Origin of the sequence: Streptomyces sp. Sge12 (assembly GCF_002080455.1) — a bacterium.
GTDB lineage: Bacteria > Actinomycetota > Actinomycetes > Streptomycetales > Streptomycetaceae > Streptomyces.
This window is the reverse complement of sequence record NZ_CP020555.1, coordinates 6176540-6402094: the sequence shown is the minus strand read 5'-3', so window position 1 is coordinate 6402094 and position 225555 is coordinate 6176540. Positions and strand designations below refer to the sequence as shown.

Sequence of the window (225555 nt, the reverse complement as noted above, 5' to 3'; positions counted from 1 at the left end):
TCGTTCGGCGGCCTCGGCGGCCAGTTGGATTACTGCAGGTGTCACGCCAGTTTCCCGTCCACGACCGTTGCCCGGCCCCGCAGGAAGGTGTGAGTGACGCGCCCCGGCAGCTCACGGCCCTCGTAAGGCGTGTTGCGGCTGCGGGAGGCGAAATGTGCGGGGTCCACGACACCACGGTACGAGGTATCGACCAAGGTCAGGTTCGCGGGTTCACCTGCCGAGACGGGACGGCCGTGGTTCTCCAGGCTGCCGATGCGCGCCGGGGCGAAGGACATCCGCTCGGCGACGCCCGCCCAGTCGAGCAGTCCGGTCTCCACCATCGTCTGCTGGACGACGGAGAGCGCGGTCTCCAGGCCGACCATGCCCATGGCGGCGGCGGCCCACTCGCAGTCCTTGTCCTCGTGCGGGTGCGGGGCGTGGTCGGTGGCGACGATGTCGATCGTGCCGTCGGCGAGCGCCTCGCGCAGGGCCAGCACGTCGCGCTCGGTGCGCAGCGGCGGGTTGACCTTGTAGACCGCGTTGTAGGAGCGCACGAGCTCCTCGGTGAGGAGGAGGTGGTGCGGGGTGACCTCGGCGGTGACGTCGATGCCGCGGGACTTGGCCCAGCGGACGATCTCGACGGAGCCGGCGGTGGAGAGGTGGCAGATGTGGACGCGGGAACCGACGTGCTCGGCGAGCAGGACGTCGCGGGCGATGATCGACTCCTCGGCGACGGCCGGCCAGCCGCCGAGACCGAGTTCCGCGGAGACGACGCCCTCGTTCATCTGGGCGCCCTCGGTGAGGCGGGGCTCCTGGGCGTGCTGGGCGACGACGCCGCCGAAGGCCTTCACGTACTCCAGGGCGCGGCGCATGATCACGGCGTCGTCCACGCACTTGCCGTCGTCGGAGAAGACGGTGACGTGGGCGGCGGACTCGTGCATGGCGCCGAGCTCGGAGAGCTGCTTGCCCTCCAGGCCGACGGTGACGGCGCCGATGGGCTGCACGTCGCAGTAGCCGGATTCCTTGCCCAGGCGCCAGACCTGCTCGACGACGCCGGCGGTGTCGGCGACCGGGAAGGTGTTCGCCATGGCGAACACCGCGGTGTAGCCGCCGGAGGCGGCGGCGCGGGTGCCGGTGAGGACGGTCTCGGAGTCCTCGCGGCCGGGCTCGCGCAGGTGGGTGTGCAGGTCGACGAGGCCGGGGAGGAGGATCCGGCCCTCGGCCTCGATGACGGTCGCGCCCTCGGCGGACAGGCCGGTGCCGACCTCCGCGATGGTCTCGCCGTCGATCAGGACGTCCTGCGCATCGCCGCCGAGTACCTTCGCGCCACGGATAAGGATCTTGCTCATGGTTACTTGCTCTCCTCGGTACGGGCGGGGGCGGCGGGAGTGGTGCTGACGGCGGGCTCGGAGCCTCCGAGCAGCAGGTACAGGACGGCCATCCGGGTGGAGACGCCGTTGGCGACCTGCTCGACGGCCGTGCAGCGGTCGGAGTCGGCGACCTGGGCGGTGATCTCCATGCCGCGGTTCATCGGGCCGGGGTGCATCACGATGGCGTGCTCGGGCATCTTCGCCATGCGGTCGCCGTCGAGCCCGTACCGGCGGGAGTACTCGCGCTCGGTCGGGAAGAAGGCGGCGTTCATGCGTTCGCGCTGCACACGCAGCATCATCACCGCATCGGACTTCGGCAGCACGTCGTCGAGGCTGTACGAGACCTCGCACGGCCAGGTCTCGACGCCGATCGGGACGAGCGTGGGCGGGGCCACCAGGGTGACCTCGGCGCCGAGGGTGTGCAGCAGGTGGACGTTGGAGCGTGCCACGCGGCTGTGCAGGACGTCGCCGACGATGGTGATCCGGCGGCCGTTCAGGTCCTTGCCGAGGCCCGCGTCGCGGCCGACCAGGCGGCGGCGCATGGTGAAGGCGTCCAGCAGGGCCTGGGTGGGGTGCTCGTGGGTGCCGTCGCCGGCGTTGACCACGGCGGAGTCGATCCAGCCGGAGGTCGCGAGCCGGTAGGGGGCGCCGGAGGCGTGGTGGCGGATGACGACCGCGTCGGCGCCCATGGCCTCCAGGGTCAGCGCGGTGTCCTTCAGGGATTCGCCCTTGGAAACGGACGAACCCTTCGCGGAGAAGTTGATGACGTCGGCCGAGAGGCGCTTGGCGGCCGCCTCGAAGGAGATCCGGGTGCGGGTCGAGTCCTCGAAGAAGAGGTTGACGACGGTGAGGCCGCGCAGGGTGGGCAGCTTCTTGATCGGCCGGTCCGCGACGCGGGCCATCTCCTCGGCGGTGTCGAGGATCAGGACGGCGTCGTCGCGCGTGAGATCGGCGGCCGAGATGAGGTGGCGCTTCATCTGGATGGCTCCGTAGGTCGGGAGGGCAGGCGGACTGACGGGCGGAGGTGCGAGCGGGCAGGGCAGGCCGCGGCGCGGGCCCGATCGGGGCCCGTCACCCGGAAGGTCTACTGACCTGCTGCCTGGGTGGTCCGCTGGCCGAGCAGCACGGCGTCACGGCCGTCCTCCTCCTGGAGCTGGACCTTGACGGTCTCCCGCAGCGACGTGGGGAGGTTCTTGCCGACGTAGTCGGCGCGGATGGGCAGCTCTCGGTGGCCCCGGTCGACGAGGACGGCGAGCTGCACGGCGCGGGGGCGGCCGAGGTCACCGAGGGCGTCGAGGGCGGCGCGGATGGTGCGGCCGGAGAAGAGCACGTCGTCGACGAGGACGACGAGGCGGCCGTCGAGGTCGTCGCCGGGGATCTCGGTGCGACCGATCGCGCGGGCGGGCTTCATCCGCAGGTCGTCGCGGTACATGGTGATGTCGAGGGAGCCGACCGGGATCTTCGTACCGGTGATCTCTTCGAGCTTGGCGGCCAGCCGGCGGGCGAGGTAGACACCGCGGGTGGGAATGCCGAGGAGCACCACGTCGTCGGCGCCCTTGGCGCGTTCGACGATCTCGTGGGCGATGCGGGTCAGGACCCGCGCGATGTCCTGCGCGTCGAGCACGGGGCGCATGGAATCGGTGTGCTGCTGGGTGTCCATGAAAAGGACCTCCTTCTCCGCCTCACGGGACGGACCTTAAAGGACGTCTGATGTACGTCTCACACGGTACCAGGGAGAGTCCGGTGGCTCGGACCGGGTCGGTACGGAACGGCTCTCATGCGGCTGCCGGGAGTGACCCCCCGGGGGGGCGACCAAGACCATTCGGCTTGACGCATCCAAGTAACGCTGCGTAACCTCACAGTGAGTTACCAGCCGCGCGGCGGAGCCGCACGTAGTTACCTAGTTACGTAGTCGCAGTGTCCATCAGCCACAGCGTCACAGCGTCCGGGAGCGTTATGTCCAGCGAATACGCCAAACAGCTCGGGGCCAAGCTCCGCGCCATCCGCACCCAGCAGGGCCTTTCCCTCCACGGTGTCGAGGAGAAGTCCCAGGGCCGGTGGAAGGCCGTCGTGGTCGGTTCCTACGAGCGCGGGGACCGCGCCGTGACCGTCCAGCGTCTCGCCGAGCTGGCGGACTTCTACGGGGTTCCGGTTCAGGAACTGCTGCCGGGCACGACTCCCGGCGGGGCGGCCGAGCCGCCGCCGAAGCTGCGTCTCGACCTGGAGCGCCTGGCGGGCGTCCCCGCCGAGAAGGCCGGCCCGCTGCAGCGCTACGCGGCGACGATCCAGAGCCAGCGCGGCGACTACAACGGCAAGGTGCTGTCGATCCGCCAGGACGACCTGCGCACCCTGGCCGTCATCTACGACCAGTCCCCCTCGGTCCTGACCGAGCAGCTGATCAGCTGGGGCGTGCTGGACGCGGACGCCCGTCGCGCGGTGGCGCACGAGGAACTCTGAGTTCCGGGCTCCGGACCAGCAGAAACGTTTACCGGTGGGCGCCGGGCCCTTGCGGGGGTCCGGCGCCCACCGGTTTTTCGTTCCCCGGCACCGGCATACGGAAGGGCCCGCAACGGTACGCGTTGCGGGCCCTTCCGTAGGGCGGTGCCGGCGCTGGGCCGTGCGGTCAGCTCTCGCTGCGCCGCAGGCTCGGCTTCAGGTCCTTGAAACGGGCCAGCAGCCCGTTCACGAACGAGGGGGACTCGTCCGTCGAGAACTCCTTGGCCAGCTGGACGGCCTCGTCGATGGCCACGGCGTCCGGGGTGTCGTCCACCCAGATCAGCTCGTAGGCACCGAGCCGCACGATGTTCCGGTCAGCGACCGGCATGCGGTCGAGGTCCCAGTCCACGGCGTAGGTGACGATCAGGTCGTCGATGCGGTTCACCTTGTCGGCGTAACCCTCGACGAGATCCATCGTGAAGGCGCTGACCGGCGGCTGCCGGTCGTCCGACCGCGCGTGACGGATCCAGTCCGCGAGCACCTCGCGTACGGGCACCCCGCGCTGGTCGGCCTCGAAAAGGATCTGGAAGGCGCGCTTGCGCGCATTGCTCCGAGCAGCCACGGGTTAGTTGCTCTTCCGGCCGAGGTAGTCGCTGGTGCGGGTGTCGACCTTGACCGTCTCGCCGGTGGTGACGAAGAGCGGGACCTGGATCTCGTAGCCCGTCTCCAGGGTGGCGGGCTTGGTGCCACCGGTGGAGCGGTCGCCCTGGACGCCCGGGTCGGTGTGCTCGATCTTGAGCTCGACCGCGGCCGGGAGCTCCACGTAGAGCACCTCGCCCTCGTGCTGGGCGACGGAGGCGGTGAAGCCCTCGATCAGGAAGTTGGCGGCGTCGCCGACAGCCTTCTTGTCGACCATCAGCTGGTCGAAGGTGGTCATGTCCATGAAGACGAAGTACTCGCCGTCCATGTACGAGAACTGCATGTCACGGCGGTCGATGGTGGCCGTCTCGACCTTCGTGCCGGCGTTGAACGTCTTGTCGACGACCTTGCCGGAGAGCACGTGCTTGAGCTTGGTGCGCACGAAGGCCGGGCCCTTGCCGGGCTTGACGTGCTGGAACTCGACGACGGACCAGAGCTGGTCACCGTCGAGCTTGAGCACCATGCCGTTCTTGAGGTCGTTCGTGGAAGCCACGGTTGCGGAATCTCCTGCACTGGAAGACCACGGGTGCGCGCACCGACCGGCAGAGCCGGCTAGAGCGCGAGCAGCTCCTTGGTCGTAATGGTGAGTAGCTCGGGACCGCCGTCCGCCTCGGGGCGCACGACGAGCGTGTCATCGATCCGGACACCTCCCCGGCCCGGGAGGTGAACCCCCGGTTCGACGGTGACCGGCACGCAAGCGTCCAGTTTACCCATTGCCGTAGGTGCAAGCTGCGGGTCCTCGTCGATTTCGAGGCCCACACCGTGTCCGGTCGACGGGGCGAGGGCCTCGGCGTGCCCCGCGGAGTCCAGTACGGAGCGTGCGGCGTGGTCCACGTCCCGGTACGCGGCCCCCGGCAACAGGGCCTCGCGCCCGGCCCGCTGGGCGGTGAAGACCAGATCGTACAGCTCGATCTGCCAGTCGGCCGGGCTGGTGCCGATCACGAAGGTCCGCCCGATCTCGCACCGGTAGCCACGGTAGTTGGCGCCCAGGCAGACCGTGAGGAAGTCGCCCTCCTCCACCCTGCGGTCGGAGGGCCGGTGCCGGGAGCGGCCCGAGTGCGGGCCGGTGCCGACGGAGGTGGGGAAGGCGGGGCCGTCCGCCCCGTGGTCGACGAGCCTGCGCTCCAGCTCCAGGGCGAGGTGCCGTTCGGTACGCCCCACCAGGATGGACTCCAGCAGCTCGCCGAGGGCCTGGTCGGCGATCTCGGCGGCGATCCGCAGGCAGGCGATCTCCTCCTCGTCCTTGACGAGGCGCTGCTGCTCCACGGCGGTGCCGAGGTCCGCGAGGCGCAGCTTGGGCGCCACGGAGCGCAGGGCCCGGTGCCGGCCGACGGTGAGGTGGTGCTCCTCCACGGCGAGCGAGTCGGCCCGCAGGGAGGCGGCCAGGTCGGCGGCGGCGACGGCCGGATCGCCGCCGGGGCTGCCCAGGACGGAGACGTCCAGGCGTTCGTCGAGGCGGCCCTCGTCGGCCTCGCCGGTGGGTGCGCCGGCACAGAAGAGCATGTCCTCGGTGGGGCCGACGAGCAGCACCGCGCCGAGCGGGGACGCCCCGGAGAGGTAGCGGACGTTCGCCGGACGCGTGATCAGTGCGGCGGCGTTCCCCGCGGCGGCGCATCGGTCGCGAAGCAGGCTCCGGCGGGCGGCGTACACGTCTGACATGTCTTCGAGCGTACGAGCGCCCCGGCGATCCGGCCCGGCGAGCGCGTCCGGACGGGCCCGGGGCGGCCTGCGGGGCCGCCGGCGGCGCCATCCGGCCGGATCGGGGACTACCAGCCGCCGGGAGCCGCCAGGGCGCGGGCCAGTGCCTCGTCGAGGGCGCGGGCGGTGCCCTCGACGTCGAGGTGGGAGTTGTCGATGATCGGCAGGCCGGAGCCGTACCAGCCGGCCATCCGGCCGTGGATCCGCGCGACCTCCTCGTCGGAGAGCCGGCGGTTGCCGGAGCGGGCCGCGTTGCGCTCCAGGACGATCTCCAGGCCGGGCAGGAGCACCACGGGCAGCAGGTTGGGGCCCACGTGCCGCTTCCAGCCGCCCAGTCCGACGACGGGCCGGTCGGGGAAGACCGCGTCGTCGAGGATGCAGGAGATGCCGTTCGCCAGGTAGTTGCGGGCGGCGAAGCCGCAGGTGCGGCGGGCGAGCCGGTACTGGGCCTCGGAGTGCTCGTTCCAGCCCGCCTGCGGGTCCGCGAAACCGGAGCAGACCCACTCGCGGACGTCGTCCAGGCTCACGTGGGCCGTCGCGACGGGCCGGGTGCTGGCCCAGTGCCGGGCGACGGTGGTCTTCCCGGCACCGGCCGGGCCGATCAGCAGCACGGCGAGGACGGCACCGCCGGTACCCGCCACGGCGGGCGGCAGCGGGATGTGCCCGGTGGGCTCCGGCACGGCCGGCACCGGTTGCGACGGGTACGACGACTGCTGCTGATGGGGCTGGTGGGGCGGCTGGTGCGGAGACTGCGGCGGGGGCGAACCCGGCCAGCCCTGCGCCGGGGGTATCGGCGGCTGCGGGGGCGCCGACGGGCCCGGTCCCGGCTGCCACCGGCCCGCGTCCCCGCCCCCCACTCCGTGCTGCATCCGCTGCCACTCCATCTCGTTCCGGCGACTGATGCGAGAACGTTATATGACTGCCGGGGCCCGGCCGTCCACCAGCACCGTCAGGCAGCGTGTCAGGCGGAGATCTCGTCCGCCAGTGCGCGCAGCGCCAGCCGGTACGAACCGATACCGAAGCCCGCCACCGTGCCGGTCGCCACCGCGGCGATGACCGAGGTGTGGCGGAACTCCTCGCGGGCGTACGGGTTCGAGATGTGCACCTCGATCAGCGGCGCCGTGCGCTGCGCCGCCGCGTCCCGCATGCCGTACGAGTAGTGCGTGAAGGCCCCCGGGTTGATGACCACGGGGATCTTCCCGTCCGCCGCCTCGTGCAGCCAGCGGATCAACTCGCCCTCGTCGTTGGTCTCGCGGACCTCGACGTCGAAGCCGAGCTCCTCGCCCAGCGATCGGCAGCTCTCCACGAGCCCCGTGTACGAGGTGGCCCCGTACACGTCGGGCTCGCGCGAGCCGAGCCGGCCCAGGTTCGGGCCGTTCAGCACGAGTACGGGGCGGCTCACGCCGACACCTCGCCGTAGGCGGCGATCAGGTGCGCCGGGTCGGGACCCTCCAGGACGGTCGGCTTGCCCAGTCCGTCGAGGACGATGAAGCGCAGCAGGTTGCCGCGGGACTTCTTGTCGACCTGCATGGTCTGGAGCAGCTTGGGCCACTGGTCGCCGCGGTAGGTCAGCGGCAGGCCCACGGCGGCCAGGATCTCCCGGTGCCGGTCGGCCGTCGCGTCGTCCAGGCGGCCCGCGAGCCGGCCCAGTTCGGCGGCGAAGACCATGCCGACGGACACGGCCGCGCCGTGCCGCCACTTGTAGCGCTCGTTCTTCTCGATGGCGTGCGCGAGGGTGTGGCCGTAGTTGAGGACCTCCCGCAGGCCCGACTCCTTGAGGTCGCTGGAGACCACGTCGGCCTTGACCTGGATGGAGCGCACGATGAGCTCCGCGGTGTGCGGGCCGTCGGGCGTACGGGCCGCCGCCGGGTCCTCCTCGATCAGGTCGAGGATCACCGGGTCGGAGATGAATCCGGCCTTGATGATCTCGGCGAGGCCGCTGACGTAGTCGTTGACCGGCAGCGAGTCCAGCGCCGCCAGGTCGCACAGCACACCGGCCGGCGGGTGGAAGGCACCCACGAGGTTCTTGCCCTCGGCGGTGTTGATGCCGGTCTTGCCGCCGACGGCCGCGTCCACCATCGCGAGGACGGTGGTCGGTACGGCGATCCAGCGGACCCCGCGCAGCCAGCTGGCCGCGACGAAGCCCGCGAGGTCGGTGGTGGCTCCCCCGCCGACGCCGACGATCACGTCGGTGCGGGTGAATCCGGACTGGCCCAGTGCCTTCCAGCAGTAGGCGGCCACCTCGATCGTCTTGGCCTCCTCGGCGTTCGGCACCTGGATGGCGACCGCCTCGTAGCCCTGCTCGGCCAGGTCGTCGCGCAGTGCCTCACCGGTCGAGGCCAGCGCCTCGGGGTGGATCACGGCGACCCGCTGGGCCTTCGTACCGATCAGGGAGCCGAGCTCGCCGAGCAGCTGCCGCCCGACCAGCACGTCGTACGCGTCGTGTCCGGCGCTCGCGCCGACCTGGATCCGCGTCACCTGGTCTGTCATACGTCCTTCAACTCCAGAGCGTCGAGGACCGCCTGGGCGACCTCTTCGGGTGTGCGGTCGTCGGTGGCCACCACGACGCGCGCGACTTCGGTGTACAGGGGGCGCCGGGCGTCCATCAGCTCGCGCCACTGGCGGCGCGGGTTGACGGCCAGCAGCGGGCGGGCGGCGCCGAGGCCCACCCGGCGTACGGCTTCCTCGACGTCCATCGACAGGTAGGCGACGGGCAGGCCGGCGAGCAGTTCGCGGGTGCCCTCGTCGAGGACGGCGCCGCCGCCGAGGGCGAGGACTCCGGTGTGCCCGGCGACGGCGGCGGCGACCGCCTGCCGCTCCAGCTCGCGGAAGTACGGCTCGCCCTCGTCGACGAAGATGTCGGAGATCTCCCGGCCCTGGGCCGAGACGATGTCGGCGTCGGTGTCCCGGTAGGGGACGCCGAGCCGCTCGGCGAGCAGCGCCCCCACCGTGGACTTGCCGGAGCCCATGGGTCCGACGAGGACGACCAAGGGTCCGGCGGTCACCGGATCTGCAGGTTGTCGAGGTACGACCGGACGTTGCGGCGGGTCTCCGGGACGGAGTCACCGCCGAACTTCTCGACGACCGCGTCGGCCAGTACGAGGGCGACCATGGCCTCGGCGACGATGCCGGCGGCCGGCACGGCGCACACGTCGGAGCGCTGGTGGTGGGCCACCGTCGCCTCTCCGGTGGCCACGTCGACGGTCGCCAGTGCGCGCGGGACGGTCGCGATGGGCTTCATCGCGGCCCGTACGCGCAGCAGTTCGCCGGTGGTCAGGCCGCCCTCGGTGCCGCCTGCGCGGCCGGAGGTGCGCTTGATGCCCTCGGGGGTGGAGACGATCTCGTCGTGGGCCTGGGAGCCGGGCACGCGGGCCAGCTCGAAGCCGTCACCGACCTCGACGCCCTTGATGGCCTGGATGCCCATGAGGGCGCCGGCGAGACGGGCGTCGAGACGGCGGTCCCAGTGGACGTGCGAGCCGAGGCCGACCGGGACCCCGTACGCGAGCACCTCGACGACGCCTCCGAGGGTGTCGCCGTCCTTGTGGGCCTGGTCGATCTCGGCGACCATCGCCTTGCTCGCGTCGGCGTCGAGGCAGCGCACCGGGTCGGCGTCGAGCTTCTCGACGTCGGCGGGGGTCGGGTAGACGCCGTACGGGGCCTTGGCCGCGGCCAGCTCCACCACGTGCGAGACGATCTCGATGCCGGCGACCTCCTTGAGGAAGGACCGGGCGATCGCGCCGAGGGCGACGCGGGCGGCGGTCTCACGGGCGCTGGCGCGCTCCAGGATCGGCCGGGCCTCGTCGAAGCCGTACTTCTGCATGCCGGCGAGGTCGGCGTGGCCGGGGCGCGGACGGGTCAGCGGCGCATTGCGGCCGGTGTCCTTGAGCAGCGACGGGTCGACCGGGTCGGCCGACATGACCGTCTCCCACTTGGGCCACTCGCTGTTGCCGACCATCACGGCCACGGGGGAACCCAGCGACAGACCGTGCCGGACGCCGCCCAGGAAGGTGATCTCGTCCTGCTCGAACTTCATCCGGGCACCGCGGCCGTAGCCGAGCCGGCGCCGGGCCAAGTGGTCGGCCACCAGCTCGGTGGTGACCGGGACGCCGGCGGGAAGGCCCTCCAGCGTCGCCACCAGTGCCGGTCCGTGGGACTCCCCGGCGGTCAGCCAACGCAACCTGCTCAACGATGCTCCTCATGCTCGCGCCTGGTACAGCGACGGCGCGATCGGGTGCGCGGCCCGGACCCGCCTCACCCGATCCTCCCATGTCCGGAGGGGTTTCTCGGGCCCCGGTCCAGCCTTCGGACGCCCGAATGGTCAGCGGACCCGCCGGCCGCGCCCGCGGTGATAGGTGATCGCCGACCAGACGATGGTGGAACCGAGGAGTCCGATCGTGATCGCCTTGGTCCACAGGGGCAGGCCACCGAAGGCCACCCTGGCCATGTGGAAGAGCACGAAGGGGAGGTCCCACTTCGACGCGAGTACCTGCTCCGTGCCGTTCCCGTCCATGCCGCCCCCCGTGAATACGCAGGTGGAAAGCTTAACGGGAGGCCAGCGCCCGCTCTCCCGCAGCCCTCATGGCGGCGAGCGGACCCGGGGTCCGGCCCGTCATCAGCTCGACCTGGAGGACGGCCTGGTGCACCAGCAGGTCCAGCCCGCCGACGACCCGGCCGCCCCGATCCGACCAGGCCGCGGCCAGCGCGGTCGGCCAGGGGTCGTAGAGGACGTCGAAGAGGGTGCCCGCGCCTTCCGGGACGGAACCGGCCAGGGCGTCGGTGGTACCGGCCGGGGTGGTGGCGATCACCAGCGGCGCGGACAGGGCCTCGGCGGCCGCGGACCAGTCGGCCGTCCGGACGGGAACGCCGAGCCGCTCGCCCCACTGGCGCATCTCGTCGGCGCGGGCCTCGGAGCGGACGTACGCGGTGACCTCGCCGGAGCAGATCCGGGCGAGGGCTGCGAGCGCCGAGGAGGCGGTGGCCCCGGCGCCGAGGATGGCGGCCGAGGGCACCTTCTCGACGCCGCGCTCGTGGAGCGCGGCGACGATTCCGGGGATGTCGGTGTTGTCGCCGAGGCGCCGGCCGTCCTCGGTGAACACGACGGTGTTGACCGTCTCGACGGAGGCGGCCGTGTCGCTGATGCCGTCCAGCAGCGGGATGACCGCCCGCTTGAGCGGCATGGTCAGGGACAGTCCCGCCCACTCGGGGCCGAGGTCTGCCACGAACGCGGGGAGCGCGGCCTCGTCGATCTCGAAGCGGTCGTACGACCAGTCGTCGAGGCCGAGCTCCTGATAAGCGGCGCGGTGCAGCACCGGCGAGAGCGAGTGCTCGATGGGCGAACCCAACACCGCGGCCCTTATGCGTGACATGTCCTGCTAACCGCCGTTCTTCTGCTTCTGCCGTTCCTGGAACTCGTCGGCCAGCTTCGTGTGCTCTTCGTAGGTCTTGGTGAAGGTCGTCGTGTGACCGTCGACCGACACGAAGAACATCCAGCCACCGTGGTCCGGGCTGAGCGTAGCGGTCAGAGCGTCCAGGCCCGGGTTGTTGATCGGACCGGTCGGCAGCCCCTTGATGAAGTGCGTGTTGTAGGGGTTGTCGAAGGCCTGGGCTTCCTTCAGGTTGAAGTTGATCTCGCTCTGGTTCTTGACGTAGTTGTACGTCGAGTCGAACTGGAGCTTCTGGTTGGTGACGTCGTTGGTCTTCTTGAGGCGGTTGTAGACCACCTCGGCCATCTTCCGGAAGTCGTCGTGGTTCTTGCCCTCGGCGTTGACGAGGCTGGCGACCGTGACCACCTGGAGCGGATTCTCCAGGCCCAGCTCCTTGGCCTTGCCCTCGATGCCCAGCTCCGCGTACTTGTCGGTCGCGTTCTTGACCATCTGCTTGAGCAGGGAGTCGGGGGTGCTGTCCTTGCTGAGGTCGTAGCGCGCCGGGTACAGGAAGCCCTCGAGCGGGTCGATGAGCTTCGGGTTGTTGTTCGCCCAGGCCGGCAGGCCGAGGTTCTTGACCTCGCGCTTGGCGATCTCGGCGGTGGTGCCCTCCTGCTGGCCCAGCTTCTTGTCGATCGCCGCGTACACGGAGGAGTTGCGCATGCCCTCGGTGACGGTGATGACGTTCAGCTTCGAGGGGTCGCTCATCACCTCGACGGCGGACGCGGCCGACATCTTCTTCCGGAGCGGGTAGACACCGGCCTGGATGGCCTTGCCCGGCGGGAGCTTGGCCGCTGCGTCGGCGAAGGCCTGACCGCTGGCGACGACGCCCGCCTTCTTGAGGATCATGCCCATCTGCATCAGGCCGGACCCCTTGGGGATCTCGACCTCGACGATCTCGCCGGTTCCCTCGCCCGCGAAGTCCTCGGCCGAGCTGAATCTGGCCTTGATGTAGTTGTAGCCGTAGTAGCCGCCACCGCCGACCACGCCGATGATGACGACCGCGGCGACCAGGCAGGCCATGCCGTTGCGCTTCTTGGGGCTGCCGCCCTTCGAGCGGCCACCCCGGCGCCCGTCACCGGGCTCGTCACCGTCGTCGTCGCCGTCCCGGCCGCCGCCCGCGGTGAGGAGGCCGCTCTCCGGCTCTTCCTCCTCCTCGACCGGTTTCGGTTCGAGGTGCCGCCGGCCCGGGGGCTGCGGCGGCGCGTAGGCGTCCTCGGTGCTGTAGTGGTCCGGGGCCTCACCGGGGTAGTCCGTCACGGGCTGCTGGGTGTAGGGGTCCACACCCGCGTACGGGCCGGTCTGCACCGCGGAGGTGTATTGGACCTGGCCGGTGTCCCAGCCCTGGCTGTCGTACACCGGCTGCGGCTGCTGGGGCTGTGCCTGCTGCTGGGCATAGGCCTGCTGCTGGTCGGCGTACTGCTGCTGCGCGTACTGCTGCGGCTGCGCCTGCGCCTGCTGCGGGTACTGGCCCTGCTGGTACTGCCCCTGCTGGTACTGCTGCTGCCCGTACTGCCCCTGCTCGTACTGGGGCTCCTGCGGGAACTGCTGCTGGTGCTCCGGGTACTGCTGGTACTGCTGATGCTGGGGGTACTGCTGCTGGTACTGAGGCTCCTGCGGGAACTCCTGCTGCGGGGCACCGCCGTAAGGCACCTGACCCTGCTGGGTCTGGTGCCCGGTCCACCCCTGGTCCCCGTACAGGGGGTCCTCGGGGTGCCAGGGTTCGGGGCCACGGCCCCGGCCATACTCAGTCATCGGTCCCCTAGAGCCGCGAGACGGAGGCCACGGACTCCGTCATCCGTGGCACCCGGTTCCGCCTCATTGACGGTGGGCGACGGCTGTTCGAATGCCGTCTCATCGCGCGGAACGTTACCGTATCGCGATCAGACAACCACTTCGACGCACTCACCGGGCGGATTACCTGATACCCGTTCGGTCTCAAGAGCGTTCTGAAGGATGACCACAGCGGCCGCCTGATCGATGACCGACCGGCCCTTCTTGGCGTTCTTCCCGGAGGCCCTCAGCCCCTGTGCGGCGGTGACCGTGGTCATCCGCTCGTCCACCAGACGGACCGTCACCGGCTTGATGCCCTTCGCGAGTTCGTTCGCGAAGACGCGCACCTTGGCCGCGGCCGGCCCCTCCCGCCCGCTGAGCGAGCGAGGGAGGCCGACCACGACTTCGAGGGGCTCGTACTCCTCGACGAGCTGCCGCAGCCGCCGGTGGGCGAAGGGGATGTCCCGGCCCGGAACGGTTTCCACCGGTGTGGCCAGCACCCCGTCGGGGTCGCACGAGGCGACCCCGATGCGGGCGTCACCGACGTCGATGGCGAGCCGGCGGCCGCGGCGCAGCGTCATCGTCAGACCGTCTCGACGACGAGGCGCTCGACGGCGCTGATGGCCTCCGGGATCGCTCCCGGGTTCTGGCCGCCGCCCTGGGCCACGTCCGGCTTGCCGCCACCGCCGCCACCGAGGGTCTTGGCGGCCGTACGGACCAGGTCGCCGGCCTTGAGGCCGCGCTCGCGGGCGGCCTCGTTGGTGGCGATGACGGTCAGCGGGCGGTCGTTCGCCGTGGTGAACAGGGCCACCACGGCCGGGCGGTCGCCCTGGATGCGGCCGCGGACGTCGAGGACCAGCTTGCGCAGGTCGTCGGCGCCGGTGCCGTCCGGGACGGTGCCGACGACGAGGGCGACGCCGCGGATGTCCTGGGCGCCTGCGGCCAGACCGGCGGCGGCCTGGAGGACCTTCTCCGCGCGGAACTTCTCGATCTCCTTCTCGGCGTCCTTCAGCTTGCCGAGCATGGAGGCGATCTTCTCCGGAAGCTCCTCCGGGCGGCCCTTGACCAGCTCCTGGAGCTGGGCGACGACCGTGTGCTCCTTGGCGAGGAAGTTGTACGCGTCCACACCCACCAAGGCCTCGACGCGGCGCACGCCGGAGCCGATGGAGGACTCGCCGAGCAGCTTCACCAGACCCAGCTGGGCGGTGTTGCCGACGTGCGTGCCGCCGCACAGCTCCTTGGAGAAGTCGCCGATGGTGACCACGCGGACGCGCTCGCCGTACTTCTCGCCGAATTCGGCGATGGCACCCTGCTTCTTCGCCTCGTCGATGCTCATGATCTCGGCGGTGACGTCGAGTTCGCGCGACAGCACGTCATTGATCTTCTGCTCGACGTCGGTGAGGACCGAGCCGGGGACGGCGTTCGGGGAACCGAAGTCGAAGCGGAAACGGCCGGGGCTGTTCTCGGAACCGGCCTGGGCGGCCGTCGGGCCGAGGGCGTCGCGCAGCGCCTGGTGGGTCAGGTGCGTGGCCGAGTGGGCGCGGGCGATGGCCCGGCGGCGGTTGATGTCGATGGCGGCGTACGCGGAGGCGCCCACCGTCACCTCGCCGACCTGGACGGAGCCCTTGTGCACGGAGACGCCCGGGACCGGCTGCTGCACGTCGCGGACGACGATGACGGCGCCCGAGTCGAGCTTGATGCGGCCCTGGTCGGCGAGCTGGCCGCCGCCCTCCGCGTAGAAGGGGGTGCGGTCCAGGACGACCTCGACCTCGTCGCCCTCGGAGGCGGCGGGCGCGGAGACGCCGTTGACCAGCAGGCCGACGATGGTGGACTCGCCCTGGGTGGTGGCGTAGCCGGTGAACTCGGTGGCGCCGGAGCCGTCGGCGATCTCCCGGTAGGCGGACATGTCCGCGTGGCCGGTCTTCTTGGCCTTGGCGTCGGCCTTGGCGCGGTCGCGCTGCTCCTGCATCAGGCGGCGGAAGCCGGGCTCGTCCACGGAGAGGCCCTGCTCGGCGGCCATCTCCAGGGTGAGGTCGATCGGGAAGCCCCAGGTGTCGTGGAGCAGGAACGCCTTGTCGCCGGAGAGGACCGTGCCGCCGGCGGCCTTGGTCTCGGTCACGGCGGTGTCGAGGATGTTGGTGCCGCCCTTGATGGCCTTCAGGAAGGCGGCTTCCTCGGCGAGCGCGACGGTCTCGATGCGCTTGCGGTCGGTGACGAGCTCCGGGTACTGCTGGCCCATCGTGTTGATCACGACGTCGACCAGGGCCTGGACCACGGGTCCGGTGGCGCCCATGAGGCGCATGTTGCGGATGGCGCGGCGCATGATGCGGCGCAGCACGTAGCCGCGGCCCTCGTTGCCGGGGGTGACGCCGTCGCCGATGAGCATGGTCGAGGTGCGGATGTGGTCGGCGACCACGCGCAGCGAGACGTCCGTGCTCTGGGCGGCGCCGTACCGCACGCCGGTGAGCTCGGTGGCCTTGTCCATGACCACGCGCAGGGTGTCGGTCTCGTACATGTTCTGCACGCCCTGCAGGATCATCGCGAGGCGTTCGAGGCCGAGACCGGTGTCGATGTTCTTCGACGGCAGGTCACCGAGGATCGGGAAGTCTTCCTTCCCGTCGCCGGCGCCGCGCTCGTACTGCATGAAGACCAGGTTCCAGATCTCCACGTAGCGCTCGTCGTTGACGGCCGGGCCGCCCTCGACGCCGAACTCGGGGCCGCGGTCGTAGTTGATCTCGGAGCAGGGGCCGCAGGGGCCGGGGACGCCCATGGACCAGAAGTTGTCCTTCTTGCCCAGGCGCTGGATCCGCTCGGCCGGGACGCCGATCTTCTCGCGCCAGATCTGCTCGGCCTCGTCGTCGTCGAGGTAGACGGTGATCCAGAGCTTCTCCGGCTCCAGGCCGTAGCCGCCGTCCGCCACGGAGCTGGTCAGCAGCTCCCAGGCGTACTTGATGGCGCCTTCCTTGAAGTAGTCGCCGAAGGAGAAGTTGCCGCACATCTGGAAGAACGTGCCGTGGCGGGTGGTCTTGCCGACCTCTTCGATGTCCGGCGTACGGACGCACTTCTGGACGCTGGTGAGCGTGGGGGCCGGGGGCTTGGTCTCCCCCAGGAAGTAGGGCTTGAACGGCACCATGCCGGCGGGCACCAGCAGCAGAGTCGGGTCGTCCGCGATGAGCGACGCCGAAGGGACAACGGCGTGACCGCGCTCCTCGAAGAAGCTCAGCCAGCGGCGGCGAATTTCGGCCGACTCCATCAGTGGTCCTCATTCCGGTCGTACGAAAGGTTGGGGCGGTAGGTGGTCTTGTCGTTCTCGATGGCCCGCAGCCGCCGCGGCCCGGGAAGGGCCGTGACGTTGTCGGGCCGCACCGGGTCCAAGGCGTCCCGCCCGAGCCCCAGTGCGTCGTTCAGCTCGTCCTCGCGCTGCGTCATTCCCGCCTTGACGTCGAGGGCGAAGTCCTTGAGGCGGTGACCCGCCTCCACGGCCTTGTCGGCCGCCTGGGCGGCGAGGCTCTCCGGCGTCAGCTTCTTCAGCTGGCGGTTGACCTTGGTGGTGGCCCACACGCCGGCGGCTGCGCCTGCGGTGAACCAGAAGGCTCGGCGGAACATCGGCGGTCTCAGCCCTTCTGCCTGCGGCGCCGGGCGGCGGGCACCGTACGGCCAACGATCACGGTTCGTCGGGATTTCTTCGGCGGCACGCCGCCCGACGTCGCGGCATCCCCCTTGCCCAGCGCCTTGCGGACGCCGTAGCCGAAGGCCGCGACCTTCACCAGGGGCCCGCCGAAGGCGGTGGCGACGGTGGAGGACAGGGCGGAGGCGTTGGAGGTGACCTCCTGGACGTCGCTCGCGATGGCGTCGACCCGGTCGAGCTGGGTGCGCGCGGAGCGGACGGTGGTGGAGGCGTCGGCCAGCAGCGGGACGGCCTGGTCGGTCACGTCGGCCACCAGCTTGGTCGTCGCCCTCAGTACCTGGGCCAGCCTCACCAGCGCCACGGCCAGGAAGGAGATCAGGATGGCCCAGAAGACGGCCACGATGATCCCGGCCACCTCTACACCGGACACGTCACACCGCTCTCTGTCTGTTCCTGAAGTGCAGGACTATTCGCCCTCCGACCCTATCGCGCCGGAGATCCCCGGCCGTACCCGAATTCGGGGAGGACGGGACCCGTCTTGAACGCAGCGCATCCGGACCAGTACCCTCCGTGTCCCATGGGACAGAGACCCCTTCGAAGTACCGCCGGGGGCAATCTTCCCTCGGAGCTCAGCCGGTTCATCGGGCGGGGTGGCGAACTCGCCGAGCTGGGACGGCTCCTGGAATGCTCCCGGCTCGTGACGGTGACCGGCGTGGGCGGGGTGGGCAAGTCCCGGCTCGCGCTCGCGGCCGCCCGGGGCGCCGCCGAGGGAGCGCAGGAACGCTACTGCGACGGGGTGTGGCTGGCGGAGCTGGCCACCGTACGGGACCCCGCGCTGCTGGAGCTCGCCCTCGCCGAGGCGCTGGAGCTGACCGACCACACCACCCGCCCGCCCCGTGCCGTCCTGGCCGAGCACCTGGCCGGGCGCCGGGTGCTGCTGGTCCTGGACGGTTTCGAGCAGCTGGTCGACGAGTGCGCCGACCTGGTACGGGAGCTGCTGCGCCGCTGCCCCGGCCTGCACGTCCTCGCGGCGGGCCGGCGCCCGCTGGCCCTGGAGGGGGAGCTGCTCCTTCCGCTGGCCCCGCCGGTCCCCGAGGAGGCGCTGGCCCTGCTGACGGCGCGGGCCTGCGCGGCGGACCCGGCCTTCGCCGTGACCGCGGACAACCGGGCCGCGCTGGTGGAGCTGTGCGCCCGGCTCGACGGGATCCCGCTGGCCCTGGAGCTGGCGGCGGGCCGGCTGCGCACGCTGTCGCCCGCGCAGGTGCTCGCCCGGCTGGAGGACCGCTTCGCGCTGCTGACGGGCGGTGCGCGCGGCGGGCCGGCCCGGCACCGGGCGCTGCGCACGGCCATCGGCTGGAGCCATGAGCTGTGCACCCCGGCGCAGCGGCTGCTGTGGGCGCGGCTGTCGGTGTTCGCCGGGCAGTTCGACCTCGACGCCGTCGAATACGTGTGCGCGGGCCCGGACCTGCCGGTGGAGGAGGTGCTGGACCTGGTCGGGGAGCTGGTGGCCCAGTCCCTGCTGGTCCGGGAGGAGACGCCCGCCGGGGTGCGCCTGCGCATGCTGGAGACCGTACGGGTCTACGGGGCGGGCTGGCTGGAGTCGCTCGGCGACGCCGGCCGCCTGCGCCGGCGCCACCGGGACTGGTACGTGGGGCTGGCCACGTGGTGCGAGCTGGACTGGTTCAGCCCGCGCCAGCAGGAGGTGGCCGCGCTGGTGGAGGTGGAGCTGCCGAACCTCCGGCTCGCTCTGGAGTGCTGCCTGGACGAGCCGGACGAGGCGCATCTGGGCCAGTACCTGGCGGGGACCCTGTGGTTCTACTGGGCCGGCTGCGGGCGGCTGACCGAGGGCCGGCACTGGCTGGAGCGGACCCTGGAACCGGTGGACCGGGCGGCGGGCGAGTACGAGAACTCGCGGCTGAAGGCCCTGTGGGTACTGGGCTACGTCGCGGCGCTCCAGGGCGACGCGGCGGCCTCGATGAGCGCCCTGTACGAGTGCCGGGACGGGGCGGCGCAGAGCGGCAACCCGGTGGCGACGGCCTACGCCGTGCACCGGATGGGCTGTCTGGCGCTGGTCTCGGACGACATGGCGCGGGCCCGGGAGCTGCTGGGCTCGGCGCTGGAGCAGTACCGGGCGGCCGGCGAGCTGAACAGCAACGTGCTGATGTGCCAGGTGGAGCTGGGGATGGCCCTGGCCTTCCTCGGCGACCTGCCGGGGGCGCTCGCGCTGTGCGGGGAGGTCCGGGAGATCTGCGAGGAGCACGGGGAGCGCTGGACGAAGGCGTACGCCCTGTACGTCCTCGCATACGCGGCCCTCGACGCGGGGCGTACGCGGGAGGCGCGGCAACTGCTGACCGAGTGCGTGGCGATCAACCACGTCTTCCACGATCTGGTCGGGCTGGTCCTCGCGCTGGAGCTGCTGGCGCTGGTCACGGTCGCGGAGGGGGACGCGGCCGAGGCCGCGGTGCTCCAGGGCGCGGCGGAGCCGATGTGGGGCGGGGTCGGGCTCCAGCTGTTCGGCTCGGGCTACTTCAACGCCCCCCGGCTGATGTGCCGGGAGCAGGCGGGCGAGCTGCTGGGCGCCGAGCGCTACGCGGCGTACGAGGCCGAGGGGCGGGAGCTGAGCCGTGAGGCGCTGGTGGGGCGGGCGCTGCGCGATCCGGAGGAACGCGGCGCCGGCCCCGGCGGCGTGCCCCGGCAGCCGGGGCGGCCGCGCGGCTCGCGGGTGTCGACGGGCGCGGCGACGGAGCAGCCGTAGCGGCGGGGCCGGTCCCGGAACAGGGCCGGTCCCGGGACAGGAAAACCCGCCGCCCCCCGGAGGGGACGGCGGGTCGACCAGCCAGTGAGACTAGGCCTGCATCAGCGGGCGTAGTACTCGACGACGAGCTGCTCGTCGCAGATGACCGGAATTTCCTTGCGGTTCGGGTCGCGGTCCAGGCGGAAGGCCAGGGCCTTCAGGTTGACCTGCAGGTAGCGCGGGGTCTCGCCCTCGCCTGCGTAGCCACCCTCGCGGGCAACCTGGAACGGAACCTTCTCGCGGCTGCGCTCGCGCACGGTGATGACGTCGTCCGGACGGACACGGAACGACGGCTTGTCGACCTTGTCACCGTTGACCTCGATGTGGCCGTGAACGACCATCTGGCGGGCCTGGTAGATGGTGCGGGCGATGCCCGAACGCAGAACCAGGGCGTCGAGGCGACGCTCGAGCTCGACGACAAGCGCCTCGCCCGTCTTGCCTTCGGCCTTCTTGGCGCGGTCGTACGCGCGGGCCATCTGACGCTCAGAGATGTCGTACTGAGCGCGCAGACGCTGCTTCTCCAGCAGACGAACCTTGTAGTCCGAGTTCTGCTTGCGGCCACGGCCGTGCTCGCCCGGCGGGTAGGGGCGGGCCTCGAAGTACTTGACGGCCTTCGGGGTCAGTGCAATGCCGAGGGCACGCGACTTCTTGACCTTGGGTCGCTTCTGGTTCACGGGGAACCTACCTCCATGTAAGTTAGGTGAGGCTTACCTTAGCGAGGAGGACGTAATGTCTCGACCACATGGGATCCCCCTGCCCAGTGCGCATCGAAGTTCGGATTCCAACGAAACGGAATCCGCTTTCGACGACGATAAGCAAGGTCAGCCGCGTCCCAGGGAAGGCGTTCGGCAGCTCACCGGAGCCGAACGCGTACGAACCCTCGTAGAGTCCAACGCCTCAGTATCCCTCACGCTGATCGGTGCTCGTGACAGTCACGAGGCCGAGGAGTTCGGGACAGGGCTGCCGGTCGCGCGGACCGTCACCCCGGACGGGGACGTGATTCTCCTTGTCTCAGGGGAATCCACGGCTGCCAGGGCAGCCGCTCACGCCCAGGACGACGACCTCACCGCCGTGATCGAGATCACGGATGTGGCGCCGGTGTCCGTGCCCCATCGTATCCGAGGCCGCGCCTGGCTCGCCGGTTGGCTGACGCCGGTGCGCGGGGACGAGCGCGCGGCCTGCGCGGCGCTGCTCGCGGAGCGGCATCCGGTGGGCGAGCTGCTGGGCATGCGGGAGTCCCAGGACCCCCCGGCGGATGCTCTTCGGGGCGGCGGCCGCCCGGCCTGGATGATGCTGCGCCTGGAGGTCGGCGAGATCTCGGTCGACGACCTGTGGGGCGCCGAGCACGTGGACCCGGAGGACCTGGCCGCGGCGGAGCCGGACCCGATGGTCGCGCACGAGACGGAGCTGCTGCAGCACCTGCACTCCGCCCACGGCGACCGGCTCGGCGAGCTGTGCGGGCTGCTGGGCGCCCGCGAGGCCCGCGGCATGACCGCCGTCCCGCTCTCCCTGGACCGCCTCGGCCTGCGCGTCCGCTTCACCGGCGGCGCCACCGGCTCCTTCGACGCCCGCTTCGACTTCCCGGAGCCGGTCGCCGACATCTGCGGCCTGCGCCGGGCGATGCACTCCCTGTTCTCGGCGGCTTCGCACTAGGCCGTCTCTTTCGGATCTTGTCGGATCAGCCCGGGTCGTCCGGTGCGGTACATCGCAAGGCGGAGGGGCGCCCGTGTACTGGACGTACTCGGGCGCCCCGACAACGCGGCGAGGTGCCGTGCCGGGCGGGCCGGGCCCGACAAGATCCGGAAGAGACGGCCCAGGCCGTGGTCAGGGGGTGCAGGTGGCCAGCATGTCCTGGAGGGCGAGCTTCTCCGGCGCGGTCACGGTCAGCCCGTACTTGGCCTTGATGCCGGTGTAGCGGCGCGCGTACTCGCACCAGTACGCCCGCCGGGGCGGCCGCCACTTGTCGGCCGTCCTGCTGCCCTTGTCGTAGTTGGTCTGCTTGTCCACGGCGAGCAGTACGTCGAGGTCGTTGGCGTACTCCAGCCTGCGCTGCGGGGTCCACGCGTACGCGCCGCCCCGCCAGGCGGCGCCGAGCGCGACGACGTGGTCGGTCTGGATCTGCGAGGCCCGCCGGTAGGTGTAGGGCAGCTCCTTGCCGGTGTACGGGTCGTGCAGCACCCCGGAGAGCACGACGCACGGGTTCCGGTCCCCCTCGCGGAGCTCCTTGAGGTCCCGGCGCAGCACGTCGTCGCGGGTGTCACAGCCGTTGCGCCCGCCGACGGCACCGGTCTCGTCGGACCAGTACTTGCCGAAGTTCTCGCGCTTGTACGTCTGCCAGTTGCGGCCCCACTCGACCTTCAGCCCGGCCAGCTGCGCCTGGGCGGTGCGCGCGTCCGGCGGGAACCCTGCCCCGGTGAGCGGCACCTGCGCGACCAGCGCGGCCGCGCTGGCGCGTGCCGTCCCGGCGTCTTCGTGATGGCATCCGGCCGCCGCGGGCCCGGCGAGGGCGAGCGCGAGGACGACGGCGAACGGCCGGGACGGAGCCATGCCCGGAGCCTAGGCTCCGCCGCCCCGCCCCCCGCGCGGCCACGCCGGAGCCACGAGGTGCTGACCGCGCCGGAGCCGCCCGCCCGGCGGGGCCCCCGCCACCCGGCCCGGCGCCCGGCCTAGGAGGTGGCGCCGCGCAGCCGGTCGCGGACCTTTTCCACCACGTCCGCGTAGCGGGCCTCCGCGCCGTAGCGCGTCGGCTCGTAGTACCGCTTCCCCTGGATCTCGTCCGGTGCGTACTGCTGCGCGGCGATCCCGCCCGGCACGTCGTGCGGGTACACGTACCCCTGCGCGTGCCCCAGCTTCGCCGCGCCCTTGTAGTGCCCGTCGCGCAGGTGCGCGGGAACGGCGCCGGCCAGCCCCGCCCGTACGTCGGCCAGCGCCGCGCCGATCGCGGTCGTCGCGGTGTTCGACTTCGGGGCCAGCGCCAGCGCGATCGTGGCGTGCGACAGGGTCAGCGCCGCCTCCGGGAAGCCGATCATCGCCACCGCCTGGGCCGCGGCGACCGCGATCGGCAGGGCCGTCGGATCCGCCAGCCCGATGTCCTCGCTCGCGGAGATCATCAGGCGGCGCGCGATGAACCGGGGGTCTTCACCGGCCTCGATCATCCGCGCCAGGTAGTGCAGCGCGGCGTCCACGTCCGAGCCGCGGATCGACTTGATCAGCGCGCTCGCCACGTCGTAGTGCTGGTCGCCGTCCTTGTCGTACCGGACCGCCGCACGGTCGACCGCCTCCTCCAGCGTCTGGAGGGTGATCTCGTCCTCTTCCTTGGCGAGGGCCGATCCGGCGCCGGCCTCCAGCGCGGTCAGCGCCCGCCGGGCGTCGCCGCCGGCGATCCGCAGCAGGTGCGCCTCCGCGTCCGCCGGGAGGGAGACGGCTCCGCCCAGTCCTCGCTCCTCGGTGAGCGCGCGCCGCATCAGCGCGCTCAGGTCCTCGTCCGTCAGCGGTTCCAGCGTCAGCAGCAGCGAGCGCGAGAGCAGCGGCGAGATGATCGAGAAGTACGGGTTCTCGGTGGTGGCCGCGATCAGCGTCACCCAGCGGTTCTCGACGGCCGGGAGCAGCGAGTCCTGCTGTGCCTTGCTGAAGCGGTGGATCTCGTCGAGGAAGAGGACGGTCTCCTTGCCGTAACCACCGGCCGCGCGCTTGGCGCCCTCGATGACGGCCCGTACCTCTTTGACGCCCGCCGTGATGGCGGAGAGCTCCACGAAGCGCTTCTGGGTGGCCTGGCTGACCACGTACGCCAGCGTGGTCTTTCCGATGCCCGGCGGGCCCCAGAGGATCACCGAGGAGGCACCGGCCGGGCCGCCGGCCCCTTCCTCGACCAGCCGCCGCAGCGGTGATCCGGGTTTCAGCAGGTGCTGCTGGCCGACGACCTCGTCCAGGGTGCGCGGGCGCATCCGGACGGCGAGCGGGGAGCTCGCGGGGTCCTTCTCCCTGCGGTCTTCGGCAGCTGCGGTGAACAGGTCTGGTTCCACACAGGAAGCCTATGCGAGCCCACCGACAGGGCCGTCCGCCGTCAGGAGGTCCAGAAGTCCCACCAGCGGGTCAGGATCAGCATCCCGATGATCCCGACGTGCAGCACGGGCAGGACCCAGGTGAACTCGTCGAGGAAGGACTTGACCCAGCCCGGGGCGGGCAGCAGTCCGTTGCGGACGTTGTGCGCGGTGACGTACCAGAACATGAAGATCGTGGCGACCCAGGCCAGGCAGCACCACAGGCAGAGCGAGTTGATGTTGTACAGCGACTGGTACATGAGCCAGGTGCAGAAGGCGACGCCGAAGAGCGTGCCGGCGTTGAAGGTCAGCCAGTACCAGCGGCGGAAAGCGGCCCCGGCGAGCAGGCTCATGCCGACGCAGATCACGATGCCGTAGGCGACGAGTCCGAGCATCGGGTTCGGGAAGCCGAAGGCCGACGCCTGGTCGCTCGTCATGATGTTGCCGCAGGAGACGATCGGGTTCAGGCTGCAGGCCGGCTTGAAGTCCGGGTCCTCGAGCAGCTTGAACTTGTCGATCGTGATCACCCAGGCGGCGAGCAGCCCCGCGGCGCCGGTGATCACCAGCAGCAGGGCCAGGGCCCGGCTCCCTCCGACGGTCCTGCCCCGGGCGGTGTCCGCGTCCGCGCTTCGTGTCGTCATACCGCCCGCTCCACATCTGCCAGGTGATCAAGCACGGGCCATTGTGCCGCATGAGCCTGTGAACGGGCGGGGCCGGGGAAACATCCTTCGGCCCCGCCCTGTGCACTCCCCGGCCGCTGCCGTCAGGCGAGGCGGGCCCGGACCGTATCGACCAGCTCGGCGACGGGCACGGAGGCCTGCTCGCCGGACTCCATGTCCTTCAGCTGGACGACGCCCTCGGCGAGGTCCCGCTCGCCGACCACGACGGCGAAGCGCGCGCCGCTGCGGTTGGCGTCCTTCATGGCGCCCTTGAGGCCCTTGCCGCCGTACGACATGTCCGCGGCGACACCCGCCTTGCGCAGCTGCGTCACCAGCCCGAACACGGTCGGCTTGGCCTCGCCCAGTGCCACCGCGAAGACCGTCGTCGCCGCCGGGATGTCCAGCTCGATGCCCTCGGCCTCGAGGGCCAGGACCGTGCGGTCCACGCCGAGCGCCCAGCCCACCGACGGCAGGGCCGGTCCGCCGATCATCTCGGACAGGCCGTCGTAGCGGCCGCCGCCGCCCACGGCAGACTGCGCGCCCAGGCCGTCGTGGACGAACTCGAAGGTGGTGCGGGTGTAGTAGTCCAGTCCGCGCACCAGCTTCTCGTCGTCCTCGAAGACGACGCCGGCAGCCGTGATCAGCTCCCGCACCTCCTCGTGGTACGCCTTGCACGCGTCGCACAGGTAGTCCCGCAGCACCGGGGCGCCGACGAGCTGCTTCTGCACGTCGGCCCGCTTGTCGTCGAGCACGCGCAGCGGGTTGATCTCGGCCCGGCGGACGGTCTCCTCGTCGAGGTCGAGGCCGCGCAGGAAGGTCTGCAGCGCCTCGCGGTAGACGGGGCGGCACTCCTTGTCGCCGAGCGAGTTCAGCAGGATGCGGAAGTTCGACAGGCCGAGGGTGCGGTAGGCCTGGTCGGCCAGGATGATCAGCTCGGCGTCCAGGGCCGGGTCCTCGGCACCGATCGCCTCCGCGCCCACCTGCGAGAAGTGGCGGTAGCGGCCCTTCTGCGGGCGCTCGTAGCGGTAGTAGGAGCCGGAGTACCACAGCTTGGCCGGCAGGTTGCCCTGCTTGTGGAGGCTGGCCTCCAGGGCCGCGCGCAGCACGGAGGCGGTGCCCTCGGGGCGCAGGGCGAGGTTGGTGCCACCCTTGGTGGTGAGGGTGAACATCTCCTTGGTGACGATGTCGGTGGACTCGCCGACACCGCGGGCGAAGAGGTTCACGTCTTCAAAGCCCGGCGTCTCGATGTAGCCGTACCCGGCCTTGCGCAGCGGGGCGGAGATGGCGTCGCGGACCGCCAGGTATTTGGCCGAGTACGGCGGGATCAGGTCGTACGTGCCCTTGGGGGCCTTGAAAGTGCTCACGAAACTCTCGTCACATTCCTCGTCGTGGAGCGGCGGTGCCGTCTCCGAGCCCGGCGGCGACCTCCCGCAGGTACGGGTTGGTCGCGCGCTCGCGGCCGATGGTGGTCTGGGGACCGTGGCCGGACAGCACCACGGTCGAGTCGTCGAGCGGCAGGCACACACGGCCCAGCGACTCGAGCATCTCGGCGTGGGAGCCGCCGGGCAGGTCGGTGCGTCCGATGGAGCCGGCGAAGAGCAGGTCGCCCGAGAAGAAGACCGGCGGAATGTCGGCCAGCTCGGGCATCCTGAAGGTCACCGACCCCTTGGTATGCCCCGGCGCGTGCGCCACGGAGAAGTCCATTCCGGCCAGTTTCAGCGCGGCGCCGTCGGCCAGCTCGCGGACGTCGTCCGGCTCCCCCACGGTCAGCTCGCCCATGAGAGGCATCCCGATGGAGCGGCCGAGGGCCTTCTCCGGGTCGCTCATCATGTAGCGGTCCTCGGGGTGGATCCAGGCCGGTACGTCGTGTGCTCCGCACACCGGGACCACCGAGGCCACATGATCGATGTGGCCGTGGGTCAGAACGACCGCGACGGGCTTGAGCCGATGCTTCTTCAGCGTCTCCTCGACACCCTGGGCGGCCTGATGGCCCGGGTCGATGATGACGCACTCCTCACCGGCGGCGGGGGCGACCACGTAGCAGTTGGTGCCCCAAGCGCCTGCGGGGAACCCGGCAATCAGCACGTTCGTCCTCAATCGTCGTCCGGCGGGAGGCTGCAGACAGGAATCCTGCTGCTCAGAGCCTACCGGCGCCGCTCATTACACAGCGAACCCATATACGGTACGGCCTATCCCAGCCCGGACAGCAGTAGCAGACACGTACAAGGAGACGACCCGGTGGTCACGAGCGATCAGCGACGGCGACAGCTCGCCAAGGAGAAGTACGAGCGCCAGCAGAAGCGCCGGGCCGAGGCCCGGAAGAAGTCGCGCCAGCGCGCGGCCGTGATCGGCGCGGCAGTGGCCGTGGTGATCGCGACGCTGGTGGGCCTGATCGTCGGCGGGGTCTTCGACAAGGACAAGAAGGACCAGGCCGCGGACCCGTCCGCGAGCCCGTCGGCCTCGGCGAGCGAGCCGGCGCCCAAGCAGTCCCCGTCGCCGGAGATGGCGATCGACCAGAAGGGGAAGTACACCTTCGCGCTGAAGACCAGCGCGGGTGACATCAACTTCACGATGGACGCGGCGAAGACCCCGCAGACCGTGAACTCCTTCAAGTCGCTCGCCGACAAGGGCTACTTCGACAACACCAAGTGCCACCGGCTGACGGCCGGCGGGATCTTCGTGCTCCAGTGCGGCGACCCCGAGGGCACCGGCCGGGGCGGCCCGGGCTACAACATCCCGGACGAGAACCTGGACTCCCTGGGCAAGGCCAACGAGCAGGGCCAGGTCGTGTACCCGGCCGGCACGGTGGCCATGGCCAACACGGGCCAGCCCGGCTCGGGCGGCAGCCAGTTCTTCCTGGTCTACAAGGACAGCCCGCTGACGCCGACGTACACCCCGTTCGGCAAGATCGACGCGGCCGGCCTGAAGGTCCTGGAGGAGATCGCGAAGGCGGGTACGGTCGACGGCGGCCAGGACGGCGCGCCGAAGACCGAGGTCAAGATCGAGAAGGGCGCGGTCACGCAGAACTGACGTGATGCGGCGACCCCGGGCCCGGCCGGCCCGCCGCCCGTACGCCGATATTCCGTCGTGCGGGATGCGGACAGCCGGCCCGGCGGTCGCCTATGTTGGCGTTGTGCAGGGCGGGCGCTGCCCGCCCCAGGAAACTGTGGACGATGCCCAGGGGGTGAACCCCTCGCAAGGCATCAGGTGGAGGAGGCGCTGTGAGCAGCGACCCGTGGGGCCGAGTCGACGAGACGGGCACCGTGTACGTGCGTACTTCCGATGGCGAGCAGGTCGTCGGATCGTGGCAGGCCGGCACCCCTGAGGAGGCCCTGGCCTATTTCGAGCGCAAGTACGAGGGCCTGGTGGTCGAGATCGGCCTCCTCGAAAAGCGGGTGCGGACCACTGATCTGTCCGCCAAGGACGCCCAGACGGCGATCGACCACCTGCGCACGCAGGTCGACGAGCACCACGCCGTGGGTGACCTGGACGCCCTGCGGGTGCGGCTGGACAAGCTGGTCACGACCGTGGAGTCCCGGCGCGAGGAGCGCAAGGCCGCGAAGGCCAAGCAGACGGACGAGGCCCGTGCGGCCAAGGACGCGCTGGTCGTCGAGGCCGAGCAGCTGGCGCAGAGCGACCAGTGGCGCAGCGCCGGCGAGCGGCTGCGCGCCCTGGTGGACATCTGGAAGGGGCTGCCGCGTCTGGACCGCAAGTCGGACGACGAGCTGTGGCACCGGTTCTCGCACGCCCGTTCGGCCTTCTCCAAGCGCCGCAAGGCGCACTTCGCCTCGCTGGACGCGCAGCGCGAGGACGCCCGCAAGGTGAAGGAGAGGCTGGTCGCGGAGGCCGAGTCGCTGTCGAAGTCGACCGACTGGGGTCCGACGGCCGCCCGCTACCGCGAGCTGATGGCGGACTGGAAGGCGGCGGGCCGGGCGCAGCGCGAGTCCGAGGACGACCTGTGGAACCGTTTCCGCGGTGCGCAGGACGTGTTCTTCGCGGCCCGCAGCGAGGTCTTCGCCGAGCGTGACGCCGAGCAGATCGAGAACCTGAAGCTCAAGGAGGAGCTGGCCGACGAGGCCGAGAAGCTCGTCCCGATCACCGACCTGAAGGCGGCCCGTGCCGCGTTCCGCTCCCTCAACGAGCGCTGGGAGGCCATCGGCCACGTGCCGCGGGACGCCCGGCCGAAGGTCGAGGGCCGCATGCACTCGGTCGAGCGGGCGATCCAGGAGGCCGAGGAGGGCGAGTGGCGTCGTACGAACCCGGAGGCGCGGGCCCGTGCGGCCGGTCTGACGGGTCAGCTCCAGGCGGCGGTCGACAAGCTGCGTGAGCAGATCGACGCGGCGCGCGCGGCCGGCAACAACGCCAAGGCCGACAAGCTGTCGCGCGAGCTGGAGGGCCGCCAGGCCCTGCTGGACCAGGCGCTGAAGGGCCTGGAGGAGTTCGGCGGCTGACAGCCCGCCCCGTACGAAGGAGGCGGCCCCGGTACGCGAGTACCGGGGCCGCCTTTTCGTTCGCCGCGGGGGTGGGCCCGCGGGCCGACGGGCCTACGGGCCTACGGGCGCCGCGCCGAGGTCACGCGGTAGACGTCGTAGACGCCCTCGACGCCCCGGACGGCCTTCAGGACGTGCCCCAGGTGCTTGGGGTCGCCCATCTCGAAGGTGAACCGGGAGGTGGCCACCCGGTCGCGGGAGGTCTGGACGGCCGCCGACAGGATGTTGACGTGCTGGTCCGAGAGGACCCGCGTGACGTCCGACAGCAGCCGGGACCGGTCCAGCGCCTCGACCTGGATGGCGACCAGGAAGACCGAGGACTGGGTGGGGGCCCACTCGACCTCCAGCATCCGCTCGGGCTGCTGGGAGAGGGAGTCGACGTTGACGCAGTCCGCGCGGTGAACCGATACGCCACTGCCGCGCGTGACGAAACCGATGATCGGGTCGCCCGGCACCGGCGTGCAGCAGCGGGCCAGCTTGACCCACACGTCGTCGACGCCCTTGACGACGACACCCGGGTCGGCGTTGCTGCGCCGCTTGCGGCCGCGCGCGGGCGGGATCGACTCCTCGATGTCCTCGTTGGCCGCCTCCTCACCGCCGAGGGCCGCCACCAGCTTCTGCACGACGCCCTGCGCGGCCACGTGGCCCTCGCCGATCGCCGCGTACAGGGAGGAGATGTCGGGGTAGCGCATCTCGTGCGCGAGGGTGACGAGCGAGTCGCCGGTCAGGATCCGCTGGATCGGCAGGTTCTGCTTGCGCATGGCCCGCGCGATGGCGTCCTTGCCGTGCTCGATGGCCTCGTCGCGGCGCTCCTTGGAGAACCAGGCGCGGATCTTGTTGCGGGCCCGCGGGGACTTGACGAAGCCGAGCCAGTCGCGGGACGGGCCGGCGCCCTCGGCCTTGGAGGTGAAGACCTCGACCAGGTCGCCGTTGTCGAGCGTGGACTCCAACGGGACGAGCCGGCCGTTGACCCGGGCCCCTATCGTCCGGTGGCCGACCTCGGTGTGGACCGCGTACGCGAAGTCCACGGGGGTGGCGCCGGCGGGCAGCGCGATGACGTCGCCCTTGGGCGTGAAGACGAACACCTCGTTGCGGGAGAGGTCGAAGCGCAGCGAGTCGAGGAACTCGCCCGGGTCCTCGGTCTCCTTCTGCCAGTCCAGCAGCTGCCGCAGCCAGGCCATGTCGTTGACCGTGTCCTGGCCGGCGCTGCCCTTGGCGGCCTGCGGGACGTCGGTGCGCACCTTGGAGGTGCCCGCGACGGTCTGCTGCTTGTACTTCCAGTGCGCGGCGATGCCGTACTCGGCGCGGCGGTGCATGTCGAAGGTGCGGATCTGGAGCTCGACCGGCTTGCCGCTGGGTCCGATGACCGTCGTGTGGAGCGACTGGTACATGTTGAACTTGGGCATCGCGATGTAGTCCTTGAACCGGCCGGGGACCGGGTTCCACCGCGCGTGCACGGTGCCCAGGGCCGCGTAGCAGTCCCGGACGGTGTCGACGAGGACACGGATGCCCACCAGGTCGTAGATCTCCGCGAAGTCACGGCCGCGGACGATCATCTTCTGGTAGACGCTGTAGTAGTGCTTCGGGCGGCCCGTCACGGTCGCCTTGATGCGGGCGGCCCTGAGGTCGACCTGCACCTCGTCGGTGACGACGGCGAGGTACTCGTCGCGCTTGGGGGCGCGCTCGGCGACCAGGCGCACGATCTCGTCGTACATCTTCGGGTAGAGGATCGCGAAGGAGAGGTCCTCGAGCTCCCACTTGATCGTGTTCATGCCCAGCCGGTGAGCCAGCGGGGCATAGATCTCAAGGGTCTCGCGGGCCTTCTTCTCCTGCTTCTCCCGCTTGAGGTAGCGCATGGTGCGCATGTTGTGCAGCCGGTCGGCGAGCTTGATCACCAGGACGCGCGGGTCCTTGGCCATCGCCACGACCATCTTGCGGACGGTCTCGGCCTGGGCCGCCTCGCCGAACTTCACCCGGTCGAGCTTGGTGACGCCGTCGACGAGCAGGGCCACGGCGTCGCCGAAGTCGCGGCGCAGGTCCTCCAGCCCGTACTCGGTGTCCTCGACCGTGTCGTGGAGCAGCCCGGCCATCAGGGTGGCCGGATCCATACCGAGCTCGGCGAGGATGGTCGTCACCGCGAGCGGGTGGGTGATGTACGGGTCGCCGCTCTTGCGCTTCTGGCCGCGGTGCCAGCGCTCGGCCACCTGGTAGGCCTGTTCCAGCTGGCGCAGCGTCGACGTCTCGATCTTCGGGTCGTTGCTGCGGACTATGCGGAGCAGGGGCTCCAGTACCGGGTTGTACGGGTTCGAGCGCTGCACGCCCAGCCGGGCGAGGCGGGCGCGCACCCGGTTGGAGGACCCGGCGGACTTCGCCGGCGCGGGCTTGACCGGCGGCACCGGCGGAGCCGGCGGGGGCGTGGCGGGAACCGCCGTGGCCGGCTCGGCCTTCGGGTCGGGCTGCGCGGCGGAGATGGGCTGGACCTCGTCTGGCAAGAGCGCTCCTCACGGGGGCCCCCCGGACGGAGTCCGGGGGAGGATCCGGTGCCCGTGTCCCGGTCCGGACAACCCATGGTAGCGAGGGTTCGGCCCCCTCGTTCCGCGAGCCCCTTGCGCCGTGCAGCGCGGCCGCACACGAAAGCGGCGGGCACCCGGACGAACCCGGATACCCGCCGCTTCGGCACAGCAGGGTCAGACCACGATCAGCGCATCCAGCGGAGCCCCGTCCAGCGCGGGCGCCAGCTTGGCCCGGCCCGGGAGGAACGACAGCTCCATCAGGACCGCCACGCCGGCGACCTCGGCCCCGGTCCGCCTGATCAGCGAGAGCGAGGCCTCCGCGGTACCGCCGGTGGCCAGCACGTCGTCGATGACCATGACCCGGTCACCCGCCGCCAGGTCCTCGGCGTGGACCTCGATCTCCGCCGTGCCGTACTCCAGCTCGTACGACTGCGCGAGCGTCGCGCCCGGCAGCTTTCCGGCCTTGCGCACCGGCACGAAGCCGATCCCGGCCTGTACGGCGACCGGAGCCGCCAGGATGAACCCGCGCGCCTCCAGGCCGACGATCTTCGTCGCGCCGTACTGCCGGGCCAGCTCCACCAGCGTGTCCGTCAGGGCCGCGAAGGCCTTCGGGTCCGCCAGCAGCGGGGTGATGTCCTTGAACATCACGCCCGGCTTCGGGTAGTCCGGTACGTCCTTGATCCGGCTGAGCAGCAGGGTCCGGACGCCCTCGGACAGCGGCCCGGTCAACGCCGCCGCCCCGGCCGGCCCTGCGCCACGACCTGCGGCTCGTCCTCGGTGGCGTAGCCCTCGTCCGGGGACTCGCCCTTGGCGGCCGCGGCCGCCCGCTTGGCGAGCACCCGCTTCTTGAGCGCCTTCATCGCCGGCTCGCGCTCCTTGAGGTCGACGACCAGCGGGGTCGCGATGAAGATCGAGGAGTACGCACCGGCCGCGAGGCCGACGAACAGCGACAGCGAGATGTCGTTGAGCATGCCCGCGCCCAGGAAACCGCCACCGATGAACAGCAGGGCACCGACCGGGAGCAGCGCCACGACCGTGGTGTTGATCGAGCGGACCAGGGTGCCGTTGATGCTGCGGTTGGCGATCTCGCTGTACGTGAAGCGGGTCTGCTTCGTGATGTCCTTCGAGCCCTCCTTGAGACCGTCGAAGACGACGACGGTGTCGTAGAGGGAGTAACCGAGGATCGTCAGCAGACCGATGACCGTACCCGGGGTGACCTCGAAGCCGACGAGCGCGTAGACGCCGACGGTGATCGTGAGGTCGTGGATCAGGGCGATCAGCGCCGCGACGGCCATGCGCCACTCGAAGGCGATGGCCAGGTAGATCACCACGAGGACCATGAAGACGCCGAGGCCGGTCCACGCCTTGTTCGCGATCTGGGAGCCCCAGCTGGGGCCGACCAGGTCGGCGTTGATGTCGGCCTCGGTGACCTTGAGGTCGGTGGCGAGCTGCTTCTTGACGTCGGAGGCGGCGTCGGTGTCCACACCCGAGATCTGGATCCGCAGACCGCCGGTGCCGAGCTCCTGGACGATCGCGTCGTGGCCGGAGGCCTTCTCCGCGAACTCACGGGCCCTGGGCTCCGAGACGGCCGTCTTCGGGGTGGTGAAGACCGCTCCGCCCTTGAACTCGATGCCCATGTTGAGGCCCTGGACGGCCAGGGCGACGATCGCCGTGATGGTGATCAGGATGGAAACGCCGTACCAGAGAAAGCGCTTGCCGACGAAGTCGTAGCCGACCTCACCGCGGTACAGCTTGGCGCCGAGATCTCCCAGCTTCGACATCTCTCACGCCTCCTTTGCGTCGACGGGGGCGGGGGCGGCACCGGTACGGCGGGACCGGCGCAGCGGAGGCTTCGCGCCCAGCCGCTTCGGGTCCAGCCCGGACCACGGGTGACCGCTGGAGAAGAACTTCGTACGCGCCAGCAGCGTCATGACGGGCTTGGTGAAGAGGAACACCACGACCACGTCGAGCAGGGTGGTCAGACCCAGTGTGAAGGCGAAGCCCTGGACCTTGCCAACGGTGACGATGAACAGCACCGCCGCGGCCAGGAACGACACGAAGTCGGAGACCAGGATCGTGCGACGGGCGCGCGGCCAGGCGCGCTCGACGGCCGGACGCAGGGTGCGGCCCTCGCGGATCTCGTCCCGGATGCGCTCGAAGTACACGATGAACGAGTCCGCCGTGATACCGATCGCCACGATCGCACCGCAGACGGCGGGCAGGTTCAGCGCGAAGCCGATGCCCTTTCCGAGCAGCGCCATGATCGTGTAGGTCAGGATCGCGGAGACCAGGAGGCTGATGATGGCGATGAACGCCAGGCCCCGGTAGTACACCAGCAGGTAGATGACCACGAGGAGCAGGCCGATCGCACCGGCGATCAGGCCGGCCTTCAGCTGCTCGCCGCCGAGGGCGGCGGTGACGGTGGTGACGCTGTCCTCGCTGAAGGAGAGCGGCAGGGCGCCGTACGAGAGCATGTTGCCCAGGTCCTGCGCGGACTGCTGGGTGAAGCCGCCGGAGATCTCGGCGTTGCCGCCGGTCAGCGCCTGGCTGACGGACGGGTCGGAGATGACCTGGCCGTCGAGCACGATCGCGAACTGGTTCTGCGGCATCTGCTTGGTGGCCAGCTCACCGGTGATCTTGGCGAACTTGTCGGCGCCCTTGTCGGTGAACTGCATGGTGACGATCCACTGGCCGCGCTGGGGGTCGATCTGACCCTTGGCGTCCTTCACGTCCTGGCCGTTGACCTGGGCCGGGCCGAGGATCCACTTGCCCCAGGCGGTACCGCGCTGGCCGCAGGCGACCATCGGGTCCTCGGGCTTGGCGCCCGCGCCGGCGGCGGCGCGCTGCGCCTCGACGTTGCAGTCCAGCGCCGCGAACTTGGCCTGGAGGGCTGCGGCGGCGGCCTCGTCGCCGGTCGGCGGCGTGGGTGCGGACGCGGAGGGCGACGGGGCCTTGGTGTCGTCTGCCTTCTTCGACTCGCTCGCCGAGGGCGAGGGAGTGGGGGCGGCCGGGGCCTTGAGGGCCTCACTGAGCGCGCGGCCCTGGGAAGTGGCGCTGGACGACGGGCTGGCCGAGGGGCTGGTCTTGCCGTCACCGGGCTTGGGAGCCCCTGAGCCGCTCGCGGAGGGGTTCGGGCTCGGCGTGCCCTCGGGAGCGGCCGGGGAGCCGTCCGCGAAGGCGAGAACCGGGCGGAAGTACAGCTGGGCGGTGGTACCGACCTGCTCGCGCGCCTGCTGCTCGTTCGTCCCCTTGGGGATGTTCACGATGATGTGGTCGCGGCCCTGCGTCTGGACCTCGGCCTCCGACACGCCGAGGCCGTTGACACGGCGCTCGATGATGCCGACCGCCGTGTTCATGTTCGTCTCGTTGATCGCGTCCGGCTTCCCGGGCTCGCTCTTGGCCTTGAGCGTGATGCTCGTGCCGCCTGCGAGGTCGATGCCCAGCCTGGGAGTCGTCTGCTTCGTGAGGAACATCCCCGCGGTGAGCGCCACCATCGCGATCAGGATGATCGCCAGGGCACGCCCCGGCCTCCCCTGAGCCCCCGTGGGCCGCCGGCCCTTCTTCGGTGCTGCCACCTTGTCGTTTCTCCCTGTCCAACCGTCCCGCGCCGGGTCAGCGCGCGGACGGCCACGAAATGTGTGGTGGGGACCCCTGCCCCCCGCAGAAGTGTCACAGACGGGGACCGTGCCGGTCGCCGGTCAGGCGCCCTCCACGGTCCCCGGCCGCGCGTTACTTCGCGCCGGCCTCGCCGTCGGACTTGCCGTCCTTGGGCTCGTCGTCGCCCTTGGGCGCGTCCTCGTCCTTCTTGCCCAGGTCCAGCCCCGGAGCCTCGTCCTCACCCTTGGTGAGGTCCGTCTTCGGAGCATCGGTCAGCGAGGAGGCGTCGTCCGGTACGACGGGAGCGTCGGTCGCGGCGTCCTCGGTGACCCCGTGGACGATGCGGTTGTACTCCGCGTCCTCGAGGACGGCGCCGATGGAGTTCTTCGCGAAGATCGCGTGGACGCCGGGAGCCACCTCGAGGGTGACGGTGTCGTCACCGATCTCCTTCACCGTGGCGTACATGCCGCCGATGGTGCGGACCCCGGTGCCGGGCGTCATCTGGTCGCGCATCTGCGCGGCTGCCTGCTGCTTCTTCTTCGCGGAGCGGGTCATCAGGAACATCGCCCCGATGAGCACGATGAACGGGAGGAGTGTCACGAGATTCACGGGACGGAGATCCTTCGCACGACCGCACGCGGACGGCGGCCTTTTCTACGGGGGTGGGCACACCGACCCGAAGGGTCGGCATCGGCGGAGTCTAGGCGAGTCCGCACCGATGGAACAACGCCCAGCATGGCACCGCAGTTCCTGAGGGGTCGAACCTCCGCGCCGTCAGGCCCCGAACAAGCCCTGTTGTCCGCTTGATCCACTCCCGCCCTGCTGCGGCGGTACGAGTCCCAGGTGAGCCCATGCGGCAGGCGTCGCGACCCGTCCCCGGGGGGTGCGCGCGAGCAGCCCCTCGCGGACCAGGAAGGGCTCCGCGACCTCCTCCACGGTCTCCCGCTCCTCGCCGACCGCCACGGCGAGGGTCGACAGGCCCACCGGGCCGCCGCCGAAGAGCTTGAGGAGGGCCTCCAGAACGGCCCGATCCAGTCGGTCGAGGCCGCGCCCGTCCACCTCGTAGACCTGGAGGGCCGTACCGGCCACCTCGCGGTTGATCACACCGTCGGCCCGGACCTGGGCGTAGTCGCGGACGCGGCGCAGCAGGCGGTTGGCGATGCGCGGGGTGCCGCGGGAGCGGCCGGCGATCTCGGCGGCGCCGGCGGTGTCGATCTCCACGTCGAGGAGGCGGGCGGAGCGGTGGATGACGCGTTCCAGCTCCTCGGGGGCGTAGAACTCCATGTGCCCGGTGAAGCCGAAGCGGTCCCGCAGCGGCGGGGGCAGCAGTCCGGCCCGGGTGGTGGCGCCGACCAGTGTGAAGGGCGGCAGCTCCAGGGGGATCGCGGTGGCTCCGGGCCCCTTGCCGACGATCACGTCGACGCGGAAGTCCTCCATGGCCATGTACAGCATCTCCTCGGCGGGCCGGGACATGCGGTGGATCTCGTCGAGGAAGAGGACCTCGCCCTCCTGGAGGGAGGAGAGGATCGCGGCGAGGTCGCCGGCGTGCTGGATGGCGGGGCCGGAGGTGATGCGGATGGGCGCGCCCATCTCGGCCGCGATGATCATGGAGAGGGTGGTCTTGCCGAGGCCGGGCGCGCCGGAGAGCAGGACGTGATCGGCGGTGGCGCCGCGCTGCCGGGCCGCCTTGAGGACGAGGTCGAGCTGCTGGCGGACCTTCTCCTGGCCGACGAACTCGCCGAGGTCCTTGGGCCGCAGGGCCGCCTCGACGGCGGTGTCCTCGCCGTCTGCCGCCGGCGCGACAATGCGGTCGCTCTCGTCGTCCCAGTTCACGGTGTCAGTCTGCCTTCTCGGTTCGTACGGTGGTCGGTCGCCTGCGGGGCTTTCCCGCCGCTAGCGGGCCCGGTTCAGGGACTGGAGGGCGGCCCGCAGGAGCTGCGGAACCGGGGCCGAACCGCCGGCGGCGATGGCGGCCTCGGCCTGCGGCGTCACCGCCGCCACCGCGTCCTCCGCGTCGCGCGAGGCGTAGCCGAGGCCGATCAGCGCGGCGGAGAGCTGCTCGGTCCAGGGCGCGGGGCCGGAGGCGGCGGCGCGCTGCGCGCCCACGAGGCCGCTGCTGCCCAGCGGGGCGCCCAGCTTGCCCTTTAGTTCGAGGAGCAGTTTCTGCGCGCCCTTCTTGCCGATGCCCGGTACCGCCACCAGTGCCTTCTCGTCCCCGGTGGAGACGGCCAGCCGCAGCGCGTCCGGGCTGTGCACGCCGAGCATGGCCTGCGCGAGGCGGGGGCCGACCCCGCTGGCGGTCTGCAGGACCTCGAAGACCTGGCGTTCGTCGTCGTCGGCGAAGCCGTACAGGGTCAGCGAGTCCTCCCGTACGACGAGGGAGGTCGACAGCCGGGCCGCTTCCCCGATCCGCAGCCCGGCGATGGTGTTCGGCGTGCAGTGCACGGCCATGCCCACTCCCCCGACCTCGATCACGGCAAGGGTGGGGGCGAGTGCGGCAACGGGGCCGCTCACGAAGGCGATCATCGGGTACGGCCTTTCGAGGCGTGCAGGGCGACCGCCTGCTGGAGGCGGTTCTGGGCGGGGGCCCGCCAGATGTGACAGATGGCCAGGGCGAGGGCGTCGGCGGCGTCCGCCGGTTTGGGCGGCGCGTCCAGCCTGAGCAGCCGGGTGACCATCGCCCCGACCTGGGCCTTGTCGGCCCGGCCGCTGCCGGTGACGGCGGCCTTGACCTCGCTGGGGGTGTGCAGGGCGACCGGTATCCCGCGGCGGGCGGCGCACAGCATCGCGACGGCGCTCGCCTGGGCGGTGCCCATCACGGTGCTGACGTTGTGCTGGCTGAACACCCGCTCCACGGCGACGACTTCGGGGCGGTGCGTATCGAGCCACTCCTCGATGCCCTGCTCGATGGCGACAAGCCGCAGGCCCAACTCGGCGTCCGCGGGAGTCCGTACGACGCCGACGCCGAGCATGGTCAGGGGTCGTCCGGCGACGCCCTCGACGACGCCGACGCCGCATCGCGTCAGCCCCGGGTCCACACCGAGTACGCGCACCCCGCCCCCTTCTTCTCGCTGCTCGATCGATTGATCGATTGATCGACGGTTCAGGCCGCCAGACTAGCCACTGCCTCTGACAGCACGACGGGCCGACAGGGTGTGTCCCTGTCGGCCCGTGGAAATCGTGCTCGGCTCAGGCGTCGACCTTGGCCATGACCTCGTCCGAGACGTCGAAGTTGGCGAAGACGTTCTGCACGTCGTCGCTGTCCTCCAGCGCGTCGATCAGCTTGAAGATCTTGCGCGCGCCCTCTTCGTCCAGCTCGACCTGCATGGTCGGCAGGAAGTTGGAGTCGGCCGAGTCGTAGTCGATGCCGGCCTTCTGGAGCGCGGTACGGACCGCGACCATGTCGGTGGCCTCGCTGATGATCTCGAAGCTGTCGCCGAGGTCGTTGACCTCTTCGGCACCCGCCTCCAGCACCGTCTCCAGGACGTCGTCCTCGGAGAGCTCGCCCTTGGGCAGCAGGACGACGCCCTTGCGGTTGAACAGGTACGAGACCGAGCCCGGGTCGGCCATCGAACCGCCGTTGCGGGTCATGGCGACGCGCACGTCGGACGCGGCACGGTTGCGGTTGTCGGTGAGGCACTCGATGAGCACCGCGACACCGTTCGGACCGTAGCCCTCGTACATGATCGTCTCGTAGTCGGCGCCGCCGGCCTCAAGACCACCGCCGCGCTTGACCGCGGAGTCGATGTTCTTGTTCGGGACCGAGCTCTTCTTGGCCTTCTGGATGGCGTCGAAGAGCGTCGGGTTGCCTTCGATGTCGGCGCCGCCCATCCGGGCCGCGACCTCGATGTTCTTGATCAGCTTCGCGAAGAGCTTGCCGCGCTTGGCATCGATCACGGCCTTCTTGTGCTTCGTCGTAGCCCATTTAGAGTGGCCGGACATCCGCCTGTCTCCTTCGCGTAACCAACAGTGTTCGTGCCCGATCCTACCGGGAGCTCGTCACAGCCCCGCGCGCACCATGTCGACGAAGTACGCGTGGACGCGGTCGTCCCCGGTCAGTTCGGGGTGGAACGAGGTCGCCAGGACGTTGCCCTGGCGCACGGCGACCGTGTGGCCGTCGTACGTGGCGAGCACCTCGGCAGCGGCGCCGACGGACTCGACCCAGGGCGCGCGGATGAAGACGCCCTCGACCGGGCCGTCCGCTATGCCCGCGAAATCGATCTTCGCTTCGAAGGACTCGTTCTGGCGGCCGAACGCGTTGCGGCGGACGATCATGTCGATGCCGCCCAGGGTCTCCTGGTCCTCACGGCCGTCCAGGAGCTTGTCCGCCAGCATGATCATGCCTGCGCAGGTGCCGTACACGGGCATGCCGGCGGCCACGCGCTCGCGCAGCGGCTCCAGCATGCCGAACAGCACGGCGAGCTTCGACATGGTGGTGGACTCGCCGCCGGGGATCACCAGGGCGTCGACCTCGGCGAGCTCCTCGGGACGCCGGATCGGCCTGGCCACGGCGTCCGCCGCGGCCAGAGCGATCAGGTGCTCCCGTACGTCGCCCTGGAGGGCCAGGACACCGATCACGGGGGTGTTGGTCATGACCGATTACCAGCCGCGGTTGGCGTAGCGCTCGGACTCGGGGAGGGTGTCGCAGTTGATGCCGACCATGGCCTCGCCCAGGTTGCGGGAGGCGTCCGCGATGATCTTCGGGTCGTCGTAGAAGGTCGTGGCCTTCACGATGGCGGCGGCGCGCTTGGCCGGGTCGCCCGACTTGAAGATGCCGGAGCCGACGAAGACGCCCTCGGCGCCGAGCTGGCGCATCAGCGCGGCGTCGGCCGGGGTGGCGACGCCACCGGCGGAGAACAGCACGACCGGGAGCTTGCCGAGCTCGGCAACTTCCTTGACGAGCTCGTACGGGGCGCGCAGCTCCTTGGCGGCGGCGAACAGCTCGTTGTTGTCGTAGCCGCGCAGGCGGGCGATCTCGTTCTTGATCTGGCGCAGGTGGCGGACGGCCTCGACCACGTTGCCGGTGCCGGCCTCGCCCTTCGAGCGGATCATGGCCGCGCCCTCGGCGATGCGGCGCAGGGCCTCGCCCAGGTTGGTGGCGCCACAGACGAAGGGGGTGGTGAACGCCCACTTGTCGGAGTGGTTGACCTCGTCGGCCGGGGTCAGGACCTCGGACTCGTCGATGTAGTCGACACCGAGGGACTGCAGGACCTGGGCCTCGACGAAGTGGCCGATGCGGGACTTGGCCATGACCGGGATCGAGACGGCCTCGATGATCTCTTCGATCATGTTGGGGTCCGACATGCGCGCGACGCCGCCGTCCTTGCGGATGTCGGCCGGGACCCGCTCCAGGGCCATGACGGCCACGGCGCCGGCGTCCTCGGCGATCTTCGCCTGCTCGGCGTTGACCACGTCCATGATCACGCCGCCCTTCAGCTGCTCGGCCATGCCGCGCTTGACGCGCGAGGTGCCGATCGCCGACTCGGCGGACTGGGGGGAGGTGGGAAGCGTGCTCACGGATTGACCTCACTCGAAAGGAAGACGGGGTACTGCTCGTACTACTCGGCTGAGGAAACCCCAGGGGATCAGTCCACTACAAGGGCCAATATGGAGCCTGTGGCTCCTTGATTTGTCCCTCACGGCCCTTGGAGGCCCGGGAGACCCCCTAGATCGGCCGTTCTGCAAGATCCACCGGCGGCTCGTCGTCCATTTCGAAGGCGAGCGGGAAGGGTGCGTGTCCTGCCAGTCTGAACCAGCGGACCTTGCGGTGCCTGCGCAGCGCGCGGGCGGCCCGGACCGAGTCGTTGAGGAAGCGCCGCGCCATCGGTACCCGGCGGACGGCCGCGGCCAGCTCCTCCGTGGCCTCCGCCCCGCCGGGGGCCGCCTTGAGCACGTCGACCTGGTCGGCATCGGCGAAGACCGCGCGCAGTGCCTGGCTGAGCTCGCTCTCGGCGACCTCGCGGTGGTCCTCCTCGGCCTGCCGGGCGGCGTGCGCGGCCTCGTACAGCACCAGGGACGAGGCGGGGTCGAGCACCCCGGACGTGGCCACCTCCAGCACGACGGAGGCCCGCCGTACGAGCTGCGCGTCGAGGGCGGCCCGCGCGGCGTCCATCCGCGAGTGCAGCCGGTCGAGCCGGCCGGCGGTCCAGCTGAGGTAGACCCCGATGACTCCGAGAGCCAGGGCGATCCAGACAAGGGTTTCGATCACGCTGCGCGACCCTACCGCTCAGCGCGTCCCCCGCCCCCATCGGGCCCGGCCCCGATCGAGCGCCCGCCGGGCGTGCGCGCAGGACGGCGCAGCGCCCCGCCCCGTCCCGGCCCCGGCCGTCAGGAGGGCGAGGTGTCCTTGGAGAAGCCGAGGCGGGTGCGCAGGGGGACCCGTTCGTCCGTGGCCACCGCCGCCGCGCCGTCCGTCACCGTTTCGTAGACGGCCAGGATGTCCGCCCCGACCGTGGACCAGTCGAAGCGGCGGACGTGCGCCGAGCCCCGGTCGCTGAGCTCGGCCCGGCGCTGCGGGTCGCGCAGCAGGGCGACGGCCGCCGTCGCCAGCGCGTCGGCGTTCTCGTTGGCGAAGAGGTCGCCGGCGCCGCCCTGGTCCAGGACCTGCGCGAAGGCGTCCAGGTCCGAGGCGAGGACCGCCGCGCCCGCCGAGAGGGCCTCGACCAGGATGATGCCGAAGCTCTCGCCACCGGTGTTCGGGGCGACGTACACGTCCACGCTGCGCAGCAGCCGCGCCTTGTCCTCGTCCGAGACCATGCCGAGGAATTCGACCCGTGCGCGGAGCTCCGCGGGCAGCGAGGCCACGGCTTCCTCCTCGTCACCGCGGCCCGCGACGAGCAGCCGTACGTCCGGGCAGGCCTCCACGATCTTCGGGAAGGCCGCCATCAGCACCGGCAGGCCCTTGCGCGGCTCGTCGATCCGGCCGATGAAGCCGAGCGTCTGCCCGGACCAGTCGGGGTTGGGCTCGGCCTTGGCGAAGAAGTCCACGTCGACGCCGTTGGGGATGACGACCGCGTCGCCGCCGAGGTGCTCGACGAGGGTGCGCCGCGCGTACTCGCTCACCGCGATCCGCGCGTTGATCTTCTCCAGGGCCGGCTGCAGGATCGGGTACGCGGCGATCATCGCCCGGGACCGCGGGTTCGAGGTGTGGAAGGTCGCCACGATCGGGCCCTGCGCCGCCCAGCAGGACAGCAGTCCCAGCGAGGGCGAGGCCGGCTCGTGGATGTGGATCACGTCGAAGGTGCCCTCGTGGAGCCAGCGCCGCACCCGGGCCGCCGACAGGAAGCCGAAGTTCAGCCGGGCCACCGAGCCGTTGTACGGAACCGGCACCGCCCGCCCCGCCGAGACCACGTAAGGCGGCAGCGGGGTGTCGTCGTCCGCCGGAGCGAGCACCGACACCTCGTGGCCGAGGCGGATCAGGTGCTCCGCCAGGTCCCGGATGTGGAACTGGACGCCACCCGGCACGTCCCACGAGTACGGGCACACGATGCCGATCTTCACAGGGCGCGCTCCTCCAGATCGTCCAGCCACAGCCGCTGCAGCATGTGCCAGTCCTGCGGGTGCTGGGCGATGCCCCAGGCGAAGGCGTCCGCCACCGCCTGCGTCATGGCGGTGGTCTTCTCGGTCCGGGTCCCGGTCCCCGGCACCTCGACCTCGGGGTGTATCCGGCCGTACATCGTCGGCGTGTCGCCGTAGTGCAGGGTGGCCGGGAGCAGCACGGCACCGGTCTGCTGGGCCAGCAGCGCCGGCCCGGCCGGCATGCGCGCAGTGGAGCCGAAGAAGTCCACCTCGACCCCGGAGGCCGACAGGTCCCGGTCCGCGACCAGGCAGACCAGGCCGCCGGAGCGCAGCCGGCGGGCGAGGGTGCCGAAGGCGGCGCCGCCGCTGTGCGGCAGGACCTCCATGCCCAGGCTCTCGCGGTAGGCCACGAACCGGTCGTAGAGGCTCTCGGGCTTCAGCCGCTCGGCGACCGTGGTGAAGGGCACCCCGATGTGGCCGATGGCCCAGGCCCCGGCGAGGTCCCAGTTGGCCAGGTGCGGCAGGGCCACGATGACCCCGCGCCCGGTGGCGAGGGCCTCGCGCAGCAGGTGCTCGTCCTGGAACTCGACCTCGGTGCTGAAGCGCTTCGGGTCCATCGTCGGCAGCCGGAAGGACTCCATCCAGTACCGCATGTAGGAGCGCATGCCCGCCTGTGACAGCTCGCGCAGCCGCTCCGGACCGGCGTCGGGCACCACCCGGGCCAGATTCGACTCCAGCCGCAGCACGCTCTTGCCGCGCCGCTTCCACGCGAAGTCGGCGATGCGCCGGCCGAGGGCCACGGCGGCGGGCTCGGGCAGCTTCTTGACCCCGGCCCAGCCGAGCCCGTAGAGCCCGTCGACCAGCTTGTCCTGCAAGGCGCCCATCAGGCCGCGCCACCCTCGGCGGCCGCCGCGGCGGCGTCGGCCTCGGCCGACTCGCGGCGTACGGTGACCACCCGCTGGATCAGGGTGACGAGCGAGCCCGCCGCCACGATCCACAGCGCGATCGGCAGCAGTACCCCGAGCCAGGACGGCGCCCCGAAGGTCTGCAGTCCGGACAGGCCGGCCGCGACCAGCGAGATCACCAGGCGCTCGGCCCGCTCGATGAGGCCGTTGACGGCCACCGGCAGCCCGATCGACTCGCCGCGCGCCTTGGTGTAGGAGACGACCTGGCCACTGGCCAGGCAGAAGATCGCCACCGCGCAGAGCGCGTTGTCGTTCCCGGTGCCCGCGTACCAGAGGGCGAGGCCGCCGAAGATCGCCGCGTCGGCGACCCGGTCGAGGGTGGAGTCGAGGAAGGCACCCCACCGGCTGGAGATACCGGCCTGGCGGGCCATGTTCCCGTCCACCAGGTCGGAGAAGACGAAGAGGGTGATCGTGATGGTGCCCCAGAAGAACTCGCCGCGGGGGAAGAACCACAGCGCTCCGGCCACCACTCCGGCCGTGCCGATGAGGGTGACCGCGTCCGGGCTCACCCCCCGCCGGAGCAGAAATGCGGCGAATGGCGTGAGAACACGCGTGAAGAATGCACGCGCGTACTTGTTCAGCATGGCCTTCCCGGAGGGTCGCTGGGCCGCACGGCCACCACGGCCACCGGCTGGCCCATCGTAGCCAGCACGCCACCGCCCGGACGCCGCGCACCCACCGGTTCGTGCCACGTAAGACGTACTTCACGCCGCCGACCGCCTCCGGTGGGCCCCGGGTACGTCCCCGGTACGACGTATGGACGGGATGTGACACCAGTGCAAAGCTCGAAGAATCCCGCATTCCTCCTCGGGGGAAGGGCCGGGAACACCGATCCGGACACCGATCCACCCACACCCCACCCTCCTCACCGTCACGACCGGGAGGCATGAGCATCATGGGAGCCACATCACACCAAGCCGGAGCCGCCGGCAGGGCACTGACGGCCGACCGCCCCTCTTCCATCAGGAATGTCGTGCTGGTCGGCCACAGCGGATCCGGAAAGACCACGCTGGTCGAAGCCCTCGCCCTGACCTCGGGAGCGGTCAACCGGGCCGGTCGGGTCGAGGACGGCGCCACCGTCTCCGACTACGACGAGATCGAGCACCGCCGGCAGCGTTCCGTCCAGCTGTCCCTCGTCCCCGTCGAATGGGGCGGAATCAAGATCAATATTTTGGACACCCCCGGATACGCCGATTTCGTCGGGGAACTCAGGGCCGGTCTGCGCGCCGCGGACGCGGCCCTTTTCGTCGTCTCGGCCTCGGACGGGATCGACGGCGCCACCCGCATGGTCTGGGACGAGTGCGAGGCCGTCGGCATGCCGCGCGCCATCGTCGTGACCCACCTGGAGGCCGCCCGGTCCGACTACACGCAGATGACCACCGTCTGCGGCGAGATCTTCGGCGCCGACGACCCCGACGCGGTCATCCCCCTCTACCTGCCCCTGCACGGCCCGGCCGGCCCCGACGGGCACGCCCCCGTCACCGGCCTGCTCGGCCTGCTCTCCCAACGCGTCTACGAGTACGCCTCGGGCGAGCGCGTGGAGCGCGACCCGGACCCCGCAGAGCTCTCCCTCATCACCGACGCCCGCGCCCGCCTGATCGAGGGGATCATCGCGGAGAGCGAGGACGAGAGCCTCATGGACCGCTACCTCGGCGGCGAGGAGATCGACCTCAAGACCCTCGTCGACGACCTGGAGCGGGCCGTGGCGCGCGGCACCTTCCACCCCGTCCTGATGGCCGCCCCCGCCGCCGACGGCGCCCGCCAGGGCCTGGGCACCGTGGAGCTCCTCGAACTGATCACCGGAGGCTTCCCCACCCCGCTGGAGCGCGCCGCCGTCCCCGTCACCCGCCCCGACGGCTCCGCCCGGCCCGCCGTCGGCTGCGATCCCGACGGCTCCCTCGTCGCCGAGGTCGTCAAGACCTCCTCCGACCCCTACGTCGGGCGCGTCTCGCTCGTCCGCGTCTTCTCCGGCACCCTGAAGGCCGAGGAGACCGTCCACGTCAGCGGGCACGGCCTCGCCGACCGCGGACACGAGGACCACGACGTCGACGAGCGGATCGGCTCCCTGTCCTCCCCCTTCGGCAAACAGCAGCGCGTCCTCACCCGGTGCATCGCCGGCGACCTCGCCTGCGTGGCCAAACTGACCCGCGCGGAGACCGGCGACACCCTCTCCGCCAAGGACGACCCGCTCCTCATGGAGCCCTGGACCATGCCGGACCCCCTGCTCCCCCTCGCCATCGAGGCGCACAGCAAGGCCGACGAGGACAAGCTCTCCCAGGGCCTGGCCCGGCTCGTCGCCGAGGACCCGACCATGCGGCTGGAGCAGAACCCGCACACCCACCAGGTCGTCCTGTGGTGCCTGGGCGAAGCCCACCAGGACGTCGCCCTGGAGCGGCTGCGCACCCGCTACGGCGTCCAGGTCGACCCCGTCCCGCACAAGGTGAGCCTGCGCGAGACCTTCGGCGCCAAGGCGGCCGGGCGCGGCCGGCACGTCAAACAGTCCGGTGGGCACGGCCAGTTCGCGATCTGCGAGATCGAGGTGGAGCCGCTCCCGCCCGGCAGCGGCATCGAGTTCGTCGACAAGGTGGTCGGCGGCTCCGTGCCCCGCCAGTTCATCCCGTCCGTGGAGAAGGGCGTACGCACGCAGGCCGCGCGCGGGGTCGCCGCCGGCTACCCGCTCGTCGACGTGCGCGTCACCCTCCTCGACGGCAAGGCGCACTCGGTGGACTCCTCCGACGCCGCCTTCCAGACCGCCGGGGCCCTCGCCCTGCGCGAGGCGGCCGCCGAGGCCCGGATCGAGCTGCTCGAACCGGTCGCCGAGCTCGCCGTCCTCATCCCCGACGAGTACGTCGGCCCGGTCATGAGCGACCTGGCGGGGCGCCGCGGGCGCGTCGTCGGCACCGACCAGGCCGGTCCCGGGCGCACCCGGGTCCGCGCCGAGATCCCCGAGATCGAGATCGGCCGCTACGCCGTCGAGCTGCGCTCCGTCTCGCACGGCACCGGCCGCTTCGCCCGGGCGTACGCACGCCACGAACCGATGCCGCCGCAGATCGCGGAAAAGGTGCGCGGACAGGCCGAGAAGGGAAGTTGACCGGTGCGGCACCGGATCGACCGGTGCCGCACCGCTGGGCTGCCCACCCAACCCGCTTGCGGTGGGCGGCATTTCCCTGTCCCATGACCATGGGGCGAGATCCGCCGATAGGCTCGTCGGCGCACCAAAACAGCAGGAACGCACAGCGATGGGGGCAGCGGTGGCGGACGACGGATTCGACTTCAGGCCCGGAGCACAGGTCCCGCTGCAGGGCGGCGGCGGGCAGACGGCGGCGACCAACGCGCTCGCCTCGGCCGCGTACCGCGACGGCGGCAAGGACACCAAACTCGCGGACATACTCGGCGCCAACAGCGAGAACCACCCGGCCACGGTCAAGCCCCCGAAGATCTCCCTCTTCGAGCCCAGCCTCGGCGAGGCCTTCTGCCGGGCCGTGGAGGCCCGTGCCCTCGGCCCGGGCCGCAAGCCGCTGATCCAGTCCTTCGGCGGCGATCCGCAGACGGTGGTGGAGCACTGCCTCGCCGCCTCGCACATCCGCAAGGAGCGTGACCGCAGGCTCCGGCTGATCATGCTGGTCTGCGGCGTGCTGTTCCTGCCCGGGCTGCTCCTGTGGCTGGGCCTGTTCCAGCTCCGCAAGTCCCTGTCCTCCCGGGAGAGCCGGGGCAGCTCCTGGATCGGTACCGCGCTCCTGGTCGGCGTCGGCATCGTGGTGGCCGTGCTGATGTTCCGGCTGCCGCTGACGGGCTTCCTCGGCCTCTACGCCCGCGGCATGATCATCGCCCCGGCCCTGGGCTGGCTGCTCGCCCGGCGCACCTGCGAGGCCACCGCGAGGGACCTGCGCGCCCGCTGGGACGGGCTGCTGTCGGGCGGCGGGATCGGCGCCAAGATCCCGGAGGCCGTGCCCGGCAACCCCGACGAGAAGGCGCGCGAGGAACTGCGCCACCAGCTCGCCAAGCTGACCGCGGAGAACCGCAGCAACCAGGTCTTCTACGCCGGCCCCAAGGGCATCCTCGGCATGGGCACCCGCTGGGGCAGCTGGCAGATGGCCGAGGAGCTGGCCCCGAAGAGCGAGGGGATGGAGATCCACCCCTTCCGCAGCTGGGACGTCATACGCGGGATCGACGCCCAGCTCCGCAAGCTGGAGCGGGGCCCCCTGCACACCGGCGGCTTCCCGCCCGCCGCGATCCAGCACTGGATCGTCACCCCGATCGGCGAGGGCGCGGGCGAAGTCGCCCGCCCCACCGGCGAGAACGTCGACGCCTTCCTCATCAAGCCGCACGAGATCACCCGGATCTGCAACGAGCAGCAGTTCAGCGCCGGCAACCGGCACTACCTGGGCATCCAGTACCCGCTCTGGGACGGCCAGCTGGTCATCAACATGCTGGTCACCGTCACCGTCCTCTACAAGACGCTGCGCGTGGACGTCACCGCGCACGCCCTGGGCCCCGTGCACGGCCTGTTCACCAGCAAGTCCAAGGCCCCGACCGTGGAAGTGCCCAAGAGCATCCGCTTCTGGGAGACCGTGGAGCGCCCGCTGCCGCTGGTGGACGCGCAGGAGGTGGTACGCCTCGCCGTGCGGGCCCCGCTGACCTGGTACCCGCCGCTGCTGGAGTACTTCGGCGGCAAGCTGGTCCTGCCCGAGCCCTTCGGCCTGCGCCACGTCTGGGCCGGCTCCATGTGGCGGCACCGGTTCATGGCGGACGACGCCCTGCGCACGGTGGCCCCGGTGCTGCGGGCGATCCACGCGGCGACCTTCAGGGTGCTGGAGGAGAACGGCGTCGACACCGACCGCTTCACCAACCGCTCCTCCATCATGAGCGGGCTCGTCCAGGAGCCCTCCCCGCGCAAGGCCGACGTCTACGACGCCTGAGGGGGCCGTGGGTAGGCTGGAGGAACGGCCCGAGGAGGGACCATGACCGAACGCAAACCACCAGGTGTCAGCGTCGAGTCCTGGGTGGACCGGCAGATCCGGGAGGCCGCCGAGCGGGGCGAGTTCGAGAACCTGCCCGGCTGGGGAAAGCCGCTGGCCTCACTGGACGCGCCCTACGACGAGCTGTGGTGGATCCGGGGCAAGATGCACCGCGAGGGCTTCGCCGTCCTGCCACCGGCGCTCGCGCTGCGCAAGGAGGCCGAGGACACCGTGGAGAAGGTCCGGGCAGCCCGCTCCGAAGGTCGGGTACGGGCCCTCCTCACCGAGATCAACGAGAAGATCGGCGCGGCCCTGCGAATGCCCCCGCCGGGCCCGCCCCTGGGGCTGACCGAGTTCGACGTCGAGGCCGAGGTGGAGGCCTGGCGCCGGACCCGCCCGGAGGCGGCCGGCGACACGCCTTAGTCGACGGGCCAGGCGTCGGCGAGCATCTGGCGGGTGTCCGCGAGGAGTTGCGGCAGGACCTTGGTGTGGCCCACGACCGGCATGAAGTTCGTGTCGCCGCCCCAGCGGGGCACGATGTGCTGGTGCAGGTGCGCGGCGATGCCGGCGCCGGCGGCCGCGCCCTGGTTCATGCCGATGTTGAACCCGTGCGCCCCCGAGGCCTTGCGCAGCGCGACCATCGCCCGCTTGGTGAGGTCGGCGAGCTCGGCCGTCTCCGGACCGTCCAGCTCCGTGTAGTCGGCGACGTGCCGGTACGGGACGACCATCAGGTGGCCGCCGTTGTACGGGTAGAGGTTCAGCACGGCGTACACGTGCCGGCCCCGGGCCACGACCAGGCCGTCCTGGTCCGACATCTCCGGAATCCCGCAGAAGGGACAGCCGTCCCCGGCCTCCGGGCCGGTCGGCTTGTTCTCCCCCTGGATGTACGCCATCCGGTGGGGCGTCCACAGACGCTGGAACGCGTCCTGCGTGCCCACACCGATCTGCTGCTCCGGCTGAGTCGTCATGGCGGCAAGCATATGACCTTGGCTTCGCGTACGAGGAGGGCCCCCGGGAAGTGATCACTTCCCGGGGGCCCCCTACCCGCAGACCTGGACGGATCAGACCTGGACGCGGTCCGCGACGACCTTGGCCAGCTTGGCCAGCGCCTCGTCCTTGGCGATGCCGTTCTCCTGCGAACCGTCGCGGTAGCGGAAGGAGACGGTGCCCGCGGCCATGTCCTCGTCACCGACGATGATCATGAACGGCACCTTCAGCTTCTGGTGGTTGCGGATCTTCTTCTGCATGCGGTCGGAGGAGGCGTCCACCTCCACCCGCAGGCCCTGCTTCTTCGCCGCCGCGGCGAACTCCTGGAGGTACTCGACGTGCCCGTCGCCGATCGGGATGCCGACCGCCTGGACCGGGGCCAGCCACGGCGGCATGGCACCCGCGTAGTGCTCCAGCAGCACGGCGAAGAACCGCTCGATCGAGCCGAACAGCGCACGGTGGATCATGACCGGACGCTGGCGGGAACCATCGGGAGCGGTGTACTCCAGGTTGAAGCGCTCCGGCAGGTTGAAGTCGAGCTGCACGGTCGACATCTGCCAGGTGCGGCCGATGGCGTCCTTGCACTGCACCGAGATCTTCGGACCGTAGAAGGCGGCGCCACCCGGGTCCGGGACCAGCGGGAGACCCTGCTTCTCGGCGACCTGCGCGAGGACCGCGGTCGCCTCCTCCCAGGCCTCGTCCGACCCGACGAACTTCTCCGGGTCCTTGGTGGACAGCTCCAGGTAGAAGTCGGTCAGACCGTAGTCGCGCAGCAGGTTGAGCACGAAGGTGAGGGTCGTGTCGAGCTCCTCCGCCATCTGCTCGCGGGTGCAGTAGATGTGCGCGTCGTCCTGGGTGAAGCCGCGGGCGCGGGTCAGGCCGTGGACGACACCCGACTTCTCGTACCGGTACACGGTGCCGAACTCGAACAGGCGCAGCGGCAGTTCACGGTAGGAGCGGCCGCGCGCGTCGAAGATCAGGTTGTGCATCGGGCAGTTCATCGGCTTGAGGTAGTAGTCGGTACCGCCGTCGAGCTGCATGGGGGGGTACATGCCCTCCGCGTACCAGTCCAGGTGGCCGCTCTTCTCGAAGAGGGCGCCCTTGGTGGCGTGCGGGGAGTAGACGAACTCGTAGCCCTCCTCCTCGTGCCGCTTGCGCGAGTAGTCCTCCATCACCCGGCGGATGATGCCGCCGCGCGGGTGGAAGACGGCGAGGCCGGAGCCGATCTCGTCCGGGATGGAGAAGAGGTCGAGCTCGTTGCCGAGCTTGCGGTGGTCGCGCTTCTCGGCCTCGGCGAGGAAGTCGAGGTGGGCCTTCAGCTCCTCCTTCGACGGCCACGCGGTGCCGTAGATGCGCTGGAGCATCGGGTTCTTCTCGCTGCCGCGCCAGTAGGCGGCCGCGTTGCGCATGAGCTTGAACGCCGGGATGTTCCGGGTGGTGGGCAGGTGGGGACCGCGGCAGAGGTCCTTCCAGCACAGGTCGCCGGTCTTCGCGTCCAGGTTGTCGTAGATGGTCAGCTCGCCGCCGCCCACCTCGACGTTCGCGCCGTCGTCGGTCGACGCGGAGCCCTTGATGCCGATGAGCTCCAGCTTGTACGGCTCGTCGGCGAGCTCCGCACGGGCCGCCTCGTCGGTGACGACGCGGCGGGAGAAGCGCTGGCCGCGCTTCTGGATCTCCTGCATCTTCTTCTCGATGGCCTTCAGGTCCTCCGGGGTGAAGGGCCGGGCCACGTCGAAGTCGTAGTAGAAGCCGTTCTGGACCGGCGGGCCGATGCCGAGCTTCGCCTCGGGGAACAGCTCCTGCACGGCCTGCGCCATGACGTGCGCGGTCGAGTGGCGCAGGATGTTCAGGCCGTCCTCGGAGGAGATCTCCACCGGCTCGACGGTCTCGCCGTCCTTCACCTCGTACGCGAGGTCCTTGAGCTCGCCCGCGATGCGCGCGGCGACGATGGTGCGCTCGCCGGCGAAGAGCTCCGCCGCCGTAGTGCCCGTGGCCACCACGCGCTCGTCCCGCTCGGAATCGCGTTGGATGATCACACGGACGTCTGACACCGGTCTCTCCTGACTCAGGGGGTGCGCGGGCGAACGCCGCGCGCCTGAATCGTACCGAGCGGAGTGGCTGCGCCGCTAAACGGTTACCGGCGGCCCGCCCGACGGGACCCCCGGCCCCACCCCCGAGCCACCGCTCGGGCCGGTGGGCCGTGGGGTGGGGACGCCCCGGTGTGCGCCCACCCCACCCGCTGCCCGGCGGTGGACGCCGGTAGCGTGCCCCGTTATGGAGATACGCGCGCTGGACCTGGCCGACGATGCCACCGCGGCGGCCGTGCACCGGATCGGGCGGGCCGCGTACGCGGTGGAGGCGGAGCTGATCGGCTTCGACGGCATCCCCGCGCTGGGCGAGAGCCTCGCCGATATGAGAGCCCGGGACCTGAATTGGCTCGGCGCCGTCACCCACGACGGTGATCCGGCCGGTTTTCTTGCCTGGGGGGAGGAGGGGGACGGGGTCTGCATCGATCGGCTGTGCGTGGATCCCGGGCGGTTTCGGCAGGGCGTCGCTTCCCTCCTGTTGCGCCACGCGCTGACGGAGGTGTTCCCCGGGCGGCCCGTCGCGGTCACGACGGGAGCCGCCAACGCCCCCGCGGTCACGCTCTACGAGCGTCTCGGCTTCCGGCGCGGCCCGGACTTCTCCCCCGCCCCGGGACTGACCATGGCCTCCTTCGGCCGGGCCGTCGCACCCGCCCCGTGGGATGGTGGAAGGGGATCTTCCGACCTGGCATGAGGTGACACCCATGAGAGTGACCCGGAAGGCGGCCGCCCTGGGCGCCGCGACGGCCCTGCTGGCGGGCGGACTCCTCGCCGGCTCCCCCGCGGCCGCGGCGCCGGTCGCCGCGTGCACCGGGGACCAGTTCTCGGCCACCGGCGCGGACCGCACCGACTCCGGTCGGGTGCGCTTCACCGTGGTCAACGACGGGCCGACGTGCCGGCTGCAGGGTTTCCCGACGGTGGCTCTCTCGGGCCAGGGCTCCCCGGACCGCAACGCGCCGCTGCGCGTCGTCCCCCGGGGCGAGGCCCGGCCGGTGGTGCTGTCCCAGGGCGCGAGCGCCTCGACGGTCCTGACCTTCACCCCGGTCCTCGGCGAGGCGGACGGCTACTGCGCCTCCGGAGCCGAGCCGACCACCGCCCCCTCGCTCGTGGTCGGCATCGCCGGCATGGGATTCCAGGTGGCGCCTTCCGACGGCGGCCGGTTCGCCCTCTGCGGCAACACCGTCCGCGCCACCGCCTTCCGCTGACGCTCAGTCGTCGGACGGCAGGACGTCCTCCGGGTCGAAGGCCGCGTCCAGGGACTTCATGAGGCGGTCACGTTCGACCTCGTCCATCGGGACGGGCGTCACGTCCGCCGCGTCGGACAGCCGCCGGAAGCCGCCCCGCCGTTGCAGCCGGCCCGTGATCCGGACCGGAAGGCCCACCAGGTGGGCGTGGCCCGCGATGCGGTACGCCTCCTCGTCGAGCGCCGCCCGTACGTACGGGACCTCCGCCCCGGCCAGCACCCGTAGCCGGACCGTGCCCCCTCCCCCGGCGGCCTTGCGCCGCATCCGTACGACCGCCCCCGCGAGGCGGACCGGTACGGCCGGTTCGGCGCGGGTGTAGCGGGCCGCGGCCTCCCGCAGTACGGGCAGGTCGCCCGGGGAGAACTCCACCGGCTCGGGTCGGGCCGCGCAGCCTGCCGGGACTCCGGCCGCGGGTGCCCAGGCCAGCGCGATCCGGGCGCCCTCCGAGCCCCGGACCAGGGCGATGAGCGCCTCGGCGAGTTCCCGGCTGACCCCAGCGGCCACCGCAGCGTCGAAGGCCTCCATGCCGCCGGTGGCCCGCTGGTAGTCCACGGCCTCGCGGGCCGCGTGCAGGGCGTGGTGCAGCCGGGTCACGGGGCCCCGGCCGCCGTCCACGGGGACGTAGGCGCTCAGCCGGCGCCCGCCCGGGGAGGGTCCCACCAGCACCCGGTCCAGGGTGTGTTCGGCCTGCGCCTGGTGCCGGGCGCCGTAGTAGCCGGCCCGGGCCCGGTCGGCGAGGGCCGCGGCGAGCAGGAGGCGGCGGGCGGCCGAGCGGAGCTGTTCCTGTACGGGCCAGGCGGCCTCGCCCCGGAATCCGTGGGGGCCCTCCGGGATCTCCCGTTCCCAGTGGATCTCGTCGCTGGGCACGCTCAGTCCGAGGAGCACCTCGCGCGCCGAGGGCAGTCCGCCGTGCGCGAGGGCGGTGAGCGCCTCCTCGAGCAGGTCGGCGCAGTCGGGGAAGGTGCGGCTCTCGGGGACGAGCAGGCTGGTGCCCGAACGCCCCGGCGGGGTCCAGCGCCCGTACCTGCCGGTCGCTCCGCCGCGCCGCAGCCAGCCGTGCCGCTGCAGCAGCGCTCCCAGCACCTGGGGGTCGACCTGCGCGGGATCGGGACCGCCGGGGGTGTACTGCGGGGACGGGAGCGGTTCGAGGTGCGGTGAGTGCAGGTTCATCAGGGTGTCCCTCCCGACCCGACCCGGGTCATGATCTCGCACAGCGCACGGTCGTCGAAGATCCGCGTGGTGGGGATCCGTACGGTGGTGCGGCGCCGGCCGGTCACGGGGTGTCCGGCGAGATTGGTCCAGTAGCAGCAGTGCCTCAGGTCGAGCCGGTCGTGGCCGGCGGCGAGCCACTGGTCGCGCTCCCTCGGTACGAGCATCACGACGAGGATCTTGTGGACGGCGACGGGCGTCCGGGCCAGTTTCACCAGGTGCTCGTTGTCGAGGGTGAAACCGAAGCTGGGCCCGGCCGGCCGCGGCGGTATCTGGTAGGTCGCCTTGAGCTGCACCTTGATGGTGACCTCGTCGTCGACTACGTGTTCGGGCGCCCCGTGGGAGACGTGCCAGTCGATGCCGTTGTCGGGGAAGGGCTGGGAGAGCGAGCAGCCGGCGGCGGCCGCGACGGCGTGCAGGTATCCCACCTGGAGGGTCTCCATGCAGGCGGTGGTGGCGAGCGTGCCGCGCAGGGCTGCGGTCCGCGGACCTGTCCCCTCGTGCAGCACCCCGCCCGGTTCGGGCTGTGTGAGCGCCATGGCCGGCTCCCCATGCCTTACGGGCTCTGCCGTGAGCGGTGCTGGGTGACGACCGGTCATGTGTGCGGTCCCCCATGGAGGTTGTCTCCGCACCCGGGTGCCCGCAAACGGCGTACGGGGCAAACAGCCCGGGTATCACCGATGCGGCGGGGCTGGAGTGTTCAGGAAGCTCCATCCGCCGCTCGGGGACGAGGAGTTCGCCATGACACGCTGGTACGAGGGCCCGCTGGCCGCATTCGACACGGAGACCACCGGGGTGGACGTCGAGCAGGACCGGATCGTGTCCGCCGCGCTCGTCGTCCAGGAGTGTGCGGGCGGCCGGGTCCGCACCACGCGCTGGCTGGTCAATCCCGGGGTTCCGGTGCCCCCGGGGGCCACGGAAGTGCACGGGCTGACCGACGAGCACCTGCAGCGTCACGGGCGCTGGCCGGCGCCGGTGGTGGAGGAGATAGCCCGCTCGCTCGGGGAGCAGCAGGTGGCGGGCCGGCCGGTGGTGGTGATGAACGCGCCGTTCGATCTGACGCTGCTGGACCGGGAGTTGCGCCGGCACCGGGCGTCGTCACTGTCGCGCTATCTGGACAACCGGCCGCTGACGGTGCTGGATCCGCGGGTGCTGGACAAGCACCTGGACCGGTACCGCAAGGGCCGCCGGACGCTGACGGACCTGTGCGCGCACTACGGGATCGAGCTGGAGGGCGCGCACGACGCGGCGGCGGACGCGATGGCCTCGCTGGAGCTGGTGCGGGCGGTGGGGCGGCGGTTCGCGGCCCGGCTGGAGCGGCTGACGCCGGCCGAGCTGCACACGCTGCAGGCCGTGTGGCACGCGGCGCAGGCGCGCGGACTCCAGGCGTGGTTCGCCCGCCAGGGCACTCCGGAAGCGGTGGATCCGCACTGGCCGCTGCGGCCGGACCTGTCGACGGCCGCGTAGCCGGCAGGGGCCCGAACATGCGGAAGGCCGGTCCGTCTGTGACGGACCGGCCTGTCCCGGTGGGCGATACTGGGATCGAACCAGTGACCCCTTCGGTGTGAACGAAGTGCTCTCCCGCTGAGCTAATCGCCCGGGAACGCACTGAACAATACAGAAGGCTCGGGGCTGGTTCAAACCGCTTCCCCCGAGCCGCCCCGCCGGACGCACCTCACGTACCTACTCAGGTCGCATCTGAGTACGCACACCCATGTCCTGACTGCGTGACCGCCGCCACACTCCGCATATGAACACCCCCTTGCCGCCCGCCGAAGAGCTGGCGCTCATCGACCGCGAGCTGGCTCAACTCGATGCCCGGCGGCTGTATTTGCTGAGCCGCCGGGACTGGCTGCTGCGCCTCCTGCACCAGCCCGGCAGCGCGCCTGCCCCGGTCCGCTGGGGTCCTGCCGCCCCCACCGGGTCCGCGAAGGAGGCCTCCGCCCCGAGCGCGCAGAACGTGCTGCTGACCCTGGGGGCGGTCCTGCTGGCCGTCGCCGCGCTCGCCTTCACGCTGGTGAGCTGGGGGTCCATGGGGATCGCCGGCCGCTCGGCGGTGCTGGCCGCGGTGACGGCTGCGGCGCTGGGCGCACCCGTCCTGCTGCTGCGCCGCGGGCTGCGCTCGACGGCGGAGTCGGTCGCCGCGGTGGGGCTGCTGCTGACGGTGCTCGATGCGTACGCGCTCTACGCGGTCGGTATGCCGGACCTCGACGGCACGGGGTACGCGGCGGGGGCCGCCGCGGTGCTGGCGGCGGTGTGGGCCGGGTACGGCTCGGGCCTGCGGAAGCTGCGGATCCCGCTGCCGGCGGCGGTGCTGGCGGCGCAGTTCCCGCTGCCGCTGGCGGCGCTGGCCGTGCAGCCGGGCCCGTTGCAGCTCGGCTGGGCGCTGCTGGCGACAGCCGTGCTGGACGCGGCGCTCGCCCTGCGGGTCAGGTGGGCGGCGGCCGTGGCGGCCGTGGCGGCCTCCGGTGCGCTGCTGATCGGGGTGGCCCAGTCGTGGTCGGCGGGGTCCGCGGCGGCGGGCGTGGCCCCGGCGGCGCTGCTGCTGGCGGGCGCGGCGCTCGGCGTGGCCGCCGCCTGGCGGGAGCCGCGCGCCTCGGCGGCGGCGCTGGTGGGCGCCCTGGCCGCGGTGGCGGGCCTGGGCGGCGTGGTCCGGCCGGGTCTGGACCCGGCCTGGGCGGCGCTGGTGCACCTGCTGCTGGCGCTGCCGCTGCTGGCGGCAGTACGGGGCTCCGCGCTCCCGGCGGCGGTCCGGCGCGGGCTGGCCCGGGCGGGCGCGGCGGTCGTGGCCCTGGTGGCGGTGGCGGCGGCGTCCGCGGTGGTTCCGACGCTGGTGGCGCGGTTGCGGGTGCTGGGCGAGGTGTGGGCGGCGACGACCCCGGGCCGGGACCCGTACGGGCCGGGGGCGGCCGTTCCGCTCGCCCTGCTGATCTCGGCGGGGGCGGCCTGGTGGCTGTCGCGGGCGCTGTCGCGGCCGGAGCCGGCGGTGGTGGCGGTGGTCCTGGGCTGGGCGGGGCTGTTCTCGGCCGCGGCGCTGTCCGGCCTTCCGGTGGCGGCGGTGTTCGCGGCGCAGCTCGCGGTGACGGGCGCGGCGGGTGTCCTCGCCCTGCGCTCCCCGGCGCGCGGGATCCGGATCGCGGCCGGTGTGTGTGCGCTGGCCGGCGCCGCGAACGTGTCCCTGGGCGCGCTGGACGGCCGGACGGCGACCTTCGCGGTGTGGGGCCTGCTGGGCGCGGGCTGCGCGGCTGGAGCGGCGTACGGGCCCGCTCCGAGGCCGGTGCGCTCCGCGGCGGCCGTGGGCGCGGTCGGGTATGCCACGGGTGTCCTGGTGGCGGTGGGCGCCGTGTCGGACCTGGCGGTGGTCTGGTGGGCGCTGCCGGTGCTGGCGGTCCCGGCGCTGGCGGCGGCGCTCGGGCCGCGGCTGGGCGGGGTCCGGCTGCCCGTCGAGATCGCGGCGGCCGTGGCGGGCCTGCTGGCGCTGGGCCTGTCGGCCGGGCGGGCGGGCACGCTGGCGCTGGTCCTGGCGCTGGCCGGGGTGGTCTGCGCGGGCGCCGCGGTGCGGCCGGACCGTCGGGTGCTGGGCTGGGCGGCGGGGGCGCTGTTCGCGGCGGCGACCTGGGTCCGGCTGGCCGAGGCGGGGGTGACCGCGCCGGAGGCGTACACGCTGCCGGTGACGGTGCCGGCGCTGGTGGTGGGGCTGCTGCGGCGGCGCCGGGACCCGCAGGCCTCGTCCTGGGCGGCGTACGGCCCGGGTCTGGCGGCGACCTTGCTGCCGAGCCTGCTGGCGGCCTGGGGCGACCCGGGCTGGCTGCGTCCGCTGCTGCTGGGGGCGGCCGCGCTGGCGGTGACCCTGGCGGGCGCGCAGCGGCGGCTGCAGGCTCCGCTGCTGCTGGGCGGAGCGGTGCTGGCAGCGGTGGCGCTGCACGAGCTGGCCCCGTACGTGGTGCAGGTCGCGGGCGCCCTTCCGCGCTGGGTGCCGCCGGCCCTGGCGGGCCTGCTGCTGCTGGCGGTGGGGGCGACGTACGAGCGGCGCCTGCGCGACGCCCGCCGGCTGCGGGCCGCGATCGGCCGGCTGCGGTAGGCGGACGGCCGAGGGCCCCGGAGCGTCCGGGGCCCGGGAATGCCGAAGGCCCGGAGACGGTGAAGTCTCCGGGCCTCAGGTCCGGGTGGGCGATACTGGGTTCGAACCAGTGACCCCTTCGGTGTGAACGAAGTGCTCTCCCACTGAGCTAATCGCCCGGACGCACCGCAAACATTACCGCATGTCAGCGGTGCTCCCCGACCATCACTGGTCCTTGAGGTTCCAGGGCATCACGAGCCCGTACTTCCACAGGTAGAAGCCGATCAGCGCGCCCGCGATGACGAGGCCCACGCTGGTCAGGATGATGTTGCGGCGGCGGACCTTCGGGTCGAGCGCCTTCTGTGCGGCTTCGGTGACTTTCCGCTTCGTCCAGCGCAGCACGAGGTGGGCCCAGGCGAACTCGGTGGCCCAGATCGCCAGGCCCGCGAAGATCGCGACCCAGCCGGGGCCGGGCAGCACGAGCATGGCGACACCGGCGGCGATCACGGCGAGGCCGACGATGAAGACACCGACCTGCCAGCTCAGGTGCAGGCTCTTGTTGGACTTGATGAAGGCCGGGGCCTTCGATACGTGCGGCGTCTGCGCTTCGCCTTCCGCGGCGGCCTCCGCGGCCGGGGCCGTGGTGGGTTCCGGCGTGGACTCGTCAGCGGCGGACCCGTGGGCCCCGCGGTCACTCCCCGTATTCATGAGACCGAATCTACCCGAGCCGGATGCACACGTGAATGCAGGTTTGGATCCGCCGTCCGAGGGACCCAGAGGTCCGCAAAACGGTCAGAGGGGTTTACAACGGCACCGTAGGTGGCATGTCGATTTCGCCGACGTGCGAATCCCCGAGCGCACACTGAGCGAAAGGCCCTGGCGCTTATGAACACCACGGTCAGCTGCGAGCTGCACCTGCGCCTCGTTGTGTCGAGCGAGTCCTCACTGCCTGTTCCCGCGGGCCTGCGGTATGACACGGCCGACCCCTACGCCGTGCACGCCACCTTCCACACCGGCGCCGAGGAGACGGTCGAATGGGTATTCGCCCGCGACCTCCTCGCGGAGGGCCTCCACCGGCCCACCGGTACCGGCGACGTCCGCGTCTGGCCGTCCCGCAGCCACGGTCAGGGCGTCGTCTGCATCGCCCTGAGCTCACCGGAGGGAGAAGCACTGCTCGAAGCACCAGCCCGAGCACTCGAGTCGTTCCTCAAGCGGACGGACGCCGCGGTCCCGCCCGGGACCGAGCACCGGCACTTCGACCTCGACAAGGAGCTCTCCCACATCCTGGCCGAAAGCTGAGCCAGGCCTACAGCCGCTCGACACCGTCCGACTCGGGGCGACGGTGCGGGTCGGCCGACAACCACATACGCAGTGCCGGCGCTGTTCCCGCGGAAGCCACCCGTGAGGACGGCGCCGGTGTGCTTCGGCGGGACCCGCTATTGTCGGGCGGCAGTGGCGGCGCCTCCCGTCGCCGCAGGCCCGGCCCCTGAGGGAGACCCCGTGCAGATCCCCCACGACACCCGTCGCGCGCTCGACGTCGTCGTCGCGCTGGTGAACACCGCGGCCGAGACGGACCAGCCCGACGGGCTCTCGGACATCGGCGCCCTGCGCGGATTCGTCCAGGAATACTCGATCAGCGACGTGGGCGAGCTCAGCGCCCGCGACCTGGCCGGGGTGCGGACCGTGCGCGGAAAGTTCGCCCAGGTCTTCGCCTCCCCGAACCCGCGTGCGGCCTCCATACTGATCAACGAGCTCGTGGCCACGGCCGGCACCACTCCGCAGCTGACCGACCACGACGGCTACGACTGGCACGTGCACTACTTCGCGCCGGGCGCGTCGGTGGGCGACCACCTGGCGGCCGACGGCGGCATGGCCCTGGCCTTCATCGTGGTCTCCGGCGAGCAGGAACGGCTGCGCCGCTGCGAGGCGCCGGACTGCCGGCGGGCCTTCGTGGACCTGTCCCGCAACCGCTCCCGGCGCTACTGCGACAGCCGGACCTGCGGGAACCGGCTGCACGTGGCGGCCTACCGGGCCCGGCGCAAGGAGGCCGACGCGGAGGCGTCAGAGCATGAAGAGATCATGCACGGCGGCGAGCAGCAGCAGGATGCCGATCACCGCTAGGAAGATCATCAGGGGCGGTTGGGAAAGCGCGAAGAGACAGCCTCGCGGCTCCTCCACTACGGGGGCGGGTACCGGCGGCTCACCGTGCGATGTCTCGAACATGTCGGGCCGATGATGGCGCAGGGCACCGCGGACCGGCCCTCAACACGCCAACGTCCGCGCGGTAGTTCGCCCGATCTTGTGGTCGAGTGGCGTTCCGCGGGTCGCGCCGGGCCGGATTCCGGTTCAGATCCCGTGCTTCTTGAGGATGGCCTCGATGTCGGAGAAGTCGTCGGCGGGGGCGGCGGCGGACTGCGGCCGTGAACCGGTTCCGGCGGCGCCCAGGGACGGCGCGGAGGCGGCCGGGGCGACGGCCTCGGTGGCCGGCTTCCCCTTGACCTTCTTCGGGGGCTTCCCGGACTCCCCGGAGGCGGCGAGGCCGCGGCGCTCGACGGCGCGGGTGGTCATGAAGAGCAGCCAGGACAGCCCGAGCAGCCCGAAGCCGATCCACACGGCCGGATCGAAGACCATCCCGGACACCCACTCCACGAAGCCCGTCATCACCAGGGCGACCGGTACCAGTGCGTACGCGGCGATCCGCGTGGCGGCCAGGAAGCGCTTGCGGTAGGCGGTCACCGCGGCGAGGCCCAGGCCCGCCGCTGACACCGCTGAGCAGATGGTCTCGGCAAGCATGCGGTCCTCCGGACTCTCGGCGGGTCGGCGATCTGTCCCTGTCCATCCTGCACCGACCGCCGCCGCGGCGGCCAGGTCCGCAGTAGCCCGCGGACCGATCTCCGGGACATCTCCGGGTCGCTCCTCCTCCCTGGGTCCCGGTCGGTGGGGCGGGCAGGGGCTGGGAGACTGTCCGTATGACCGATTCCGTGATCCTCGACGTCTGGTGCGAACTGCAGTGCCCGGACTGCCACCGCGCCCTGGACGACGTACGCGCCCTGCGGGCCCGCTACGGCGACCGGCTGGACATCCGGCTGCGCCACTTCCCGCTGGAGAAGCACAAGCACGCCTTCGCCGCGGCCCAGGCCGCCGAGGAGGCCGTGGAGCAGGGGCAGGGCTGGCCCTACGCGGAGGCCGTGCTGGCGCGCACCGCCGAGCTGGCCGAGCGCGGCGAGCCGGTCCTGCTGGACGTGGCGCGGGAACTGGGACTGGACGTCGAGGAGTTCGACACGGCCCTGATCGACGGGCGGCACATCCTGATCGTCGACGCCGACCAGGCCGAGGGCAAGGCCATCGGCGTGACCGGCACCCCGACGTACGTGATCGACGGGCAGCGGCTCGACGGCGGCAAGAGCCAGGACGGACTGCGCGCCCGCATCGAGGAGATCGCCGACCGCCTGCTGGCGCCCACCGCCTAGAGGGCCTAGATCAGGTCCTTGGCGAAGTTGATGTCCGTGGGGCGGTAGCCGAGGGACTGGTACAGCCGCAGGGCCGGGGTGTTGTCGGTGAAGACGTGGAGTGCCAGCAGGCGGTGCCCCTCGGCGAGGGCCACGCGCTCGGCGAGCAGCATCAGGTCGCGGCCGTGCCCGCGGCCCCGGTGCTCGGCCCGTACCTCGATGTCGAAGATGTACGAGCCCTCCCCGTGCGGCGCCAGCCACACGTGGCCGACGGGCACGCCGGCCGCCTCCAGGACGACGAAGGTGGTGTCCGGGGTCGCCAGGCCCCGGGGCAGCCGGCTCTCGTGGTCGGCCACCGACTTCGCGCGGGCGGCCTCGGCGGACATGCCGCGGCTGTGCCAGTTCTCGGCGTAGCCCTCGACTGCCGCCGCGTACCAGATCCCGTACTCGGCCTCCGTCATGGGGCGGCCGAGGACCCCTTCGGAGAGGGCGGGCGGCTCGGCCGGCAGGTCCTTGGCCATGTGGCGGCTGTACTCGGTGTAGCCGAGGGCCTCCGCCATGCACAGGCCGCCCTGCGACTGGGCCGGCACCGATACGCGGACCCGGCGGCAGCCCCAGCCGCGCAGCACCTCCTCGGCGGCGAGCGCGGCCACGGTGGCCCGGCCCCGCCGCCGGTCCCCCTCCTCGACCGCCAGGTCGCGGATCTCCCCGACCGTCGGCCCGAAGGGGGTGTCGGACGCGATCAGCAGGGCGCCGACCGGCCTGCTGTTGACCCGGATCTCGTACGGGCGCGACCGCGCCCCGTCCGCCGTGTGCTGGAGCGGCCCGGACGGCCGCAGGGTGGTGGTCATCCCCTGAGTTCTACCCGTCCCGCGGCCGCCGCGACAGTCCTCCTGCCCGCGGACGCCCGCTACGGATCGATGTCCGCTGCCGCCTTCACCTCGAAGATCCGCATCACCTCGGCGGTGACCGGTCCGGGTGCGGTCCCCAGCTCGCGGTCGTCGATCCGCAGCACCGCCTGGGCGTCGCGCAGCGAGGAGGTCACGAAGATCTCCTCGGCCTGCGCCAGCGCCTCGAAGGGCAGGTCGGTCTCCTTGGCGCCGGCCCAGTCGATGATCAGGGCCCGGGTGATGCCGGCCAGGCAGCCGGAGGCCAGCGGCGGGGTGTGCAGTTCCCCGTCGAGGACGACGAAGACGTTGGAGCCGGTGCCCTCGCAGAGCCGGCCGAGGGTGTTGGCGAGGAGCGCCTCGGAGGCACCGGCCCGGTGGGCGGCGGCGAGGGCGACCACGTTCTCGGCGTAGGAGGTGGTCTTCAGCCCGGCGACGGCCGAGCGTTCGTTGCGGACCCAGGGCACGGTGACGACGGCGGTGGTGTCGGGGCGGCGGGCGGATTCCGCGACGGCGGCGATCAGGGTGGTGCCGGCGTCCCCACGGTCGGAGCCGAGCGGGGAGACCCCGCCGGTGTAGGTGAGGCGCAGTCGGCCGTGTTCGACCGGCTCGGCCTCCAGTACGGCGGCGCAGGCGCGGCGGACCTCGTCGAGGTCGGGGTCCGGCAGGCCCAGGCCCCGGGCCGAGCGGGTGAGCCGTTCGAGGTGGCGGGTGAGCGCGAAGGCGCGACCGCGCTCCGCCTTCAGCGTCTCGAAGACGCCGTCGCCCACGGTCAGGCCGTGGTCGAGGACGGACACCTTCGCGCTGCCCACCTCGGTCAGCTCTCCGTCGAGCCAGATTCTCATGGTGCGGTCCTTCCGATCGTGCCGTTCGCCCCCTGGGTACCGCTGGTCTCGCGGCCCGCGGCCACCCGCAGCAGGCGGGCGGCCTTGAGCTCGGTCTCCGCCCACTCGCGGTCGGGGTCGGAGCCCCAGGTGATGCCGGCGCCGGTGCCGAAGAGCAGGCGGGGGCCGCCGGGGGTCTCGCGGTCGATCCAGAAGGTGCGGATGCCGACGGCGAGCTCGGCGGTGCCCCGGTCCGCGTCGACCCAGCCGATGCCCCCGCAGTAGGGGCCGCGCGGGGCGGTCTCCAGGGCCTCGATGATCCGCAGGGCGGAGGACTTGGGCGCACCCGTGACGGATCCGGGCGGGAAGGTGGCGGCGAGCAGCTCGGGCCAGCCGGCGCCGTCGGCGAGCTCGCCGCTGACGACGGAGACGAGGTGCACCAGCCCCGGGTGCTCCTCGACGGCACACAACTCGGGGACGGCGACGGAGCCCGTCGCGCAGACCCGGCCGAGGTCGTTGCGCACGAGGTCCACGATCATCACGTTCTCGGCGTGGTCCTTGGGGAGCAGGTCCTCCACGGTCCGGCCGGTGCCCTTGATGGGGCCGGACTCGATGTGGCGGCCGGACCGGCGCAGGTACAGCTCGGGGGAGGCGGTGGCGATCTCGACCCCGTACGCGGCCAGGCGAATCGTTCCTGCGAAGGGGGCCGGGTTGCCGCGCGCGAGGAGCGCGGTGAGCGCGTCGACGTCGGCGCGCTCCGGGTGGGGCAGCGGCGCGGACATCACCCGGCAGAGGTTGGCCTGGTAGACCTCACCTGCGGCAATGTGTTCGCGGACCCGCCGTACGCCGGCCACGTACGCGGCGCGGTCCAGCGAGGAGGTCCACCGGTCGGGGTCGGGTCCGCGCCAGGCCCCGGGGACGGGCGCGGGCACGGGCTCGCGGCGTACGTCGCCGAAGCGCGCGCAGACGAGCCGCCCTTCGAAGTCGGCGGACACCGCCCAGAAGCCGGTGGAGTCGAGGGCGGCGGGATCGCTGGTGACGTCGCGGAGATCGGTCGCGAGGAGGCCGCCGAAGCGGGCCATGGGGGGCAGGTCGTGCACGGCTGCGAGTCTATGACCGGTGACGACGCGGCGCCGGTGCGGTGACGGCGGGGTGACCAGTGGTGATCGAGCGGCAGCACGCTGCGGAAACGCGTTTTTGAGCTGGCCCGGGAATCCGCTAGAGTTCAACACGTCGCCAGGGAGCGAAGGGGGAGAACCCCGGAGCGAACACGGTGACCTGCGGACGTAGCTCAGTTGGTAGAGCACCACCTTGCCAAGGTGGATGTCGCGAGTTCGAGTCTCGTCGTCCGCTCGAAGTGGGGGATCTTCCCGAGAACCCCTGCAGCTCCATGGTGGAGTGGCCGAGAGGCGAGGCAACGGCCTGCAAAGCCGTCTACACGGGTTCAAATCCCGTCTCCACCTCCAAGGACGATTAGCTCAGCGGGAGAGCGCTTCCCTGACACGGAAGAGGTCACTGGTTCAATCCCAGTATCGTCCACTGGTCCGCAAGGATCCCCGCGCGATTAGCTCAGCGGGAGAGCGCTTCCCTGACACGGAAGAGGTCACTGGTTCAATCCCAGTATCGCGCACGCAGTATCTGTACGACCTGCGGCTTTCGAGCCGTGGAGCCCGCGCGATTAGCTCAGCGGGAGAGCGCTTCCCTGACACGGAAGAGGTCACTGGTTCAATCCCAGTATCGCGCACCATTCGAAAGCCCCGGCCGTTCTCACGGTCGGGGCTTTCACGTTACCCCGCACGGGTGGGTTCGGTGTGACACAGGCCTGGGGGCCGGCATGCGGGAAGGCCTGAAAAAGGGTGCTGCCCGTCCGACTCCCCAGTCGTACGGGCAGCACCCTTCACCTGCCGTCCGTCCGTCTCTCCCCCGTCCCCACGGGGTTCGACAGGCCGATGTCCCGGTCCGGGCCGCTCTCCCGGACCCGGGGCGCCGCTCAGCGCCCCAGCATCAGACCCACGGACGACGCCTGTGCCGCCAGCTGATCGAATCCTCCGAAGAGGAAGAGCAGCAGGGCGGCCAAGGGGAGCACCATGGCCGCGGCCACCAGTGGATGGCGGGTGCCGGACTCGTGGCCGTTGAACGCGAATGCCTTGCGCCCCTGCCGTGCGATGTCCGCCATGGCCCTCTCCCTGTCGTCTGGCAGCGGCGGGCTCGTGACCTCGGGGGACGAGTGCGCCACCCGCCGCTTGTCTTCAACACTAGGCGGGCGGGCGGCCCCTGGCCTCATGCCCTCGTACCCATTGCCGGGCCTCCAGGAGGATGACGGGGCCTGCCCCGTGTACTCCCCTGGGTGGAGACCGCTCCCCCGCTGTGAGGGTCATCCCGGAGGGGATGACCGGAGGGTAGTGACTTCGCTCACTTGCGTCACTCCCTGTGGCCGCGTGTCCGACCACCGGCCGCCGGCAAGATCCACTCGACTGTGGGCCCCGTACGGGCCCGCCGGCGGGCGCCCGGACCGTCACCGCAGCGCCAATCCCCTTGACGCACAGGCCGCTTGGGGGTGCGCAGCACCCCGGACGCACCCCCGGACGGCCTCGCCGGGTCTCCCTCACGTGTGCTGTGCCGCACTGACAAGCGAATCCCCCGGCGAGGGCGCGGCCTCTGAGCACGCATGCCGGATGGTCCGTAAGCTGTGCCACGTCAACAGGACGACCGGTCAGCGGGGTGGACATGGCGATGATGCGGCTCCGGCGCGAGGACCCGCGTGTCGTCGGCTCGTTCAGACTGCACCGGCGGCTCGGCGCCGGCGGCATGGGCGTGGTCTACCTGGGATCGGACCGGCGCGGACAGCGCGTCGCCCTCAAGGTCATCCGGCCGGATCTGGCCGAGGACCAGGAGTTCCGCTCGCGGTTCGCCCGCGAGGTGTCCGCCGCCCGGCGGATCAGGGGCGGCTGCACGGCGCGCCTGGTGGCCGCGGACCTGGAGGCCGAGCGGCCCTGGTTCGCGACCCAGTACGTACCCGGCCCCTCGCTGCACGACAAGGTGGCCGAGGAAGGCCCCCTGACGGCCGCACAGATCGCCGCCGTGGGCGCCGCGCTCTCCGAGGGCCTGGTCGCCGTCCACGAGGCCGGAGTCGTCCACCGGGACCTCAAGCCCTCGAACATCCTGCTGTCGCCCAAGGGCCCCCGGATCATCGACTTCGGCATCGCCTGGGCCACCGGGGCCAGCACCCTCACCCATGTGGGTACGGCCGTCGGCTCCCCCGGCTTCCTCGCGCCCGAGCAGGTGCGCGGCGCCGCCGTCACCCCGGCCACCGACGTCTTCGCGCTCGGCGCCACCCTGGCCTACGCGGCCACCGCCGACTCCCCCTTCGGGCACGGCAGTTCCGAGGTCATGCTGTACCGCGTGGTGCACGAGGAGCCGCACCTCCAGGGCGTCCCGGACGCGCTGGCGCCCCTCGTACGGGCCTGCCTGGCCAAGGACCCCGAGGAGCGGCCCAGCACGCTCCAGCTGTCGATGCGGCTCAAGGAGATCGCGGCCCGCGAGGCGCAGGGGCTCTCCGACGGGCGCCCGCCGGCCCAGCGGGCCCGGGTCGAGCGGCCCACGGGACGGCTCCCCGAGGCCGAGCGGATCGGCGGCGCCGAGGAGTACCCCGGGCGGCGTACGGAACGCCGTACGGGCGGCTCCACCACGCCCCGCCCCCAGGGCGGGTCCCCGAGCGGTCCGCACTCGCGGCCCTCGTCCTCCCGCAACCCGCAGCACCCCGGCGGCCCGACCTCACGGCCGACCTCGGGCCGTACGGGCGGCCGCCCGGCCCCCAGGACCACGGGGACGGGACGGCGGCCCTCACGGCCGGACCCGAAGCTGATGCGGCAGCGGCTGATCGTGTTCGTCGTGGTCACGCTGATCGTCGCGCTGGGCATCGCGGCGGCCCAGAAGCTGTAGGGGTGTCCTACTGCGCGGCGCGGCCCTGGGCCACCGCGTAGAAGGCGACCGCGGCCGCGGCGCCCACGTTCAGCGAGTCCACCCCGTGGGCCATCGGGATCCGCACCCACTCGTCGGCGGCGACCAGTGCCTGCGTGGACAGGCCGTCGCCCTCGGCCCCGAGCATCAGCGCCACCCGCTCCAGGGACTGCGGCGCCGCCACGTCGATCGGCGTGGCCTTCTCGTGCGGAGTGAGGGCGAGCAGCTTGAAGCCCGCCTCGCGCACCCGGTCCAGGCTCTTGGGCCAGGCTTCCAGACGGGCGTAGGGGACGGAGAACACCGCGCCCATGGAGACCTTCACCGAGCGGCGGTAGAGCGGGTCCGCACAGTCCGGCGACAGCAGCACCGCGTCCATGCCGAGGGCGGCGGCGCTGCGGAAGATCGCACCGATGTTGGTGTGGTCGTTGACCGCTTCCATGACGACCACCCGGCGGGTCGTGGCGAGCAGTTCCTCGGCCGTGGGAAGCGGCTTGCGCTGCATGGAGGCCAGGGCGCCGCGGTGCACGTGGTAGCCGGTGACCCGTTCGGCGAGCTCGGGGCTCACCGCGTAGACCGGTGCCGGGAGTTCGTCGATGACGTCGCGCATGACGTCGACCCACTTGGCGGAGAGCAGCATCGAGCGCATCTCGTACCCGGCGTCCTTGGCGCGTCTGATGACCTTCTCGCCCTCGGCGATGAAGAGGCCCTCCGCGGGCTCGCGCCGGCGCCGGAGTTCGACGTCGGTCAGGCCCGTGTAGTCGGCGAGGCGCGGGTCGTCGGGGTCGTTGATGGTGATGAGATCAGCCACAGGGTGATACTGCCTTGTCCTGGGTACGGTGCCAACGGCCTGTCAGGCGCTGGTGGTGGGAACGTCCGTGGTTCCGACGCGGACGACCTCGCCGATGACGATGACGGCGGGCGGGCGGACCTCCTCGGCGCGCACCCTCTCCCCGACCGTGGCCAGGGTGGCGTCCACCCGGCGCTGGGTGGCGGTGGTGCCTTCCTGGATCACCGCGACGGGGGTCTGCGCGGGGCGGCCGTGGCGCACCAGCGCCTCGGCGATGAGGCCGATCTTGTCGACGCCCATGAGGATCACCAGGGTTCCGGTGAGCTTGGCGAGGGAGGCCCAGTCCACGAGCGAGCGCGGGTCGTCGGGGCCGACGTGGCCGCTGACCACGGTGAACTCGTGCGCCACGCCGCGGTGGGTGACGGGAATGCCGGCGGCGCCGGGCACCGAGATGGAGCTGGAGATGCCGGGGACGACGGTGCAGGAGATGCCGGCCTCGGCGAGGGCCTGGAGCTCCTCCATGCCGCGGCCGAAGACGTACGGGTCGCCGCCCTTGAGCCGGACCACGGCCTTGCCGGCCTTGGCGTGCTCGATCAGGGCGTTGTTGATGGCCTCCTGGGCCATGAACCGGCCGTACGGGATCTTCGCGGCGTCGATGACCTCGACGTGCGGGGGGAGTTCGTCGAGCAGGTCCCGGGGGCCGAGCCGGTCGGCGATGACCACATCGGCCTCGGCGAGCAGACGGCGGCCGCGCACGGTGATCAGGTCCGGGTCGCCCGGGCCGCCGCCGACGAGGGCGACGCCGGGGGTGGCCTTGTGCCGGTGCGCGGGAGCGGCGAGGGTGCCGTCGCGCAGGCCCTCGATCACGGCGTCGCGGACGGCGGCGGAGCGGCGCGGGTCGTTGCCGGTCAGCACGGCGACGGTGACGCCCTCGATGCGGCCGGTCGCCGGGGTCCACGCGGTGGCGGCGGAGGCGTCGTCGGCGCGGACGCACCAGACGCGCTCGCGCTCGGCCTCGGCGGAGGCCTGCTCGTTGACGTCACGGTGCTGCGTGGCGATCAGGGCGTACCAGGCGTCGGCGAGGTCCCCGTCCCGGTAGCGGCGGCGCTCCCAGCGGATCTCGCCGGTCTCGGCCATGGCGTCCACGGAGGGGGTGGCGGAGGGCGAGACGAGCAGGACGTCGGCGCCGGCCGCGACGAGCGCGGGGAGACGGCGCTGGGCGACCTGGCCACCGCCGATGACGACGACGCGGCGGCCGGCGAGGCGGAGGCCTACGGGGTAGGCGGGGGTGTCGGCCATGGCGGTGCGGCTCCTGGTGCGGCGGTCGTTCCGATGTGCCGCTGCGGCTCTGGAGCGGCGGTGTGCTGACGTGCGGCGATGTGGTGCGGGTCCACCATACGACTCGGGCCGTCCCGAGGCGCGGACGGGGCTGCGCCCTACCCCTGCGGGGTCGCTCGGCGGGTCCGGGCCCACCCCGCGCGGGCTTCCGGCCCGCGGGCCGGGGGCGGGGTGCTTCGCCTACGGCGGGCCTGCTCCGGGTCGGCCGGGGGCCTCGCGGTGGTGCGGTGCCCCTCCGGCAGGTCTCCTCGGCTCGCGAACCCCCCAGCCGGACCGGCCCGCCGCTCGGCGGTGGGTTCGCTCGGCCTGCGGGGACCTCCCGGAGTGTCCCCGCCCCACGGCACCGGGCGCGGGCCCGCCATCCCAGCCCCGCCGGCGGAGGCGCGGGGTGGGTCCTACTTCTCGGTGACGCCCGCCGAGTCGAAGGTGGCGACCTCGTGCATCGCGCGGGCCGCGCTCTGGACCAGCGGGAGGGCGAGCAGGGCGCCCGTGCCCTCGCCGAGGCGGAGGTCCAGGTCGACCAGCGGGCGCAGGCCCAGCTTGTTGAGCGCCGCGACATGGCCCGGCTCCGCGCTGCGGTGGCCCGCGATGCACGCCGACAGGGATTCGGGGGCGATGGCCCGGGCCACCAGGGCGGCGGCCCCGGCGCTGACGCCGTCCAGGATCACGGGGGTGCGCAGGGACGCTCCGCCGAGGAGGAGGCCCACGATGGCCGCGTGCTCCAGGCCGCCGATGGCCGCGAGGACGCCGATCGGGTCGGCCGGGTCGGGCTGGTGGAGCTCCAGGGCGCGGCGGACGACCTCGACCTTGCGGGCGTGCGTCTCGTCGTTGATGCCCGTGCCCCGACCGGTCACCTCGGCGGGGTCGACCCCGGTGAACACCGAGATCAGGGCCGCGGAGACGGTGGTGTTGGCGATGCCCATCTCGCCGGTGAGGAGGGCCTTGTTGCCGGCCGCGACCAGGTCGCGGGCCGTCTCGATGCCGACCTCGATGGCCGCGACGGCTTCCTCGCGGGTCATCGCCGGGCCGGTGGAGAGGTCGGCCGTACCGGGGCGGACCTTGCGGGGCAGGAGGCCGGGGGTCGCCGGGAGGTCCCCCGCGACGCCGACGTCGATCACGCAGACCTCGGCGCCCACCTGGTTGGCGAAGGCGTTGCAGACCGCTCCGCCGCCCAGGAAGTTGGCGACCATCTGCGTGGTGACCTCCTGCGGCCACGGGGTGACGCCCTGGGCGTGCACGCCGTGGTCACCGGCGAAGATCGCGACGGCGGCCGGCTCGGGGATCGGCGGCGGGCAGACCCGGGAGAGGCCGGCCAGCTGGGCGGAGATGATCTCCAGCATGCCCAGGGCGCCGGCGGGCTTGGTCATGCGCTTCTGCCGCTCCCAGGCCTCGCCGAGCGCCTTCGCGTCGAGCGGGCGGATGCTGGCGACGGTCTCCGAGAGCAGGTCGTGCGGCTCCTCGCCGGGCAGCGCGCGGCGACCGTAGGTCTCCTCGTGGACCACCCAGGAGAGCGGCCGGCGCTGCGACCAGCCGGCCTGGGCCAGCTCGGGCTCCTCGGGGAACTCGTCGACGTAGCCGATGCAGAGGTACGCGACGACCTCGAGGTGCTCGGGGAGGCCGAGCTCGCGGACCATCTCGCGCTCGTCGAAGAAGCTGACCCAGCCGACGCCGAGGCCTTCGGCGCGCGCGGCGAGCCAGAGGTTCTCGACGGCGAGGGCCGAGGAGTACGGGGCCATCTGCGGCTGGGTGTGCCGGCCGAGGGTGTGGCGCCCGCCCCGGGTGGGGTCGGCGGTGACGACGATGTTCACCGGGGTGTCGAGGATGGCCTCGATCTTGAGTTCCTTGAACTGCTTCGCCCGACCCTTGGGCAGCGACTTGGCGTAGGCCTCGCGCTGGCGCTGGGCGAGCTCGTGCATCGTCCGGCGGGTCTCGGCGGAGCGGATGACGACGAAGTCCCAGGGCTGCGAGTGGCCGACGCTGGGCGCGGTGTGGGCCGCCTCCAGGACGCGGAGCAGCACCTCGTGCGGGATCGGGTCGGTACGGAAGCCCTTGCGGATGTCACGGCGCTCGCGCATGACGCGCAGGACGGCCTCGCGCTCGGCGTCGGCATAACCGGGAGCCGCCTCGCCGACGGGCTCCGCCGCGGCGGGCTCGGGCTGGGCTGCCTCCTCGGGCCGGGCCGCTTCCTCGGGCCGGGGCTCCACGGCCACCGGCTCGGCCTGCGGTTCGACGGCCACCGGCTCGACCGCGACCGGCGCCACCACGACCGGCTCGGGCGCGGGCTCCGGTTCGGCCTCGGGCTGGACGGCCACGGGCTCGACGGCGAGGGGCTCCGGCTCGGGGACCGGCTCCGGCTGCACCGGCTCGGCCACGACGGCGGCGACCGGCTCGACGGGCGCGACCGGCTCGGGCTGGGGCTCCACGGCCTCCGGCTGGACGGCGACCGGCTCGACGGCGAGCGGCTCGGGCTGCGGCTCCGGCTCGACGGCGAGGGGCTCGGGCCCGACCGGCTCGGCCCCGGCGGCCGCCACCGGCTCCACGGGGGCCACCGGCTCCGGTGCGGGCTCCGGCTCGGCCTCGGGCCGGACGGCCAGCGGCTCCACGGCGATCGGCTCGGGCTGCGGCTCCGGCTCGACGGCGAGGGGCTCGGGCCGGACGGCCTCGGGCGCGGGCTCGACGGGCTGGACCGGCTGGACGGCTTCGGGCTGGACCTCTTCGGCCGCCACCGGCTCGGGCTGGCCCACCGTTTCTGCGGGGGCCGCCTCCGGCTCCGGCTCCACGGCGGCCCGGGCGGGCTCTGCCGCCGGATCCGGCGTCCACGGTGCGCCGGCCTGCGGCGGGATCTCGCCCGCGGCGGTTTCCGCGCGCGGGATGTCCAGGTACTCGGGCCCGGTGGTCGGGGGCCCCGCCTGGCGGAGCGGAACGGGCGCCGCCGGGGTGCTCACGGCGGCCGCCGGAGCGGCCGGGGCGGGAGCCGCGGCCGGGCCGCGGTCCGCGAGGGACCGTACGACCCCGCCGTTGGCCTCGGGTACGGGCGGGCCCATGTGCAGCGGGCGCCGGACGGGAGCCGCGGGGGCCACCGGGGCGACGGGGGCCGCGGGCGGCGGGACGACGAGGCCGCCGAGGTCGAGCGCGCCGGAGTCACGGCCGCCCGTCTCGTGCGCGCCCGCGCTGTAGCCGCCGTCGGGGAACACCGGCGGGGGGAAGTCGGTGTACGGGGCCGGTGCCGGGGCCTCGGGGAAGGAGGGCTCGGAGCCGTAGGACGGGTCCGTGTACATCGGCGGGCCGTCGAGGGGGGACGGGGCGGGGAAGACGGGGGCCGGCGGGACGACCTGCGGGTCGCTCCACGCGCCCTGGCCGCTCGGCATCAGCAGCAGTTCCTCGTCCTCCGGCTCGGCCGGATTGTCCATGAGGTCCTGGAAGGCGTAGCCAGCGGGGACCGGTGCAGGGATCTGGACCGGAGCGGGGACGCCCTGCTGATCCACCATGCCCGCGTTGTCCGGGTGACCCTCGCCCGGGACCTGGCCGGTGTCAGTCATGCTTACCCCTCGCCCATCGGTGTTGCCTCTTCGATCGCCCGGTCGCCCACGGGGCCGCCGAGCGGTTTTGCCTGCGGGGTTGCGGTGCGACGAGCTCGTCTCGCATACGCCGGCACGACAACCAGTAAGCATTGTCGCGCCCGTCGGCGATCGTGGCGGCCATAACCGTCACGGTCCTCTGTGGACTGCGCCACGTCGCGCGTCCAGGCGGTGTCGCGATGCCCGAATCGTCCGGGGCAGTACGACGATCGGCCAGCCTACCCCGGCCCTCGTCTCAGCGCGTGGCGGGGCGTTCCGCTGCCAGGAGGAACACCACGGAACGGTCCTGTTCGGCCCAGGTACGGGGGTCCAGGGCGACGGACTGGAGCAGCGCGCACTCGACGGCGTAACCGTGTTCGGTGAGTGCCCTGCCGATCGCCTCCGCCTCGTCGCGGGTGGAGGCGTGGCTGACGATCCGTTCGGGACGGCGTTCGGCGACGGCCGCGACGACGGGAGCGCCGCCTCCGCCGACCCGGACGACATCGGGCTCGGGCAGGTTCTCCAGTACGTGCGGTGCGCGCCCGGCGACGACCTGGACCTGCACTCCTCGCGTGCGCGCGGCGGCAGTTACGCGGTCGCAGGCGGCCGGGTCGGTGTCCACCGCGATGACGGCGGCGCCGAGGGCGGCCGCGTCCACGGCCACCCCGCCGGAGCCGGCGCCGATGTCCCAGACGAGGTCGCCGATGCGCGGGCCGAGGCGGGCCAGTTGAGCCGCGCGCAGCTGTGCGGACTCGCCCTCGCCCGCGTCCGGCCGGGGCCTCGCCCAGCCGCGGTCGGTGGACCGGGCGGCGCTCTGGCCGAACAGCCAGCCGGCGTCGGCGGGGGTCGGTCCCCCGCCGCCGATGACGATGACGACGTTCGGGTCGCGCCAGGTGTGGTCGGCGGCCTTGTCGGAGGTGAGGACGCTCACCTGTTCGCGGTCGGTGCCGAGTTCCTCGCAGACGACGAAGGTGCGGTGAACTCCTTCGAGGAGCAGTGCCAGTTCCGCGGGGCCGGCGCCGGGTGAGGTGAGCACGGCGACCTTGGCGTGGGCGCGGCAGACGTTGACGGCGCGGCGCAGGGTGCGCGGGTGGGCCACGACGATCTGGGCGTCGTCCCAGGGCATGCCGGCGCGGGCGAAGGCGGCGGCGACGGAGGAGACGGCCGGGACGACCTCGACCTCCAGGCCGTGCTCCGGGGCGCGCAGGGTGCGTACGACGCCGAAGAAGCCGGGGTCGCCGTCGGCGAGGACCACTGCCGTGCCGCGGTGGCCGGCGATGCGGCGTGCGGCGAGGCCGAGGCTGCCCAGCCGGACGCGTTCGGCGGTGGGCGGCACTTCGGGGAGGGCGAGGTGGTGGGCGGCGCCGGCCACGAGGGTGGCGGCGGAGAGCGCGGACCGGGCGCCCGCGGTCAGGGGCGAACCGTCCCAGCCGATCACCGTGACCCGGTCGGCCATCGTCGTCAGTCTCCTGGTCTGGGGTGGGGGGAAGCTTCGTCGGGCGGGCGCGGGCACGGTGAGACTACCCGGTCATCGGGTCACTTCCAGTCGGCGCCGACGGGGTAGCCGCTCGCGTCGGCCCGCTGCGGGAAGGCGGAGCCACGGGCGTATCCGTCGTAGCTGTCGAAGCTGTCGTACCCGTCGTATCCGTCGCCCTCGTCGAGGTCCTCGGGGACCAGGCTCCAGACGATGAGGTCGGTACGGATGTCGGTCCAGCCGCCGTCGGCCGTCTGGGTACGCACTATCCACGCGTTGCGCAGGACGCCCTCGCTGATGCAGCCGATCTTCTGCGCCACCTGCTGCGAGGCGGTGTTGTCGGCGGCGGTGCGCAGTTCGAGCCGCTCGAACCCCTGGTCGCGGAAGAGCCATTGGGCGACGGCGAGGACGGATTCGCTGGCGTAGCCCTCGCCGCGGGCCCAGGGGGCGGTGACGTAGCCGACCTCGGTGGCGCGGGTGCGCCAGTTGGTGTTCTGGAGGTGGACGACGCCGACGAGGCGCTGGGTGAGGAACTCGGTGACGGCGAGGACGATGCCGCGGCCCTCGGTGCGTTCGGCGTGGGAGCGGCGGGTGGCCCAGGCGTGCGCCTCGGCGGGGGTGTAGGGGTGGGGTGCGCCGGTCCAGGCGATCACGTGCTCGTCGTTCATCATCTCGGTGAGCGCGGTGACGTCCTCTTCCTCGAAGGGGCGCAGCACCAGCCGGTCCGTGCTGATGGTGACGTCCGGGAAGGTGGTAGTCATGCGCAGCTCCATGCCTGAGAACGTGGTGCGACCGTGTTGCGATGCGACCGCGGTACGGGACCGTTCGTGCGGGACCGTGCATGCGGGTCGTAGGCCACAGCATGCAGCATCGCCCCGGTGATGTGCAGGGCCGGGTTGCCCGGAAGCGGGCAGAGCTCGGCCCCGCGCGCCGTCAGGGGCGTGCGGGGCCGAGATTCATGACCGGTGGTGGTGGAATCGGCTCAGGAGGGCCTGGTTCAGGAGGCCGGGGTGCCGAAGGCCGGGATGACCGAGCCCTGGTACTTCTCCTCGATGAACTTCTTGACCTCGTCGGAGTTCAGGAGCTTGGCCAGCTTCTGGATCCGCGGGTCGTTCTGCTGGCCTTCCTTGACCGCGAGGAAGTTGGCGTAGGGGTTGCCCTCGGCCTTCTCCAGGACGAGCGCGTCCTTGGCGGGCGCCAGCTTGGCCTCCAGGGCGTAGTTGCCGTTGATGATCGCGGCGTCCACGTCGTTCAGGGCGCGCGGGACCGTGGCGGCCTCCAGCTCCTTGAACTCCAGGCCCTTCTTGTCGGTGATGTCGGACAGCTTGGCGCTGGTGCCGACACCCTCCTTGAGGGTGATCAGGTTGTTGGCGGCGAGCAGCTGGAGGGCGCGGCCCTCGTTGGTGGTGTCGTTGGGGACGGCGATGGTCTGGCCGGCCTTGATGTCACCGATGGCCTTGATCTTCTTGGAGTAGAGGCCGAGGGGCTCCAGGTGCACGTTCACGACGGGCACGACGTGCGTGTTGTTCTTCTTGTTGAAGTCGTCGAGGTACGGCTTGTGCTGGAAGTAGTTGCCGGCGACCTGGCCCTGCTCGGTGGCGGTGTTCGGCAGGACGTAGTCCGTGAACTCCTTGACCTCGAGCGTGAGGCCTTCCTTGGCCGCGAGCTTGTCCTTGACGAAGTTCAGGATGTCGGCGTGCGGGCTCGGGGAGGCCGCTATGACGAGGGGCTTGCTCTCGTCGGTCTTTCCGCCGTCCGTCTTGGCCGAGGACGGGTCCGAGGAGCTGCCGCAGGCGGTGAGGCCGAGGGCGAGCGCGGTGGCCGAGGCGGCGAGGGCGGTGAGCTTGATGTTCTTACGCACGAAGAGTGCCTTTCTTGCTGAACAAGTACCGGTGACTTGCTGGTGGTGGCCCAAGCACGACAAGTGCGGGCTCTATGAGGGGAGGGGGAAAGTCTTTTCAGGCGGTGCGGCCGCGACGGGCGAGGAGGCGGACCACGCCGTCGCCGAGCAGCTGGATCACCGTGACGAGGACGATCAGGACCACGACGGTGGCGACCATGAAGCCGGTCTCGAAGCGCTGGAAACCGTAGGTGATGGCCTTGGAGCCGAGCCCTTCGCCGCCGACCGCGCCGGCCATCGCCGAGTAGCCGACGAGGGTGATGACGGTGGTGGTGACACCGGCGACCAGGGAGGGCAGGGCCTGCGGGAGGAGCACCTTGCCGACCAGGGTCGGGATGCCGCCGCCCATGGACTCGACGGCCTCGATCAGGCCGTGGTCCACCTCGCGGACGGCCGTCTCGACGAGCCGTGCGAAGAAGGGGATGGCGCCGATGGCGAGCGGGACGATCATGGCGGTGGGGCCGATGAACGTGCCGACGACCGCGGTGGTGACCGGGATCAGGAAGATCAGCAGGATGATGAACGGCAGCGAGCGGCCTATGTTCACGATCACGCCGAGGACCTTGTTGAGCGGCTGGTTCTGCAGGAGGCCGCCCTTGTCGGTGAGGACCAGCAGGATGCCGATGGGCAGTCCGCCGAGCACGGTCACCAGGGTGGACCACAGCACCATGTAGAGGGTGTCGTAGGTGCCCTGGGTGAGCAGGGGCTGCATTTCGGACCAGGTCACTTGGCACCGTCCTTGACCAGCGCGGCGAATTCGGTGTCGGCGTCGGCGGCTTCGGCGCCCTCGACGATGTCGACCTGGAGGCCCTGCTCGCGCAGGAAGCCGACGGGCACGACGTTGTCCTCGTAGCCACCGGGCAGTTCGATGCGCATGCGGCCGATCTGCCGGCCCGCGACGGTGTCCATCGCGGCGCCGAGGATCGAGATGTCGATGTTGTACGTGCGCGAGAGCTGCGAGATGACCGGCTGGACGGCCGCTTCGCCGTGGAAGGTGACGTCGACGACCGTGCGGTCGGGGCCGGTGGCGGTGCCGGTGACCGGGAAGAGTTCACCGGCGAGCTCGGAGCCGGGGGTGGCGAGCAGCTCGGCGACGGTGCCGGACTCGATGATCCGGCCGTTCTTCATCAGGGCGGCCGAGTCGCAGACCGACTTGACCACGTCCATCTCGTGCGTGATGAGCAGCACGGTGAGGCCGAGCTGCTGGTTGAGGTCGCGCAGCAGCTGGAGGATGGAGCGGGTGGTCTCGGGGTCCAGGGCGCTCGTGGCCTCGTCGGAGAGCAGCACCTTGGGGTCGCCGGCCAGGGCGCGGGCGATGCCGACGCGCTGCTTCTGGCCGCCGGAGAGCTGGGTCGGGTAGGCCTTGGCCTTGTCGGCGAGGCCGACGAGGTCGAGGAGTTCGAGGGCCTTGCGGGAGCGCTCGCGGCCGGAGACGCCGAGGATCTCCAGGGGCAGCTCGACATTGGCCTGGACGGTCCGCGAGGACAGCAGGTTGAAGTGCTGGAAGACCATGCCGATGCGGCTGCGGGCTTCGCGGAGTTCCTTGCCGGCGCGGCGGCCGCGGCCGGCGAGGGCGGTGAGGTCGACGCCGTCGACGGTCACCGTGCCGGTGGTGGGGCGCTCCAGCAGGTTGACGCAGCGGATCAGGGAGGACTTGCCCGCGCCGCTCTGGCCGATGACTCCGTAGACCTCGCCCTCGCGGACGTGGAGATCGACGCCGTCCAGGGCGGTGACCTCGCGGCCACGGGACTGGTAGACCTTCGTGAGGCCCGATGTGGTGATCACAGGATTTCCGTCGCTGTCGAGTGCGCGGCGCAGCGGGGTGCCGGCACGGGGCAAACAATCTGGGACGCGATACGGGACGAACCGTCAGAAAACGATGGTGTCGACGCGTGCGCGGGGCAGGAACGAGCCGTGCTGTTCATCAGGGGACGAGGCACTGGCGCGACTGGTCTCGCTTCGGGGCGCGAGGCTCAGGAAGGGGCCCTCAGAAGGCGCACATTCGACACATACAACGAGCACCGGGCGTCATCGTCGCCTCGGTCGCAAGGGTGCGGCTGCTCGTCGTGGTCATGGGCCCCAGTAAAGCAGACCCATCCCCTGACCGATCAACGCTGTCCGGATAGCGGACGGATTTCGACCGCATACCGGACGGCGCGGTCCTGGCCGACCCTCCGCCCCGCGGCCGCTCCGCCGCCGCTGACCTGCACCGACAGCACCATCGGGGCCTGTGCCGCCCCTCCGTCCGGAGCGCAGTGGCGGGGTCCGTTGTGGTCAAGACCACGGTCGGGAGACAGGGGTGCGCGCTTCGGGTCTTTCGGCCCGTAATACCCTCGCTGCATGCTCGACGCCCTGACGGTCGCCATCGGCGTGGCCGCACTCGCCCTCGCCGCCTGGTGCGGCCACGCCGCATGGCGGGACCAGCCGACCAAGGACTGGCACTTCATCGGTATGGCCGTGGTGACCGTGCTGGTGCTGGCGCAGCTGGTGATCGGCCTGGTGCAGCTGGCCCGGGGCGAGAAGCCCGACGAGGGCACGGTGATCTTCGTGGCCTACCTGGTGGGCGCGTTCGCCGCGGTACCGGCCGCCGGCCTGCTCTCGCTGACCGAGCGGACCAAGTGGGGGTCGGTGACGGTGGCCGCCGGCGCCGTCGTGCTCGCCGTCCTCGAAGTACGGCTCTACGACATCTGGGGAACCACCGGTGCCTGACGCTGACACGACGACCGACCGGGCGGGCGCCGCGCCCGCCGACCGCAAGCGGCTGGTCTCCGGGCCCGGGCTGCTGCTGGTGTGGCTGTACGGAGTGATGGTGGTGGGCGCGGTCTCCCGGTCCGCCTACCAGATCTCCACCGAGTTCGACCGGGCGCCGCTGGCGTACTCCCTGTCCGCGGTGGCCGCGCTGGCCTACGCGTTCATCACGTACTCACTGGTCCGCGGCGGGGAGACGGCCCGCAGGGCGGCGCTGGTCTGCTGCGCCGCCGAGCTCGCCGGCGTGGTGGCCGTGGGGACCTGGACGGTGCTGCGGCCCGAGTCCTTCCCCGACACGACCGTGTGGTCCCAGTTCGGGATGGGCTACCTGTTCATCCCGGTGATCCTGCCGATCACCGGGATGCTCTGGCTGCGCAGGCGCCGGACGCCTGACGCCTGACACGGGAAAGCGGGAGAACCGGAAAGCGGGCAAGCGGGCAAGCGCGAAACCGGGCGCCCGGCGCCCGGCCCCGGGCGCTACGCGCTGACCGTGAAGTCGGTCGGGTCCTTGGCTTCCTTCTCCAGGATCACCAGCTGGACGCCGTCCGAGGCCGTGCGGCCGCCGACCTGCACGTAGCCGGCCTTGCGGTAGAGGCGCAGGTTGGACTCGCTCTTGTGCCCGGTGTGCAGGCGGAAGCGGTTGGTGGTGCCGGGGCTCGCCAGGGCCTCCTCGACCGCGCGCAGCAGCCGCGCCCCGAGGCCGTGACCCTGAAGGCGGGGGTGTACGCAGAGCTTGGCGATCTTGGCGGTGCCGTCCTCGTCGACGTTGCCGCGCACGGTCCCGACGATCTCGTCGCCGAGCCGGGCCACCAGGACGGTGTCCGTCGCCAGTTCCCCCTTGAGGGAGTCCAGGGACTGGGTGAGGGGCTGGATGAGGTAGTTGCCGTACAGCTCGGCCTCACGCTGGAAGGCCAGGTACTGCAGTTTGAAGATCTGCTCCGCGTCCTCGGCGGCCGCCGCCGAAATGGTCACGCTCATGCCCATGTGCGCATGCCTCCAGCTCACCTGGTAGCCCGTTGGTCTACCGCTCCTTTCCCCGCAGGCCAGGAGCCGCAACCTCTGCAGCCAGCATTCTGCGCAGACATCCCAGGCAACGGGAACGGACGGGCCCCAAACTTCCTTGTGAGATACCCAACTCTCCTGCGATTTCACGGTAAGTGAGGTCTCTGGGCGAAAGAAGTGCCTTCATCAGCTCCGGACAGCGTCCGGGCAACCGGGCGACCGCCGATCGGAGTGCCCGGTTCTCCTCCCCGTGCATGAGGGCGTCCTCCGGTGCGGCCCCGGCGGCAGTGCCGGCCGGTGGCCCGCCGTCCGCGGAGGGCCGGCGGTGGCCCTCCCCGGCGGTGCGGCGGTGGTCGTACGGGACCTCCCGGCGGGCCCGGCGCCGGGCCAGGCGCGCCTCCGCCCGGACGGCCCTGCGCAGCCAGCGCGCCGGCTCCGCGGGCTCGGCCGGATCCGGGGCGCGCCGGCCGCTCTCCAGCAGCCTGACCCAGACGGCCTGTTCCAGGTCGGCGGCGTCCACTCCGGCGCCCGGGGCCTCCGCGGCGGCCTCGGCGGAGAGCAGTGGGCCGAGCTTGTCGAGGTATTCAGCCTTCAGCAGGTCCATGCCGGGCGGGACGAGTGGGCCGGGCCCGGCGGTTTCCCCGCCGGGCCCGGCCCACTCGTACGGGAAGCGGCGCTCAGCGGTTGACGGGGCGTCGGCCCGGACGGAAGGCCTCCGCCGCGAGCAGTCCCGTGTCCGGGTTGTCGGTGAAGATGCCGTCGATGCCCTGTTCGAAGTAGGTCCGGAAGGCGGCGAGGGCGTTGCCGTACGCGGTGGGGTCGGTCCCCTTGCGGTACTCGGCGGGCAGGAAGCTGTTCTCGTTCCGCGCGGTGTAGGGGTGCAGGAGCAGCCCGCGCGCGTGGGCGTCCTTCACCAGGGTGGTCGGGGCGCCGAGTCCGCCGGCCGCGTCGCGCGGGAGGATCAGGTCCATGGTCGGGCCGATGCCCTGGGCAAAGCCGGCGATCCACTTCAGCCCCTCGGGCTTCACCAGGTCCGCGACCGTGCGCGGGTCCTTGGCGACTTCGAAGTCCCAGGGGCGGGTGCTCGCCGCCGACAGCAGGACCACGCGGGGCGCCGAGACCAGCCGGGAGAGCCGCTGGATGCTGGAGGGCTCGAAGGACTGGAGGAAGACCGCGGCGTTGCGGCCGTCGCGTCCGTAGCGGCGCAGCAGCTTGGCGAGGGGCTCCTCCAGGCCGAGGCCCAGGCCCCGGAAGTAGGTGGGGTGCTTGGTCTCGACGTGCAGCCACACCCGCCGGCCGCGTCGCCTGCCCTCGCGGTCCGCCCAGCGGAGCACCTCTTCGAAGGTGGGCACGGCCCACTGGCCGTCGTAGAGCGTGTTGCGCTGGCGGACGGCGGGGATACGTTCCTTCGCGCGCAGGGTCCGCAGCTCGGCCAGGGTGAGGTCCTCGGTGAACCAGCCGGTGACGGAGACCCCGTCGACGGTCTTGGTGGTGCGCCGGGAGGCGAACTCGGGGTGGTCGGCGACGTCGGTGGTCCCGCCGATCTCGTTCTCGTGGCGGCAGACCAGCTGGCCGTCCCGGGTCGGGACCAAGTCCTGCTCGATGACGTCGGCGCCCAGGTCCAGGGCGAGCTGGTAGGAGCCGAGGGTGTGCTCCGGCCGGTAGCCGCTGGCTCCGCGGTGGCCGATGACCGTCGGGTACGGGAGGTCCCGGAAGCCGCCGTCACCGCCTCCGTGCCCGTCGCCGTACCCGTCGCCCGCGGCGGAGGCGGATCCCGCCGCGAGCCCGGTGATACCGGTCCCCGCCGCCAGGACGGCCGCCCCCAGGACCGTGCGCCGCGCTGCCCCACCCTGTGTCATGAGTGCCACTCCTCGTCGTGAAACGCCGTGTCGCGGCCCGCGATCGGCGTGCCGATGGTAGGCAAAGGGGGGTGGCCGGAGAGGGTGCGGCGACGGCACATCCGGGGAACTTGGCGCAAACATGCGTCAACAATGCGTATCCGACACGTGAACCCGATGTGCGCCGGAAGCTGACCCGCGAGTATCGTCCTCACCTGCGCTACCGCCGCTGGGTGGGTGCGCGAACCGCTTTTCGATGCCGGAGGGCCCACGTTGTTCCGTACGAAGCTCATCAAAGCCACTGTCGGACCGGTCATGCGCATGATGTTCCGCACCCGCGTGGAGGGCATCGAGAACATCCCCGGCTCCGGACCGGTGATTCTGGCGGGCAACCACCTCACCTTCATCGACTCCATGATCCTGCCGCTGGTGTGCGACCGCACGGTCCACTTCATCGGCAAGGACGAGTACGTGACCGGCAAGGGGATCAAGGGCCGCGCCATGGCCTGGTTCTTCACCGGATCCGGCATGATCCCCGTCGACCGCGACGGCGCGAACGGCGGTGTCGCGGCCCTGATGACCGGTCGCCGCATCCTCGAAGAGGGCAAGATCTTCGGCATCTACCCCGAGGGCACCCGCTCCCCCGACGGCCGGCTCTACCGCGGCCGCACCGGCATCGCCCGCCTGACCCTGATGACCGGCGCCCCCGTGGTGCCGTTCGCGATGATCGGCACCGACAAGCTCCAGCCCGGCGGCGCCGGCATGCCGCGACCGGGCCGGGTCACCGTCCGCTTCGGCGAGCCGATGGAGTTCTCCCGCTACGAGGGCATGGACCGCGACCGCTACGTGCTGCGCGCCGTCACCGACTCGGTGATGGCCGAGGTCATGCGCCTCTCGGGCCAGGAGTACGTCGACATGTACGCGACCAAGGCGAAGGCCGCCTGACCCGGGCCCTGCCTACTGGCGCTGGAGTGACCGGCTGATGCCCGCCGCCGTGGTGGTGGCGAGGATCCAGCCGGTCACGATCAGCAGGTACGACAGCCACTGGTACCAGCCGCCCGGTGCGAAGGCCGCCTCCTGGCCGAAACTGACGATCGGCACCATCAGGTCGATCGTGTAGAACAGCGCGTTGAAGTCCGGTGCCTCGCCCGCCTTCAGGGCGCGCGGCGGTTCGAACCCGTACGCGAGCGTCCCGGTCATCAGCAGCGCCAGCAGCCATCCCGCCGCGCGCAGCGGCCGGAACCCGTAGCCGACGGTGGCGTCCTGGAGCAGCCCCCAGACCCGGGCGGGCCGGGGCAGCGTGCCGCGGTGCCGGCGCAGCTTCGCGAGCTGGACGGTCCGGGCGGCCGTCTCGTCGCCCGCCGTCCGGTAGGCCGCCGTGAGCTGCTCGTAGGCGTACGTGAGGTAGCCGGATTCCTCCCGCTCCAGCGCGGGCAGTCGCTGCTCGGCCGGCAGGTGGGGGGCGAGGGTGCGGTAGGTGAGGCCGTCGATGGCGATCCGCGCGGGCCAGGCCTCCGGATCGATGTGGAGCAGGTCGATGGTGGAGCGGCGCAGGTTCACGTCGCCCCGGATCTGATCGCACCGGCGCAGCCACAGCTCGCCGATGGCACAGCTGGAGGCGCGCAGGGCGGTCCCGCCGGTGTTGTCGAGGTCGGCGCGGGTCAGGTTGGCCTGACCCGGGATGCGGGAGCCGGTGAGGTTGACCGTGCCGCGGGCCTTCAGCCGGTGTCCGCGCAGGTCGGTGCCGACGGTCAGGTTCTCGGCGTGCAGGGCGATGGCGCCGGGTGCGAGCAGCCGGGCGCGGTCCAGCTGGATCTGACCGCCGACCGTGCATCCGTTGAGGCGCAGCTGGCCGTGCACGGTCAGGTCGTTGGCGATGATGTCGGTGTCGACCTCGACGTGGTTGAGCTGGAGCGGGGGCTCGTCGGCCTCCTCCCCGCCGGTGGGTCCGATCACGGCCCCCTGGAGGAAGAGCCCGCCGGATATCTTGGCGCCCTGCAGCCGTACGGGGCCGGCGATCCGGCAGCAGGAGAGCCGCAGGACCACCTCGACGCGCACCGTGGAGGCCGTCAGACCGGGCAGCGTCGAATCACTGAGGACCAGGGCGCGCAGCTGGGCCCCGTAGATCAGGGGCTTGCGCTCGAACCAGCAGTCGCGCAGCCGAATGGGGTGGTCGATGACGGCGTAGCGCAGGTCGAGCTTGCCCACGATCTTCGCGCCCTTGATCTTGAGGCCGGGGACCCGGCCCTGCACGGTGGGGCATGCTCCCAGCAGGACGGCCCGCAGGAACTCGGCGCGCAGGGTCCGGCCCGGGCCCCAGTCGGCTCCGTCGGCGGAGCTGTCCTCGGGGGCGGTACGGAAGTCGACCCCGTCGCCGCGCGGGAAGGCTTCCCAGACGCGGCGTTCCGCCGGGGTCAGTTCGTTGATCTCCATCGCGGGGATGGTGTCCCGCGGTTCTTCGGACTGTCAACTCTGGCCGAAAAGACATCCTTTGGCGGTGCGTCAGTGCTCGACGCCGTCCTGGAGCCGCTGGCCCCTCAGCAGGAACCAGGCGGCCACCGCGGTGGCCAGCAGTACGGCCGCGCCGACGCCGGAGGCCAGTCGCAGCCCGTCCACGAACGCGTCCTGGGCGGCGCCGACCATCACCTGGGCGGTGTGCGGGTCCAGCACCTTGGCCGCCTCGACGGCCCCGCCGAGGGATTCGTGCGCGGCGTCGGCGACCGGGCCCGCGACGGAGGCCGGGGCGGTGAAGCTCTGGTAGACGCCGGTGACGATGGAGCCGAGCAGGGCGATGCCGAGGGCGGCGCCGAGCTCGTAGGCCGTCTCGGAGACGGCGGAGGCCGAACCGGCCTGTTCCTTGGGCACGCTGGAGAGGATGACGTCTGCGGTGACGGTGAAGGAGAAGCCGGCGCCGAGGCCGACGACGAGCAGGGCCGCGCCGAGCAGCGGGTAGCCGCTCTCCTTGTGGATGAGGGTCAGCGCGCCGAGGGCCAGGCCGATGGCACCGAGGCCGCCGGCCACGATGGCCCGGACCGAGTACCGGCGGGCGTAGCGGCCCGCGATCAGGCCGGTGACCACCGCGCCGATGGCCGCGGGCAGTTCGGCCAGGCCGGCCTCCAGCGGGTCGCGGCCCTGGACGAGCTGCAGGAACTGGGAGAGGAAGAAGACCAGGCCGGAGAGGCCGAAGACGGTGAGCAGGTCGGCGAGGACCGCGCCGGAGAAGCCGCGGTGCTTGAAGAGCCGCATGTCGAGCAGCGGGGACGGCAGGCTGAACTGGCGGCGCACGAAGGCGTACAGGGCGCCGGCGCCGGCTGCCGCGGTGACCGCGACCTCCCAGGTGACGCCGTGGGTGGCGACTTCCTTGACGGCGTAGACCACACCGATCACTCCGACGAGGGAGAGGCCCACGCTGACGAGGTCCCAGGGACCGGCGACCGGGTTCTTGGATTCGGGAAGCAGCTTGATTCCGACGACGACCAGGGCGATCATCACGGGGAGGTTGATCAGGAAGACCGAGCCCCACCAGAAGTGCTGGAGCAGCGCTCCGCCGACGACCGGGCCGACGGCCGCGCCGGCCGAGGCGGTGGCGCCCCAGATGCCGATCGCGAGGCTGCGCTCCTTGGGGTCGTGGAAGATGTTGCGGATCAGGGCGAGGGTGGACGGCATCAGGGTCGCACCGGCCACGCCGAGCAGGGCCCGGGCGACGATCATCATCTCGGGGCTGGTCGCGTAGGCGTTGAGCACGGACACGGCACCGAATGCGGCGGCGCCGGTGAGCAGCAGCTTCTTGCGGCCTATTCGGTCACCGAGGCTGCCCATGGAGACCAGGAGTCCGGCGATGACGAAGGAATAGATGTCGCCGATCCACAGCAGCTGGGTGCCGGACGGCTTGAGGTCCTCGGAGAGTGCGGGGGTGGCGAGGCCGAGTACGGTCGCGTCGACGGCGACCAGCAGCACGGCGAGCACCAGCACGCTCAGGGCGAGCCAGCGGCCGCGGCTCCTGGTCTCCGTCCCGCTCGGGCTGTTCAGCTGCTGCGTCGTGCTCATTTCTCCACACTCCGTCGGGCGCCACCGAGCAGCAGCTCGGTGATCATGTACTGGAAGTCCTTGGCGGCGACCCGGCCGTCCATCACGGCCCAGGCGCAGGCTCCAACGAGGGCGTAGAGCGCCTCGGTGAGCCATGCGGGGCTCAGGTCGATCCGGATGTCGCCCTGCTGCTGGCCGCGCCGGAAGAGCGCGCCGACGCGGGCGTCGAGCCGGGCCCATCCCTCGTTGACCTCGTCGCCCTCGAACAGCTGGTTCTCGGTGACGAGGAAGGCCAGCAGCTGGGCGTTGGGCTCGGCCTCGGCGACGAGGCGCCCCAGTGCCTCCACCGCCGTGCCCTCATCGAGGCGGGCGTTGTCGAAGGCCACCTCGAACTCCCGGATGCCGAGGTCTTCGAGGGCCCGTACGAGGGCGTCGCGTCCGGCGAAGTGCCGGTGGAGGGTCGCGCGACCGATTCCGGCGGCGCGGGCGACCTCGTCCATCGTGGCGGTCGACTTGCGGGAAAGCAGGGCGGCCGCATCGCGGAGCACCTGGTCACGATCCATGGCCATGAGACAAGCATACCCCGAATGAGACGCCGATGTCTCATTCATAGCGAAAATGAGCTGCCCGCGGGCGGCCGGAACGGAATCCTGCCCCGATGAAGCCACTGCTGCTGATCGACGTCGACGGACCCCTGAACCCCTACGCGGCCAAGGCGCAGCGCCGCCCCGAGGGCTACCGCACCCACCGGATGCGCCCGACGGGCTGGACGGAGGCGGAGCGGGCCAAGCCGCTGCGGGTCTGGCTCAATCACGACCACGGGGCGGAGCTGCTCGCCCTCGCGGACGCCTACGAGCTGGTCTGGGCCACCACCTGGAAGGACGAGGCCAACGACTGGATAGGCCCGCACCTGGGACTGCCCCGGCTGCCGTTCGTCGACTGGCCCGTCATGCACGGCCGGGCGCCGCGCGGCACGTTCTGGAAGACCCAGTACATCCTCGAGTACGCGGGCGAGCGGCCCTTCGCGTGGATCGACGACGACATCACGGCCATGGACCGCGAGTACGTCGAGCGGCACCACCCGGCGCACGCGCTGCTGCTGCGCATCGACGAGCGGATCGGACTGGTCCGCGAGGATTTCGGCGCCCTGGCCGCATGGGCCGCACCGTAACCGGACGAGGCCCGTGTCCTCGGCATCGGCCGCCACAAGGGGCGGCGGCGCCGCGGTCGCCAGTGACCGGCCGTTCTGTGCTCGCTCAGCGTCGTCCGCCTGCAACGCCGAAGGGGCGGGGGAGCCGATCCGCTCCCCCGCCCCCGGCCACGCCCGGACTACTGCTTGTGGGCCGCCCACGCGTGCTGGATGACCAGGTCGGCCTTCAGCTCGGTCAGCTGGACCGCGACCGCCGACGGGGCGGTGCCGCCGCGGCCGTTGCGGGAGGCGAGCGCACCCTTGACGTTGAGGACGGTGCGGACCTCGGGGGTCAGGTGCTCGGAGATCTTCGCGAACTGGTCGTCCGTCAGCTGGTCGAGCTCGATGCCCTCGCCCTCGCAGACCTTGACGCACTCGCCGGCCACCTCGTGGGCCACCCGGAACGGCACACCCTGCTTGACCAGCCACTCGGCGATGTCGGTGGCGAGCGAGAAGCCGGCCGGGGCCAGCTCCTCCATCCGCTCCCGGTTGACCGTGAGGGTCGCCATCATGCCGGTGAAGGCGGGCAGCAGGACCTCAAGGGTGTCGCAGGAGTCGAAGACCGGCTCCTTGTCCTCCTGGAGGTCCCGGTTGTACGCCAGGGGCAGCGCCTTGAGGGTCGCGAGGAGGCCCGTCAGGTTGCCGATGAGCCGGCCCGACTTGCCGCGCGCCAGCTCGGCGATGTCCGGGTTCTTCTTCTGCGGCATGATCGACGACCCGGTGGAGAAGGCGTCGTGCAGGGTCACGAAGGAGAACTCCTTCGTGTTCCAGATGATGATCTCCTCCGCGATCCGGGACAGGTTGATCCCGATCATCGCGGTGATGAAGGCGAATTCGGCCACGAAGTCGCGCGAGGCCGTGCCGTCGATCGAGTTGCCGACCGAGCCCCGCTCGAAGCCCAGGTCGGCCGCGACCTGCTCCGGGTCCAGGCCCAGCGAGGAGCCGGCCAGGGCGCCCGAGCCGTACGGGGAGACCGCGGTCCGGGTGTCCCACTGGCGCAGCCGCTCCGCGTCCCGGGACAGGGACTGCACGTGGGCCAGTACGTGGTGGGCGAAGAGCACCGGCTGCGCGTGCTGGAGGTGGGTCCGGCCCGGCATCGCCACGTCGTGGTGGGTCTCGGCGAGGCCGACCAGAGCGTCCTGGAGGTCCGCGATCAGGCCGCCGATGATCCGGCCGTGGTCGCGCAGGTACATCCGGAAGAGGGTGGCCACCTGGTCGTTGCGGGACCGGCCGGCGCGCAGCTTGCCGCCGAGTTCGGCGCCGAGCCGCTCCAGCAGGCCGCGCTCCAGGGCGGTGTGCACGTCCTCGTCGGCGACGGTGCCGGTGAAGGAGCCGTCGGCGACGTCGGCCTCCAGCCGGTCGAGTCCGGCGATCATGCGGTCGAGTTCTTCGGCCGTGAGCAGGCCGGCCTTGTGGAGCACACGGGCGTGGGCGCGGGAGCCGGCGATGTCGTAGGGCGCGAGGCGCCAGTCGAAGTGGACCGACGCCGACAGCAGGGCCAGCGCCTCCGAAGGACCGTCGGCGAACCGGCCGCCCCAGAGCCGGACGTCACCCTTGTTGCTGCTCACAGCTACTGCTCCTCAAGACTGCATGGCTTTGACTGCGTGTAAGGCTCCGACGCCCTGGAGGGCTCCGGATGTGCAACCGCCTCCCCGCCGCGGAGGTAACGGGGAGGCGGTCCGGACTGCTGGTCGATCAGGCGAGGTCGCGGCGGGCCGCGATCTTCGAGGAGAGGCCGAAGATCTCGATGAAGCCCTGGGCCTTGGACTGGTCGAAGGTGTCGCCCGAGTCGTAGGTCGCGAGGTTGAAGTCGTACAGCGACTCGTCCGACTTCCGGCCGGTGACGACGGCACGGCCGCCGTGCAGGGTCATCCGGATGTCACCGGTGACGTGCTGGTTGGCCTCGTTGATGAAGCCGTCCAGCGCCCGCTTGAGCGGGGAGAACCACAGGCCGTCGTAGACCATCTCGCCCCAGCGCTGCTCGACCTGCCGCTTGTAGCGGGCCAGCTCGCGCTCGACGGTGACGTTCTCCAGCTCCTGGTGGGCCGTGATGAGCGCGATCGCGCCCGGGGCCTCGTACACCTCACGGGACTTGATGCCCACGAGGCGGTCCTCGACGATGTCGATCCGGCCGATGCCCTGCGCTCCGGCGCGGTCGTTGAGCTGCTGGATGGCCTGGAGCACGCTGACGGGCTTGCCGTCGATGGCGACCGGGACGCCCTCCTTGAAGGAGATGACGACCTCGTCGGGCTCGCGCTGCAGGGCCGGGTTCGAGGTGTACTCGTAGATGTCCTCGATCGGCGCGTTCCAGATGTCCTCCAGGAAGCCCGTCTCGACGGCGCGCCCGAAGACGTTCTGGTCGATGGAGTACGGGGACTTCTTGGTGGTCGCGATCGGGAGCTGCTTCTCCTCGCAGAAGGCGATCGCCTTGTCCCGGGTCATCGCGTAGTCGCGGACCGGGGCGATGCACTTGAGGTCCGGGGCGAGGGCGACGATGCCCGCCTCGAAGCGGACCTGGTCGTTGCCCTTGCCGGTGCAGCCGTGGGCGACGGTCGTGGCGCCGTGCTTCTTGGCGGCGGCGACCAGGTGCTTGACGATGGCCGGCCGGGAGAGCGCCGAGACCAGCGGGTACCGGTCCATGTAGAGGGCGTTCGCCTTGATCGCCGGGAGGCAGTACTCGTTGGCGAACTCGTCCGAGGCGTCGGCGACCTCGGCCTCGACCGCACCGCAGTCGAGCGCGCGCTTGCGGATGACGTCCAGGTCCTCGCCGCCCTGGCCGACGTCCACGGCAACGGCGATGACCTCGGCGCCCGTCTCCTCGGCGATCCAGCCGATGGCGACGGAGGTGTCCAGGCCGCCCGAGTAGGCGAGTACGACGCGCTCGGTCACGGGTTTCTCCTTACGGTGCATTCAACGACAGGCATAACTATGCACTACTCCGTATGTTTCGTCAATCAATGGGGGCGCGCGTGCCCCGCGCACTCCCCCTCCATCCAGCCTGACCTGCGGATATATGGGAGGCGAGGCGGCGGTCCGATTGCCTACGATCAACGCCGGACGTCATGGGGAGGACGCATGGACACGGATACGACGACGGAGATACCGCCGCCCGGGAGCCCGGCGGCCGCCTGGATCGCCTTCGACCACAGCGTCCGGAACATCCACTCCTGGTACTCCGTGAGCCCCCTCGGCGCGCCGCCGGCCGTGCGGCTGTGCCACGCCGACGGCCGGATCCGCGAGGCGGCCCTGCGGGCACCGCGGCCGCTGCCCGAGCTCGTCGCGATCCGCTGCGCGGACTGGGTGCCGGCCGTGCGCGAGCAGGCCCGGCAGGTGCTGGCCGCGGCCCTCGCCGAGGACCCCGCGGGCATCCTGCGCCGGCTGACGCCGCTCGTCCTGCGGCTGGGCCGGCGCGAGCAGGGCGCGTGGGCCCTGGAGCGCTTCGAGGCCGTACTGGACGATGCCCCGGCCCTCCTCGGCGGGCTGCGCACGAGCCAGGACCCGCCGACCCGGCGGTTCGCCGCGCGGCTGACCGTCGGGGCCGGGCTGCTGGACGTACGGGAGCTGGCCGCCCTGGCCGCCGACGAGACCGACCCGCCGACGAGCGGGGTGTGGACGGACGCGGCGCTGGCCGCCCTGGCCGCCCACGGCCCGGACGGCGAGGCGATCGACTCGCTGCTCGGCGCGCACGGCCCGATGGTCCGCTCCGCCGGGGTCACCGCCCTGCGCGGGGCCGGCCGGACCGCCGAGGCCGCGGGCCACCTCGCCGACCGCTCCGGGCTGGTCCGGGCCTGCGCCCGCTGGCTGGTCCGCCGGGCCGGCGGCGACCCGTACGCGCTGAGCCGCGCGGCGCTGACCGACCCCGCGCGCGTGAGCCCGTACGCGGTGACCGCTTTCGCCGAGTGCGCCCGCCGCGAGGACGCGCCGGTGCTGCGCGCCCTGCTGGAGCACCCCGCCGGCCAGGTGCGGGCCGCGGCCGTGGGCGGACTGCGCCTGCTGGACACCACCGACCTGGAGCTGCTGCGGCCGCTGCTGGACGATCCGTCGCCGGCGGTGGCCCGCGAGGCGGCCCGGAGCCTGAGCGGCTCCGCCGCACGGCTGCCCGCCGACTGGCTGATGGCCCGCATCGCGCCCGAGCGGCCCCCGCACACCCGCCGGGCCGCCTACCGGGTGCTGTTCGCCCGGGGCGGGATCGCCGGACTGCGCGCCTCCGTACAGGTGCTGACGGACCCGGACCCGGCCCTGCGGACGATCGCCGCGCAGCGGATCCAGAGCATGTGGTCCCCGTACCGGCCGCCGGACCTGCCGTCGGGGGACCCGGAGGTCGGCGCCCTTCTGGACCGGTGCACGCACCTGTTCAGCGACCACGTCATGCGGCGGATGCGCTCCCGGCTCGCCGTCCCGTCCGGACCCGCCCCGGTGGACGGATCCTGACGTCGCGACGGCCTGCCTGCGCTGCTGACGCCCCGTGCGCCCGTACGGTCTGACATGTGCTGCGTACCGCTCTCGTCACCGGCGTCACTCTCGTCGCGGCCCTGCTCCCGCAGGCCCCCGCGCCCCTGCCCGACCGCCTCGCCGACACCGGCGGCGGCAGCCAGCTGATCACCGCCGTCGCACCCTCACCCGGATCGACCACCGGCCGGGTGATCTGGTGGGAGCGGTGGGCGGGACGCTGGCACGAGTCCGGGAGCGCGCCCGCCCGCTTCGGCGCGAACGGCCTCACCGACGGGGCGACCCGGACCCAGGGCACCAACACCACGCCCACGGGCCTGTACGAACTGCCCTACGCCTTCGGGATCCGGCGGGCACCGGTCGGCACGGGCCACGCGTACCGGCGGGTGAGCGCCGACTCGTGGTGGTGCCAGGACAACGCGTCCGCCCAGTACAACCGCTGGGTCGAGCCGCTGCCGGCGGACTGCGCGCCGGGCGAGGCCGAGCACCTGGTGACGTACGAGAAGCAGTACGCGCACGCGCTGGTCATCGGCTTCAACTACGACCGGCCCGTGCGCGGCCGGGGCGCCGGGATCTTCCTGCACGTCAACGGCAAGGGCGCGACGGCCGGTTGCGTGTCCGTGCCCGAGCGGGCCATGCGGGCGATCCTGCGCTGGGCGGACCCGGGCCGGCGTCCGCACATCGCGATCGGCACGGAGTCCGGGGACCTGGCCGTGACCCGGTACTGATCCGGGCGCGGCCGGATCCGGCACGACCCGGCGGGACCGGGCGGGACCGGAAAGCCCCGTCCCAGCTCTCTTCAGCTCTCCTTCTGCGCCAGGCGCAGCAGGTGGTCGGCGAGGGCCTGGCCGCCCGCCGGGTCCCGGCTGATCAGCATCAGGGTGTCGTCACCCGCGATCGTGCCGAGGATGGCACGGAGCTCGGCCTGGTCGATCGCCGAGGCGAGGAACTGCGCGGCACCCGGCGGGGTGCGCAGGACCACGAGGTTGGCGGAGGCCTCCGCCGAGATCAGCAGCTCCCCGGAGAGGCGCCGCATGCGCTCCTCCTTCGCGGACTCGCCGAGCGGGGCCTGCGGGGTGCGGAAGCCGCCCTCGCTGGGTACCGCGTAGATCAGCTCGCCGCCCGTGTTGCGGATCTTCACCGCGCCCAGCTCGTCGAGGTCGCGCGAGAGAGTCGCCTGGGTGACGCTCAGCCCGTCGTCGGCGAGCAGCTTGGCCAGCTGGCTCTGGGAGCGGACCGGCTGGCGGTTGAGGATGTCCACGATCCGGCGGTGACGCGCGGTCCGGGTCTGCGGGACGGCCTGGCCGCCTTGCTCGTTGTCCTGCGCCTGACTCATCGTCGTCTCATTCTCCGGATCCGTCCCCGCCTGCTGCGTCAAGGATGCCGGGCAGGGCCCGGACGAACGCGTCCGCCTCGGCCTCGGTGAGTACGTACGGGGGCATGAGCCGTACGACATCGGGGGCGGGCGCGTTGACCAGGAAGCCGGCATCCTGAGCCGCCTGCTGCACCCGGGCGGCGAGCGGCTCGGTCAGCACGATACCCAGCAGCAGGCCCGCGCCCCGGACGTGGGAGACCAGGGAGTGGCCCGTGGCCTCGATCCCGGAGCGCAACCGCTCGCCGCGGGCCTTGACCTGGTCGAGCAGCCCGCCCGTGGCGATCGTGTCGATCACCGCGAGGCCGGCGGCGCAGGCGACCGGGTTGCCGCCGAAGGTGGTGCCGTGCTGGCCCGGCCGGAGCAGGTCGGCCACGGGGCCGAAGGCGGCCACCGCGCCGATGGGCAGACCGCCGCCCAGCCCCTTGGCGAGGGTGACGATGTCGGGCTCGACGTCCTCGTGGGCCTGGTGCTCGAACCACTGGCCGCACCGGCCGATGCCGGTCTGCACCTCGTCGAGGACGAGGAGGGTGCCGGTGGCGCGGGTGATCTCGCGGGCGGCCGTCAGGTACCCGGCGGGGGGCACGACGACGCCGTTCTCGCCCTGGATGGGCTCGATGACCACGAGCGCGGTCTCCTCGGTGACGGCGGCCCGCAGGGCCTCGACGTCTCCGAAGGGGACGTGCGTGACGTCGCCCGGCAGCGGCCGGAAGGGCTCCTGCTTCTTCGGCTGGCCGGTGAGCGCGAGAGCGCCCATGGTCCGGCCGTGGAAGCCGCCGTCGGTCGCGACCATGTGGGTCCGCCCGGTCAGCCGGCCGATCTTGAAGGCGGCTTCGATGGACTCGGCGCCCGAGTTGCAGAAGAAGACCTTGCCGGGGCGGCCGAACAGCTGGAGCAGCCGTTCGCCGAGGGCGACGACCGGCTCGGAGATGAAGAGGTTCGAGACGTGCCCGAGGGTGGAGATCTGCTCGGTCACGGCCGCCACGATCGCCGGGTGGGCGTGGCCGAGGGCGTTGACCGCGATGCCGCCGACGAAGTCGGTGTACTGATTGCCGTCGGCGTCCCAGACCTGGGCGCCCTCGCCGCGTACGAGCGCGACCGCGGGGGTGCCGTAGTTGTCGGTGAGCGCTGCCTGCCAGCGAGCGCCGTACTCCTGGTTGCCGGTGCCCTTCGTCATTCTGTTCCCCCTGACTGGTGGTCGGGCACGACCATCGTGCCGATGCCGGAGTCCGTGAAGATCTCCAGCAGGATCGAGTGCTGGACCCGTCCGTCGAGCACGCGGGCGGTGTTCACGCCGTTGCGCACGGCGTGCAGGCAGCCCTCCATCTTGGGCACCATGCCGCTGGACAGGTCGGGCAGCAGCTTCTCCAGCTCGCTGACGGTGAGCTTGCTGATGACCTCGTCGCTGTGCGGCCAGTCCGCATACAGCCCCTCGACGTCGGTCAGCACCATCAGCGTCTCGGCGCCGAGTGCGGCCGCGAGCGCCGCGGCCGCGGTGTCGGCGTTGACGTTGTAGACGTGGTGGTCGTCGGCGCTGCCCGCGATGGAGGAGATGACCGGGATCCGGCCGTCCGCCAGCAGGGCCTCGATCGCTCCGGTGTCGATGGAGGTGATCTCCCCGACCCGGCCGATGTCGATGGACTCGCCGCCGATCTGCGGGCTGTGCTTGGTGGCGATGATGGTGCGGGCGTCCTCGCCGGTCATGCCGACGGCGAGCGGCCCGTGCTGGTTGAGCAGTCCGACCAGCTCGCGCTGGACGTGGCCCGCCAGGACCATCCGTACGACGTCCATGGCCTCCGGGGTCGTCACGCGCAGGCCGGCCTTGAACTCGCTGACCAGGCCCTGCTTGTCGAGCTGGGCGTTGATCTGGGGGCCGCCGCCGTGCACGACGACCGGCTTCAGGCCGGCCTGCCGCAGGAAGACCACGTCCTGGGCGAAGGCCGCCTTGAGGTCCTCGTCGATCATGGCGTTGCCGCCGAACTTGATGACGACGACCTTGCCGTTGTGGCGGGTGAGCCACGGCAGGGCCTCGATGAGGATCTGCGCCTTGGGCAGGGCGGTGTGCTTGCGGGCGGTACCGGAGGTGCCGGGCTGGCCGGCCTTCTCGTCGCTCATGAGGAGTACGCGCTGTTCTCGTGGACGTATTCGGCGGTCAGGTCGTTGGCCCAGATGACGGCGGATTCGCCGCCGTTGGCGAGGTCGGCGGTGATGCGGACCTCGCGGTCCTTCATCGAGACCAGGTCGCGGTCCTCGCCGACCGATCCGTTCCGGCAGACCCAGACGCCGTTGATGGCGACGTTCAGCCGGTCCGGGTCGAAGCCTGCCTTGGTGGTGCCGATCGCGGAGAGCACCCGGCCCCAGTTGGGGTCCTCGCCGTGGATGGCGCACTTGAGCAGGTTGTTGCGGGCGATGGAACGGCCGACCTCGACCGCGTCGTCCTCGCTGGCCGCGCCGATGACCTCGATGCGGATGTCCTTGCTGGCGCCCTCGGCGTCGCCGATGAGCTGGCGGGCCAGGTCGTCGCAGACCGTGCGCACGGCCTCGGCGAAGTCCTCGTACGCCGGCACCTGGCCGGAGGCGCCGGAGGCGAGCAGCAGCACCGTGTCGTTGGTGGACATGCAGCCGTCGGAGTCGACCCGGTCGAAGGTGGTGCGGGTGGCGGCGCGCAGCGCCTTGTCGAGGGTGGCGCTGTCCAGGTCGGCGTCGGTGGTGATGACGACGAGCATGGTGGCGAGGCCCGGGGCGAGCATGCCCGCGCCCTTGGCCATGCCGCCGACGGTCCAGCCGGCCCGGGAGACGGTGGCCGTCTTGTGGACGGTGTCGGTGGTCTTGATGGCGATGGCGGCGTCCTCGCCGCCGTCCGCGGACAGGGCGGCGGCCGCGGTCTCGACGCCGGGGAGCAGCTTGTCCATGGGGAGCAGGACGCCGATCAGGCCGGTGGAGGCGACTGCGATCTCGCCGGCGTTGAAGTCGCCGCCGAGGACCTGAGCGACCTTCTCCGCGGTGGCGTGGGTGTCCTGGAAGCCCTTGGGGCCCGTGCAGGCGTTGGCGCCACCGGAGTTGAGGACGACCGCGCTGACCGTGCCGCCGCGCAGGACCTGCTCGGACCAATGCACGGGGGCGGCCTTGACGCGGTTGGAGGTGAAGACGCCCGCGGCGGCCAGCCTCGGCCCGTTGTTGACCACCAGGGCCAGGTCGGGGTTGCCGTTGGCCTTGATCCCGGCGGCGATGCCCGCTGCCGTGAACCCCTGTGCTGCCGTGACACTCACGGTGCGACTCCGATCGTCGAAAGCCCGAGCTGCTCGGGGAGCCCGAGGGCGATGTTCATGCTCTGCACCGCGCCGCCGGCGGTGCCCTTGGTCAGGTTGTCGATGGCGCTGATGGCGATGATCCGGCGGGCGGACTCGTCGTAGGCGACCTGGACGTGGACGGCGTTGGAACCGTGGACGGACTTGGTGGACGGCATCTGGCCCTCGGGCAGCAGGTGCACGAAGGGTTCGTCGGCGTACGCCTTCTCGTAGGCGGCGCGCAGCGATTCGGCGGTGGTGCCGGGGAGCGCCTTGGCCGAGCAGGTGGCGAGGATGCCGCGGGCCATGGGCACGAGGGTCGGGGTGAAGGAGACGGAGACGCGCTCTCCCGCGAGCGGGCTGAGGTTCTGCACCATCTCGGGCGTGTGGCGGTGGCCGCCGCCCACGCCGTAGGGGGTCACCGAGCCCATCACCTCGGCGCCGAGCAGGTGCGGCTTGAGGGCCTTGCCGGCGCCGGAGGTTCCGGTGGCGGCGACGATCACGGCCTCGGGCTCGGCGAAGCCGCCCTGGTAGGCGGGGAAGAGTGCGAGGGAGACGGCGGTGGGGAAGCAGCCGGGGACGGCGATGCGCCTGGTCCCCGTCAGTGCCTCGCGGGCGCCGGGCAGTTCGGGGAGCCCGTAGGGCCAGGTACCGGCGTGCGGGGCGCCGTAGAAGGCGTCCCAGTCGGCGGAGTCCTTGAGCCGGTGGTCGGCGCCCATGTCGACGACGAGGACCTCGTCGCCGAGCTGGGCGGCGACGGCGGCGGACTGGCCGTGCGGGAGGGCGAGGAAGACGACGTCGTGGCCGGCGAGGACCTCGGGGGTGGTCGCTTCCAGGGTGCGTCCCGCGAGCGGCACGAGGTGCGGTTGCAGGGAACCGAGGAGCTGTCCGGCGTTGGAGTTGCCCGTCAGGGCGCCGATCTCCACCTCGGGGTGCGAGAGCAGGAGGCGCAGGGCTTCTCCGCCCGCGTATCCGCTCGCTCCGGCCACCGCTACACGTACCACCATCGGACCCTCCTCATCGATGGCATGACTATACGTACTTACGCACGTTTATGCAATGCACTTGATCGCGATGGGGAAGGGCTCACCGAAGGACCGGGGGCGCGCGGCACCCTCGGGAGAATATGTAGCAGGAAAGCGTGCGATCCGACGCCGATTCCGCCGCATGCGGCAGTCCTGGTCCTGTCGACGAGACGGATCGGGACCCCGGGTTGGATCCGGACGCCTAGGCCGGGGCCGGCTGCAGGGAGAGGTACCAGCGGCCGGACCAGCCGGTGAGGGTCATCGTGGACAGCGGTCGGACGTCCACGTTCCAGTAGGTCAGCGGGGGCGCCTTCAGCGCGTACACCAGGGCCGCCCGGACCACCGAGGGCTCCGCCACCGCCACGATCGCGCCGCCGTCGTCGGCGGGCCGGGTGTCGAGCCAGCCGCCGACCCGGGAGATGAAGGCGAGCAGGGATTCGCCCCCGTGCGGGGCGGATCGCGGGTCGCTGAGCCACAGCTCCACGGCCCCGGGCTCGTGGGCGGCGACCTCGGCCAGGGTCAGCCCCCGCCAGCGGCCCATGTCGCACTCGCGCAGCGCGGGCTGCGCGAGGGGCGCGTACCCGAGGGCCTCGCCCGTGGCGCGGCTGCGCGGGGTCGGCGAGCAGTAGCGCAGCTCGGCCGAGCCCAGCGGTACGAGGCCCCGGGCGGCGGACTCCACCGCCCGCCAGCCGGCCCCGTCCAGCGGGCGGTCGTCGTCGAAGCGCTCGGCGAGCAGCGAGGAACTACGGGCTGCGGCAACGAGCGAAACCCGAACATGCATGCGGCGATGGTGAGCCGCGTACCGCGTGCGGTCAAGCGTCCGGACCGAGACCTTCCGCCAGGCCGGTGCGCAGCCGCCGGGCCGCTTCGACCAGTTCGCCGGGGCCCGCGACCCCGGCGAAGCTCAGCCGGACGTACGGACCCGGCGGTTCGGCGCAGAAGTACGGGCGGCCCGGGGCCACCGCCACCCCGGCGCGCAGGGCGGCCGCCGCGAAGGCCGTGTCGTCACCGCCCCCGGCCGGCCGCACCCACAACTGGTATCCGCCGGACGGCAGGTGCGGCAGTTCCAGGGCGGGCAGCTCCCGCCGGAGGGCTCCCGCGAGCACCTCCCGCCGGTGGCGCAGTTCGGCGGCCACGGTCCGCAGGTGGCGCGGCCAGGCGGGTGCGCCGACCAGTTCCAGGGCGGCCTCCTGGAGCGGCCGGGGCACGAAGAAGCTGTCCACGATCTGAATGGCGCGCAGCCGGTCGACCACCGGGCCCCGGGCGGCCAGGGCGCCGACCCGCAGGCTGGGCGAGGTGGACTTGGTCAGCGACCGGACGTGCACCACCACCCCGTCCGCGTCCTCGGCGGCCAGGGTCGCGGGCAGCGGACCGGCGTCCTCGTGGGCCAGGGCCCGGGCGTAGTCGTCCTCGACCACGAAGGCCCCGGCGGCGCGCGCGATGCGCAGCACCTCGGCCCGCCGCCCCGGAGCCAGTACCGCACCGGTCGGGTTCTGGAACAGCGGCTGGCATACGAACACCCGCGCCCCGGTCGCCTCGAAGGCGGCGGCCAGCAGCTCCGGCCGGACCCCCTCGGCGTCCACCGGCACCGGCACGGGCCGGCACCCGGAGGCCCGGGCGATGGCGAGCAGCCCGGGGTAGGTCGGGGACTCGACCAGGATCGGCGCCCCGGGCGGGGCGAGCGCCCGCAGGGCGGTGGCCAGCGCGCTCTGGCCGCCCGCGGTGATCAGCACGTCGGCGGCGACGAGCGCGCCGCCGATCTCCCGGGCGAACCAGTCGCGCAGCTCGGGCAGCCCCTCCAGGGGCGGCCGCCCCCAGGCCCCGGGCCGCCGCCCGGCCCGGGCCAGCGCGGCCGCCATGGCCCGCTCGGGCTGGAGGGAGGGGTGCAGGTAGCCGCCGTTGAGCTCGATCACGCCCGGCGGCGGCGCGGCCAGCGAGCCCAGCACGCCGGTGGCGTCGACGGACCGCGGGACGATGTCCCCGGCCCCCTCGGCGCTCAGGGCGACCTCCTGCCAGGAGGTGTCGCCGGCCGCGGGGGCCGCCGTGCGCGGTGCGGCGCGGAAGACCCCGGCGCCGGGCCGGGTGACGACCAGGCCCTCGGCGGCGAGCTGGGCGAGGGCCCTGGAGACGGTGACGGGGCTGACCCGGTAGCGCTCCACCAGAGCCCGACTCGACGGGAGCTTTCCACCTATCGAGTAGCGGTTCAGCTCCGACCGCAAGGATTCGGCCAGCTCCGCCACACTGCTACGCTCATACATGACAGCACAGAATAGCGCTACTCTTCCGACCACGATAGCGGTCAAGAACCCGGTACGCCGGGGCACCGCCCTCGCACTGCTCGGCGTCGTCGCCTTCTCGCTGACCTTCCCCGCCACCGCCTGGGGACTGGAGAGCTTCGGCCCGTGGTCCCTGGTCGCGCTGCGCAGTGCCCTGGCCGCCGCCATCGCCGGTGCCTTCCTGCTGGCCCGGCGGGTCCCGCTGCCCGCACGCGAGCACTGGGCGGGCCTGGCCGTGGTCGCCGCCGGAGTGGTCGTCGGGTTCCCGATGCTGACCACCCTCGCGCTGACGACCTCCACCACCTCGCACGCCGCCGTGGTGGTCGGCCTCCTCCCGCTCACCACGGCCGCGCTGTCCGCGGTGCGCACCGGAGCCCGTCCCTCGCGCGCCTTCTGGGCCGCGGCCCTCGCCGGGGCCGCCGTCGTGCTCGCATTCGTCGTGTGGGACGGCGCGCTCGCGCAGAGCGGCGGCGCCCTCTCCGCGGGCGACGCCTACCTGTTCGCCGCCCTGCTGGTGTGCGCCGCCGGGTACACCGAGGGCGGCCGCCTCGCCCGCATGCTGCCCGGCTGGCAGGTGATCGGCTGGGCGCTGGTCCTGTGCCTGCCGCTCAGCCTGGCGGGCTCCGTGGCCGGGCTCGCGTACGAGCCCGTGCACCTCGGCTTCCACGGGCTCACCGGGCTCATCTGGGCGGCAGCCGGCTCCACCTTCCTCGGCCTGTACGTCTGGTACCGGGGCATGGCCGAGATCGGGGCGCCGCGGGCCAGCCAGCTCCAGCTCGCCCAGCCGCTGCTGACCCTGGTCTGGTCGGTGGCCCTGCTGGGCGAGCACCTGTCCCCCGCCGCACCGGTCGCCGCGTGCGCGGTACTCGTCTGCATCGCGGTGACCCAACGGGTCAAATAGCCGCACTACGCCCTAAACTGCTAGCACCGGATCGGACCGCCACCGAGGAGGTCAGTTATGCGCGCGACCGAGGGCGACCAGCTGGTGCAGCACGGCAGGATCGTTGGACAGCACGACAAGGTGGGCGAGATCACCCAGGTCCTGGGCGAGAACGGAACCCCCCCGTACCGGGTCCGTTTCCAGGACGGCCACGAGGCACTGATGGCTCCCGGACCCGACTGCACGGTCCGCCACCCCGCAGAGCCCCCTCACTGAATCAGCGCGGGGGCACCGCCGACCGGTAGTGGTCGGCGACCACCCGGGCCATCGCCCCGTTGGGGTCCGCCGCCACCTGCTTCGCCGAGAAGTAGACGTGGCCGCGGACCTCCGGGTACCCCGCGGCGAAGGTCAGGTGCTTCGACAGCTCCCCGGGATCGCGCCAGGCCTCGGTGGGGCTGTCCTCGTCGCAGCGGTACAGCGCCTCCCCCACGTACAGGTCCACGCCCGTACCGGCGACGGTCCGCGCCCACCAGGGCACGATGTCGGCGTAGTCGGCGGTCGGGTGCCCGATGTGCCAGTACGCCTGGGGCACGACGTAGTCGATCCAGCCCTCCCTGACCCACTTGCGGGTGTCCGCGTACAGGTCGTCGTAGGTCCCGAGGCCCGCGCGGGTCGGCGAACCGGCCGGGTCCCGGTCGGAGTTGCGCCACACGGCGAACGGGCTGATCCCGAAGCGGGGCGCCGGCCGCAGCGCCCGCAGCCGTACGGACATCTCGTGGACCAGGGTGTCGATGTTGCTGCGGCGCCAAGCGGCGCGCGAGGTGAAGCCCGCCCCGTACTCCTCGAAGGCCTCGTCGTCGTCGAAGTACTCCCCCTCCACCGGGTACGGGTAGAAGTAGTCGTCCCAGTGCACCGCGTCGAGCGGGTAGCGGGAGACGGCGTCGAACATGGCGTCCTGGACGAAGCGCCGCACCTCGGGCAGGCCCGGGTTGTAGTAGAGCTTGCCGCCGTACTCCACCGTCCAGCCCGGATTGCGGCGCGCCGGGTGCGTGGACACGAGCCGGTCGAGATCGGTGTGGTTGGCCACGCGGAACGGATTGAACCAGGCGTGCAGCTCCAGCCCGCGGGCGTGCGCCTCCGTGACGGCCGTACCCAGCGGGTCCCAGCCCGGATCCACCCCCTGCTCCCCGGTCAGCCACTGCGACCAGGGCTCCAGATCCGAGGGCCACAGGGCGTCCGCCGCCGGCCGGACCTGGAGGACCACCGCGCCGAGGCGCCGCGCGACCGCGGTGTCGAGGAGCCCGAGCAGCTCCGAGCGCTGCCGCGCGGCGGAGAGTCCGCTCTCGGAGGGCCAGTCCACATTCGACACCGAGGCGATCCACATACCGCGGAAGCCGGCCGCGTCCGCCCGGGCGCCCCGCCCGGTGCGCCGCCCCGCCGCCGCCGCGGGCGGGCCGGTCGTGGCGGCGGCGATCACCCCCACGGCTCCGGCCAGCAGTGCCCGTCGACCGATGTACCCCATGTGACATCTCCACTTCACTGAGTGACATTGCAGGATGTCCGCCCAGCATGCCCGCCCCGGCCCGCCGCCCCGCGCAAGGTCGGGAGTAACGTCGGGGGGCGTGGCGGGCGCCGGAATCGTACGGGGGACCCGCCGACGGATGAGCTGCGAAAGGCACGAAGTGACTGACCTCCCTTCCGACATCACACGAGTCGGCGTAGTGGGCTGTGGCCAGATGGGCGCGGGTATCGCCGAGGTGTGCGCCCGCAGTGGCCTTGAGGTCAAGGTCGCCGAGACCACCGGCGAAGCCCTGGAGATCGGCCGTACCCGGCTGCACAACTCCCTGACCAAGGCCGCCGAACGCGGCAAGATCAGTGAGGAGGAGCGGGACGCCGCCCTGGCCCGCCTCACCTTCACCACCGACCTCGGCGAGTTCGCCGACCGTGACCTCGTCATCGAGGCCGTCGTCGAGAACGAGCAGGTCAAGACGGAGATCTTCCAGGTCCTCGACCAGGTGATCACCCGCCCGGACGCGATCCTGGCGTCCAACACCTCCTCGATCCCGCTGGTCAAGCTGGCCGTCGCGACCTCGCGGCCGGACCAGGTCATCGGCATCCACTTCTTCAACCCGGCCCCCGTGCAGAAGCTCGTCGAGCTGATCCCGGCGCTGACCACGGGCGAGGAGACGATCAAGCGCGCAGAGGCCCTGGTGCGGGACGTGCTCGGCAAGCACGCGGTCCGCGCCCAGGACCGTTCCGGCTTCGTCGTCAACGCCCTGCTCGTGCCCTACCTGCTCTCCGCGATCCGGATGTTCGAGTCGGGCATCGCGAGCCGCGAGGACATCGACAACGGCATGGAGCTGGGCTGCGCCCACCCGATGGGCCCGCTGAAGCTGTCCGACCTCATCGGCCTGGACACCATCGCCTCGATCGCCGACTCGATGTACGCCGAGTACAAGGAGCCGCTGTACGCCGCTCCCCCGCTGCTCCAGCGCATGGTCGACGCCGGCCGCCTGGGCCGCAAGACGGGCGCGGGCTTCTACCCGTACGGCTGATCACCCCCGCCTACGGCCGGCCCAGCCGCAGGTGGTGCAGCAGGAGCAGCCCGGCCGCCATGTTGGCGGCCGGGATCTCCCCGCGCGCGATCATGTCCGGCACCAGTTTGAGCGGGACCCACTCCCGGCGCGAGGACTCGAAAGCGTCCTCGGGATACCCGATGTGGGTGGCTCCGTCCGCCCAGTAGAGGTGGTGCCGGGCGTCGGTCAGTCCGTTGGACGGCTCCACGGTCATCAGGTGGTGGAGCGGGCCGGGCCGCCAGCCCGACTCCTCCTCCATCTCGCGGGCCGCCGCGACCGCGATGTCCTCGCCGTCCTCGACCACCCCGGCGGGCAGTTCCCAGCCCCAGCTGTCGGTGATGAAGCGGTGCCGCCAGAGCAGCAGCACCTCATTGGCCTCGTTGACGGCCGTGGCGACGGCGACCGGACGCAGCCGGATCACGAAGTGGTCCAGGTGCCGGCCGTCGGGGAGTTCCACATCGGCGAGATTCACGTCGAACCATCGGTTCTTGTACACGGTCTGCTCACTCAGGTTCATCCACTGCACGGCAGTGCCACCTTCCTTTCGAGTAGGTGGCAAACATGGCAGCAGCTGACCGGTCACAGCGGAACGCGCAGCGCCCCGTCGATGAGCAGCGCGGTCTCCTCCGCGCCGGTACAACCGCTGGTCAGAAGCTGTTCGCGGACCGCCCGCAGCCGGTCGCGCAGCCGCAGCGACTCCATGCCCCTGGCCCGCTCGGCCATCTCGGCCGCGGACGCCGCGGCCCGGTCCGCCTCCCCCTGGAGCAGCTGGATCTCGCACAGCATCGCCAGCCGGTGCACCCGCCCGCGGTCGTGCGCGGGGGTGCCGACGGCCGCGGTCGCGTGCACCCGCGCGGCTTCCAGATCGCCCAGGCTGAGCAGCGCCTCGGCGACCTGCACGTTGACGAGCCCCGGCTGTACGTAGCCGGTCTCGTCCGGCTCGCTGCCCGGGCGGATCCGCTCGGCGGCCGCCTCCGCCTTGCGGATGCAGGCCAGCGCCGCCCCGGTGTCGCCGAGCTGGGCGTACGCCTTGGCCTGCATGGCGTGGAGGTCCGCGGCCAGCGCCGGTGTGGTGTGCCGCCCGGCGGCGCGCAGCGCGGCCTCGGCGAAGGCGACGGCCTGGCGGTACTCGCGCAGGTGCAGGGACTGGTTGACTATCAGCGCGATGACATAGGCCCCGAGCCCGCGGTCGCCGCTCGCCTTGGCCAGGCGCAGCGCCTGGTGGAAGTAGCGCTGGGCCAGCCCGTGGGCGTCCGAGTCGTAGGCGCAGATCCCCGCCACCGCCACCAGGGACCCTGTCGCCCGGTGCAGCCGGCGCCCCAGGTCGTCGGAGTAGCTTCCGCGCAGCATGGGCGCGGTCTCACTGCCAAGGAAGCGGACGATCCGGTCCCGCGTGGCCAGGCCGCCGGCCCGGCGGTACATCAGCTCGTAGTGGGCGCGGGCGGACTTCAGGATCTCGATGTGCTCGGGACCGATCGGGTTCGGGCCCTCCCGGGACACGTCGGCGTCCTCCGGCGGGTTCTCCCACTCCCACACCGGGATGACCGCCGGCGTCCCGGTGACCGCCCCGGCTGCGAGCAGTTGGGGCCGGGCCTGGCCGTCCGAGCGCCACAGGGCGGCGGCCCGGTCCACGAACCCGCTGAGCGGCGAGGCGTGCAGCGGAACCGGCTGGTCGGCCGCGCCGAGCCCGATGTCGTCCAGGCCCAGGGTCCGCCGCAGCCGGCCGCCGAGCACCTCGCAGATCAGGTCGGGGACCTGCCCCCGGGGCCGCTGGCCCTTCAACCACCGTGTCACGGCGGTGTGTTCGTAGCGCAGGGCGAGTCCGCGGGTGCGGCCTGCCTGGTTCACGTACGCGGCGAGTCCGGCATGGGACATACCCGCCTCGGCGAGGAGGGCGTCGAGCAGGACATTGGGCTGCATGGGCCGCTCCAAGGGCTCGTCCGTCTCAGGCTAGTGGGTGCGCGGTTCACACGGGGTGTGAACCGAGTACGCGCATAAATGCGATGCGCACTCTGCCGCACGGAGCCCTCGAGGCGCTTCACTGAAGAGCCTCGCCAAGAGGTAGCTCGGGTCGTCGGCTCCCCCTCGTACAGTGCGACGACCCGTCACCGCGCCGCCCGTTCTGCTGTCTGCCCGACACTCCATGGCAGGCGGGCGGCGCGTTCCGGCTCCACCGGCGCCCGGTTGGTCGCCGCGCCCCGGCAGGGGCCGGGCCGGACGCGCGCCGGGCTCATCCACCGGGCCCGGCGCGCGTGTTCCGGGCCGATCGCCGCTGAGCAGCGGGCCGATCGTCGCGGAGCACCGGCCGCCGCGCGGGGCTTCCCCCGGCCCCCGCCGCGGACCACCGGGTACTCACCCGAATGAGTGAGGGCCCCTCCGGTGATCCGGAGGGGCCCTCACTGGTGCACGAAGCGGTTACGCGCCCCGGAGCACGGCCCCGGTCCGCTCGCCCGCCAGGGCCACCGCCGCGTCACGCGCAGCCGTGGACTCCTCGGCGGTCAGCGTCCGGTCGGCCGCGCGGAAGCGCAGCGCGTAGGCCAGGGACTTCTTGCCCTCGCCGACCTGCTCACCGGTGAACACGTCGAACAGCCGCAGCGATTCGAGGAGTTCGCCCGCACCCTTGCGCAGGGCGGCCTCCACCGCGGACGCCGGGACGGAGGCGTCGACGATCAGCGCCACGTCCTGGGTCGCCACCGGGAAGGAGGAGATCCGGGGCGCTTGCAGGGCCTCGCCACCGGCCGCCGCGAGGCGGTCCAGGTCGAGCTCCATCGCGCTGGTGCGGGCCGGCAGGCCCATCGCCTTGACCACCCGCGGGTGCAGCTCACCGGCGTGGCCGATGACCTGCTCGACCCCGTCGACGGTGACGACCAGCTCGGCGCAGCGGCCCGGGTGCCAGGGACCGTACTGGCCCTGGCGGACGACCAGCTCGGCGCCCGCCTCGACGGCGAGCGCGCGGGCGGCCTGGACGGCGTCCGCCCAGTCGGCCGGGCGGCCCTTGCCCCACCAGCCGGCCTGCTCGCGGGCACCGGCCAGCACGACCGCGGCGTACCGCGGCTGCGCGGGCAGGGCCGCGTTCAGGGTGGCGATCTCCTCGTCCGTGGGACGCCGGTCGACGGGCAGCCGTACGGCGACACCCGGCCGGGCGGCCGCGCGGAAGACCGAGCCGGTCTCGAAGAGCGCGAGGTCGTGGCTGCCCCGGCTGTCGTTGCGGCGCAGCGCGCCGAGCAGACCCGGCAGCAGCGTGGTGCGCAGCGCCGGCTCCTCGTCGGAGATCGGGTTGACCAGCTTGACGACCTGGCGCGCGGCATCGTGCGCCGGGAGCTGGAGCTGGTCGAAGACGCCCTCGCCGATGAACGGGTAGCTGAGCGCCTCGACGTAGCCCGAGCCGGCCAGCGCGCGGCCGACGCGGCGGTGCAGCTGCTGGCGGGCGGTCAGACCGCGGCCGGAGGGCACCTGCGGGAGGGTCGACGGGAGGTTCCCGTAGCCCTCCAGCCGGATGACCTCTTCGGCGAGGTCGTTGGGCTCGGCGAGGTCGGGCCGCCACGACGGGACCGTGACGACGAGCTCGTCCTGGCCGTAGACGTCGCAGCCGATCTCCTGGAGGCGGCGCACGACGGTCTCGCGGCCGTACTCCATGCCCGCGACCCGGTCCGGGTGGTCCGCGCTCATCGCGATGGTGCGCGGGGCGCCCGGAGCGATGATCTGGGTGACGCCGGCCTCGGCGGTGCCGCCCGCGAGGAGCACGAGCAGGTCGACGGTCCGCTGTGCGGCCGCGGCGGCGGCCTGCGGGTCGACGCCCCGCTCGAAGCGCTTGGAGGCCTCCGAGGACAGCTTCAGACGGCGGGCGGTGCGCGAGATCGACACGGAGTCGAAGTGCGCGGCCTCGATGACGACGTCCGTGGTCCCCGTGACCTGTCCGGTTTCGGGGTCGGTGACGGAGTCGGCGATCTCGGTGTTGGCGCCGCCCATGACACCGGCGAGACCGATCGGCCCGCTGTTGTCGGTGATCACCAGGTCCTCGGCGTCCAGCGTGCGCTTGACGCCGTCGAGGGTGGTGAACTTCTCGCCCTGCTCGGCACGGCGGACACCGATGGTGCCGTCGATGCTGGAGCGGTCGTAGGCGTGCAGCGGCTGGCCGAGCTCCAGCATCACGTAGTTGGTGATGTCCACGGCGAGCGAGATCGGGCGCATGCCCGCCTTCTGCAGGCGGCGGGTCAGCCAGATCGGGGAGCGCGCGTCGGGGTCGAGGCCGGTCACCGTGCGGGCGGTGAACCGGTCGCAGCCGGCCGGGTCGTCGACCTTGACCGGGTAGCCGTACGAGTTCGGCTGGGGCACGTCGAGCAGCGCCGGGTCGCGCAGCGGCAGGCCGTAGGCGGTGGCCGCCTCGCGGGCGACACCGCGCATGGACATGCAGTAGCCGCGGTCCGGGGTGATGTCGATGTCGAGGACCTCGTCGACGAGCTGGAGCAGCTCGATCGCGTCGGTACCGACCTCGTGCTCGTGCGGCAGCACGATGATGCCGTGCGTGCCGTCGTCGCCCATGCCCAGCTCGTCGCCGGAGCAGATCATGCCGTGCGAGGTGCGGCCGTAGGTCTTGCGCGAGGCGATCGCGAAGTCGCCGGGCAGGACCGCGCCCGGCAGGACCACGACGACCTTGTCGCCGACGGCGAAGTTGCGGGCGCCGCAGACGATCTCCTGCGGCTCACCGGTGCCGTTGGCGGAGCCGACGTCGACCGTGCAGAAGCGGATCGGCTTGCGGAAGCCCTCCAGCTCCTCGATGGTCAGCACCTGGCCGACGACGAGCGGGCCCTTGAGGCCGCCGCCGAGCTGCTCGACGGTCTCGACCTCGAGGCCGGCGTCGACCAGCTTGGCGGCCACGTCACGGCCGGTTTCGCCCGCGGGGAGGTCGACGTACTCCCGCAGCCAGGAAAGCGGGACGCGCATCAGATCTCACTCCCGAACGGCCGGGTGAAACGCACGTCACCCTCGACCATGTCTCGCATGTCTTCGACGTTGTGGCGGAACATCAGCATCCGTTCGATGCCGAACCCGAAGGCGAACCCGCTGTACTTCTCGGGGTCCACACCGCAGGCGGTGAGCACCTTGGGGTTGACCATGCCGCAGCCGCCGAGCTCGATCCAGCCCTCGCTGGAGCAGGTACGGCACGGGCGGTCGGGGTTGCCCACCGATTCACCGCGGCACACGTAGCACTGCATGTCCATCTCGGCGGACGGCTCGGTGAAGGGGAAGAAGTGCGGGCGCAGCCGCGTGGTGGTGCCCTCGCCGAAGAGCTCCTGGACCATGTGGTCCATGGTGCCCTTGAGGTCGGCCATGGTCAGGCCCTCGTCCACGGCCAGCAGCTCGACCTGGTGGAAGACGGGGGTGTGCGTCGCGTCGAGCTCATCGGTGCGGTACACCCGGCCCGGGCAGACGATGTAGACGGGCGGCTTGCGCTCCAGCAGCGAGCGCGCCTGCACCGGGGAGGTGTGGGTGCGCAGCACGACGCCGGACTCGTCGCCCTGGGTGCCCTCGGGCCCCTGGACGAAGAAGGTGTCCTGCATCTGGCGCGCCGGGTGGTCGGGCGTGAAGTTGAGGGCGTCGAAGTTGAACCACTCGGCCTCCACCTCCGGCCCCTCGGCGACCTCGTACCCCATGGCCACGAAGATGTCCGCGATGCGGTCCATCAGCGTGGTCAGAGGGTGCCGGGCGCCGGCGGGGACGCGGTCGTAGGGCAGCGTGACGTCCACGGCCTCCTCGACCAGCACCCGCTCGTCGCGCTCCGCCTCGAGCGCGACCGTGCGGGCCCCGAAGGCCTTGTTCACGGCGCCGCGGGCCTGGCCCACGCGCTTACCCGCCTCGGCCTTGGCCTGCGGGGGCAGCGCGCCGATCTCGCGGTTGGCGAGCGCCAGGGGCGAGCGGTCGCCCATGTGCGCGGTCTTCGCCTCACGCAGCGCGTCGAGGTCGCCGGCGGACGCGAAGGCGGCGAGCGCCTCGTCCCGCATGCGCTCGATCTCTTCCGGTTTCAGTGCCTCGACCTCGACAGGGTCGTACGACTTGTTCGGTGCCGACATCTCTTCCCGTACTTCCGATGGCTGGCTGGTTGGGTCCCCCGCGCGACGCGCAGGACGCGCTCGGCACAAGGACACAAAGGTGCCAAAGGACGAGTCTAAAGGTCGCTGGGGGTTGAGGAGCCCGTGGGCCGCCTGCCGAGACTCTCCGCAGGGCTACTGCGTGAGGTACGCGGGGGCGCTCACGGGCAGGATAAATCGGAACTCGGCGCCGCCGCCGGGGCCGCGGCCGACCGTGATGGTCCCGCCGTGGGCCTCCACGATGCCCTTGACGATGTACAGGCCCAGGCCGGTGCCGCCGCGCTTGCTCCCCCGCCAGAAGCGGGTGAAGACGCGGCCCATCGACTCCTCGGGGATCCCGGGGCCTTCGTCGGACACGGTGACGGCGGTTCCCTTCTCATGCGGCGACACCTCGATGGTGACCGTTCCCTCGCCGTGGCGCACCGCATTTTCGAGGAGGTTGCCGAGGATCTGGTCGATCTTGTCCGGATCGGCCCACAGATCGGGGAGCGGGCGGCTGACACTCACGAGGAACCGCTCGGGGGCCTGCCCGTTCGCGGTGAGCGCCTGTACGTGGCGGCCGACGGCGGTGGCGATGTCCACCGGCTGCCGGCGCACCTCCAGGCGGCCGGAGTCGATGCGGGAGATGTCGAGGAGTTCGGCGATGAGGCGGGTGACGCGGTTGGCATCGGCGTCGACGGTCTCCAGCATCAGCCGCTTCTGGTCGTCCGTGAACCGCTCCCACTTGGCGAGCAGGGTGGCCGTGAACCCCTTGACCGAGGTCAGCGGCGAGCGCAGCTCGTGGGCGACGGTGGCGATCAGCTCGGCGTGGCTGCGTTCGGTGCGGCGGCGGGCCTCGGTGCCGCGCAGGGTGACCACGAGGCGGCGCAGCGGGCCGGTGGGATGCGTACGGATGTAGCTGGCGGACACCAGCACCTCGCGCCCGCCCGGGAGCAGCAGGTTCCGCTCGGGCTGTCCGCGGCGGGTGGCGAGGCCCCCGTACGGGTCGGTCAGGGCCCACCAGCGGCGGCCTTCGAGATCCTCCAGCGGGAGCGCCCGGTCGATGCGCCGGCCGAGCGCCTGGGCGGGGTCGGTCGCGGTCATCCGGGCGGCGGCGCGGTTGAAGCAGATGACCCGCCCGGTGTCGTCGGCGACGACCAGCCCGTCGGGCAGGCTGTCGGGGTCGATACCGAAGCCGAGCCCCTCGCCGGGGGCCTCCTCGTGCGCGACCGTCCCGGCCGCCGCGCGGGTCGCGGGCGCCGGGGAGCCGGCCTGCAGCGGTACGGAGCGCCGCGTACCGGCGGCGCGCTCGCGGGGTGCGGCATCGGCCCGGGGGCCCGGGACGGTGTCGGCGGGCCCGCCCGCGCGGGTGCCGGCCGGAGGCTGCGGTGGGACGCCGGACAGCGCGTCGACCTGCGGCGGGGCCTGGGCGGCGCCGGGTGCGGCGGGCACCGGTGCACCGGCCGTCGTTCCGGCCCCCGGTGAGCTGTTCGTACCGACGGTCATGTCCCCGTACCCCACATCTCCGAGTAGCGCAGTGGGCCCCCGGGCCGCCACATTACTAGCTGGGGGTCACGGAGCGGCACCCTCCGGGCGCCCGCTGTGCACGCGCGGACGCGTAGAGGCACACGGCGGCGGCCGTCGCCAGGTTCAGACTCTCGGCCTTTCCGTGGATCGGGACCCGTACGACGGCGTCCGCCAGCGCCCTGGTCTCCTCCGGCAGGCCCCAGGCCTCGTTGCCGAAGACCCAGGCGGAGGGCCCGCCCATGGTGCCCGCGTCCAGCTCGGCGTCGAGGTCGTCCTCACCCGCGCCGTCGGCCGCCAGGATCCGTACGCCGGCGGCCCGCAGCCCCTCGACGGCCTGCTCCACCGGAACGCCGACGGCGACCGGGAGGTGGAAGAGGGAGCCCACGGAGGCCCGTACGGACTTGGGGTTGTAGAGGTCCACGGAGGCGTCGGTCAGCACCACCGCGTCGGCGCCGGCGGCGTCCGCGCAGCGCAGCACCGTGCCGGCGTTGCCGGGGTCGCGGACGTGCGCGAGGACGGCGACCAGCTTGGGCTCGGCCTTCAGGATCTCCTCGAACGGGGAGTCCAGGAAGTGGCAGACGCCGACCAGGCCCTGCGGGGTGACCGTCTGCGAGACCTCGGCGAGCACCTCGTCGGAGGCGTAGTGGACGCGGGCGCCCGCGTCCAGGGCGGCCTCGATGATCCCGGTGTAGCGCTCGGCGGCCTCGATGGTGGCGAACAGCTCGATCAGGGTCGACGCGCCCGTGGGACCGCGGTGCTCGACGGCCTCGCGGACGGCCTGCGGGCCCTCGGCGATGAAGCGGCGCTCCTTGGTGCGGAAGTTGCGCCGGGCCAGTCGCCTGGCGGCGGCCACCCGCGGGGATCGGGGGGAGATCAGCTCGTCGGGGTGACCCATGGTGTGTGCGGTTCTCTCTCGGGGTTCCGGGCGGACGGTGCGGGGCGGTGGTACGGGCGGCGTCGCGGTGCCGGTCGGGGCGTGACCGGGCGGCGCGTGACGGGGCGGGGCGGTGCGGGACAGTGCGGTGCGGGGCGGAAAGCACACGGACCCGCAGGCGAAATGCCTGCGGGTCCGTGGGGGCCGGCCCTGTGCGAGCGGGGCCGGCTAGCCCTTAGGCAGCGGCCTTGGGGGCGTTGACGTCGGCCGGGAGCGCCTTCTGCGCGACCTCGACGAGCGCGGCGAACGCGTTGGCGTCGTTGACGGCCAGCTCCGCGAGGATCTTGCGGTCCACCTCGATGTTGGCGGCCTTCAGACCCTGGATGAGGCGGTTGTACGTCATGCCGTTCTGGCGGGCAGCGGCGTTGATGCGCTGGATCCACAGCTGACGGAAGTCGCCCTTGCGCTTCTTGCGGTCGTTGAAGTTGTAGACCAGCGAGTGGGTGACCTGCTCCTTGGCCTTGCGGTACAGGCGCGAACGCTGACCGCGGTAGCCGGAGGCCGCCTCGAGGATCGCCCGGCGCTTCTTGTGGGCGTTTACTGCCCGCTTGACGCGTGCCACTTTTTAACTCCTTGTAGCGGGGCCGTGGGTGTCTTCACACGGCCCGAATTCGATGGGGTCCCGGTCTTGACGTCCCGCTCCCGCACTGGGGAGCGGAGGACGTCACTTGCCGAGAAGCTTCTTGATCTTCGCGGCGTCGCCGGGGGCCATCTCCGCGGTGCCGGTCAGGCGGCGGGTGACACGGGACGACTTGTGCTCGAGCAGGTGGCGCTTGCCGGCGCGCTCACGGAGCACCTTGCCGGAGCCGGTGATCTTGAAGCGCTTCTTGGAACCGCTGTGCGTCTTGTTCTTCGGCATAGCGCCGTTATCTCCTCGTCGGTGGCGCTCCCGCCGGTCCTGTGGGGACCGGCTGACGGGAGCGTCATGTTGTGTCGGTGATCCGAGACGGGCTGCCTCGGAATCAGGCCTCGGCGTTCGCCTCGTCGGCCGGAGCCTCATCGGCAGCGGCCTCGGTGGCCTCGGCAGAGGCGACCTCGGTGGTGTCATCGACCTCGACGGCGGCGTCCTCGGAAGGAGCCTCGTCTTCGGTGTGGGCGACACCCTGGCGCTCCGCCTTGCGGGCGGCCTGCGCCTCGCGGGCTTCGGCCATCGCCTCGGTCTTCTTCTTGTGCGGACCGAGGACCATGATCATGTTTCGGCCGTCCTGCTTCGGGTTCGACTCGATGAACCCGAGGTCCTCGACGTCCGAAGCGAGACGCTGCAGCAGTCGGTAGCCGAGTTCCGGCCGGGACTGCTCGCGACCACGGAACATGATCGTGATCTTGACCTTGTCGCCCTGCTTGAGGAACCGAACGACGTGACCCTTCTTGGTGTCATAGTCGTGCGGGTCGATCTTCGGCCGGAGCTTCATTTCCTTGATGACCGTGTGCGCCTGGTTCTTGCGCGCCTCACGGGCCTTCATGGCCGACTCGTACTTGAACTTGCCGTAGTCCATGAGCTTGCAGACCGGCGGGCGTGCGGACGCCGCGACCTCGACCAGGTCGAGGTCGTACTCCTGCGCGAGCTCAAGCGCCTTGGCAAGCGGCACGATGCCGACCTGCTCGCCGCTGGGACCGACAAGCCGTACCTCGGGAACGCGAATCCGGTCGTTGATGCGGGGCTCGGTGCTGATGGATCCTCCTCGGTAGCACCACACGGCTGCCTGGCAGACAGCCGCTGACGTGTATTTCCGTCAGACCGACCACAGCGGGGAGAATGAAAAAAGCCCCGCCGGGCACAGGCAGGGGCTCCAAAACAACCGGAACACCGCCGCATGCGATCGCGGGGCGTAAAATCGGGCAGCTTTCCATCGTCCGTACGGAACGATGGATACCGCCTGACCGGTGACCCGCCGCCCCGGAGGGCAGTCAGGTGGGAGAACGGAGCCTCCACTTGTGGGCCGGGCACAGAAGTGTCCGGCCGGTCGAAGTACATACTAGCACCCGCGCCGCAAGCCCGCCGCACGGCATATCGTGGGGCGCATGACTGACGCGACACCCCCCACCGACCCCGCTGCCGACGGCGCCCCCGACTACGACACCATGACCCGCGACATCGCGGACGTGCCCGCCGTCGAGGTGATCACCACGGTGGCCGTGCACCTGCTGAGCGCCGCGGCGGTCAACCTGGGCCTGGACAAGCCGGACTCCGAGCACAAGGACCTCGACGAGGCCCGCAAGCTGATCACGGCCCTGGCCGGCCTGGTCACCGCGAGCGCCACCGAGATCAGCTCCTTCCACGCGGCCCCGCTGCGCGACGGCCTGAAGTCGCTCCAGCTCGCCTTCCGCGAGGCCTCGATCGTGCCGGACGAGCCGGGCCAGGGGCCGGGCGAGAAGTTCACGGGCCCCGTCTTCGGCTGAGCCGCCCCGCCCCCGGCGGGCATGAACCACGACGATGGCCGGTGCACCCCGCGAGGGGTGCACCGGCCATCGTCGTGTCCGGCCTCCGGCAGTCGGCCCGGCGCCGGCGCGGGGCCTCCCGGTCAGCGGGCGAACAGGGCCCCGCCGGGCGGGGCAGGGGCGTCCGACGGCAGCAGCGCCAAGTCCAGTCCGCGCACCAGCCGGGCCCGCAGAGTGGGGTCCGCCGCGAGCGCCTCGGCGACGCGACGGGCCGCCGCGGCGGCCTGCGCACCGTCGGCCAGCACGATCGCCAGGGTGCCGTCGCAGTCCGCGCCGCCCGGGCCGAGGTGGGCGCGCAGCACGGCCGGCTCGGCGGCGACGGCGGCCCGTACGGCCTCCCGTACGGCGGGATCCGCCAGCGGGCCCGCGTCGGTACGGCCCTCGGCGAGCGCGAGCAGCGCGGAGCCGGTGAGCTGGTAGGTGACGGGGCCGGCCAGGTCCAGGACCAGGGTGTCGGCCTTCTCGTGCGCGGCGGCGGCCAGCGCCTGGTGCAGCGGGACGGCCACCGGCCGGGCCGCGGGGTCCCAGAGCGCGAGCGAGGCGATCGAGGTGAAGGCGGGCAGTGCCCGCCGGTCGCCCGCCCGCAGGGTCGGGACGGCCATGTCGCTGGTCTTCTCGCGCTTGAGGCCGGTCTCCGGGTCGGTCTCCACCTCACCGAGGACGGCGACCACCGGGACCAGCAGGCGGGCGCCCTTGAGCGCGGCCAGCACCTCCGGCTCCTTCACCCGGTCCTCGGACCAGGCGGCCAGGGCCGCGGTCAGCCGGGGATCGGCGGAGCCGTCGTCGTCGGAGAAGCCCGGGTCGGGAATGTTCTTGTTCGCCATGTTCGCCACAGTTACCCGACCCTACTGCGTCGGGTACCGCGGTTCCGCGAGGGGCCGGTCCCGGCCGCGGCCGCCCCGCCGAGGGCGCCGCGCCAGTACGGCGGCCAGGACGAGCAGGACCGCCCCCGCGACGGCGGCCGCCGGGGCCCCGAGCCGGGCTCCGCGCTCGGCCGGGCGGACCGGTTCGGGGCCGGGGCCGAAGTACGTGCTCCCGGCCGCCGCGGGCGCGGGGACCAGCGCCTCGGGGCGCATCGCGTCGGCGGCCTGGAGGGCGGCGACGGGATCGACCAGTCCGTGCCCGCGGGCGTCGTCGCGGCCACCGGCCGGGGAGTTGCTGGCGGTGCCCTCCAGCAGCTTCTTCACCTGGGCCGGGGACAGGTCCGGGTGCGCGGCCCGGACGAGGGCGACGGCGCCGGAGACGAAGGCCGCCGCAGCGCTCGTGCCCCAGCCCTCGTAGTACGAGCGGTCGGGGTCGGCGATCACGACGTCCACGCCGGGGGCGCTGACCGTCGCGTACCAGTTGCGGGTGGAGAACTTGGCCTTCTTGCCGCGCCGGTCGACGGCGGTGACGGCGATGACCCCCGGATAGGCGGCCGGGTAGGAGACGCGGTCGCCCGCCTCGCCGCCGTTGCCCGCGGAGGCGACGACGACCACGCCCTTGGCGAGGGCGTACTGGACGGCCTCGTCCTCGCCGGCCTCGTGGTGGGCGGAGTCGCTGTCGTCGCCGAGGGACATGTTGATCACGTCGGCGCCGTGGTCCGCGGCCCACCGGATGCCCTCGGCGAGGGCGCCGCCCTTGCTGTCGCGGGCCTTGGCACGGCCCGGGTCGCCCTCTTCGAGGATCACCCGGACCGGCAGGATCCGTGCCTGCGGCGCGACGCCGAGAACGCCCTGGCCGCGGCTGGGGCCGTGGCCGTGCCCGGCGATGATGCTGGCCATCGCGGTGCCGTGGCGGGCCCAGGCGCGGTCGCCGGGGCCGGCGCCCATGCCGATGAGGTCGGTGCCCGCGAGGACCTGCCCCGTGAGGTCCGGGTGGGACTCGTCGACGCCGGTGTCGAGGACGGCGACGGTCACCCCGTCGCCCCGGGTGGTGCCCCAGGCCTCCTCGGCGCGCAGTGCGAGCAGGCCCCACTGGCGGTCGCGGATGTTGTCGGCGGCGGCGGGGGTCGCGGTGGCGGACACGAGGAGGGTCACTGCGGCGAGGAACGCGGCGGCCGCCCGGCCGGCTGCGCGCCCGAACGCCCGGGGGATCATCGGGTGGGCTCCGGGGTGCGTGCGGTGGGTGCGGCGGGGGTGGAAGGTGCGGCGGGGGCGGGGGTTGCGGGGGTGGCCGGTGGGGCCGCGAGGAAGGACACGCCGTGGCCGATGCGGTCGGCGACCGCCCGTGCCTCGTGGCCGAGGCCGGCCCGGGCGGCGGGGCCCGTGGCCTCCTTCTTCATCAACTCCTCGGCGGGGTGGGGCCCGTCACCGGGGCGCCCGTCCGCGAAGGCGGAGACGGAGTAGACGACGACGGGGGCCTCGGCGGGTACGGACACGGCCCAGGCGGCGCGTTGGGCATCGGTGAACCCGTACGCGGGCGGGGCCGGGATCCGGCCCTTGAGGGAGGTCATCGTGCGGGCATCGGCGGGGGTGAAGACCATGCCGACGGTGATCAGCGAGCTGCGGGTGGCGTCGGTGTAGGTGGCGCGGAGCACGCGGGTGCAGCCGGTGGTGGCCAGCAGGTTCTGCCAGTCGGCCGCGAGGGCGGCTGGGCACTCGGCGTCGGGGGCGAGCGCGATGCGGGTCCAGGTGCGGTTGGCTCCGCCGGGGCCGGCGGAGGGGCCGGTCAGGACGGGCGGGAGGAGGCTGTCGACGGGCGCGGCACGCCACAGCGACGCGGCCTTGCGGTAGGCGGCGTCGGGCGGGAGGGGGCGGCTCGCGGCGCGGTGGTCGGCCCAGGTGGTGAGGGCGGCTCCGCCGACGAGGCCGCCGCCGAGGAGGACGCAGAGCGCGGTCGCGACGACCCGGGCGGGGTGGCGGCGGGTGGGCGCGTGCGGGTGGGTGGGGTGCGGCGGTTCGGGCTCGCCCGGGATCGCGGTCCGCGGTGTCGTCGTGGTCATCCGGCGGCTCCGCCCCCCGTTCCGTACGGCTGCCTGCCCGTACTCTACGGCGTCGGCGGAGCGGGGTGGGTGCCGGTGCCGGTGCCGGGGGTCGGTGCCGGGGGTGGGGGGAGGTGCCGTCCGGGACTGCATGATTTATGGCGCCCTGGCCGCGTCGGCCTGTGCGACCGGCTACCGCGCCAACAAATCACGTTTTACGTCCCGGCCAGCACCTCCCCCCACCCCCGTCCCCTCGCGCCGCGCCAATGCCAGCCTCGCCGCCCCAATCCCCGCCTCGCCGCCCCAATCCAGCCTCGCCGGCGATTGAGGCGCGGGGTGTGGGGCGGAGCCCCGCGCCTGCCGCCGGCCGCGGTCGGTGCGCGGCACTACCCACCGGTAGAGACCTCTGGCAAGCTGCCGCCCATGAACTCCGCCGCCACCGACCGCGCCCGGTACGACCGGGCGACCGCGCACCTGGACGCGCCGCTGGCCATCGTGGATCTCGACGCCTTCGACGCCAACGCCGACGATCTCGTCCGCCGCGCCGCCGGCAAGCCGGTCCGGGTCGCGAGCAAGTCGGTCCGGTGCCGTGCGCTGCTGGAACGGGTGCTCGCCCGGCCCGGGTTCGCCGGGATCATGTCGTACACGCTGGCCGAGTCGCTCTGGCTGGCCCGGTCCGGGTTCGAGGACGTGCTCCTCGCCTATCCGTCCGCCGACCGCGCCGGCTTCGGCGAGCTGGCGGGCGACGCCAAGCTGGCCGGCGCCGTCACGGTGATGGTGGACGACCTCGCGCAGCTGGAGTTGATCGACGCGGCCCGGGACGGCGGCGCCGAGGAGATCCGGGTGTGCCTGGAGCTGGACACGGCGCTGCAACTGCTCGGCGGCCGGGTGCGGATCGGCGCCCGCCGGTCCCCGCTGCGCGAGCCCGGGCAGCTGGCCGGGCTGGCTGCGGCGGTGGCCGCGCGGCCAGGGTTCCGGGTCGTCGGGCTGATGGCGTACGAGGGCCATGTCGCCGGGGTCGGGGACGCGCTGGCCGGTCGGCCGCTGCGGTCCCGGGCGATCCGGCTGATGCAGGGGGCGGCCCGCAGGGAGCTGGCGGCGCGGCGGGCCGAGGTGGTGCGGGCCGTGCGGGCGGTCGTACCGGACCTGGAGTTCGTCAACGGCGGCGGGACCGGCAGCGTGCAGCAGACGGCCGCCGAGGACGCGGTGACCGAGATCGCCGCGGGTTCGGGCCTGTACGTGCCCCGGCTCTTCGACAACTACACGTCGTTCAGCGGGCGTCCGGCGGCCCTGTTCGCGCAGCCGGTGGTGCGCAGGCCCGGGGTGGGGGTGGTGACGGTGCTCGGCGGCGGCTATCCGGCGTCGGGTGCGGCCGGGCCGGACCGGCTGCCGGTTCCGTACCTGCCCCAGGGGCTGCGCTACGACCCCCAGGAGGGTGCGGGCGAGGTGCAGACCCCGCTGCTGGGGAGCCCGGCCGACGATCTGCTGATCGGCGACCGGGTCTGGTTCCGCCATGCGAAGGCGGGCGAGCTGTGCGAGCGGTTCGACACCCTGCACCTGGTCGAGGGCGATCGGGTCGCCGACAGTGTGCCGACCTACCGGGGTGAGGGGCGCACCTTCCTCTAGTACACGGAGTCCGTCTGGTCGGGGACGACGCTCCGGTCGCCCCGCAGGACCGGCCCCTTGGTGCCGTCGTGGTCGACGTAGCCGGACGTCGCGCAGGGGTAGGGGTCGCTCTTGCGCTTCTTCGGCTCGATGAACATGGGGTTGACGATCCAGCGGCCGTCGCTGTTGTCGTAGGCCCGGCACATCAGCTCGTTCTTGTTGCGGTTGACGACGAGCCGCAGGGCGGTGGCGTCGCGCAGGAAGGAGATGTCGGTGTCGGAGTCGCCTGCGGCGAAGACCTGGCGGCGGCCTGCGGGCTGGACCTTCTCGGCGGCGGCGCCCCGGACGCCGAAGACCTCCTTGTTGATCCAGCAGCGCTTGCCGTCGATGTAGGTGATCATCGTGTCGGCGCCGTCCCGGACGGATCCGCAGCCCTGGAGGTGGGGGGTGAACTTCCCGCCGCGGGTGGTGGTGTTGCGTATGCCGATGACGTGGTCGGCCTTGATGCCGACGCCCTGGGCCCAGACCTCGACGACCGGTTGCGGGGAGGCGGAGCTGATCCATACGTCGAAGCCGGCCTTCTGGAGGCCCTTGATCAGGTCCTTCTGCTGGTCGTAGTAGCGGACCCAGCCGGTGGCGGTGCCGGTGCCGACCTGCTGCACGGCGCCGACGGGTGCGGCGAGGTTCTCGGTGCGGGCGGCGGCGGCGAAGCCGCGGACCTCGCGGGCGGTCCAGCCCTGCATCAGCTGGGGCAGCCAGGCGTACGAGGGTTCGGTGGTGCGGCGGTCCCAGCCGGCGAAGGCGGCGGCGCCGGTGCGGGTCGCGGCGGTGCCGTAGACGGTGTTGATCTCGTCGGCGCAGGCGGCTCCGGCGGGGGTGCCGGTGGGCAGCGGGGCGCCGGGGCGGGCGAGGGGGCCGCAGGCCCGGGCGAGGGCGCCGGTGGCGGCGGGGGTGAGGAAGCGGCTGGTGGTGGACCAGTCGCCGGCGGCGGGCTGGCGGATGCGGCCGCTCCGCAGCAGCCAGAACATGGTGGCGTCGCCGACGTCGTTCTTGACGACGGTGTTGTCCCAGTCGAAGACGGCGACGGGCTTGGTGCGGCCGGACCGGTGGGGGTTGCAGCTGCCGTAGCGGTCGATGAGCTGCTGGAGGCGGGCCTGGTTGTCCCCGTACCAGCCGGAGCCGATGGTGACCGGGGCACAGGGTGTGTGCGCGGCCTGGGCCGGCGGGGCCAGTACGAGGCCGGATGCGGTGGCCGCCAGGAGGGCGAGGGGGGCCGCCCACTTTCTCTGCATGCTGCTCCTTCGGGGCAAGGGAGCGGCCGGGCACCTTGCGGCGCCCGGCCGGCCGGGGTGCGGTGGTGGGGTGGGGCCTACAGCGGGGTCACGTACGCGCCGGAGATCCCGCCGTCGACGAGGAAGTCGGTGGCGTTGATGAAGGAGGAGTCGTCGCTGGCGAGGAAGGCGACGGCGGCCGCGATCTCGGTGGGCTCGGCGAAGCGGCCCAGCGGGATGTGGACGAGGCGGCGGGCGGCGCGCTCGGGGTCCTTGGCGAACAGCTCCTGCAGCAGCGGGGTGTTGACGGGCCCCGGGCACAGGGCGTTGACGCGGATGCCCTCGCGGGCGAACTGCACGCCGAGCTCGCGGGACATGGCGAGGACGCCGCCCTTGGAGGCCGTGTAGGAGATCTGGGAGGTGGCGGCGCCCATGATGGCGACGAAGGAGGCGGTGTTGATGATGGAGCCTCGGCCCTGGCGCTGCATGTAGGGCAGGGCGGCCTTGCAGCACAGGTAGACGGAGGTGAGGTTGACGTCCTGGACGCGCTTCCAGGCCTCCAGGCCGGTGGTGAGGATGGAGTCGTCGTCCGGGGGCGAGATGCCCGCGTTGTTGAAGGCGATGTCCACGGAGCCGTAGGTGTCGAAGGCGGTCTTGAAGAGCGCCTCGACCTCCTCGGGGCTGGTGACGTCGACCTTGACGAAGGTGCCGCCGACCTCCTCGGCCGCGGCCTTGCCGGCGGTCTCGTCGATGTCGCCGCAGACGATGTGGGCGCCCTCGGAGGCGAGGCGGCGTGCGGTGGCGAGGCCGATGCCGCTGCCGGCTCCGGTGATGACGGCGGTACGGCCGACCAGGCGGCGGCAGATGATCTCTTCGTTGGACATGTGGTTCAGGCCTCCGTGCTGATGAAGACGTTCTTGGTCTCGGTGAAAGCGGTGAGGGCGTCGGGTCCGAGCTCGCGGCCGAGTCCGGACTGCTTGTAGCCGCCGAAGGGGGTCCAGTAGCGGACGCTGCTGTGCGAGTTGACGGACAGGTTGCCGGCGGCGACGGCGCGCGAGACGCGCAGTGCGCGCCCGATGTCGCGGGTCCAGAGCGAGCCGGAGAGGCCGTACTCGGTCGCGTTGGCCAGGCGTACGGCGTCCTCCTCGTCCTCGAAGGGCAGGACGACGGCGACCGGTCCGAAGACCTCCTCTGCGGCGACGGGCGCGGTGGGGGCGACGTCCGTGACGAGGGTGGGCGGGTACCAGAAGCCGGGGCCCTCGGGGGCGGTGCCGCGGATCGCGGTGAGGTCGTCGGTGACGAAGGACCGTACGCGCTCCAGCTGGGTCCGTGAGATCAGCGGGCCCATCTGCGTCTTCTCGTCGAGCGGGTCGCCCACGGTGACGGCCGCGATGCCGGGGGCGACGAGCTCCAGGAAGCGGTCGTAGACGGAGCGTTGTACGAGGATCCGGGTGCGGGCGCAGCAGTCCTGGCCGGTGTTGTCGAGGAAGGACATGGGGGCGGCTGCGGCGGCGGCTTCGAGGTCGGCGTCGGCGAAGACGATGTTGGGGCTCTTGCCGCCGAGTTCGAGGGTGACGCGCTTCACCCGGTCGGCGCACTTGGCCATGATCTGCTTGCCGACGCGGGTGGACCCGGTGAAGACGATCTTCGCGACGCCGGGGTGTTCGACGAGTGCGTCGCCGGCGACGTCGCCGCGGCCGGGGAGTACCTGGAAGAGGTGCTCGGGGATCCCGGCCTCGAGGGCGAGCTCGGCGAGGCGCAGCGCGGTGAGCGGGGTGGTCTCGGCGGGCTTGAGGATGACGGCGTTGCCGGCGGCGAGGGCCGGGGCCAGGCCCCAGGCGGCGATCGGCATGGGGAAGTTCCAGGGGGCGATCACGCCGATGACGCCGAGGGGTTCGAGGAAGGTGACGTCGATGCCGCCGGCGACGGGGATCTGGCGGCCGGAGAGCCGTTCCACTCCCCCGGCGGCGAAGTCGAGGAGGTCGCGTACGTTGCCGGCTTCCCAGCGGGCGTTGCCGATGGTGTGGCCGGCCTCGTCGACCTCCAGTCGGGCCAGTTCCTCGAGGTGGCCGTCGACGACCGCGGCGAAGCGGCGCAGAAGGCGGGCCCGGTCGGCGGGGGCGGCCGCCGCCCAGGCGCGCTGGGCCGCGGCGGCCCGGGCGACGGCGGCGTCGACGTCGTCCCGTGTGGCGGCCGGGACGACGGCGACGGTTTCCTCGGTGGCCGGATTCAACACTTCCAGCGCATCGGACACGTGGTGCCTCTCAGATTCGTTCGGTGGCGCGCGGGGGCGTGCGGGGGCTACAGGCGTTCGAAGGAGCGGCGCAGCTCCCAGTCGGTGACCGCGGAGTCGTACGCGTCGAGTTCCACGCGGGCCATGTTCCGGTAGTGCGCGACCACTTCGGGGCCGAAGGCGGCCTTGGCGATCTCGCTGTTCTCCCAGAGCTCGGCGGCCTCGCGCAGGGTGGCGGGGACGTGGGCGTATTCGGCGGTGTAGGCGTTCCCGCCGCAGGCCTCGGGGAGTTCCAGGCGGTTCTCGATGCCGTAGAGCCCGGCGGCGACGAGGCCGGAGACGGCGAGGTACGGGTTGACGTCGCCGCCGGGGAGGCGGTTCTCGAAGCGCATGGAGCGGCCGTGGCCGACGACCCGCAGGGCGCAGGTCCGGTTGTCCACGCCCCAGGCGACGGCGGTCGGGGCGAAGGATCCCGGCCGGAAACGCTTGTACGAATTGATGTTGGGGGCGTAGAGAAGGGAGAAGTCGCGCAGCGCGGCCAGCTGACCGGCCAGGAAGTGTCGCATCACCGGTGACATTCCGCCCGGCCCGTCACCGGCCATCGCGTTGCGTCCGTCCGCGTCGGCCAGCGAGAGGTGAATGTGACAGGAGTTGCCCTCGCGCTCGTCGAACTTGGCCATGAAGGTGAGCGAGACGCCTTCCTGGGAGGCGATCTCCTTGGCTCCGGTCTTGTAGACGGAGTGCTGGTCGCAGGTGGTGAGCGCCTCGTCGTAGCGGAAGGCGATCTCGTGCTGGCCGAGGTTGCACTCCCCCTTGGCCGACTCGACGATCAGGCCCGCGGCCTGCATCTCGTTGCGGATCCGGCGCAGCAGGGGTTCGATGCGGCCGGTCCCGAGGACGGAGTAGTCGATGTTGTACTGGTTGGCGGGGGTCAGGCCGCGGTAGCCGGAGTTCCAGGCCTGCTCGTAGGTGTCCTGGAAGACCATGAACTCCAGCTCGGTGCCGACCATCGCGGTGTACCCGGCCTCGGCGAGGCGCTCCAGCTGGCGGCGCAGGATCTGCCGGGGTGCGGCGACCACGGGCGAGCCGTCGTTCCAGGCGAGGTCGGCGAGGAGGAAGGCGCTGCCGGGGTTCCAGGGGATCCGGCGCAGGGTGGCGAGGTCGGGGTGCATGGCGAAGTCGCCGTAGCCCCGGTCCCAGGAGGACATCTCGTAGCCGTCGACGGTGTTCATGTCGGTATCGACGGCGAGGAGGTAGTTGCAGCCCTCGGTACCGTGCTCGAGGACCTCGTCGAGGAAGAACTGTGCGGCGAACCGCTTGCCCTGGAGCCGCCCCTGCATGTCGGGGAAGGCCAGGACCACTGTGTCGATCTCACCACTGGCGACGAGGGAGCGGAGCTCCTCGGGCGCGAGCGGCGGCTTGCGGTCTACCACTGGAATCTCTCCTTCGGTGAGCCGAGGAGCCCTAAGGTATTGAATAGAACCATTGCTTGGGAAGGGGAGGAGCCGAGATGACCGATACGGCGAGTGAAGGCGACGCCATCGCGCGTCTGAATCCCGTGCTGCGCCAGGTACGGGCGGGCAACGGTTTCGAGGAAGCGCTGGAGCAGATCCTCCAGGTGGTCCGGCTGGGTCTGGTGCCGGGCGGCGAGCGCCTTCCGCCGGAGCGGGAGCTGGCGGAACGGATGGGGATCAGCCGGGTCACCCTGCGCGAGGTGCTGAAGGTGCTCCAGGACCAGGGCCTGGTGGAGGCCCGCCGCGGGCGGTACGGCGGAACGTTTGTGCTGCCCCGGCCCGACACCCCGGCGGGCGGCGCCGAGGAGGAGCTGCGCCGGCGCGTCGCGGGCGTGGACATCGAGGACGCCCTGCGGTTCCGCGAGGTGCTGGAGGTGGGGGCGGCCGGACTGTGCGCCTCCCACGGGCTGACCGGGGAGGGCTCCGAGCGACTGCTCGCCGCCCTGGCCGCCACCCACGACGCCCCGCTGGCCGACTACCGCCGCCAGGACACCCTCTTCCACCTCACCCTGTGCGAGCTGGCCGGATCCGCCACCCTGACGGCCCAGTACGCGGCCGTCCGGGCCACCGTGAACGACCTGCTGGACTGCATCCCGCTGCTCGTGCGGAACCTGGAGCACTCCCAGCAGCAGCACAGCACCCTGGTGGCGGCGGTGCTGGACGGCGACGCGGCCGGGGCGCGCGAGACCATGCGCGAGCACTGCTGCGGCACGGCGGCACTGCTCCGCGGCTTCCTGGCCTGAGCGGCTCCGGGGGGGCGGCCGGGAGGATTTCGTAACTTCTGTTTAACGCAGAGGTCTTGCGCACTCCAGTCCACTAAGGCAAAGGTACGCCCCACAACCATTGCCCTGAGGCAGGAGCGCACGATGGCCGACGACATCGAGGCACGGCTCACCGCCGTACCCGCACCCACCAAGTCCCCCGACGGCGGGGACGGCCCCGACGAATACCTCGCGCGCCGGACGCTGCGCCGCGGCAGCGCCGGCTGGCTGCTCCTCACCGGACTCGGCGTGGCCTACGTCGTCTCCGGGGACTTCTCCGGCTGGAACGTCGGCCTCGACAAGGGCGGCTTCGGCGGTCTCGCGATCGCCACCGTCCTGATGGGCGCGATGTACGCCTGTCTGGTCTTCTCGCTCGCCGAGCTGTCCACCATCCTGCCGACGGCCGGCGGCGGCTACGGCTTCGCCCGCCGCGCGCTCGGCCCCTGGGGCGGCTTCCTCACCGGCACCGCCATCCTCATCGAATACATCCTGGCCCCGGCCGCGATCGTCATCTTCATCGGCGACTACGTCGAGTCCCTCGGCCTCTTCGGCCTCACCTCCAGCTGGCCGGTCTACCTCGGCTGCTTCGTCGTCTTCATCGGGGTCCACCTCTGGGGCGTCGGCGAGGCGCTGCGCTTCAGCCTCGTCGTGACCGCGATCGCCGTCGCCGCGCTGCTGATCTTCGCGGTGGGGGCCCTCACCGAGTTCGACGCGTCCGGCCTCAACAACATCCCGGTCGACGCCGACGCCTTCGGCTCGAACTCCTGGCTGCCGCTGGGCCTGCTGGGCATCTGGGCCGCGTTCCCCTTCGGAATGTGGTTCTTCCTCGGCGTCGAGGGCGTACCGCTGGCGGCCGAGGAGGCCAAGGACCCGGTCCGCTCGATGCCGAAGGCCCTCTCCATCTCCATGGGCATCCTCGCCCTGCTCGCCCTGATCACCTTCTTCGCCGCGACCGGCGCCCAGGGCGCCGACGCCGTCAAGGCCGCCGGCAACCCGCTGGTCGTGGCCCTGGAGGGGGACGGCGGTCCGACCGCCCTGAGCCGCTTCGTGAACTACGCGGGCCTGGCCGGCCTGGTCGCCTCCTTCTTCTCCCTCATCTATGCGGGATCGCGCCAGCTCTTCGCCCTCTCCCGGGCCGGCTACCTGCCCCGCTTCCTCTCGCTCACCTCGAAGCGCAAGGCCCCGTACCTGGGTCTGATCATCCCCGGCGCGATCGGCTTCGCCCTGGCCGCGGCCACCGGCGACGGGGCCCGCATGCTCAACATCGCGGTGTTCGGCGCCACCATCTCCTACGCCCTGATGGCGCTCTCGCACATCGTGCTGCGCCGCCGGGAGCCGGACCTGGAGCGTCCGTACCGCACCCCGGGCGGGATCCTGACCTCCTCGGTGGCCTTCGCACTCGCCCTGTCGGCCCTGGTCGCCACCTTCCTGGTGGACAAGGACGCCGCGTTCATCGCGCTCGCCGTGTACGCCGTCGCCCTGGCCTACTTCGCGATCTACAGTCGGCACCACCTGGTGGCCTCGGCCCCGGAGGAGGAGTTCGCGGCTCTGGCGGAAGCCGAGGCGGAACTGAGCCGTGACTGAAACCCTGTTCCCGCCCTGCCCTGCCCCCTGCTGGAGGTAACGAACGTGCCCAGGCCGCTCATCGGCATCACCACCTATGTCGAGGATTCCACCCGCTACGGGGTGTGGGACCTCCCGACATCCCTCGTACCGACCGGGTACTACGAACTCGTCCAGGCGGCGGGCGGCGCGGCCGTGCTGCTCCCGCCGGACGAACCCGCGTCGGCGGCGGAGGTGCTGAGCCGGGTGGACGGCTTGGTCGTCGCGGGCGGCCCGGACGTGGACCCGGCGCACTACGGGGCCGCGCGCGACTCCCGTACGGGTTCCCCCGCCACGGTCCGCGACCACTGGGAACTGGCCCTGATCGCGGCCGCCCTGGAGGCGGACCTGCCCGTCCTCGGCATCTGCCGGGGCATGCAGGCCCTCAACGTGGCCCTGGGCGGCACGCTCGTCCAGCACATCGACGGCCACTTCGAGACCCCCGGCGCCATGTCCTGGCATCCGGTCCGCCCGGTCCCCGGCACCCGGTACGCGGACCTGGTCCCGGAGGAGGCGCAGGTCCCGACCTACCACCACCAGGCCGTCGACCGGCTCGGCCGCGGCCTGGTCGTCTCGGCCCACGCCGTGGACGGCACGGTGGAGGCGATCGAACTGCCCGATCCGCAGCGGTGGGTGCTGGGCGTCCAGTGGCACCCGGAGCGGGACAAGGACACGCGGGTGATGTCCGCCCTGATCGAGGCGGCCTCCGTCCGCACCGCGGTACCGGTGGGCTGACCCCGGCCCCCGCGTCCCGGCGGGGGCCCGGTGCACGATTGGCCGGGCCCCCGCCGGGCGGGCACGCTGGAAGCATGCGGACCGAGCCGAAGGGCACGGCATCCGGGCCGGTGGCCGGGTTCCTGGAAAACCCGATCGTCGGAATGGCGCCGTGGATCATCTTCTCGCTGCTGGTCGGCCCGGGACGGTTCGAGCTCGCGGTCGGACTGGCGCTTCTCGCCGCCGTCGCGCTGATCGTGGTGAGCCGCCTGGTCAACCGGGGCACGTCCTGGAAGCTGCTGGAACTCGCCGACGTGGTGTTCTTCGCCTCCATGGCCGTCGTCGGACTCCTGGCGAGCGACGGCACCCGGCGCTGGCTGGAGACGTACGCCGGCGAGGTCTCCAACATCGCGCTGGCCGTCATCGCCTTCGGCTCGATGGCCGTGCGGACGCCCTTCACCCTCCAGTACGCACGCGAGCAGGTCGACCCGTCGCTCTGGCACACCCGGGGCTTCCTGCGCACCAACTACATGATCACGGGCGCGTGGGGCGTCGCGTTCCTGGTGGCGGCCGCCGCGGGTGCCTACGGGGACCTCGTCCTGCACAACCCGAACAACATCTGGACGGGCTGGATCATCCAGATCCTGGCGATCGTCGCCGCCCTGAAGTTCACCGTCTGGTACCCGGACGTCGCCCGCGCCCGCGCCGCCCGCGCGGCGGCCGGCGAGGAACCCGGGCCGACGAACTGGGCCGGGCTCCTCGTACCCCTGGCGGGCCTGCTGGTGCCGATCGGGATCGCCGTCCTGATCTTCGACAACATGTGGTGGCTGGGTGTCGCACTGATCGTCGCGGGCTCGCTCCTGACGAAGCGGCTCAGCTCGGAGAGCTGAGCCACCCCGCGCGGCTCCGGGCCCGGCAGCCGTACCTCACGCGCGTCGGGCGAAGACCACCGACCGCAGTTCGAGGCGCTCCGTGCCGTAGCCCGTGCGCGGCCGCAGCGTGAACTCCCGGCCCGTGCAGTCCGGCTCCGTGAACACGAGGGCCAGCTCGTCGGTCCGGTTCCTCGGCGAGTGGGCCGGGGAACTGGCCGAGGGGTCGGCCACCTCGGGCAGCGTGATGCACTCCCCGCTCGGCGGGTTGTCCAGTACGAGCCTCAGCGGCTGGCCGTCGAGACCGGTGACCGTGTACTGGAACTCCCCCTCCGCGGCCGAGGCCGACGTCGGGATCGTGAGCAGCAGGGTGACGGCGCCGAAGGCGGCGACGGCGGCATGGCGAAGACGCATCTGGGGTTCTCCTCGGAAAGCGACAAACGTGCAGGAGCCACCTTTCCGGCCTCGCACACCCCGGTCACCGTCCGCACCGCGCCGAATCGATCCCTCTTCCCCCGAACGGACCAGACGCCCCGCGAGCCCGGCCCGATCGGCAAGAGACCCCCTAGATCCGGCGGTGGGTCAGGGACAGCAGGTCGCGGGCCGGGCCCTGCGGGCGGGAGCCCGTCGGCCAGACCGCCCGCAGGGCCCGGTCCAGGGCCGCGCCCGCCACCGGGACCTCCACGAGCCGCCGCGCGCCCAGTTCGTCCCCGACCGCCAGCTCCGACAGTACGCACGGACCCGCCCCGCTCAGCGCCGCCGCCTTCACCGCGGTGGTCGACGCCAGTTCCAGCAGGGGTACCGCCACTCCGCCGACCGGGGCCAGCGCCGCGTCCAGGACCTGCCGCGTCCCGGAGCCCCGCTCGCGCAGGATCAGCGGGGTGGAGGCCAGTTCCGCCGCCGCCACCCCCTTGGCCCGGCGCGCCCACGGGTGGCCCGGGGCCACCGCCACCACCAGGCGGTCCTGGGCGATCACCGCCGAGTCCAGTCCCTCGGGGACGGTCAGCCCCTCCACGAAGCCGAGGTCCGCCTCGTGCGCGAGGACCCGTTCGGCGACCACCGCCGAGTTCCCGGCGTGCAGGGACACCGCAGTGTCAGGCCGCTGCCCGCGCAGGGCGATCAGCCAGCCCGGCAGCAGGTACTCCGCGATGGTCATGCTGGCGGCCACCCGCAGCCGCGAGTCCCGCCGGCCGCGCAGCGCCTGCGCCCCCGCGTCGAAGGCCTCCGCCGCCTCCACCACCCGCCGGGCCCAGTCCGTGACGAGCGCCCCCTCGGCGGTCAGCGTCGAGCCGCGCGGGGAGCGGTCCACCAGGGCCACGCCGAGCCGGGCCTCCATCGTCCGGATCCGGCTGCTCGCCGCGGGCTGGGTGATGCCCAGCCGCCGGGCCGCGCCGCTCAGGCTGCCGACCCGCGCGACCGCGAGCAGCAGCTCCAGCGCGCCCAGGTCCGGCACCCGGTGCGCCAGCGGAACCCACTCCTCATTACCCATAACAGCAGTTTATGACCTCATAGGGAGATGGCCTCTGCCGCCCCGCCCTCCCCGGCGCGAGGCTGGGTCCATGGCCACCACCCTCGTGCGACCCCGCACCCACCTCACCCCCGCGGTCCGGGCCCACAAGGCTCCCGCCCTGCGGCACCTCGGCCCCAACTGGTACGCCTGCGTCATGGGCACGGCGATCGTCGCCAACGCCGGCGCGAGCCTCCCGTACCAGCTCCCCGGCCAGCGCGTGGCCTGCCAGCTCGTCTGGGCGCTGTCCGCCGCCGTCCTCGCCGTGCTGCTCACGGCCCGCGCCGGGCACTGGCTCCACCACCGCGACCAGGCCCGCGCCCACCTCCTGGACCCGGCCGTCGCCCCGTTCTACGGGTGCCTCTCGATGGCACTGCTCGCCGTCGGCGGCGGCACCCTCATCGTCGGCAAGGACCTGATCGGGACCGGCGCCGCGGTCGCCGTGGACGCCGTGCTGTTCACCGCCGGTACCGCGATCGGCCTGGCCATGGCCGTGGCCGTGCCCTACCTGATGGTCGTACGGCACAAGGTGGAGCCGGGGCAGGCCACTCCCGTCTGGCTGCTCCCGCTGGTCGCGCCCATGGTCTCCGCCGCACTGGGACCGCTGCTGATACCCCACCTGCCCGCCGGTCAGCCCCGCGAGACCCTGCTGCTGGCCTGCTACGCCATGTTCGGCATCAGCCTGCTCGCGACCCTGCTGATGCTCCCCCTGATCCTCGGGCGGCTGATCGTGCGCGGTCCCCTCCCCCTGGCCCTGACCCCCACCCTGTTCCTGGTCCTCGGCCCCCTCGGCCAGTCGACCACCGCCGTCAACCAGCTCGCCGATGTCGCCCCCCAGTCGATCGACGGCGCGTACGCGGGCGCCCTGGGGGCTTTCGCCGTGGTCTACGGGGTCCCCGTAATGGGCTTCGCCCTGCTGTGGCTGGCTCTGGCCGTAGCCATGCTGGTCCGGGCGGCCCGGGGCGGCATGGGCTTCGCGATGACCTGGTGGGCCCTGACCTTCCCCGTCGGCACCTGCGTCACGGGCGCCGCCGGCCTGGCCCACCACACCGGCCTGACCGTCTTCGCCTGGCTCGCCGCCGCCCTCTTCCTCGGCCTGCTGACCGCCTGGCTCCTGGCCGCGACCCACACCCTCCGCGGCCTGTTCACGGGCGCGCTGCTGCCCCGCTAGGCCGCGTCTTTCGGATCTTGCCGGGCCAGCGACGCCCGACAAGAAGGAGACGGCCTAGCCGACCTGGAGGTCGTAGGCGACCGATACGGAGACGGATCCGGCCGAGCCCTCGATGGTCAGGGGGCCCGTGTCCCAGACGGGCCCCAGCCGCACCCAGAGCCCGCAGCCGTGCGTGGTCACCGTCCCTGCCTTCCCTGTCACCGGATTGCCCTCGACCCCCTCGATCCGGATCGGGGTGGGCTCGATCCGCTCCACCGCCACGTCGCTCCGCCCCCATACGACGGTGCCCTGTGCCTCGGCCAGTCGCGCCGCGCACTCGGCCTTCGTACCGGTGAAGTTGAGCACCGGGAAAGCCACCGGCCGCCCCTTGGGGACCGAGCACCGGCGCTCGGCCCGTCCTTTGGAGGTGCCCGCGAGGTACCAGGTGTCGGCCGGCTGGTTCCGGGCGCAGAAACTGCCGTCCGGATCGGCCACCGGGTCGGAGCCGGCCGGGCTCGACGCGGCCCAGCTCCACCAGCGGCTCTGGAGCTCGCCGGTACTGAGCTCGCCGAGGCCGGGCGGTGGGCGGCGGGGGTCGTCCTCGATCGCGGGTGCCGCGCAGGCTCCCGCCAGCAGGGCCGTGGCCGCGAGCAGAATTAATGATCTTCCTCTACGCATCCCAGGACCATACGTCGCTCAGCGCGCCGCACGCAGGGCCTTCGCCAGCATCTGCGGGGCCTCGGCCAGGGAGGGGCCGTACCAGGTCAGGTGGCGGCCGCCGACCAGGGCCGCGGGCAGGTCCGGGAAGGCCTCCGGGCCGTCCTCGGCCGTGAAGCGGTACGGCTCGTCCGGGAGCACCACCAGATCGCAGCCGGCCGCCGCCAGTTCCTCCACGGGCACCCGGGGATACCGCTCCGGGTGTCCGGCGTAGACGTTGTGCACGCCGAGCCGTGCCAGCAGGTCTCCTGCGAAGGTGTCCCGGCCCAGCACCATCCACGGACGGCGCCAGATCGGCACGAAGGCGGTGCGCACCTCGACCGGTTCCACCCGGGCCCATGCCCGCTCCGCGTCCGTCAGCCATCCCGGCCGCGCCAGCCCCAGTACGCCCACGAGCACCCGGTCCAGCTCCCGCAGGGCCTGCGGGAGGTCCCGTACCTCGGTGACCAGTACCTCGACCCCGGCCGCGCGCAGCGCTGCGAGGTCGGGGGCCCGGTTCTCCTCCTCGTTGGCGATCACCAGGTCGGGCCGGAGCGCCGCGATGCGCCGCACGTCGGGATTCTTCGTCCCGCCGATCCGCACGGCGTCCCCGAGGTCCTCGGGGTGGGTGCACCAGTCGGTGACCCCGACCAGTGCTCCGGGCGCGCTCACGGCCACCGCCTCGGTCAGCGAGGGCACCAGCGAGACGATCCGCCGCACGCCGCTCAATGTCCCGGCGACGGGGGCTCGGAGGTGGCGTGGATGTGCTCGCCGACCGCGACGACCAGGATCCGGGTGTCCTCGGTGACCGCTCGCCAGCGGTGGCGCACGCCGCCCGACAGGAAGAGCGCGTCCCCGCTCTCCAGCCGGTACGCCCGCCCCTCCGCCTCGACCTGGCAGGCGCCCTCGACGACGTACATCAGTTCGTCGTTGCGGTGCTGGTACTCGCGTCCGGCGTCCTGGTCCCCGGTGAACTCCATCGCGTGCAGCTGGTGGTGCCCGCGCACGAGGGGCCGTACGCCCGGGAGCGGGGTGAGACCGGAGGCGTCACCGGCCCGGACGAGGTTCACCGTGCGCGCGGTGTCGGAGGCGGCCAGCAGTTCGACGGCCGTGGTCTCCAGCGCGTCCGCGACCCGTTCCAGGGACCGCATGCTGGGCCGGGCCCGCTCGTTCTCTATCTGACTCAGGAAGGGCACCGACAGGCCGCTGCGCGCGGACACGGCGGCGAGCGTGAGGTGCAGCGCGCGGCGCCGCTTGCGCACGGCCACCCCCACCCGCAGCGGCTCCTTGCCGTCCTTGTCCTTGCTCTTGTCGTCCCTGTCGTTCGGCTTGCCGCTCAGGCTGTTCAGGCCGTCCACGCCGGCCGTGCTGTCCGTTCCATCGGTGCCGTCGGTGCCGTCCCTGTCGTTCATGTCGGGGCTGCCCTCCCCATGTCTGTCGCACATCGGTGTGCTGTAAGCACCTTACGCAGCAACCGCCTCCGGTTTCGCCCGCACGGCTCTTCCCGTACCGGTGCGCTCACTGTCCGTCGCGGCGTCGGGTGTCCCGGCGGCCGAGACACCCTCCGGGTGCATTGCGGCATCATCGACTCCGTGACGACACGACGCCTGATGCTCCTGGACACCGCCTCCCTCTACTACCGCGCCTACTTCGGTGTGCCGGACTCGGTCAAGGCACCCGACGGCACTCCGGTCAACGCCGTGCGCGGCCTGCTCGACTTCATCGGCCGGCTGGTCCAGGACCACCGGCCGGACGACCTGGTGGCCTGCATGGACGCCGACTGGCGGCCGCACTGGCGGGTGGAGCTGATCCCTTCGTACAAGGCCCACCGGGTCGCCGTGGAGACCGAGAGCGGACCCGATGTCGAGGAGACCCCCGACACCCTCGCCCCTCAGGTCCCGATCATCGAGGCGGCGCTGGACGCCTTCGGCATCGCCCGGGTGGGCGTCGCCGGGTACGAGGCGGACGACGTGATCGGCACGCTAACCGCCCGCGCTCGAGGACCGGTGGACATCGTCACCGGCGACCGCGACCTCTACCAGCTGGTGGACGACGCCCGGCAGCGCCGGGTCCTGTACCCGCTCAAGGGCGTGGGCACCCTCCAGGTGACGGACGAGGCGTGGTTGCGCGAGAAGTACGGGGTCGACGGTCCCGGTTACGCGGACCTGGCGCTGCTGCGCGGCGACCCGAGCGACGGCCTGCCGGGTGTCCCCGGCATCGGCGAGAAGACGGCGGCCAAACTCCTCGACGCCTATGGCGATCTGGCCGGGATCATGGCGGCGATCGACGACCCGAAGTCGAAGCTGACCCCGACCCAGCGCAAGCGGCTGGACGAGTCCCGGCCGTATCTGGCGGTGGCTCCGAAGGTGGTCCAGGTGGCCTCGGACGTCCCGCTTCCGGCATTCGATCCGGCCCTTCCGACGGCTCCGGCGCAACCGCAACTGGTGGATGCGCTAGCCCATCGGTGGGGTCTGGGGGGCGCTGTCGCTCGCCTGCGCAGCGTGCTGCGCCCATGAAGTGATAACTTAGGTAAGGCTAAGTTTCATGGAGTCAGGGGAGTCACCGTGGCAGAAGGACGCGCCCGCACCGTCGGCACCGCCGTCGTCGTACGCACCGAGCGGCTTTCGCCGCACATGGTGCGGATCGTGCTGGGCGGTGAGGGCCTCCGGGAGTTCGGCGTGGGCGATTACACCGACCATTACGTCAAGCTGCTGTTCGCGCCGGCGGGCATCACCTACCCCGCCCCGTGGGACCTCGAACAGATCCGCGCGGACTTTCCCCGGGCCCAGTGGCCGCGCCAGCGCGCGTACACGGTCCGGAGCTGGGACCCCGCGCAGCTGGAGCTGACCCTCGACTTCGTGGTCCATGGCGACGAGGGCCTCGCCGGCCCCTGGGCGGCGCGGGTCAAGCCGGGCGAGCTCGTACGCTTCCTCGGCCCGGGCGGCGCCTACGCCCCGGACCCGGCGGCCGGCTGGCACCTGCTGGTGGGCGACGAGAGCGCCCTGCCGGCGATCGCCGCCGCGATGGAGCGGATGCCGGCGGGCGCGCGGGTCCACGCCATCGTGGAGATCGACGGCCCGGACGACGAACTGAAGGTCGCCACTCCGGACGGCGTCGTACCGATCTGGCTGCACCGCGGCGACCGCCCGGTCGGCGAGGCGCTGGTGGAGGCGGTCACTTCCCTGGAGTTCCCCTCCGCGGACGTCCACGCCTTCGTCCACGGCGAGGCCGGCTTCGTGAAGGACCTCCGCCGTCACCTCCGCCTGGAGCGCGGCATCCCGCGCGAACGCCTGTCGATCTCGGGCTACTGGCGCCTGGGCGAGACGGACGAGGGCTGGCGCGCGATCAAGCGCGACTGGAACGCCTCGGTGGAGGCCGAACAGGAGCACCGCGCAGCGGCGTAAAGGTTTCAGCGCCTTCAGCCCCGCCGGCGCTGAAGGCGCTGCTTGAGCCCCGCCGGCGTGTGAGGCGCCGCTTCAGCCCCGCCGGCGTGTGAGGCGCTCTTTTCAGCCCCGCCGGCGTGTGAGGCGCGGGGGTCCGGGGGCGGCGCCCCCGGCAGCGGCGCCGCGCGCTCCCCGCCCTCCGGGGGGACAATGACCCCATGCGTACGCTCCCCGCGCTCGGGGCAGCAGGGGCGGCCGCGGTCCTCCTGGCCTCGACGGCCGGCGCCACGGCGACGGCCGGCGCCACGACCGCTGTCGCGACGACAGCCACGTCCGCACCGACCCCGCCCCCCGCCCCGAAGCCCCAGATCACGGACGCCGCCGTCGACAAGGCCGTCGCCCGCCTCGACCGCACCGTCGCGGACATGATGCGCCGCACCGGCGTCCCCGGTGTCTCCGTGGCCGTCGTCCACAACGACAAGGTCGTCCACATCAAGGGCTACGGGGTCCGCAGGACCGGCGAGAGCGCCGAGGTCGGCCCCGACACCGTCTTCCAGCTCGCCTCGGTGTCCAAGCCCGTCTCCTCCACGGTCGTGGCCGGCGCCCTCACCGACCCCCAGCAGTGGGACGACCGCACCCAGCTGCCCGGGTTCTCCCTGAAGGACCCCTGGGTCACCGACCACGTCACCGCCGCCGACCTGTTCTCCCACCGCACCGGCCTGCCCGACCACGCCGGCGACCTCCTCGAGGACCTCGGCTACGACCAGGCGTACATCTTCGACCACCTGCGGCTGGAGCCCCTGAGTCCGTTCCGCGCGAGCTACGCCTACACCAACTTCGGGCTGACCGCGGCCGCCGAGGCCGTCGCCCGCGCCAAGGGCACCAGCTGGCAGAAGCTCAGCGCCGACACCCTGTTCAAGCCCGCCGGCATGACCCGTACGAGCACCGAGTTCTCCGCCTACATCAACGCCCCCGACCACGCCTCCACCCACGTCAAGAACGCCGACGGCACGTGGAGCCCCCGCTTCGTCCGCAATCCCGACGCCCAGGCACCGGCCGGCGGGGTCAGCTCCACCGCCACCGACATGGCCCGCTGGCTGCGGCTGCAACTGTCCGGCGGCACCCTCGACGGGAAGCGGATCATCCCCGCCGACACCCTCGCCCGGACCCACCTGCCCGAGATCGTCTCGCAGCCGACCAACGGCGCCGGGACCACCGGCTTCTACGGCCTGGGCTGGAACGTCAGCTACGACAGCGCGGGCCGCCTGCGCCTGAGCCACTCCGGCGGTTTCGAGCTCGGAGCCAACACCAACGTCACCATGCTCCCGCTGGAGAAGCTCGGCATCGTCGTCCTGACCAACGGCGCCCCGGTCGGCCTGCCCGACGCCATCGCCCTGGACTTCTTCGACTACGCCGAACACGGCAAGGTCTCCACCGACTGGCTGCCGCTGGCCGCCTCCGCCTACGCGGCGGCCCTCGCACCCCAGGGCGCGGCGCCGACCACCGACTACGCCCACCCGCCCACCGGTGCGAAGCCGGCCCGGGACAGCGCCGCGTACACCGGCACCTACGACAACCCCTACTACGGCAAGGCCACCGTGACCGCCGACGACAACGGCGCGCTCACCCTCGCCCTCGGCCCGAAGCCCCTGCGCTTCCCGCTCACCCACTACGACGGGGACACCTTCAGCTTCGTGACCACGGGCGAGAACGCGATCGGCCGCACCGGAGTGATCTTCTCCGACGGCACCCTGCGCGTGGAGTACCTCGACGCCGAACACCTGGGCACGTTCACCCAGCAGTAGCCGCATAGCCTGTTCCCCGATGAGACGCAGAGCCCAGCCACCCCCCTCGCCCCTCCCCCAGCGCGCCGGGATCGACCCGGTCCGGCTCCGGCTGCCGCCCGACCCGGAGGGGACGTGGCCGGACCTCGGCGACTACCTCGCCGCGCGCTACGCCGGCACCCGCGGCGCCGACTCCGTGGCCCGGCTGCTGGCCGCGGGCCGGGTACTGGGCGCCGGCGGGCAGGTCCTGCGCGCCGAGGACCCGTACGAGCCGGGCGCCTACCTGTGGTTCCACCGGGACATGGAGCCGGAGCCGCGGGTGCCGTTCCCGATCTCCGTCGTCCACCGGGACCCGCACCTGCTGGTCGTGGACAAGCCGCACTTCCTCGCGACCACCCCGCGCGGCAGCCACATCACCGAGACCGCCCTGGCCCGGCTCCGGGAGGAGCTGGAGCTGCCCGAGCTCAGCCCGGCGCACCGCCTGGACCGGCTGACGGCGGGCCTGGTGATGTTCAGCATCCGGCCCGAGGACCGCGGGGCGTACCAGCTCCTCTTCCAGCGGCGCGAGGTGCACAAGGAGTACGAGGCCCTCGCGCCCCACGATCCGGGGCCGGCCCGCGCCCTCCCCCGTACCGTCCGCAGCCGGATCGAGAAGGCCCGCGGGGTCATCGCGGCGGTGGAGGTGCCCGGCGGGGAGCCCAATGCCGAGAGCCTCGTCGAATGCGTCGAGGCGCGGGAGGGGCTGGCCCGCTACCGGCTGACCCCGTTCACCGGCCGCACCCACCAGCTGCGGGTCCACATGAACAGCCTGGGCCTGCCGATCCTGGGCGACCCGGTGTATCCGCGGGTCACGGACCCGGCCCCGGACGACTACCGCAGGCCCCTGCAACTCCTGGCCCGGGTCCTGGTGTTCACCGACCCGGTGACCGGTGCCGCGCACCGCTTCGAGAGCGGCCGCACTCTCCAGGCCTGGGACGACCGGGCGGGCTGGGAGGCCGGATCGGGCGGCCGGTAACGCCTGGTCAGGGGGTAGTGCCTGGTCGGGGGGCAGTGTCTGGTCAGGGAGTAGCGCCGGGTCAGGCAGTGTCGCCGGGGAGGCCGACGCCCGCGATCCGCAGCGCCGCGTCCGCGGTGGCCTCGGCGAAGGCCACCACCGGCCGCCCCGGATCGGCCCGGTGGACCAGCATGACGCCCTCGATGAGGCCGAAGACCAGGTCTCCACGGAGCGTCAGCCCCGCCCGGTCATCGGCGAGTTCGGCGCCGACCAGGGTGTCGGCGAGCAGCACCCGGTAGGCGTCCTTGAGCTCCCGGCGCATCCGGTGGAAGCACGTGAAGCGCGAACCGCCCACCTCGGGCAGCAGATAGAGCGCCCCCAGGTCGTACGGCCCTCCGCACAGCAGCAGGACGTCGGAGCGGCACAGCTCCCACAGCCGCCGGGCGGCGGGCCGCCCGCGGTCGGCGAGGAGCTGCCGGGCCAGCACCAGCGAGGGTGCGACGGTGGACTCCAGCAGTTCGGCGAGGAGTTCCTCCTTGCCGCCGAAGTAGTGGTACATCGTGGCCTGGCGCATCCCGGCCCGTTCGGCGACGGCCCGGGTGGTGGTCGCCGCGTATCCCCGGGCGGTGAAGAGCTCGGCCGCCGCGCCGAGGAGTTCCTCGCGCGGCGGCCGGCCGCTGTCCGGTCTCAGCCGGTCGGCGCGTGGCCGACCGACCCGTTTCGGACCATCGCCCGTTCCCCCGCTCATGACATCGATCGTCGCACAGGGCACGCCGATACGATCATGGCAAGAGATCAGATCGAGCCGGTCCCACTGTCGGAGGAAGATCCAAATCCGCTCAGCCGACGGAGCTGTAGGCCACTACACCCCGCAGCAGCGCGTCCACGGCCTTGCGGGCATTGCGGGCCACCGTGCTCCCGCTGTCGCCGGAAGTCGCCGGAGCGGCTGCCGCGACCTGACCGAGCACGTCGATGACCTGCTTGCACCAGCGCACGAAGTCACCGGCCGGCATCTCCGCCTCGCGCAGCACCTCGTCCAGGCTCTTGTCGGAGGCCCACTGGTACGCCGCCCACGCGAAGCCGAGGTCCGGCTCGCGCTGGCCCACGCCCTCCGCCTGGTTGATGCGGTGCTCCTCCTCCAGCGCGTCGAGCCGGCCCCAGATCCGGACCATCTCGCCGAGCGCCTCCTTCGCCGCGCCGCCCGGTACCTTCGGTGCGACCGCGTCGTCGGACTGGCGCGCCTCGAAGACCAACGCCGATACGCAGGCGGCCAGTTCGGCCGGGCTGAGGCCTTCCCAGACCCGGGCCCGCAGGCATTCGGAGGCCAGCAGGTCCAGCTCCCCGTACAGCCGGGCGAGCCGCTTGCCGTGCACGGTGACCTCGTCCTCGCGCAGGTAGTCCAGCTCGGTCAGCAGGGCGTGGATCCGGTCGAAGGTGCGGGCGATGGTGTTCGTCCGGCCCTCGATCCGCCGCTCCAGCTGCTGGATGTCCCGCTTGAGCCGGTGGTAGCGCTCCGCCCAGCGGGCGTGGTCCTCGCGCTCGTCGCAGCCGTGGCAGGGGTGCGCCCGCAGTTCGTTGCGCAGCCGGGCGATCTCACGGTCGTCGGCGGCCGCGGCGCGGCCGCGGGTCCGCCGCTCCGGCGTGATGTGCCCGGCCTTGGTCCGCAGCTGGGACGCCAGGTCCCGACGGGACTGCGGCGAGCGCGCGTTGAAGGTTTTCGGGATCCGCATCCGGTCGATGGCCTCGACCGGAACCGGGAAGTCGATCGCGGCGAGCCGCTTGACCTGCCGCTCGGCGGTGAGCACCAGCGGGCGCGGGCCCTCGGCGTACTCGTGCCCGCGGTGCCCGTTGACCCGACCGGCCGGCACGCCCGGGTCCAGGACCAGCGCGAGCCCGGCGAACTTGCCCGTCGGCACGTGGATGATGTCGCCCGGCTTGAGCTTCTCCAGCGAACTGGCCGCCTGGACCCGGCGCTGTGCGGCGCCCTGCTTGGCCAGGTCCGTCTCGCGGTCCTTGAGGTCACGGCGCAGCTGCGCGTACTCCTCGAAGTTCCCCAGGTGGCAGGTCATGCCCTCCTGGTAGCCCTCCAGTCCCTCCTCGTTGCGCTGCACCTGCCGGGAGATCCCCACGACCGAGCGGTCGGCCTGGAACTGTGCGAAGGAGGTCTCCAGCAGTTCGCGCGAGCGGTGCCGCCCGAACTGGCTGACCAGGTTCACGGCCATGTTGTAGGACGGCTTGAAGCTGGAGCGCAGCGGATACGTACGGGTACCCGCGAGCCCGGCGAGACCCGCCGGGTCCATGCCTCGCTGCCAGAGCACCACCGCGTGGCCCTCGACGTCGATGCCGCGCCGCCCGGCCCGGCCGGTCAGCTGCGTGTACTCGCCGGGGGTGATGTCGGCGTGCTGCTCGCCGTTCCACTTGACCAGCTTCTCCAGGATCACCGTGCGCGCGGGCATGTTGATGCCCAGCGCCAGGGTCTCCGTGGCGAAGACGGCCTTGACCAGGCCGCGTACGAAGAGCTCCTCCACGACCTCCTTGAAGGTGGGCAGCATGCCCGCGTGGTGCGCGGCGATGCCGCGCTCCAGCCCTTCGAGCCACTCGTAGTACCCGAGGACGTGCAGGTCCTCGGTGGGGATGGAGGCGGTGCGCGTCTCGACGATCTCGCGGACCTTGAGCCGCGCGGATTCGTCGTTCAGGCGCAGGCCCGCGAACAGGCACTGCTGGACCGCGGCCTCGCAGCCGGCCCGGCTGAAGATGAAGTTGATGGCGGGCAGCAGCCCGTCGTTGTCGAGGCGGGCGATGACCTCGGGGCGGGACGGGGTCCAGATCCGGCCGCGGGAGCGCCGCTCGCGCTCGCGGTCGGCCTCGCGGACCATCTTGCCGCGCCGCCGGTCCTTCGGACTGTAGGTACGGCTGTTCTCCTCGCGCGCCATGCGCAGCAGGTCGGGATTGACCTCCCGGCGCGCTGAGCCGCGGCCGCCGTGGTCGGACTCCTCCTCGAAGAGGTCGTAGATCCGCCGGCCGGCCATGACGTGCTGCCACAGCGGGACGGGCCGCTCCTCGGAGACGATCACCTCGGTGTCGCCGCGCACGGTGTCCAGCCAGTCGCCGAACTCCTCGGCGTTGGACACGGTGGCCGACAGGGAGACCAGGGTCACCGATTCGGGGAGGTGGATGATCACTTCCTCCCAGACGGCCCCGCGGAACCGGTCGGAGAGGTAGTGCACCTCGTCCATCACCACGTAGCCGAGTCCCCGCAGCGACTGGGAGCCCGCGTACAGCATGTTGCGGAGCACCTCGGTGGTCATCACGACCACCGGCGCCTCGGAGTTGACGCTGTTGTCGCCCGTGAGCAGGCCCACCTTGTCGGCGCCGTAGCGCTTGACGAGGTCGGCGTACTTCTGGTTCGACAGGGCCTTGATCGGCGTCGTGTAGAAGCACTTGCGGCCCTGCTGGAGGGCCAGGTGCACGGCGAACTCGCCGACGATGGTCTTGCCCGAGCCGGTCGGGGCGGCGACGAGGACGCCCTTGCCGGCCTCCAGTGCCTTGCAGGCCTCGACCTGGTACGGGTCCAGATCGAATTCGTACATCTCGCGGAAGGGGGCCAGGGCAGAGGCCTCTTCGGCGGCGCGGATCCGGGCAGCGGCGTACCGCTCGGCGGGTGAGAGTTCTTCGGTCATCTTGCTGTCGAGCCTACCCGCCACCCCTGACAACAGTCGCGATCATTTAAGTGAGCAGCCGGACGGCCCGGGGCACGCACTCGGCGGTCACCGGCAGCCCTCCCAGCGGCTCGCCGTCCGCGTACGCGGTCAGGCCCGCCGCCGCCAGGGTGATCTTCCGGGCCCGGTGGACGGTCACCTTCGGGTGGCTCAGGTGCCGGCCCTTGTAGACCTGCGGGAACACCCTGAGGAGGGTGGCCCGGCTGCAGTCGCCGACCACCGTGATGTCGAAGAGCCCGTCGTCGGGGACGGCGTCCGCGCAGATGCGCATGCCCCCGCCGTAGGAGGAGCCGTTGCCGACGGCCACGAGCGTGGCCTCGGTCTCGATCACCGGGCCGTCGTCCAGGGTGATCCGGTACGGGAACGGCCGGAAGGCGGCCAGCTCCGCGAGCATCGCCAGGTCGTACTTGAAGCGGCCGGCCGGCAGCCGCATCCGGTTGCCCCGGTCGTTGACGCGCGAGTCGAAGCCGGAGCACAGCACGGTCCCGAACCACTGCTCGCAGTCGGCGCCGCCCACCCGGCCCAGGTCGATCTCCCGGACGCGGTTCTCCTTGACGGCCTCGGCGGCCAGCCGCCCGGCCCGGGCCGGTTCCCGTACGGGCAGCCCCATCGCCCGCGCGAAGTCGTTGCCGGTGCCGACCGCGACCACCCCGAGCGGCACGGGTGTGCCGGCGAGGGCTTGGAGCGCCCGGGAGACCATGCCGTCGCCGCCCACCGCGATCACCGCGCCGGTGCCCTCACGGACGGCGGTGGTCAGCCGGGCCAGCGCGTCCGGCGCGTCGGTGCCCACGACGGTCCGTACGGAGAATCCGGCCGCCCGGACAGCCGAAGCGGCCGGCTGCGCGGCGTGCGCGCCCCGGCCGCGTCCCGCGGTGGGATTGACGAAGAGGGTGACCTCGTGACTCACCCGGGGGAATGTACCGGAGCGCGTTCTCGGCGCTCACCCCCCGGGGCCCGGCGCCCGTCAGGTGGCGTCGTCGTACCCGTTGATCCGCTGGCGTCCGCCGTCGGCCTGCTCGGGCAGGGCCGCGGGGGCCGGGACGGATTCCAGCGCGCCGATCGGCGCCGGGCTGAGGTCCAGCTCGGAGGCCTCGTCGTCGCTCAGTCCCGCGTCGGGGTCGTTGCGCCGGCGCCTGCGGTCGTTGAGGAGACAGAGGCCCAGCGCCGCGAAGTAGAGGGCCACGATGGGCAGGGCCAGCGCGAGCATGGTCGGCGGGTCACCGGTGGGGGTCGCGAAGGCGGCGAAGATCGTGATGCCGAGGACCATGCCCCGCCACCAGCTCGCCAGCCGCTTTCCGGTGAGCACGCCGGTGAAGTTCAGCAGGATCAGCAGCAGCGGCAGCTCGAAGGCCAGGCCGAACACGATCACCATGCGGGTGACCAGGTCGAGGTAGTCGTCGACCGGCAGCAGGTTGCGCGCGTGGTCGGGCGTGAACTCCAGCATGATCGTCGCGGTCTGCGGGAGGATCTTGTAGGCGAGCACGGCGCCGGTCAGGAAGAGGGGCGCTCCGACGGCGACGAAACTGCGCGCGTACTTCTTCTCGTGGCTGTGCAGCCCGGGCGCGGCGAACGCCCACAGCTGGTAGAGCCACACCGGGGCGGAGAGCACCACACCGGCCATCAGCGAGACCTTCAGGGCGATCGAGAACGCCGAGATGAGGCCGTTCACGGTCATGTCGGCGCAGGGGCGGCCGTTGCGCTGGGTCACCACACCGTTGGTGCAGCCGACGGAGTCGAGCATCGGCTTCAACAGGAAGTTGATGATGTCCCGGTAGAAGAATGCGGCGATGATCGTGATCACCAGGATCGCGATGACCGACTTCAGCAGGCGGTTCCGCAGCTCACGCAGGTGCTCGACGAGAGGCATGCGCCCTTCGGCGTCCTTCGCCTGTCGTGCCTTCTTCTCCTGCTTGCGGGCAGAGTTGAGCAACCCACGTCCCTTGTCTCGTTGCAGATGACTGGCGTGTACGGCGGGTGTCAGCCCTGGGCGGTGCGGTTCGGCTCGCTGACCGGACGGGAGCTGCTGACGTCACCCGGGGCGGCCTGGATCGTACGCGGAGCGACCGGCTGCTGGGCGGACTGGTCGGCGGCGGGGGCGGCGGGGGCGGCCTCGTCGCCTTCGCCGTCCTTCTTCATGGCCTTGGCCTCGCTCTTGAGGATGCGGGCCGACTTGCCGAGGGAGCGGGCCATGTCGGGGAGCTTCTTGGCGCCGAACAGCAGGATGATGACTCCGAGAATGACGAAGATTTCCCAACCCCTGAGGTTGCCGAACATAGGTATCTTCCTTTTCTCCGAGGTTCACAGCACACCGGACGGGCGCCTAGGACTGTCTCTACCGAGGATCGTAACCCCAGGGGGTTAACGCCCGGCAATCCCCGGGCGTCCCCGCGCTTGCGCCCCGGCCTGTTGTTCATGCCCAGGTCACACATATTCGTCCCGGTCTCAGGGACGTACGCCGTGTCCCGCCCGGGCCAGGTCGACGGCCGCCTGTTCGAGATCGGCCGAGGCGTCCGTGATACGGCGGCTGGCCTGCGCCACCTGCGAGGACAGTCTGCGCACCTCCAGGTACACCCGCACGGCCAGCACGGCGAGCACGGCCACTCCGAGGAAGCCCAGGGCAATTGCGAACATCGGCCACAGCATGGGGCGAGCCTAGGCCACCCGCCGCGTCAGATGCTGCGCAGGGTGCTCACGCCGCCACCGGTCAGTAGTTCCACGATGCGCTCACCGGCCGGTTTGCGGACGGCGGCACCGCATTCGGGGCAGGTGAAGGAGTAGAACGTGGTGCGCCGGCTGCCGCCGATGGCCAGCCGCAGCGCGCCCGCGTCGAGCTCGAAGCGGGCCCGGCAGTCGGGGCAGGAGGCCTTGAAGGCGACGGGCTCGGACGTGGGCGACATCGGCCGCGCTCCCCTCAGACCTGTTCCCCGTACCCCGCGAGTGCTTCTCGAGCGGCGCTCCGCGCGCTCTCCGCCAGTTCTGCGGGAGCCACGATCCGCCCCTCGCGCCCGAGCCGCAGGGCGAGCCGGCGCAGCGAGGCCGGGTCAGGGCTGCGCAGGGTGATCCGCAGACCGCCGCCGGGCAGTTCCTCCGCGCTGTCGTGCGGGTAGTACTCGGCGACCCAGCGACCGCCCGGCCCGACCTCGACGACGACCTCGGGGTCCTCGGCGGCCGGCTGGACCAGGCCCTCGGACAGGTCGCGCGGCTCGATGGCGGGCGGTTCGGCCCGCTCGTCCAGCAGCCTGATCTCGGCGACCCGGTCGAGGCGGAAGGTGCGCCGGGCCTCGGAGAGGTGGCACCAGCCCTCCATGTACGTGTGCCCCACCGCGAAGAGCCGGATCGGGTCGACCGTGCGCTCGGTGAGCTCGTCCCGGGCGGGCGAGTAGTAGCGCAGCCACAGGCGCCGGCGCTCCGCGATGGCCCGGTCGACGTCCGCGAAGACCCCGCCCTCGGACTCGAAGGTCACCGACAGCCGGGAGCTGGCTCCGGCCACCTCGCCCGCGGCCGCCTCCAGCTTGGCCGTGGCCCGCAGCAGGGCGTCCCGGTCGCTCTCGCGCAGCCCGGGCAGGGTCGCCACCGCGCGTGCGGCCACGAGCAGCGCGGTCGCCTCGTCGGCGGCCAGCCGCAGCGGCTCGGCGGTGGACTCCCCCGAGGCGTCGGGGTTGCGCCACCAGATGCGCTCCCCGTCGGTGTCGATGTCGAGCAGGTCCCCGCCCCGGAAGCTCGTCCCGCACATGGGCAGCACGTCGAGGTCCGAGATCAGCTCGTCCTCGGTGATCCCGAAGGCGCGCGCGACGTCCGCGACGTGCGCACCGGGGCGCTCGCGCAGGTAGGTCACCAGGGACAGCATCCGGCGGGTCTGGTCGATGGCGTTGGCAGCCATGCTGGTACGTCTCCCCCTCAGGGCACGTCTTGGATGTCGCTTGTCGAACGGTGCGGCCGCGGATCGGCCGCCGGGCCCGCGGGCCCCCGGGCGGACCCCGGTCAGGCCCCGGCGACGGCCCGCAGCCGGTCCACCACGTCCGCCCGCAGGTCGGCGGGACCGACCACGACGACGTCCGGCCCGAACTCCACCAGCCAGGCGTCGAGCCCGTGCCCGTAGGGGATCTCCAGCTCGTCCCAGCCGTCCCCGCCCTCGCGCACCGCGGTCGCCTTGGCCCGCAGCGGGTAGCCCGCCCCGGCCCGCAGCCGGATCAGCGCGGAGCGGTCCGCGCTCTCCCCGGCCCAGCTCGCCACGGTCTCCCGTACGGTCACCACGTCCGGCACCTCCGCGGTGTACTTCGCCGCCCGGGAGCGGACCTTGCCGGTGATCCGGGAGAGCCGGAACACCCGCTCCGCCCCGCGGTCGCGGTCGTAGCCGGCCAGGTACCAGTGGCCGCGCCAGCACTCGAGCGCCCAGGGCTCCACCTGCCGGGCCTCGGGCCGGGCGGCGGTGGACTTGCGGTAGTCGAAGACCACCGGCCGGCGGTCCCGGCAGGCCAGCATCAGGGGCTCGAAGGCGGCCTCGTGGACCGGGATGCGCGGCTCGATCGCGCTGTGCTGCCCCTCGTACGGGTCCTCCGCCTCGGGCATCCCGCCCGCGCGCAGCTTCTGCAGGGCGCCACTGGCGGCTCCCGCCAGGCGGGCCTGCTGCCAGACCTTGGCCGCCAGCCCCAGGGCGGCGGCCTCCTCGGCGTCCAGCGAGACGGGAGGCAGCCTGTTGCTGTCGCGGCGGGCCAGGTAGCCCGTCTCGCCGTCCAGGTTCTCCACCGTCTCGATGACGAGGCCGAGTTCGCGCAGATCGTCCTTGTCGCGCTCGAACATGCGGTTGAAGGACTCGTCGTTCCCGGCCTCCATGTAGGCCTCGATGGAACCGCGCAACTCCCGCTTGCTGAGCGGCCGGCGGGTCCCCAGCAGACACAGCGCCAGATTCATCAGCCGCTCGGCCTTGGCAATCGCCATCGACGCCCTTCCGCCCTTCTCCGCCTGCACATCCGTCGAACCGTCACACGGGCCGCGACCGGTTGCGCAGGGCCCGTGACGGTTGACCGTACCGCCCCGGCGCGCCGGGGCAAAAGCGAGGGGCCCCCGCCGGACGGCGGGGGCCCCTGCACCGATCACGGATGTCCGGATCAGCCGACCTTGACCAGGTCGCAGACGAAGATCAGGGTCTCGCCCGGGGCGATGGCGTTGCCCGCGCCGCGGTCACCGTAGGCCAGCTTCGCGGGGATCGTCAGCTTGCGGCGGCCGCCGACCTTCATGCCCTGGACGCCCTGGTCCCAGCCGGCGATGACCTGGCCGACACCGAGCTGGAACTGCAGCGCGGCACCGCGGTTCCAGGAGGCGTCGAACTCCTCACCGGTGGAGAAGGCCACGCCCACGTAGTGCACGGAGACAAGGTCGCCCTTCTTGGCCTCCGCGCCGTCGCCGACCCATTCGTCCTTGATCACGAGATCCGTGGGGGCATCGCCCTCGGGGAAGTCGATCTCGGGCTTCTGGAGGTCACTCACGGAACTTCTCCTCATACGTACGAAACGGTCAACCGGAACAGTCTTACATCACTGCGAGGATGTCGAGGCTGAAGACCAGCGTCGACTTCGCCGGGATGGTGCCCTGCTCCTTGTCGCCGAAGGCCTGGTCCGGCGGGATGACCAGCAGGATGCGGCTGCCGACCTTCTTGCCGACCAGGCCGTCCTTCAGACCCTTGACCGAGAGCTCACCCAGCGGCCACGTGACCGTCTGGTCGCTGGTGTAGGTGCTCTCGAAGGACTTGTCGTCCTTCCACGTCTTGCCGTTGAACTTGACGACGACGCTGTCGGTGTCCTTCACGACCGCGCCGTCCCCCTCCAGGACGTAGCTCGAGACCAGCTTGGTCGGCTCGGCGGTGTCCTTCGGGACGGTCACGGAGACTTCCTTGCCGTCCGCGTTCGTGCCGACCTTGGGCAGGTCCTTGTTCTCCTGGGCGACTTCCTTGCCCGTGGCCGAGGCCGGGACGGTCGCGCCCTTGACGATGTCCACGACGAAGACCAGCGTGGCGTTCGGCTTGATCTTCTCGCCCGAGCCCTGGGCCCCGTAACCGAGCTCCGGCGGGATCACCAGCTCGACACGGCTGCCGACCTTCTGGCCCTCGAGGCCCTGGTCCCAGCCCTTGATGACGGCGCCGGCGCCGATCGTCAGGTCGAACGGAGCGGGCCGCCCGAAGCTCTGGTCGAACGGCTCCTTGCCGTCCCACACCTGGCCGAGGTAGTTGACCTGCGCGATGTCGTTCTTCTTCAGCACCTGCCCGGTGCCCTCGCTGATGGTCACCACCTTCAGCTCCTTGGGCGGCTCGCCCTTCCCCTTCGACAGGGTGGGCGTCTGCCCGAACTCGGCTCCCTTGGTGATCGCGGGGGCCCCGTTCTTCATCTGGGCGGAGTCGGAGCCGCTGTCGTCGCCACACGCTGCGGTCGTCAGCAGCAGGAGGGGTACGACAAGCAGGCCGGCAAGTCGGCGCACGGGTTCCTCAGATCTCAGACGGCAAAGCGGTCGCTCGCCACTCTAAGCCGTGCGCAGGGCCCCGTACGAGAGACGTACGAGGCCCTGGTGAGGAGTGTGATGTCACACTGCGGTCACTCTGCGCTGCCGATCGCCGCCCTACATGCCGGCAATCAGCTTCTCCACCCGGTCGTCCACCGACCGGAACGGGTCCTTGCACAGCACCGTCCGCTGCGCCTGGTCATTGAGCTTCAGGTGCACCCAGTCGACCGTGAAGTCCCGCCGCTGCTCCTGCGCCCGGCGGATGAAGTCGCCGCGCAGCCGCGCACGCGTCGTCTGCGGGGGCACCGACTTGCCCTCGAAGATCTTGAGGTCGTTGCAGATCCGCGCCGCCTGCCCCTTGCGCTCCAGCAGGTAGTACAGCCCGCGCCGGCGGTGGATGTCGTGGTACGCGAGGTCTATCTGAGCCACCCGCGGGTTCGACATGGTCATGTTGTGCTTGGCCCGGTACCGCTCGATCAGCTGGTACTTCATGACCCAGTCGATCTCGGTCCCGATCCGGTCCAGGTCCTCCGCGTCGATCGCGTCGAGCGTGCGACCCCACAGTTCCAGCACCTGGTCCACCACGCCGGTACGGATCCCCCGGCGCTCGGCGAAGTCCACCGCCTTGTCGTAGTACTCCCGCTGGATCTCCAGCGCCGAGGCCTCCCGGCCGCTCGCGAGGCGCACCTTGCGCTGACCCGTGATGTCGTGGCTGACCTCGCGGATCGCCCGGATCGGGTTCTCCAGGGTCAGGTCACGCATCACCGTGCCCGCCTCGATCATGCGCAGCACCAGGTCGGTGGCCCCGACCTTGAGCAGCATGGTCGTCTCGGACATGTTCGAGTCGCCGACGATGACGTGCAGCCTGCGGTAGCGCTCGGCGTCCGCGTGCGGCTCGTCCCGGGTGTTGATGATCGGACGCGAGCGGGTCGTGGCGGAGCTGACGCCCTCCCAGATGTGCTCGGCCCGCTGGCTCACGCAGTAGACCGCACCGCGCGGCGTCTGCAGCACCTTGCCCGCGCCGCAGATGAGCTGCCGCGTGACAAGGAACGGAATGAGAATGTCCGCCAGGCGGGAGAATTCCCCGTGCCGGGCCACCAGGTAGTTCTCGTGGCAGCCGTACGAGTTGCCCGCCGAGTCGGTGTTGTTCTTGAAGAGATAGACGTCGCCCGCGATTCCCTCCTCGTGCAGGCGGCGTTCGGCATCGACGAGCAGACCTTCGAGAATGCGCTCGCCTGCTTTGTCGTGGGTGACCAGTTCGGTCACGTTGTCGCATTCGGGAGTTGCATATTCCGGATGCGAACCCACGTCCAGGTACAGGCGGGCGCCGTTCCGCAGGAAGACATTGCTGCTGCGGCCCCATGACACAACACGGCGGAAGAGGTAGCGCGCCACTTCGTCAGGAGACAGTCGGCGCTGTCCCCTGAACGTGCACGTGACGCCGTACTCGTTCTCCAGCCCGAAAATGCGGCGGTCCATGACTGAACATTACGCCTTCTGCCCTCTTCTGAAACCGGGTTCGGGAGCGCCGTTTCGATCAGTTCCCATCAGCGGGCCGATCGACGCCCCGATCACGGCCCGATCGGCCCATCCGGCGCACCCGCCGATCACGACGCCGAGGGGGCACCCGACGGCACGTCACGGGCGTCGTCCGACGCACCGTCGGACGAACCCGCCACCGCGCGACTGCGGCCGCCCGTTGCCATCACCCGCTGAGTGGCCATCAGCACCAGCAGGGCCGCGCCGCCCGCCACGCTCGCCACGCCGAAGCCCGCCGGGGTACCGCCCAGCTCCACCGCCGGACCCGCGACCGCCGTACCGATCGCCGCGCCCACCCCGAAGAACGTCACCAGCCACGAGAAGGCCTCCGTCACCGTGCCCGCCGGGGCGTGCCGGTCCACGACGATGAACGCGCACGCCAGCGAGGGCGCCAGGAACACGCCCGAGAGGGCCGCCAGCGCCGTCATCGCCACCGGGCCGGGAACCAGCATCAGCGGCAGGTAGCAGACCGCCAGCAGGGCCACCAGGAGCCGCAGCCGCCGCTCCGGCGCCCCGGCCCACTGCCGGGCCCCGTAGAACACGCCGCCGACCAGGGCACCCAGCCCCAGCGCCGCCATCAGCCAGCCGTACACCGCCTGACCGCCGTGCTCGTCCGCGTACGCCACACCGGCCACGGTGATCGAGCCCAGCGCCGTACCCACGAAGAAGAACGCGCCGAGCAGCGCCAGCAGGCCCCGCGAACGCAGCGCCCCCAGCCAGTGCGCCTCCCGCGGCGCCGAGCGCCACTTCCGGGACGGCTCGCTGAGCACCACGGACAGCGCGCCCAGCACACCGATCGCGTTGAGCGCCACCAGCGCCCCCGCCGGCGACCACATCGCCACGAACAGCGTCACCAGCAGCGGACCGACGGTGAACATGACCTCCTGGGCCACCGCGTCCATCGCGTACGCGGCGTGCACCTTCTCCTCGCGGCCGCCCAGCACCCCCGGCCACAGTGCCCGCAGCCCGCCCTCCAGGGGCGGCGTGAAGAGCCCCGCGACCACCACGGCGGCGTACGCGGCCACCGCCGACCCGGTGCCGGCGAGCGCCAGCCACAGCATGCCCAGCGCCGAGACCACGGCCGCCGGCAGCTGGACCCGCGGCTGCCCGAACAGGTCCACGGCCCGGCCCAGCAGGGGCTGGCCCACCGCGTTCGCCAGTCCGTACGCGGCGGCCAGCGCGCCCGCCAGGCTGTAGCTGCCGCCCTCGGCGCGCGTGAACAGCACGATCGCGATCGGCCCGGTGGCATTGGGCAGCCGGCCCACGAGCGTGCCCACCAGCAGCCTCGCGGCGTGCCGGGTCCTCAGCAGCTCCGCGTATCCCGCGGCCATGACTGCCCCCTTCTGCCCGGACCCAGCCGGGAGTAACCCAAGTAATACGTATAACTAGACGTGTCATACGTACCATGGCCGCAGTCCGCCGGTCCACCCCGCGGACCCCGCAACACCGCCCGACCTCGCACTTCAGGAGCCCGTGTGACGAGACCCACCAGCCGCGACGTGGCCACCGCCGCCGGGGTCTCCCAGGCCACCGTCTCCCTCGTCCTCGGGGACAAATGGCCCGGCCGCGTCTCCGAGCGCACCGCGACCCACGTCCGCGAAACCGCCACCCGCCTCGGCTACCGCCCCAACCTCGCCGCCCGCAACCTCCGCCTCGGCACCACCCGCACCGCGCTCCTCGTCGTCCCCGCCCTCACCAACGAGTTCTTCGCCCGCGTCTACACCGGAGCCGCCCGCGTCGCCGCCGAACACGGCTTCGGGGTCGTCCTCTACCCCTCCCCCGACGGCACCGGACCGGCCCGCGACCCCTTCGCCTCCGCCCGCGCCGCCCTCGACGGGGTCATCGCCTCCTCCATGGCCGCCGGCGCCCTCGACGCCATCGGCGGCAACACCCTCCCCCTGGTCATGCTCGACAGCGACCCCGCCGCAGGCACCGCCGCCGCCCACGTCAACCTCGCCATGGCCGACGGGATGCGCCAGATCACCGAGCACCTCCTCGCCCTCGGCCACCGCCGCTTCCTGCACCTCGCCTCCGCCGTCGACTCCTGGACCTTCGACACCCGCGCCGAGGCCCTCAGCGCCCTCCTGGGCCCCGGAACCGAGCTGCGCACCGTCCGGTCCCCCCTCACCGTCGACGGCGCCCGGACGGCCATGGAGGCCGCCCTGGCCACCCCCCGGGACCGGCCCACCGCCATCGTCTGCGACGACGACATCCTCGCCGCCGGCGCCTGCAAGGCCGCCCGCCGCCTCGGCCTGCGCGTCCCCGAGGACCTCTCGGTCACCGGCTTCGACGACCTCGCCCTCGCCACCGCCGTCGAACCCGAGCTCACCACCGTCCACCTCCCCGCCGAGCGCGTCGGCGAACAGGGCATGACCGCCCTCCTCGCCGTTCTCGACGGGTCCGCCTGGACCGCCCCCGACCTCCCGGTCCGACTCGTCGTCCGCGACTCCTCCGGCCCCGCCCCCACCACCTGACCGGCCCCGGACGCGGAAGGGCCCCGGCCCGCCGAAACGGCGGACCGGGGCCCCACTGCCCTGCGTACGATGCCTACTCGGCGTCGTCCTCCGGCGCCTCGTCGTTCGACACGGCGTCGGCCTGCACCGCCGCCGTCACGTCCGCCTCCAGCAGCCGCGACAGCTGCCGGCCCCGGATCCGCTTGAACTTGCGCTGCTGGGACCGCGTCCGGTCCAGCACCGCGACCTCCAGCCGCTCCGCCGGAATCGCCTTGTCCGCGCCGTTGGCCTGGCTGGACAGCGCCTGCACCGCCAGCTTCAACGCCTCGGACAAGGTCATCCCGTCCTGGTGGCGCTGGTCGAGGAAGGTACTGATCTGCTCGGCGTTGCCACCGACCGCGACGGAGCCGTGCTCGTCCACGATCGACCCGTCGTGCGGCAGCCGGTAGATCTGGTCCCCGGCCGCGGTCGCACCGACCTCCGCGACCACCAGCTCGACCTCGTACGGCTTCTCACCGGCCGAGGAGAAGATGGTGCCTAGGGTCTGCGCGTACACGTTGGCCAGCCCACGGGCCGTCACATCGTCGCGGTCGTAGGTGTATCCGCGCAGATCCGCGTACCGCACACCGCCGATCCGCAGGTTCTCGTACTCGTTGTACTTGCCGGCGGCCGCGAAGCCGATCCGGTCGTAGATCTCGCTGAACTTGTGCAGCGCACGGGACGGGTTCTCGCCGACGAACACGATGCCGTCGGCGTACTGCAGCACGACCAGGCTGCGACCGCGGGCGATGCCCTTGCGGGCGTATTCCGCCCGGTCGGCCATGGCCTGCTGGGGTGACACATAGAACGGAGTCGACACCGGCTGTCCGTCCCTTTCTTCTGGGCTCCTACGGGGCGACGGATGGTCAGAGCAGGGCGGCGCGCGGGCCGTCGGGCTGCTCCAGCCGACGGTTGGTGACCGTACGGGCGAGCTCCTGCGACTCGTCGTCGGTCAGCCTGCGGAACCCCTCGTCCGTGATGACGGTGACGATCGGGTAGATGTGGCGGTACAGGTCCGGCCCACCGGTCGCCGAGTCGTCGTCGGCGGCGTCGTACAGCGCCTGGACGACCAGGGTGGTGGCCTGCTCCTCCGTCAGATCGGGACGGAAGAGCTTCTTCATGGAGCCCCGGGCGAAGATCGAACCGGAACCGGTGGCGGCGTAGCCGTGCTCCTCGGAGCGGCCGCCGGTCACGTCGTAGGAGAAGATCCGGCCCTTCTCCTTGGCCTCGTCGTACCCGGCGAACAGCGGCACGACGGCCAGCCCCTGCATCGCCATCCCCAGATTGCTCCGGATCATGGTGGAGAGCCGGTTGGCCTTGCCCTCCAGGGACAGGGTCGTCCCCTCCACCTTCTCGAAGTGCTCCAGCTCCAGCTGGAACAGCTTGACCATCTCCACGGCCAGGCCGGCCGTACCGGCGATACCGACGGCGGAGTACTCGTCCGCGGGGAACACCTTCTCGATGTCCCGCTGCGCGATCATGTTCCCCATGGTCGCCCGCCGGTCACCGGCGAGGACGACCCCGCCGGGGAAGGTCGCGGCGACGATGGTCGTCCCGTGCGGCGCCTCGACGACGCCCTCCGGCAGCTTGCGGTTGCCGGGCAGCATCTCGGGCGAGTGCGCCCCGAGGAAATCCATGAAGGACGAGGACCCCGGCGTCAGGAAGGCTGCCGGTAGACGCCCTGTGCTACGAGTGTTGGCTTCCACAGGTTTCCTTCCACGTAAGCGGCTGCACGCCTCATGACGTCCGGCCGATCCTTGAACTGGCCCGGTGCCGCTCTGCGGCGGAAGCACCGTACGCCTCGGACCTTACCCGTCTGATGATCGTGATCCACATGCTCTGCCGAACCCGATCGGCGGAGCGGTCGGACCTCGTCCCGAGTGACGATCGAGCACTGCCCATGACCGGACGGTACGGATGCCGTATCCGCACCGTCCGACCGGTCACTCCGTACTCGACCTTCGATTCGAAGGTCAAATGACCTTACTGGCCACCCTTTTGAACGAAGCTTCGCACGAAGTCCTCGGCGTTCTCCTCGAGCACGTCATCGATTTCATCGAGTACGGAGTCGACGTCGTCGGAGAGCTTCTCCTGGCGCTCCTTGAGGTCGGTCGATTCCTCGACCGCCGCCTCCTCGACCTCCTCGGTCGAGCGCGTCGCCTTCTGCTGTCCGCCGCCGGTGTCCTTGGTCGCCATGTCTACCTCACCCCGCTCGGTTCGCACGCTCATGTCGAGAGACCCCGGGATTCGGGATCTCTCAAGATCAGACCCTATGTCGGACCCTACAAGGAGGGTCCGACATTCGTCCCCGTACTTTCACAGTCCGGTTCTCTTCATGATTCCCGGACCGGAGGCCTTTCAGGCCCGTTCACTGCCCCGAAAGCACCCGCACCAGGTCCTCCGCCGTGCGGCAGCGGTCCAGGAGCTCCTTGACGTGGTTGCGGGTCCCCCGCAGGGGTTCCAGCGTCGGGACCCGCTGGAGCGAGTCGCGGCCCGGGAGGTCGAAGATCACCGAGTCCCAGGAGGCCGCCGCCACGTCGTCCGCGTACTGCTCCAGGCAGCGGCCGCGGAAGTACGCCCGGGTGTCCTCCGGAGGCTTGCTCTGAGCCCGCTCCACCGCGGTCTCCTCCACCAGGCGCTTCATCTTGCCCCGGGCCACCAGGCGGTTGTACAGCCCCTTCTCGGGCCGCACGTCCGAGTACTGGAGGTCGACCAGGTGCAGCCGCGCGGCGTCCCAGCCCAGCCCGTCCCGGCGCCGGTAGCCCTCCAGGATCTCCCGCTTGGCGATCCAGTCCAGCTCCCCCGACAGGCTCATCGGGTCGCTCTCCAGCCGGCCCAGCACGTCCTCCCAGCGGCCCAGCACGTCCTTGGTCTGCTCGTCGGCGTCGGACCCGAAACGTTCGTCCACGTACTTCCGTGCCAGCTCGAAGTACTCCATCTGGAGTTGCACGGCGGTGAGGGTACGGCCACTGCGCAGCGTGATGAGGTGCTGGAGGTCCGGGTCGTGGGAGACCTGGTGCAGCGTGCGCACCGGCTGGTCCACGGCCAGGTCGACGTTGATGAACCCGTCCTCGATCATGGAAAGGACGAGCGCGGTCGTGCCGAGCTTGAGGTAGGTGGAGATCTCCGAGAGGTTCGCGTCGCCGATGATCACGTGGAGCCGGCGGTACTTCTCGGCGTCCGAGTGCGGCTCGTCCCGGGTGTTGATGATGGGCCGCTTCAGGGTGGTCTCCAGGCCGACCTCGACCTCGAAGTAGTCCGCGCGCTGGCTGATCTGGAAGCCGTGCTCGCGGCCGTCCTGGCCGATGCCTACGCGTCCCGCGCCGGTCACGACCTGGCGCGAGACGAAGAAGGGGGTCAGGTGGCGCACGATCTCCGAGAAGGGGGTCTCCCGCTTCATCAGGTAGTTCTCGTGCGTGCCGTAGGAGGCGCCCTTGTTGTCGGTGTTGTTCTTGTAGAGGTGGATCGGCTGGGCGCCGGGGAGCTGGGCGGCGCGTACGGCCGCCTCGGCCATGATCCGCTCGCCGGCCTTGTCCCAGAGGACGGCGTCGAGCGGGTTGGTGATCTCGGGCGAGCTGTACTCGGGGTGCGCGTGGTCGACGTAGAGCCGTGCGCCGTTCGTGAGGATCACATTGGCGAGGCCGATGTCCTCGTCGGTCAGCTGGCTGTTGTCGGCGGCCTCGCGGGCGAGGTCGAAGCCGCGGGCGTCCCGCAGCGGATTCTCCTCCTCGAAGTCCCAGCGGGCGCGTCGCGCCCGGTGCATCGCCGCCGCGTAGGCGTTGACGATCTGGGACGAGGTGAGCATGGCATTGGCGTTCGGGTGCCCCGGGACGGAGATCCCGTACTCCGTCTCGATCCCCATTACTCGCCGTACGGTCATGCGGCCCTCCTTGCCCGGCGGCGCCCCCCTCTCGGGAGCGGCGCTCAAGTACCGCTGGTGCTCCGGTGCGTGTGCCTGTGCGGTGCCCGTCCCCGCACTGCGCGTCCGGCGGTACGGATGAGCCTAGAACCACTGCGCGCTCGTGGGGAGATCATTTCCGTCATTGAATGCGCCTTGTCACCGGCTGAAAGCGGTCGGTGAAGCGGTCGGGTAAAGCAGTCGGCTGCGGATGCCCGGAGCGGGCATCCGCAGCCGCTCCGGATCAGAGGTACTGACCGGTGTTCGCCACCGTGTCGATGGAGCGTCCGGTGTCCGCGCCCTGCTTTCCGGTGACGAGCGTGCGGATGAATACGATCCGCTCGCCCTTCTTTCCGGAGATGCGGGCCCAGTCGTCCGGGTTGGTGGTGTTGGGCAGGTCCTCGTTCTCCTTGAACTCGTCCACGCAGGCCTGGAGCAGGTGGGAGACCCGCAGGCCCTTCTGGTTGTGTTCCAGGAAGGCCTTGATCGCCATCTTCTTGGCCCGGTCGACGATGTTCTGGATCATCGCGCCCGAGTTGAAGTCCTTGAAGTAGAGGACTTCCTTGTCGCCGTTGGCGTACGTGACCTCGAGGAAGCGGTTCTCCTCGGTTTCGGCGTACATCTGCTCGACGACGGTCTGGATCATGCTGTGGACGGTGCCGTCCTTGGATCCCTGGTGTTCGGACAGGTCGTCCGTGTGCAGGGGCAGCGAGGCCTTGAGGTACTTCGCGAAGATGTCCTTCGCGGCCTCGGCGTCCGGACGCTCGATCTTGATCTTCACATCGAGGCGGCCGGGACGCAGGATGGCCGGGTCGATCATGTCCTCGCGGTTGGAGGCGCCGATGACGATGACGTTCTCCAGGCCTTCCACGCCGTCGATCTCGGCGAGCAGCTGGGGGACGATGGTGTTCTCCACGTCCGAGCTGACTCCGGATCCACGGGTGCGGAAGAGGGATTCCATCTCGTCGAAGAAGACGATGACGGGGGTGCCCTCGCTCGCCTTCTCCCGGGCACGCTGGAAGACGAGGCGGATGTGCCGCTCGGTCTCGCCGACGTACTTGTTGAGGAGTTCGGGGCCCTTGATGTTCAGGAAGTAGGACTTCCCGGCGGGCTGGCCGGTGACCTCGGCGACCTTCTTGGCAAGGGAGTTGGCGACGGCCTTGGCGATGAGCGTCTTGCCGCAGCCGGGCGGGCCGTAGAGCAGGATGCCCTTCGGGGGCCGCAGTTCGTGTTCCTTGAAGAGGTCCGGGTAGAGGTACGGGAGCTCGACCGCGTCGCGGATCAGCTCGATCTGGTCGCCCAGGCCGCCGATCTTGTCGTAGTCGATGTCCGGGACCTCTTCGAGGACGAGCTCTTCGACCTCGCTCTTGGGGACGACCTCGTAGACGTAGCCGGAGCGGGGTTCGAGCAGGAGGGCGTCGCCGGGACGGATGGTGATGTCCAGGAGCGGCTCGGCGAGCCTCACCACCCTTTCCTCGTCGGTGTGCCCGACGACCAGGGCGCGCTCGCCGTCCTCGAGGATCTCCTTGAGGGTGACGATGTCCCCGGCCCGCTCGAATTCCATGGCCTCGACCACGTTGAGGGCCTCGTTGAGCATGACCTCCTGGCCGCGCCGGAGGTCTTCCGGGTCGACGCTGGGGCTGACGTTCACACGGAGCTTTCGGCCTCCGGTGAAGATGTCGACGGTGCCGTCCTCATTCGCTTGCAGGAAGACACCGAAACCGGCCGGCGGCTGTGCGAGCCGGTCGACTTCTTCCTTGAGGGCCACGATCTGGTCCCGGGCCTCACGGAGGGTATTCGCGAGTCGTTCGTTCTGTGCGGATACGCCGGCCAGATTTGTCTGGAGCTCGACGATCCGCTCTTCGAGAATCCTCGTGTGTCGCGGAGAGTCGGCGAGCTTTCGTCGCAGGACGGCGATTTCCTGCTCGAGATAGGCAACCTGGCCGGCGGGGTCCTCGGACCCTCGCGCGGGCCGGATGCCGCGGTTGATGTCGTCGTCGTGGGCTGCCACGGTCCTCACCTCCTCCAAGGGGAGCTGGACGCTTCCTGACCCTACCTGGGCTGGTGGTGATTGAAACCCCTAGATCACAAAGACGGTAGAGGTGTGTCCGATCTTCACCCTTGCGTACTCCCTCACGCCAAGGAAATACCCACCCATCAAACTCCGGAAGCAGCCGGTTGTAAGGTCGAACTGTTCAACACCCGTCAGGGCTCGCGCGACTTGCTGCGGGTCGTGATCGGGATGGATCACTCAGCGCAGGGAACGGCAGGAGATATGACCGTGCAGCAGGAGGCTCCGACGGGCGGCGGCGGCGAGGCAGGCGAGCCGCTCGAGGTCTGGATCGATCAGGACCTGTGCACCGGGGACGGGATCTGCGTGCAGTACGCGCCTGAGGTGTTCGAGCTGGACATTGATGGTCTGGCGTATGTGAAGAGCCCCGAGGACGAGCTGCTGCAGGACGCGGGGGCTACCACTCCGGTTCCGCTCACGCTGCTCCAGGACGTGGTCGACTCGGCGAAGGAATGTCCGGGCGACTGCATTCACGTAAGGCGCGTTTCGGACAGGGTGGAAGTCTTCGGTCCCGACGCGGAGTGACGTTTCAAACACTCCTGGAGGCCGAGTCCGTCAGCTCCTGGCGGAATTTTCCGTCGCGCCAGCGCCACTTGGCGAGCTGTTTCGTGTCGGGGCTGTAGCGGGGTACGTCGGGTGAGGAGTAGCCGACGAGGGTGGCCGTGACGAGGCCGTCGCGGACGGTGAGTCCGGTGGCGGTCTGTCGCCGGCCGGCTTCGAGCAGGGTGGCGACGACGCGGGGGCGGGTGGCTTCGGCCGGGTCCTGGGTGAGTACGTAGATCGCGTGGGGCGGGGTGCCGGAGCCGGCCTCGCAGCGGACTGCGGCCACGGTCTCGGGGCGGCCGTCGCCGTCGAGGTCGCCCTGGGCGCTGATGGTGACGGTCTGCGGGGCGCCCTTGCAGTCGAGGGGGTAGGTGACCCCCGCGGGGTCGGGGGCGGCGGCCTGCGGGCCCTTCGCGGCGGGTTCCCCGGCGGCCGCGGGAGTGCCGGTGGCCGGCTGTACCAGTCCTGCCGCGGCTATGACGGCGGCCATGGCGGTGGCCGTGGCGAGCCAGTGGACGGGCCTGGTGCGGCTGTGCCCCAGGGTTTCCGGGATCGGAGCCGGCTCGGCGGTGCTGTGCGGCACGCGGGGTGTCTCCTGTGCGAAGGGTGACGGGGAGCCAGCATCGTGCCACACCTCACACAGAGGTGGAACGGCTGGGTCCGGCGCTGGTGCACGGACAACGAAAAGGCGCTGTGGCGCAGTTCCCGGGTGGATCGGGGGAACTGCGCCACAGCGCCTTCGTGTTGGGTCTGCGGGGCCGTTACGCGGAGCGGTCGCTGCCGGGGCCGTCGTAGTCCTCGCCGTAGGCGCCCTTGGCGGGGCGGCGGCGGCGCATCGGGGGCTCGACGCCGTCCGCGAGGCGGCGGGCGGTGACGAGGAAGCCGGTGTGGCCGATCATCCGGTGGTCCGGGCGGACGGCGAGGCCTTCCACGTGCCAGTTGCGGATCATCGATTCCCAGGGCTGCGGCTCGGCGAAGCAGCCGATCTCGCGGATGGACTCGACGGTCTTGGACAGCTGGGTGGTGGTGGCCACGTAGCAGCAGAGGATGCCGCCGGGGACCAGGGCCTTGGAGACGGCCTCCAGGCACTCCCAGGGGGCGAGCATGTCGAGGATGACCCGGTCGACGTCCGTGTCGGACAGGTTGTCCTGGAGGTCGCCGACGGTCAGCTGCCACGCGGGGTGGGGTCCGCCGAAGTAGCGCTCGACGTTGGCGGTGGCGATCTCGGCGAAGTCCGCGCGGCGCTCGTAGCTGTGGAGCATGCCCTGGTCGCCGATGGCGCGCAGCAGGAAGCTGCTCAGGGAGCCGGAGCCCACTCCCGCTTCCACGACGCGTGCGCCGGGGAAGATGTCGGCGAAGGCCAGGATCTGGCCCGCGTCCTTGGGGTAGACCACGGCGGCGCCGCGGGGCATGGACAGGACATAGTCGGGGAGCAGGGGTCGCAGCGCGAGATATGCGACGTTGCCCGTGGTGCGGACAACGCTGCCTTCGGGAGCACCGATCAGCTCGTCATGCGGGAAGGAACCCTTGTGGGTGTGGAAATTCTTCCCGGCTTCGAGCGTGAACGTGTAGTGGCGGCCCTTGGGGTCGGTGAGCTGTACCTGGTCCCCGACCTCGAAGGGCCCGCGTCGGCGGGCGGCACCGGTCGGTTCGGACATGTGACCAGTGTATTGGCTTCAGGACTGGGGCCGTGCCATGGCCTTCACGAAGGCCTTCTCGACGTCGAGGGTGGACAGGACGCCGTAGATGGCGCCGGCGGGTTCGAGGACGAGGTACTCGGTGGCGGGGGTGGCGCGGAGGTGCTCGAGGAGTTCCTCGCCGGTGAGGTCGGCCGAAACCTTCATGCCGTCGGTGAGGTCCTGGGCGAGGGTGCTGACGGCGACCCAGGGGCGGCGGTGTTCGGGGACGGAGGCGATGGCGCTCTCGCGGACGATGGCGGTGGGGTCGCCGTGGCCGTCCACGACGACGAGGGCGCGGGCGCCGGCCTCGTTGGCGCGTCGCAGGGCCTCGGAGAGCGGGGTGGCGTTCTCGACGGGGATGGCGCGGCGGGTGAGGGTGCGGGCGCGCAGTTCCGGGAGGTGCTGGCGCAGGCGCGCCATGCGCAGGCTGTTGCCGGCCCCGGTCCAGATGATGGCCGCGAGGATGGCGGCGAGCAGGGCGTCCATGACGGTGTTCATGCCGTCGATCTCGCCGGTGCGGTTGCCGAGGGTGCCGGTGCGGGTGAGCAGCGGGAGGCCGATGAGGACGGCGACGGCGAGGGCGCGGCCGACCCAGGCTGCGGCGACGGTGCCGGCCATGGGCTTGCCGGTGATGCCCCAGATGACGGCGCGGAGCATGCGGCCGCCGTCGAGGGGGAGGCCGGGCAGCAGGTTGAAGGCGGCGACGAGCAGGTTGGAGATCATCAGCCCGGCGAGCAGGACGCCGGGGACGGTGGCCGGGTCGACGGCCTTCATGCCGAGGTAGAAGGCTCCGGCGAGGAGGAGGGAGAGCAGGGGGCCGACGAAGGCGAGGACGAATTCGCGGCCGGGCGTCTCGGATTCCTTCTCGATCTCGGAGACTCCGCCGAAGAACTGGAGCTGGATGCGGCGCACGGGGAGCTTGAAGCGCAGGGCTGCGACCGTGTGCGCGAGTTCGTGGACCAGGACGGAGGCGTAGAAGGCGACGGCGAAGAAGAGGGAGACCAGGTAGCGGACGGGCCCGAGGTCGGGCAGGACGCGGTCGAGCTGGTCGCCGAAGACCCAGGTGATGAGGGCGGCGACGAGGAACCAGCTGGGCGAGACGTAGACGGGTACGCCGAAGGGGCGGCCCATGAGGATTCCGCCGCCCGGTCCGGAGCGCCTTCCTGCGCGCTCGCCGGTCTCGTCGGTGTCTGCCACGGCTTTCCTTCGTTCGGTGCTGGTGTTTCCAGTGTCGTTCTGTTCGTGTTCGTGCTGGTGCTGTAGCGGGTTGTGATGCTCCGATCATGCAGTGCGAGGGGGCTTGGCGTCGATGGTATGCGCGTGCTGTCGGCGGTGGGTCGTAGGGTTTTGTGCATGACGACGAGCCCTGGGGCTGTGCCTGGCGCAGCCGATGCCGATGCGCGGAGCGCTGTGGCGCCCACTTCGCTCTCCCCTTCGCGGGCGAGCGATTTCATGCAGTGCCCGTTGCTGTACCGGTTCCGGGTGATCGACAGGCTGCCGGAGAAGCCCAGTGCGGCGGCGACGCGCGGGACGCTGGTGCACGCGGTGCTGGAGCGGCTCTTCGATCATCCGGCGCAGGAGCGTACGGCGCCGCGGGCGAAGGCGCTGGTGCCGGGGCAGTGGGACCGGTTGCTGGAGTCGAAGCCGGAGCTGACGGAGCTGTTCCCGGAGGGTGACGAGGGGGCGGGGCTGGCGCGCTGGCTGACGGAGGCCGAGGCGCTGGTCGAGCGGTGGTTCACGTTGGAGGACCCGACGCGGCTGGAGCCGGTGGAGCGGGAGTTCTTCGTGGAGACCGAGCTGGAGTCGGGGCTGCGGTTGCGCGGGATCATCGACCGGGTGGACGTGGCGCCGTCGGGTGAGGTGCGGATCGTCGACTACAAGACGGGCAAGGCGCCGCGGCCGGAGTACGCCGAGGGCGCGCTGTTCCAGATGAAGTTCTACGCGCTGGTGGTGTGGCGGCTGAAGCAGGTGGTGCCGCGGCGGCTCCAGCTGGTGTACCTGGGCAGCGGGGACGTGCTGACGTACGACCCGGTGATCGCGGACCTGGAGCGGGTGGAGCGCAAGCTGCTCGCGTTGTGGGAGGCGATCCGGGAGGCGACGGAGTCGGGTGACTGGCGGCCGCGGCCGACGAAGCTGTGCGGCTGGTGTGATCATCAGGCGGTGTGTCCGGAGTTCGGCGGGACTCCCCCGCCCTACCCGCTTGCGATTTCCTCCGGCTCCCGCCCGGAGGTGCCCCCTGCGCGGCAGGGGGAGGAGGTCCCGGCGGAGTCCTGATCATGGTGTCAGGGCAGAATGGACGCGTTTGCCGTAGCCGTCCGACGAATACGAGGTAGACCCGTGGCGATCCGCGTCCTTCTGGTCGACGACCAGCCACTGCTGCGCACCGGCTTCCGCATGATCCTGGAGGCCGAGGAGGATCTGGCGGTGGTCGGTGAGGCCGGGGACGGTCTGCAGGCGCTGGACCAGGTGCGGGCGCTGCAGCCCGACGTGGTGCTGATGGACATCCGGATGCCGCGGATGGACGGGGTGGAGGCGACGCGCCGGATCACCGGTCCGGAGCGGGACGGGCCGGCGAAGGTGCTGGTGCTGACCACCTTCGACCTGGACGAGTACGTGGTGGAGGCGCTGCGGGCCGGGGCGAGCGGGTTCCTGCTGAAGGACGCGCCGGCGAACGAGCTGGTGCAGGCGATCCGGGTGGTCGCGGCGGGCGAGGCGATGCTCGCGCCGAGCATCACGCGCCGCCTGCTCGACAAGTACGCGGGGCATCTCCCGTCGGGCGAGGAGAGCCTTCCGAACACGCTGGGGACGTTGACCGAGCGTGAGGTCGAGGTGCTGAAGCTGGTGTCCCGCGGGCTGTCGAACGCGGAGATCGCGGCGGATCTGTTCGTGAGCGAGACGACGGTCAAGACGCATGTGGGGCACGTACTGACGAAGCTGGGGCTGCGGGACCGGGTCCAGGCGGCGGTGTACGCGTACGAGAGCGGTCTGGTCCGCCCCGGGGCCCAGTAGCTCCGCCGGGGCGCGCATGCGCGAGGGGGCCGTACGCATCGATGCGTACGGCCCCCTCGCGCTGTGCTGCGGCATCAGCCCTTGCTGATCTCCCAGAAGCGGAAGACCGTCGAGGCGTCGAGGGACCACTGCAGGCCGTTCACGTTCTGGCGGGTGACGGCGTACTGCTTGCCCTGCCAGAGCGGGAGGAGCGGGAGCTCCTCGGCGACGATGTCCTGGAGGCGGTTGTAGTCCGTGTTGGCCGCGGTGCGGTCGGACTTCGCGGAGGTCGACGGGATGATGGTCCCGGTGATCTCCTTGTTGTCGTAGTTGTTGTTCAGCACGTTGCCCGGGCCGAAGAAGGGCTGCGTGAAGTTGTCGGCGTCCGGGTAGTCGGGCACCCAGCCCTTCACGTACACGCCGTACTTGCCGGCCTGGATGTCCTTCTCGTACTGCTCGTACTCGACGGACTTGACGTCGGCGTCGAAGAGGCCGCTGTCGTTGAGCTGCTTGGCGATGACCTCGAACTGCTGGTCCGTGGAGGGGCCGTAGCGGGACGGGGTGGAGTACAGGGTCAGCTTGACCTTGCCGTTGATGCCGCCGGCCTTGAGGACGGCCTTGGCCTTCTCGGGCTGCGGGGTGCCGCCGTAGCGGTCGAAGAACGGCGTCGTGTGGCCGGCGATGCCGGTCGGCACGATGGAGTAGAGCGCGGTGGCGGTGCCCGCGTACACGTCCTTGACGAGGGCTTCGCGGTCCACGAGGTAGGCGATGGCCTTGCGGACGGGCAGCTTGCCGACGACCGGGTCGTTGACGTTGAACACCAGGTGCTCGACCTCGGCGCCCGTGCCCTGGACGACGTCGACCTTCCCGTCGCCGGTGTTGCTCGACGCGAGGGCTGCGATGTCCTTGGCGGCGAGGCCGCGGAACGCGAAGTCCACGTCGCCGCTCTCGAGGGTCGTCTTGAGGCCGGCCTGGTCGCCGTTGAAGAACTTCAGCGTGACGCCGGTGTTCTTGGCCTTGGCCTTGCCGCTGTAGGACTCGTTGACGGAGAAGGTGGCGCTCTTGTCGCCGAAGGAGTCCAGCTTGTAGACACCGGAGCCGATGGCCTTGTTGTCGGTGCGCAGCTTGTCGGCCGGGTACTCGGCGTGGTCGACGATGGAGCCGGCACCCGAGGCGATCTTGCTGGGGAAGGTCGCGTCGGAGGTCTTCAGCTTGAAGATGACGGTCTTGTCGTCGGGGGCGTCGATGCTGCCGATCGACGCGAGCATCACGGCGGGGCCGTTCTCGTCGTTGATCTTCAGCGTGCGCTCGAAGGAGAACTTGACGTCCTTCGAGGTGAGGCTGTGGCCGTTGCTGAACTTCAGGCCGTCCCGCAGGGTGCACTTGTAGAGCTTGCTGTCGCCGCCCTCGAAGGCACAGGTCTGTGCGGCGTCGGGCTCGGGGGTGGTGCCGCCCTTGGGGAAGCTCAGCAGCGACTGGAAGACGTTGTTGAACAGCAGCCAGGAGCCCGGGTCGTAGCCCGATGCCGGGTCGACGGACTTCACCTTGTCGGATATGCCCATGACCACGCCCTTGCCGCTGCCGGCATTGGAGCCATCGGTCGAACCGCAACCGCTGAGCAGCGCGGCGGCGGTGGCTGCGCCGAGCGGGGCCGCCAGCCACTGGTTACGTCGATTCACGCGAACGTCCTTCACAGTCGAACTGTTTCGTTGCGCCGGCCTGCGACACCCGCCGCCGGTTGTTGCCGTTCTCAGCCGCTTACGCCGCGACCGAGCTCCCACAGTTGGAGGTCGGAGATGGCGTTGACCGACCACTCCACTCCGGTGATCCCGTCGCGTGCGGCGACGTACTGCTTGCCCTGCCACAGGGGCAGGACGGGTACGTCCTCGGCGACGATGTCCTGCATCTCCGTGATCGCGGGGACGGCGACGGTACGGTCGGCCGCGCGCCGGGATTCGGGGAGGAGCCTGCTGCGCACCGCGCTGTTGGCGTACGGCGTGCCCAGGAAGTTGTCCTGCTCCAGGAACGGGGCGAGGAAGTTGTCGGCGTCCGGGTAGTCGGGGAACCAGCCGAGCCCGTAGGCGGCGTGGTCGCCCTTCTTCTGGGCGGGGCGGAAGTCGGACCACTCGCTGCCCTGGACGGTGATGTCGAAGAGCTGGGTGGAGTTCAGCTGGGCCTTGAGGGCCTCGAACTCGGCGGCCGTGCCGTCGCCGTAGTGGTCGCTGGTGTAGTGCAGGGTCAGCTTGACCGGGGTCTTGATCCCGGCTTCCTTCAGCAGTGCGGCGGCCTTGGGCGTGTTGGCCTCGCCGTACTTGTTGTAGAAGGAGTTGACGTGGCCCGTGACGGTGGTGGGGACCAGCGAGTAGAGCGGCTGCGCGGACTTGCCGTAGACCTTGGAGATGAGCTGGCCGCGGTCGACGGCGGCGGCGAGGGCCTGGCGGACGGCCTTCTCCTTGACGACCGGCGCCTCGGTGTTGAAGCCGAGGTAGCGGATCTCCAGGCCAGGCATCGGGACCAGCTTGACGCCCTTGGGCGGCTGCTCGGTGAGCTCGGTGATCTGGGCGGGCGACAGGGTGCGGGAGACCATGTGGATCTTCCCGTCGGTGAGCGCCTTGCTCATGGCCGGGGAATCGGCGAAGGTGCGCAGTTCGACCTTGTCGTTCTGCAGCTTGAGGTCGCCCTTGTAGTGCGGGTTCTTGGTGAAGACGGCGCGGACCAGCCGGTTGCCCTTGACCTCGGCCTTCATCGTGTACGGACCGGAGCCGTCCACGGAGAAGCCCTCGCGGAGCTTCTTGGCGTCGTAGTTCTTCTCGCTGACGATGCCGGCGGCGGGGGTGGAGAGCTTGAACGGGAAGGTCGCGTCCGGGGTCTTCAGGTGGAAGACGACGGTGTCGGCGCCCTTGACCTCGACGTTGTCGAGGGTGGAGAGCAGCGAGGAGGGGCCGTTCTCGTCCTTGATGGCACGGACGCGGTCGATCGAGAACTTGACGTCCTTGGCGGTGAGCGGCTCACCGTCGGCGAACTTCAGCCCGGGGCGCAGCGTGCAGCGGTAGCTCTCGTTGCCGGCGTCGGTGAAGCGGCAGGCGGAGGCCGCTTCGGGGACGGGCTGGCCGCCGCCGCGCGGGGTGTGCATCAGCGTCTGGACGGTCTGGCGCAGAACGTTCCACGCGCCGGCGTCGTAGGCGTAGGCGGGGTCGAAGGGGGCGGGAGCGAAGTCTGCGGCCTCGAACCGATCGGTGGTTCCGACGACGATCGCTCCGGATCCTGCTCCTCCGCCGCTCGCGCTGCCGCAGGCGGCCAGCGCGGGGGTGAGCAGTCCGGCCGCGGCCGTCAGCACCATGGTCTTGCGGTTCATGCTGGAAGTACTCCCTGTAACCGGCACTTGTTCAAAGCGGCGTAAAGGGCACTTCACGGCGGTCGCCCGTTCAGGGCGGAACGATCGGGCCGGTGTAGTGACGATCGGTCCACGCGGTCCCGGCACAGGGGTGTGTGCCGGAGCGGCTGAGGTGCGGCTTGGTGCCCGCGTCGACACTAGTGGTCCGGGACGGGATGGCTGGAACTGACCGGACTTGGGGCGTAATCGCACCGTGATCGGAGCGAACTGCCTGTTCACGCGCAGGGCTGCGCAGATTCGGTCAGGGGCTGATCAATCCGGACACAAGGGAAGGGGCGGGAGGGCCCGAGGGGGTCTGCCGGGGGGTGGGTGGGTGACCAATGTCACTCTGAGCTATGGCCCTGGAGAGGATGGAATTTCAGCCTCCGGGGCCTGCGACGGAAGATCCTTCCGTCGGACCTCCCTCACGCGCGCGTTCCGTTCGGCACAGAGCGTGCTTGCGGAATGCCGGTGTGTGGCGGCGTACGGATCGGGACGGGTGGCCGTCGCGCTCAGTTCATCGGGACGATGAGCGAGCGCAGGAACGCCAGGTCCACGTCCTCCAGCGAGCGGACGACCGTACGGCCGGGCGCCGGTTCGATCACACCGACCGAGGGGATGGCCACGACCCGGCAGCCGGCGGCCTCGGCGGCCGCCACGCCCGTGCGGGTGTCCTCGATGACCGCGCACCGCGAGGGGTGCGCCCCCAGCGACCGCGCGGCGTACAGGTACGGGTCGGGGTGCGGCTTCGTGCGCGCCACCTCGTCACCGGCGACCGTCATCGTGAAGCGGTCGCGGCCGAGGGTGAGCAGGACCTGGTCGATGACCCGGCGGTGGGAGGCCGAGACGAGGGCGGTGGGCACGTTGTGCCGGGCCAGCTCGGACAGCAGCCGCTCGGCGCCGGGCATCAGCGGCACCCGGTCGGCGATTCGGGCCTCGAAACGCTCGTTGAGCAGGACGCTCAGCTCGGCGAGGCCGATGGCGGCGCCGGTCGACTCGATCAGGAAGCTCGCGCTGCGGCTCATCGGGCCGCCCACGACCACGTCGCGCCAGGCGTCCTCCAGCCGGTGCCCGAGCTCCCGGAAGATCTCCGCCTCGATCTCCCACCAGAAGCCCTCGGTGTCCACGAGGGTGCCGTCCATGTCGAGCAGCACCGCCTGCAGGGCAGAACCGTCGGCCGTACGGGCGACGGGGGCGGGAACGGTGCTCGTCATGCGCATGCCTCTCAGAAGGGACGAGAAGGCCGGTCACCTCTTCCGCGGGCATACCACCCCGGGGAACAGGCGACCGGCCTGTATGGGACCGACAAGTGTACGTCGGTGGACCTCAGCGTGCGTTGAAATACTTCGCTTCCGGGTGATGAATCACGATCGCGTCGGTGGACTGCTCCGGGTGGAGCTGGAACTCCTCCGACAGGTGGACGCCGATCCGCTCCGGCTGGAGGAGGTCGGCGATCTTCGCGCGGTCCTCCAGGTCGGGGCAGGCGCCGTAGCCCAGCGAGAAGCGGGCGCCGCGGTACTTCAGGTCGAACATGTCCTCGACCTTCGACGGGTCCTCGCCGCCGAATCCGAGCTCGGCGCGGACCCGGGCGTGCCAGTACTCGGCCATGGCCTCGGCGAGCTGCACGGACAGGCCGTGCAGCTCCAGGTACTCGCGGTAGGAGTCCGACTCGAACAGCTTCGCCGTGGCCTCGCCGATCTTCGAGCCCACGGTGACGACCTGGAGGCCGACGACGTCGGTCTCGCCGGACTCCTCCGGGCGGAAGAAGTCCGCGAGGCACAGGCGCCGGCCGCGGCGCTGGCGCGGGAAGGTGAAGCGGGTCCGCTCGTTGCCCTCCTCGTCCAGGATGATCAGGTCCTCGCCCTTGGAGACGCAGGGGAAGTACCCGTAGACCACCGCGGCCTCGAGGAGGTTCTCGGTGTGCAGCTTGTCCAGGAGGCCGCGCAGGCGCGGACGGCCCTCGCTCTCGACGAGCTCCTCGTACGTGGCCCCGCCCGCGCGGGCCTGCTTCAGGCCCCACTGGCCCTTGAACAGGGCGCCCTCGTCGAGCCAGGAGGCGTAGTCCTTGAGCGGGATGCCCTTGACGACGCGGGTGCCCCAGAACGGCGGGGTGGGGACCGGGTTGTCGACCGAGACGTCGGAACGGCCCCCGGGCTCCTCGGCCTCCTCGACCGCGAGGACCGGCGTGTCGCGCTTGGCGACGCGGCGCTGCTTGAGCTCGGGCAGGGACGCACCCGGCACGCCGCGCTTGACCGCGATGAGGGCGTCCATGAGGCGCAGGCCCTCGAAGGCGTCGCGGGCGTAGCGGACCTCGCCCTCGTAGATCTCGTGGAGGTCCTGCTCGACGTAGGCGCGGGTGAGGGCGGCGCCGCCGAGGATCACCGGGTAGTCTGCCGCCAGCTTGCGCTGGTTGAGCTCCTCCAGGTTCTCCTTCATGATCACCGTCGACTTCACCAGCAGACCGGACATGCCGATCACGTCGGCCTTGTGTTCCTGCGCGGCTTCCAGGATCGCGAGACCGGCTGTTTGATGCCGATGTTGACGACGTTGTAGCCGTTGTTGGTGAGGATGATGTCGACGAGGTTCTTGCCGATGTCGTGGACGTCGCCGCGAACGGTCGCCAGGACGATGGTGCCCTTGCCCTCGTCGTCGGTCTTCTCCATGTGCGGCTCCAGATACGCCACCGCCGTCTTCATGACCTCGGCGGACTGGAGGACGAACGGCAGCTGCATCTGGCCGGAGCCGAACAGCTCACCGACGACCTTCATGCCCTCCAGCAGGTGTCGTTGACGATGTCGAGGGCCGGGCGGGTCTGGAGGGCCTCGTCGAGGTCGTCTCCAGTCCGTTCTTCTCGCCGTCGATGATGCGCCGCTGGAGCCGTTCGTCCAGGGGCAGGGCGAGGAGTTCCTCGGCCGGCCGGCCTTCAGGACTTGGTGTTGACGCCCTCGAAGAGCGCCATGAGTTTCTGCAGGGGTCGTAGTCGCCCTCGCGCCGGTCGTGGATCAGGTCGAGGGCGGTGGTGACCTGTTCGTCGTCGAACCGGGCGATGGGGAGGATCTTGCTGGCGTGGACGATGGCGAGTCCAGGCCGGCTTTGACGCACTCGTCGAGGAAGACGGAGTTCAGCAGGACGCGGGCGGCCGGGTTCAGGCCGAAGGAGATGTTGGAGAGGCCGAGCGTGTCTGGACGTCGGGTGGCGGCGCTTGAGTTCGCGGATGGCTCGATGGTGGCGATGCCGTCCGCGGACTCCTCCTGGCCGGTGCAGATGGTGAAGGTGAGGGTGTCGATGAGGATGTCGACTCGCGGATGCCCCAGTTGCCCGTCAGGTCCTCGATCAGCCGCTCGGCGATGGCGACCTTGTGCTCGACGGTGCGGGCCTGGCCCTCTTCGTCGATGGTCAGTGCGATGAGGGCGGCGCCGTGTTCCTGTGCGAGGCGGGTGACCTGGGCGAAGCGGGACTCCGGGCCGTCGCCGTCCTCGTAGTTGACCGAGTTGATGACGGCGCGGCCGCCCAGCTTCTCCAGGCCCGCCCGGATGACGGGGACCTCGGTCGAGTCCAGGACGATCGGCAGTGTGGAGGCGGTGGCAAAACGACCGGCGAGTTCCTCCATGTCGGCGACGCCGTCGCGGCCGACGTAGTCCACGCACAGGTCGAGCATGTGCGCGCCCTCGCGGATCTGGTCGCGGGCCATCTCCACGCAGTCGTCCCAGCGGGCCTCGAGCATGGCCTCACGGAACTTCTTCGACCCGTTGGCGTTCGTCCGCTCGCCGATCGCCATGTACGAGGTGTCCTGGCGGAACGGAACCGTCTGGTAGAGGGAGGCCGCGCCCGGCTCGGGCTGGGGGTGCGCTCGGTGATCGCCGTACCCGGACCCGCTCGACGACCTGGCGCAGGTGCTCGGGTGGTGCCGCAGCAGCCGCCGACCAGGGAGAGCCCGTAGTCGCGGACGAAGGTCTCCTGGGCGTCGGCCAGCTCTCGGCGCTCAGGGGGTAGTGCGCCCGTCCTTGGTGAGGACGGGCAGGCCGCGTTGGGCATGCAGGAGATCGGGATGCGGGCGGTGCGGCGAGGTAGCGCAGGTGCTCGCTCATCTCGGCGGGGCCGGTCGCGCAGTTCAGGCCGATCATGTCGATGCCGAGCGGCTCCAGCGCCGTGAGCGCCGCGCCGATCTCCGAGCCGAGGAGCATCGTGCCCGTCGTCTCCACGGTCACCGAACAGATCAGCGGGACGGTGATTCCGAGGGCCTCCATGGCGCGGCGGGCGCCGATGATGGAGGACTTGGTCTGGAGGAGGTCCTGGGTGGTCTCGACGAGCAGTGCGTCGGCGCCGCCGGAGATCAGGCCCTCCGCGTTGATCTGGTAGGCGTCACGAATCTGGCCGTAGGAGATGTGGCCCAGCGTCGGCAGCTTGGTGCCCGGGCCCATCGAGCCCAGCACCCACCGCTGCTGCCCCGTGCTCGCGGTGAACTCGTCGGCCACCTCACGGGCGATCCGGGCACCCGCCTCGGACAGCTCGAAATTGCGGTCGGCGATGTCGTACTCCGCCAGCGCCGCATAGTTCGTACCGAAGGTGTTCGTCTCGACGCAGTCCACACCCACCGAGAAGTACGCCTCGTGCACCGAGCGCACGATGTCGGGGCGGGTCACGTTCAGGACCTCGTTGCAGCCCTCCAGCTGCTGGAAGTCCTCCATGCTGGGGTCCTGCGCCTGGAGCATCGTCCCCATGGCCCCGTCGGCGACGACCACACGGGTCGCAAGCGCCTCCCGGAGGGCATCGGCCCGGGTCTGGGTGTCAGCGGGCGGGTTGGGCAACGAAGCCATGGTTGTGCTCCCTGGGATGCGACGGCTGTCGGCTTTGCACCCCCTCTGTCTCAAGGGTGCACGCGGCCAGGGTAACCGTGAGGCACCGGCCCCGGTGTGGGTGTCCCACGTGGCGGACTGCATTCTGTGGCGGGGACTTGCCGGGAGTGTCCTGCCGGCGGTACGGCGAACGGATCTCCGACGGTGCGGAAGGTCGACATCGACCGATACTGTTCAGCATTGTCGAACCGCGTCAAGATGGTCAGTACTACCGAAGGTCTGCAGGAGGCTGCGCGATGGCACGGAACATCCAGTCGCTCGAACGAGCCGCTGCGATGCTGCGACTCCTGGCCGGCGGCGAGCGCCGACTGGGGCTCTCGGACGTGGCGTCCTCACTGGGCCTGGCCAAGGGCACGGCCCACGGCATCCTGCGCACCCTGCAGGCCGAGGGCTTCGTGGAGCAGGACCCGGCCTCCGGCCGGTACCAGCTGGGCGCGGAGCTGCTGCGCCTGGGCAACAGCTACCTCGACGTGCACGAGCTGCGCGCCCGCGCCCTGGTCTGGACGGACGATCTGGCCCGGGCGAGCGGCGAGAGCGTGTACGTGGGCGTGCTGCACCAGAGCGGGGTGCTGATCATGCACCACGTGTTCCGGCCCGACGACAGCCGCCAGGTGCTGGAGGTGGGTGCCATGCAGCCGCTGCACTCCACCGCCCTGGGCAAGGTGCTGGCGGCCTACGACCCCGTGGCGCACACCCAGGCGCACGACATGGAGCGCGGGGCCTTCACCCCCCGCACGGTCACGGACGGCACCGCCTTCGAGGAGATCCTCGGGCTGACCCGGGCCCGCGGCTGGGCCTGTGACGTCGAGGAGACCTGGGAGGGCATCGCCTCGGTGGCGGCGCCGATCCACGACCGGCGCCGGATGCCGGTGGGCGCGGTGGCGGTCGCGGGCGCCGTGGAACGGGTCTGCGGTGAGTCGGGGGAGCCCCGCGCGGCCCTGGTGGCGTCGGTGCGGGACTGTGCGCGTGCAGTTTCACGCGATCTCGGCGCAGGCCGGTTCTGAGCTTCCTTTAACAGGTTGTAGCCACACCCTGGCCTCTTTCTGCCCACTTTTCGCCATAACTAGGCCATCGAATGGCCGGTTTTGGCTGATCGCACCTACGGGTAACGATCCGACACTTTGGCCTGGCCGACCCTTGACGCGTTCTTCACTTGGGCGGAAAACTGCCGTTCATCGGTCGGCATTGTCGAACACCTACCGGCAATACGCGCTAGGATGCGACAAGCCACGGACCGGTGCAGCACTCACCGAGTGCGCGGAACCACCGGAGGGACCCGGTGTCCGCCCACCCCTGGACGTACAAAGGAGTCGCGGGTGTCCAGCTCCGACATCTTCATCGGCGAGACCATCGGTACCGCCCTGCTCACACTGCTCGGCGGTGGCGTCTGCGCCGCAGTGACGCTCAAGAGCTCCAAGGCCCGCAATGCGGGCTGGCTCGCGATCACCTTCGGCTGGGGTTTCGCCGTACTGATCGCCGCCTACGTCTCCGCGCCGCTCTCCGGTGCGCACCTCAACCCGGCGGTCACCGTCGGCCTCGCCATCAAGACCGGCGAGTGGAACGACGTCCCGGTCTACTTCGCCGGGCAGCTGCTGGGCGCGATGCTCGGCGCCGTCCTGATGTGGGTGACCTACTACGGACAGTTCCGCGTCCACCTGGCCGACCCGGAGCACATCCGCGACGCCAAGCTCGGCCCCGAGGACCCGCACCCGCACGATGTGGCCGGCCCGGTGCTCGGCATCTTCTCCACCGGCCCCGAGATCCGTAATGTCGTGCAGAACCTCGCGACCGAGATCATAGGCACCGCCGTCCTGATCCTGGCGATCCTGACCCAGGGCCTCCAGGACGACGGCAAGGGCCTCGGTGTGATCGGCGTCCTCATCACCTCGTTCGTGGTCGTCGGCATCGGTCTCTCGCTCGGTGGCCCGACCGGCTATGCCATCAACCCGGTGCGCGACCTCGGTCCGCGCATCGTGCACGCCCTGCTGCCGCTGCCCAACAAGGGCGGCTCCGACTGGGGTTACTCCTGGATACCGGTGGTCGGCCCGCTCGTCGGTGCCGCTCTCGCCGGTGGTCTCTACAACATCGCGTTCGCCTGATCAGCAGTACCGGCAAGATCGTAAGATCCGCACCGCCCTCCTGATTCCGCCTACTCATCAGACCTGCCAGGAGCAGCCACCATGACCACCAGCACCGGCCCCTTCATCGCCGCGATCGACCAGGGCACCACCTCCTCCCGCTGCATCGTCTTCGACCGCGACGGCCGCATCGTCGCCGTCGACCAGAAGGAGCACGAGCAGATCTTCCCGAAGCCGGGCTGGGTCGAGCACGACGCCACCGAGATCTGGACCAACGTCCAGGAGGTCGTCGCCGGGGCCATCGCCAAGGCCGAGATCACCGCCGCGGACGTCAAGGCCGTCGGCATCACCAACCAGCGCGAGACCACCGTCCTGTGGGACCGCCACACCGGCGAGCCGGTCCACAACGCGCTGGTCTGGCAGGACACCCGCACCGACGCCCTGTGCAAGGAGCTCGGCCGCAACGTCGGCCAGGACCGCTTCCGCCGCGAGACCGGCCTGCCCCTGGCGAGCTACTTCGCCGGTCCCAAGGCCCGCTGGCTGCTCGACAACGTCGAGGGCCTGCGCGAGCGCGCCGCCGCCGGCGACATCCTCTTCGGCACCATGGACTCCTGGGTCATCTGGAACCTCACCGGTGGCGCCCAGGGCGGTGTGCACGTCACCGACGTCACCAACGCCTCGCGCACCATGCTGATGAACCTGCACACCCTGGCGTGGGACGACAGCATCGCGAAGTCCATGGAGGTGCCGCTCTCCATCCTCCCCGAGATCAAGTCCTCCGCCGAGGTGTACGGCCACGTCAAGGACGGCGTCCTCGCCGGTGTCCCGGTCGCCTCGGCGCTCGGTGACCAGCAGGCCGCCCTCTTCGGCCAGACCTGTTTCGCCGAGGGCGAGGCCAAGTCCACGTACGGCACCGGAACGTTCATGCTGATGAACACCGGCGACAAGGTCATCAACTCCTACAGCGGCCTGCTGACCACGGTCGGCTACAAGATCGGCGACCAGAAGCCGGTCTACGCGCTGGAGGGCTCCATCGCCGTCACCGGCTCGCTCGTCCAGTGGATGCGCGACCAGATGGGCCTGATCAAGTCCGCGGCCGAGATCGAGACGCTGGCCTCCTCGGTCGAGGACAACGGCGGCGCCTACTTCGTGCCGGCCTTCTCCGGCCTCTTCGCCCCGTACTGGCGCTCCGACGCCCGCGGTGTGATCGCCGGCCTCACCCGGTACGTCACCAAGGCGCACATCGCCCGTGCCGTCCTGGAGGCCACCGCCTGGCAGACCCGCGAGATCACCGACGCCATGACCAAGGACTCGGGCGTCGAGCTCGCCGCCCTCAAGGTCGACGGCGGCATGACCTCCAACAACCTGCTGATGCAGACGCTCTCGGACTTCCTGGACGCCCCCGTGGTGCGCCCGATGGTCGCCGAGACCACCTGCCTCGGCGCCGCCTACGCCGCCGGCCTGGCCGTCGGCTTCTGGCCCGACACCGACGCCCTGCGCGCCAACTGGCGCCGCGCGGCGGAGTGGACCCCGCGGATGCCCGCCGAGCAGCGGGACCGCGAGTACAAGAGCTGGCTCAAGGCCGTGGAGCGTTCCATGGGCTGGGTCGACGACGAAGACGCCAGCTGACCGCACTCAGCTGAGTCAATCGACGAGGAGCTAAGAGAGATATGAGCAGCCTGCAGAGCGTTCCCGCACTGGGCACGCACCCGACCGCCGGTGCCAACGTCAGCCGCGCCCAGACCCGTGAGCAGCTGTCGAAGGCCACGTACGACCTGCTGGTCATCGGCGGTGGAATCCTGGGCACCTCCGTGGCGTGGCACGCCGCGCAGTCGGGCCTGCGGGTTGCCATGGTGGACGCCGGCGACTTCGCCGGCGCCACCTCCTCGGCCTCCTCCAAGCTCGTCCACGGCGGTCTGCGCTACCTGCAGACCGGCGCGGTCAAGCTGGTCGCGGAGAACCACCACGAGCGCCGGGTGCTGGCCAAGGACGTGGCCCCGCACCTGGTCAACCCGCTCACCTTCTACCTGCCCGTCTACAAGGGCGGTCCGGTGGGTGCGGCCAAGCTGGGCGCGGGCGTCTTCGCCTACTCCGCCCTCTCGGCCTTCGGTGACGGCATGGGCAAGGTCATATCCCCGGCCCGTGCCGTCGCCGACAACCCCGGCCTCAAGACGGACAACCTGAAGGCCGTCGCGGTCTACTACGACCACCAGATGAACGACTCCCGCGTCGCCGTCATGACGGTCCGCGCGGCCGTCGAGTCGGGCGCGGTCGTCCTGAACCACGCCGAGGTCACCGGACTGCGCAAGACGCACGGCCGGGTCACCGGCGCCGAGCTCAAGGACCGTCTCGACGGCACCGAGTTCGGGGTCGACGCGCGCGTCGTGCTCAACGCCACCGGCCCGTGGGTGGACCACCTGCGGCGCATGGAAGACAAGCACTCCATGCCGTCGATCCGCCTCTCCAAGGGCGCGCACATCGTCATGAAGCGGAAGTCGCCGTGGAAGGCCGCCATGGCCACCCCGATCGACAAGTACCGCATCACCTTCGCCCTCCCGTGGGAGGACCAGCTGCTCCTCGGCACCACCGACGAGGTGTACGAGGGCGACCCGGCGGACGTGCGCGCCACCGAGTCCGACATCCAGCAGATCCTGGACGAGGCGGCCTTCTCGGTGAAGGACGCGGACCTGGACCGCTCGCTGATGACGTACGCCTTCGCGGGCCTGCGGGTGCTGCCCGGCGGCCCCGGCGGCGTCGAGAAGGCCAAGCGCGAGACGGTCGTCTCCGAGGGCGCCGGCGGCATGCTGTCGGTGGCCGGCGGCAAGTGGACGACGTACCGTCACATCGGCCGTGTGGTCATGGACAAGCTGGCGAAGCTCCCGGGCAGCCCGCTGACCGAGGACATGGAGCCGGTGAAGTCGCTGGTCCGCCGGATCGCCCTGCCCGGTGTCGCCAACCCGAACGCGGTCGCGCACCGGCTGCTGGTGGACCGGGAGCCCGGCACGCGGATGGACCCGCTGACCGCCCGCCACCTGGCCTCGCACTACGGCTCGCTGGCCTTCGACATCGCGCGCCTCGCGAACGAGGACCCGGCGCTGGCCGAGCGGATCCACCCCGACGGTCCGGAGATCTGGGCGCAGGTCGCCTACGCCCGTGACAACGAGTGGGCCGAGACGGTCGACGACGTGCTGCGCCGCCGCACGACGGTGACGATCCGCGGCCTGGACGACGAGTCCGTACGTGCCCGAGTCGAGGAGATGCTGGGCCACAAGGCATAGCTCCCGCGCAGGTGGGGAAGAGGGGCGGTTCCGAGGGGAACCGCCCCTCTGTCGTGGGCTGTGGCCGGTGCCTCATCAAGGCTTAGGCTGACCACGTACGCAAGGGAACTTCGGAAGGAGACCTGGGTGATCGAGCTTGAGGGCGTGCCCGAGCTGATCGACCCGGTCATGGTGGCCGCGTTCGAGGGCTGGAACGACGCGGGTGACGCGGCCTCCGGTGCGGTCGCACACCTGGACCGGGAGTGGAAGGGCGAGGTCTTTGCGGCGCTCGACGCCGAGGACTACTACGACTTCCAGGTCAACCGGCCGACGGTGTGGCTGGACAACGGGGTACGGAAGATCACGTGGCCGACGACCCGGCTGTCGGTGGTCCGGATCGGCGGTGCCAAGCCGCGCGACCTGGTGCTGGTCCGCGGCATCGAACCGTCCATGCGGTGGCGGTCGTTCTGCAACGAGATCCTCGGCTTCGCCCATGAGCTGGGTGTGGAGATGGTCGTCATCCTGGGTGCGCTGCTGGGCGACACCCCGCACACCCGCCCGGTGCCGGTCAGCGGGGTGACCTCGGACGCGGATCTGGCGCGCACGATGGACCTGGAGGAGACGAAGTACGAGGGCCCGACGGGGATCGTGGGCATCCTGCAGGAGGCCTGCACGCATGCCGGGGTGCCGGCGGTGTCCCTGTGGGCGGCGGTGCCGCACTACGTCTCGCAGCCGCCGAACCCGAAGGCGACGCTGGCGCTGCTGAACCGGCTGGAGGATCTGATCGACATCCGGATCCCGCTGGGCGAACTCCCCGAGGACGCACGGGCGTGGCAGCTGGGGGTGGACCAACTCGCCGCCGAGGACAGCGAGGTGGCGGAGTACGTCCAGACCCTGGAGGAGGCCCGCGACACGGCCGACCTGCCGGAGGCCTCGGGCGACGCCATCGCCCGCGAGTTCGAGCGGTACCTGCGCCGGCGCGATCCGGCGGCCCCCTCGGCCGAGTCGGGCGACGGCTCGTACCTCCGCGATACGAGCGGGGGTCTCCCCCGCCCCCCGAAGCGCAAGCCGGACCCCTCCGGGGAGGATCCGGAGCCGCCGGCCGCCCCGTCCCCCGGCGAGGACGACACCCCGGGCGCGTAGCCGCGGGCGGGCGCGTGCGGGGGCGTGCCGCTGCGCGGTGCCGTCCCCGCCGCGTCCGGAAACGCGCGATGCCCCCGGCCGGGGGCCGGGGGCATCGGCAGGGACGAGCGGGTTACAGGGCCACGCCGAGCAGGGCGTCGACCGTGCGGGAGACCAGGCCGGGGGCCGACTCGTCGTCGCCGTCCGTGGCGATCTGCCGCTCGACCCAGCGGTCCACGGCCGCCAGCGCGGCCGGGGCGTCCAGGTCGTTCGCCAGGGCCTCGCGGACCTCTTCGACCAGGGCGTCCGCCGGGATGCCGTCCGGCCGGGACACGGCCGCGCGCCAGCGCTCCAGCCGGGCCACGGCATCGGCGAGGATCTCGTCCGTCCACTCCCAGTCGGCGCGGTAGTGGTGCGAGAGCAGCGCCAGGCGGATCGCCGCCGGGTCCACCCCGGAGCGCCGCAGCGCCGACACGAAGACGAGGTTGCCCTTCGACTTCGACATCTTCTCGCCGTGCAGCGCCACCATGCCGGCGTGCACGTACGCCTTGGCCATCGGGAACTCGCCCGTCAGCGCCTGCGCGTGCGACGCGCCCATCTCGTGGTGCGGGAACGCCAGGTCGGAGCCGCCGCCCTGGATGTCGAAGCCCATGCCCAGGTGGTCGAGGGCGATCGCGACGCACTCGATGTGCCAGCCCGGCCGGCCGCGGCCCAGCGAGCCGCCGTCCCAGCTCGGCTCGCCCGGACGTGCGGCCATCCACAGCATCGGGTCCAGCGGGTTCTTCTTCCCGGCCCGGTCGGGGTCGCCGCCCCGCTCCGCCGAGAGCAGCCGCATCGCCTCGGCGTCGAGGTGGGAGACCCCGCCGAAGTGCGGGTCCGACTCGACCGAGAAGTAGACGTCGCCCTCCAGCTCGTAGGCCGCGCCGGCGTCGCGCAGCCGCTCGACCAGGGGCACGATGCCGGGTATGGCTTCGACGGCTCCGATGTAGTGCTGCGGCGGCAGCATCCGCAGGGCCGTCATGTCCTCGCGGAAGAGTGCGGTCTCGCGCTCCGCCAGCTCGGTCCAGTCCTGGCCGTCGCGCAGCGCCCGCTCCAGGAGCGGGTCGTCCACGTCCGTGACGTTCTGGACGTAGTGGACCTGCCGCTTGGTGTCGAGCCACACGCGTTGTACGAGGTCGAACGCGTTGTAGGTCGCCGCGTGACCGATGTGGGTCGCGTCATACGGAGTGATGCCGCAGACGTAGATACGGGCGACGGGACCGGGGTCGAGGGTGATCGTCCCCTGGGTCGCGGTGTCGTGGATCTGGAGGTCGCGGCCCTTGCCAGGAAGGGCGGGGACCTCAGAAGCGGGCCAGGCATGCATGTCTCGAGCCTAACCGGACGGGTGTTCCGGAAACGAACTGGACCTGCACTGTTGTCTTGATCGGCACTCTTGCGGTCTGGCCGATTCTGTGCGTACGGCCGGTGGCTGGTTCAGACCGGTGGCCAGGGGATCGCCGGCCACTGCCCGGAGGGCCGCGGATGGATCCCGGTGCGCCGGAGGACCTCCACCCGGTCCCGTACGGCGGCCAGCTCGACCGCCGTGATCAGTTCGGCCAGCCGGGTGGCGAGCGGGGCTCCCGGGGCCAGTCCGGCGGCCAGTGCGGCCAGCACCTCGCGCGCCTCGCCGGTCAGGGGCTCGCCCGCCCAGCCCCACAGCAGGGTGCGCAGCTTGTCCTCGGCGTGGAAGGTCACCCCGTGGTCGATGCCGTAGAGCCGTCCGTCGGGCGCGGGCAGCAGGTGGCCGCCCTTGCGGTCGCCGTTGTTGATCACGGCGTCGAATACGGCGATGCGGCGCAGCCGGGGGTCGTCCGCGTGCACGAGCAGCGCGGTGCGTCCCTCACCGACCTCGGCGAGGGCGACGGGCTTCCAGCCCTCCCCCGCTTCCTCCCCGTCGACGAGCCCGAGGAGGGGGCCCAGCGGGGCGTCCGCAGCGTCTGGAGCGGGTTCCTCCGCCTCGATCCACCGCTGGACCATGCCCTCGCCGTACGGGCCGTCGCGCAGCACCGTCGCCGGTACCAGGCCCCATCCGGTGGCCTCGGAGACCAGGTAGGCCGCGACCTCCCGCTGGGCGAGGTTGCCGTCGGGGAAGTCCCACAGCGGCCGCTCCCCCTTGACCGGCTTGTACACGCAGTCGGCGCTGACGCCCTCGTACGTGACACTGCACAGCAGGACGGCGTTGGACGCCTCGCGGATCCGGCCTATGACGGTGAGCTCGCCCTCGGCGAGCAGCTCCTCCAGCTCCCCCGTGTCGCTCACGCCTGGCGCCGGTAGCCGTTCTGGCGCGGGCACACGTGCCCTTCCGGGTCCAGCGGGAGGCTGCACAGGGGGCACGGCGGGCGGCCCGCGTTGACCACGTCCAGGGCCCGCTTGGCGAAGGCGCGGGCCTGGGCGCCGGTGAGGCGGACCCGCAGCATGGGCGGCCCGTTCTCCTCGTCCTGGAGCAGCCGCTCCTCCGCCTCGGCGAGGTCCTCGTCGGAGTCGGCGTCGAGTTCGACGAGCGCCTGGGCCTCGACGATCATGCGCTGATCCTCGCCGTCCCAGGCCAGGGCCATGGTGCCGACGCGGAACTCCTCGTCGACCGGGACGTCCAGCGGCGCGGTGTCGGCGGCCTCGGTGGGGGCGACGGCCGGGACCGGGGCGTTGCCGCCGGTGCGCCGTACGACCTCGTCCAGCAGCTCGTCCATCCGCTCGGCCAGCGCCGCGACCTGGGTCTTCTCCAGGGAGACACTGGTGACGCGGGGGCCTGAGGAGGCCTGCAGGAAGAACGTACGGCGTCCCGGCAGACCGACCGTGCCGGCCACGAAGCGGTCCGGGGGGTCGTAGAGGAACACCTGACGGGGCACGTCCAGTCTCCAAGTCTCGGCGGCAGGGGCAGATCCGCGCCCTGGGTGGGCCCGTCCACCCTACTGCGCCGTGCGATCAAGCCGCGCCCGCGCCGCCTCCCACGACGGCGTCGCCGGCGTCTTCGGTGTCTTTGTCCGAGGCGACGGGCTCCGGTGCGGCGGGGCGCCGTACGAGCGAGCCGAAGTCTCCGGTGTCACCGAGGCGGAACACGAAGGGCCGGGTGGCGGTGTAGCGGATGGCGGTCACCGAGCAGGGGTCGACGTGGATGCGCTGGAAGAGGTCGAGGTGCATGCCCAGGGCGTCCGCGACGAGGGACTTGATGATGTCGCCGTGCGAGCACATCAGGAAGACGGCGTCGCTCCCGTGCTCCTGCTCGATCCGCGCGTCCCAGTCCCGTACGGCCTCGACCGCGCGTGCCTGCATGGCGCGCATGGACTCGCCGCCGGGGAAGGCGGCCGCCGAGGGGTGCTGCTGGACGATCTTCATGAGTGGTTCGTCGGAGAGCTCGGACAGTTTGCGGCCGGACCATTCGCCGTAGTGGCACTCGCCGATGCGCTCGTCGGTGTGGAGTTCCAGTTCCGGCCGGGCGGCCAGCAGCGGTGCGAGGGTCTCCCGGCAGCGCTGCAGCGGGCTGGTGACGGCGGCGGCCAGGGGCACCCCCGCCAGCCGGCCCGGCAGTGCGGCGGCCTGCTCGGCGCCGCGCTCGTCGAGCGCCACCCCAGGGGTCCATCCGGCGAGCAGCCCGGCGGTGTTGGCGGTGGACCGCCCGTGTCGTACGAGGATCAGCGTGGCCATGGGGCCAGCGTATGCGCTGCCCGGAGCGTGCGGGCGGGCCGCGGGCAGGGAAGAATGCCCCGCGTGATTGTGGACTGCGCGATTTACCGGGACGGCCGCCGTACCGAGGGGCCGGCCGATTTCTCGGACGCCCTCGACCAGGCCCGGGCGACCGGTGACGCCTTCCTCTGGATCGGCATGCACGAGCCGACGGAGAAGGAGTTCGAACACGTCCGCCAGGAGTTCGGCCTGCACCCGCTGGCGGTGGAGGACGCGCTGACCGCGCACCAGCGCCCGAAGCTGGAGGTGTACGACGACTCGCTGTTCGTCGTCCTCAAGCCGGTGCAGTACGACGAGGCCACGGACACGGTGACCGCGGGCGAGCTGATGGTCTTCATAGGGGATTCGTTCGTGGTGACGGTCCGGCACGGCGAGGGGGCCCCGCTGGCTGCCGTGCGCCACCGGCTGGAGCAGGAGCCGGACGTGCTGCGGCACGGCCCGACGGCGGTGCTGTACGCGGTGTCCGACGCGGTGGTCGACCACTACATCGAGGTGGCGGCCGAACTCCAGTCGGACCTGGAGGAGCTGGAGGCCGAGGTCTTCGCCCCGAACGCCTCGGACACCAAGAACACCGCCGCCCGGATCTACGGGTTCAAGCGGCAGGTGCTGGAGTTCCGGCGGGCGACGAGCCCGCTGCTCCAGCCGATGGACCGGCTCGCCTTCGGGGAGGTCCCCTTCGTCCACGAGCACGCGCAGCCGTTCTTCCGTGATGTCGCGGACCACCTGACCAGGGCCAACGAGTACATCGAGGGGCTGGACCGGCTGCTGTCGGACGCGCTGTCCGCGCACCTCGCGCAGATGGGCCTGCGGCAGAACGACGACATGCGCAAGATCTCGGCCTGGGCGGCGATGGCAGCCGTCCCCACGATGGTGGCGGGGATCTACGGAATGAACTTCGACCACATGCCGGAGCTCGGGCACGTCTGGGGCTATCCGGCGGTGCTGGTGGTGATGGCGGGCGCCTGTCTGGGCCTGCACCGGATGTTCAAGCGCCGGGGCTGGCTCTGAGCTCCCTCTCGCGCGGGGCGTGGGCGTGGCCGGGCGTGCCGGCCGGTGCGCCGCCGAGTGCGTCCAGGTGCTCCGGCATCCGCAGGTTCACCATCCGGTGCCAGCCGCTGAAGCGCTCGTACGCGTACATCGCGCGGATGCCGGCGGCGAGTGCGGCCGCCTTCGGGGCGGGCCAGTGCAGCAGCCGGCCCATGTGGGCCATGACGGCCAGGCTCACGTCCCGGTAGACGGCGATCTCGGCGAGCGCGCTCTCGCGGAGCACCCGCTGGATGGTCCGTCCGTAGCCGGACCGGACCAGGCGCAGCAGTTCCTCGTGGCAGTAGGAGAGGTGGTTGTCCTCGTCCTGGCTGATCATGTGGATCGCCCGGCCCACCTCGGGGTGGTCACCGAAGTACCTGACCAGCATGTCCATCTGGTCGGCGGCGCGCTGTTCGGTGACGCGGCTGTGCGCGAGGTAGACGACGATGTCCTCCTCGGTCAGCGCCTCCTCGCGGCGCAGCTTGTCGTGCGCGAGGCCGATCCCGCGGCGCTCCAGCAGCATCGTGTAGTCGGTCTCGGGTGGTACCGGGACCGGCGGCAGGCCGCGTTTGCGGAGCAGCGCCTGGAAGATGCGGCCGTGCTTGTCCTCGTCGGCGCCGTGTCGGGTGATCTTGGGCGCGAGGTGGCGCATGCCGTCCGGCACCAGTGCCGCGATACGGGCGTTCTCCCAGCCGCCCTGGGTCTCCCCGCTGGCGGCGATGGAGCAGAACAGCTGGAAGGAGTCGTCGTGGTCGACGATCTCCTGGAACAGGCTGCGGGCAGAGAGCATGCAACGAGTCAAACGCCGGTCGGCGGGGCGGGCAACCGATGGGTCGCACTACTCGTCCGAATGAACGAAATCGGGGGTTCGGCCGCATCGCGTAACCCGGCGGGCGTCCACGGCGTTGTTCGCTGTGTCGGCCGTGGCGGGGAAGACCCCCCGAGCCCCCACCACGGCCGCAGAAGCGTGGACCGGCGCGGGACCGGCGCGGACACCACCGCGCCGGCCTCCCCGATCAGGCGAGGCCCGCGAGCTCCATGGCCTCGGTGCCGGCGCGCAGGGCGGCGATCCGCTCGTCCAGTGTGAAGCCGGCCGGGGCCAGCGTGAGGGTGGTGACCCCGGCCTCCGCGTAGGCCCGCATGCCGTCCGCGATCCGGGCGACCGGGCCGAGCAGCGTGGTCGAGTCGATCAGCGAGTGCGGGACCGCCTCGGCCGCGCCGTTCTTGTCGCCCGCCAGGTACTTGTCCTGGATCTCGGCGGCTTCCTTCTCGTAACCCATGCGCTGCGCCAGCTGGTTGTAGAAGTTCTGCTTCCGGCTGCCCATGCCGCCCACGTACAGGGCGGTGTAGGGGCGGAACATGTCCGCGAGCGCGTTCACGTCCTCGCCCAGGGCCAGCGGCACGGTCGGGCAGACGTCGAAGCCCTCCATGGTCAGCCCGGCCTTCTCGCGGCCCGCCCGGATGTGGGTGAGCGCGGTGGCTTCCAGGTGCTCGGCGGCCGGGAAGATCAGCAGGGCGCCGTCGGCGATCTCGCCGGTCTGCTCCAGGTTCTTCGGCCCGATGGCGGCGATGTAGAGCGGGATGTGCTCGCGCTCGGGGTGCACGGTCAGCTTGATCGGCTTGCCCGGGCCGCCCGGCAGCGGCAGGGTCCAGTGCTCGCCGTCGTAGGAGAGCCGCTCGCGGGTCATGGCCTTGCGGACGATCTCCACGTACTCGCGGGTGCGGGCGAGCGGCTTGTCGAACTTGACGCCGTACCAGCCCTCGGAGACCTGCGGGCCGGAGACGCCGAGGCCGAGCCGGAAGCGGCCCTTGGTGAGCGAGTCGAGGGTGGCCGCCGTCATGGCGGTCATCGCGGGCTGGCGGGCCGGGATCTGCATGATCGCCGAGCCGACGTCGATGCGCTCGGTCTGGGCGGCGACCCAGGCGAGCACGGTCGGGGCGTCGGAGCCGTAGGCCTCGGCGGCCCAGCAGACGTCGTAACCCAGGCGGTCGGCCTCCTGGGCGACGGCGAGGTTGTCGGCGTCCATGCCCGCGCCCCAGTAACCAAGATTGATGCCGAGCCGCATGTGTCGTCCCCTTACCGGTTTACCGATCAGTAACGTTGGTGTGCGGGGACTGTAGCGCGCCAGGGTCCTTCGCGTCAGCGCCCCAGTAGTCTCAGCGCTCATGGAGCAGAGGCATCTCGGCCGCACCGGACTGCGCGTCTCCCGGATCGGCCTCGGCACCCTCACCTGGGGCCGCGACACCGGCGAGGAAGCCGCCGCCGAGCAGGTGAAGACCTTCTGGGAGGCGGGCGGCACACTCGTCGACACCGCCGACGTGTACGCCGGCGGGGAGGCGGAGTACCTCCTCGGACGGCTCGTCGGCGGACTCGTGCCGCGCCGGGACCTGGTGATCGCGACCAAGGCGGGCAGCGTGCCGGACCCGGACCGGCGGTTCGACGGCTCGCGCGGGCACCTGCTCGCGGCCCTGGACGCCTCGCTGGAGCGGCTGGGCACCGACTACGTCGACCTGTGGCAGGTGCACGCCTTCGATCCGGCGACCCCGCTGGAGGAGACCCTCCAGGCCCTGGACCTGGCGGTGAGCAGCGGCCGGGCCCGGTACGCGGGGCTGGCCGGCTTCTGCGGCTGGCAGCTCGCGAAGGCGGCGACCTGGCAGCTCGCGGCCCCCGGGGTGCGCACCCGGATCGCCTCGACGCAGATGGAGTACTCGCTGCTCCAGCGCGGGGTGGAACGGGAGGTGCTGCCGGCCGCGCTGGACCTCGGGATCGGCCTGCTGCCCTCCTCGCCGCTGGGGCGCGGGGTGCTGACGGGCAAGTACCGGGACGGCACCCCGGCGGACTCCCGGGGCGCGTCGGAGTCGCTGGCCGCGCTCGTGGACCCGTACCTCGACGAGGCCGCGGGGCGGATCGTGGACGCGGTGGTGACGGCGGCGCAGGGGCTGGCGGTGACCCCGCTCCAGGTCGCCCTGGCGTGGATCCGGGACCGGCCGGGGGTGGTGGCGCCGATCGTCGGCGCGCGGACGTCCGGGCAGCTCGCGGCGGCACTGTCGGTGGAGGCCCTTAGTCTTCCGGAGGAGATCTGCCGGGCGCTGGACGATGTTTCGGTTCCGGTGCACCGCTACCCCGATCAGGACTGGAGCACGCTGTGAGTACGGACCCTCAGGCCGACACCGCTGCCGCGGAGGACCCGGCCGCCCCGGAGGCCGACCCGTCAGCAGCCGCGGAAGCCTCGCCCGAACCTGAGCCCGCGGCCGCGGCCGTGACCGAGGCTGAAGCCGAGCCTGAAGCCGGGCCCGGGCCGGACGCGGACCCGGCCGCCGGGAGCGGGGACGGAGCCGCCGCGGACTCTGCCGCCGAAGGCGGGGACGGGGACACCGCCGAGCCGGCCGCCGAGGCCCCGGCGGCGCCCGCGCTCTCCGAGGCCCAGGCCGAGTTGGCGGCGCAGAAGATCGAGCGGGAGCGCATCGCCCGGCGCAAGGCCGAGCGGGAGGCGCCCGTCGAGGCCGGGGCGAAGCTCAGCGGGACGGCCGCCGACCTGCTGGCCGCCGTAAGGGCCGTGGAGAGCGGCGCGAAGCCCTCCGCCGTGTACTTCGACGAGGCCCCGGCCGCGCCGCGCAGGGCGCCCGCACCCGCCGCTGCCGCTCCCCCGGCCCCCCGCCCCGCCGCCACCCCGGCAGCGGCAGCCGCGCCCTCCGCCGATGCCGTCGAGGGCGTACGGGCCGTGCTGGCCCGCGGTGGCGCACCCGAGGCCCTGGCCGGCCCCGCCGCGGCGGCCCTGGGCGAGGACGCCGCCGAGCAGCTCACCGAGAACCCCTGGCGACTGCTGTCGGTCCCGGCCGTGCTGCCGGCCCAGGCCGACGGCTTCGCCCGGGCCCTGCTGGGCCCCGAGGCCGGTCCCGGGGACGAGCGCCGCACCACCGCTGTGGTGGGCTGGCTGCTGGCCCGGGCCGGGCTGAAGGGGCACACCGCTCTGGAGGCTCCGGTACTGGAGAAGGCGCTGGCCCAGTACGGCGTACCGGACCCCGCCGAAGCGCTGGAACAGGCCGTCGCCGAGGGCTCGGTGCTCGTCTTCCACGAGCCGCTGGGGCCGCCCGTCGACGAGGGCTCGGAGGACGCGGAGCAGCCGGTACGGGTGCTGGTGGGCCTGGAGGGCGCCGCCATGGCCGAGGAGAGCCTGGCCGACGGCCTGGCCCGGCTGGCCGCCGGTACGTTCGACGACGCGGCGCAGTGGGAGCGGGCGGCGGGGGCCGCGCCGAGCCCCTCGGCCGCCGAGCTGATCCGCACGGTCGCCGGGCACGGCCTGGTCACCCACACCGGCGGCGAGGCCGCCCGCGCCGAGCCGTTCGCCCTGGCCGCGGCGGCCCGGGAACTGGGCCTGCGCGTCTGCCTGGCCGGGCACGCCCCGGGCGGTCCGGACGCGGTGACCGTGGCGGAGCTGCTGTCCGGGGCCGAGGGGCCCGGGCGGGACGCCGACGGGCAGTTCGCGCTGGACCTGCTGGTGGTGCTGGACGCGCCGCAGCTGGACGTGGAGAGCGCGGCCGCGCTGGTGGAGTCCGTACCGGACGGGGCCCGGCTGGTGCTCTCCGGGGACCCCGGTGTGCTCGGATCCGCCGGGGCCGGGCGGGTGTTCGCCGATGTGCTGGCGGCCCGTACCTGCCCGCAGCTGGTCTCCCGCACCCCCGACCCGGGCCCCCTCGGCGAGCTCGTCTCGGGGGTCGGGATCGGGGAGCTGAACCAGGTCGAGGCCCCCGGCAAGGAGGTCGTCATCGTCCCCGTGCAGGACGCCGGGGAGGCCGTGCACCGGACGGTGCAACTGGTGGCCGAGTCGGTGCCGCGGGCCTTCGGGATCCCGGCGGACGGGGTGCAGGTGATCACCCCGGGCCACGGCGGTGCGTCGGGGACCCGCGCGCTGAACGCGGCCCTGAAGGAGCGGTTGAACCCCGGCCCGGGCCGGTTCGGCGGCTTCGACCCGGGCGACCGGGTCGTCCACGTGCCGTCCGCCGGGCGGGCCCTGCCGGCCCGGGTGGTGTCGGCCGACGCCGAGGGCCTGCACCTGGACCGTGCGGGCGCGCGGATCGTCGTACCGAAGGAGCTGGTGGAGTCCCAGGTGCGGCACGGCTGGGCGGTGACGGCGCATCAGGCCGTCGGTGCGCGCTGGCCGGCGGTGGTCGTCGTACTGCCGGGTGACGCGGCGCAGGCCCTGTCGCGGGACTGGGTCTACACGGCGTTCGGCCGCGCCGAGCGGCACCTGTCCGTGGTGCACGGCGTCGACCAGGCGCTGCCGCGCGCGGTGGCCGAGGTACCGGCGAAGCCGCGTACGACCCGGCTGACGGGGCTGCTGACGGCCCTGGCGACGGCGGGCGCGCAGCCGGAGTGAGCCGGCCGTGGCCCCCGCCCTCGGAGGGCGGGGGCCACGGTGGCGAGCGGCGGTCAGGCCGGGTCAGGCCGGGGTCAGGCCCGGCGTCGCGGCCTCCTCCTCGTCCTCGTCGAACTCGTCGTGCTCCTCGTCGAAGACGGAGCTGACGTCGAACCGGTGCAGTACGTCCTGCGGATCGATGTGCCCGAAGGGCGAACCCAGCCACTCCCCCGGTTCCGCCACCTCCTCCGAGGCGGCGATCCAGAGGGTGGAGTCCCCCTCCTCCAGCCCGAAGTCCTTGTAACGGGAGGCGATCTCGTCGGGCTCGTACTCCCCGAAGAGCACGCCCAGCGCCTCCGCGCTGCCGCCGTCGTTCACGAATTCGGCGTCCCGGTCGTGCGCGGCGACGCGCTCGGCCTGGGCGACCAGCCGGGCCGGTTCGACGACGGCGTAGTCGCGGCGGATGAGCACGCTGAAGGCGGCGGGCTCGGCGGGGCCGGTGTACGGCACGCCGTCCTCGGGCGTGGGGATCTCGAAGGGGGTGACCTCGTCGTAGCGGTCGTAGAGGAGTTCGTCGTACACCTCGGACGCGGCGGCGAGTTCGTTGAACGCGGCGTAGACGTCGGGATCCTCGTCCCCGATCCTGCGCTCGACCGCGGCGAGGTGACGGTCGAGCGCGGCCTTGACCGCCTCGGCGGCGGCGCGTACCTCGGCAACAGTGGGAAGAGCGGCATCAGACATAGAGCAGACGCTATCCGTAGCAGGCCTCTGCCCGCACAATAGATGCGATGCCGGAATACGAATTTGTCGACGTGTACGTGCCCCGCGGTGTCCCTCGCAGCGAGGCGACCCGCCTGTTGACCGACCATGCCGAGTACGGGAACTGGGAGCTCGACCGCCTGAGCCTGTACCGGGACGGCAGTCGCCGTGTGCGACTGCGCCGCCGGATCATCCGCCAGGTCCGCGCGACCTGGTGACGCGGGTCCCGGGGGCGGGACCCGCGTCGTGAAGGCCCGTCAGGCGGCGTTGCGGGCGCGCCGGTAGAGCACGGTGCCGGCCAGCAGCAGGCCGCCCGCGAGCGGGAGCCCGGCGGTGAGGACGTCACCGGACCCGGTGGCGGCGAGCCCGCCCGCCTGCCCGGGGTTGCCGTTCCCGGCACCCGGCCCGGGGTGCGTGACCGGGGTGCCGGAACCGGTACCGGGGTGGGTGGGCGTACCAGGGGTGCCCGGGTTACCGGGGTTGCCAGGGTTGCCGGGGTTACCGGGGTTGCCGGGGTTCCCCGGGTTGCCGGGGTTGCCGGGGTTGCCGGGGTTCCCCGGGTTAGCAGGGTTGCCGGGGTTCCCAGGATTGCCGGGGTTCCCCGGGTTGCCGGGGTTCCCCGGGTTCCCAGGATTGCCGGGGTTCCCCGGGTTCCCAGGGTTGCCGGGGTTGCCCGGGTTCCCAGGATTGCCGGGGTTACCCGGGTTCCCGGGGTTGCCCGGGTGGTCGTCGCACGGTTCGTCGCCGCCGCCCGGGTGGCCGGGGTGCCCGGGGTGACCCGGGTGGTTCGGCTTCGGCGGCTTCGGCGGCTTCGGCTTGCTGTGGCCCGATCCATTGGCGCAGTGGTTCCCGAAGGCCGGATTGAGGCCTCCCACCACCGTCACCGTGTTCCCGCAGGCGTTCACCGGTACGTCCACGGGCGCCTGCAGGTTGTTCCCGGACAGCAGGCCCGGAGAGTTCGCGGCGTGCCCCGAGGCGCCGGAGTCCGCGTGTGCGTAGCCCCCGCCCAGCGCGAGAACACCCCCCGCGGCAGCCATGGTGATCAGGGTCTTCCTGGTGACCTGTGCCGGTCGTCGCATCTGTACTCGTCCCCTGGTGTGTGCGTTTCGGCCATCGTTCGATGGCCCGGCCGTCCGGGCTCCCCCGCCCGGTACGCCGAAAGTGAGAGGGAAATCCGGGCCGGAAAGCCCGGTGGCCCCGGAGCGCTGGGATGCGCTCCGGGGCCCAAGACTTCAAACGCGTCAGGCGTTGACGCAGGTGTTGCCGAAGGCCGGGTTCAGCAGGCCGATGACGGAGATCGTGTTACCGCACACGTTCACGGGAACGTGGACGGGAACCTGCAGCACGTTGCCGGACAGGACACCGGGCGAGCCGATGGCCGCACCCTGCGCCGCCGCATCGGCGTGGGCCAGGCCCGCACCCGCGAGAACCAGGCCACCAGTGGCAGCCGCAGCGGCGACAACCTTCTTGATCATTGTTCCTCCTAGTTGGCAATGCGGTCCCAGCCGCGGACCGCAACACCTGTAACGAGGAGGGATCACCGGGGCTACGAGCGTATGAGTGCATTCACTCTTCTCAGTGGAATGCGCACACCTTCCCGAATTTCAGGCGTTGTCGATGAATCGGTCGAGCACCCGCACGCCGAACTTCAGTCCGTCGACCGGCACCCGCTCGTCCACGCCGTGGAACATCCCGGCGAAGTCCAGCTCCGGCGGCAGCTGCAGCGGCGCGAAGCCGAAGCAGCGGATCCCGAGGTCGTCGAAGGACTTGGCGTCCGTACCGCCCGAGAGCATGTACGGGACCGCCCGCGCGATCGGGTCCTCCGCCTTCAGGGCGCCCTGCATGGCGTCCACCAGCCGGCCGTCGAAGTCCGTCTCCAGCGCCTTGTCCCCGTGCACGTCCTCCCGCTTCACGCGCGGGCCGAGGATGCGGTCGAGGTCGGCGAAGAACTCGTCCTCGTAGCCCGGCAGGAAGCGGCCGTCGACGTGGGCCGTCGCCTGGCCGGGGATGACGTTGACCTTGTAGCCGGCGCCGAGCATCGTCGGGGCGGCCGAGTTGCGCAGGGTCGCGCCGACCATCTTGGCGATGCCGCCGAGCTTGGCGAGGGTCGCGTCCATGTTGTCCGGGTCCAGGGGGGTCCCGAGCGCGTCCGAGAGCTCGTCCAGGAAGCTGCGCACCGTCTTGGTCACGCGGACCGGCCACTGGTGGCGGCCGAGCCTGCCGACGGCCTCGCACAGCTCCGTGATGGCGTTGTCGCTGTTGGTCATGGATCCGTGGCCCGCGGTGCCCTCCACCGTGAGGCGCATCCAGTGCATGCCCTTCTGGGCGGTCTCCACGAGGTAGAGCCGCAGGTTCTCGTTCACCGTGAAGGAGAAGCCGCCGACCTCGCCGATGGCCTCGGTGACGCCCTCGAACAGGCCGGGGTGCTTGTCCACGAGGTGGCGGGCCCCGTAGATGCCGCCCGCCTCCTCGTCGGCGAGGAAGGCCAGCACGATGTCGCGCGGGGGCTTGCGGCCGCTGCGCATCCGGTCGCGCACGACGGCCAGCGTCATCGCGTCCATGTCCTTCATGTCGACGGCGCCGCGGCCCCACAGGCAGCCGTCGGCGATCTCGCCCGCGAAGGGGTCGTAGGTCCAGTCGGCGGCGTTGGCCGGAACCACGTCGGTGTGCCCGTGGATCAGCAGGGCCGGCCGCGAGGGGTCCTCGCCCTCGATGCGCGCCACGGTCGAGGCGCGCCCCTTGTGCGATTCGAAGATCTGCGGCTCCAGCCCGACCTCGGCGAGCTTCTCGGCGACCCATTCCGCCGCCTTGCGCTCCCCGGGGCCCGAGTGGTCTCCGTAATTGCTGGTGTCGATCCGGATGAGGTCCCGGCAGAGGTCGACTACCTCGTCCTCGCCGGAGACGGTCCTGCCCGCGCTCGACTCGCTCACGCTGCTTCCTCCCACTGATCAGTACCGGACGTCCCCATCCTCCCGCTCCGGACCGCTCTCCCCAAGGGCGATCCCCGGTCGTCCGGGGGTGTGATCGAGGACCCCGGAATGTTTGGTAATGTTTTCCACGTCGGAACGGCCCGCGAGGGACGCGAGACAGACACCTTGTCCGGGTGGCGGAATGGCAGACGCGCTAGCTTGAGGTGCTAGTGCCCTTTATCGGGCGTGGGGGTTCAAGTCCCCCCTCGGACACCATGGTCCAAGGACCTGAAAGAGCCGGTCAGAACGACGCAAAGTCGTTCTGACCGGCTCTTTCGTCATGTGCTGCCGGTGGAGCACGGCGCGGGTCAGCTCCGGCCGGTCTTCGCCCACGGGCGGAGCTTCTCCGGGTTGCGGACCGCCCAGATCCGGGTGACGCGGGCGTCGGTGAGCTCGAACGCCGCCACCGTCACGGTGGCTCCGGTGTGCTGGGCGACCAGGCCGGGCCGGCCGTTGACCGAGCGCTCCAGGAGCGTCAGCCCGGGGGCCCTGTCGGCGATGCCGATCAGGTACTGGGCGATGCGCTCGGCGCCCTCGACCGGGCGCAGGGCGGCGCCGACCAGTCCGCCGCCGTCGGCGATCATGGCGGCGTCGGGGGCGAGCAGGCCGACCAGGGCCTTGATGTCCCGGGCCTCCCACGCCTCCTTGAACTCCCGCACCAGACCGGCCTGTCCGGCGGTCGCGGCCGCCGGGACCTGCGCGGCCCGCACGCGTCGGCGGGCCGAGGTCGCCAGCTGCCGGCAGGCGGCCGGGGTCCGGCCGACGATCTCGGCGATCTCGGCGAAGGGGTACCGGAAGACGTCGTGCAGGACGAAGGCGACGCGTTCGGCGGGGGTCATCGACTCCAGGACGACGAGGAAGGCCATGTTCACCGACTCGTCCAGGGTGACCCGGTCGGCGGGATCGGTGACATCGGCCGGCCGGCCGGTCCACTCCGTGCGGTCGGGCAGCGGCTCGGGGACCCATTCGCCCACGTAGCGCTCGCGCCGGGCCCGAGCCGAGCCGAGCAGGTCCAGGCAGATGCGGCCGGCCACCGTCGTCAGCCAGGCGCCCGGCGACTCGATGGCCTCCTGCCGCTGCTTGGGCATCGCGTACCAGCGCGCGTAGGTCTCCTGTACGGCGTCCTCGGCCTCGGCCAGCGAACCGAGCAGCCGGTAGGCGAGGTTGGTGAGGTGCCCGCGCTCGCCGACGATCACGCTCACGTCGGACCGGGACCGGCCACCCCCCGGGATGGACGACGTACTCGTGCTCACGACCGCTCCCCCCGGCCCGCCTCACATTCGGCAGGGCCACGTCGTCGAACTACCGAGACCTTATCGATCTACGCCGCGAGGCAGAAGAGGGGGCCGCACCATGGCCACACTGACGACGGAGAAGCCGCGCACCGCCACGTTCGTGCAGATCTCGGTCGGTGCGCAGACCGTTGCCCTGTTCTTCCAGGCGGTCACCGCCGGGCTGCTGCTGTCCTCGTCCCACGGCGAGCTGCTGCACGGCATCGGAGCGCGCGTGATGTACGGGGCGTCGATGCTGTACGTGCTCGCCGCGATCCTGGCCTGGCGCCCGGGCGGCGGATCGCCCCGGCCGATCCTGTACGCGTCGGGGTTCCTCGTACTGGCCTCGGTACAGGTGATCCTGGGCATAGCCCGCGTCCCGTCGGTCCACGTCCCGCTCGGCGTCCTGATGTTCGCCCTGAGCCTCCTGGCCCTCTACCGAGCCCCGTCCCCCCGCCGGTCCTGACACAGCGCGGTCCTGCGGGGCACGGAGGCCGACGAGGACGTCACGATCCTCGTCGGCGCAGGGGCTCGGTGGGTGGGGCGTCCGCCCGTTCGATGCTCGGCGGGTCGCGCGGCTCCGGGAGGCGGGTGGGGCGGCCGTCCAGGAGGGCCGTGCCGAGTTCGCTCGCGAGCAGCCGGTGCGTACCGTGCCAGGTCGGGGCCTGCACCGAATGGCTGCGGCGCAGCGCCGCCCTGTCGAAGGCCTGGAGGGCGGCGTACAGCAGGAAGCCGAAGACGAGGACGACGGCGATCAGGGCGTACACCGGGGCGTAGGCGAGGTCGAACATCGAGCGCCGCTCGTCGACCTCGGCGGCGTTGATGCCGAAGAAGGCGAAGAGCAGGCCCAGGGTCGCCGTCACGGTCGTGACGAAGGTGACGGCGACGACGGTCCGCACCCGGCGCCGGTCCGCCGCCCTCAGCTCGGCGGACTCGACCGACGTCAGCTCGGCGGCTGTGGCGTTGCCCAGGCGCTGGAGTGTCTGGCTGACTGCGGCGGCACGGTCGGTGAGGCCCATGGCTTCGTACAGTGCGGCATGGTAGGACGTCGGCCTCAGGGACGGAATCAGGGTCGCGAGGTCTGCGGGGATCTCGACGCTGTATCCGAGCTCCAGCTCCAGGTGCCCCTGCGCCATCGTGATGCGTTCGAGGAGGGTGCGCCGTTCGTGCGGCCGGGTGTTCGCGTCCGTGCGGGCCCGGAAGCGGCGTGCGTACGATTCGGCCAGCACCCGAATCTCGCGCAGTCGGGCGGCCGAGGCGACGGCTTGGACGGCCGAGAGGAACGCGGCGTTCTCCACGTAGTCCTGGTGGCCGGTCAACAGGCTGACGTAGGGGCCGAGGACGCCGGATGTGGTCGGTCGGCGGTTGAGTTCGTCCGGTGTGCACAGCGCATTGAGTCCGGGACGCGTCGGCAGGTCGGCCCGGTAGATGATCCGCTGCGCTTCGTCCGGGGAGGGCACGTCGGCGGCCGTGGGTGAGGCGCGGAAGACGAGCTGGTGCCGCTCGGGCAGCAGCCCGGAGGGGGAGGTGCCGATTCTGGAGGCGGCCAGCTCCTCCACCCCCGCACCGCCGAAGGTGATGTCGGCGTAGTAGAGGTCCTCCAGCAGCGGGATGCACCGGAGCAGCGGTGCGGCGAGGTCGAGTGTCAGCGCCAGGAGGATCTGCCCGGACGGCGCCGTGAACTGCCACAGGGTTGCCACGGTCGGTGGCGGCTCTCCGGCCGCGCTCCACCGGCGGGCCGTGAAGAGGGACGTGTCCAGGCCCTCGCGGTGCAGGATGCGCGGGAGCTGGTCCGCGTGGCGGTCGTAGGCGCTCGCGAGCCGTCCCAGGTTCAGCTGGGCGGAGGGGCTCAGTGAGGCGGCCTCGTCGTCGCCGCCGTTCGCGGTGTCGGGGGCGTAGGTCCATGATGTGGCGTACACCGTGGTCAGGCGGGTGCCCAGACGTGAGACATACGGATCGAAGGGTGCGGCGACCGGGGCGGGCGGGACGGGCGCGGCACGGTCGTCAGAGGGCGTGCCACCGGGCGGCATGGTCCCCCTTCCGCAGCGAGTCCATGCGGACGGCGAACTCGTGCGCTGCGGCCGGCGAGTGCGGGACGTTCTGCATCAGCCAGGTCGTCATGCCGAGTTCGCGCACGGTGCGCAGGATGCGGTAGCCGTGCTGCTGGGTGACGTCCGCCCCGTACACCGCACAGAACTCCTTGTACTCGGCGGGCGCGAGGCCGAAGCGGTCTGCGGCGGTGGCGGTGGGCAGCAGGTCCCAGCTGCGCGGGCCGAGCGCCACGGCCTCGTAGTCGATGAGCAGGACGCGGTCGCCTCGGCTCAGGAGGTTGCCCCGGTGGGCGTCTCCGTGCACGAGCCCGATGGCGGGGTCTGCGGCGACGAGGTCCTTGAACGCTCCTTCGCCGGCATCGCAGGCTGCCGCGAGGAACGCCAGGTCCTTCTCGGGGACCGCCGCGTCGGTGCGGTCGGAGCTGCCGGCGCCGGCCTCTCGTAACCGGTCCCGCATGAGGGGGAAGGGGTTGAGCACCGGAACCGGGAAATCGGGGGCGGGCAGTGCGTGCAGGTCGCGCAGCAGCACGGCCAGGTCGGTGAGGAGCGGCTCACGCGGAGAGCGCGGCACGTACTGCCAGAAAGTGACCAGACGGCCTGCGGCGGACACGGGCTGCCGGAACTCGTCACGGGGCGGCAGGCCCGGGAAGCCCTGCGCCACGAGCCAGCGCGCCGTGGCGAGCTCCTTCTCCACCTTGGCGGTGAGGCCGTCTGACCGTGCGACGCGGTACACGAGACCCTGCGCCGGACTCGCGAAGAGGGCGTTCTCGCCGAGTCTCAGCAGCTCAAGGTCGTGGGGCTGTGGTGCGCCTGCGAGGCGCACGGCCTCCAGCACCGCGCGCGCGGCGGAGGATTCGGTGAACGGGTCCTGACCTGAGGGAAGTTGAGATCGACTCATAGCCGGATCAGCTTCACCAGCCCGCGAGGGGGTGTCAAGGGGCACACGGAGCGCGACGGGACCCGGGTGTGCGCGGGTGGGACGAGCACAGGGGCTCCCGCGCCGGGTGCCGGCGCGGGAGCCCCTGTGGGACGGGGGGTGGGTCAGTGGTGGGTGGCGGCTATGGCTGCTACGCGGGCGCGGACCAGGAACCAGCCGCCGACCAGGGCGGCGGCGATGGCCGGGAGGAACATGACCGTGGTGCGGCCGACTCCGCCGTCGCACCACATCAGGATCAGCACTGTGACGAGGAAGCAGAGGGTCACGATCTGGGTGTACGGGGCCCAGGGCAGGCGGTAGGCGGGGCGTTCGACCAGGCCGTCCTGCGCGCGGCGCCAGAAGAACAGCGAGCAGATCATGACCATCGCCCAGGTGCCGAGGATGCCGATGGAGGCGAGGTTGAGGACGATCTCGAAGGCTTCGCCGGGCATCCAGTAGTTCAGGCCGACGCCCGCGACGCCGAAGGCGGCGGTGAACAGGACGCCGCCGTAGGGGACCTTGCCCTTGTTCATGACGCCGGTGAACTTCGGGGCCGAGCCGGACAGGGACATCGAGCGCAGGATGCGGCCGGTGGAGTAGAGGCCGGAGTTCAGGCTGGAGAGGGCGGCCGTCAGGACGACGAGGTTCATGATGCCGGCGGCGCCGGGGACGCCGAGCTTGTCGAAGACCGTGACGAAGGGACTCTGGTCCGAGCTGTACGCCGTGTAGGGCAGGAGGAGGGCGAGGAGGACGACCGAGCCGACGTAGAAGAGGCCCACGCGCCACATGATCGAGTTGATGGCCTTCGGCATGATCTTCTCGGGGTTCTCGGTCTCACCGGCGGCGACGCCGCAGAGCTCGACGGAGGCGTACGCGAAGACCACGCCCTGGATCACCAGGAGCATCGGCAGGACGCCGGAGGGGAAGAGGCCGCCGTTGTCGGTGATGTTGCCGAGGCCCGGGGTGCTGCCGCCGATGTCGTGGCTGGTGGCGACGAGCCAGATGCCGACGATCAGGAAGACGACGAGCGCGGCGACCTTCACGAGGGAGAACCAGAACTCCATCTCGCCGAAGTACTTCACCGAGATCAGGTTGGCGGTGAGCACGATGGCGAGGGCGATGAAGGCGAGGACCCACTGGGGGACGTCCGTGAACAGCGACCAGAAGTGGGCGTAGGTCGCGGCGGCCGTGATGTCGGCGACGGTGGTCGTGGACCAGTTCAGGAAGTACAGCCAGCCGGCCGTGTAGGCGCCCTTCTCCCCCATGAACTCGCGCGCGTACGAGACGAAGGCGCCGGAGGAGGGGCGGTACAGGACGAGCTCGCCGAGGGCCCGCACGACGAAGAAGGCGAAGACTCCGCACACCGCGTACGCGATCGCGAGCGAGGGGCCCGCGCCGGCCAGGCGGCCGCCTGCGCCGAGGAACAGGCCGGTGCCTATCGCCCCGCCGATCGCGATCATGTTGATGTGGCGGGACTTGAGGTCCTTGCTGTAGCCCTCGTCGCCGGCGTCGACATGGCGGGTCGGCGCCGGGGCGGGGGCCTCGGTCAAGGTGCGGTCACTCAGGTCACTCATGTAGGACTTCGCCTTCGTGGGTGGGACAAGGCCGTGCCCCGATCGCCGCGCAGGGGAGCCGGGTGGTGTCCCCTGTGCTGCGATCCGGGTGTTTTGGTCGCAACAGGAGACCATGAGGCTGCGCTCCCCTCCAAAAGCACCCCCTGCACGCCGAAGCCCCCGACGACCTTGGAAACGGGTGTCGGGGGCTTCGTAGGGGCTGGAAAGCGAGGTCAGTCGCCCGGGGTGTCCTCCGCGGCCTGGTCGAGCCGGAAGGCCTCGTTCCCGAGGCCGATACGGGCGTGCACCTCGGGGCGGCTGCGGCGCAGGACGGCTCCGTAGACCAGCCCGATGACGACGGCGGCGGCGATGATGCCGGGCAGCAGCCAGCTGAGCGCGGAGCCCTTCTCGGCGCCGACCAGGACGCCGAAGTCCTTGACCGTGTAGACGGCGATGGCGAGGAGGGCGAGACCGGCGGTGCCGGCCGCGACGAGCCGCCAGACCTGGGCGCCGGCGGTGCCGCGGCGGACGAAGAAGGCGATGACGGCGAAGGAGGCGGCGGCCATGAGGAGGGTCACGCCGAGGGCGCCGACGCTGCCCATCCAGGTGAACAGGTGCAGGACGGGGGTGGTGGGGTCGGGCAGCTGCACCTTGAGGGAGGGGTCGGCGGGGGCCTTGTCCTCGGTCAGGGCGAAGGCGATCACGACGAGGGCGGCGATGCCGGTCTGGAGGAGGGAGCCGGTGGCGGGGGCGCCGGTGCCGGCGTTGGTACGGCCGAAGGTGGCCGGGAGCAGGCCCTCGCGGCCCATGGCGAAGGCGTAGCGGGCGACGACGTTGTGGAAGCTGAGCATGGCCGCGAACATGCCGGTCACGAAGAGGACGTGCAGGACGTCGGTGAAGGCGGTGCCGAGGCGGGCCTCGGTGAGCTGGAAGAGCAGGGTGGGGCCCGCCTCGCCCGCGGTCTCGACCACCTTGGAGGGGCCGGTGGCGACGGTGAGGGCCCAGGCGCTCACGGCGAAGAAGAGGGCGACGAAGCCGACGGCGAGGAACATCACGCGCGAGACGACGATGTGCGGCTTGCTGGTCTCCTCGGCGTAGACCGGGGACTGCTCGAAGCCGACGAAGGCGGCGATGCAGAAGCAGAGGGCGGTGCCGAAGCCGGCTCCGCCGAGGGTCTCGGGGTTGAAGGCGTGCAGCGAGAGGCCTTCGGCGGCCGGCTTGCTGATGGCGGCGACGTCGAAGACGACGACGAGGAGGCACTCGACGAGGAGGAGGACCCCGAGGACCTTGGCGTTGAGGTCGATCTTGAGCCAGCCGAGTGCCCCGGTGGCGGCGACGGCGAGCAGGGCCGGGATCCACCAGGCGAGCTCGATGTCCAGGTAGGTGGCGAAGAGGCCGGATATCTCGAAGCCGAGGATGCCGAAGACGCCGACCTGCATGGCGCTGTACGCGACGAGGGCGACGAGGGAGGCGGCCGCGCCGGCGGTGGGGCCGAGGCCCCGGGCGATGTACGCGTAGAAGGCGCCGGCGTTGTGGACGTGCCGGCTCATCTCGGCGTAGCCGACGCTGAAGAGCGCGAGGACGGCGCCGAGGATGACGAAGAGCAGTGGCTGGCCGACGATGCCCATGACCCCGAAGGTCGTGGGCATGACACCTGCTACCACCATCAGGGGCGCGCTGGCGGCGAGCACCGACAGGAGCAGGCCGGCGGTGCCGAGGCGGCCGGCGCGCAGGGCCCGGTCCTGGCCCTTGTACGTACGGATCTCGGCCGGTTCTTGGAGCGTGGAGGATCTGCCCGTCGGCATGGCGGCGTCCTTTCGGGGGGCACGGTTCTCTCGGGGGTGTACGTGCGGGGGCTTGCGGCGGTGCGGTCGGGCGGTGCGCGGTGAGGCGTGCGCAGTGAGGCAGTGCGCGGGCGGGCGGTGCGCCGTCAGGCGGTGCCGAGGGCGACGCCGCGGGCGGCGAGGAAGGCCTTCTGCGGGTCCCGGTCCGGGTAGGACCAGGGGGCGCGGGTGGCATGGCTGCCGATGCGGTGGAAGAGTGCCGCGGCCTCGGCGGGGCGGCCCTCGCAGAGTTTGGCGTGGGCGAGGAAGTTGAGGTCGACCCGGTTGCGGGGGTGGTCGTCGCGCTCCCACTCCAACCACCAGTCGAAGGCGGAGCGCAGCACCTGGCGGGCGCGGCGGCCGGCCCAGTGGGCGGCGGCCGCTTCGGGCGAGTGGCCGTGCGTGGCGGCCAGTACCCGGTACCGCTCGGCGTGCGCGACGACGGGGAGGACGGCGAGCGGGGAGTCGGCCGGGGACTCCTCGGCGGCCCAGGCCGCGAAGTCGTAGACCTCGTGGAGCGGGTCCTGACCGGAGACGAGGACGCGTTCGGCCAGCTTCGCGACCATCAGGTGATGGGCGTGGTGGTGCTCGCGGTGGCGGGCCCGGACCTGGTCGAAGTGCCGGCTGAACTCCTCCTCGCTGCCGAAGGCGCGGGACAGGAGGAGCAGTCCGAGCCAGGGGGTGGGGTCCGCCGGGAGCAGGGCGGCGGCCCGTCGGCAGGCCTCCTCGGCCGCGGCCGGGGTGCCCTTGTGGCGCAGGGCTCCGAAAACGGCGGCGCAGGCGAGCAGGGTCGCGGCGTCGGCGCTCTCCGGTTCGGCGAGCAGCCACTCGCGGGCCCAGGCGGTGGCCGCCGGGGTCTGGGCGAGGACGACGACGCGGTGGCCGCGGCGGTCCCAGTCGTCACCGGTGCCGACGAGGAGGGCACGGGCCCGGGCCCACCGGCCCTGGGTGAACTGGGACCGCACGTCGACGAGTTCGGCGTCGCACAGGGCCGGGTCGAAGAGCTGGGCGTCCCGCTTGCGGGCGCGGCCGAGGGGCGGCGGAGGCGGGGACATCCGCGGGTTTCCCTCCAGGGCGCGGGCGGACGTGGGTCGGCGGTGGCCGGTACTCGCGCAAGGCGCACGCGAGGGGTTCGGCCGGGCGGTTCGGGGGATCGCGACGGTGAGCGCGCCGGTGATCACGCACAGCAAAGCGGTACGCCCAGCTCCGCGTCAAGGTCCAGTCCACTGCGTGGCGGGTTTCAACTGCTGCGAGGGGGGTGCGAGTTGGGTGAACGGTCCACTTCCGGGAGGTGTCCGCGCCGTCTCGTAGGGTGGCCGCATGACTGCTTATCACGATCTTCCCCCCTATCTGCTGGGGTTTCCCGGGCCGTTGCGCGACCAGCTGGTCGCGGCCGTGCTGAGCGGGGCGAAGACCAGCACCACCGGCCTGCTCGCGGAGTACGAGGCCGAGGACGAGCCCCTGCCGGAGCCCGGCGCCCGGTCGCTGCTGGTCGATTCCGCGGAGCGCGGGGTGGCGGTGGTGGAGGTGACCGCCGTGGAGGTGCTGCGGCTGGGGGACATCGGGCTTCAGCACGCGCTCGAAGAGGGCGAGGGGTACGCGTCGGTGGCCGAATGGCGTACGGCACACGAGGAGTTCTGGCACAGCGAACCGGTACGCGGAGCGATCGGTGACCCGGGGTTCACGGTCGACGACGACACCCTCGTCATCGCGGAGCGGTTCCGGGTCACCGAACGGCTGGTCTGACGGGCTCCTGCTGGTCTGACGGGCTCCTGCGGCGGAACGGCCCCCGCCGACCGGTCGGCCGCAGACCGGTCAGCGGTTGACCGGTCAGCCGCTGGCGCGGTCAGCCGATGGCGCGGGCGGCGGCGCGGCCCGCCGCCCGGCCCGAGAAGATGCACCCGCCGAGGAAGGTGCCCTCCAGGGCCCGGTAGCCGTGCACCCCGCCGCCGCCGAATCCGGCCGCCTCGCCCGCCGCGTAGACGCCCGGCAGCGGTTCGCCGGAGCCGGTCAGGACGCGCGAGGAGAGGTCGGTCTCCAGGCCGCCCAGGGACTTGCGGGTCAGGATCGAGAGCCGTACCGCGATCAGCGGCCCGGCCTTGGGGTCCAGGATCCGGTGCGGGGCGGCCGTACGGATCAGCTTGTCGCCGAGGTACCTGCGCGCGCCGTGGATGGCCGTGACCTGGAGGTCCTTGGTGAAGGGGTTGGCGATCTCCCGGTCGCGGGCCACGATCTCGCCCCGGACCGCGGCCTCGTCGAGGAGGTCCTCCTTGGTGACCGCGTTCATCCCGCGGACCAGGGCGGACAGGTCGCGCTCGACGACGAAGTCGGCCCCGTTGTCCATGAAGGCCCGGACCGGGGCCGGTACGGCCTGGCGCGCCCGGGTGAAGACGTCGCGCACCGACTTGCCGGTGAGGTCCGGGTTCTGCTCGGAGCCGGAGAGGGCGAACTCCTTGCCGATGATGCGCTCGTTGAGCACGAACCATGTGTGGTCGTGGCCGGTCTTCATGATGTGGTCGAGGGTGCCGAGGGTGTCGAAGCCCGGGAAGAGCGGCACGGGCAGCCGCTTGCCCGTCGCGTCCAGCCACAGCGGGGAGGGGCCGGGCAGGATGCGGATGCCGTGCCGGGCCCAGATCGGGTCCCAGTTCTGGATGCCCTCGGTGTAGTGCCACATCCGGTCCTTGTTGATGTGGCTGGCGCCCGCCCGCTCCGCGATGCCCAGCATCAGGCCGTCCACGTGGGCCGGGACCCCCGACAGCATCCGCTGCGGCGGGGTGCCGAGCCGGGCGGGCCACTGTGCGCGGACGAGGTCGTGGTTGCCGCCGATGCCGCCGCTGGTGACGATCACGGCCTGGGCCCGCAGCGAGAACGTCCCGGTGGTCTCGCGGCTGCTGGCGGTGCCGCGTACGGCGTCGGAGGGTTCCAGGATCTCGCCCGTCACGGTGTCCACCGCGCCGGCCGTGGCGGAGAGCCCTGTGACGCGGTGGCGGAACGCGAACCGGACCAGGCCGCGGGCCACACCGGCCCGGACCCGGCGCTCGAAGGGCTCCACCAGGCCGGGACCGGTGCCCCAGGTGATGTGGAAGCGGGGGACGGAGTTCCCGTGACCGTTGGCGTCGTAGCCGCCGCGCTCCGCCCAACCGACCACCGGGAAGAAGCGGACGCCCTGGGCGTGCAGCCAGGAGCGCTTCTCGCCGGCCGCGAAGTCGACGTACGCCTCGGCCCAGCGGCGCGGCCAGGCGTCCTCCTCGCGGTCGAATCCGGCGGTGCCCAGCCAGTCCTGGAGGGCCAGGGCGTGACTGTCCTTGATCCGCATCCGGCGCTGCTCGGGCGAGTCCACGAAGAACAGCCCGCCGAAGGACCAGTGCGCCTGGCCGCCGATCGACTGCTCCGGCTCCTGGTCGAGCAGGATGACCTTGCGGCCCGCGTCGACGAGCTCGGCGGTGGCCACGAGCCCCGCGAGCCCGGCTCCGATCACGATCACGTCTGCGTCGTACGTCATGCGGTTACCCGTCCTCCGTCGATGGTGGGGCAGATCCTTGGCTACGGAGCGGTAACCAGTCAACAGCGGTGGTTGGATGACCCGTGTGAGTGCCGCTGATGAAGTACTGGACGTGGTGGACCGGGACGACCGGGTCGTCGGGCAGGCCCCGCGGGGCGAGGTGTACGCGCGGGGGCTGATCCACCGCTGCGTGTTCGTGCGGGCCGTGGACGCCCAGGGGCGGATCTTCGTGCACCGGCGGACCGCCTCGAAGCTGGTCTTCCCCTCGCACTACGACATGTTCGTGGGCGGGGTGGTGGGCGCCGGCGAGAGCTACGCGCGGGCCGCGCTGCGCGAGGCCGAGGAGGAGCTGGGCGTACGGGGGCTGGAGCAGCCGACGCCGCTGTTCAAGTTCCTGTACGAGGGTCCGGGCGGGGCCTGGTGGTCGTACGTGCACGAGGTGCGGTGCGAGCTGCCGGTGGACCCCCAGGCCTCGGAGGTCGACTGGCACACCTATCTCACGCCGCAGGAGCTGGAGCGGCGGGTGGCGGGCGGGGAATGGGCCTGGGTGCCGGACGGACTGGAGGCGTACCGGCGGCTGCGCGCGCGCCCGGAGTTCCGCCAGTAGATTTGTCGGGTGATCGACTTCGTCAAGGACGTGCGCCTCTGGTTCGCACCCTCGCGGCTGAGGGACGAGGGCGAGACCCCCGACTACCGCTTCTCGCTGGCCAACGAGCGGACCTTCCTCGCATGGATCCGGACCTCCCTGGCCCTGGTGGGCGGCGGGTTCGCCGTGGACCAGTTCCTGCCGGACCTGCGCTGGGGGGTGCGGGTCGGGATGGCCCTCGCCCTGCTCGTGGTGGGTGCGGCCTGCGCGCTGCGGGCGGTGAACCACTGGGTGCGGTGCGAGCGGGCGATGCGACGGGGTGAGGACCTGCCGCTGTCGCGGTTCCCGGTGCTGCTGAGCCTGGGCGTGGGGCTGGTGGCGGTGGCGATGGTGGTGGTCGTCCTGCTGGGCTGGACGACGGCGACGAGGCAGTGAGCGCCCCGGGCCGCGATCGCGCCCGCGACCGCGATGCCGGCCTGCAGCCCGAGCGGACCCGGCTCGCGTGGCGGCGTACGACGCTGGCCTGCTCGGTGGTGGCGGTGCTGGCGCTGCGGCAGGCGCTGCGCGGGTCCGGTTCACCGGTGGAGGTGGCCGGGGCAGCGGTCATCGCGCTCATCTGGCTGGCGTTCCTGTGGGTCGCCCACCGGCGGATCCGGGAGCTGGCGGCGCACCGGCCGCAGCAGCTCGCGCCGCGGGCGGCGCTGGCGGCGGTGGCGTGCACGGCGGCGCTGGCGGTGTTCGCAATGACGGTGATCCTCTGACCCGCCGGTGCGGGCCGGTGTGATGATCGCGCTTCGCCGCGCCACCGCGACACAACGGGCGATACCCGGCAATCCGCACTAACCTCGGCGCCATGACGACGCTGCACCACGAACACCCCACGCATGAGCACACGCACGGCGCGGACTGCGGCCACCAGGCGGTCTCGCACGGCGACCACGTCGACTACGCCCACGACGGCCACCTGCACCGGGAGCACTCGGGCCACTGGGACGAGTGCGAGCCCGGCGGGCACACCACGCACGAAGGCCACGCGCACGCGCACGGCAAGGACTGCGGGCACGAGTCGGTCCGGCACGGCGACCACGTGGACTACCTCCACGACGGCCACCGGCACGCGGCGCACGACGGCCACTACGACGACCACTGACCGATCCAGGCGCGCGCCGACCTGCGCCGGCGTGCGCCGAGGTACGCCGACACGTGCTGACGTGTGCTGACGTGTGCTGACACACGCTGACACGTGCTGACGACCACCCGCCCTCCCCCGGCGCCGCGACTGCTGGCAGGATGCCGACCGTTCGTCAAAGCGACCCGGGGAGAGCGCAGATGTCCGTCGAAGAGCCGTACCTCGTCCAGCCCGCGCCGGGGGTGTACGCCTACGTCCAGCCGGACGGCGGCTGGTGCCTGAACAACGCGGGGTTCGTGACCGACGGGGGCCGCACCCTGCTCGTCGACACCGCCGCCACCGAGCGGCGGGCCCTGGCCCTGCGCGACGCGGTCGTGGCGGCCGGGGTGCCGCTCCCCCGCACCGTGGTCAACACCCACCACCACGGCGACCACACGTACGGCAACGGCGTCTTCACCCCCGAGGCGATGATCCTCGGCCACGACAACGCCCGGTCCGAGCAGCTCGCCGCCGGGCACCAGCTGGAACTGATCTGGCCCGCCACGGACTTCGGCGCCGTCGAGATCGTCCCGCCCGACCTCACCTACAGCGACCGGGCGACCCTGCACGTCGGCTCGACGGAGGTGCAGGTCATCCACCCGGGCGTCGCGCACACCACCGGGGACTCGATCGTGTGGCTGCCCGGACAGCGGGTGGTGTTCACCGGCGACCTGGTCTTCGCCGGCGGCACCCCGTTCCTGGCGATGGGTTCCCTGGCCGGTTCGCTGCGGGCGCTGGAGCTGCTGCGCTCGCTGGACGCGGAGACCGTCGTACCGGGCCACGGACCGCTGACCGACCCCTCGGCCTACGACTCCACCGAGCGCTACCTGCGCCACGTGGCCGAAATCGCCCGGGAGGGCCGGGCCAAGGGGCTGTCCCCGCTGGAGGTGGCCCAGCAGGCCGACCTCGGCGAGTTCGGGACCTGGCGGGAGAGCGAGCGGCTGGTCGCCAACGTGCACCGGGCGTACGCGGAACTGGCCGGGAAGCCCGAGGGGGCGCCCCTGGACATCCTCGCCGTTCTGACGGACATGACGGTGATGAACGGCGGCACGCCCATCCTCTGCCACGCCTGAGACGGCCGGGCGGAAGGGTTTCCCTGCGCCCGCACTCTGGACGACATACCGACTGGTCGGCATGATGGCTCGCGACGGTGCTCCGACGCACCCTCGCTCTTCCCCTCGTCGACTCGCACGGAGGTGCGCACCATGACCTCAGCCCCGGCCGACCCGCGCGGCCTGGACCTGGAGCGATTGCGCGGTCATCTCGACCGGGCCCGGCCGGGACTCGTGTCCGGGGCGCTGCGCGGCCGGCTCATCGAGGGCGGCCGGTCGAATCTCACGTACGAGATCACCGACGGGACCTCCCGCTGGGTGGTCCGCCGGCCGCCACTGGGCCACGTACTGGCCACCGCGCACGACATGCGGCGCGAGCACCGGGTGATCGAGGCGTTGCACGGCACGGCCGTTCCGGTGCCGGAGCCGCTGCTCCTGTGCGAGGACGATTCCGTGCTCGGGGCACCGTTCTACGTGATGGAGTACGTGGACGGGGTGCCGTACCGGACGGCCGAGCAGCTCGCCGCGATCGGACCGGAGCGGACCCGGCGGGCGGTGCTGGGCCTGGTGGACACCCTGGTCGAGCTGCACGCGGTGGAACCGCAGGCGGTGGGCCTGGGCGACTTCGGCCGGCCGGAGGGCTTCCTCGACCGGCAGCTGCGGCGCTGGGGCAAGCAGCTCGCGGCCTCGCGGGGCCGGGAGCTCGCCGGGATCGACGAGCTGCACGGCGCGCTCGGCCGCAGGCTGCCGGTCTCCCCCGCACCCACCGTGGTGCACGGGGACTTCCGGCTCGACAACGTGCTGATCGGCGGCCCGGACGACACGATCCGGGCGGTGCTGGACTGGGAGATGTCCACGCTCGGGGATCCGCTGACCGACCTCGGGCTGCTCGTGATGTACAGCTCGGACCTGGGCCTGACCGGATCGCCGGTCAGTACGACGAGCGGGGCGCCGGCCCATCCGACGCCGGCCGAGCTCGTCGAGCGCTACGCCGCCCGCTCGGGGCGGGACACCGGGGCCATCGCCTGGTACACGGCCTTCGCCTGGTTCAAGCTCGCCGTGATCCTCGAGGGCATCCACTACCGCTACACGCTGGGGCAGACCGTCGGGGCGGGCTTCGACCGGATCGGCGAGCTGGTCCCGGTCTTCATCGAGCACGGACTGACCACACTCCAGGACCGCCAGGAAGGCTGAGGCACGCACCCATGGATTTCGCATTCGACGCCCGGACCGAGGAACTCCGCGAGCGGCTGCTCGCGTTCATGGAGGAGTACGTCTACCCGGCGGAGCCCGTCGCCGCCGAGCAGCGCGCACGGCTGGCCTCGCCCTGGGACACCCCGGCCGTCTTCGGTGAACTGAAGGCCGAGGCGCGCCGTCAGGGCCTGTGGAACCTCTTCCTCCCCAGTGCCGAGCACGGCGCGGGGCTGACCAACCTCCAGTACGCGCCGCTCGCCGAGATCACCGGGCGCAGCCCGCACCTGGCGCCCATGGCCACCAACTGCGCGGCTCCGGACACCGGGAACATGGAGCTGCTCGCCCAGTTCGGGAACGAGGAGCAGCGCAAGCAGTGGCTGGAGCCCCTGCTGGCCGGGGAGATCCGGTCCGCCTTCGCGATGACCGAGCCCGAGGTGGCCTCCTCGGACGCCACGAACATCGAGACGCGGATCGAGCGCTCGGCGGACGGTGGCGAGTATGTGGTCACCGGCCGGAAATGGTTCATCTCGGGGGCGATGAACCCGGACTGCCGGATCTTCATCGTGATGGGCAAGACCGACCCGGAAGGCGCCGATCCGCGGCGCCAGCAGTCGATGATCCTGGTGCCGCGCGACACCCCGGGGGTCGAGGTGCGCCGGGCCATGACGGTGTACGGGTACGAGGACCACGACCACGGCGGCCACGCCGAGGTGGTCTTCGACGGGGCCCGGGTCCCGGCGGCGAACCTGATCGGCGAGGAGGGCACCGGCTTCGCGATCGCCCAGGCCCGGCTCGGCCCGGGCCGCATCCACCACTGCATGCGGCTGATCGGGATGGCGGAGCGGGCGATCGAGCTGATGTGCCGGCGCGCGGTGGAACGTACCGCCTTCGGCAAGCCGCTGGCCGCCCAGGGCGTCGTGCAGAACTGGATCGCCGACGCCCGGGTCACGGTGGAGCAGCTGCGGCTGCTGGTGCTGAAGACGGCCTGGCTGATGGACACGGTGGGGAACCGGGGCGCGCACACCGAGATCCAGGCCATCAAGATCGCGACACCGCGGGCGGTGGTGCAGATCCTCGACGACGCGGTCCAGCTGCACGGCGCGGGCGGGGTCAGCCAGGACTTCCCGCTGGCCGAGTTGTGGGCGGCTGCGCGGACCCTGCGGCTGGCCGACGGACCGGACGAGGTGCACCAGCGGTCTTTGGCGCGGCGGGAGTTGAAGCAGTACGGGGCCGGTCGAGCGTGAACGTGCAGGAATCGTGCAGGAGTTCGTTCGGACTTGTGTACGGGGTGAAGGCGATGCGGGGGACCCTTTAAGAAACCTTGTTGAATAAGCCCACAACCCCAAGGTGTTCTTGATTTGCGCCTGTCAATCGGAACAGGGTTCTCCAGAAGGTCTGACGCCCCCAACGTCAACATGAGGAGAACCCTCCAGATGGCAACTCACAAGCGCTCGCGCGGTTTCCGGTACGCGGCCATAGGCACGGCAGCAGCGGCGGCTGCTGCCGTGACCATGATCGCCTCCCCCTTCGCGGGGGCCGCCGCACCGGCCGAAGGCACCGTGTACGGCCTCGGCGCGCCCGGCGCGATCAGCGGGAGCTACGTCGTCATACTCGACGCATCCGCGAACAAGGAACAGCTCGCCCGCAAGTACGGCGGCGAGCTGAAGCGCTCCTACGGCTCCGGGGTCAACGGCTTCTCGGCCGACGGCCTGAGCGAGACCGAGGCCAAGCGGCTGGCCGCTGACCCGGCCGTCGGCAAGGTCGTGCAGAACAAGAAGTTCACCATCAAGGCCTCCCAGCCCAACCCGCCGTCGTGGGGTCTGGACCGGATCGACCAGACCGCCCAGGCGGGCGACAAGAAGTACGACTACCCCGATGCCGCCGGTGAGGGCGTGACGGCCTACGTCATCGACACCGGAGTCCGCACCACCCACAAGGACTTCGGCGGCCGCGCGACGTCCGGCTTCGACGCCATCGACAACGACGACAGCGCCGACGACGGGAACGGCCACGGCACCCACGTGGCCGGCACCATCGCGGGCACCGCGCACGGTGTCGCCAAGAAGGCGAAGATCGTCGCGGTGCGGGTGCTCGACGACAACGGCTCCGGCACCACCGAGCAGGTCGTCGCCGGCATCGACTGGGTCACCCAGAACCACAAGGGCCCCTCGGTCGCCAACATGAGCCTGGGCGGCGGCGCCGACGAGGCCCTCGACGAGGCCGTGCGCCGGGCCATCGCCTCCGGCGTCACCTTCGGGGTGGCGGCGGGCAACGAGTCGTCCGACGCCGGTCAGGGCTCGCCGTCGCGGGTTCCGGAGGCCATCACGGTGGCGTCCAGCACCATCGACGACGAGCAGTCCTCGTTCTCGAACTTCGGCTCCGTGGTGGACCTGTACGCGCCGGGCTCGGACATCACGTCCGCCTGGAACGACAGCGACACGGGGACGAAGACCATCTCCGGCACCTCCATGGCCACCCCGCACGTCGTGGGCGCGGCGGCGGTCTACCTCGCCGGGCACCCGACGTCGACGCCGGCTCAGACGGCTGCGGCGCTGACGGGAGCGGCCACCTCCGGTGCGGTCACCAACCCGTCGGCGGGCACGGCGAACAAGCTCCTGAAGGTCGCGCCGTAGCCAAGGCCCCGTAGTCGAAGGCCCGTAGTCAAAGGCCCGTACTCGAAGGCCCCGGGGCCCGCCCGCCGTGCGGGTCCCGGGGCTCGTGCGTTCCCCGGGGCCCGGGGGGACTCTAGGGGCGCAGGGCGCGCAGCAGCAGGTCGGCGAGGTGATCGGCGACCTGCTGCGGCGTGAGCGGGCCGTCCGCCCGGTACCAGGTCGACAGGTGGTGGACGGACCCGAAGTGGTAGTCCACCACCAGGTCGGCGGGGGTGGCGTCGGAGAACACGCCCGTACGCTGGCCCTCCTCGACCAACGCCCGGAAGCGCTCGTGGTAGCGCCGGCGCTCCGCCCGCACCTGCTTGAACTTCTCCGGGCTGAGCTGGTGCATCGACCGGAAGAAGATCATCGCGTCGTCGAGGTTCTCGATGGTGGTGACGACCACGTCGGCGGCCGCGGCGCGCAGCCGCTCCTCGACGGGCGCGTCGGAATCGGCCACCGCGTCGAGGCGCTGCTGCTGGAGCCGCAGCATCCGCGCGTACACCTCGTGCAGCAGGTCGTCCTTGGACCCGAAGTAGTGGTAGAGCGCGCCCTTCGTGACGCCGGCCGCCTCGACGATCTCCTGGACCGAGGTGCGGTCGTAACCCCGCTCGGCGAACAGCCGGGTGGCGACGGCCAGCAGCCGCTGCGGTACCGGGGCTTCGTGCGTGCCTGCGGGTTCCGTGGTCCTGGCCGCCATGGCGCTGACCTTCCCTTCCTGATTCCTGCCTGGTCACTGGGACCAGCTGTACGACCGTCCGACTGTTTTCAGCCGCGATCGCGCAGTTCCCGTCGCAGGATCTTGCCACTGGTCGTCTTCGGAAGGACAGGCAGGATCTCGACCTGCCGCGGGTATTTGTACGCGGCGATGCGCTCGGCGCAGTACGCGGACAGCTCCGCAGGCTCCACCGAGGTGCCGGGACGCAGGCTGACGTACGCCTTCACGCTCTCCCCGCGGTAGGCGTCCGGTACGCCGACCACCGCGGCCTCGCGGACGGCGGGGTGGGTGTACAGCACGTCCTCGACCTCCCGCGGCCAGACCTTGAAGCCGGAGGCGTTGATCATGTCCTTCTTGCGGTCGACGACGTAGAGCCAGCCGTCCGGGTCCATGAATCCGACGTCGCCGGTGCGCAGTTCGCCCTCCGGGAAGGCCTTCGCGGTGTCGGCGGGCAGGCCCCAGTAGCCGGGCACCACCTGCGGGCCGCGGACGGCGATCTCGCCGGTCTCCCCGAAGGGGACCTCGGCTCCGTGCTCGTCGAGGATGCGCACCACGGTGTCGGCGCCCGGCAGGCCCACGGAGAGGGTCCCGGAGGCGGGGTCGACGGGGGCGTCCAAGTGCACGGGGACGCTGGCGCAGGGGGCAGTGCACTCGGTGAGGCCGTAGCCGTTGCGCAGGTAGAAGCCGAAGGCGGTGCGCAGGCGCTCGACGAGGGCGGGCGGGAGCGGGGCTCCGCCGGAGGAGATCACCTGGAACGAGGCGAAGTGGTCGGGGGTGACGTCGGGGTGGGCGGCGAGGGCCATGAAGGCGGTGGCCGGGCCGACGGTGTAGGCGGGGCGGTGTTCGAGGAAGGCGTCGAGGACGGTGCCCGCATCGAAGCGGTGGGCCAGGGCCAGGGTGCCGGCGTTGGCAAAACAGGCGGCGAGCTCGCAGACCATGCCGGTGATGTGGAAGAGGGGCGCGAGGGCGAAGTAGGTGGCGCCCTCGGGCAGGGGGTGGGAGGTGACCTGGCGGACGGCGTTGTACGTGAGCGCGCCGTGCGGGTTCATCGCGCCCTTGGGGGTGCCGCTGGTGCCGGAGGTGTAGCTGATCAGGGCGGTGTCGGCGGCGGTGAGGTGCGGGTCGCCCGGCGCGGGCCGCCTGCGGCGGGCCACGGTGAGGAGGTCGGCGGCGCCGAGGCCGCCGGCAGAGGCCGCAGGGCCGGGGGCCGCGGGGGCGGTAGCGTCCGGTCCGAGCTGCTGCTCCCGGCCGGGCACCGTCTCCGGCGCGGCCGCCTGGGCCGGTACGAACGGGCGGGCGGGGGCCGCGGCCCGGTCGGGCTCCGGGCCGAGGACGCGCGGGTCGTTGCGCGTTTGGAAGTCCCGGTCCGACGTGGTCAGCACGGTCCGCACGGCGCTGTCCCGCGCGGCCTCGCGCACGTACGCCGTCCACGCGCCGCCGTCGCAGACGAGCGCGGCGGCCCCCGAGTCGCGGAGGATGTGCCCGACCTCGCCCGACTTGTACATGGGGTTGAGCGGGACGACCACGGCCCCGGCCTTCCAGGCGGCGAGGACGGCGAGCACGAAGTGCGGGGTGTTCTGCAGCACGACGGCGACCCGGTCGCCGCGGCGGACGCCCCGCTCCGCGAGGTGACCGGCGACGGAGTCGGAGAGCGCGTCGGCCTCCGCGTAGCCGATCCGGCCGTCGAAGTAGGCCAGCGCGGCGCGCCCGGGCGCCCGCGCAACGGCCTCGCGGAAGGCGTGCAGCACGGTGGGCGGCGGATCGACGGGCGCCCGCTGGGCCTCGGTGAGCCGCCCGAGCCAGGGCTTCGCGGCGTACGGGGAGTCCTGCGGTAGCCCGGACGTGCGGGAGGGGGTCACCGGGTCTCCCACTTCTGCTGGAGGTGGTTCATGCCGCTCAGCCAGCGATCCGGCTCGGTGGCGCGCGCGGCGTAGAAGTCGGCGACCTCGGGGTGCGGGAGGATCAAGAATCGGCCCTTCTCCATGCCGTCGAACAGCGCGTCCGCGACCACTTCCGGCTCGATCGCGGTCGGCGCGAGAACGAGTTCGCCCGCCGAACCCGCGGCGGTCAGCATGTCGGTGCGCACCCCCTGCGGACAGATGGCGTGGACCTGGACCCCCCGGTGGCGGTAGGTCAGCGAGAGCCATTCGGCGAAGGCGAGCGCACCGTGCTTGGTGACACTGTACGGGGCCGCTCCGATCATGGTCAGGAGCCCTGCGGCCGAGACGGTGGACACGAAGCGGCCGGTCCCCCGCTCCAGCCAGTCCGGCAGCAGCGCCCTGGCGGCGCGGACGTGGGCCATGACGTTGGTGTCCCAGGCCGCCTCCCAGACGGCCTCGTCGGCGAAGGCGTCGCCGCCGGAGGCGAGTCCGGCGTTGGCGCAGTAGATGTCGACCGCCCCGCCGAGGGCCTCGCGGGCCTCGGCCACGACGGCCGAGGCGTCGCCCGGCACCGGGATCGCCCGTGCGCCGATGCTCCCCGCGACGGCGGCGGCCTTGGCCGGGTCGAGGTCGTTGACCACCACCGTGGCGCCCTCGGCCGCGAAGCGGTGCGCGAGGGCGGCGCCGATGCCGCCGCCCGCGCCGGTGACGACGACTCGCTGGTCCTGGTACGCGCTCACGGGGTCCACCTCTCGTGCGGCCGGATGCCGGATCGTGGGCAGACTAACCAGTCGGTATGTCAGGAGGAAAGGGGCAGGGCTCGTAGCGTGGCCGGATGACGCTGTCGCGACGCGGGGTGCTGGGGCTGGCGGGAGCCATCGGATCGGCGGGCGCACTGGGGGCGGCGGTGCGCACCGCGCCCACGGGAACCAGCGGGGCCGGAGGGGCCGGAGGAGCCATCGGCCGGGTGCGCACCGGTTTCGAGCGGCTCGCCGCCGACGGGTACGCCGCGCTCGCCGGGGAGAGGATCGGGGTGGTCACCAACCCCACCGGGATCACCGCCGACGCCCGGCACCTGGTCGACGTACTGCACGCGGACGAACGGGTCGACCTGGTCGCGGTGTTCGGGCCCGAGCACGGCTTCCGCGGGACCGCGCAGGCGGGCGGGTCCGAGGGGGCCTCCCGGGACCCGGCGACCGGACTGCCGGTGTACGACACGTACGGCCGGAGCGGTCAGCAGCTCGCGGACGTCTTCACGGCGGCCGGGATCGACACCGTCGTCTTCGACATCCAGGACGTCGGGGCCCGCTTCTACACCTACATCTGGACCCTCTACGACTGCATGCGCGCGGCCGCGCTCGCCGGCAAGGCGATGGTGGTGCTGGACCGGCCCAATCCGGTGGGCGGCCGGCGGGCCGCGGGACCCGTACTGGAGCGGCCGTACGCGAGCTTCGTCGGCCGGGAGCCGATCGCCCTCGCGCACGGGATGACGGCGGCCGAACTGGCCCGGCTCTTCAACGGCGAGTTCCTGACGGAGAAGCCGGTCCGGCTGCGGACGGTGCCGCTGTCCGGGTGGCGGCGGGAGTCGTTCTTCGGGGAGACGGGGCTGCCGTGGATGCCGCCCAGCCCGAACATGCCGACCCCGGACACGGCCCTCGCGTACGCCGGTACCTGCCTGTTCGAGGGGACGAACCTCTCCGAGGGGCGCGGAACGACCACGCCCTTCGAGGTGGTGGGCGCGGAGGGCATCGACCGGCGGTGGGCGGAGGCGGCGAACGCGCTGGGGCTGCCGGGGGTGTGGTTCCGGGAGGCGTACTTCACCCCGACCTTCTCCAAGCACGTGGGGAAGGTGTGCGGCGGTGTCCGGCTGGTCGTGCACGACCGGGCCGCCTTCGACCCGGTACGGGCCGGGATCGGGCTGCTGATCACCGCGCGGCAGGTGTGGAACGGCTTCGGCTGGCGCGCCGACCACTGGATCGACCGGCTGACCGGCTCGGACCGGGTACGGACGCTGGTGGACGCGGGGGCGGACGTGGACGAGGTGGTGGGCGACTGGGCGTTGGGACTGGCCCGCTTCGAGGCGGTGCGCCGGCAGTACCTGCTCTACCCGTGAGCCTGCCCCGCGACCCGACCGCGGCCCGACCGTGAGCCGACCGCGTCGGGGGTCTGGTCGGGCGGGCGCCGCAGCAGGATGCTGACTGCACCGGAGGCGCGGCGTGGAGGGGGGACGTCATGGCGGACATCGGTGGCGGAAGCAGGAACGCGGTCGGGAGCGGAACCGGGGTCGGGAACGCGGTCGGGAGCGGGATCGGGGTCGCGCCGTACGCAGAGCTGACCTTCGACTCCGACGGGGACGTGGACCGGGCGACTCAGGGGGCGGTGGCCCGGATGGAAGCCACGGACCTGCTGGTCTTCGCACACGGCTGGAACAGCGACCGGTCCACGGCGACTCGGCTGTACGACCGGTTCTTCGCCCCCTTCCCGGGGCTGGTGGGTTCGGGGGTGCGGCTGGGGTACGTGGGTGTCGTATGGCCCGCGATGCGGTTCGCCGACGAGCCGATACCCGACTTCGACGCACACGGCGCCCTCGCGGAACCCGGCTTCGGTACGGCCCTGGACCCCGCCACCCGGCGCGCGCTCGGGGAGTTCTGGCCGGAGCGGGGCGCCGAGCTGGACCGGGTGGCGAACCTGCTGGAGGAACGGCCCGACTCGGCCGCCGCCTTCATCGAGTTCGGCGCACTCGTACGCGAGCTGGCGGGGGTGGACGCGGTTCCCGCCGCGGTCGCTCCCTCCGTACCGGCGATCTTCACCGACGACGTGCTGGAGGTGTGCCGGGCCCTGGCCACCGCCCTGGTCCGGGCGGGCGCACCGGCTCCGGCGGAGCCCGCCGGTCCGGGCCTCACCGTCGGCGGCGGGCTGCGCGGCCTGTGGGGCGGCGCCAAGGAGCTGCTGCGGCAGGCCGCCTACTACAAGATGAAGAAGCGGGCGGGCGTGGTCGGCGAGCGCGGACTCGGCCCGGTGCTGACGGAGCTGGCGGCCGCCCGCCCCGCGCTGCGGTTCCACCTGATCGGGCACAGCTTCGGCGCGCGGGTGGTGTCCTTCTCGCTGCGCGCGGTGCCGGACCGGGCCCGGTACGTGAAGTCCGTGACCCTGCTCCAGGGGGCCTTCTCCCACTACGCCTTCGCCGACCGGCTGCCGCACGACAAGAGCAGCGGCGGCACCCTGCGCGGCCTCCAGCGCCGGGTCGACGGACCGGTGGTCGCCTGCCATTCCCCGCACGACTCGGCCCTCAAGATCTTCTACCCGCTGGCCTCCCGGATGGCAGGCGATTCGGCCGGACTGCTGGGTTTCGACGAACGGTGGGGCGCCATCGGGCACGACGGGGTCCAGGCGGTCCCGGGTGCGCCCCGGCTGAGCCTCGAAACCGCTCTGCGCGAGGGGGTGCCGGCGACCGGTTGCGTCAGTGTGGACGCGGGCTCCGTGGTGCGGCGCGGCGGCGCCCCGTCGGGGGCGCACAGCGATATCTGCCACGAGGAACTGGCCCGGGTGGTGGTGACTGCGGGGCGCATGGGGCGCTGAGTTCTGGCCATGTGCCACCCGTACGCCTCGACCGCCCCCGCATGCGCCCGCCTCCGACCGGGCATGTTGGGCACATCGGCGGAGGTGATGGTGTGATGGCGGGATTCCGGAGTCTGGCCTACCAGGTGCGCGACGCGCGCAATGACCGGGCCTTGCGGCGCCATTCTCTGCGCCGCTGCCTGGAGCGTTTCGCGCCCTACGGGCACCGGGCGACATGGTGGCACCTGTGCGACCGGCACGGGATCGCCCCCGAGGACCGGGGGGCCGATCCCCTGCGGCTCGTCGCGGCGCTGGAGGAGCTGGAGGACGCGCGGGCGGTCTGGCTGGAGTACGAAAGGCAGTTCGCGGAACGCCGTCGGCGCGAGAAGCACCACGGCCTGCGCCGCCCGGAGTGGGCCTGGGGCGGGAGCGGGGACGCGGTGGTGCGGTGCGCGGACCCGGGCGTGCGGCCGGAGGGGACGCTGGGCGAGGTGCTGCGCCGGCTGGTGCGGGCGCTGGAGTCGGAGCCGGGGACGGCGTGCCCGGTCTGCGGGGACACCGAACTGCACTGGCCGGAGGTGGCCCCGGTCGGCCCCTGGGCGGGGGCGCTGGCCTGGGACGGGCCGGTGTGTGCGGGCTGCGGGATCGTGGTGCCCAGACCGGCCCTGGCGGACATCCCGACGGCGGGAGCCGCGTGAGGGCCCCGGTGCCGAAATCGGTCTCTGCATCCGTGCCTGCACCTGCGCCGGCGCCTGGGTCGGGGGCGATATCGGTGTCGCTGAACGGCTCGCGGAGCGCGGCCGACGGCCCGGTCGTCCCGATGTCGCCGGAAGCACTGGCCGAGTCGGCGCTGGCCGCCGTCGCCGCCGGGGCCGGAGAGGTGCTGGTGCATCCGCGCACCCCGTGCGGGCGCGAAAGCCTCTCGCCGCGGGTGGTCGGGCCGGTACTGGAGGTGCTGCGGCGCGCGGGGGTCGGCGTAGCGCTTTCGGTACCGGCGGGCGTCGCGGCCGAGCCCGATCCGGCCGGGCGGCTGGAGCGGGTGGCCGCGTGGACGGTGCTGCCGGACCGGGCGGCGGTGGACTTCGGGCAGCCGGGGGCCGCCGAGCTGGCGGAGGCCCTGCTCGCGCGGGGTGTCGCCGTGGACGCGGTGGTGCCGCTGGGCGGTGTGGCCGGGCCGGAGCCGCTCGCGCGGTTCCTCGCCTGGCCGGTGCGCGAGCCCGGGCGGGTCCGGCTCACGGCCGAACTCGCGGCGGGCGATCCGGCTCTGGTGGCGGGGCTGCACGGGTTGCCGCCGGTCCCGGTGCTGCTCTACGGGCGGGACGCGGCCGCCTGGCCGGTGCTGCGGCTGGCCGCACGGTGCGGGACGGTCGTGCGTACCGGAGCGGGGGACGTGACGCACCTGCCCGACGGGCGTCCGGCGCGGTCGAACGCCGAACTGGTGGCGGCGGCCCGGGACCTGCTGGCGGAGACGGCCTAGAGCCGCGAGCCGGTGAGGCGTTCGCCGAAGACGTCGTCCGGATTGGACAGCGCGCAGGTCTCCATCGACAGGCAGCCGCAGCCGATGCAGTCCGTCAGGTGGTCGCGCAGGCGGCCGAGCCGGGTGATGCGCTCGTCGAGTTCGGCGCGCCAGGCCTCGGAGAGGCGGGCCCAGTCCTCGCGGTTGGGGGTGCGCTCCTCGGGGAGCCGGGCGAGTGCCTCCCGGATGCTGGCCAGCGGGATGCCCACGCGCTGGGCGGCGCGCACGAAGGCCACGCGGCGCAGAGCGTCGCGGGTGTAGCGGCGCTGGTTGCCGGAGGTGCGGCGGCTGCTGATCAGGCCCTTGGCCTCGTAGAAGTGGAGCGCGGAGACGGCCGCGCCGCTACGGGCGGACAGCTGGCCGACGGTGAGCTCATGGATTTTCTCGGGAATCTGCGGCACCCGGTCGAGCGTAGTCGGAGGTCCGTTGACATACGCATGCGGGCCCCAGCATGCTGAGCAAGCGCTTATTCGTCCGTCAGTGGTCCGCGAGAGACAGGAACAGGGCATGGCCGAGCCGAGGGTCTTCACGTCCGCCGAGGAGCTGCACGCCGGGGTCGGCGAACCGCTCGGCCCCAGCGCATGGCTGGAGGTGGACCAGAAGCGCATCGACCTCTTCGCGGATGCCACCGGCGATCACCAGTGGATCCACGTGGACCCGGAGCGCGCGGCGGGCGGACCCTTCGGTTCGACGATCGCGCACGGCTATCTGACACTGTCCCTGCTGCCCAGCCTGGTCCCGCAGGTCATGCGGGTGGAGGGCATGCGGATGGGCCTCAACTACGGGACGAACAAGGTGCGCTTCCCGGCGCCGGTGCCCGTCGGCTCGCGGCTGCGCGCGACCGCCGTGATCACGGAGGTCGCGGAGGCGGGCGGCGGCGTACAGGTCACGGCCACGGTGACGGTCGAGCGGGAGGGCGGCGACAAGCCGGTGTGCGTGGCGGAGTCGGTGTCGCGCTACTACTTCTGAAGCCCGTCCGGCGGCACTACCGCGCAGGGGCCGGCCGCGCGGCCACCATGCGGAGCACGAGGTCGGCGTAGAGCCCGCCGACCTCGTCGGGCGTGCGCTGCCCGGCCACGCTGAACCAGCGCGCCACGTCGATGCACAGGGACAGCACGGCGAGCGTGGTGCCCGGCAGGTCGGGGACGTCGAACTCCCCCGCGGCCACTCCGTCGGCCAGGATGCTGCGCACGGCGGCGTCGCTCCGCCGGCGCAGCGCCACGATCTCCGAGCGGTGCTCCGGGGCAAGGGCGTCGAGCTCGTACTGGACCACGCGCGCGGTGGTGTGGTGCGCGGCGTGCCAGCGCACGAAGGACCGCACGGCGGCGTCGAGCCGGTCGGCGGGGCTGCCGGGGCCGTCGGCGGCGGTGGTCAGGATCTCCAGCGCCTTGTCGTGGCCGATCCGGCTGATCCGGTGGAGCAGCTCTTCCTTGGTCTTGTAGTGGATGTAGAGCGCGGCCGGGCTCATACCGGCACGGCCCGCGATGTCACGTGTGGTGGTGGCGTGGTACCCGCGCTCGGCGAAGGCTTCGACGGCGGCGACCAGCAGTCGCCGCGCGGCGTCGGGGGTGACCTCGGACCACGGCTTGTAGCCGTCGACCGTATCCTCCGCGCTGCCCATCGCTCACTCACCCTTCACCGTATGGAAGGCAACACCCTACCGGAGGGTGAGCAAGCGCTTAGCCGTGTCGGGCGCGGCGCGCGGGGCCGGTGCGCGGGGCCGGTGCGCGGGGCCGGTGTGCGGGGCCGGGGCGCGGGGCCGGGGCGCGGCTCGACCGGATCCGGGCCCGTCGGGCGGGCTACTTCGGTGCGAAGGGGTCGTACTCGGCCATTATCTTCTCCATCCTGGCCTGATCCACCCGGCTGACGATCTGCGTGACCTCCTGGCGGTCGCGGATCACCTTGGCGAGGGTGAAGGCCGAGGTGGTGAGGTAGAGGACCGCGATTCCGAGGAAGGCCCGGACCCAGCCGTCCACCTCCAGGTTGTAGATCCCCACGGACACGGCGCCGATGGCGATGCCGAAGGAGGCGACGGCCTGGCCGTAGTACGCCCCCGTGCTCTGCTGCTTGACCGGTGTCTCGTTCATGGGTCGAGCATCGGGCGGACCGGCGCGGCGCACATCCGCACGCGTACTCATACCGGGTACTCATCCCACGTACTCACCACGCACGCTCACCCCGCGCGCCCATGGGGGCGGCCGACCGGCCTCAGAACGCCGAAACCCCGGTGCGGGCGCGGCCGATGAGCAGCTTCTGGATCTGGCTGGTGCCCTCGTACAGGGTCATCACGCGGGCGTCGCGCAGCAGCTTGCCCGCCGGGTACTCGTCGATGTAGCCGTACCCGCCGTGCACCTGGAGGGCGTTGCTCGCGGCGCGCACGGCGGCCTCGGAGGCGAAGAGCTTGGCGGTGGAGGACTCGGTGGCGAAGGGCTGCCCGCGGTCGATGAGGTCGGCGACCCGCCAGGTGAGCAGCCGGGCCGCGTCCACGTCGACCGAGATGTCCGCGATGAGCTCCTGGACCAGCTGGTGGTGGGCTATCGGCTTGCCGAACTGCTCGCGCTGGGCGGCGTACGAGAGCGCCGCGTCCAGGGCCGCCTGGGCGATGCCGACGCAGCCGGCGGCGACCGACATCCGGCCCTTGGCGAGGGCGGACATGGCGACGGAGAAGCCCTTGCCCTCGGGGCCGAGCATCGTGGAGGCGGGCACGCGGACGCCGTCGAGGACGAGTTCGGCGGTGGCCTGGCCCCGCAGGCCGAGTTTGCCGTGGATCTCGCGGCGGGTCAGGCCGGGGGTGTCGGTGGGAACGAGGAAGGCGGAGACCCCGCGGTGGCCCGGCTCGTCGCCGGTACGGGCGAAGAGCAGCACCACGTCGGCCCACGTGCCGTTGGTGATGAACATCTTGCTGCCGTCGAGTACGTACGTGTCCCCCTCGCGCACGGCGCGCGTGGTGAGGTTGCCGGCGTCGGAGCCGGTGCCGGGCTCGGTCAGTCCGAAGCAGCCGAGCGCGTCGCCGGAGCAGAGGCGAGGCAGCCAGGCGCGCTTCTGGTCCTCGGTGCCCCAGGCGGCGATGGTCTTGGCGACCAGGCCGAGGGAGACGGAGACGATCCCGCGCACGGCCGAGTCGCCGCGCCCGAGCTCCTCGGTGACCAGGACGTAGGCGAGGTGGTCGCCGCCGGAGCCCCCGTACTCCTCGGGGACGGTCAGGCCGAGGAAGCCCAGCGCGCCCAGCTTCTTCACGATGGCCCGGTCCACGCTCTCGGCGCGGTCCCACTCGGCGGCGTACGGGGCGACCTCGCGCTCGGTGAACTCGCGGGCGAGCCGGCGGACGGCGGTCTGCTCCTCGCTCAGCTCCAGATTCACCGGGCACCTCCGGACGGGATCGGCGCCTTTAACTAGCACCGGTAGTTTATGGCGGGCAGGCCCTACTATGTGGCGCATGGCCAGACCGCGCAAGCCCCTTCTCAGCCGGGACCGCATCGTCGAGGCGGCCGGCGCCCTGGTGGACGCCGAGGGGCTGGAGGCGGTGTCGACGCGACGGCTGGCGGCCGCGCTCGGGGTCAGCGGGCCCTCGCTCTACAACCACTTCCGCACCAAGGACGAGATCCTGGACGCGGTGGCGGACTCGGTGAGTGCGCGGGTCGACCTGTCGATGTTCGACGGCGGACAGGACTGGCGGGGGGCCCTGCACGCGTGGGCGCATTCGTACCGGGACGCCCTCGCGGACCACCCCAACATCGTGCCGGTGCTGGCGCGCGGTCCGGGCCGCCGGCCGGCCGGACTGCGGCTGGCGGACGCGGTGTTCGGGGCGATGACGGAGGCCGGGTGGTCGCCGGCGCAGGCGACCAGGATCGGCGCACTGATGCGGTACTTCATCCTGGGCTCGGCGGTGGCCTCCTTCGCGCGGGGTTTCGTGGACGACCGGGCCGCGTACGACCCGGCGGACTACCCGCACCTCGGCCAGGCCCACCTGCTGGCGGAGCGCGGGCGCGAGGTGGACGAGGGCGCCTTCGAGACGGGCCTGGCGGCGCTGCTGGACGGGCTGGCCCTCCAGTACGAGGCCCTGAAGGGGGCGGTTTGACGCACGGAGACACCGACTTGATCGGCGCGGTGCGGGCCGACGACGCGGCGCGAGTCCGCGCACTGCTGGAGGCAGCGGCCGATCAGGCCGTCCGGGCCGCTCCGCACGCAGGCCGTGCGGATGGCTCGGATCCGCCGGGTGCGGACACGCTCTGTGTTGACGCGCCCGGTGCGGAGGCCCTCGGTGCGGCGGCACTTCGTGCGGATGGCTTCGATGCCGACGCGCTCGGTGCGGACGGCCTGTCGGCGTTGGACATCGCGGTGGCCCGCGGCTCGTACCCGGTGGTCCAGGCCCTGCGCGAACACGGCGTACGCCTCGACCGCGTGGGCCCCGACGGCCGGACCCCGCTGCTGCGGGCGGTCGACGCCGGGGCCTACGCGGTCACCACGCTCCTGCTGTCCTCCTCGGTACCGCTGTGGCCCACCGGACCCGACGGGCGGACCGCCCTGCAACTGGCCCGCCACTGGCACGAGACGGGCGCCGAGAACGAGTTGCGCCGCAGGACGGCAGCCACAGGGCCCGCGGAGCTCAGCCGGGTGCCGGACGACGAGTACTCCTTCACCGGCCTGCTGCGGCTGCCGGGCACCGGGGTCTCCGTGCGCACCGGCCACACGGCGATCCTGTGCGCGCTGGAGGCTGTGCACGGGATACGCGCGCCCTTCGCCGACCTCCTCGCCCGCGCCGAGGCCGAGGCCGACCTCCAGGGCGTCACGCGCAACGCGGCCGTCACGGTCCTGCACACCAGAGCCGACCGCGCGACGTGGGAGGAGGCCGCGGCGCTGCGCCCCGGTTCGCGCCCTTCCGTACGGCACTTCGGCGCCGAGGTGATGCGCTGCATCAGCCTCTTCGACGAGTGCGACAAGTGCGGCACGTACGACGAACGTGGCGAGGGCGAGGGCGAGGGCGAGGAGGACGGCGGGTGTGCCGACGGGCCCGCGTGCGTGACGCAAGCGACGCAGGACCTCTTCCTTCGCTGGGCGGCCGAGGAACCGGCCCCGGAGGTGCTCGCCGTTCTGCTCCGCGGCCTGTCGGACTGCCCCGCGCTGCCTCGCACCGCTCTCGCCGGGGCCCTGCTCCCCCACGTACGGCATCCCTCCGCCGTGGTCCGTCGCTCTGTCGCCCAGGCGTTCATCGGCTGCGCGGGCGAGGAGGGGGTCTTCGCGGAACTGCTCGGGTACCTCGGGGACGGCGATGCCGAGGTGCGTGCCCAGAGCTGCGTCGCGCTGGCGCACCGAGGGGAGCGTTCCCGTGCGGTGCGCGACGCCCTGATGCCGCTCCTGTCCGACCCGTCGGTCGAGATCCGGATCCAGGCGGTACGGGCGCTGGTCCTGCTCGACGACCCGCGCGGCGAGGAGGCGCTCGACCGGCTCGGCTCCGGGTACCCCGAGGACGGACCCGGCTACTGGTCCCTGTACGACGCGTACCGCCACCTGCGGCTGCGCAGGGCGGCGGGCGCGCGCGACGGACGGGGTTAGAAGACGACGAGGGAGCGGCCGCCCTTGCCGGCCAGCATGGCGTCGAAGGCCGCCGGAATGTCGTCGAGGGTGATGCGGTCGGTGACCAGGGCGCCCAGGTCGAGGCGGCCCGCGCGGACGTGCTCGGCGATCACCGGGAGGTCGCGGGCGGGGTCGCTGTTGCCGTAGACGCAGCCGGTGAGGGTGCGGGCGAAGTGGAAGATCTCCAGGGCGTGGAAGGTGACCTGCTGGTCCTTGCCGCCGATGCCGACGACCGTGGTGCGGCCGCCGCGGCGGGTCGACTCCCAGGCGCCGCGGATGGTCTCCGCCCGGCCGACGCACTCGACGGCGACGTCCGCGCCCTGCCCGCCGGTCAGCGCGCGGATCTGCTTGGCGGTGGTGTCGGAGGCGAGCACGAACTCGGTGGCTCCGGCCGCGCGCGCCAGCTCCTCCTTGGCCGGGGACACGTCGACGGCGATGACCGGGCCGGCCTGCGCGATCCGCGCGGCCTGGAGGGCGGCGAGGCCGACCCCCCCGACCCCGAACACGGCCACGGACTCGCCCGGGCGGACCTGGGCGCTGTGCCGGACGGCCCCGTAGCCGGTGAGGACGGCGCAGCCGAGCAGGGCGGCTTCGGCGAGCGGGATCCCGTCGGGGGCGGGCAGCACGCAGTTGGCCGCGACGACGGTCTCCTCGGCGAAGGCGGCCACGTTCAGCCCGGGGTGCAGTAGGGTGCCCTGCGCGTCGTGCGCGTGGACCGCGCCGACCCCGGCGAGCGCGGTGGCGCAGAGCCAGACCTCGCCGATCGTGCAGTGGTGGCACGCCCCGCAGGACGGGGCCCAGTTGAGCACCACGCCGTCACCGGGGGCGACGTGGGTGACGCCCTCCCCCACGGCGAGGACCGTGCCCGCGCCCTCGTGGCCGAGGACGGCGGGTACGGGGACCCGCATGGTGCCGTTGGTGAGGGAGAGGTCCGAGTGGCACACCCCGGCGGCGGCGAGCCGCACCCGGACCTGCCCCGGGCCGGGATCCGGCAGCACGATGTCCCGAATCTCCAACGGGGCTCCGACGGCGGGCAGGACGGCGGCGCGGACCATGGTCGTCATCTCGACTTTCCGGTGCTGGGCGGGAGCGGAACGGTGCCGGGAGGGCGGCCGATCCGGCGGGGGTGGGCGACCCGGCGGGGGCGATCCGGCGGGGGGGTGGGCGGATCCGGTGGGGGGGTGGGCGGATCCGGTGGGGGGGGATCAGAACTGCAGGGACTTGGTCTGGAGGTACTCGGCCAGGCCGTGCGGGCCCAGCTCGCGGCCCACGCCCGACTGCTTGTAGCCTCCGAAGGGTGCGAGCACGTTGAAGCGGCCGCCGTTGATGTCCACCTGCCCGGTGTCCATACGGCGCGCGAAGGCCACGGCCGTCGCCTCGTCGGCGGCCCAGACGGCGCCGCCCAGCCCGTAGACGGTGCCGTTGGCGATGCTGAGGGCCTCCTCCTCGTCCTCGTAGCGCAAGATCGACAGCACCGGGCCGAAGATCTCCTCCTGGGCGATGGTCATGTCGGGCGTGACGTCGGCGAACACCGTCGGCGCCACGAAGTACCCCTGCTCCTGCGGCGCGTCGGGCCCGCCAGCGACCAGGCGCGCACCTTCCTCCACGCCCTTGGCGATGAAGCCGCGGACGCGCTCGTGCTGCTTGGCGTTGACGACCGGGCCGACGCGGATGCCGGCCTGGCGGGGGTCGCCGGTGGGGTAGTTGGCGACGGCGGCGGCCGCGAGCGAGACGGCCTCCTCGTACTGGTCCCGGTGGACGAGCATCCGGGTGAGCGCGTTGCAGCTCTGGCCGGTGTTGTTCATGACGTGTCCGACGCCTGCCGCGACGGCCTTGGCCAGGTCGGCGCCGGGCAGGATGACGTTGGCCGACTTGCCGCCCAGTTCGAGCGCGACCCGCTTGACGGCGGCGCCGGCCGTGGCGCCGATCAGCTTGCCGACCGCGGTCGAGCCGGTGAAGGAGACGAGGTCGACCCCCTCGTGCGCGGCCAGGGCCTGGCCCGCGACCGGACCGGTACCGGTCACCAGGTTGAAGACACCGGCCGGGATGCCCGCCTCGTGCACGGCTTCGGCGAAGAGCTGTGCGGTCAGCGGGGTGTCCTCGGCCGGCTTGAGGACGAGGGTGCAGCCGGCGGCGAGAGCGGGCGCCACCTTTGCAACGACCTGGTGCAGCGGATAGTTCCAGGGGGTGATGGCCCCGACCACCCCCACCGGTTCCAGCAGCACGGTGGAGTTCCCGATCTGCTCCTCGAAGGCGTACGAGGTGGCGAGTTCGGCGTAGGAGGCGGCCACGGCGATCGGCGATCCGACGTGGACCGCCTTCGAGAAGCCGAGCGGCGACCCGAGCTCGGCGGTGATGGTGTCGGTCAGCTCGCTCTTGCGGGCCACCAGCGCGTCGCGCAGCGCGCCGATCAGGGCGCCCCGCTCGGCCGGGGGCGTGGCCGCCCAGCCGGGGAGGGCCGCGCGGGCCGCCCGTACGGCCGTGTCCACGTCCTCCTCGGTGCCGGCCGGGACCGTGCCGATGACCTGGCCGTCGGCCGGGTTCACGACCTCGATCAGCTCGCCACCGGCGGCCGGCCGCCACGCGCCGTCGATGTACATCCCGTCGTGGGCCTTCATGGCATTCCTCCCGAGCACGCACGAGCGCGTAGATCCGACCTCCCGAACACCCTACAAACTAGCGCCGGTAGTTTTTCCCTGCCAGGGGTGCGGGATGTCAGATGATGCCGAAAAGCATCCCCGCCGCCAGGACCACGAGGGAGGTCAGGGCCGCCCATTTCACGGTGAACCGGGTGTGGTCGCCGAACTCCACCTTGGCCATGCCGACGAGGACGTAGACGGCCGGAACCAGCGGGCTCGACATGTGCAGTGCCTGGCCGACGAGGGAGGCGCGGGCGATTTCGAGCGGGGAGACCCCGTGGGCGGCGCCGGCCTCGGCCAGGACGGGCAGGACGCCGAAGTAGAAGCCGTCGTTGGACATGAAGTAGGTGAGCGGCAGGCTGAGCAGGCCGGTGACCAGCGCCATGTGCGGGCCCATGCCCTCGGGGATGGCGCCGACGAGCCAGTCGGCCATGTGCTTGACCATGCCGGTGCCGGTGAGGACGCCGGTGAAGACGGCGGCGGCGAAGACCATGCCGGCGACGTTCAGGACGTTGTCGGCGTGGGCGGCGATCCGGGCCTTCTGGTCGGGCATGTGCGGGAAGTTGACGGTGAGCGCGAGAGCGGCGCCGAGGAGGAACAGCACCGGGATGGGCAGCAGCTCCATGATCATCGCGGTGAGCAGGGCGACGGTCAGGCCGGCGTTGAACCAGTACAGGCGCGGGCGCAGGGTGGGACGGTGCGGATCCAGGCCCTGGAAGCCGTCCTCGGGGGCAGCGGCGTCGCCGCCCGCGTGCAGGGCCGCGGCGGAAGCGGTGGCAGAGGCAGGAGCGGGGCCTGCGCCCGCGGCGACGGAGCCGGACCCGGACCCGGCGACCGAGCCGGAGCCAGGGCCAGCGCCGACGCCGGCCGGGGATTCGGTGGCGGCAGGGGCACCGGACGCCCCGGGGGCGGCCGGGACCAGCTCCTCCTCGACCGCCTCCCGCTCCACCTGCCCGGGCAGCACCAGCATGCCGACCCGGCGGCGCTCCTTCACGCCGAGGACGTACGCCAGGACGAAGACGAAGAGGAGCCCCACCGCGAGGG

Annotated in this window: 213 protein-coding genes, 8 tRNA genes and 1 pseudogene (2 of these 222 only partly in view); 72 read left to right on the top strand and 150 right to left on the bottom strand. The window is 71.9% G+C overall.

What is annotated here, in order from left to right:
• The 4 genes from B6R96_RS28830 to pyrR form a co-directional block, all read right to left on the bottom strand.
• Positions 1 to 45, bottom strand: partial view of a PH-like domain-containing protein gene (locus B6R96_RS28830; RefSeq protein WP_081524040.1) — the beginning only. It extends 546 nt beyond the left edge of the window; only the first 45 of its 591 coding nucleotides appear in the window; its start codon is at positions 43 to 45; the stop codon falls past the left edge of the window.
• Positions 42 to 1328 (bottom strand): dihydroorotase, encoded by a 1287-nt coding sequence (locus tag B6R96_RS28825; RefSeq protein ID WP_081524039.1) that lies wholly within the window; start codon positions 1326 to 1328, stop codon positions 42 to 44. The genes B6R96_RS28830 and B6R96_RS28825 overlap by 4 nt, the downstream gene beginning before the upstream one ends.
• Positions 1329 to 1330: 2 nt before the next feature.
• Complete coding sequence (locus B6R96_RS28820) at positions 1331 to 2326, bottom strand: aspartate carbamoyltransferase catalytic subunit (RefSeq protein WP_030387218.1); 996 nt, start codon at positions 2324 to 2326, stop codon at positions 1331 to 1333.
• Positions 2327 to 2433: 107 nt separating this feature from the next.
• Complete coding sequence (gene pyrR, locus B6R96_RS28815; protein ID WP_030387217.1) at positions 2434 to 3009, bottom strand: bifunctional pyr operon transcriptional regulator/uracil phosphoribosyltransferase PyrR; 576 nt, start codon at positions 3007 to 3009, stop codon at positions 2434 to 2436.
• A 296-nt stretch (positions 3010 to 3305) separates the two neighbouring features.
• Here pyrR and bldD point away from each other — a divergent pair, with 296 nt between their 5' ends.
• Positions 3306 to 3806, top strand: a complete 501-nt coding sequence (bldD, locus tag B6R96_RS28810; protein WP_030008755.1) for a transcriptional regulator BldD — start codon at positions 3306 to 3308, stop codon at positions 3804 to 3806.
• A 166-nt stretch (positions 3807 to 3972) separates the two neighbouring features.
• Here bldD and nusB read toward each other — a convergent pair whose 3' ends face one another.
• The 15 genes from nusB to B6R96_RS28735 form a co-directional block, all read right to left on the bottom strand.
• Complete coding sequence (gene nusB, locus B6R96_RS28805; protein WP_030387216.1) at positions 3973 to 4407, bottom strand: transcription antitermination factor NusB; 435 nt, start codon at positions 4405 to 4407, stop codon at positions 3973 to 3975.
• Positions 4408 to 4410: 3 nt separating this feature from the next.
• The gene (gene efp / locus B6R96_RS28800) at positions 4411 to 4977 is read right to left on the bottom strand and encodes an elongation factor P (RefSeq protein ID WP_030008757.1); all 567 of its coding nucleotides are present in this window, start codon (positions 4975 to 4977) and stop codon (positions 4411 to 4413) included.
• 59 nt (positions 4978 to 5036) lie between these two features.
• On the bottom strand, positions 5037 to 6143 hold the full coding sequence (locus B6R96_RS28795) for an aminopeptidase P family protein (protein WP_030387215.1): 1107 nt from the start codon (positions 6141 to 6143) through the stop codon (positions 5037 to 5039).
• Between the two features lie 107 nt (positions 6144 to 6250).
• Positions 6251 to 7051 (bottom strand): AAA family ATPase, encoded by an 801-nt coding sequence (locus B6R96_RS28790; RefSeq protein ID WP_081525306.1) that lies wholly within the window; start codon positions 7049 to 7051, stop codon positions 6251 to 6253.
• A gap of 92 nt (positions 7052 to 7143) precedes the next feature.
• Entirely contained in the window at positions 7144 to 7584 is a 441-nt protein-coding gene (aroQ, locus tag B6R96_RS28785) for a type II 3-dehydroquinate dehydratase (RefSeq protein WP_052873988.1), read from the bottom strand.
• Complete coding sequence (gene aroB, locus B6R96_RS28780; RefSeq protein ID WP_030387212.1) at positions 7581 to 8672, bottom strand: 3-dehydroquinate synthase; 1092 nt, start codon at positions 8670 to 8672, stop codon at positions 7581 to 7583. The genes aroQ and aroB overlap by 4 nt, the downstream gene beginning before the upstream one ends.
• Entirely contained in the window at positions 8669 to 9187 is a 519-nt protein-coding gene (locus B6R96_RS28775) for a shikimate kinase (RefSeq protein WP_030387211.1), read from the bottom strand. Before B6R96_RS28775 ends, aroB begins: the two co-directional genes overlap by 4 nt.
• Positions 9184 to 10368 (bottom strand): chorismate synthase, encoded by a 1185-nt coding sequence (gene aroC / locus B6R96_RS28770; RefSeq protein WP_030387210.1) that lies wholly within the window; start codon positions 10366 to 10368, stop codon positions 9184 to 9186. The genes B6R96_RS28775 and aroC overlap by 4 nt, the downstream gene beginning before the upstream one ends.
• 132 nt (positions 10369 to 10500) lie before the next feature.
• On the bottom strand, positions 10501 to 10692 hold the full coding sequence (locus B6R96_RS28765) for a hypothetical protein (RefSeq protein WP_030387209.1): 192 nt from the start codon (positions 10690 to 10692) through the stop codon (positions 10501 to 10503).
• 31 nt (positions 10693 to 10723) lie between these two features.
• The gene (locus B6R96_RS28760; RefSeq protein ID WP_079404396.1) at positions 10724 to 11548 is read right to left on the bottom strand and encodes a shikimate dehydrogenase; all 825 of its coding nucleotides are present in this window, start codon (positions 11546 to 11548) and stop codon (positions 10724 to 10726) included.
• Between the two features lie 6 nt (positions 11549 to 11554).
• On the bottom strand, positions 11555 to 13360 hold the full coding sequence (mltG, locus tag B6R96_RS28755; protein ID WP_081524038.1) for an endolytic transglycosylase MltG: 1806 nt from the start codon (positions 13358 to 13360) through the stop codon (positions 11555 to 11557).
• A 128-nt stretch (positions 13361 to 13488) separates the two neighbouring features.
• Positions 13489 to 13959, bottom strand: coding sequence for a Holliday junction resolvase RuvX (ruvX, locus tag B6R96_RS28750; protein WP_030387206.1), 471 nt, complete (start codon positions 13957 to 13959; stop codon positions 13489 to 13491).
• A 2-nt stretch (positions 13960 to 13961) separates the two neighbouring features.
• On the bottom strand, positions 13962 to 16631 hold the full coding sequence (gene alaS, locus B6R96_RS28745; RefSeq protein WP_030387205.1) for an alanine--tRNA ligase: 2670 nt from the start codon (positions 16629 to 16631) through the stop codon (positions 13962 to 13964).
• Positions 16631 to 16984, bottom strand: coding sequence for a DUF6167 family protein (locus B6R96_RS28740; RefSeq protein WP_081524037.1), 354 nt, complete (start codon positions 16982 to 16984; stop codon positions 16631 to 16633). Before B6R96_RS28740 ends, alaS begins: the two co-directional genes overlap by 1 nt.
• An 8-nt stretch (positions 16985 to 16992) precedes the next feature.
• Positions 16993 to 17436 carry a DUF948 domain-containing protein gene (locus B6R96_RS28735; RefSeq protein ID WP_081524036.1) on the bottom strand — a complete coding sequence of 148 codons (444 nt, stop codon included), beginning with the start codon at positions 17434 to 17436 and terminating at the stop codon, positions 16993 to 16995.
• Between the two features lie 147 nt (positions 17437 to 17583).
• Between B6R96_RS28735 and B6R96_RS28730 the strand changes: the two genes are divergently transcribed.
• Positions 17584 to 19761, top strand: a complete 2178-nt coding sequence (locus tag B6R96_RS28730) for an ATP-binding protein (RefSeq protein ID WP_081524035.1) — start codon at positions 17584 to 17586, stop codon at positions 19759 to 19761.
• 101 nt (positions 19762 to 19862) lie between these two features.
• On the opposite strand, the gene rpsD is transcribed toward B6R96_RS28730, so the two are convergent.
• Complete coding sequence (rpsD, locus tag B6R96_RS28725) at positions 19863 to 20474, bottom strand: 30S ribosomal protein S4 (RefSeq protein ID WP_008740451.1); 612 nt, start codon at positions 20472 to 20474, stop codon at positions 19863 to 19865.
• Between the two features lie 55 nt (positions 20475 to 20529).
• On the opposite strand from rpsD, the gene B6R96_RS28720 reads away from it, so the two are divergent.
• Entirely contained in the window at positions 20530 to 21453 is a 924-nt protein-coding gene (locus tag B6R96_RS28720) for a DUF2470 domain-containing protein (protein WP_237291541.1), read from the top strand.
• 171 nt (positions 21454 to 21624) lie between these two features.
• Here B6R96_RS28720 and B6R96_RS28715 read toward each other — a convergent pair whose 3' ends face one another.
• The 5 genes from B6R96_RS28715 to B6R96_RS28695 all read right to left on the bottom strand — a co-directional run bounded on the left by B6R96_RS28715 (position 21625) and on the right by B6R96_RS28695 (position 26584).
• Positions 21625 to 22347 carry an HNH endonuclease family protein gene (locus tag B6R96_RS28715; protein WP_081524034.1) on the bottom strand — a complete coding sequence of 241 codons (723 nt, stop codon included), beginning with the start codon at positions 22345 to 22347 and terminating at the stop codon, positions 21625 to 21627.
• A 119-nt stretch (positions 22348 to 22466) separates the two neighbouring features.
• The gene (locus B6R96_RS28710) at positions 22467 to 23822 is read right to left on the bottom strand and encodes a replication-associated recombination protein A (RefSeq protein WP_081524033.1); all 1356 of its coding nucleotides are present in this window, start codon (positions 23820 to 23822) and stop codon (positions 22467 to 22469) included.
• A 41-nt stretch (positions 23823 to 23863) separates the two neighbouring features.
• Positions 23864 to 24481, bottom strand: coding sequence for a vitamin K epoxide reductase family protein (locus B6R96_RS28705; RefSeq protein WP_079404401.1), 618 nt, complete (start codon positions 24479 to 24481; stop codon positions 23864 to 23866).
• A 122-nt stretch (positions 24482 to 24603) separates the two neighbouring features.
• Entirely contained in the window at positions 24604 to 25863 is a 1260-nt protein-coding gene (gene hisS, locus B6R96_RS28700; RefSeq protein ID WP_081524032.1) for a histidine--tRNA ligase, read from the bottom strand.
• Between the two features lie 10 nt (positions 25864 to 25873).
• Positions 25874 to 26584, bottom strand: coding sequence for an MBL fold metallo-hydrolase (locus B6R96_RS28695; protein ID WP_053169502.1), 711 nt, complete (start codon positions 26582 to 26584; stop codon positions 25874 to 25876).
• Between the two features lie 153 nt (positions 26585 to 26737).
• Between B6R96_RS28695 and B6R96_RS28690 the strand changes: the two genes are divergently transcribed.
• Together B6R96_RS28690 and B6R96_RS28685 are read left to right on the top strand one after the other, a co-directional pair.
• Positions 26738 to 27529 carry a peptidylprolyl isomerase gene (locus tag B6R96_RS28690; protein WP_030387195.1) on the top strand — a complete coding sequence of 264 codons (792 nt, stop codon included), beginning with the start codon at positions 26738 to 26740 and terminating at the stop codon, positions 27527 to 27529.
• Between the two features lie 191 nt (positions 27530 to 27720).
• Entirely contained in the window at positions 27721 to 28950 is a 1230-nt protein-coding gene (locus B6R96_RS28685) for a DUF349 domain-containing protein (protein WP_052874005.1), read from the top strand.
• A 101-nt stretch (positions 28951 to 29051) separates the two neighbouring features.
• On the opposite strand, the gene B6R96_RS28680 is transcribed toward B6R96_RS28685, so the two are convergent.
• The 15 genes from B6R96_RS28680 to pgsA form a co-directional block, all read right to left on the bottom strand.
• Positions 29052 to 31481: a RelA/SpoT family protein gene (locus tag B6R96_RS28680; protein ID WP_030387193.1), complete on the bottom strand. Its 2430-nt coding sequence runs from the start codon at positions 31479 to 31481 to the stop codon at positions 29052 to 29054.
• Positions 31482 to 31676: 195 nt separating this feature from the next.
• Entirely contained in the window at positions 31677 to 32231 is a 555-nt protein-coding gene (locus B6R96_RS28675) for an adenine phosphoribosyltransferase (protein WP_081524031.1), read from the bottom strand.
• On the bottom strand, positions 32228 to 33283 hold the full coding sequence (gene secF, locus B6R96_RS28670) for a protein translocase subunit SecF (RefSeq protein WP_030387191.1): 1056 nt from the start codon (positions 33281 to 33283) through the stop codon (positions 32228 to 32230). The genes B6R96_RS28675 and secF overlap by 4 nt, the downstream gene beginning before the upstream one ends.
• Positions 33284 to 33286: 3 nt before the next feature.
• The gene (gene secD, locus B6R96_RS28665; protein WP_081524030.1) at positions 33287 to 35077 is read right to left on the bottom strand and encodes a protein translocase subunit SecD; all 1791 of its coding nucleotides are present in this window, start codon (positions 35075 to 35077) and stop codon (positions 33287 to 33289) included.
• A gap of 154 nt (positions 35078 to 35231) precedes the next feature.
• Positions 35232 to 35708, bottom strand: a complete 477-nt coding sequence (gene yajC / locus B6R96_RS28660; RefSeq protein WP_030387189.1) for a preprotein translocase subunit YajC — start codon at positions 35706 to 35708, stop codon at positions 35232 to 35234.
• A gap of 165 nt (positions 35709 to 35873) precedes the next feature.
• Positions 35874 to 36932: a Holliday junction branch migration DNA helicase RuvB gene (gene ruvB, locus B6R96_RS28655; protein ID WP_030387188.1), complete on the bottom strand. Its 1059-nt coding sequence runs from the start codon at positions 36930 to 36932 to the stop codon at positions 35874 to 35876.
• Between the two features lie 60 nt (positions 36933 to 36992).
• Entirely contained in the window at positions 36993 to 37625 is a 633-nt protein-coding gene (ruvA, locus tag B6R96_RS28650) for a Holliday junction branch migration protein RuvA (RefSeq protein ID WP_053702107.1), read from the bottom strand.
• Positions 37622 to 38152 carry a crossover junction endodeoxyribonuclease RuvC gene (ruvC, locus tag B6R96_RS28645; RefSeq protein ID WP_030387186.1) on the bottom strand — a complete coding sequence of 177 codons (531 nt, stop codon included), beginning with the start codon at positions 38150 to 38152 and terminating at the stop codon, positions 37622 to 37624. Before ruvC ends, ruvA begins: the two co-directional genes overlap by 4 nt.
• 136 nt (positions 38153 to 38288) lie before the next feature.
• Complete coding sequence (locus B6R96_RS28640) at positions 38289 to 39041, bottom strand: YebC/PmpR family DNA-binding transcriptional regulator (protein ID WP_030387185.1); 753 nt, start codon at positions 39039 to 39041, stop codon at positions 38289 to 38291.
• Between the two features lie 57 nt (positions 39042 to 39098).
• Positions 39099 to 39692: a pyridoxal 5'-phosphate synthase glutaminase subunit PdxT gene (gene pdxT, locus B6R96_RS28635; protein WP_030387184.1), complete on the bottom strand. Its 594-nt coding sequence runs from the start codon at positions 39690 to 39692 to the stop codon at positions 39099 to 39101.
• Positions 39693 to 39698: 6 nt separating this feature from the next.
• A complete protein-coding gene (gene pdxS, locus B6R96_RS28630; protein WP_030010552.1) occupies positions 39699 to 40616 on the bottom strand; it encodes a pyridoxal 5'-phosphate synthase lyase subunit PdxS in 918 nt (305 codons plus the stop codon).
• Positions 40617 to 40764: 148 nt separating this feature from the next.
• On the bottom strand, positions 40765 to 41307 hold the full coding sequence (locus tag B6R96_RS28625) for a membrane protein (RefSeq protein ID WP_030387183.1): 543 nt from the start codon (positions 41305 to 41307) through the stop codon (positions 40765 to 40767).
• A gap of 119 nt (positions 41308 to 41426) precedes the next feature.
• The gene (locus B6R96_RS28620) at positions 41427 to 42599 is read right to left on the bottom strand and encodes a glycosyltransferase family 4 protein (RefSeq protein WP_030387182.1); all 1173 of its coding nucleotides are present in this window, start codon (positions 42597 to 42599) and stop codon (positions 41427 to 41429) included.
• Positions 42596 to 43501 carry a phosphatidylinositol mannoside acyltransferase gene (locus B6R96_RS28615; protein ID WP_081524029.1) on the bottom strand — a complete coding sequence of 302 codons (906 nt, stop codon included), beginning with the start codon at positions 43499 to 43501 and terminating at the stop codon, positions 42596 to 42598. Before B6R96_RS28615 ends, B6R96_RS28620 begins: the two co-directional genes overlap by 4 nt.
• A complete protein-coding gene (gene pgsA / locus B6R96_RS28610; RefSeq protein WP_030387180.1) occupies positions 43501 to 44166 on the bottom strand; it encodes a phosphatidylinositol phosphate synthase in 666 nt (221 codons plus the stop codon). The genes B6R96_RS28615 and pgsA overlap by 1 nt, the downstream gene beginning before the upstream one ends.
• Positions 44167 to 44477: 311 nt before the next feature.
• On the opposite strand from pgsA, the gene B6R96_RS28605 reads away from it, so the two are divergent.
• The 3 genes from B6R96_RS28605 to B6R96_RS28595 all read left to right on the top strand — a co-directional run bounded on the left by B6R96_RS28605 (position 44478) and on the right by B6R96_RS28595 (position 48963).
• The gene (locus B6R96_RS28605) at positions 44478 to 46673 is read left to right on the top strand and encodes an elongation factor G-like protein EF-G2 (RefSeq protein ID WP_081524028.1); all 2196 of its coding nucleotides are present in this window, start codon (positions 44478 to 44480) and stop codon (positions 46671 to 46673) included.
• 160 nt (positions 46674 to 46833) lie between these two features.
• Positions 46834 to 48501 (top strand): hypothetical protein, encoded by a 1668-nt coding sequence (locus B6R96_RS28600; protein WP_107089455.1) that lies wholly within the window; start codon positions 46834 to 46836, stop codon positions 48499 to 48501.
• A gap of 42 nt (positions 48502 to 48543) precedes the next feature.
• A complete protein-coding gene (locus B6R96_RS28595; protein ID WP_081524027.1) occupies positions 48544 to 48963 on the top strand; it encodes a J-domain-containing protein in 420 nt (139 codons plus the stop codon).
• Here the strand turns inward: B6R96_RS28595 and B6R96_RS28590 are convergent.
• Together B6R96_RS28590 and thrS are read right to left on the bottom strand one after the other, a co-directional pair.
• A complete protein-coding gene (locus B6R96_RS28590; RefSeq protein ID WP_030387176.1) occupies positions 48960 to 49520 on the bottom strand; it encodes an HIT family protein in 561 nt (186 codons plus the stop codon). The genes B6R96_RS28595 and B6R96_RS28590 overlap by 4 nt on opposite strands.
• 81 nt (positions 49521 to 49601) lie before the next feature.
• Complete coding sequence (gene thrS, locus B6R96_RS28585) at positions 49602 to 51578, bottom strand: threonine--tRNA ligase (protein ID WP_081524026.1); 1977 nt, start codon at positions 51576 to 51578, stop codon at positions 49602 to 49604.
• Between the two features lie 223 nt (positions 51579 to 51801).
• Between thrS and B6R96_RS28580 the strand changes: the two genes are divergently transcribed.
• A complete protein-coding gene (locus tag B6R96_RS28580) occupies positions 51802 to 52305 on the top strand; it encodes a GNAT family N-acetyltransferase (protein ID WP_081524025.1) in 504 nt (167 codons plus the stop codon).
• A gap of 10 nt (positions 52306 to 52315) precedes the next feature.
• Positions 52316 to 52816 carry a DUF4232 domain-containing protein gene (locus B6R96_RS28575; protein WP_159396376.1) on the top strand — a complete coding sequence of 167 codons (501 nt, stop codon included), beginning with the start codon at positions 52316 to 52318 and terminating at the stop codon, positions 52814 to 52816.
• Between the two features lie 3 nt (positions 52817 to 52819).
• Here the strand turns inward: B6R96_RS28575 and B6R96_RS28570 are convergent, their stop codons facing one another.
• Complete coding sequence (locus B6R96_RS28570) at positions 52820 to 54025, bottom strand: hypothetical protein (protein ID WP_237291540.1); 1206 nt, start codon at positions 54023 to 54025, stop codon at positions 52820 to 52822.
• Complete coding sequence (locus B6R96_RS28565) at positions 54025 to 54603, bottom strand: DUF4365 domain-containing protein (protein WP_081524023.1); 579 nt, start codon at positions 54601 to 54603, stop codon at positions 54025 to 54027. Before B6R96_RS28565 ends, B6R96_RS28570 begins: the two co-directional genes overlap by 1 nt.
• 202 nt (positions 54604 to 54805) lie before the next feature.
• Here B6R96_RS28565 and B6R96_RS28560 point away from each other — a divergent pair, with 202 nt between their 5' ends.
• Complete coding sequence (locus tag B6R96_RS28560) at positions 54806 to 55531, top strand: 3'-5' exonuclease (protein WP_081525303.1); 726 nt, start codon at positions 54806 to 54808, stop codon at positions 55529 to 55531.
• Positions 55532 to 55591: 60 nt separating this feature from the next.
• On the opposite strand, the gene B6R96_RS28555 is transcribed toward B6R96_RS28560, so the two are convergent.
• Positions 55592 to 55663 (bottom strand) — tRNA-Val (locus B6R96_RS28555).
• A 151-nt stretch (positions 55664 to 55814) separates the two neighbouring features.
• Here B6R96_RS28555 and B6R96_RS28550 point away from each other — a divergent pair.
• On the top strand, positions 55815 to 58145 hold the full coding sequence (locus B6R96_RS28550) for an SCO7613 C-terminal domain-containing membrane protein (RefSeq protein WP_081524022.1): 2331 nt from the start codon (positions 55815 to 55817) through the stop codon (positions 58143 to 58145).
• Positions 58146 to 58231: 86 nt separating this feature from the next.
• Here the strand turns inward: B6R96_RS28550 and B6R96_RS28545 are convergent.
• Both B6R96_RS28545 and B6R96_RS28540 read right to left on the bottom strand, forming a co-directional pair.
• Positions 58232 to 58303: transfer RNA gene (locus tag B6R96_RS28545), tRNA-Val, on the bottom strand.
• A 46-nt stretch (positions 58304 to 58349) separates the two neighbouring features.
• Positions 58350 to 58832, bottom strand: coding sequence for a TIGR02611 family protein (locus B6R96_RS28540; protein WP_053702100.1), 483 nt, complete (start codon positions 58830 to 58832; stop codon positions 58350 to 58352).
• A 177-nt stretch (positions 58833 to 59009) separates the two neighbouring features.
• On the opposite strand from B6R96_RS28540, the gene B6R96_RS28535 reads away from it, so the two are divergent.
• Both B6R96_RS28535 and B6R96_RS28530 read left to right on the top strand, forming a co-directional pair.
• Entirely contained in the window at positions 59010 to 59423 is a 414-nt protein-coding gene (locus B6R96_RS28535; protein WP_030011909.1) for an SsgA family sporulation/cell division regulator, read from the top strand.
• 201 nt (positions 59424 to 59624) lie between these two features.
• Positions 59625 to 60245, top strand: coding sequence for a CGNR zinc finger domain-containing protein (locus B6R96_RS28530; RefSeq protein WP_030387167.1), 621 nt, complete (start codon positions 59625 to 59627; stop codon positions 60243 to 60245).
• A gap of 225 nt (positions 60246 to 60470) precedes the next feature.
• On the opposite strand, the gene B6R96_RS28525 is transcribed toward B6R96_RS28530, so the two are convergent.
• The gene (locus B6R96_RS28525) at positions 60471 to 60917 is read right to left on the bottom strand and encodes a hypothetical protein (protein WP_081524021.1); all 447 of its coding nucleotides are present in this window, start codon (positions 60915 to 60917) and stop codon (positions 60471 to 60473) included.
• A gap of 176 nt (positions 60918 to 61093) precedes the next feature.
• Here B6R96_RS28525 and B6R96_RS28520 point away from each other — a divergent pair, with 176 nt between their 5' ends.
• Complete coding sequence (locus B6R96_RS28520) at positions 61094 to 61594, top strand: DsbA family protein (protein WP_081524020.1); 501 nt, start codon at positions 61094 to 61096, stop codon at positions 61592 to 61594.
• A gap of 5 nt (positions 61595 to 61599) precedes the next feature.
• On the opposite strand, the gene B6R96_RS28515 is transcribed toward B6R96_RS28520, so the two are convergent.
• From B6R96_RS28515 to B6R96_RS28505, 3 genes are read right to left on the bottom strand one after another with little or no spacing between them, the layout of a single operon-like run.
• Positions 61600 to 62424: a GNAT family N-acetyltransferase gene (locus B6R96_RS28515; protein WP_081524019.1), complete on the bottom strand. Its 825-nt coding sequence runs from the start codon at positions 62422 to 62424 to the stop codon at positions 61600 to 61602.
• Positions 62425 to 62483: 59 nt separating this feature from the next.
• Positions 62484 to 63305 carry an aminotransferase class IV gene (locus B6R96_RS28510; protein WP_081524018.1) on the bottom strand — a complete coding sequence of 274 codons (822 nt, stop codon included), beginning with the start codon at positions 63303 to 63305 and terminating at the stop codon, positions 62484 to 62486.
• A complete protein-coding gene (locus tag B6R96_RS28505) occupies positions 63302 to 64384 on the bottom strand; it encodes a chorismate-binding protein (protein WP_159396375.1) in 1083 nt (360 codons plus the stop codon). The genes B6R96_RS28510 and B6R96_RS28505 overlap by 4 nt, the downstream gene beginning before the upstream one ends.
• Positions 64385 to 64564: 180 nt before the next feature.
• On the opposite strand from B6R96_RS28505, the gene B6R96_RS28500 reads away from it, so the two are divergent.
• The 5 genes from B6R96_RS28500 (at position 64565) to B6R96_RS28480 (ending at position 65031) form a co-directional block, all read left to right on the top strand.
• Positions 64565 to 64637: transfer RNA gene (locus B6R96_RS28500), tRNA-Gly, on the top strand.
• 39 nt (positions 64638 to 64676) lie between these two features.
• Positions 64677 to 64750 (top strand) — tRNA-Cys (locus tag B6R96_RS28495).
• A 1-nt stretch (position 64751) separates the two neighbouring features.
• A tRNA-Val gene (locus tag B6R96_RS28490) sits at positions 64752 to 64823 on the top strand.
• 19 nt (positions 64824 to 64842) lie between these two features.
• Positions 64843 to 64914, top strand: a tRNA-Val gene (locus B6R96_RS28485).
• A gap of 42 nt (positions 64915 to 64956) precedes the next feature.
• Positions 64957 to 65031, top strand: a tRNA-Val gene (locus B6R96_RS28480).
• 243 nt (positions 65032 to 65274) lie between these two features.
• On the opposite strand, the gene B6R96_RS28475 is transcribed toward B6R96_RS28480, so the two are convergent.
• A complete protein-coding gene (locus B6R96_RS28475; RefSeq protein WP_030387161.1) occupies positions 65275 to 65460 on the bottom strand; it encodes a hypothetical protein in 186 nt (61 codons plus the stop codon).
• A gap of 551 nt (positions 65461 to 66011) precedes the next feature.
• Between B6R96_RS28475 and B6R96_RS28470 the strand changes: the two genes are divergently transcribed.
• Positions 66012 to 67226, top strand: a complete 1215-nt coding sequence (locus tag B6R96_RS28470; RefSeq protein WP_081525302.1) for a serine/threonine-protein kinase — start codon at positions 66012 to 66014, stop codon at positions 67224 to 67226.
• 7 nt (positions 67227 to 67233) lie between these two features.
• On the opposite strand, the gene B6R96_RS28465 is transcribed toward B6R96_RS28470, so the two are convergent.
• The 8 genes from B6R96_RS28465 to B6R96_RS28430 all read right to left on the bottom strand — a co-directional run bounded on the left by B6R96_RS28465 (position 67234) and on the right by B6R96_RS28430 (position 78085).
• Positions 67234 to 68052 (bottom strand): TrmH family RNA methyltransferase, encoded by an 819-nt coding sequence (locus B6R96_RS28465; RefSeq protein ID WP_081524016.1) that lies wholly within the window; start codon positions 68050 to 68052, stop codon positions 67234 to 67236.
• 42 nt (positions 68053 to 68094) lie between these two features.
• Complete coding sequence (gene cobA, locus B6R96_RS28460; RefSeq protein ID WP_030387158.1) at positions 68095 to 69330, bottom strand: uroporphyrinogen-III C-methyltransferase; 1236 nt, start codon at positions 69328 to 69330, stop codon at positions 68095 to 68097.
• A gap of 434 nt (positions 69331 to 69764) precedes the next feature.
• Positions 69765 to 72908, bottom strand: a complete 3144-nt coding sequence (cobT, locus tag B6R96_RS28455) for a nicotinate-nucleotide--dimethylbenzimidazole phosphoribosyltransferase (protein ID WP_081524015.1) — start codon at positions 72906 to 72908, stop codon at positions 69765 to 69767.
• A gap of 274 nt (positions 72909 to 73182) precedes the next feature.
• Positions 73183 to 74382 (bottom strand): precorrin-6y C5,15-methyltransferase (decarboxylating) subunit CbiE, encoded by a 1200-nt coding sequence (cbiE, locus tag B6R96_RS28450; RefSeq protein ID WP_053704351.1) that lies wholly within the window; start codon positions 74380 to 74382, stop codon positions 73183 to 73185.
• 80 nt (positions 74383 to 74462) lie between these two features.
• A complete protein-coding gene (locus B6R96_RS28445; RefSeq protein WP_053704354.1) occupies positions 74463 to 75161 on the bottom strand; it encodes a GNAT family N-acetyltransferase in 699 nt (232 codons plus the stop codon).
• A 236-nt stretch (positions 75162 to 75397) separates the two neighbouring features.
• A complete protein-coding gene (locus B6R96_RS28440; RefSeq protein ID WP_030387154.1) occupies positions 75398 to 76261 on the bottom strand; it encodes a MetQ/NlpA family ABC transporter substrate-binding protein in 864 nt (287 codons plus the stop codon).
• 97 nt (positions 76262 to 76358) lie between these two features.
• Positions 76359 to 77027, bottom strand: a complete 669-nt coding sequence (locus B6R96_RS28435; RefSeq protein WP_030387153.1) for a methionine ABC transporter permease — start codon at positions 77025 to 77027, stop codon at positions 76359 to 76361.
• Positions 77024 to 78085 carry a methionine ABC transporter ATP-binding protein gene (locus B6R96_RS28430; RefSeq protein WP_030387152.1) on the bottom strand — a complete coding sequence of 354 codons (1062 nt, stop codon included), beginning with the start codon at positions 78083 to 78085 and terminating at the stop codon, positions 77024 to 77026. The genes B6R96_RS28435 and B6R96_RS28430 overlap by 4 nt, the downstream gene beginning before the upstream one ends.
• A 555-nt stretch (positions 78086 to 78640) precedes the next feature.
• On the opposite strand from B6R96_RS28430, the gene B6R96_RS28425 reads away from it, so the two are divergent.
• Together B6R96_RS28425 and B6R96_RS28420 are read left to right on the top strand one after the other, a co-directional pair.
• Entirely contained in the window at positions 78641 to 79009 is a 369-nt protein-coding gene (locus B6R96_RS28425; RefSeq protein WP_053704350.1) for a hypothetical protein, read from the top strand.
• Positions 79002 to 79448 carry a hypothetical protein gene (locus B6R96_RS28420; protein WP_081524014.1) on the top strand — a complete coding sequence of 149 codons (447 nt, stop codon included), beginning with the start codon at positions 79002 to 79004 and terminating at the stop codon, positions 79446 to 79448. The genes B6R96_RS28425 and B6R96_RS28420 overlap by 8 nt, the downstream gene beginning before the upstream one ends.
• Positions 79449 to 79525: 77 nt before the next feature.
• Here the strand turns inward: B6R96_RS28420 and B6R96_RS28415 are convergent, their stop codons facing one another.
• The 3 genes from B6R96_RS28415 to B6R96_RS28405 form a co-directional block, all read right to left on the bottom strand.
• Entirely contained in the window at positions 79526 to 80032 is a 507-nt protein-coding gene (locus B6R96_RS28415; RefSeq protein WP_030387149.1) for a GNAT family N-acetyltransferase, read from the bottom strand.
• Between the two features lie 37 nt (positions 80033 to 80069).
• On the bottom strand, positions 80070 to 80654 hold the full coding sequence (locus tag B6R96_RS28410; RefSeq protein WP_081524013.1) for an RNA polymerase sigma factor: 585 nt from the start codon (positions 80652 to 80654) through the stop codon (positions 80070 to 80072).
• 73 nt (positions 80655 to 80727) lie between these two features.
• Positions 80728 to 81909 carry a glycerophosphodiester phosphodiesterase gene (locus B6R96_RS28405; protein WP_081524012.1) on the bottom strand — a complete coding sequence of 394 codons (1182 nt, stop codon included), beginning with the start codon at positions 81907 to 81909 and terminating at the stop codon, positions 80728 to 80730.
• A gap of 294 nt (positions 81910 to 82203) precedes the next feature.
• Here B6R96_RS28405 and B6R96_RS28400 point away from each other — a divergent pair, with 294 nt between their 5' ends.
• The gene (locus B6R96_RS28400) at positions 82204 to 82833 is read left to right on the top strand and encodes a lysophospholipid acyltransferase family protein (RefSeq protein ID WP_030765574.1); all 630 of its coding nucleotides are present in this window, start codon (positions 82204 to 82206) and stop codon (positions 82831 to 82833) included.
• A gap of 12 nt (positions 82834 to 82845) precedes the next feature.
• Here the strand turns inward: B6R96_RS28400 and B6R96_RS28395 are convergent, their stop codons facing one another.
• The 3 genes from B6R96_RS28395 to B6R96_RS28385 all read right to left on the bottom strand — a co-directional run bounded on the left by B6R96_RS28395 (position 82846) and on the right by B6R96_RS28385 (position 86483).
• A complete protein-coding gene (locus tag B6R96_RS28395; RefSeq protein ID WP_081524011.1) occupies positions 82846 to 84321 on the bottom strand; it encodes a membrane-associated oxidoreductase in 1476 nt (491 codons plus the stop codon).
• A gap of 69 nt (positions 84322 to 84390) precedes the next feature.
• Positions 84391 to 85935, bottom strand: coding sequence for an MFS transporter (locus tag B6R96_RS28390; protein WP_030387144.1), 1545 nt, complete (start codon positions 85933 to 85935; stop codon positions 84391 to 84393).
• On the bottom strand, positions 85932 to 86483 hold the full coding sequence (locus tag B6R96_RS28385; protein WP_030387143.1) for a TetR/AcrR family transcriptional regulator: 552 nt from the start codon (positions 86481 to 86483) through the stop codon (positions 85932 to 85934). The genes B6R96_RS28390 and B6R96_RS28385 overlap by 4 nt, the downstream gene beginning before the upstream one ends.
• Positions 86484 to 86572: 89 nt before the next feature.
• On the opposite strand from B6R96_RS28385, the gene B6R96_RS28380 reads away from it, so the two are divergent.
• Positions 86573 to 87085: an HAD domain-containing protein gene (locus tag B6R96_RS28380; protein WP_081524010.1), complete on the top strand. Its 513-nt coding sequence runs from the start codon at positions 86573 to 86575 to the stop codon at positions 87083 to 87085.
• A 158-nt stretch (positions 87086 to 87243) separates the two neighbouring features.
• Here the strand turns inward: B6R96_RS28380 and argH are convergent, their stop codons facing one another.
• Complete coding sequence (argH, locus tag B6R96_RS28375; protein ID WP_030387141.1) at positions 87244 to 88671, bottom strand: argininosuccinate lyase; 1428 nt, start codon at positions 88669 to 88671, stop codon at positions 87244 to 87246.
• Between the two features lie 127 nt (positions 88672 to 88798).
• Positions 88799 to 89992, bottom strand: coding sequence for an argininosuccinate synthase (locus B6R96_RS28370; protein WP_030387140.1), 1194 nt, complete (start codon positions 89990 to 89992; stop codon positions 88799 to 88801).
• Positions 89993 to 90178: 186 nt separating this feature from the next.
• Between B6R96_RS28370 and B6R96_RS28365 the strand changes: the two genes are divergently transcribed.
• Complete coding sequence (locus B6R96_RS28365; RefSeq protein ID WP_081524009.1) at positions 90179 to 91534, top strand: HEAT repeat domain-containing protein; 1356 nt, start codon at positions 90179 to 90181, stop codon at positions 91532 to 91534.
• A gap of 59 nt (positions 91535 to 91593) precedes the next feature.
• Entirely contained in the window at positions 91594 to 92280 is a 687-nt protein-coding gene (locus B6R96_RS28360) for a L,D-transpeptidase family protein (RefSeq protein ID WP_081525301.1), read from the top strand.
• Positions 92281 to 92351: 71 nt separating this feature from the next.
• Here the strand turns inward: B6R96_RS28360 and B6R96_RS28355 are convergent, their stop codons facing one another.
• From B6R96_RS28355 to B6R96_RS28325, 7 genes are all read right to left on the bottom strand, one after another.
• A complete protein-coding gene (locus B6R96_RS28355; protein ID WP_030010023.1) occupies positions 92352 to 92888 on the bottom strand; it encodes an arginine repressor in 537 nt (178 codons plus the stop codon).
• Between the two features lie 7 nt (positions 92889 to 92895).
• Entirely contained in the window at positions 92896 to 94101 is a 1206-nt protein-coding gene (locus B6R96_RS28350) for an acetylornithine transaminase (protein WP_081524008.1), read from the bottom strand.
• On the bottom strand, positions 94098 to 95039 hold the full coding sequence (gene argB, locus B6R96_RS28345) for an acetylglutamate kinase (RefSeq protein ID WP_030387136.1): 942 nt from the start codon (positions 95037 to 95039) through the stop codon (positions 94098 to 94100). The genes B6R96_RS28350 and argB overlap by 4 nt, the downstream gene beginning before the upstream one ends.
• A complete protein-coding gene (argJ, locus tag B6R96_RS28340) occupies positions 95036 to 96193 on the bottom strand; it encodes a bifunctional glutamate N-acetyltransferase/amino-acid acetyltransferase ArgJ (RefSeq protein WP_081524007.1) in 1158 nt (385 codons plus the stop codon). Before argJ ends, argB begins: the two co-directional genes overlap by 4 nt.
• The gene (gene argC, locus B6R96_RS28335) at positions 96190 to 97218 is read right to left on the bottom strand and encodes an N-acetyl-gamma-glutamyl-phosphate reductase (RefSeq protein WP_053704343.1); all 1029 of its coding nucleotides are present in this window, start codon (positions 97216 to 97218) and stop codon (positions 96190 to 96192) included. The genes argJ and argC overlap by 4 nt, the downstream gene beginning before the upstream one ends.
• A 220-nt stretch (positions 97219 to 97438) precedes the next feature.
• The gene (locus B6R96_RS28330; protein WP_081524006.1) at positions 97439 to 98017 is read right to left on the bottom strand and encodes a histidine phosphatase family protein; all 579 of its coding nucleotides are present in this window, start codon (positions 98015 to 98017) and stop codon (positions 97439 to 97441) included.
• A 31-nt stretch (positions 98018 to 98048) separates the two neighbouring features.
• A complete protein-coding gene (locus B6R96_RS28325; RefSeq protein WP_081524005.1) occupies positions 98049 to 99494 on the bottom strand; it encodes an aminotransferase-like domain-containing protein in 1446 nt (481 codons plus the stop codon).
• On the opposite strand from B6R96_RS28325, the gene B6R96_RS28320 reads away from it, so the two are divergent.
• Both B6R96_RS28320 and B6R96_RS28315 read left to right on the top strand, forming a co-directional pair.
• The gene (locus B6R96_RS28320; RefSeq protein ID WP_081524004.1) at positions 99493 to 100413 is read left to right on the top strand and encodes a DMT family transporter; all 921 of its coding nucleotides are present in this window, start codon (positions 99493 to 99495) and stop codon (positions 100411 to 100413) included. The two genes, B6R96_RS28325 and B6R96_RS28320, sit on opposite strands and share 2 nt — an antisense overlap.
• Before the next feature lie 57 nt (positions 100414 to 100470).
• Entirely contained in the window at positions 100471 to 100668 is a 198-nt protein-coding gene (locus B6R96_RS28315) for a DUF1918 domain-containing protein (RefSeq protein ID WP_030387130.1), read from the top strand.
• Between the two features lies 1 nt (position 100669).
• On the opposite strand, the gene B6R96_RS28310 is transcribed toward B6R96_RS28315, so the two are convergent.
• A complete protein-coding gene (locus B6R96_RS28310; RefSeq protein WP_081524003.1) occupies positions 100670 to 101914 on the bottom strand; it encodes a glycoside hydrolase family 10 protein in 1245 nt (414 codons plus the stop codon).
• A 139-nt stretch (positions 101915 to 102053) separates the two neighbouring features.
• Here B6R96_RS28310 and B6R96_RS28305 point away from each other — a divergent pair, with 139 nt between their 5' ends.
• On the top strand, positions 102054 to 102947 hold the full coding sequence (locus B6R96_RS28305) for a 3-hydroxybutyryl-CoA dehydrogenase (RefSeq protein ID WP_051779362.1): 894 nt from the start codon (positions 102054 to 102056) through the stop codon (positions 102945 to 102947).
• Between the two features lie 10 nt (positions 102948 to 102957).
• On the opposite strand, the gene B6R96_RS28300 is transcribed toward B6R96_RS28305, so the two are convergent.
• From B6R96_RS28300 to infC, 9 genes are all read right to left on the bottom strand, one after another.
• Positions 102958 to 103485: an NUDIX hydrolase gene (locus tag B6R96_RS28300; protein WP_221510930.1), complete on the bottom strand. Its 528-nt coding sequence runs from the start codon at positions 103483 to 103485 to the stop codon at positions 102958 to 102960.
• Positions 103486 to 103547: 62 nt separating this feature from the next.
• The gene (locus B6R96_RS28295; protein ID WP_030387126.1) at positions 103548 to 104888 is read right to left on the bottom strand and encodes a hypothetical protein; all 1341 of its coding nucleotides are present in this window, start codon (positions 104886 to 104888) and stop codon (positions 103548 to 103550) included.
• A gap of 495 nt (positions 104889 to 105383) precedes the next feature.
• Entirely contained in the window at positions 105384 to 107912 is a 2529-nt protein-coding gene (gene pheT, locus B6R96_RS28290) for a phenylalanine--tRNA ligase subunit beta (RefSeq protein WP_081524002.1), read from the bottom strand.
• Positions 107912 to 109039, bottom strand: coding sequence for a phenylalanine--tRNA ligase subunit alpha (gene pheS, locus B6R96_RS28285; protein WP_030387124.1), 1128 nt, complete (start codon positions 109037 to 109039; stop codon positions 107912 to 107914). The genes pheT and pheS overlap by 1 nt, the downstream gene beginning before the upstream one ends.
• A 153-nt stretch (positions 109040 to 109192) precedes the next feature.
• Complete coding sequence (locus tag B6R96_RS28280) at positions 109193 to 110542, bottom strand: sensor histidine kinase (RefSeq protein WP_107475754.1); 1350 nt, start codon at positions 110540 to 110542, stop codon at positions 109193 to 109195.
• Positions 110543 to 110597: 55 nt separating this feature from the next.
• A complete protein-coding gene (locus B6R96_RS28275; protein ID WP_053176503.1) occupies positions 110598 to 111458 on the bottom strand; it encodes a TrmH family RNA methyltransferase in 861 nt (286 codons plus the stop codon).
• A 214-nt stretch (positions 111459 to 111672) separates the two neighbouring features.
• The gene (rplT, locus tag B6R96_RS28270) at positions 111673 to 112059 is read right to left on the bottom strand and encodes a 50S ribosomal protein L20 (RefSeq protein WP_007263143.1); all 387 of its coding nucleotides are present in this window, start codon (positions 112057 to 112059) and stop codon (positions 111673 to 111675) included.
• A 102-nt stretch (positions 112060 to 112161) separates the two neighbouring features.
• Entirely contained in the window at positions 112162 to 112356 is a 195-nt protein-coding gene (rpmI, locus tag B6R96_RS28265; protein WP_030387121.1) for a 50S ribosomal protein L35, read from the bottom strand.
• 103 nt (positions 112357 to 112459) lie between these two features.
• Positions 112460 to 113194 (bottom strand): translation initiation factor IF-3, encoded by a 735-nt coding sequence (gene infC, locus B6R96_RS28260; RefSeq protein ID WP_033222476.1) that lies wholly within the window; start codon positions 113192 to 113194, stop codon positions 112460 to 112462.
• Positions 113195 to 113519: 325 nt separating this feature from the next.
• On the opposite strand from infC, the gene B6R96_RS28250 reads away from it, so the two are divergent.
• Positions 113520 to 113897 carry a DUF1844 domain-containing protein gene (locus B6R96_RS28250; RefSeq protein ID WP_030387119.1) on the top strand — a complete coding sequence of 126 codons (378 nt, stop codon included), beginning with the start codon at positions 113520 to 113522 and terminating at the stop codon, positions 113895 to 113897.
• 122 nt (positions 113898 to 114019) lie between these two features.
• On the opposite strand, the gene B6R96_RS28245 is transcribed toward B6R96_RS28250, so the two are convergent.
• The 3 genes from B6R96_RS28245 to B6R96_RS28235 are packed head-to-tail and all read right to left on the bottom strand — an operon-like array spanning position 114020 to position 116859.
• Positions 114020 to 114760 carry an SseB family protein gene (locus tag B6R96_RS28245; RefSeq protein ID WP_081525299.1) on the bottom strand — a complete coding sequence of 247 codons (741 nt, stop codon included), beginning with the start codon at positions 114758 to 114760 and terminating at the stop codon, positions 114020 to 114022.
• 21 nt (positions 114761 to 114781) lie between these two features.
• Entirely contained in the window at positions 114782 to 116014 is a 1233-nt protein-coding gene (mycP, locus tag B6R96_RS28240) for a type VII secretion-associated serine protease mycosin (protein WP_081524001.1), read from the bottom strand.
• The gene (locus B6R96_RS28235; protein ID WP_203351671.1) at positions 116011 to 116859 is read right to left on the bottom strand and encodes a hypothetical protein; all 849 of its coding nucleotides are present in this window, start codon (positions 116857 to 116859) and stop codon (positions 116011 to 116013) included. The genes mycP and B6R96_RS28235 overlap by 4 nt, the downstream gene beginning before the upstream one ends.
• Positions 116860 to 117261: 402 nt before the next feature.
• On the opposite strand from B6R96_RS28235, the gene B6R96_RS28230 reads away from it, so the two are divergent.
• Positions 117262 to 118464 (top strand): alanine racemase, encoded by a 1203-nt coding sequence (locus tag B6R96_RS28230; RefSeq protein WP_053176326.1) that lies wholly within the window; start codon positions 117262 to 117264, stop codon positions 118462 to 118464.
• Here the strand turns inward: B6R96_RS28230 and B6R96_RS28225 are convergent.
• The 4 genes from B6R96_RS28225 to B6R96_RS28210 all read right to left on the bottom strand — a co-directional run bounded on the left by B6R96_RS28225 (position 118461) and on the right by B6R96_RS28210 (position 123380).
• Complete coding sequence (locus B6R96_RS28225) at positions 118461 to 119735, bottom strand: haloacid dehalogenase-like hydrolase (protein ID WP_081524000.1); 1275 nt, start codon at positions 119733 to 119735, stop codon at positions 118461 to 118463. The two genes, B6R96_RS28230 and B6R96_RS28225, sit on opposite strands and share 4 nt — an antisense overlap.
• Positions 119736 to 119812: 77 nt before the next feature.
• Positions 119813 to 120598, bottom strand: coding sequence for a 3-oxoacyl-ACP reductase (locus tag B6R96_RS28220; RefSeq protein WP_030389644.1), 786 nt, complete (start codon positions 120596 to 120598; stop codon positions 119813 to 119815).
• A 5-nt stretch (positions 120599 to 120603) separates the two neighbouring features.
• On the bottom strand, positions 120604 to 121968 hold the full coding sequence (locus B6R96_RS28215) for an aldehyde dehydrogenase family protein (protein ID WP_030389643.1): 1365 nt from the start codon (positions 121966 to 121968) through the stop codon (positions 120604 to 120606).
• Positions 121969 to 122015: 47 nt separating this feature from the next.
• The gene (locus tag B6R96_RS28210; protein ID WP_053703983.1) at positions 122016 to 123380 is read right to left on the bottom strand and encodes a glutamine synthetase family protein; all 1365 of its coding nucleotides are present in this window, start codon (positions 123378 to 123380) and stop codon (positions 122016 to 122018) included.
• 77 nt (positions 123381 to 123457) lie between these two features.
• On the opposite strand from B6R96_RS28210, the gene B6R96_RS28205 reads away from it, so the two are divergent.
• From B6R96_RS28205 to B6R96_RS28190, 4 genes are all read left to right on the top strand, one after another.
• A complete protein-coding gene (locus B6R96_RS28205) occupies positions 123458 to 124204 on the top strand; it encodes a FadR/GntR family transcriptional regulator (RefSeq protein WP_030389641.1) in 747 nt (248 codons plus the stop codon).
• A 123-nt stretch (positions 124205 to 124327) separates the two neighbouring features.
• A complete protein-coding gene (gene eat / locus B6R96_RS28200; protein WP_030389640.1) occupies positions 124328 to 125806 on the top strand; it encodes an ethanolamine permease in 1479 nt (492 codons plus the stop codon).
• Positions 125807 to 125851: 45 nt separating this feature from the next.
• Positions 125852 to 126559 (top strand): gamma-glutamyl-gamma-aminobutyrate hydrolase family protein, encoded by a 708-nt coding sequence (locus B6R96_RS28195; protein WP_081523999.1) that lies wholly within the window; start codon positions 125852 to 125854, stop codon positions 126557 to 126559.
• A 74-nt stretch (positions 126560 to 126633) separates the two neighbouring features.
• Positions 126634 to 127428 carry a hypothetical protein gene (locus B6R96_RS28190; RefSeq protein WP_081523998.1) on the top strand — a complete coding sequence of 265 codons (795 nt, stop codon included), beginning with the start codon at positions 126634 to 126636 and terminating at the stop codon, positions 127426 to 127428.
• Between the two features lie 36 nt (positions 127429 to 127464).
• Here the strand turns inward: B6R96_RS28190 and B6R96_RS28185 are convergent, their stop codons facing one another.
• On the bottom strand, positions 127465 to 127821 hold the full coding sequence (locus tag B6R96_RS28185) for a hypothetical protein (RefSeq protein WP_081523997.1): 357 nt from the start codon (positions 127819 to 127821) through the stop codon (positions 127465 to 127467).
• 151 nt (positions 127822 to 127972) lie between these two features.
• On the bottom strand, positions 127973 to 128896 hold the full coding sequence (locus B6R96_RS28180; protein WP_053176315.1) for a LysR family transcriptional regulator: 924 nt from the start codon (positions 128894 to 128896) through the stop codon (positions 127973 to 127975).
• Between the two features lie 70 nt (positions 128897 to 128966).
• Here B6R96_RS28180 and B6R96_RS28175 point away from each other — a divergent pair, with 70 nt between their 5' ends.
• A complete protein-coding gene (locus tag B6R96_RS28175; RefSeq protein WP_081523996.1) occupies positions 128967 to 130085 on the top strand; it encodes a TDT family transporter in 1119 nt (372 codons plus the stop codon).
• A gap of 54 nt (positions 130086 to 130139) precedes the next feature.
• On the opposite strand, the gene B6R96_RS28170 is transcribed toward B6R96_RS28175, so the two are convergent.
• Genes B6R96_RS28170 through B6R96_RS28160 form a run of 3 tightly spaced genes read right to left on the bottom strand, consistent with a single transcriptional unit; the run spans position 130140 to position 132172 of the window.
• The gene (locus tag B6R96_RS28170; protein WP_159395572.1) at positions 130140 to 130742 is read right to left on the bottom strand and encodes a signal protein; all 603 of its coding nucleotides are present in this window, start codon (positions 130740 to 130742) and stop codon (positions 130140 to 130142) included.
• Positions 130743 to 130760: 18 nt separating this feature from the next.
• Positions 130761 to 131489, bottom strand: a complete 729-nt coding sequence (locus B6R96_RS28165; protein WP_081523995.1) for a helical backbone metal receptor — start codon at positions 131487 to 131489, stop codon at positions 130761 to 130763.
• A complete protein-coding gene (locus tag B6R96_RS28160) occupies positions 131486 to 132172 on the bottom strand; it encodes a helix-turn-helix domain-containing protein (protein ID WP_335755553.1) in 687 nt (228 codons plus the stop codon). Before B6R96_RS28160 ends, B6R96_RS28165 begins: the two co-directional genes overlap by 4 nt.
• 198 nt (positions 132173 to 132370) lie before the next feature.
• Between B6R96_RS28160 and B6R96_RS28155 the strand changes: the two genes are divergently transcribed.
• From B6R96_RS28155 to B6R96_RS28135, 4 genes are all read left to right on the top strand, one after another.
• Positions 132371 to 133276 (top strand): 5'-3' exonuclease, encoded by a 906-nt coding sequence (locus B6R96_RS28155; RefSeq protein ID WP_081523994.1) that lies wholly within the window; start codon positions 132371 to 132373, stop codon positions 133274 to 133276.
• A gap of 48 nt (positions 133277 to 133324) precedes the next feature.
• Entirely contained in the window at positions 133325 to 134164 is an 840-nt protein-coding gene (locus B6R96_RS28150) for a siderophore-interacting protein (protein ID WP_081523993.1), read from the top strand.
• A gap of 197 nt (positions 134165 to 134361) precedes the next feature.
• Entirely contained in the window at positions 134362 to 135948 is a 1587-nt protein-coding gene (locus B6R96_RS28140; protein WP_081523991.1) for a serine hydrolase, read from the top strand.
• A 19-nt stretch (positions 135949 to 135967) separates the two neighbouring features.
• Positions 135968 to 136942 (top strand): pseudouridine synthase, encoded by a 975-nt coding sequence (locus tag B6R96_RS28135; protein WP_081523990.1) that lies wholly within the window; start codon positions 135968 to 135970, stop codon positions 136940 to 136942.
• Between the two features lie 61 nt (positions 136943 to 137003).
• Here B6R96_RS28135 and B6R96_RS28130 read toward each other — a convergent pair whose 3' ends face one another.
• The 13 genes from B6R96_RS28130 to B6R96_RS28070 all read right to left on the bottom strand — a co-directional run bounded on the left by B6R96_RS28130 (position 137004) and on the right by B6R96_RS28070 (position 150002).
• Positions 137004 to 137669 carry a TetR/AcrR family transcriptional regulator gene (locus B6R96_RS28130; protein WP_081523989.1) on the bottom strand — a complete coding sequence of 222 codons (666 nt, stop codon included), beginning with the start codon at positions 137667 to 137669 and terminating at the stop codon, positions 137004 to 137006.
• Positions 137670 to 137760: 91 nt separating this feature from the next.
• Positions 137761 to 140601, bottom strand: a complete 2841-nt coding sequence (locus B6R96_RS28125) for a DEAD/DEAH box helicase (RefSeq protein WP_081525298.1) — start codon at positions 140599 to 140601, stop codon at positions 137761 to 137763.
• Between the two features lie 46 nt (positions 140602 to 140647).
• Positions 140648 to 141547: a diacylglycerol kinase gene (locus tag B6R96_RS28120; protein ID WP_081523988.1), complete on the bottom strand. Its 900-nt coding sequence runs from the start codon at positions 141545 to 141547 to the stop codon at positions 140648 to 140650.
• Positions 141548 to 141604: 57 nt separating this feature from the next.
• Complete coding sequence (gene tatC / locus B6R96_RS28115) at positions 141605 to 142570, bottom strand: twin-arginine translocase subunit TatC (RefSeq protein ID WP_030389624.1); 966 nt, start codon at positions 142568 to 142570, stop codon at positions 141605 to 141607.
• A gap of 47 nt (positions 142571 to 142617) precedes the next feature.
• On the bottom strand, positions 142618 to 142914 hold the full coding sequence (gene tatA / locus B6R96_RS28110) for a Sec-independent protein translocase subunit TatA (RefSeq protein ID WP_081523987.1): 297 nt from the start codon (positions 142912 to 142914) through the stop codon (positions 142618 to 142620).
• 168 nt (positions 142915 to 143082) lie between these two features.
• Positions 143083 to 143283, bottom strand: a complete 201-nt coding sequence (locus B6R96_RS28105) for a hypothetical protein (RefSeq protein ID WP_052876828.1) — start codon at positions 143281 to 143283, stop codon at positions 143083 to 143085.
• Between the two features lie 26 nt (positions 143284 to 143309).
• Entirely contained in the window at positions 143310 to 143537 is a 228-nt protein-coding gene (locus B6R96_RS28100) for a hypothetical protein (RefSeq protein WP_030389621.1), read from the bottom strand.
• Positions 143538 to 143551: 14 nt separating this feature from the next.
• Complete coding sequence (locus tag B6R96_RS28095) at positions 143552 to 144520, bottom strand: helix-turn-helix transcriptional regulator (protein WP_030389620.1); 969 nt, start codon at positions 144518 to 144520, stop codon at positions 143552 to 143554.
• 101 nt (positions 144521 to 144621) lie between these two features.
• Positions 144622 to 145578: a helix-turn-helix transcriptional regulator gene (locus tag B6R96_RS28090; RefSeq protein WP_030016322.1), complete on the bottom strand. Its 957-nt coding sequence runs from the start codon at positions 145576 to 145578 to the stop codon at positions 144622 to 144624.
• 170 nt (positions 145579 to 145748) lie between these two features.
• Positions 145749 to 146141: an FKBP-type peptidyl-prolyl cis-trans isomerase gene (locus B6R96_RS28085; RefSeq protein ID WP_081523986.1), complete on the bottom strand. Its 393-nt coding sequence runs from the start codon at positions 146139 to 146141 to the stop codon at positions 145749 to 145751.
• A gap of 28 nt (positions 146142 to 146169) precedes the next feature.
• A complete protein-coding gene (locus tag B6R96_RS28080) occupies positions 146170 to 147111 on the bottom strand; it encodes an FKBP-type peptidyl-prolyl cis-trans isomerase (RefSeq protein WP_079404455.1) in 942 nt (313 codons plus the stop codon).
• A 138-nt stretch (positions 147112 to 147249) separates the two neighbouring features.
• A complete protein-coding gene (gene pafA, locus B6R96_RS28075) occupies positions 147250 to 148611 on the bottom strand; it encodes a Pup--protein ligase (RefSeq protein ID WP_030016332.1) in 1362 nt (453 codons plus the stop codon).
• Between the two features lie 128 nt (positions 148612 to 148739).
• A complete protein-coding gene (locus tag B6R96_RS28070; RefSeq protein WP_053703997.1) occupies positions 148740 to 150002 on the bottom strand; it encodes an MFS transporter in 1263 nt (420 codons plus the stop codon).
• Between the two features lie 144 nt (positions 150003 to 150146).
• Between B6R96_RS28070 and B6R96_RS28065 the strand changes: the two genes are divergently transcribed.
• Positions 150147 to 151145, top strand: coding sequence for a LacI family DNA-binding transcriptional regulator (locus B6R96_RS28065; protein WP_203351670.1), 999 nt, complete (start codon positions 150147 to 150149; stop codon positions 151143 to 151145).
• A 73-nt stretch (positions 151146 to 151218) separates the two neighbouring features.
• Here B6R96_RS28065 and prcA read toward each other — a convergent pair whose 3' ends face one another.
• The 6 genes from prcA to arc form a co-directional block, all read right to left on the bottom strand.
• The gene (prcA, locus tag B6R96_RS28060) at positions 151219 to 151983 is read right to left on the bottom strand and encodes a proteasome subunit alpha (RefSeq protein WP_030389614.1); all 765 of its coding nucleotides are present in this window, start codon (positions 151981 to 151983) and stop codon (positions 151219 to 151221) included.
• 46 nt (positions 151984 to 152029) lie between these two features.
• Positions 152030 to 152869: a proteasome subunit beta gene (prcB, locus tag B6R96_RS28055; RefSeq protein WP_030389613.1), complete on the bottom strand. Its 840-nt coding sequence runs from the start codon at positions 152867 to 152869 to the stop codon at positions 152030 to 152032.
• The gene (locus B6R96_RS38545) at positions 152821 to 153129 is read right to left on the bottom strand and encodes an endonuclease domain-containing protein (protein WP_078626675.1); all 309 of its coding nucleotides are present in this window, start codon (positions 153127 to 153129) and stop codon (positions 152821 to 152823) included. Before B6R96_RS38545 ends, prcB begins: the two co-directional genes overlap by 49 nt.
• Before the next feature lie 17 nt (positions 153130 to 153146).
• The gene (locus B6R96_RS28045) at positions 153147 to 153359 is read right to left on the bottom strand and encodes a ubiquitin-like protein Pup (protein ID WP_030016348.1); all 213 of its coding nucleotides are present in this window, start codon (positions 153357 to 153359) and stop codon (positions 153147 to 153149) included.
• 172 nt (positions 153360 to 153531) lie between these two features.
• Positions 153532 to 155043, bottom strand: coding sequence for a depupylase/deamidase Dop (dop, locus tag B6R96_RS28040; RefSeq protein ID WP_081523984.1), 1512 nt, complete (start codon positions 155041 to 155043; stop codon positions 153532 to 153534).
• Between the two features lie 262 nt (positions 155044 to 155305).
• Complete coding sequence (gene arc / locus B6R96_RS28035) at positions 155306 to 157072, bottom strand: proteasome ATPase (protein WP_030389611.1); 1767 nt, start codon at positions 157070 to 157072, stop codon at positions 155306 to 155308.
• Between the two features lie 264 nt (positions 157073 to 157336).
• Between arc and B6R96_RS28030 the strand changes: the two genes are divergently transcribed.
• Complete coding sequence (locus tag B6R96_RS28030) at positions 157337 to 157657, top strand: ferredoxin (RefSeq protein ID WP_030016354.1); 321 nt, start codon at positions 157337 to 157339, stop codon at positions 157655 to 157657.
• Positions 157658 to 157661: 4 nt separating this feature from the next.
• On the opposite strand, the gene B6R96_RS28025 is transcribed toward B6R96_RS28030, so the two are convergent.
• The 3 genes from B6R96_RS28025 to B6R96_RS28015 form a co-directional block, all read right to left on the bottom strand.
• Positions 157662 to 158258, bottom strand: coding sequence for a hypothetical protein (locus B6R96_RS28025; protein WP_053703999.1), 597 nt, complete (start codon positions 158256 to 158258; stop codon positions 157662 to 157664).
• Positions 158259 to 158436: 178 nt separating this feature from the next.
• A complete protein-coding gene (locus B6R96_RS28020; protein ID WP_030016358.1) occupies positions 158437 to 159333 on the bottom strand; it encodes a tRNA (adenine-N1)-methyltransferase in 897 nt (298 codons plus the stop codon).
• Between the two features lie 18 nt (positions 159334 to 159351).
• A complete protein-coding gene (locus B6R96_RS28015) occupies positions 159352 to 160485 on the bottom strand; it encodes a site-2 protease family protein (RefSeq protein WP_107089555.1) in 1134 nt (377 codons plus the stop codon).
• A gap of 222 nt (positions 160486 to 160707) precedes the next feature.
• On the opposite strand from B6R96_RS28015, the gene B6R96_RS28010 reads away from it, so the two are divergent.
• Together B6R96_RS28010 and B6R96_RS28005 are read left to right on the top strand one after the other, a co-directional pair.
• On the top strand, positions 160708 to 161628 hold the full coding sequence (locus B6R96_RS28010) for a RecB family exonuclease (RefSeq protein WP_081525297.1): 921 nt from the start codon (positions 160708 to 160710) through the stop codon (positions 161626 to 161628).
• A gap of 63 nt (positions 161629 to 161691) precedes the next feature.
• Complete coding sequence (locus tag B6R96_RS28005; RefSeq protein ID WP_081523983.1) at positions 161692 to 162363, top strand: response regulator; 672 nt, start codon at positions 161692 to 161694, stop codon at positions 162361 to 162363.
• Positions 162364 to 162437: 74 nt separating this feature from the next.
• Here the strand turns inward: B6R96_RS28005 and B6R96_RS28000 are convergent, their stop codons facing one another.
• The 4 genes and pseudogenes from B6R96_RS28000 to metH all read right to left on the bottom strand — a co-directional run bounded on the left by B6R96_RS28000 (position 162438) and on the right by metH (position 170532).
• Entirely contained in the window at positions 162438 to 164021 is a 1584-nt protein-coding gene (locus tag B6R96_RS28000; protein ID WP_081523982.1) for an ABC transporter substrate-binding protein, read from the bottom strand.
• A gap of 71 nt (positions 164022 to 164092) precedes the next feature.
• Entirely contained in the window at positions 164093 to 165697 is a 1605-nt protein-coding gene (locus B6R96_RS27995) for an ABC transporter substrate-binding protein (RefSeq protein WP_030389605.1), read from the bottom strand.
• 530 nt (positions 165698 to 166227) lie between these two features.
• Positions 166228 to 166929, bottom strand: a complete 702-nt coding sequence (locus B6R96_RS27990; RefSeq protein ID WP_030389604.1) for an HAD family hydrolase — start codon at positions 166927 to 166929, stop codon at positions 166228 to 166230.
• Between the two features lie 112 nt (positions 166930 to 167041).
• Positions 167042 to 170532: pseudogene (gene metH / locus B6R96_RS38830) on the bottom strand (methionine synthase).
• 275 nt (positions 170533 to 170807) lie between these two features.
• On the opposite strand from metH, the gene B6R96_RS27980 reads away from it, so the two are divergent.
• The 5 genes from B6R96_RS27980 to B6R96_RS27960 all read left to right on the top strand — a co-directional run bounded on the left by B6R96_RS27980 (position 170808) and on the right by B6R96_RS27960 (position 177049).
• Positions 170808 to 171575, top strand: a complete 768-nt coding sequence (locus B6R96_RS27980) for an IclR family transcriptional regulator (protein WP_030388690.1) — start codon at positions 170808 to 170810, stop codon at positions 171573 to 171575.
• Positions 171576 to 171887: 312 nt separating this feature from the next.
• On the top strand, positions 171888 to 172670 hold the full coding sequence (locus tag B6R96_RS27975; RefSeq protein WP_081523981.1) for an MIP/aquaporin family protein: 783 nt from the start codon (positions 171888 to 171890) through the stop codon (positions 172668 to 172670).
• A gap of 81 nt (positions 172671 to 172751) precedes the next feature.
• Positions 172752 to 174278 (top strand): glycerol kinase GlpK, encoded by a 1527-nt coding sequence (gene glpK, locus B6R96_RS27970; protein ID WP_030388692.1) that lies wholly within the window; start codon positions 172752 to 172754, stop codon positions 174276 to 174278.
• Between the two features lie 41 nt (positions 174279 to 174319).
• Positions 174320 to 175927, top strand: coding sequence for a glycerol-3-phosphate dehydrogenase/oxidase (locus B6R96_RS27965; RefSeq protein ID WP_081523980.1), 1608 nt, complete (start codon positions 174320 to 174322; stop codon positions 175925 to 175927).
• 126 nt (positions 175928 to 176053) lie between these two features.
• Positions 176054 to 177049, top strand: a complete 996-nt coding sequence (locus B6R96_RS27960) for a PAC2 family protein (RefSeq protein ID WP_081523979.1) — start codon at positions 176054 to 176056, stop codon at positions 177047 to 177049.
• 112 nt (positions 177050 to 177161) lie between these two features.
• Here B6R96_RS27960 and mshC read toward each other — a convergent pair whose 3' ends face one another.
• The 4 genes from mshC to B6R96_RS27940 all read right to left on the bottom strand — a co-directional run bounded on the left by mshC (position 177162) and on the right by B6R96_RS27940 (position 180709).
• Positions 177162 to 178391: a cysteine--1-D-myo-inosityl 2-amino-2-deoxy-alpha-D-glucopyranoside ligase gene (gene mshC / locus B6R96_RS27955; RefSeq protein ID WP_081523978.1), complete on the bottom strand. Its 1230-nt coding sequence runs from the start codon at positions 178389 to 178391 to the stop codon at positions 177162 to 177164.
• A 110-nt stretch (positions 178392 to 178501) separates the two neighbouring features.
• Entirely contained in the window at positions 178502 to 179359 is an 858-nt protein-coding gene (locus tag B6R96_RS27950) for an SCO1664 family protein (RefSeq protein ID WP_081523977.1), read from the bottom strand.
• Positions 179323 to 179913, bottom strand: coding sequence for a DUF3090 domain-containing protein (locus B6R96_RS27945; protein WP_081523976.1), 591 nt, complete (start codon positions 179911 to 179913; stop codon positions 179323 to 179325). The genes B6R96_RS27950 and B6R96_RS27945 overlap by 37 nt, the downstream gene beginning before the upstream one ends.
• 76 nt (positions 179914 to 179989) lie before the next feature.
• Positions 179990 to 180709 (bottom strand): histidine phosphatase family protein, encoded by a 720-nt coding sequence (locus B6R96_RS27940; protein ID WP_081523975.1) that lies wholly within the window; start codon positions 180707 to 180709, stop codon positions 179990 to 179992.
• A gap of 54 nt (positions 180710 to 180763) precedes the next feature.
• Between B6R96_RS27940 and corA the strand changes: the two genes are divergently transcribed.
• Positions 180764 to 181756: a magnesium/cobalt transporter CorA gene (corA, locus tag B6R96_RS27935; protein ID WP_030388699.1), complete on the top strand. Its 993-nt coding sequence runs from the start codon at positions 180764 to 180766 to the stop codon at positions 181754 to 181756.
• Here the strand turns inward: corA and B6R96_RS27930 are convergent.
• Together B6R96_RS27930 and B6R96_RS27925 are read right to left on the bottom strand one after the other, a co-directional pair.
• Positions 181734 to 182564 carry a hypothetical protein gene (locus B6R96_RS27930; RefSeq protein ID WP_053705271.1) on the bottom strand — a complete coding sequence of 277 codons (831 nt, stop codon included), beginning with the start codon at positions 182562 to 182564 and terminating at the stop codon, positions 181734 to 181736. The genes corA and B6R96_RS27930 overlap by 23 nt on opposite strands.
• 226 nt (positions 182565 to 182790) lie before the next feature.
• Positions 182791 to 183840 carry an LLM class F420-dependent oxidoreductase gene (locus B6R96_RS27925; RefSeq protein ID WP_030388701.1) on the bottom strand — a complete coding sequence of 350 codons (1050 nt, stop codon included), beginning with the start codon at positions 183838 to 183840 and terminating at the stop codon, positions 182791 to 182793.
• A gap of 100 nt (positions 183841 to 183940) precedes the next feature.
• Here B6R96_RS27925 and B6R96_RS27920 point away from each other — a divergent pair, with 100 nt between their 5' ends.
• Together B6R96_RS27920 and B6R96_RS27915 are read left to right on the top strand one after the other, a co-directional pair.
• Positions 183941 to 184924 carry an aldo/keto reductase gene (locus B6R96_RS27920; protein ID WP_081523974.1) on the top strand — a complete coding sequence of 328 codons (984 nt, stop codon included), beginning with the start codon at positions 183941 to 183943 and terminating at the stop codon, positions 184922 to 184924.
• Positions 184921 to 187152: an ATP-binding domain-containing protein gene (locus B6R96_RS27915; RefSeq protein ID WP_081523973.1), complete on the top strand. Its 2232-nt coding sequence runs from the start codon at positions 184921 to 184923 to the stop codon at positions 187150 to 187152. The genes B6R96_RS27920 and B6R96_RS27915 overlap by 4 nt, the downstream gene beginning before the upstream one ends.
• A 63-nt stretch (positions 187153 to 187215) precedes the next feature.
• On the opposite strand, the gene B6R96_RS27910 is transcribed toward B6R96_RS27915, so the two are convergent.
• Positions 187216 to 187872, bottom strand: coding sequence for a hypothetical protein (locus B6R96_RS27910; RefSeq protein ID WP_030388704.1), 657 nt, complete (start codon positions 187870 to 187872; stop codon positions 187216 to 187218).
• Positions 187873 to 187919: 47 nt separating this feature from the next.
• Here B6R96_RS27910 and B6R96_RS27905 point away from each other — a divergent pair, with 47 nt between their 5' ends.
• Complete coding sequence (locus tag B6R96_RS27905; protein ID WP_030388705.1) at positions 187920 to 188108, top strand: DUF5703 family protein; 189 nt, start codon at positions 187920 to 187922, stop codon at positions 188106 to 188108.
• Between the two features lie 39 nt (positions 188109 to 188147).
• On the opposite strand, the gene B6R96_RS38705 is transcribed toward B6R96_RS27905, so the two are convergent.
• From B6R96_RS38705 to B6R96_RS27890, 3 genes are all read right to left on the bottom strand, one after another.
• Positions 188148 to 188969 carry a chaplin gene (locus tag B6R96_RS38705; RefSeq protein WP_107475596.1) on the bottom strand — a complete coding sequence of 274 codons (822 nt, stop codon included), beginning with the start codon at positions 188967 to 188969 and terminating at the stop codon, positions 188148 to 188150.
• A 162-nt stretch (positions 188970 to 189131) separates the two neighbouring features.
• Positions 189132 to 189365, bottom strand: coding sequence for a chaplin ChpH (gene chpH / locus B6R96_RS27895; protein ID WP_030388706.1), 234 nt, complete (start codon positions 189363 to 189365; stop codon positions 189132 to 189134).
• Between the two features lie 129 nt (positions 189366 to 189494).
• Entirely contained in the window at positions 189495 to 190820 is a 1326-nt protein-coding gene (locus B6R96_RS27890; RefSeq protein WP_030388707.1) for a M20/M25/M40 family metallo-hydrolase, read from the bottom strand.
• A gap of 167 nt (positions 190821 to 190987) precedes the next feature.
• Here B6R96_RS27890 and B6R96_RS27885 point away from each other — a divergent pair.
• A tRNA-Leu gene (locus B6R96_RS27885) sits at positions 190988 to 191075 on the top strand.
• A gap of 92 nt (positions 191076 to 191167) precedes the next feature.
• On the opposite strand, the gene sigJ is transcribed toward B6R96_RS27885, so the two are convergent.
• Positions 191168 to 192112 carry an RNA polymerase sigma factor SigJ gene (sigJ, locus tag B6R96_RS27880; RefSeq protein ID WP_081523972.1) on the bottom strand — a complete coding sequence of 315 codons (945 nt, stop codon included), beginning with the start codon at positions 192110 to 192112 and terminating at the stop codon, positions 191168 to 191170.
• Positions 192113 to 192212: 100 nt separating this feature from the next.
• On the opposite strand from sigJ, the gene B6R96_RS27875 reads away from it, so the two are divergent.
• On the top strand, positions 192213 to 192596 hold the full coding sequence (locus B6R96_RS27875) for a hypothetical protein (RefSeq protein ID WP_030388709.1): 384 nt from the start codon (positions 192213 to 192215) through the stop codon (positions 192594 to 192596).
• A 40-nt stretch (positions 192597 to 192636) separates the two neighbouring features.
• On the opposite strand, the gene B6R96_RS27870 is transcribed toward B6R96_RS27875, so the two are convergent.
• The 5 genes from B6R96_RS27870 to B6R96_RS27850 form a co-directional block, all read right to left on the bottom strand.
• Entirely contained in the window at positions 192637 to 194049 is a 1413-nt protein-coding gene (locus tag B6R96_RS27870) for a hypothetical protein (protein WP_159396374.1), read from the bottom strand.
• 85 nt (positions 194050 to 194134) lie between these two features.
• On the bottom strand, positions 194135 to 195079 hold the full coding sequence (locus B6R96_RS27865; protein ID WP_081523971.1) for a phosphotransferase: 945 nt from the start codon (positions 195077 to 195079) through the stop codon (positions 194135 to 194137).
• A 143-nt stretch (positions 195080 to 195222) separates the two neighbouring features.
• Positions 195223 to 196662: an amino acid permease gene (locus tag B6R96_RS27860; RefSeq protein ID WP_081525295.1), complete on the bottom strand. Its 1440-nt coding sequence runs from the start codon at positions 196660 to 196662 to the stop codon at positions 195223 to 195225.
• Between the two features lie 221 nt (positions 196663 to 196883).
• A complete protein-coding gene (locus B6R96_RS27855; protein WP_081523970.1) occupies positions 196884 to 198455 on the bottom strand; it encodes an APC family permease in 1572 nt (523 codons plus the stop codon).
• Positions 198456 to 198580: 125 nt separating this feature from the next.
• Entirely contained in the window at positions 198581 to 199528 is a 948-nt protein-coding gene (locus B6R96_RS27850) for a hypothetical protein (protein ID WP_030388714.1), read from the bottom strand.
• Positions 199529 to 199793: 265 nt separating this feature from the next.
• Here B6R96_RS27850 and B6R96_RS27845 point away from each other — a divergent pair, with 265 nt between their 5' ends.
• Positions 199794 to 200219 (top strand): ASCH domain-containing protein, encoded by a 426-nt coding sequence (locus B6R96_RS27845; protein WP_081523969.1) that lies wholly within the window; start codon positions 199794 to 199796, stop codon positions 200217 to 200219.
• A gap of 100 nt (positions 200220 to 200319) precedes the next feature.
• On the opposite strand, the gene B6R96_RS27840 is transcribed toward B6R96_RS27845, so the two are convergent.
• Positions 200320 to 201975, bottom strand: coding sequence for an FAD-binding dehydrogenase (locus B6R96_RS27840; protein WP_081523968.1), 1656 nt, complete (start codon positions 201973 to 201975; stop codon positions 200320 to 200322).
• A 76-nt stretch (positions 201976 to 202051) separates the two neighbouring features.
• On the opposite strand from B6R96_RS27840, the gene B6R96_RS27835 reads away from it, so the two are divergent.
• The 8 genes from B6R96_RS27835 to B6R96_RS27800 all read left to right on the top strand — a co-directional run bounded on the left by B6R96_RS27835 (position 202052) and on the right by B6R96_RS27800 (position 208608).
• The gene (locus B6R96_RS27835) at positions 202052 to 202582 is read left to right on the top strand and encodes an NUDIX hydrolase (RefSeq protein WP_221510845.1); all 531 of its coding nucleotides are present in this window, start codon (positions 202052 to 202054) and stop codon (positions 202580 to 202582) included.
• Between the two features lie 9 nt (positions 202583 to 202591).
• Complete coding sequence (locus B6R96_RS27830; RefSeq protein WP_081523967.1) at positions 202592 to 202996, top strand: YidH family protein; 405 nt, start codon at positions 202592 to 202594, stop codon at positions 202994 to 202996.
• Complete coding sequence (locus B6R96_RS27825) at positions 202993 to 203322, top strand: DUF202 domain-containing protein (RefSeq protein WP_081523966.1); 330 nt, start codon at positions 202993 to 202995, stop codon at positions 203320 to 203322. The genes B6R96_RS27830 and B6R96_RS27825 overlap by 4 nt, the downstream gene beginning before the upstream one ends.
• 92 nt (positions 203323 to 203414) lie before the next feature.
• Positions 203415 to 203711: a hypothetical protein gene (locus B6R96_RS27820; RefSeq protein WP_081523965.1), complete on the top strand. Its 297-nt coding sequence runs from the start codon at positions 203415 to 203417 to the stop codon at positions 203709 to 203711.
• A gap of 179 nt (positions 203712 to 203890) precedes the next feature.
• Entirely contained in the window at positions 203891 to 204802 is a 912-nt protein-coding gene (locus B6R96_RS27815) for an MBL fold metallo-hydrolase (RefSeq protein ID WP_081523964.1), read from the top strand.
• Positions 204803 to 204934: 132 nt separating this feature from the next.
• Positions 204935 to 205975 carry a phosphotransferase family protein gene (locus B6R96_RS27810; RefSeq protein WP_081523963.1) on the top strand — a complete coding sequence of 347 codons (1041 nt, stop codon included), beginning with the start codon at positions 204935 to 204937 and terminating at the stop codon, positions 205973 to 205975.
• An 11-nt stretch (positions 205976 to 205986) separates the two neighbouring features.
• Complete coding sequence (locus B6R96_RS27805; protein ID WP_081523962.1) at positions 205987 to 207219, top strand: acyl-CoA dehydrogenase family protein; 1233 nt, start codon at positions 205987 to 205989, stop codon at positions 207217 to 207219.
• Between the two features lie 189 nt (positions 207220 to 207408).
• Entirely contained in the window at positions 207409 to 208608 is a 1200-nt protein-coding gene (locus tag B6R96_RS27800; protein ID WP_053705187.1) for a S8 family peptidase, read from the top strand.
• A 112-nt stretch (positions 208609 to 208720) separates the two neighbouring features.
• Here B6R96_RS27800 and B6R96_RS27795 read toward each other — a convergent pair whose 3' ends face one another.
• The 3 genes from B6R96_RS27795 to B6R96_RS27785 all read right to left on the bottom strand — a co-directional run bounded on the left by B6R96_RS27795 (position 208721) and on the right by B6R96_RS27785 (position 211964).
• Positions 208721 to 209326, bottom strand: coding sequence for a TetR/AcrR family transcriptional regulator (locus tag B6R96_RS27795; protein ID WP_030388725.1), 606 nt, complete (start codon positions 209324 to 209326; stop codon positions 208721 to 208723).
• Between the two features lie 68 nt (positions 209327 to 209394).
• On the bottom strand, positions 209395 to 211203 hold the full coding sequence (locus tag B6R96_RS27790) for a class I adenylate-forming enzyme family protein (RefSeq protein WP_081525294.1): 1809 nt from the start codon (positions 211201 to 211203) through the stop codon (positions 209395 to 209397).
• Positions 211200 to 211964, bottom strand: coding sequence for an SDR family oxidoreductase (locus B6R96_RS27785; protein ID WP_081525293.1), 765 nt, complete (start codon positions 211962 to 211964; stop codon positions 211200 to 211202). Before B6R96_RS27785 ends, B6R96_RS27790 begins: the two co-directional genes overlap by 4 nt.
• Before the next feature lie 95 nt (positions 211965 to 212059).
• On the opposite strand from B6R96_RS27785, the gene B6R96_RS27780 reads away from it, so the two are divergent.
• From B6R96_RS27780 to B6R96_RS27765, 4 genes are all read left to right on the top strand, one after another.
• The gene (locus tag B6R96_RS27780) at positions 212060 to 213337 is read left to right on the top strand and encodes an exo-beta-N-acetylmuramidase NamZ family protein (RefSeq protein WP_081523961.1); all 1278 of its coding nucleotides are present in this window, start codon (positions 212060 to 212062) and stop codon (positions 213335 to 213337) included.
• Between the two features lie 119 nt (positions 213338 to 213456).
• On the top strand, positions 213457 to 214803 hold the full coding sequence (locus B6R96_RS27775) for a serine-threonine protein kinase (protein ID WP_237291536.1): 1347 nt from the start codon (positions 213457 to 213459) through the stop codon (positions 214801 to 214803).
• 95 nt (positions 214804 to 214898) lie between these two features.
• A complete protein-coding gene (locus tag B6R96_RS27770; RefSeq protein ID WP_030388730.1) occupies positions 214899 to 215480 on the top strand; it encodes a hypothetical protein in 582 nt (193 codons plus the stop codon).
• 74 nt (positions 215481 to 215554) lie between these two features.
• Positions 215555 to 216259 (top strand): 3-keto-5-aminohexanoate cleavage protein, encoded by a 705-nt coding sequence (locus B6R96_RS27765; RefSeq protein WP_335755552.1) that lies wholly within the window; start codon positions 215555 to 215557, stop codon positions 216257 to 216259.
• Here B6R96_RS27765 and soxR read toward each other — a convergent pair.
• A complete protein-coding gene (soxR, locus tag B6R96_RS27760) occupies positions 216256 to 216699 on the bottom strand; it encodes a redox-sensitive transcriptional activator SoxR (protein ID WP_030388732.1) in 444 nt (147 codons plus the stop codon). The two genes, B6R96_RS27765 and soxR, sit on opposite strands and share 4 nt — an antisense overlap.
• 106 nt (positions 216700 to 216805) lie before the next feature.
• Here soxR and B6R96_RS27755 point away from each other — a divergent pair, with 106 nt between their 5' ends.
• Positions 216806 to 217267, top strand: a complete 462-nt coding sequence (locus B6R96_RS27755) for a MaoC family dehydratase (protein WP_079404479.1) — start codon at positions 216806 to 216808, stop codon at positions 217265 to 217267.
• A 16-nt stretch (positions 217268 to 217283) separates the two neighbouring features.
• Here the strand turns inward: B6R96_RS27755 and B6R96_RS27750 are convergent, their stop codons facing one another.
• From B6R96_RS27750 to B6R96_RS27740, 3 genes are all read right to left on the bottom strand, one after another.
• Entirely contained in the window at positions 217284 to 217919 is a 636-nt protein-coding gene (locus tag B6R96_RS27750; protein ID WP_081523960.1) for a TetR/AcrR family transcriptional regulator, read from the bottom strand.
• Positions 217920 to 218097: 178 nt separating this feature from the next.
• The gene (locus B6R96_RS27745; RefSeq protein WP_081523959.1) at positions 218098 to 218385 is read right to left on the bottom strand and encodes a YiaA/YiaB family inner membrane protein; all 288 of its coding nucleotides are present in this window, start codon (positions 218383 to 218385) and stop codon (positions 218098 to 218100) included.
• Between the two features lie 121 nt (positions 218386 to 218506).
• Entirely contained in the window at positions 218507 to 219658 is a 1152-nt protein-coding gene (locus tag B6R96_RS27740) for an acyl-CoA dehydrogenase family protein (RefSeq protein WP_030388736.1), read from the bottom strand.
• A gap of 67 nt (positions 219659 to 219725) precedes the next feature.
• Between B6R96_RS27740 and B6R96_RS27735 the strand changes: the two genes are divergently transcribed.
• Both B6R96_RS27735 and B6R96_RS27730 read left to right on the top strand, forming a co-directional pair.
• Entirely contained in the window at positions 219726 to 220376 is a 651-nt protein-coding gene (locus B6R96_RS27735) for a TetR/AcrR family transcriptional regulator (protein ID WP_063785422.1), read from the top strand.
• The gene (locus B6R96_RS27730; protein ID WP_107475594.1) at positions 220373 to 221851 is read left to right on the top strand and encodes a HEAT repeat domain-containing protein; all 1479 of its coding nucleotides are present in this window, start codon (positions 220373 to 220375) and stop codon (positions 221849 to 221851) included. Before B6R96_RS27735 ends, B6R96_RS27730 begins: the two co-directional genes overlap by 4 nt.
• On the opposite strand, the gene B6R96_RS27725 is transcribed toward B6R96_RS27730, so the two are convergent.
• From B6R96_RS27725 to B6R96_RS27715, 3 genes are all read right to left on the bottom strand, one after another.
• On the bottom strand, positions 221848 to 222927 hold the full coding sequence (locus B6R96_RS27725) for a Zn-dependent alcohol dehydrogenase (protein WP_081525290.1): 1080 nt from the start codon (positions 222925 to 222927) through the stop codon (positions 221848 to 221850). The two genes, B6R96_RS27730 and B6R96_RS27725, sit on opposite strands and share 4 nt — an antisense overlap.
• 150 nt (positions 222928 to 223077) lie before the next feature.
• Positions 223078 to 224490, bottom strand: coding sequence for an aldehyde dehydrogenase family protein (locus B6R96_RS27720; RefSeq protein WP_081523957.1), 1413 nt, complete (start codon positions 224488 to 224490; stop codon positions 223078 to 223080).
• A 97-nt stretch (positions 224491 to 224587) separates the two neighbouring features.
• Positions 224588 to 225555: the 3' portion of a CitMHS family transporter gene (locus tag B6R96_RS27715; RefSeq protein ID WP_081523956.1), read on the bottom strand. The gene runs 538 nt beyond the window's last position; 968 of the gene's 1506 nt are visible here — the last part of the coding sequence; its start codon lies off the right edge, out of view; the stop codon is at positions 224588 to 224590.

Bases quoted from the DNA above. Each gene is read 5' to 3' on its own strand.
- B6R96_RS28825 (WP_081524039.1), bottom strand. From the start codon at position 1,328: ATGAGCAAGATCCTTATCCGTGGCGCGAAGGTACTCGGCGGCGATGCG.
- B6R96_RS28820 (WP_030387218.1), bottom strand. From the start codon at position 2,326: ATGAAGCGCCACCTCATCTCGGCCGCCGATCTCACGCGCGACGACGCC.
- pyrR (WP_030387217.1), bottom strand. From the start codon at position 3,009: ATGGACACCCAGCAGCACACCGATTCCATGCGCCCCGTGCTCGACGCG.
- bldD (WP_030008755.1), top strand. From the start codon at position 3,306: ATGTCCAGCGAATACGCCAAACAGCTCGGGGCCAAGCTCCGCGCCATC.
- B6R96_RS28795 (WP_030387215.1), bottom strand. From the start codon at position 6,143: ATGTCAGACGTGTACGCCGCCCGCCGGAGCCTGCTTCGCGACCGATGC.
- B6R96_RS28790 (WP_081525306.1), bottom strand. From the start codon at position 7,051: ATGCAGCACGGAGTGGGGGGCGGGGACGCGGGCCGGTGGCAGCCGGGA.
- aroB (WP_030387212.1), bottom strand. From the start codon at position 8,672: ATGACAGACCAGGTGACGCGGATCCAGGTCGGCGCGAGCGCCGGACAC.
- B6R96_RS28765 (WP_030387209.1), bottom strand. From the start codon at position 10,692: ATGGACGGGAACGGCACGGAGCAGGTACTCGCGTCGAAGTGGGACCTC.
- B6R96_RS28760 (WP_079404396.1), bottom strand. From the start codon at position 11,548: ATGTCACGCATAAGGGCCGCGGTGTTGGGTTCGCCCATCGAGCACTCG.
- mltG (WP_081524038.1), bottom strand. From the start codon at position 13,360: ATGACTGAGTATGGCCGGGGCCGTGGCCCCGAACCCTGGCACCCCGAG.
- ruvX (WP_030387206.1), bottom strand. From the start codon at position 13,959: ATGACGCTGCGCCGCGGCCGCCGGCTCGCCATCGACGTCGGTGACGCC.
- alaS (WP_030387205.1), bottom strand. From the start codon at position 16,631: ATGGAGTCGGCCGAAATTCGCCGCCGCTGGCTGAGCTTCTTCGAGGAG.
- B6R96_RS28740 (WP_081524037.1), bottom strand. From the start codon at position 16,984: ATGTTCCGCCGAGCCTTCTGGTTCACCGCAGGCGCAGCCGCCGGCGTG.
- B6R96_RS28730 (WP_081524035.1), top strand. From the start codon at position 17,584: ATGGGACAGAGACCCCTTCGAAGTACCGCCGGGGGCAATCTTCCCTCG.
- B6R96_RS28720 (WP_237291541.1), top strand. From the start codon at position 20,530: ATGTCTCGACCACATGGGATCCCCCTGCCCAGTGCGCATCGAAGTTCG.
- B6R96_RS28715 (WP_081524034.1), bottom strand. From the start codon at position 22,347: ATGGCTCCGTCCCGGCCGTTCGCCGTCGTCCTCGCGCTCGCCCTCGCC.
- B6R96_RS28705 (WP_079404401.1), bottom strand. From the start codon at position 24,481: ATGACGACACGAAGCGCGGACGCGGACACCGCCCGGGGCAGGACCGTC.
- secF (WP_030387191.1), bottom strand. From the start codon at position 33,283: ATGTCGAAGCTGGGAGATCTCGGCGCCAAGCTGTACCGCGGTGAGGTC.
- ruvA (WP_053702107.1), bottom strand. From the start codon at position 37,625: ATGATCGCCTTCGTGAGCGGCCCCGTTGCCGCACTCGCCCCCACCCTT.
- B6R96_RS28640 (WP_030387185.1), bottom strand. From the start codon at position 39,041: ATGTCCGGCCACTCTAAATGGGCTACGACGAAGCACAAGAAGGCCGTG.
- pdxT (WP_030387184.1), bottom strand. From the start codon at position 39,692: ATGACCAACACCCCCGTGATCGGTGTCCTGGCCCTCCAGGGCGACGTA.
- B6R96_RS28615 (WP_081524029.1), bottom strand. From the start codon at position 43,501: ATGGGCGCCTTGCAGGACAAGCTGGTCGACGGGCTCTACGGGCTCGGC.
- pgsA (WP_030387180.1), bottom strand. From the start codon at position 44,166: ATGCTGAACAAGTACGCGCGTGCATTCTTCACGCGTGTTCTCACGCCA.
- B6R96_RS28605 (WP_081524028.1), top strand. From the start codon at position 44,478: ATGGGAGCCACATCACACCAAGCCGGAGCCGCCGGCAGGGCACTGACG.
- B6R96_RS28595 (WP_081524027.1), top strand. From the start codon at position 48,544: ATGACCGAACGCAAACCACCAGGTGTCAGCGTCGAGTCCTGGGTGGAC.
- B6R96_RS28590 (WP_030387176.1), bottom strand. From the start codon at position 49,520: ATGCTTGCCGCCATGACGACTCAGCCGGAGCAGCAGATCGGTGTGGGC.
- B6R96_RS28580 (WP_081524025.1), top strand. From the start codon at position 51,802: ATGGAGATACGCGCGCTGGACCTGGCCGACGATGCCACCGCGGCGGCC.
- B6R96_RS28575 (WP_159396376.1), top strand. From the start codon at position 52,316: ATGAGAGTGACCCGGAAGGCGGCCGCCCTGGGCGCCGCGACGGCCCTG.
- B6R96_RS28570 (WP_237291540.1), bottom strand. From the start codon at position 54,025: ATGAACCTGCACTCACCGCACCTCGAACCGCTCCCGTCCCCGCAGTAC.
- B6R96_RS28565 (WP_081524023.1), bottom strand. From the start codon at position 54,603: ATGGCGCTCACACAGCCCGAACCGGGCGGGGTGCTGCACGAGGGGACA.
- B6R96_RS28560 (WP_081525303.1), top strand. From the start codon at position 54,806: ATGACACGCTGGTACGAGGGCCCGCTGGCCGCATTCGACACGGAGACC.
- B6R96_RS28550 (WP_081524022.1), top strand. From the start codon at position 55,815: ATGAACACCCCCTTGCCGCCCGCCGAAGAGCTGGCGCTCATCGACCGC.
- B6R96_RS28540 (WP_053702100.1), bottom strand. From the start codon at position 58,832: ATGAATACGGGGAGTGACCGCGGGGCCCACGGGTCCGCCGCTGACGAG.
- B6R96_RS28535 (WP_030011909.1), top strand. From the start codon at position 59,010: ATGAACACCACGGTCAGCTGCGAGCTGCACCTGCGCCTCGTTGTGTCG.
- B6R96_RS28525 (WP_081524021.1), bottom strand. From the start codon at position 60,917: ATGCTTGCCGAGACCATCTGCTCAGCGGTGTCAGCGGCGGGCCTGGGC.
- B6R96_RS28520 (WP_081524020.1), top strand. From the start codon at position 61,094: ATGACCGATTCCGTGATCCTCGACGTCTGGTGCGAACTGCAGTGCCCG.
- B6R96_RS28515 (WP_081524019.1), bottom strand. From the start codon at position 62,424: ATGACCACCACCCTGCGGCCGTCCGGGCCGCTCCAGCACACGGCGGAC.
- B6R96_RS28510 (WP_081524018.1), bottom strand. From the start codon at position 63,305: ATGAGAATCTGGCTCGACGGAGAGCTGACCGAGGTGGGCAGCGCGAAG.
- B6R96_RS28475 (WP_030387161.1), bottom strand. From the start codon at position 65,460: ATGGCGGACATCGCACGGCAGGGGCGCAAGGCATTCGCGTTCAACGGC.
- B6R96_RS28470 (WP_081525302.1), top strand. From the start codon at position 66,012: ATGGCGATGATGCGGCTCCGGCGCGAGGACCCGCGTGTCGTCGGCTCG.
- cobA (WP_030387158.1), bottom strand. From the start codon at position 69,330: ATGGCCGACACCCCCGCCTACCCCGTAGGCCTCCGCCTCGCCGGCCGC.
- cobT (WP_081524015.1), bottom strand. From the start codon at position 72,908: ATGACTGACACCGGCCAGGTCCCGGGCGAGGGTCACCCGGACAACGCG.
- cbiE (WP_053704351.1), bottom strand. From the start codon at position 74,382: ATGGCCGACCGGGTCACGGTGATCGGCTGGGACGGTTCGCCCCTGACC.
- B6R96_RS28445 (WP_053704354.1), bottom strand. From the start codon at position 75,161: ATGACTACCACCTTCCCGGACGTCACCATCAGCACGGACCGGCTGGTG.
- B6R96_RS28425 (WP_053704350.1), top strand. From the start codon at position 78,641: ATGCTCGACGCCCTGACGGTCGCCATCGGCGTGGCCGCACTCGCCCTC.
- B6R96_RS28415 (WP_030387149.1), bottom strand. From the start codon at position 80,032: ATGGGCATGAGCGTGACCATTTCGGCGGCGGCCGCCGAGGACGCGGAG.
- B6R96_RS28410 (WP_081524013.1), bottom strand. From the start codon at position 80,654: ATGGACCTGCTGAAGGCTGAATACCTCGACAAGCTCGGCCCACTGCTC.
- B6R96_RS28405 (WP_081524012.1), bottom strand. From the start codon at position 81,909: ATGACACAGGGTGGGGCAGCGCGGCGCACGGTCCTGGGGGCGGCCGTC.
- B6R96_RS28400 (WP_030765574.1), top strand. From the start codon at position 82,204: ATGCGCATGATGTTCCGCACCCGCGTGGAGGGCATCGAGAACATCCCC.
- B6R96_RS28395 (WP_081524011.1), bottom strand. From the start codon at position 84,321: ATGGAGATCAACGAACTGACCCCGGCGGAACGCCGCGTCTGGGAAGCC.
- B6R96_RS28390 (WP_030387144.1), bottom strand. From the start codon at position 85,935: ATGAGCACGACGCAGCAGCTGAACAGCCCGAGCGGGACGGAGACCAGG.
- B6R96_RS28385 (WP_030387143.1), bottom strand. From the start codon at position 86,483: ATGGCCATGGATCGTGACCAGGTGCTCCGCGATGCGGCCGCCCTGCTT.
- B6R96_RS28380 (WP_081524010.1), top strand. From the start codon at position 86,573: ATGAAGCCACTGCTGCTGATCGACGTCGACGGACCCCTGAACCCCTAC.
- B6R96_RS28365 (WP_081524009.1), top strand. From the start codon at position 90,179: ATGGACACGGATACGACGACGGAGATACCGCCGCCCGGGAGCCCGGCG.
- B6R96_RS28355 (WP_030010023.1), bottom strand. From the start codon at position 92,888: ATGAGTCAGGCGCAGGACAACGAGCAAGGCGGCCAGGCCGTCCCGCAG.
- B6R96_RS28350 (WP_081524008.1), bottom strand. From the start codon at position 94,101: ATGACGAAGGGCACCGGCAACCAGGAGTACGGCGCTCGCTGGCAGGCA.
- argB (WP_030387136.1), bottom strand. From the start codon at position 95,039: ATGAGCGACGAGAAGGCCGGCCAGCCCGGCACCTCCGGTACCGCCCGC.
- argC (WP_053704343.1), bottom strand. From the start codon at position 97,218: ATGGTGGTACGTGTAGCGGTGGCCGGAGCGAGCGGATACGCGGGCGGA.
- B6R96_RS28330 (WP_081524006.1), bottom strand. From the start codon at position 98,017: ATGCATGTTCGGGTTTCGCTCGTTGCCGCAGCCCGTAGTTCCTCGCTG.
- B6R96_RS28320 (WP_081524004.1), top strand. From the start codon at position 99,493: ATGACAGCACAGAATAGCGCTACTCTTCCGACCACGATAGCGGTCAAG.
- B6R96_RS28325 (WP_081524005.1), bottom strand. From the start codon at position 99,494: ATGTATGAGCGTAGCAGTGTGGCGGAGCTGGCCGAATCCTTGCGGTCG.
- B6R96_RS28315 (WP_030387130.1), top strand. From the start codon at position 100,471: ATGCGCGCGACCGAGGGCGACCAGCTGGTGCAGCACGGCAGGATCGTT.
- B6R96_RS28310 (WP_081524003.1), bottom strand. From the start codon at position 101,914: ATGGGGTACATCGGTCGACGGGCACTGCTGGCCGGAGCCGTGGGGGTG.
- B6R96_RS28305 (WP_051779362.1), top strand. From the start codon at position 102,054: ATGAGCTGCGAAAGGCACGAAGTGACTGACCTCCCTTCCGACATCACA.
- B6R96_RS28300 (WP_221510930.1), bottom strand. From the start codon at position 103,485: ATGAACCTGAGTGAGCAGACCGTGTACAAGAACCGATGGTTCGACGTG.
- B6R96_RS28295 (WP_030387126.1), bottom strand. From the start codon at position 104,888: ATGCAGCCCAATGTCCTGCTCGACGCCCTCCTCGCCGAGGCGGGTATG.
- pheT (WP_081524002.1), bottom strand. From the start codon at position 107,912: ATGCGCGTCCCGCTTTCCTGGCTGCGGGAGTACGTCGACCTCCCCGCG.
- pheS (WP_030387124.1), bottom strand. From the start codon at position 109,039: ATGTCGGCACCGAACAAGTCGTACGACCCTGTCGAGGTCGAGGCACTG.
- B6R96_RS28280 (WP_107475754.1), bottom strand. From the start codon at position 110,542: ATGACCGTCGGTACGAACAGCTCACCGGGGGCCGGAACGACGGCCGGT.
- B6R96_RS28275 (WP_053176503.1), bottom strand. From the start codon at position 111,458: ATGGGTCACCCCGACGAGCTGATCTCCCCCCGATCCCCGCGGGTGGCC.
- rpmI (WP_030387121.1), bottom strand. From the start codon at position 112,356: ATGCCGAAGAACAAGACGCACAGCGGTTCCAAGAAGCGCTTCAAGATC.
- B6R96_RS28250 (WP_030387119.1), top strand. From the start codon at position 113,520: ATGACTGACGCGACACCCCCCACCGACCCCGCTGCCGACGGCGCCCCC.
- B6R96_RS28245 (WP_081525299.1), bottom strand. From the start codon at position 114,760: ATGGCGAACAAGAACATTCCCGACCCGGGCTTCTCCGACGACGACGGC.
- mycP (WP_081524001.1), bottom strand. From the start codon at position 116,014: ATGATCCCCCGGGCGTTCGGGCGCGCAGCCGGCCGGGCGGCCGCCGCG.
- B6R96_RS28235 (WP_203351671.1), bottom strand. From the start codon at position 116,859: ATGACCACGACGACACCGCGGACCGCGATCCCGGGCGAGCCCGAACCG.
- B6R96_RS28230 (WP_053176326.1), top strand. From the start codon at position 117,262: ATGAACTCCGCCGCCACCGACCGCGCCCGGTACGACCGGGCGACCGCG.
- B6R96_RS28225 (WP_081524000.1), bottom strand. From the start codon at position 119,735: ATGCAGAGAAAGTGGGCGGCCCCCCTCGCCCTCCTGGCGGCCACCGCA.
- B6R96_RS28220 (WP_030389644.1), bottom strand. From the start codon at position 120,598: ATGTCCAACGAAGAGATCATCTGCCGCCGCCTGGTCGGCCGTACCGCC.
- B6R96_RS28205 (WP_030389641.1), top strand. From the start codon at position 123,458: ATGACCGATACGGCGAGTGAAGGCGACGCCATCGCGCGTCTGAATCCC.
- eat (WP_030389640.1), top strand. From the start codon at position 124,328: ATGGCCGACGACATCGAGGCACGGCTCACCGCCGTACCCGCACCCACC.
- B6R96_RS28190 (WP_081523998.1), top strand. From the start codon at position 126,634: ATGCGGACCGAGCCGAAGGGCACGGCATCCGGGCCGGTGGCCGGGTTC.
- B6R96_RS28185 (WP_081523997.1), bottom strand. From the start codon at position 127,821: ATGCGTCTTCGCCATGCCGCCGTCGCCGCCTTCGGCGCCGTCACCCTG.
- B6R96_RS28180 (WP_053176315.1), bottom strand. From the start codon at position 128,896: ATGGGTAATGAGGAGTGGGTTCCGCTGGCGCACCGGGTGCCGGACCTG.
- B6R96_RS28175 (WP_081523996.1), top strand. From the start codon at position 128,967: ATGGCCACCACCCTCGTGCGACCCCGCACCCACCTCACCCCCGCGGTC.
- B6R96_RS28170 (WP_159395572.1), bottom strand. From the start codon at position 130,742: ATGCGTAGAGGAAGATCATTAATTCTGCTCGCGGCCACGGCCCTGCTG.
- B6R96_RS28160 (WP_335755553.1), bottom strand. From the start codon at position 132,172: ATGAACGACAGGGACGGCACCGACGGCACCGATGGAACGGACAGCACG.
- B6R96_RS28155 (WP_081523994.1), top strand. From the start codon at position 132,371: ATGCTCCTGGACACCGCCTCCCTCTACTACCGCGCCTACTTCGGTGTG.
- B6R96_RS28140 (WP_081523991.1), top strand. From the start codon at position 134,362: ATGCGTACGCTCCCCGCGCTCGGGGCAGCAGGGGCGGCCGCGGTCCTC.
- B6R96_RS28135 (WP_081523990.1), top strand. From the start codon at position 135,968: ATGAGACGCAGAGCCCAGCCACCCCCCTCGCCCCTCCCCCAGCGCGCC.
- B6R96_RS28130 (WP_081523989.1), bottom strand. From the start codon at position 137,669: ATGAGCGGGGGAACGGGCGATGGTCCGAAACGGGTCGGTCGGCCACGC.
- B6R96_RS28125 (WP_081525298.1), bottom strand. From the start codon at position 140,601: ATGACCGAAGAACTCTCACCCGCCGAGCGGTACGCCGCTGCCCGGATC.
- tatA (WP_081523987.1), bottom strand. From the start codon at position 142,914: ATGTTCGGCAACCTCAGGGGTTGGGAAATCTTCGTCATTCTCGGAGTC.
- B6R96_RS28105 (WP_052876828.1), bottom strand. From the start codon at position 143,283: ATGCTGTGGCCGATGTTCGCAATTGCCCTGGGCTTCCTCGGAGTGGCC.
- B6R96_RS28100 (WP_030389621.1), bottom strand. From the start codon at position 143,537: ATGTCGCCCACGTCCGAGCCCGTCGCCTTCAAGGCCTCCTGCCCCGAC.
- B6R96_RS28095 (WP_030389620.1), bottom strand. From the start codon at position 144,520: ATGGCTGCCAACGCCATCGACCAGACCCGCCGGATGCTGTCCCTGGTG.
- B6R96_RS28090 (WP_030016322.1), bottom strand. From the start codon at position 145,578: ATGGCGATTGCCAAGGCCGAGCGGCTGATGAATCTGGCGCTGTGTCTG.
- B6R96_RS28085 (WP_081523986.1), bottom strand. From the start codon at position 146,141: ATGAGGAGAAGTTCCGTGAGTGACCTCCAGAAGCCCGAGATCGACTTC.
- pafA (WP_030016332.1), bottom strand. From the start codon at position 148,611: ATGGACCGCCGCATTTTCGGGCTGGAGAACGAGTACGGCGTCACGTGC.
- B6R96_RS28070 (WP_053703997.1), bottom strand. From the start codon at position 150,002: ATGGCCGCGGGATACGCGGAGCTGCTGAGGACCCGGCACGCCGCGAGG.
- B6R96_RS28045 (WP_030016348.1), bottom strand. From the start codon at position 153,359: ATGGCGACCAAGGACACCGGCGGCGGACAGCAGAAGGCGACGCGCTCG.
- dop (WP_081523984.1), bottom strand. From the start codon at position 155,043: ATGACCGTACGGCGAGTAATGGGGATCGAGACGGAGTACGGGATCTCC.
- B6R96_RS28030 (WP_030016354.1), top strand. From the start codon at position 157,337: ATGACCGTGCAGCAGGAGGCTCCGACGGGCGGCGGCGGCGAGGCAGGC.
- B6R96_RS28020 (WP_030016358.1), bottom strand. From the start codon at position 159,333: ATGTCCGAACCGACCGGTGCCGCCCGCCGACGCGGGCCCTTCGAGGTC.
- B6R96_RS28015 (WP_107089555.1), bottom strand. From the start codon at position 160,485: ATGGGCCGCCCCTTCGGCGTACCCGTCTACGTCTCGCCCAGCTGGTTC.
- B6R96_RS28010 (WP_081525297.1), top strand. From the start codon at position 160,708: ATGACGACGAGCCCTGGGGCTGTGCCTGGCGCAGCCGATGCCGATGCG.
- B6R96_RS27995 (WP_030389605.1), bottom strand. From the start codon at position 165,697: ATGAACCGCAAGACCATGGTGCTGACGGCCGCGGCCGGACTGCTCACC.
- B6R96_RS27990 (WP_030389604.1), bottom strand. From the start codon at position 166,929: ATGACGAGCACCGTTCCCGCCCCCGTCGCCCGTACGGCCGACGGTTCT.
- B6R96_RS27980 (WP_030388690.1), top strand. From the start codon at position 170,808: ATGGCACGGAACATCCAGTCGCTCGAACGAGCCGCTGCGATGCTGCGA.
- glpK (WP_030388692.1), top strand. From the start codon at position 172,752: ATGACCACCAGCACCGGCCCCTTCATCGCCGCGATCGACCAGGGCACC.
- B6R96_RS27965 (WP_081523980.1), top strand. From the start codon at position 174,320: ATGAGCAGCCTGCAGAGCGTTCCCGCACTGGGCACGCACCCGACCGCC.
- mshC (WP_081523978.1), bottom strand. From the start codon at position 178,391: ATGCATGCCTGGCCCGCTTCTGAGGTCCCCGCCCTTCCTGGCAAGGGC.
- B6R96_RS27940 (WP_081523975.1), bottom strand. From the start codon at position 180,709: ATGGCCACGCTGATCCTCGTACGACACGGGCGGTCCACCGCCAACACC.
- corA (WP_030388699.1), top strand. From the start codon at position 180,764: ATGCCCCGCGTGATTGTGGACTGCGCGATTTACCGGGACGGCCGCCGT.
- B6R96_RS27930 (WP_053705271.1), bottom strand. From the start codon at position 182,564: ATGCTCTCTGCCCGCAGCCTGTTCCAGGAGATCGTCGACCACGACGAC.
- B6R96_RS27925 (WP_030388701.1), bottom strand. From the start codon at position 183,840: ATGCGGCTCGGCATCAATCTTGGTTACTGGGGCGCGGGCATGGACGCC.
- B6R96_RS27920 (WP_081523974.1), top strand. From the start codon at position 183,941: ATGGAGCAGAGGCATCTCGGCCGCACCGGACTGCGCGTCTCCCGGATC.
- B6R96_RS27910 (WP_030388704.1), bottom strand. From the start codon at position 187,872: ATGTCTGATGCCGCTCTTCCCACTGTTGCCGAGGTACGCGCCGCCGCC.
- B6R96_RS27905 (WP_030388705.1), top strand. From the start codon at position 187,920: ATGCCGGAATACGAATTTGTCGACGTGTACGTGCCCCGCGGTGTCCCT.
- B6R96_RS38705 (WP_107475596.1), bottom strand. From the start codon at position 188,969: ATGCGACGACCGGCACAGGTCACCAGGAAGACCCTGATCACCATGGCT.
- chpH (WP_030388706.1), bottom strand. From the start codon at position 189,365: ATGATCAAGAAGGTTGTCGCCGCTGCGGCTGCCACTGGTGGCCTGGTT.
- B6R96_RS27875 (WP_030388709.1), top strand. From the start codon at position 192,213: ATGGCCACACTGACGACGGAGAAGCCGCGCACCGCCACGTTCGTGCAG.
- B6R96_RS27865 (WP_081523971.1), bottom strand. From the start codon at position 195,079: ATGAGTCGATCTCAACTTCCCTCAGGTCAGGACCCGTTCACCGAATCC.
- B6R96_RS27855 (WP_081523970.1), bottom strand. From the start codon at position 198,455: ATGCCGACGGGCAGATCCTCCACGCTCCAAGAACCGGCCGAGATCCGT.
- B6R96_RS27850 (WP_030388714.1), bottom strand. From the start codon at position 199,528: ATGTCCCCGCCTCCGCCGCCCCTCGGCCGCGCCCGCAAGCGGGACGCC.
- B6R96_RS27845 (WP_081523969.1), top strand. From the start codon at position 199,794: ATGACTGCTTATCACGATCTTCCCCCCTATCTGCTGGGGTTTCCCGGG.
- B6R96_RS27840 (WP_081523968.1), bottom strand. From the start codon at position 201,975: ATGACGTACGACGCAGACGTGATCGTGATCGGAGCCGGGCTCGCGGGG.
- B6R96_RS27835 (WP_221510845.1), top strand. From the start codon at position 202,052: ATGACCCGTGTGAGTGCCGCTGATGAAGTACTGGACGTGGTGGACCGG.
- B6R96_RS27820 (WP_081523965.1), top strand. From the start codon at position 203,415: ATGACGACGCTGCACCACGAACACCCCACGCATGAGCACACGCACGGC.
- B6R96_RS27815 (WP_081523964.1), top strand. From the start codon at position 203,891: ATGTCCGTCGAAGAGCCGTACCTCGTCCAGCCCGCGCCGGGGGTGTAC.
- B6R96_RS27810 (WP_081523963.1), top strand. From the start codon at position 204,935: ATGACCTCAGCCCCGGCCGACCCGCGCGGCCTGGACCTGGAGCGATTG.
- B6R96_RS27805 (WP_081523962.1), top strand. From the start codon at position 205,987: ATGGATTTCGCATTCGACGCCCGGACCGAGGAACTCCGCGAGCGGCTG.
- B6R96_RS27800 (WP_053705187.1), top strand. From the start codon at position 207,409: ATGGCAACTCACAAGCGCTCGCGCGGTTTCCGGTACGCGGCCATAGGC.
- B6R96_RS27795 (WP_030388725.1), bottom strand. From the start codon at position 209,326: ATGGCGGCCAGGACCACGGAACCCGCAGGCACGCACGAAGCCCCGGTA.
- B6R96_RS27780 (WP_081523961.1), top strand. From the start codon at position 212,060: ATGACGCTGTCGCGACGCGGGGTGCTGGGGCTGGCGGGAGCCATCGGA.
- B6R96_RS27775 (WP_237291536.1), top strand. From the start codon at position 213,457: ATGGCGGACATCGGTGGCGGAAGCAGGAACGCGGTCGGGAGCGGAACC.
- B6R96_RS27770 (WP_030388730.1), top strand. From the start codon at position 214,899: ATGGCGGGATTCCGGAGTCTGGCCTACCAGGTGCGCGACGCGCGCAAT.
- B6R96_RS27755 (WP_079404479.1), top strand. From the start codon at position 216,806: ATGGCCGAGCCGAGGGTCTTCACGTCCGCCGAGGAGCTGCACGCCGGG.
- B6R96_RS27750 (WP_081523960.1), bottom strand. From the start codon at position 217,919: ATGGGCAGCGCGGAGGATACGGTCGACGGCTACAAGCCGTGGTCCGAG.
- B6R96_RS27745 (WP_081523959.1), bottom strand. From the start codon at position 218,385: ATGAACGAGACACCGGTCAAGCAGCAGAGCACGGGGGCGTACTACGGC.
- B6R96_RS27735 (WP_063785422.1), top strand. From the start codon at position 219,726: ATGTGGCGCATGGCCAGACCGCGCAAGCCCCTTCTCAGCCGGGACCGC.
- B6R96_RS27725 (WP_081525290.1), bottom strand. From the start codon at position 222,927: ATGGTCCGCGCCGCCGTCCTGCCCGCCGTCGGAGCCCCGTTGGAGATT.
- B6R96_RS27720 (WP_081523957.1), bottom strand. From the start codon at position 224,490: ATGAAGGCCCACGACGGGATGTACATCGACGGCGCGTGGCGGCCGGCC.